The following is a 230,686-nucleotide window of genomic DNA, read 5'->3' as shown; positions in this document are numbered from 1 at the left end:
AGCGGCGAAGTGCGTGGCGTCGACTTCGAATTCAACGCCTACGGCGGGCTCGACGGCGGCCTGTACTACCCGTGGGACAAGGACGATCAGATCGCCAGCAAAATCCTTGAAATCGAACGCTTCGACCGCTATCGCGCGCCGTTGATCGCCGAACTGGGCGGCATCCAGAGCGACGGCCAGGGCAGCATCCTCACCACCGAACAATGCCTGCTCAACCGTAATCGCAACCAGCATCTTGGCAAGGACGAAGTGACTCGCCGCCTGACCGATTACCTCGGCGCCGAGCAGGTGATCTGGCTGCCACGGGGCTGCAAGTTCGACGAAACCGATGGCCATGTCGACGATCTCGCGTGCTTCGTGCGGCCCGGTGAAGTGGTGCTGCAATGGACCGACAATCGCGACGACCCGCAGTGGGAAATCTATCAGGAGGCCTACGACATCCTGCGCAGCACCCGCGACAGTCGTGGCCGCGAGTTGATCGTGCACAAGCTGCCGCAACCGGATGTGCTGGAATGGACTGCCGAAGAAGCCGAAGGCCTGGACCAGCAGGACAGCACTCATACCCGTCAGGCCGGGACGAAGATCTGCGCGTCGTACATCAACTACTACGCCGGCAACAGTTCCATCGTGGTGCCGCTGTTCGGTGATCGCAACGACAAGGTGGCGCTGGCGACCCTGGCCGAGCTGTTCCCTAAACACAGCATCGTCGGCATCGAAAACTCCCGGGAAATCCTCCTCGGTGGCGGCAACGTCGCGTGCATCACCATGCCGCAGTACGCCGGCAAAGGAGTGTGAAAATGGGCCTGCACAAACTGACTCAAGCAATACTGCTGGTGCTTGCACCCCTGTGTGTGCAGGCCGCCGACACCGCCAGACCGGTGGTCAACCTGTACATCTGGGGCGAGTACCTGGCCCCGGGTACCCTGAAAAACTTCGAGGAAAAAACCGGCATCCATGTGGTGGCCGATCATTTCGATTCCCTGGAAACCGTCGAGACCAAGCTGCTCACCGGCCGCAGTGGTTACGACCTGGTGTTGACGGCGGGGCAGCATCTGTCCCGGGCCATCGAGAGTGGCGCCGTGCAGACGGTCGACAAGCAGCAACTGCCGCACTTTGCCGGGGTCGGCGAAGAGTTCCGCCAGCACATGGCGGTGTTCGATCCGGGTAACCGCTACGCCGGGATCTACGCCTGGGGCACCACGGGTGTGGGCTATCAGGAACAGGCCGTGAAACAGCGCCTGCCCGACGCGCCGACCGACAGTTGGGCGATGCTGTTCGACCCGGCCGTGGTCTCGAAATTCGCCGATTGCGGGGTCAGCCTGCTCAACGACCCCAACGAAGTGTTTGCGGCAGTCATGAAATACATGGGCCTGGACATCAACCGCCAGAGCCTCGATGACCTGAAACTGGCCGAGCAGCAACTGGCGAAGATTCGGCCGTACATTCGCTACTTCGACAACGACCTGAACATCAGCGACCTGGCCAACGGCAACACCTGCGTGGCGATGTCGTGGAACGGCAACGTGGGCATCGCGGCGGGCCAGGCCGAGGCGGCGGGCAAGTCGTATTCGCTCAAGTACCGGATTCCGAAGGAGGGCACGTTGATCTGGTTCGATGCCATGGTCATTCCCAGGGATGCGCCGCATCCGCAGGCCGGCCTTGCATTGATGGACTACCTGATGACCCCGGAAGTGATCGCGCCGATCACCGACACTATCCATTACGCCAATGCGATCACGGCGGCGGACGGCTTGGTCGACCCGGCAATTCGCAACGATCCGGGGACGTATCCGCCGGCTGCGGTCAGGGCTTCGCTGTATAGCAAGAATGACAATGGCAAGACGTTCAACCGGGCGTTGATCAGGGCGTTCAGTCGGTTGAAGTCGGGGTTGTGACTGGTTTTGGATGATGAGGTGTCGCTACTGACGTCATCGCGAGCAAGCTCGCTCCCACAGGTTTTGTGTCTGCCAAAAATTTTATGTACACAGAAGTCCATGTGGGAGCGAGCTTGCTCCGGGCGGCGTTCCGACGATGAACGATAACGCGATCTACCGACCGGGCACCCGCCACAAATACCAGGAGGCCACCGTCCGGTAGGGGCTCCACGCCAACCCGATCTCGATCATCTGCTTGCGCGTCGGCTGCGCCTCCAGCCCTTTGAGCCGTCGATAACCCTCGCGCACGCCAAAGTCATCGGCCGGCAGGATATCCGGCCGCTCAAGGCTGTAGATCAGCAGCATCTCCACGGTCCAGCGGCCCACGCCGCGCAGGGTGATCAAGCGTTCGATCAGCGCTTCATCGTCCATGGCCAGCGCCGTGGCGTAATCCGGCACCACGCCGTCCAGCGACGCCTGGGCGATGCCCTGAATGGTCGCGATCTTGCTCGCGGAAAAGCCGCAGCTGCGCAGTCGGTCAAAATCCGTGGCAACGATTTGTTCAGGCCGGGGAAACGAACCCGAACCGAACAGCGCCAGCAGCCGGCCGACAATCGCATCGCCGGCCTTGGCATGCAGTTGCTGATAGGCAATCGCCCGCACCAGCGACTCATACGGGTCACGGGCCGCATGCGGCTGGTGCAGGCACGGGCCGATGGCGTCGATGTGGCGGCGCCAGTCGTCATCGATGGCCGCCAGGAACGCACTGGCCGCCCGATAGCCGTCGGCCATGGGCTCAGGCTTTCCCGGACGGTTTCAACAGGGCGTTCACTTCGCCATAGGTCAAAGCCTTCAGGTCGTGGCTATCGAACTTGCCGGTCTGCATAAAACTCTTGGCGATGCCGGCCATGGCGCCGTAGAGGAACTCGGCGATACCCGAACCCGCGGTCAGACGGCGTACGCCAAGTGCTTCAAGCGCTTCGGGCGACGGCAGGCCCGGGAACCCCAGCACATTCAGCGGCAGCGAAGTGCCCTGGCACAGCGCCTTGATCTCGTACTCCGCGGTAACGCCCGCGGCAAACAGGCCATTGGCACCGGTCGCCTGATACAGCGCGGCGCGCCTGAGGGTTTCGGCGACGCGATCTTCGGCAGGCACCAGGCCCCGCAGGTAGACATCGGTGCGCGCATTGATAAACAGGTTCACGTTGCGTCGGTCGGCCACCTGGCGCGCGATCTCAATCTTGCGTACCAGCAACTCMGGCGGCGAGGAGCCGTCTTCGATATTGATCCCGACAGCGCCGGCGGCGATTACTGCATCAACCACCTCTGCCACCCGTTCCAGGTCATCGGAATAACCGGCCTCGATGTCGACGGTCAGCGGCACCGAAATGACCCGCGCAATCGACTCGACCGTCGAGACCAGGCGCTCAAGGGGCAGGGTGTTGCCATCCGGGTAACCATGCGCCCAGGCCACCGCCGCGCTGCTGGTGGCCACGGCCTTGTTGCCCAGTTGCTCTACCAGCCGCGCCCCGGCGGCATCGGCGACGTTGGTGAGGATCAGCAAACCTTCGTGATGCAGTTGGTGCAGTTGATTGTCGAGCTTGTCCATCGGGTTTCCTTCCGTATGAAAAATCTGTGGGGGGATCAGAACGCCAGCTGCTCCGTGAGCTGCACCGCAGCGTTCTCCAGCCTGAGCAGAAACGCCTTGCGCGGCTGGCCTCCAGCGTAGCCGGTCAACGAGCCGTCGGCGCCGATCACGCGGTGGCACGGCACGACAATCGATAAGCGGTTATGCCCATTGGCCAGGCCCACTGCGCGGCTGGCACCGGGTTTGCCCAGGCTCGCCGCGATGGCGCCGTAGGTGGTGGTCCGGCCGTAAGGGATTTTCGCCAGTTCAGCCCAGACCTGGCGGGAGAACTCGCTACCGGGCATGTGCAAGGCCACGCTGAACTCAGTGAGCGTACCGGCGAAATACGCGGACAATTGCTCTTCGATCTGCTGCAAATGCGCGTTGTGCCCCGGCGCCACGGCATAACCGAAGCGGTTTTGCAGCGCTTCGACCGTCGGGTTCAGCGATGCCTGATCGAGAAACTCCAGCAGCACCAGCCCACGCCGTTCGGCCATGGCGATCATCGGCCCCAGCGGCGTGGTCAGGCGCGTGAACAGCAGCGGTTCGCTGTTGGCCGCGCGGCCCGGGGTGATGTGAAACGATTTTTGAAAGGCATCGCGAAATCCGCTCAGGGACTCGTAGCCGGAATCGAAGGCGACGTCGTCGATGGAGTCGCCCTGTCTGATCCCGTTCAGCGCCATGCCCAGGCGTCGGGCGCGCAGCCAGGCGTGGAAGGTCATGCCGAAATGCTGCTTGAACCAGCGACGCAGTTTCAGCGGCTCGATGCCTTCGGCCAGTAGCTGGGCGTCGGTCCAGCGCTGTTCCGGGTCGGCGTCTACCGACTTGAACAGTGTCTGCACCCAGTCCGGCGCGCTGGCGGCGGTGTCCAGTGGTTTGCAGCGCAGACAGGCGCGATAGCCCGCCGCCAGGCATTGTTCAGCGTTGGCAAAGAACTCGACATTTTCCGGCGTCGGGCTGCGGGCGGTGCAACCGGGGCGGCAGAAGATGCCTGTGGTCTTGACCGCCGTGAAGAACACCCCCTCGTAGGAGGTGTCTCGCTCGAGCATGGCGCGAACCATCTCGGTACGGGGCGGAAGCAGCGTTTTTTGTAGGTTCATGGGCGCAGCATAGATCGCGTCATGGGCGACCTCCACCGGAGAATCGACAGTGAATTTCGCTCCTTTGAACACTGCGAGTCAATGTGGGAAAAGTATCTACTTCAGGTTCGACGCGCCATCAACAATACCGAAGCCGCCGCCGACAGCAACCCGGCGCAGCAACGGTTGAACATCCGCTTGCCCGACGGCCTGGCGAACCAGCGGCGCATGTGCAGGCCCATGTAGGCGTAAGCGCCGATGGCAATCCACTCCAGCACCAGAAACAGCGCGCCCAACACCACGAACTGCGGCCCGATGGCGTGGGTCGAGTCGACGAACTGCGGCAGGAACGCGGTGAAGATCAGGATGGCCTTGGGGTTGCCGGCCGCGACCAGGAACTCCTGCCGGGCCAGCGCCAGCGTGCCCACGGGGGCTAAGGTCACCACGTTTTCCACACCCGGATCGGCGCGCCACAATTGCCAGGCGAGGTAGAACAGGTAGGCCGCGCCGAGGATCTTGATGGCGTAGAACAGCAGCTCGGAGGTTTGCAGTACCACCGCCAGCCCCGCCGAGGCGAGGGCAATCATCCCGGCGAACGCCAGCAACCGGCCGATGCCGGCCACGCATGCGGTGCGGTAGCCATAGCGGGTCGAATTGCTGACCGACAGCAGGTTGTTGGGGCCGGGTGCCATGTTGAGGGCGAAGCAGGCCGGCAGAAACAGGGTGAGGGTGGCGAGGTCCATGGTGGGCTCCTGAAGCAAGAGCGCTATTTTTATCACGGCTCAGCGGTGGTCAGACCCGTACAGTCATGGGCGTAAACCACCGTACACAGGGCTATCTGGCGAATTTTTTCGCCCCGGCGACGCACAGGATCACGGCAACGGTGACACCCAGCATGCCGACACTGACGTGTTCATGCAGCAGGGTGGCGGCCAGGGTCAGCCCGAAGAACGGCTGAAGCAACTGCAATTGCCCAACGGCGGCGATGCCCCCTTGGGCCAGTCCGCGATACCAGAACACGAAACCGATCAGCATGCTGAACAGCGAGACGTACGCCAGGCTGAACCAGGCCGGCGTGCTGATGCCGGTGAACGAAGCCGGCATGCGCATCCAGCTGAGTATCGCCACCACCGGCAGCGACAACACCAGCGCCCAGCTGATCACCTGCCAGCCACCGAGGGTGCGCGACAGCTTCGCGCCTTCGGCATAACCCAGGCCACAGGCGAGAATGGCCAGCAGCATCAGGATGTCGCCTTGGGGGGAGGCGGTCAGGCCCTGTGACAGGGCAAAGCCGACCACCAGCAGGCTGCCCAGCACCGAGAAAATCCAGAACGCCACCCGTGGCCGCTCGCCGCCGCGCAGTACACCGAACACCGCTGTCGCCAGGGGCAACAGGCCGACGAAGACGATGGAGTGTGCGGACGTCACGTATTGCAGCGCCAGCGCGGTCAACAGGGGAAAGCCGATGACCACGCCCAGGGCAACGATGATCAGCGGTATCAGTTGCTGGCGCGCCGGGCGTTTTTCCTTGAATAGCCACAGCAGGCACAGTGCCAGGATCGCCGCGATGGTCGCGCGCGCGACCGTCAGGAACACCGGATCGAACTCCAGCACCGCCACCCGTGTCGCCGGCAGCGAGCCGCTGAAAATCACCACGCCGATCAGGCCATTGATCCAGCCGCTGGTGCTGTTTTCCAGCGTCTGGTGTTGCAGGTTCGATGTCCGTTCCATTTGGCACACGCTCATTGTCTGATTGCACGAAACTCATCGTATGAGCGACTATCGATACAATCAAAAAATTGTCATGGATACATCTCGACATGCCTCGTTCCCGCTACAAAACCCTGGTGGATGCCTTTGCCGCCGACATCCGTTCCGGGCGTTTGCCGCCCGGCACGCGCCTGCCGACTCACCGGCAACTGGCCACAGAGCACGGTTTGGCACTGGTTACCGCCAGCCGTGTGTATGCCGAGCTGGAGGGCATGGGCCTGGTCAGCGGCGAAACCGGACGCGGGACCTTTGTCAGGGAAACCTCGCTGCCGCCGGGGCAGGGCATCTCGCAGCACGTGGTGGCGGCGGGGATGATCGACCTGAATTTCAACTACCCGTCCTTGCCCGGTCAGGCCGACCTGTTGCGCACTGCCTTGCGTCAACTGGCGTTGTCCGGGGACCTGGAATCTCTCCTGCGCTATCAGCCCCACGCGGGACGCCAGCACGAGCGGGCCTCGGTCGCGCGCCATCTGGTTCAGCGCGGGCTGAACGTGGCGGCCGAACAGGTGTTGATCGTCAGCGGCGCCCAACATGGCCTGGCGGTGGCGATGATGACGCTGCTCAAGCCCGGCGACGTGATCGCCGCCGATGCGCTGACCTATCCCGGTTTCAAGACGCTGGCCGAAACGCTGCATCTGGAGGTCTTGCCGATTCCGGTCACGGATAGCGGGCCTGATCTGCCCGCCCTGGAAAAACTCTGCCGCAGCCGATTGGTGCGGGCCGTTTACTCGATGCCGACCTTGCATAACCCGCTGGGCTGGGTGATGGACCTCGGTCAGCGCGAGCAGTTGGTGGCGATTGCGCGCCAGCATGACCTGACGATCATCGAGGACGCCGCCTACGCGTTCCTGGCCGAAAACGTACCGCCACCGCTGGCAGAGATGGCGCCTGAGCGGACGGTGTACGTGTCGGGACTGTCGAAGAATGTCGCCACCGGGCTGCGTGTCGGGTTCATTGCCGCACCCGCGCAATGGGTCGCCGCCTTCGAGCGCACCGTCATGGCGACCACCTGGAACACCCCCGGCGTGATGACCGCCATCGCCACGGCCTGGCTCGACGATGGCACCGTCAGCCAGCTTGAGGCGCAAAAACGCGCGGACGCCCAAGCCCGGCAAGCCCTGGCCCGCGAAGTGCTGGCGGGGCTCAGGACCATCAGTCATCCGAACTCCTACTTCATCTGGTTGCCGTTGGCCGAAGACGCCCGAGCCGACCAGATCGCCATGGCGCTGATGCGCGAACAGGTGTCGGTGTCGCCGGCCGAGCCCTTTGCGATATCAACCCATGTGCCGCATGCGATACGCCTGGCGTTGGGCTCCGTGGACATGGACTCGCTGCGCGTTGCATTGACCAAAGTGAAGAGCGTCGTGGGTTATTACTCATAGCGATACAGGGCAGTTTTCTTCAATACGCGAGTCGCTTGGCTCTTTACCTTGAGGGCCTTGTTCAACTCGATGGAAGAAGGTGTGCAATGAGTCTGATGATGTCCATGGCGGCGTTTGCGCTGGTCGCTTCCATCACGCCGGGGCCGGTCAATATTGTGGCGCTGAGCTCCGGCGCGCGATTTGGCTTCAGGGCCAGCCAGCGCCACGTGGCCGGGGCCACGCTGGGGTTTGTCTTGCTGTTGGTGCTGATGGGGTTGGGCCTGCATGAGGTGTTGCAACAGTGGCCCGCGCTGACGCAGGTGGTGCAATGGGCGGGCGTGGCGTTTCTGTTGTACATGGCCTTCAAGCTGGCGGCCGACAATGGGCAGGTGCAAGCCAGCGAATCGGCCCAGGCGCCGTCGATGCTGTATGGCGCCATCATGCAATGGCTCAACCCGAAGGCCTGGCTGGCCTGCGTGGCCGGCATGGGCGCGTTTGTCGCCGATGGCGAGGCACGCCTGGTCTGGCAATTCGCCGCGATTTATCTGGTGATCTGCTATGCGTCGGTCGGTTGCTGGGCGTATGCCGGGACGTTTTTGCGCGGCTTCCTGAACAACCCGGCGGGCATGCGCCTGTTCAATCGCGCCATGGCGTTGTTGCTGGTGGTGAGTGCGGTGTACCTGTTGTTGCCGTAACGGCAATCACCACGGATTCAACCCCGATACTGCCCCGGCGTCGCCGCCAAATGCTGTTTGAATGCCCGTTGAAAATGCGCCTGATCGGCGAACCCCGCTTCCAGTGCCACGTCGGCGATCAGCTTGCCGCTGCGCAATTGGTCCTGGGCGAACTGGATGCGCCGGTTCACCAGGAACGCGTGGGGCGTCATGCCGTAATGCTGTTTGAAGGCGCGGATCAGGTAGGACGGTGACAATTGCGCCGCCTCGCAGATGTCTTCGAGCTTGAGGGTTTGTGTGCAGTGGTCGCGGATGTAATCGGCAGCGCGCTCCAGCTTGAAGTTGGGTTCGCGCAGCGGCTGATCGGCCGGGTTGAGTCGTAGCTGAACCTCGGTAAAAAACTCCACGGCCACGCTGTGTTTGCGCAGCACGTCTTGCTGTGGATCGACCAGCACCTCATACAAACCCGCGAGACCGGCAAGCAGGGTGGCATCCCGCGTATGGGTCACCGAGAAACGGCGAAACGCCGCGTCATCGCTGAACCCGAGTTGATGCTGCAAATCGGTCAGCCACGGCGTATCGACGTACAGCATCAGGTACGACCAGGGCTGGTCTTCGATCGGGTTGCAGGCATGGACGTCGCCGGGGTTCATCAGCACGACCGTGCCGACGCTGACCTCGAACGCCGACTGCTCATGGATATAGGTGCTGCGCCCGGCGGTGATCGCCCCGATGGAGAAGTGCTCGTGGGCGTGCCGGGTGTAGCAGACTTCGCGCCCGTCGGCGATGGAGCGGGCTTCGATGAAGGGCAGGGCATCATCGCGCCAAAAGCGCGGGGCCTGGTCGGCGTTTTTGGCAACGGCGTGCTTCATGCTCGCTCACTCCTCGGCAGGTCAGCGCCCGAGTGTATTAGCTCTCGCCGTCAAAGGCGCGTTGCAACGTCGCAATATCGAGTTTTTTCATCTGCATCATCGCCTGCATGGCCCGTTGGGATTTTTTCGTGTCGGGGTCTTTGATCATGTCCATCATCGCCACGGGCACGATCTGCCACGACAGCCCGAACTTGTCCTTGAGCCAGCCGCATTGCTGGGCCTCGGGCACGCCACCGGCCGACAGGTTGCCCCAGTAATGGTCGACTTCTTCCTGGGTCTCGCAATTGACTTGAAACGACACCGCCTCACTGAACTTGAACAGCGGCCCGCCGTTGAGGCCGGTGAAACTCTGCCCGTCGAGCTCGAAGCTGACGGTCATGACCGAACCTTCCGGCCGGCCATGGAACTCGAAACCGGCGTGGCCGTAATGGGTGATGGCCGTGATTTTCGAATGGTCGAAGATCGAACAATAGAATTTCGCCGCCGCTTCGGCCTGATCATCGAACCACAGGCAGGGTGTGAGTTTTTGTACGCGTTGCATGGTGCCGACTCCTCTGCAGGTTGCGCATGTCCCGGACTTTCAGCGTAGTCAGCCTCTGGTCGTTCGGCCGTACCGTAGATCGAGAAAATTGCCACAGGGTTGCAAAATTGTAGTCTAAATGACTTTGTGTGGAGTCAAATAGACTATTTGCGCGATGAGTCTTTATGACTCGTATGTGCGCAAGTGCCTGGATCTAAAGGGGTAAAGAGCTGGCACGGGACTTGAACAGTTAAACGTACAACTGAACGCCTTCAGGAGTACGCACAATGTTCAACTTCTTCAGCAACCCCCAGAACGTTCTTCAATGGTCGAGCCGCGTGCTCGGCGCGGGCTTGGCAATGCTGCTGGCCGGCATTTACGGTGCCTATCTCTACGGCGGTCATCTGGCGATCACCGTGCTGGTGACCATGCATGCCATGACCATTCTCGGCCCGACCCTGTTGAAAATCGGCTATGTCATGCGCCTGCTTTCCCAGTATCGCCTGAGCCAATTCCCGGCCCGAGTGGTGGCTTGATGCGCCGGCTTGCCATTGCACCGGTCTTCAGCCTGGGCTTTCGACCCTTCTTTCTGGCCGGGGCCGGGTTCGCGGCCCTTGCCATCGCGATCTGGGCCTTGTGGCTGTACGGCCGTTTACCCGGTGCGCAACCCTTGGGGGGCATGCTGGCCTGGCATCGCCATGAAATGCCTTTCGGATTTACCTCGGCCATCATTGCCGGGTTCCTCCTGACCGCGGTGCCCAATTGGACCGGCAGGCCGGGGCTCAAGGGCTGGCCGCTGATCGGCCTGGTGCTGGTGTGGCTACTGGCTCGGCTGGCCTGGTATCTGCCGATGCCGGCGCCCTTGTTACTGGCCTTGCAAGTTCCGTTTCTGCCGCTGCTGGCGTGGGTGTTGGGGCGCGATCTGCTGGCTGCGGGCAAGCGCGAGAATTATCCGATTCTGTTGATGGTGGCGCTGCTGGCCGGGTGTCAGGCGTTGACGTTGCTGGGGTTTGTCGTTGATGACGCCAATCTGCAACGCCGTGGCGTGCTGGCCGCCTTGTGGCTGGTGGGCGCGCTGATGAGCGTGATCGGCGGGCGGGTGATTCCGTTCTTCATCCAGCGCGGCTTGAACCGTCCCGCAATGCCTGTGGCCCATCCGTTGCCGGGCAAGGTGTTGCTGATCAGCGCCATGCTGGCGGCGGTGTCGTTTGCCGCTGGATTCAATGACGTCCCACGGGTGTGGCTGGCGCTGTTGTTTGCGTTGATCAGCGGTTTGCATCTGCTGCGATTGTGGCGCTGGCATGATCGCGGCCTGTGGCGCGTGCCGCTGCTGTGGTCGCTGTACCTGGCTTACGCCTGGCTCGCGGTGGCGACGCTGGCCATGGCGCTGTGGCACCTGGGCTGGATGCCACAACAAAGCCTGGCCACCCATTCGCTGGCCGTGGGCGGTATCGGCGGGTTGGTTCTGGCGATGATTGCGCGGGTCAGCCTGGGGCATACCGGGCGCTTGTTGCAGCCGTCAAAGGCGATCGTTGCGGGGTTTATCCTGTTGTTGCTGGCGGGGGCGTGTCGGGTATGGCTGGTGCCTTTTTCCGGTTACGGGTTGGCGTTGTCGGCGCTGCTGTGGTGTAGCGCTTTTGCGGTTTTTGTCTGGCGCTACACCGGCATTTTATTGGGGCCGAGGCTCTAGCGAAGACCTTCAGGGCCGCCCTTCGAGGCGGCTTTTTCATGACCGGTGGTCGATGCGCCACGGCCTGCCGGCAAATTTGCGCTTAGCTGAAGGGATAGCCCGAGGCGCACGCAGGTTTACAAGGCCGCAGCGACGCCCCTTCAGATCACCCTGAGTCTGAGGAACTGCGCCATGCTGACCCTGAACATCAATGGCCAGGATCAGGAGCTGGATGTCCCCGCCGACATGCCGCTGCTCTGGGTCTTGCGCGATGTTGCCCACCTCACCGGCACCAAGTTCGGCTGTGGCATCGCCCAATGCGGGGCCTGCACCGTGCACGTCGATGGCGCACCACTGCGCTCGTGCATCACACCGGCCACCGCCGTGGCCCATGGGCAAAAGATTCTCACCATCGAAGGCCTGTCTGCGGACGGTTCGCACCCGGTGCAACAGGCCTGGGCGGAACTTGACGTGGTCCAGTGTGGTTATTGCCAGTCCGGGCAGATCATGTCGGCGGCGGCGTTGCTGGCGAAGATTCCGCAACCCACCGACAGCGACATCGATCAGGCGCTGTCCGGCAACATCTGCCGTTGCGGCACTTACCCGCGGATTCGCGCGGCGGTCAAGCGCGCCGCCGAGCTGGGGTGAGGTGGCCATGAACAGCATCAACGCGTTATCGCGTCGTGGTTTTCTCAAGGGCACTGCCGTGCTGGGCGGTGGACTGGTGGTGGCGTTTGCCATGCCCGGTGCCCACCGTTTCGCCATGGGCGCAGAGAACCAGGGCAACGTGTTTGCACCCAACGCCTTCCTGCGCATTGGCAACGACAACAGCGTCACCGTATTGCTCGGCCATTCGGAAATGGGCCAGGGCATCTGGACCGGCCTGACCATGCTGATCGCCGAAGAACTCGACGCCGACTGGACGAAAATCCGCGTCGAGCATTCCCCGGCCTCGGCCGCCGACTACGGCCTGCCAGGCTTTGGCGGGATGCAAATCACCGGCGGCTCGACGTCCACCTGGATGGAGTTCGACCGCTATCGCCAGGCCGGCGCGGCGGCGCGCTTGATGTTGATCGACGCGGCGGCCAAGCGTTTCAGCGTCGCGCCATCCGAGATTCATACCGAATCGGGGGTGGTCATTGCCGGTGAACACCGTGCCACCTATGGCGAATTGGCCGATGACGCCGGGCAGTTGCCACGGCCAGATCCGGCTTCGATCAAGCTCAAGGACGCGAAAGACTGGCGGCTGATCGGCAAACCCACCAAGCGCCTGGACACTCCGGAAAAAATCACCGGCCGGGCGAAATTCGGCATGGACGTGCAGTTCGACGGGCTGATGACTGCGATGGTCGCGCGTTCACCCACCTTCGGCGGCAGCGTCAAATCCTTTGAAGGCGCCGAAGCGCTGGCGATTCCGGGCGTGCACAAAGTGGTGCAAGTGCCGACGGGTATTGCGGTGATTGCCGATCATTTCTGGGCGGCGAAGCTGGGGCGCGATGCGCTGAAAATCGAGTGGAATCCGGGGCCGAACGCCGGGCTCAATAGCCGGGCGCTGCTGGAGAGCTTCCGCAAACTCGCTGCCACCCCCGGCCTGAACGCCGGTCAGGCGGGCGATACCCAGGCTGCGCTGGCGAAAGCGATCAAGACCATCGATGCTGAATACAGCGTGCCTTATCTGGCCCACGCGCCGATGGAGCCGCTGAACTGCACGGTGAGCATCACCCAGGACAAATGCGAAATCTGGACCGGCACCCAGTTCCAGACCCTGGACCAAATGGTCGCCGGGAAAATCACCGGGCTCAAACCCGAACAGGTGGAGATCCATACCGAGTTTCTCGGTGGCGGCTTCGGGCGCCGGGCCAATCCGACCTCGGACTTCGTCAGCGAAGCGGTGTATGTCGCCAAGGCCGCCGGTGCGCCGGTAAAAACCGTGTGGACGCGGGAGGATGATATCCGCGGTGGCTACTACCGCTCGGCGTTCCTGCACCACGCACGTATCGGGCTGGGCGCCGACGGCCTGCCGCTGGCCTGGAAACATGTGATGGTCGGGCAGTCGATCATGGCCGGGACCTCGCTTGAAGCGAGCATGGTCAAGGACGGGATCGATAAGACCTCCGTCGAAGGCATGGCCGACAGCCCCTATATCGAAGGACTGGCCAATCACCAGATTGAACTGCACTCCCCGAAAACCGGGATCAGCGTGTTGTGGCTGCGTTCGGTGGGGCACACCCACACCGCGTTTGTCATGGAGTCGCTGATCGATGAGCTGGCTACGGCGACCGGCAAGGATCCGGTGGAATATCGACGCACCTTGCTCAAGGATCATCCGCGCCACCTTGGTGTGCTGAACCTCGCGGTGGAGAAGGCCAACTGGAAGGCGCCGCTGCCGGATGGCCATGCGCTGGGTGTGGCGGTGCACGAGTCGTTCGGCAGTTACGTGGCTCAGGTGGCCGAGGTGTCCCAGGACAACCTCGCTATCCGCGTGCACCGGGTGGTGTGTGCGGTGGACTGCGGCATTGCGGTCAACCCCCAGAGCATCGCCGCGCAAATGGAGTCGTGTATCACCTTCGGCCTCGGCTTCGCCTTGCACAGCAAACTGACGCTCAAGGACGGGCAAGTGGTGCAGTCCAACTATCACGACTATCAGGTGCTGCGGCTCAACGAAATGCCGGTGGTCGAAGTGCATATCGTGCCCAGCAGCGACAAACCCGGTGGTATCGGCGAAGCCGGCGTGCCACCCACGGCACCGGCAGTGGCCAACGCGGTGTTTGCCCTGACCGGGCAGCGCCTGCGAGAGCTGCCGTTGCAGCTGTCGGGGGTGTGAGATGAAAAGACATCACTGGTTGCTTGGGACGGTGATCCTGATCTGTCTCGTAGCCTACGCATCGCACGTGTTCGCCGAAGACCGCGAGGCCTTGCAGGCGTTCGACACCGTGCAGAAAGTCTTCCAGAGCCCTCGTTGCCAGAACTGCCACATTCCCGGTGATTCGCCGCTGCAATTCGATGCCGGGGTGCCCCACGCGATGAATGTCGTGCGTGGCATGGACGGCAACGGTTCAGCCGGATTGCCCTGTGCAACGTGCCATGCCCAAAGCAATCCGCCGGCCAGTTACGGTCCGCACGCGCCACCCGGAGCGCCACACTGGAGCCTGCCGCCGGCAGCGCAGCGGATGGCCTGGATCGGCCTGCCGGCCGACCGGCTATGCGCGATGATCAAGGACCGCTCCAGCAACGGCGACCGGGATTTCGCCGCGCTGATCAAACACGTCAGCGACGACAAGCTGGTGCTGTGGGGCTGGAATCCGGGCGGCAACCGCGCGCCGGTGCCGGTACCGCACGATATCTTCGTCACCCGGTTCAAGCGCTGGGCCGATGCAGGAGGGCCGTGCCCGGTGGCGGGTAGCTGACCAGCGGCACGCTAACAGGGAGTCAATGCGGGTATGGGCGACTCTAACGTGCATACCTGCCAAAGGAGTGAACGATGTTGATCTCAGGCAAAACAGGCAAATCGGGCCAATCCGCAAACCCGTTGCTCACGCCACAGCAAGAACGTGAACGGCTGCGCGATCTGGCTCGCCAGGCCGAGCAAGAGTTGGCGGGTGTGCAAATGGCGAGCATGGACGAGTTGACGCTGCTGTCCAATCGCCATGGTTTCACCGCGTTGGCCCGACTCGGGCTGAACGCATGCCGGGAGGTGGGGACGCCGGCGACGCTGCTGTACTTCACCCTCGATGAATTCAAGCGCATGAGCTATCTGTATGGCCGGGCAAAAGGTGACGATGCACTGAAGACATTCGCCGATGTCCTGCGTATCGGCTTTCGTGAAAACGATGTGGTCGGCCGACTCGAAGGCGACCGGTTCGTGGCGCTGCTGACCGGTTCCAGCGTCGTGGAGATTGAGGCGATCAAGGCCCGGCTCAATGAGATTCTCGATGAGCGCAACGCTACGGCGCATCACAGTTATGACATTCGGTTCAGTGTTACCCAGGTCGAATATGACCCCACTGTTCATGACTCAATCGAGGAATTGCTGGGTGAGGCCGAGCGTGTGATGAGCCGGTAGGGCGGTGTTGTGTTGGCGGGCCTCATCGCGAGCAGGCTCGCTCCCACAGGGTTTTGTAATGAACCGGCAATTAGCGAACAACGCCGGCCAATGTGGGAGCGAGCTTGCTCGCGATGGCGTCCTGACAGACAACACCTATTTAGCAAACAGTTGCCCAATATCCTTGAACGCCTTGAACTCCAGTGCATTACCGCAAGGATCAAACAGAAACATCGTTGCCTGTTCACCCACCAGCCCCTGAAAACGGATCCCCGGCTCGATCACGAAGCGTGTCTCCAGTGACTTCAGCCGCTCGGCCAGAGCCTCCCATTCCGCCATCCCGAGCACCACGCCAAAATGCGGCACCGGCACATCGTGACCATCGACGGCATTGGTGTGTGCGGCTTCTTGTGAAGGATTTTTCGGTGCCAGGTGAATCACCAGTTGATGACCAAAAAAGTTGAAGTCTACCCAGTGGTCGCTGGAGCGGCCTTCCTCCAGGCCAAATACCTCACCGTAAAAGTGCCGGGCGGCAGACAAGTCGTAGACCGGAATGGCCAGGTGAAAAGGGGACAGTTGCATCGGGCGAACCTCGGTGGTGGGTGGGCGTGTGTTGAGTTTAGCCCTGTGATTTTTGATTGAAAGACGATAATTTTTGCGTCGAGCTCAAATTATTTCGATCAATCGAGGCCGCTATGCTGCGAGAACTGAAAACTTTTGTCGCCGTGGCGCGTCATGGCACTTTCGCCGCGGCCGGCATGCAAATCGGCCTGACGCAGTCGGCGGTCAGCGCGCAGATTCGTAACCTGGAACAGGCCCTGGGCATCCGTCTGTTCGATCGCACCGGCCGCCAGGCACTGCTCAATGCGGCGGGGCAGCGAGCGTTGCCGATGGCCAGGGAAATGCTCGAAACCTTCAGCCGCATGGCGGTCAGCGACGATGTCAGTGAGTACCGTGGCGAACTGAAAATCGGCGCGGTGGCGACTGCCCAGACCGGGCTGCTGCCCCAGGCTTTGTTGAAATTGCGCCAACAGGCGCCCTTGCTGGAACCCAAGCTGGTGCCCGGTGTGTCACTGAACCTGCTGAGCCAGGTGGACACCGGAGAAGTGGACCTGGCGATCCTGATCAAGCCGCCGTTTGAGTTGCCCAAGGAGTTGTCCGCGCAGGTGATTCGCCGGGAGCCGTTCGTGCTGATCGTACCCGCGGACCTGGACGGCGATGATCCGTTGCAACTGCTGGCCGAGCACCCTCATGTGCGCTACGACCGCAATTCGTTTGGCGGGCGACTGGTGACGCGGTTTCTGCGCGAACGGCAGATCGAGGTGCACGTGGCGCTGGAGCTGGATGAACTGGAGGCGATTGTCAAAATGGTCGAGTGCGGCTTGGGGGTTTCGCTATTGCCCGAAGCCGGGTTGTGGCTTGAGCATGGGGCGAAAGTCAGGGTGATCCGCTTAGGCGAGCTGACCTTCTATCGAGAGATTGTCTTGTTGCAGCGTTACAGCCAGCGTAATCAGCCGATTCAGCGGTTGTTTGCGAACTGCTTGCTCTGAAGATCAAAAGATCGCAGCCTTCGGCAGCTCCTACAGAGATCAATGTAGGAGCTGCCGAAGGCTGCGATCTTTTGATTGTGGTGTCCATAAAAAACCCGCCTGAACAGGCGGGTTCTTTATCTGGCTGACCGAAGATTACTCTTCGAGGCTGCCCATGGCCGTGGTGTTGAAGCCACCGTCCACGTACATGATTTCACCGCTGATGCCGGACGCCAGGTCCGAGCACAGGAAGGCGCCGGCGTTGCCGACTTCTTCGATGGTGACGTTGCGGCGCAGCGGAGTTTGCGCTTCGTTGGCGGCCAGCATCTTGCGGAAGTTCTTGATGCCGGAAGCGGCGAGGGTGCGGATCGGGCCAGCCGATACGCAGTTGACGCGAGTACCGTCCGGGCCCAGGGAGCCGGCCAGGTAACGTACGCCAGCTTCCAGGGAAGCCTTGGCCATGCCCATTACGTTGTAGTTCGGCATGGTGCGCTCGGCGCCCAGGTACGACAGGGTCAGCAGGCTGCCGTTGCGGCCTTTCATCATTTCGCGGCCGGCCTTGGCCAGGGCCACGAAGCTGTAGGCGCTGATGTCGTGTGAGATGCGGAAACCTTCACGGGTGGTGGCTTCGGTGAAGTCGCCGTCCAGTTGGTCGCCCGGTGCGAAGCCTACGGAGTGCACGATGCAGTCCAGGCCGTCCCACTTCTTGCTCAGCTCTTCGAAGACCTTGGCGATTTCTTCATCGCTGGCCACGTCGCACGGAAAGCACAGCTCAGGGCTCGAGCCCCAGCCTTGTGCGAACTCTTCGACACGACCCTTGAGTTTGTCGTTCTGATAAGTGAAGGCAAGCTCAGCGCCCTCGCGATGCATGGCGGCAGCGATGCCGGATGCGATGGACAGCTTGCTGGCGACACCGACGATCAGTACGCGCTTACCGGCGAGAAAACCCATGTGTTGCTCCTCTTTTCAGGTTATTGCGCAGTGGCCGGAGCCAGAAAAGCGGCTTCCAGCAACTGCTGTGTATACGGATGTTGGGGGGCGGCAAAAATGCTTTGCGCGTCTCCCTGTTCGACCACTTGGCCATGCTTGACCACCATCAACTGGTGGCTCAGCGCTTTCACCACAGCCAGGTCATGGCTGATAAACAGATACGTCAGGTTGTACTTGGTTTGCAGTGAACGCAAAAGCTCCACCACCTGGCGTTGTACGGTGCGGTCGAGGGCCGAAGTCGGCTCGTCCAGCAAAATCAACGCCGGTTTTAACACCAATGCCCGGGCAATGGCGATTCTTTGCCGTTGCCCGCCGGAAAATTCGTGGGGGTAGCGGTGCCGGGTTTCCGGATCCAGACCTACCTCCTTGAGTGCTGCAATGATCGCTTGTTCCTGTTCCGCCGCGGTGCCCATCTTGTGGATCCGCAGGCCTTCGCCAACGATGTCATTCACGCACATCCGTGGGCTCAGGCTGCCGAACGGGTCCTGAAACACCACTTGCATCTCCCGCCGCAGCGGCCGGACCTGTTGCTGCGTCAGGCAGTCTAGCTGCTTGCCCTCAAAGCGAATGGCGCCTTTGCTGGCGATCAACCGCAAAATCGCCAGACCGAGCGTCGATTTGCCGGAACCGCTTTCGCCCACGATCCCCAGGGTCTGGCCCTGGGGCAGGCTGAAGTTGATGCCATCCACCGCCTTGACGTAATCCACCGTGCGCTTGAGCAAGCCTTTCTTGATCGGAAACCAGACTTTCAGGTCCTCGACCGCCAGCAAGGGCGGGCCGATCACGTTGCTTGCAGGCTTGCCGCCGGGCTCCGCTGCCAGCAGTTCCCGAGTGTACGGATGCTGCGGCGCGCGGAACAGTTCTTCGCACGATGCCTGTTCGACGATGCAACCTTGCCGCATGACACATACGCGATGCGCAATTCTTCGCACAAGGTTCAAATCGTGGCTGATCAGCAGCAGCGCCATGCCCAATCGGGCCTGCAGTTCCTTGAGCAATTCGAGGATTTTCAGCTGAACGGTCACGTCCAGCGCGGTGGTCGGCTCGTCGGCAATCAGCAGTTCCGGCTCGTTGGCCAGGGCCATGGCGATCATCACCCGCTGGCGCTGGCCGCCGGACAATTCGTGGGGCAGGGCCTTGAGGCGCTTGTGCGGCTCGGGGATGCCGACCATCTCCAGCAGCTCCAGCGTGCGTTTGGTCGCGACCTTGCCGGTCAGGCCCTTGTGGATGCCCAGCACCTCGTTGATCTGCTTTTCGATTGAGTGCAGGGGATTGAGCGAGGTCATCGGCTCCTGGAAGATCATCGCAATGCGGTTGCCGCGAATGTGGCGAATGGTTTTTTCTTTCAGGTCCAGCAGGTTCTGCCCGGAATACAAGATGGTGCCGGACGGATGCCGCGCGAGCGGGTAGGGCAGCAGGCGCAGGATCGAATGCGCTGTTACCGATTTACCGGAACCGCTCTCGCCGACCAAAGCCAGGGTTTCACCGCGCTTGATGTCGAAGCTGACACCTTCGACCGCCAGCTGGCAGCGATTGCCGACGACAAAGTCGACGGACAGGTCGCGCACTTCGATCAGATTGTTCTGATTCATTTTACTTCCTCGGGTCGAAGGCATCGCGAGCGGACTCGCCGATGAACACCAGCAAACTCAACATCAAGGCCAGCACGGCAAAGGCGCTGATGCCCAGCCACGGTGCTTGCAGGTTGGATTTGCCCTGGGCCACAAGTTCACCCAGGGATGGGCTGCCCGCCGGCAGGCCGAATCCGAGGAAGTCCAGGGCGGTCAATGTGCCGATGGCGCCGGTGAGGATGAACGGCATGAAGGTCATGGTCGAGACCATCGCGTTGGGCAGGATGTGGCGGAACATGATCGCACCGTTCTGCATGCCCAGGGCGCGGGCGGCGCGTACGTATTCCAGGTTACGCCCGCGCAGGAATTCGGCGCGTACCACGTCCACCAGGCTCATCCACGAGAACAGCAGCATGATCCCCAGCAACCACCAGAAGTTGGGCTGCACGAAACTGGCAAGGATGATCAGCAGGTACAGCACCGGCAGTCCGGACCAGATCTCCAGGAAGCGCTGCCCGGCCAGATCCACCCAACCGCCGTAGAAACCCTGCAAGGCCCCGGCGATCACGCCGATGATCGAGCTGAGCACGGTCAGGGTCAGGGCGAACAGTACCGAAATGCGGAAACCGTAGATCACCCGGGCCAACACGTCGCGGCCCTGATCGTCGGTGCCCAGCACGTTGTCCGTCGAGGGCGGTGCCGGGGCCGGGACTTTCAGGTCGTAGTTGATGCTCTGGTAGCTGTAGGGAATCGGCGCCCACAGCACCCAGGCGTCCTTGGCCTTGAGCAGTTCGCGGATGTACGGGCTCTTGTAATTGGCTTCCAGTGGAAACTCGCCGCCGAAGGTGGTTTCCGGGTAGCGCTTGAGCGCCGGGAAGTACCAGTTGTTGTCGTAATGCACCGCCAGCGGCTTGTCATTGGCAATCAGTTCGGCGCCCAGGCTTGCGCCAAACAGGATCAGGAACAGCCACAGCGACCACCAGCCACGCTTGTTGGCCTTGAACAGTTCGAAGCGTCGGCGATTGAGAGGGGACAGGTTCATCTCAATGCTCCCGGCTTTCGAAGTCGATGCGCGGATCGACAAAGGTGTAGGTGAGGTCGCCGATCAGTTTCACCACCAGCCCGAGCAGGGTGAAGATGAACAGCGTGCCGAACACCACCGGGTAATCACGGTTGATCGCCGCTTCGAAACTCATCAGGCCGAGGCCGTCGAGGGAGAAGATCACCTCCACCAGCAACGAACCGGTGAAGAAGATGCCGATGAGGGCCGAGGGGAAACCGGCGATCACCAGCAGCATGGCGTTGCGGAACACGTGGCCGTACAGCACGCGGTGGTTGGTCAGGCCCTTGGCCCTGGCGGTGATCACGTACTGCTTGTTGATTTCGTCGAGGAAGCTGTTTTTGGTCAGCAGGGTCATGGTCGCGAAGTTGCCGATCACCAGTGCGGTCACCGGCAGTGCCAGGTGCCAGAAGTAGTCGAGGATCTTGCCGCCCATGCTCAGTTCATCGAAGTTGTTCGAGGTCAGCCCGCGCAACGGGAACCAGTCCAGGTAGCTGCCGCCGGCGAACACCACGATCAACAGGATGGCGAACAGGAACGCCGGGATCGCGTAGCCGACGATGATCGCCGAACTGGTCCAGACGTCGAAGTGGCTGCCGTGCCGCTTGGCCTTGGCGATCCCCAGCGGGATCGACACCAGGTACATGATCAGCGTGCTCCACAGCCCGAGGGAGATCGAGACTGGCATCTTTTCCTTGATCAGGTCGATGACCTTGGCGTCGCGGAAGAAGCTGTCGCCGAAATCCAGGGACGCATAGTTCTTGACCATGATCCACAAGCGTTCCGGTGCCGATTTGTCGAAGCCGTACATGTGCTCGATTTCCTTGATCAGCGCCGGGTCCAGGCCCTGGGCGCCGCGATAGGCGGAACCAGCCACCGAGACTTCGGCGCCGCCGCCGGCGATACGGCTGGTAGCGCCTTCGAAGCCTTCGAGCTTGGCGATCATCTGCTCAACCGGCCCGCCCGGAGCGGCCTGGATGATCACGAAGTTGATCAGCAAGATGCCAAACAAGGTCGGAATGATCAGCAGCAGTCGCCGAAAAATATACGCCAGCATCTGATTACTCCGTGCCTGCAGGATCGGTCTGCAGTGTAGTTTCGACTTCTATCGCCGGCTTGATGTCGGGCTTGACCCACCAGGTGGCCGTGCCGATGTCGTATTTAGGCGAGACCTTTGGATGGCCGATGTGGTTCCAGTAGGCCACGCGCCAGGTCTTGATGTGCCAGTTGGGTATTACGTAATAGCCCCATTGCAGAACGCGGTCCAGTGCGCGGGCGTGGGCCACCAGGCTGTTGCGCGAATCGGCGTTGATCAGTTGCTCGACCAGTTGATCGACCACCGGATCTTTCAGCCCCATGGAATTGCGGCTGCCGGGTTTGTCGGCGGCGGCCGACATCCAGAATTCCCGTTGTTCGTTACCCGGCGAGTTGGACTGCGGGAAGCTGCCGACAATCATGTCGAAGTCCCGGGAACGCACGCGGTTGATGTATTGCGAGACGTCGACCCGGCGGATCACCAGATCAATGCCCAGGTCACTCAGGTTGCGCTTGAATGGCAGCAGCACCCGTTCGAATTCGGTCTGGGCCAACAGGAATTCGATGACCACCGGTTTGCCGATGGCATCCACCATTTTGTCATCGACGATGCGCCAGCCGGCCTCCTGCAGCAGTTGATAGGCTTGCCGTTGCTGGGCGCGGATCATGCCGCTGCCGTCGGTGGTCGGGTTTTGGAACGCTTCGCTGAACACTTGCGGCGGCAGCTTGCTGCGGAACGGTTCTAGGATCGCCACCTGATCGGCATCAGGCAGGCCGGTGGCGGCCATTTCCGAGTTCTCGAAATAGCTGCGGGTGCGCGCGTAGGCGCCGTTGAACAGCTGCTTGTTGGTCCATTCGAAGTCCAGCAACAGCGACAAGGCCTGGCGCACGCGCACATCCTGGAACACCGGGCGGCGCAAATTGAACACGAAACCTTGCATGCCGGTCGGATTGCCGTTGGGAATCTGTTCCTTGACCAGTCGACCTTCGGTGACTGCCGGAGTGTTGTAGGCATTGGCCCAGTTTTTCGCGGTCATTTCCAGCCAGTAGTCGAACTGCCCGGCCTTGAGCGCTTCCAGGGCCACGGTGTTGTCGCGGTAATAGTCGGTGGTCATCACGTCGAAGTTATAGAAACCGCGATTGACTGGCAGGTCCTTGCCCCAGTAATCCTTGACGCGCTCATAGCGCACCGAGCGCCCGGCCTTCACTTCGCTGACTTTGTACGGGCCGCTGCCCAGCGGAATTTCCAGGTTGCCCTTGTTGAAGTCGCGGTCGGCCCACCAATGCTTGGGCAGCACCGGCAACTGGCCAAGGATCAGCGGCAACTCGCGGTTGTTGGTGTGCTTGAACTTGAACAGCACGGTCAGCGGGTCTTCGGCGACCACTTCCGCCACGTCGTTGTAGTAGCCGCGGTACATCGGCGCGCCGTCCTTGGTCAGCATCTGGAAGCTGAACACCACGTCTTCGGCACGTATCGGGTGGCCGTCGTGGAAACGTGCTTCGGGGCGCAGGTAGAAGCGCACCCAGCCGTTGTCCGGGGCTTTCTCGATCAGGCGGGCGATCAGGCCGTACTCGGTGAACGGCTCATCGAGGCCCTGTTTGGCCAGGGTGTCGTAGATCATGCCGATATCGTCTGCCGGCACGCCTTTGCTGATGAACGGGTTAAGGCTGTCGAAGCCGCCGAAACCGGCCTGACGGAAAATCCCGCCCTTGGGCGCGTCGGGATTGACGTAATCGAAATGTTTGAAGTCGGCGGGGTATTTCGGCGGCTCGTTGTACAGGGTCACGGCATGTTGCGGGGCGGCGCAGGCCAGCCCGGCGAACAACAGGCCGCTGGCCTGCAAGAGCAGGGTGCGGATGGGGTTCATTGATCTTTCTCCGAAGATTTCAGCCACCACGCGTTAAGGCCCAGGGTGTAGGGCGGCGTGGTGACGAAGGCGAGCCGGTTGCGGTACGCCAGACGGTGATAATTGAGGTACCAGTTGGGAACGATGTAGTGCTGCCACAGCAGCACGCGGTCGAGGGCCTTGCCGGCGGCGACTTGTTCATCGCGAGTCTGGGCCGCCAGTAACTGCTCGAGCAAATGGTCGACCACCGGGTTGGCAATGCCGGCGTAGTTCTTGCTGCCCTTGACCCCGGCCTGGCTGGAGTGAAAGTACTGCCATTGTTCCAGGCCCGGGCTGAGCGTCTGGTTGAGGGTCATCAGTATCATGTCGAAATCGAACTGGTCGAGGCGCTGCTTGTATTGCGCGCGATCGACCGTGCGCAGCCGCGCATCGACGCCAATGCTGGCGAGGTTTTCGACGTAAGGCTGGAGGATGCGTTCCAGGTTCGGGTTGACCAGCAGCAGTTCCAGTCGCAACGGCTGCCCTGCGGTGTTTTGCAGGCGCTGGCCATTGAGCTTCCAGCCGGCTTCGGCGAGCAGGCCGAGGGCTTTGCGCAAGGTCTCCCGGGGGATGCCACGCCCGTCGGTCTGCGGCAGGCTGAACGGTTCGGTAAAGAGCCTGGCCGGCAGCTGTTCACGATAGGGCTTGAGCAACAGCCATTCATGCCCGACCGGCAAACCGCTGGCCGAGAACTCGCTGTTGGGGTAGTAGCTCATGGCACGTTGGTAGGCGTCGCTGAACAGCGTGCGGTTGGTCCATTCAAAGTTGAACATCAGCCCCAGCGCTTCACGGACCTTGGCGTCGGTGAAAGCCGGACGGCGGCTGTTCATGAACAGGCCCTGGGTCTGGGTCGGGATCTGGTGGGGGATCTGCGCCTTGATCACGTCACCGCGGCGTATGGCGGGGAAGTTGTAGCCGGTGTCCCAGTTTTTCGCCTGATGCTCGATATAGATGTCGAATTCACCGGCCTTGAATGCCTCGAACGCCACGTCGCTGTCACGGTAGAACTCGACTTCCATTCTGTCGAAATTGTACTTGCCGCGATTGACCGGCAGGTCCTTGCCCCAGTAGTCCTTGATCCGTTCGAAGACGATCTGCCGCCCTGGCGTGACCGAGGTGATGCGATACGGCCCGCTGCCCAGCGGCGGCTCGAAAGTGGTGGCCTTGAAGTCACGACCTTTCCAGTAGTGCTGCGGCAATACCGGCATTTCGCCCAGGCGCAGGATCAGCAGCGGATTGCCGGCACGCTTGAACACGAAGCGGATCCGCCGGGGGGTGAGGATGTCGACCCGCGACACTTCCTGAAGACTGGTGCGGTACAGCGGATGGCCTTCCTTGAGCAGCACGCGATAGGAGAACGCGACGTCGTAGGCGGTGATTGGCGTGCCGTCATGGAAACGTGCTTCGGGACGCAGGTTGAACACCACCCAGCTGCGGTTCTCGCTGTACTCCACCGTCTGGGCAATCAGGCCATAGCTGGACGCTGGTTCGTCACCCGAAGGCGCGTACTGCCCGGTGCCGACCATCAGCGGCTCGTTGAGCTCGTTGATGCCGTATTGCAGGAAGTTCGGTGTGGTGACCGGGCTGGTGCCCTTGAAGGTGTACGGGTTGAGCGTATCGAAGGTGCCAAACGCCATCGCCCGCAACGTACCGCCCTTGGGCGCTTGCGGGTTGACCCAGTCGAAGTGGGTAAATCGGGCCGGGTACTTGAGCGTGCCGAACTGCGCATAACCATGGCTTTCGCTGATCGTCGCGCTTGCGGTGGAGCTCAAGGCCAGGCTGATCAGGAGCAGGGGCAGGGGACGCTTCAAATAGAGGATCCGATCCAGGCGGCTTGGGCTTTGTGGATCGTACAGTAACAGCTTGTATGGACAGGAAAAAGACGGGGGGTTAATGCGCAATATCGGCCGGGCCACAAACCCTGCGCGGACATAAAAAAGCCCCTGAAATCAGGGGCTGTTTTTTAGTGCGGATTGGCTACCGTCAACATCTGACCAGGCTTCAGCGCCTGACCGACACGCGGGTTCCAGCGCTTGAGGTGCTGCATCTCTACATTGAAGCGCTTGGCCACGATGTACAGCGAGTCGCCTTGCTGGACCTTGTACGTGGTCTGCTGCTTCTTGGTATTCGCCGCAATCACGGTGTTGACGCGCCCGGAACTGCGTTTGCTGTTGTCCTGCATGACGAGGGTCTGGCCGGGCTTGAGGTTCTTGCCGGTCAGTTTGTTCCAGCGTTGCAGGTCCTGCACGTCAACGTTGTTGGCCTTGGCGATGGAGCCGAGGCTGTCACCCCGTTTGACCCGGTAGGAACGCTTGACGCTGGCGACCTGAGTATCGTCGGCACCTTCGAAGACCGGCTTGAGCGATTTCTTGCTGATCAACTCTTCAGGGCGCATGGTCTGCAGGCTGCTGGTCAGCAGTTGCGCCTTGGAGGTCGGAACCAGTAGATGCTGCGGGCCGTCGATGGTGGTGCGCTGCTTGAAGGCCGGGTTGAGCTGGAACAGTTCGTCTTCGTCGATGTTGGCGACTTCGGCAACCTTGGACAGGTCCATGCGCTGGTTGATTTCGACGACCTTGAAGTAAGGTTCGTTGGCGATCGGGTTGAGGTTCACGCCATAGGCTTCCGGCGCCATCACCACCTGCGACAGTGCCAGCAACTTCGGCACGTAGGCCTGGGTTTCGGAGGGCAGCGGCAGGTTCCAGTAGTCGGTCGGCAGGCCGAGGCGTTCGTTGCGCTCGATGGCCCGGCTGACGGTGCCTTCGCCGGCGTTGTAGGCCGCCAGGGCCAGCATCCAGTCGCCGTTGAACATGTCGTGCAGGCGGGTCAGGTAATCCAGCGCGGCGGTGGTCGACGCGGTGATGTCGCGACGGCCATCATAGAAACGGGTTTGACGCAGGTTGAAGTAACGCCCGGTGGACGGGATGAATTGCCAAAGACCCACCGCGTCGGCCCGGGAATAGGCCATCGGGTTGTAGGCACTTTCAATCACTGGCAGCAGGGCCAGTTCCAGCGGCATGTTGCGCTCTTCAAGGCGTTCGACGATGTAGTGAATGTAGAGGCTGCCACGTTCGCCGGCGTTTTCGAGGAAGGAAGGATTGCTGGCGAACCAAAGACGCTGTTGCTCGATGCGCGGGTTGACGCCCAGTCCGTCCTGCAACTGGAAGCCCTGACGCATGCGCTCCCAGACGTCCTGAGGAATTTGCGGGCTGGGTTTTTCGCTGAGCCAGATCGGCTTCTGCTTGGCGCGCGCAGCGATGTTCTGCGTGTGCGCCGCATCGGTCTGCGGCGCATGGCTGGAACAGCCCGCCAGGGTGGCGGACACAGCCACCGCGATGGCTTGAGCCAAGCGGGTCAATGCGTCTGAACTGATGGCTTTGCGAATAGGTGACGACATTGGCTGGAAGAAAGTTCCGGGCAAAAATGTCGGGCGATTCTAGAAAGCGCACCCTGCGCGGTCAACCTTTCAGAATTGTTGCAACCTTTTGAGGTCCCTTTAGAACGTATCTTTCCACGCTCGAAGCGCAGCAAAAACCATATCGGGCGCCGAGTTATCGGTGCCGGTCCGTTCGTCCGCTTTTTCTTTAACGGATGTTTCACCGGAGCGCAAAAACGGGTTTGTGAGCTTTTCCAGTGCCAGTGTCGACGGCAGCGTCATGATCCCGGATTGCCGTTGGCGGGTGACCTTGGCCAGGCGCTCGGCGGTGTCCGGATTGTTCGGTTCGACGGCCGCCGCAAACTTCAGGTTGCTGAGGGTGTATTCGTGGGTGCAGTAGACCAGCGTGTCTTCCGGCAACGCCGCGAGGCGTGTCAGCGAGCTGTACATTTGCTGTGGCGTGCCTTCAAACAATCGCCCGCAGCCGGCGGCGAACAAGGTGTCGCCGCAGAACAGCAAGCCGTGATGGTAATAGGCGATATGCCCCAGGGTGTGGCCAGGGACCGCGAAGATATCGAAGTCCAAGCCGAGCACACTGACCTTGTCGTTGTCTTTGAGCGCAACGTCCCGCGCCGGGATCTTTTCGCTGGCCGGGCCATAGACCTTCGCGTTTGTCGCTTTCTTCAGCAATTCGACGCCGCCGACGTGGTCATGATGGTGGTGAGTGATCAAAATATCACTCAGTACCCAGCCCGGATTGGCCGCGAGCCAGGCTTGTACCGGGGCGGCATCACCCGGATCCACCACCGCGCAGCGTTTGCTGCCGTGGTCCTGTAACAACCAGATGTAGTTGTCGGTGAAGGCGGGCAGGGCAGTGATCTGTATCATCGTCGGATTCGCCAAGCGGAAAACATTGGCGCATCTTAGAGCTTCCTGGCGCGTTGGAGAATGCAATGACTGATAAAGCGTTCGCACAGGCCGATCCTGACTGGCTGGCGTTGATCAGCGCGGCCCGCGAGTGGCTGGCCGGTCCCCTCGGGCAATTTCTGCTGGACGAAGAGCGGCGCATGCTCGAAGACGAGCTCGGGCGGTTCTTTGGTGGCTATCTGGTGCATTACGGTCCCTCGGCCCAGACCCCGCCGTCAGCGCCGCAGGTGCAGCGCAATGTGCGCCTGGGCGCGCCGTTGCCGGGGGTCGAGATCGTTTGTGAAGAGCAGGCCTGGCCGCTGAGCGAGCATGCTGCCGACGTGGTGGTGCTGCAGCATGGCCTGGATTTCTGCCTGTCTCCCCACGGTTTGCTTCGCGAGGCGGCCAGCAGCGTAAGGCCCGGCGGGCATTTGCTGATCATTGGCATCAACCCCTGGAGCAGTTGGGGGCTGCGGCATGTATTTGCCCAGGATGCGCTGCGCAAGGCGCGCTGCATTTCGCCGTCACGGGTCGCGGACTGGCTGAACCTGCTGGGCTTCGCGCTGGAGAAACGCCGCTTCGGGTGCTATCGTCCGCCGCTCGCGTCACCGGCGTGGCAGGCCCGCCTGGCCGGTTGGGAGCGCAAGGCCGGTGACTGGCAACTCTCGGGCGGCGGCTTCTATCTGTTGGTGGCGCGCAAGATCGTGGTGGGCTTGCGGCCAGTACGTCAGGAGCGGCGCGAGCCGATGGGCAAGTTGATCCCGTTGCCGATGGCCAAGGTCAACCGGCGCAACATCGAACCGTAATACACACTTTTTATTTGCGGCCGGGCCTGTCCCGGCTTCGGCCGTCGTCGATCAGCGATCGGCGGGCCAGCGCATTTTCTGGATAGATTGGCATGAGCGATAGCGTAGAACTGTTCACCGACGGCGCCTGCAAAGGCAACCCTGGCCCTGGCGGCTGGGGCGCACTGCTGGTGTGTAAGGGCGTCGAAAAGGAACTGTGGGGCGGCGAAGCCAATACCACCAACAACCGCATGGAACTGATGGGTGCAATCCGTGGCCTGGAAGAGCTCAAGCGTCCTTGCGAGGTGCTGCTGGTGACCGACTCCCAGTACGTGATGAAAGGCATCAACGAGTGGATGGACAACTGGAAGAAGCGCGGCTGGAAAACCGCGGCGAAGGAGCCGGTGAAAAACGCTGATCTGTGGAAGTTGCTCGACGAGCAGGTCAACCGCCACAAGGTCACCTGGAAATGGGTGCGCGGACACATTGGCCATCACGGCAACGAACGGGCCGACCAGTTGGCCAACCGTGGCGTCGATGAAGTGCGCGGGTACAAGCAGGACTGATCGCGATGTCTGCCTACGGGGACCGTGTTAATATCGCGGCTTTTGCCCGAACACCGATTGAGAGCTGAGCACTGATGGCCACCAGATCCGTTGTACTCGACACCGAAACCACCGGCATGCCGGTGACCGACGGCCACCGGATTATTGAAATCGGTTGTGTCGAGTTGATCGGCCGTCGCCTGACGGGCCGGCACTTTCACGTGTACCTGCAACCCGATCGCGAAAGTGACGAGGGCGCCATCGGCGTCCACGGTATCACCAACGAATTCCTCGTGGGCAAGCCGCGTTTTGCCGAGGTGGCTGAAGAGTTCTTCGAGTTCATCAAGGGCGCGCAGCTGATCATCCATAACGCGGCGTTCGACGTTGGCTTCATCAACAACGAATTTGCCCTGATGGGCCAGCAGGACCGCGCGGACATCACGCAACACTGCACGATCCTCGACACCCTGATGATGGCCCGGGAACGTCACCCGGGGCAGCGCAACAGCCTCGACGCCTTGTGCAAGCGCTACGGTGTTGACAACTCCGGCCGTGAACTACACGGCGCCTTGCTCGACTCCGAGATTCTTGCCGACGTCTACCTGACCATGACCGGGGGGCAGACCAGCCTGTCCCTGGCCGGTAACGCCTCCGATGGCAATGGCTCCGGTGAAGGGGCGGACAATTCGGCCACCGAGATCCGCCGTTTGCCGGCCGACCGCCAGCCAACGCGCATCATCCGCGCCAGCGAAGATGACCTGGCCCGCCACGCGGCGCGCCTGGAAATCATCAGCAAATCCGCTGGTGCTCCGGCGTTGTGGGTGCAACTGGCCGAGGCTGAAGCTCAGGCTTGACCCTTTCGGAAAAAGGGACACCTTGTGATCCATTTCAGGGCATCCCGCTCGCTACATCCGCTGCAACACTCTACCCTGAGGTGATTGGCAGGCTCTGGTCTGCCGCCTCAGGACACTGAGCCTCATGTATAAAGATTTGAAATTCCCGGTCCTGATTGTCCATCGCGACATCAAGGCCGACAGCGTTGCCGGCGACCGCGTGCGGGGGATTGCCCGGGAGCTGGAGCAGGAAGGGTTCAGCGTCGTTTCGGCGGTGGACTACACCGAAGGGCGACTGGTGGCGTCGACTTACCATGGCCTGTCTTGCATGTTGATTGCGTCTGAGGACGCCAGCACCCATTCCCATTTGTTGCAAAACATGGCCGAACTGATTGGTCTGGCGCGGGTGCGTGCACCGGATCTACCGATCTTTGCCCTGGGCGAAAAAGTGACCCTGGAAAACGCGCCTGCAGACGCCATGGCCGAGCTCAATCAGTTGCGCGGCATTCTTTACCTGTTTGAAGACACGGTGCCCTTTCTCGCCCGACAGGTGGCCCGCGCCGCGCGCAAATACCTTGATGGCCTGTTGCCGCCGTTTTTCAAGGCCTTGGTGCAACACACGGCGGATTCCAACTATTCCTGGCACACCCCCGGTCACGGCGGTGGCGTGGCGTATCACAAAAGTCCGGTCGGGCAGGCGTTTCACCAGTTTTTCGGGGAAAACACTTTGCGCTCGGACCTTTCGGTGTCGGTGCCGGAGCTCGGCTCCTTGCTCGATCACACCGGCCCCCTGGCTGAAGCCGAGGCCCGTGCAGCACGCAATTTCGGCGCCGATCACACCTTTTTCGTGATCAATGGTACGTCCACGGCCAACAAGATTGTCTGGCATTCGGTGGTCGCTCGCGATGATCTGGTGCTGGTGGATCGCAATTGCCATAAGTCGGTGCTGCACTCGATCATCATGACCGGCGCCATACCGCTGTACTTGTGTCCGGAGCGTAATGAGCTGGGAATCATCGGCCCGATTCCCCTGAGCGAGTTCAGCCGCGAATCGATCCAGGCCAAGATCGACGCCAGTCCGCTGACCAAGGGGCGATCACCGAAGGTCAAACTCGCGGTGGTGACCAATTCGACGTATGACGGCCTCTGCTACAACGCCGAGCTGATCAGGCAGCAACTGGGCAATAGCGTTGAGGTGTTGCACTTCGACGAGGCCTGGTACGCCTATGCGGCGTTTCATGAGTTTTTTGCCGGGCGCTACGGTATGGGCACGTCCCGTGATGAAGGCAGCCCGCTGGTGTTTACCACTCATTCCACCCACAAATTGCTGGCGGCTTTCAGTCAGGCGTCGATGATTCATGTGCGCGATGGCGGGGCACGGCAACTGGATCGGGATCGCTTCAACGAAGCATTCATGATGCACATATCGACCTCGCCGCAGTACGGCATCATCGCCTCGCTGGATGTGGCTTCGGCGATGATGGAAGGTCCGGCCGGGCGCTCGCTGCTGCAGGAAATGTTCGACGAAGCCTTGAGTTTTCGCCGGGCGCTGGCCAATTTGCGCCAGCACATTGCCGCGGATGACTGGTGGTTTTCGATCTGGCAACCGCCGTCGGCGGAAGGCATCGAGCGGGTCGTCACCGAGGACTGGTTGTTGCAACCCGATGCCGACTGGCACGGCTTTGGCGGCGTGACCGACGATTATGTGTTGCTCGACCCGATCAAGGTCACGCTGGTGATGCCGGGATTGACAGCCGGTGGCGCCCTCAGCGAGCGAGGTATTCCGGCGGCGGTGGTCAGCAAGTTCCTTTGGGAACGCGGCCTGGTCGTCGAAAAGACCGGGCTGTATTCGTTCCTGGTGTTGTTTTCCATGGGCATCACCAAGGGCAAATGGAGCACGCTGCTCACCGAATTGCTGGAATTCAAGCGCAGTTATGACGCCAACGTCAGTCTGGCCAGTTGTCTGCCCTGCGTGGCGCAAGAAAATGTCGCGCGCTATCAGGGCATGGGCCTGCGTGATTTATGCGACCAGTTACATGCCTGTTACCGCAGCAATGCCACGGCCAGGCACCTTAAGCGCATGTATACCGTACTGCCGGAAGTCGCGATGAAGCCGGCGGACGCCTATGATCAATTGGTGCGGGGTGAAGTCGAAGCCGTGTCGATCGATGCGCTGGACGGGCGGATCGCCGCGGTGATGCTGGTGCCGTATCCGCCCGGCATTCCGCTGATCATGCCGGGCGAGCGTTTTACCGAGTCGACCCGTTCGATCATCGATTACCTGGCGTTTGCCCGCACTTTCGATAGCAGTTTCCCGGGGTTCGTTGCTGATGTGCACGGATTGCAACATGAAGATCAGGGCAGTGGACGGTGCTACACCGTCGATTGCATCAAGGAATGAGGACCTTTCCCAGTATGCAGCCGGTTATAAATCCGATTTATCCAGGGTTGTCGGTACGGGTTGCCGACGAGGGTTTTGCCGCCTATATCTGGGGCAGTGATTTCAGTTTCGAAGTCGCAGCCTACGGTGCGGCCGAAATAGGTACGCCGGTGGCTCAGTGGCCGGTCACCCCGATCACGCCATATCGCAAGTGTTACGGCATCGACCCCGAGGAATTCATCAGCTTTCGCGATGCTGCCGACAGCGCGATTTTCATGGCCTATCTGGATGACCAACCCGTGGGGCATCTGGTGGTCAGCACCAACTGGAACGGCTTTGCCCATATCGACGAACTGGCGGTGCATGCACCGGCTCGACGGCATGGCGTGGCCAAGGCCCTGCTGGATGTGGCGCAATTCTGGAGCCGCAAGAAAAAACTCCCCGGCATCATGCTCGAAACCCAGAACAACAATCTCGGGGCTTGCAGGCTCTATGAGCGCTGCGGTTACGTGATTGGCGGGATCGACCACCTGCGCTATCGCGGCATCGATCCGAACACCGCCGAAGTGGCGCTGTTCTGGTATCGACTGTTCAAAAATCCGCTGGAAAACCCGCTCAGCTCGTCAGCATCGCCGCGGCTTGTTCCGTGACGATGGCCAGCAAGGCCTGAACCGCCGGAGACGGTTCGACGTTTTTCAGGAACAGGGCGTAGAGACTGATCGGCACGGCTGGCGCCAGCGGGCAGGTGTCCAGTCCCGAGGCCTTGGCGCCGAGGGCGGTGAAGGGGTCGACGATGGCCAGGCCTTCACCGGCCTCGACCATGCTGCGCATCATCTGATGCGTCTGGACCCGGGTCTGAATCACCGGAGCAGGGCGCAAGCCGTGCAGTTTGTTTTCCAGTGCCGGACTCAGCGGGTCGTGCCCCTCCAGGCCGATCATCGATTGACCGGCCAGATCCTGCAGTGAAATGTATTTCTGTTTCGGTTGCAGCCAGCCATGGGGCGCGAGCAATTGAAGTTTGCCCTGGGCAATCACCTGGCAATCGAGGTCGGCGTGATCGGGGTCGTGCAGGCTCAGCCCCAGATCGCTTTCACGCAGCAGCAGGCTTCTGACGATGTCGCGCGTGGGCTGGCTCAGCAGTGTGCAAGGCGCGTCGGGCAGGCGTCGGCGCAGGGCGGCGATGCTGTGTGGCAACAATTGGTTGGCCAGAGGCGGGGTGCAGATGATGCGCAGCGGCGGCGCCAGGTATTGCCTGAGGCTGTTGGCCAGGCGCTGCACGGGTTCGAGCGCGTCGTAGACCCGGGCAATTTCCACCTGCAACTCCCGCGCTTCGCGGGTGGCCTGTAATCGTCCGCGCACGCTGGCGAACAACATGAAACCCAACTGATCCTCGGCGTCGCGCAGCAATCGCTCGACTTCGGCCACCGGCAACTGCAGCCACTCGGCGGCGGTGCCCAGGTGACCGGTCTGCAAGAGCGCCTGGATCACTTCGATATGGCGTAAGCGCATGCGTGAAGTCCATGTTCAGCAGGTGGAGGAGTCAGTGGCTGAATCCTACCCCAAGTCCGCGCATATGACTTCTGCTCATAACGACGGGTTATGAAACGCTGGCGGTTTGCGGTTCGCGGGTAATGGTCACGCCGGTTTGCACCAGCATGAATTCATTGTTGTCGACCTTGTTGACGCGGTCGCCAATGGCCAGCTTGTAGGTGGTGACAGGCCCGGAACCGTCTGCCGCCGGGGTGGAGTCCTGGAACTCGTGCACCGAGTAAATACGGCCTTCCGCGTCTCTTGCATGGAACTGACCGACGAGTACTGCTGCCATCTGCTTAGAACCTCTGGAGATAAATCGCTCAATTTGCGGCTCTGTAGACCGTGCTTGGGCGAGGTAAGTTTTCCTACAGGAAAAAAATAGTCAGGGACGGCATTTTCAGTCGCCCGCTGCTTGAATCGTCATCTATAACTACAAGCTCTTCATATCGGACAGTCGAGAATCTCCCATGAGCAACGTCTATACGATCGCCGTCTTGGTCGGCAGCTTGAGAAAGGAATCGATCAACCGCAAGGTCGCACGGGCTTTGGTAGAACTGGCGCCGGCCAATCTCAAGCTGAACATCGTCGAAATTGGCGATCTGCCGCTCTATAACGAAGACATCGATGGCGCTTCACCGCCGGCAGCCTACAGCACTTTCCGACAACAGGTGAGTTCATCCGACGCGGTGCTGTTCGTGACCCCGGAATACAACCGATCGGTGCCGGCGCCGTTGAAAAATGCGATTGACGTCGGTTCTCGCCCTTATGGCAAGAGTTCGTGGAATGGCAAGCCCGGTGCCGTTATCAGTGCTTCGCCGGGGGCCGTCGGCGGGTTTGGTGCCAACCACAACCTGCGTCAATCCATGGTGTTTCTCAATGTGCCGATGATGCAGCAGCCGGAGGCCTATCTGGGGAACGCCGGTTCGGCATTCGACGAGGCGGGCAAGCTGTCAGAGTCGGTCAAGCCGTTCCTGCAAAAATTCATCAATGCCTATGGGCAATGGGTCGAGCAGCACAAGAAAGTTTGATGCTCATTGGCCAGCGCTTTGTCCTGCCAGGCGCTGGATAACCGGCGATGCGGTTTTCTCTTTAGCTCGTGTTGACCCCATCGCGAGCAGGCTCAGACATGGCAAAATTCAGGCATTACCCGGCACATTCGGCCAAAGATCCGCCACCAGAAACAATCGCTCGGCCTCTTCCCAGTCGCCGCTGGCATTTTCCGTCAGGCGCACCAGCAATTGTGCCGGCGCCAGCGGGTCCAGGTCATTGAGCCACGCCTGCATCTGTCCGGGGTTCCAGGTGTGCTCCGCCGAGTAATGCGCCGGCGCCAGCCAGGCGTGGCGGGGCAGGGGTTGCCAGCGACCGGGCGGGCTCTGGGCCAACAACGCCGGCCAATCCTTTTGATGCAGCCAGCGACCCCGCAAATGCTGCGGATGGGCACCCAATGGCGGGGCGGCCTGCCCAGGCCACGGGTACAGCAAATAACCTCCCAGCCACAAATGCGCGCTGAACGCCCGGATATCCAGCGCCGCCAGCACTTCACGGCTCTCGGGGCGCGCGGAAATCGGCAATTGATGCTGGCTCAGGTGCGCCAGTTTGCGGTCGAGCCGGTCGTGGCAGCCCGGGCCCAGCCACTGGGCGGTGTCGCGCCCGTCGCCGGATTGCGGGCCGAGGTAGAGCTTGATCGCCAGTTCCAGGTGATGCACACCGTCGCGGTCGCGCAGCAGCATGTCCAGTTCACCCAGGGTGTGCCCCTCGCGGCGAATCGGCATGTTGGCGGCAATCAGTTCAATGCCGGGTGCATGTTGCACGGCGAATTGCCAGAGGCGTTCGTAGTACAGGCCCAGACGCCGGGTCCGGGCCTGAGCCAGCCAGTGCAGCAGGCCATAACTGTCCCGATCCAGCTGCCGCAGCCAATGCTCCAGCCGATCCGGTGCCTGCACCCAGTCGCTGCCGGCCAGCGGGTGACGCTGCGGCCACGGGGTATCGTCCAGCATGGGTGGCGCGAGGATGACCCACGCCAGGTCACGCACTTCGGGATGGCGTAACTGATGGGGCAGGTGGAGCAAATCCGGAAATAGCATCATCTTGCGAGCATAGCCCGAAACCCGGGCACACCCTTGAAGCTGAAAGGATTTTGTCTACGGGCGGCTTTCGCCCATAATCGTGGTTTTCGCCGCCACGCAGATCCCCGCAGGAGCCCCATGGAGCAATTTCGCAATATCGGCATCATCGGTCGTCTGGGCAGTTCCCAGGTGCTGGATACCGTCCGCCGACTGAAACGGTTTCTGCTCGATCGTCACCTGCACGTGATCCTCGAAGACACCATCGCCGAAGTGCTGCCAGGGCACGGCCTGCAAACCTCGTCACGCAAGATGCTCGGCGAAGTCTGCGACATGGTCATTGTGGTCGGTGGTGACGGCAGCCTGCTCGGTGCTGCCCGGGCATTGGCCAAGCACAATATTCCGGTGCTCGGCATCAACCGCGGCAGCCTGGGCTTCCTCACCGACATCCGTCCCGATGAGCTGGAAACCAAGGTCGCCGAAGTACTGGATGGCCACTATCTGGTGGAAAACCGCTTCCTGTTGCAGGCCGAAGTCCGTCGCCACGGCGAGGCCATCGGCCAGGGCGATGCACTGAATGACGTGGTGCTGCACCCTGGCAAATCCACGCGAATGATCGAGTTCGAGTTGTACATCGACGGCCAGTTCGTCTGCAGCCAGAAGGCTGACGGCCTGATCGTCGCAACACCGACCGGTTCCACGGCTTATGCGCTGTCCGCCGGTGGGCCGATCATGCATCCCAAGCTCGACGCTATTGTGATTGTGCCGATGTACCCCCATACCTTGTCGGGTAGACCGATTGTGGTCGATGGCAACAGTGAGCTGAAAATCGTCGTGTCCAAGGATATGCAGATTTACCCGCAAGTCTCGTGTGACGGGCAGAACCACTTTACCTGCGCGCCCGGCGACACTATTACCGTCAGCAAGAAAGCCCAGAAACTGCGGCTGATTCACCCGCTTGACCACAACTACTATGAAGTCTGTCGGACCAAGCTCGGCTGGGGCAGCAAGTTGGGGGGTGGAGGCGACTGATGCTCGATCCCGCGCGTAGCTACGACCTGATCGGTGACGTGCACGGTTGCGCTCTGACCCTGGAGCACTTGCTCGACCGACTTGGTTATCACAAGCAGGGTGGCGTTTGGCGGCACGCGTCGCGCATGGCGGTATTCGTCGGCGATATCATCGACCGCGGCCCGCGGATTCGTGAGGCACTGCACATCGTCCACGACATGGTCGAGGCCGGTCAGGCGCTGTGCATCATGGGCAACCACGAGTTCAATGCGCTGGGCTGGAGCACGCCGGCGTTGCCCGGCAGCGGCAAGCAGTTCGTGCGCGAACACACCCCGCGCCATGCCCGCCTGCTGCATGAAACCCTGACCCAGTTCGAACACCATCCGGGTGACTGGCACGACTTCCAGCAATGGTTCTACAAGTTGCCATTGTTCGTTGATGCCGGGCGTTTTCGCGTGGTCCACGCCTGTTGGGACGCCGGTCTGATCGAGCCATTGCGGGCGTTGTTCCCCAACGGTTGCGTCGACGAGCATTTTCTTCAGGCGTCGGCGGAGTCGGGTTCGTTTGCCTGCACCGTATTCGACCGGCTGCTGCGCGGCACGGACATGCGCTTGCCCCATGGCCTGACCATGACCAGCGGCGACGGCCTGGTGCGTTCGTTCTTCCGCACCAAGTTCTGGGAAGACGATCCGAAAACCTACGGCGACATCGTGTTCCAGCCCGATGCACTGCCGGAACCCGTGGCCCGGACGCCGCTGACATCTACCGAAAAGAACAGTTTGCTGCGCTATGGCATCGATGAGCCGTTGTTGTTCGTCGGCCATTACTGGCGCAGCGGCAAGCCGGCACCGATCCGGCCGAACCTGGCCTGTCTGGATTACAGCGCGGTGCTCTACGGCAAACTGGTTGCCTACCGACTGGATCAGGAAACCCGCCTGGATCCGCATAAATTCGTCTGGGTCGATGTCGAGCGGCCGGAGGTGCTGCAATGAGTGCTGTAGCGGTATTGCGTCTGCCATTGGCGGTGGACTTGAGCGGGTTCGTCACCCTGCTCAAGCGCATGCAAGTGCCCCATCGGGTCAGTGAAGAGGCAGGCGAACAGGTGCTGTGGGTGCCCGACAACATCAGTGAAGACGTGCGCGCGCTGTACGAACGTTTTCCGGCGGGCGATCCTGACCAACAGCTGGACATTCCGCTGGCACAGACCGTCACGCGTCCGGGGTTCGTCGAGCAGTTGAAGTACGCCAGGGCCACTGCGCTAGTGCTGCTGCTGAGCCTGATTGTCGGCGCGGTGACCATGCTCGGCGACAACCTTGAAACGATGCGCTGGCTGACCTTCCTCGAATTCCGCGTGGTCGGCGAGTACCTCCACTTCACGCCACTGGCCGACAGTCTGGCGGCGGGGCAGTGGTGGCGCCTGTTCACGCCGATGCTGATTCACTTCGGCATCCTGCATCTGGCGATGAACGGCATGTGGTACTGGGAACTGGGGCGGCGCATCGAGTCGCGCCAGGGCAGTATCAACCTGATCGGCCTGACCTTGCTGTTCAGCCTGGTGTCCAACTACGCCCAGTATTACTTCAGCGGCCCGACCCTGTTCGGCGGTTTGTCCGGCGTACTGTACGGTCTTCTCGGGCATTGCTGGATCTTCCAGTTGCTGGCGCCGAACCCGGCTTATCGCCTGCCGCGAGGCGTGCTGGTGATGATGCTGGTGTGGTTGCTGCTGTGCCTGTCCGGGCTGGTCTCGATGATCGGCTTCGGCGAAATTGCCAACGCGGCCCACGTCAGCGGGTTACTCATCGGATGCTTCACCGGTTTGTTGGGCGGTTTGTATAACCGCCGTAAACTGGCCGCCTAATTCAGAACCTGCAATGAAGAGACGGAGACTCAATGTCCTCTTTTAACGAAATGATCAAGAACATCACCGCCGATATCTACGAGAGCCTGAAACTGGCCGTGGAAATCGGCAAATGGTCCGACGGTGGCAAACTCACCGCCGAACAACGCGAGCTGTCGCTGCAGGCGATGATCGCCTGGGAAATCCAGAACCTGCCCGAGGACCAGCGTACCGGCTACATGGGGCCGCAGGAATGCGCCTCGAAGTCGATCGAAGTGCCGAACATTCTGTTCAAGTCGGATGCCATCCATTGATCGAGATTGGCCGCGGTGCAATCAGCAAAATGTCGGCACGCCTGGACGGGCCGAACGTGCAATACGCTTTCCGTCTGGGCGAAACCGAGGTCCCGGTCAATCCGTTGATCGGCACCACGGTACGCCTGGAATACCTGGGTGCGATCCACTGCATCCATTGCGGACGCAAGACCAAAACCAGTTTCAGCCAGGGTTACTGCTACCCGTGCATGACCAAACTGGCCCAGTGCGACGTGTGCATCATGAGCCCGGAACGCTGCCACTTCGACGCCGGCACCTGCCGCGAGCCGGAATGGGGCGAAAAATTCTGCATGACCGATCACGTGGTGTACCTGGCCAACTCGTCGGGGGTGAAAGTCGGGATTACCCGTGCCACCCAGTTGCCGACCCGCTGGCTCGACCAGGGTGCGAGCCAGGCCTTGCCGATCATGCGCGTATCGACCCGACAACAGTCCGGTTTCGTCGAGGATCTGTTCCGTAGCCAGGTGGCCGACAAGACCAATTGGCGTGCTTTACTCAAGGGCGATGCGGCGGCGGTGAACCTGGCCGAGGTTCGCGATCACCTGTTCGACAGCTGCGCTGAAGGCTTGCTGGGCTTGCAGGAACGATTTGGCTTGCAGGCGATCCAGCCGGTTACCGATGTCGAGCCGCTGGAAATCCGCTACCCGGTCGAGCAATACCCGGCGAAGATTGTCAGCTTCAACCTGGACAAGAACCCGATTGCCGAAGGCACGCTGATGGGGGTCAAGGGCCAATACCTGATCTTCGACACCGGCGTGATCAATATTCGTAAATACACGGCTTACCAGCTCGCCGTGCATCAGTAAGGACTCCAGCATGCGCACCGAACAACCGAAGATGATTTACCTGAAGGACTATCAGGCGCCCGAGTACCTGATCGACGAAACGCACCTGACCTTCGAGTTGTACGAGGACCACAGCCTGGTCCATGCGCAACTGGTGATGCGCCGCAACCCCGAGCGTGGCCCGGGCCTGCCGCCGCTGGTGCTCGACGGCCAGCAGCTGGAACTGCTGTCGGTCACTTTGGCCGATCAGGAGCTTTCTGCAGCGCAGTACCAGCTGACCGAGAATCACCTGACCCTGCACCCGACCAGCACCACCTTCACGGTCGACACCAGCGTCAGGATTCACCCGGAAACCAACACCGCGCTGGAAGGCCTGTACAAGTCCGGCACGATGTTCTGCACCCAATGCGAGGCCGAAGGCTTTCGCAAGATCACCTATTACCTCGACCGCCCGGACGTGATGAGCACCTTCACCACCACGGTCGTCGCCGAGCAGCACAGTTATCCGGTGCTGCTGTCCAACGGCAACCCGATTGCTTCCGGTCCCGGCGAAGAGGGCCGGCACTGGGCGACCTGGGAAGACCCGTTCAAGAAACCTGCGTACCTGTTTGCGCTGGTGGCCGGTGACCTGTGGTGCGTCGAAGACAGCTTCACCACCATGAGCGAGCGCAACGTGGCGCTGCGCATTTATGTCGAGCCGGAAAACATCGACAAGTGCCAGCACGCCATGAACAGCCTGAAGAAATCCATGCGCTGGGACGAGGAGGTCTACGGTCGCGAGTACGATCTGGACATCTTCATGATCGTCGCCGTGAACGACTTCAACATGGGCGCCATGGAGAACAAGGGCCTCAACATCTTCAACTCCAGCGCCGTGCTGGCCAAGGCTGAAACCGCCACCGACGCCGCGCACCAGCGGGTCGAGGCGATCGTCGCCCACGAATACTTCCACAACTGGTCGGGCAACCGCGTGACCTGCCGCGACTGGTTCCAGCTGTCGCTCAAGGAAGGCTTCACCGTGTTCCGCGATGCCGGTTTCTCCTCGGACATGAACTCGGCCACGGTCAAGCGCATCCAGGACGTGGCCTACCTGCGCACCCACCAGTTCGCCGAAGACGCCGGTCCCATGGCTCACGCCGTGCGCCCGGACAGCTTCATCGAGATATCCAACTTCTACACCCTGACCGTGTACGAAAAGGGCTCGGAAGTGGTCGGCATGATCCACACCTTGCTCGGTGCCGAAGGTTTCCGCAAAGGCAGCGACCTGTACTTCGAACGCCACGACGGCCAGGCCGTGACCTGCGATGACTTCATCAAGGCCATGGAAGATGCCAATGGTGTCGACCTGACCCAGTTCAAACGCTGGTACAGCCAGGCCGGTACTCCGCGCCTGGCGGTGAGCGAGTCCTTTGATGCGGCGGCAAAAACCTACAGCCTGACCTTCCGCCAGAGCTGCCCGGAAACCCCGGACAAGGTTGAAAAACTGCCGTTCGTGATCCCGGTCGAACTGGGTCTGCTGGATTCCAAAGGGGCAGCGATTGCCCTGCGTCTGTCCGGTGAGACTGCCGCGCAAGGCACCTCGCGGGTCATCTCCGTGACCGAAGCCGAGCAGACCTTCACCTTCGTCGACATCGCCGAACAACCGCTGCCATCGTTGCTGCGCGGCTTCTCGGCGCCGGTGAAGCTGAGCTTCCCGTACAACCGTGACCAGTTGATGTTCCTGATGCAGCACGACAGCGACGGCTTCAATCGTTGGGATGCCGGCCAGCAACTGTCGGTGCAGGTGCTGCAAGAGTTGATTGCCCAGCAGCAGAAGGGCGAAGCGCTGGTACTCGATCAGCGTCTGGTGTCCGCGCTGCGCACGGTGCTCTCGGATGAGTCGCTGGATCAAGCGATGGTCGCCGAAATGCTCTCGCTGCCAAGCGAGGCGTACCTTGCCGAGATCAGCGAAGTGGCGGATGTCGACGCCATTCACATCGCCCGCGAGTTTGCCCGCAAGCAACTGGCTGATGCGTTGTTCGAAGGTTTGTGGCTGCGTTATCAGGGCAATCGCGAACTGTCCAAGCAGACGCCGTACGTGGCCGAAGCCGAGCACTTCGCTCGCCGCGCGTTGCAGAACATCGCGTTGTCCTATCTGATGCTCAGCGGCAAGCCGGAAGTTGTGGCTGCGACTCTGGAGCAGTTCGATTCGTGCGACAACATGACCGAGCGCCTGACCGCACTTGCCGTGTTGGTCAATTCACCGTTCGAAGCCGAGAAGGCCAAGGCGCTGGCCAGCTTCGCCGAGCACTTCAAGGACAACCCGCTGGTCATGGACCAGTGGTTCAGCGTCCAGGCCGGCAGCGTGATGCCGGGTGGTTTGGCGCGGGTCAAGGCGTTGATGCAGCACCCGGCGTTCAACATCAAGAACCCGAACAAGGTGCGGGCGTTGGTCGGTGCGTTTGCCGGGCAGAACCTGATCAACTTCCACGCGGCCGATGGTTCCGGGTATCGCTTCCTGGCCGATCTGGTGATTGAGTTGAATGGCTTCAATCCGCAGATCGCTTCTCGCCAGTTGGCGCCTTTGACTCGCTGGCGCAAGTACGACAGTGCTCGTCAGGCTTTGATGAAAGGGGAGCTGGAGCGGATTCGGGCTTCGGGGCAGTTGTCCAGTGATGTGTTTGAAGTGGTCAGCAAGAGTTTGGCCTGAGTTTGTTGTTGACCTTGGCGGCCTTCGGGCCGACCAGGGGCATGGGTTGATTGAGTACATATCCGTTTCTTCGGTAATGGCGGCTTATGGTTTCGCCCTTACGGCGAGTCACTTTTTTTACAAGCGCCTAAAAAAAGTAACCAAAAAAACGCTCGCCCCGAACGTACGGCCCCTCGCCTAGGCTCGGCGTTCCTTCGCTCCGGTATTCATCCGGGGGCATTGCCCTCCGGTCGGCTTCGCTTCGACCTACATGCAATGAGTTCGACTGCGTCGAACGGCGCTACGCGCCAATCCCCGGATGAACACCTCCACTCAGCCTTCCGAGGGGGCGGGTGGATCAAGATCAAGAGCTGAAGGCGAGCTAACGCTCGGCCTGATGAGTGGTGAAGAGCGACGCGGTGGTTTGCGCTGCTCTGCCTTTGCTCTTCTGTGGGAGCGAGCTTGCTCGCGATGGCGGCCTGACAGCCGACCGAGTCCCATCTGGTTGAACCCGTTTTTTCAGAAACCTCTATCTGCTTTGGCTTTGGCTTTGGCTTTGGCTTTGGCTTTGGCTTTTGATCTGGCTTTTGATCTTTTGCCCCTTCGGCAGGCCGAGCGTAGGTGTTCATCAGGGGGTTAGGCGCGCAGCGCCGTTCGACGAAGTCGAACACATCGAGAGGAGGTCGTCGCGAAGCAGACCGGAGGCGATGCCCCATGATGGACACCGTAGCGAGGGAACACCGAGCCTTGGCGAGGTGCCGTACGTCGGGGCATAGCCTTTTGCTTACTTTTCGGCGTTTGGAAAAGTGAGTCGCTGTAAGAGCGAAACCGTCAGCAGCCGTTACCGCAGCAATGGATATGTACACCGAACACCGAACACCGAACACAACCACCCACCACCGAAACCGCAATCACCCCACCTGATACCCAACCATTCAGAACAACCCCCCATCCCCCCCGGTTAACAAAACATAACGTGGCGTCGATTGTCAGACATTAAAAAACACCGATAGGATAAGCCAGCTTCCGAAGGGGCTCTGGATTGCGGGTTTCAGGACTATGCTCTGAAACTGCCGGTCCAGGCACGAACCCTTGCGGCGCCCAGAAAGGTTGAACGACCTAACAATAATAATGGGGGAAGGTCTATGAGTGAGCCTGTCATGGGTGTGGGTATCTGCCGCCCGCCGGCATTACGCAAATTCGCGTTGCTGGCTACAGCGCTCTCGCTGTTGGGCTCTGCCATGCTGTCGGCACCTGCGCTGGCCGCGACGGCGCCAGCATCCGACGTTGTTTATTCCATTGAATCTGCCAAGGCTGCTAAAAGCCTGATGCTCGATGTCGTCCACGCCGGCAAGCGCTTGGTGGCGGTCGGGGATCGTGGGCACATCCTGTATTCCGATGACCAGGGTGCCACCTGGACCCAGGCCAAGGTCCCGACCCGGGCCCTGCTGACGTCGGTGTTCTTCGTCGACGACAAGCATGGCTGGGCCGTCGGTCATGACGCGCAGATCCTCGCCAGCGAGGACGGCGGCGCGACCTGGACCAGGCAATTCGAAGACCTGAAACGCGAATCGCCGCTGCTCGATGTCTGGTTCAAGGACGTCGACAGCGGCTTTGCTGTGGGCGCTTACGGCGCGCTGATGGAGACCACCGACGGTGGCAAGCATTGGGAAGATGCCAGCGACCGCCTGGACAACGAAGACCAGTACCACCTGAACGCGATTGCCGCGGTCAAGGACGCCGGGCTGTTCATCGTTGGCGAGCAGGGCAGCATGTTCCGCTCCGCGGACTGGGGCCAGACCTGGGAAAAACTCGAAGGTCCGTACGAAGGCTCGCTGTTCGGCGTGATCGGCACGGCGCAGCCTAATACGCTGCTGGCCTACGGACTGCGTGGCAACCTCTACCGTTCCACGGACTTCGGCACCACCTGGGAGCAAGTCGAGCTCCAGGCTGAACGTGGTGACCTGGAGTTCGGGCTGTCCGGCGGCACACTGCTCGACGATGGTTCCATTGTGATCGTCGGCAACGGCGGCTCGGTAATTCGCAGCAGCGACAATGGCGAAACCTTCAAGGTGGTCAACCGTCCGGACCGTATTTCCGTCTCGGCAGTGACTGCGGCAGGCAATGGCAATCTGGTTCTGGCAGGTCAGGGCGGCGTTCGCGTCACTTCGCCAAACGGCACTGAGCTTGGCAAATAAAAGCGGGCAAATGAGTCGAGCAAATAATAACAAGGCGGACGTATGACATCTTTAAGTACTCATCACCAGGACAAGGCGACGTTCCTCGAGCGCCTGATCTTCAACAACCGCCCGGCAGTGATTACGATCTGCCTGCTGGTCAGTATTTTCCTGTTCTGGCAGGCGACGCTGATTCGTCCGTCCACCAGTTTCGAAAAAATGATCCCGCTGGAGCATCCCTTCATCCAGAAGATGATGGAGCACCGCAACGATCTGGCGAACCTCGGCAACACGGTACGGATCTCGGTGGAAGCCACCAATGGCGACATCTTCTCCAAGGAGTACATGGAGACCCTGCGTCAGATCAACGACGAGGTGTTCTACATCTCCGGTGTCGACCGTTCCGGCCTCAAGTCACTGTGGAGCCCGAGCGTTCGCTGGACCGAAGTGACGGAAGAGGGCTTCGCCGGCGGTGAAGTGATTCCGCAGAGCTACAACGGCTCCCAGGCCAGCCTCGACTTGCTGCGCAACAACGTGCTCAAGTCTGGTCAGGTCGGGCGGCTGGTGTCCAACGACTTCAAGTCGAGCATCGTCGACATTCCGTTGCTGGAGTCCTACCCGGACCCTCAAGACCAGGGCAAGCTGCTGGCGCTGGACTATCGCCAGTTCTCCCACGAGCTTGAAGACAAGATCCGCACCAAGTTCGAAGTACAGAACCCGAATGTGAAGATCCACATCGTCGGTTTCGCCAAGAAAGTCGGTGACCTGATCGATGGCCTGGTGATGGTGGTGATGTTCTTCGGTGTCGCCTTCGTCATCACCCTGATCCTCTTGCTGTGGTTCACCAACTGCCTGCGCAGTACCGTCGCCGTATTGAGTACAACGCTGGTGGCGGTGGTCTGGCAGTTGGGGTTGATGCACTTCTTCGGCTTCGGGCTCGATCCTTATTCGATGCTGGTGCCGTTCCTGATCTTCGCCATCGGTATTTCCCACGGCGTGCAAAAGATCAACGGGATCGCCCTGCAATCCAGTGAAGCGGACAACGCCCTGACGGCGGCGCGACGCACTTTCCGTCAATTGTTCCTGCCGGGGATGATTGCGATCCTCGCCGATGCCGTGGGTTTCATCACGCTGCTGATCATCGATATCGGCGTGATCCGTGAGCTGGCCATCGGCGCGTCCATCGGTGTGGCGGTAATCGTGTTCACCAACCTGATCCTGCTGCCGGTGGCGATTTCCTATGTCGGCATCAGCAAGCGTGCTGTCGAGCGCAGCAAGAAAGACGCGGTGCGCGAACACCCGTTCTGGCGTCTGCTGGCGAATTTCGCCAGCCCGAAAGTCGCACCGATTTCCGTTCTGCTGGCGCTGATCGCCTTTGGCGGCGGCCTCTGGTACAGCCAGAACCTGAAAATCGGCGACCTCGACCAGGGTGCCCCGGAGCTGCGTCCGGACTCGCGTTACAACAAGGACAACAACTTCATCATCAACAACTACTCGACCAGTTCCGACGTGTTGGTGGTGATGGTCAAGACCAAGTCCGAAGGGTGCTCGCGCTATGAAGCCATGGGGCCGATCGACGAGTTGATGTGGAAGATGCAGAACACCGAGGGCGTGCAGTCGGCAATTTCCCTGGTGACCGTGTCCAAGCAAATGATCAAGGGCATGAACGAGGGCAACCTGAAATGGGAAACCCTGTCGCGTAACCCTGATGTGCTGAACAACTCCATCGCCCGCGCTGACGGTCTGTACAACAACAGCTGCTCCCTGGCGCCGGTGCTGGTGTTCCTCAACGATCACAAAGCCGAGACCCTGGATCGCGCGGTACATGCGGTGCAGGCGTTCGCCAAGGAGAACAACAAGGAAGGCCTGGAGTTCATCCTCGCTGCCGGTAACGCCGGGATCGAGGCGGCCACCAATGAGGTGATCAAGAAGTCCGAGCTGACCATCCTGGTCCTGGTGTACATCTGTGTCGCGGTCATGTGCATGATCACCTTCCGCTCGTGGGCGGCGACCTTGTGCATCGTGCTGCCGCTGGTGCTGACCTCGGTACTCGGCAACGCCCTGATGGCCTTCATGGGCATCGGCGTGAAGGTCGCGACCCTGCCGGTCGTGGCGCTTGGGGTGGGTATCGGTGTGGACTACGGCATCTACATCTACAGCCGCCTGGAAAGCTTCCTGCGTGCCGGCCTGCCGCTGCAAGAGGCGTACTACCAGACGCTGAAGTCCACCGGCAAGGCCGTGCTGTTCACCGGTCTGTGCCTGGCCATTGGCGTGTGCACCTGGATCTTCTCGGCCATCAAGTTCCAGGCCGACATGGGTCTGATGCTGACCTTCATGCTGTTGTGGAACATGTTCGGTGCGCTGTGGCTGTTGCCTGCGCTGGCGCGGTTCCTGATCAAGCCGGAGAAACTGGCGGGGCAGAAGGGCAACTCGTTGTTCGCCCACTGATTGCGCGGTCGTGCTGACACCGAAAGCCGCTGCCTCGAAAAGGCGCGGCTTTCGGCGTTTCAGACGTTATTGATCAGGCACCAGATCCAGAAATAGCCTTTGGTCCCGTGGCGGGGTAATGGGGCTGTAGATGTCGCGGATGATCAATTTGTTGTCAGGCCCGGCCTGGGCGATCAGATCCTTGAGGGTCACGAAGCGATGTTCGGGACGCTTGAGGTGGGCAATCGTGTAAGTCGAAGGCGCGCTGTTCGCCTGGGCGTAGTGGAAATGGGCGTACCACAGCACCTTCACCGAATTCTTTTCCCGAATGGCGAACTCCGTCAGGTAGTCCTTGGCTGCCGTGCGTTTGAGCGCCTGCACAAGGCCGATGTCCACCGCCTGGCGGTCACGAAGGTACTCGATGCTTTCCTGCCGGGGGCGCTGCGCCTTGTATCCCTCGATGCAATGCTGCTGGCCTTTGAGCCGGGTGGCGGCGGCCGTGTTACGCAGTGATTCAAGTACCGCACTGATGCCCGGGTTGGCAGGGTGGGCCTGTTCCAGTTCGCTGGCCAGCGTTTCGATCCGTTTGGCTTGGTGTTCCAGCATATCGCTCCAGTCGCGGGGGTTGAGTTCATCCCGCCGTTGCGGATCACTGAGCTTTCTTTTCTGAAATTCGATCGAACGTTCAATGGCCGGGATTTCGTCGATCAGCCGCTGCCCCTCCGTGCGCAGCGCGGCAAACGAACGCGGTTGCGGTGTCGGGGTCGGCCGCACAGGTGTGGTGTCGACAATCTCGACCCATCCCTCATTGGGGTGCTCCATGAACCGACCACTGACCTGAAGGGTGACCGGGTTTCGAGTGACGATGGTCGGAAACGGCATGCCGGTGGTCGCCGGTTCCAGCTCTCCGACCAGGGCGCCGTTATCCCGCGACTTGAACACGCGCTTGGTTTTCGACGGTGCTTTCACGGCTTTGTAGGCGACGGGCAATGGCGGCAGAAATTCGTCCTCGCGCAACAGATCGGCCAGTTCCGTCTCGACACTGTCCCGTGCGATTTCCAGCCGCTCCATCAGCAGCGCCATGTAGCGTGGGCGGATCAACGGGGACTCAAGCTCCAGCAGTGAGGCGTTGATTTGCAGGCGCCTTTTGTAGTGCTTGATCAGGTTGATCAGGACGTCCTTGCGCTCCTGAGAGGTAAAACCATCCGTGGTCAGCAGATCCAGGTGGGAGTCTTCGAGCGCTGACATGGCGCCCAGACGATCTACATGAATCTTGAGGAAGTACTGTTCCTGCGGCGTTTTCGCCTCGACGGTGGTGTCAATGCTCAGGGTGTTGAGTACGTCGAGCGATTCAAGGATGGCATTGACCCGGTTGGCGAATCTGCGGTTTGGATGCCCCTTGAGGAACTTCAAGCGTTGCGCCGGCCCGGTCTTGAAGTTCTGCCCCAGCTCGGTCAGCGCTTCATCCAGTGCGATGATTGCCTGTGCATGTCGCTCGGAGGCGGCGAAGTTGGTCTCCAGAACGTCATACATGTACCGGGCGTCTTCGATGTCCCTGATGTTCTGCTGCAATTCGACCAGCGGCTCACCCTGTTCGGAAATGAAGCTGGCCAGGTAAAGGGACGCCAGTCGGTAGATCCTCAGTTCATGGGCTGTCAGGATCGCGAGGTACTCGTCGGTGGCTTTCTCCTCGTAGTCGAAACGGCTATCAACGTCCTTGAGTTGGCGATAGGCCTGGATCAAGTCGCGACGGGCCTGGATCAACTGATCGACGATGACCTGATCGCTTTCCTGCAACACCTGCATGTTCAACCGGGCCCGGGATCGCGCCGCGACCTTGAGCCGGTGGTCATCGATGAGGCCCCGGTCTTCGGGCGATGCACGAAGACGCGCACGAGCGGTTCCCAATTCGTTGTGGGCTCTTTCGTACAGCGTTTTTGCCGCATCCAGTTGCCGGTCAAGATCCCGCGCTTGTACGGCCAGCGGCGATACGGCCCCACCGATTCGGTTGACCTCATCGGTGGCTTGCTCGCGTTTCTTTTCTATTTCCGCCAGTTTGGCTTTGAGTCGGTTTTTAGGTCCACCGCCCTGTAGCTTCAAGCCTGGATCCAGCGACCATCTTCCTTGCCCGTCAGTCTTGAGCCTGAACCCGGGATGGAGCGGCTTTTGGGGATGAATGATGTAAACGTCGCCGACTCCCACAACGACATTGACCTTGAACAGCAGTCCTCCCAGCGAGGCATGCCATTGGTTGTCGATACGGTACAAGCCCTTGAGCGGCCCGATTTCAGCGGGGGCGGGAACAGGAACAGGCCAAGCGACATTCAGGTCGAGTAATGCATTCAACAGACGCCGGCTGGATGAGTCCCTGGCGGTGGAGTGGATGAAATCGACCTGTGTTTTGTCGGCGGCCGGGGGTTCGGCCGGCAAGCCGACCATGCCTTGCTCGATGACAGTCGTGAGTGGGGCGGCATCAAGGAAAGGTCGGCGCAGGTCGGCGAGTTTGAGGGGCGGTTCTACGGGGCGGAGCCTGGGCGCCGACGGTTCGGAAGGGTGGACCCGGGATGACGCATGCAACAGGATCAAACCAATGTTGAGCAGCAGATCGACCCAGGCCAATTCCCTGGCTGTCGGGTCATTGCTGTGCAGTGCAGTCACATCGTTTTTCAGGCTGGCGGTCAGTTGCAGCATCCAGCCGGCCACCATCGCCGGTCCACGAAGCAGAGGCAAAAGCACGGCGTTGAACAGTAACCAACCGCCCTCGCGCAGGATGGCCCAGCGGCTTTCGGCGTTGGAAACGGACTCTCTGTCAGACAAGTCGATGAGGGCCCGGGCGTTGCTGCCGTAGAGATACTGCGTCAGGTTTCCGGCGGCCAGTGCCTGTGCCAGCGAACCCGGTACTGCTTCGGTGTTAGAGTCTTGCCCCAATTGTGCCGGCTCGGGTTTTTCCCAGCGGACCGTGTCGTCTCCTGGGCCAAAGCGCAGAATGTGGGGGCTGTTAAACCCGTTATTGCTGTAGATCGGCCGGGCCTTGTCCGGCAACCAGTTCAGCACGCTGTCTTGCAGCGCGCCGGGTTGTGCAATGGCATTGAACAGCGCTTCACGGCTCGCGAACTGCTGCAATGAGTCCTGGTACACCGGTCGATACAGGATATGCGGCCCGATGGCGATGTCCCGCGGTTCAATGATGAACATGTTGTCGACCACATCGGCGGCGGCGCCGGTCTTGCGGATGAAGGACAGTGCGCGAACGACGATGTCCTGGCCGCCGACGACGCGCTCGGGTGCCTGGGTGTGCAAGACGGCCTTTATAAATCGGTATCCCTGGAAACTCAGTCCGTGCTCGCCGCGGATCGTGTGTTCCAGCGCCTGAAGTGGCAGCTGTACCTTGAGCGCCAGGCCAAACCGGATTTCGCGACGCTGCGATTCTCTGTTGTCATCGAGCAGCAGGGTTTTGAGGGTGTGCGGGTAACGTTCACCGATGTTCACCCGGCTGATCAGCCCTTCGGTGCTGCTGAACAGACCTTTTTCACCCAGGATATAGTCGGCGGTCAGCCACGACGGGACGGCTTTGCCGGTCTTGTCCGTGATGGTCATGCTGCCCGAGGGCGTGGCGCTGAGGTTCTGGATGGCCAGTTCGGTCAGCGTCATGGGGACGCGGGTGATGAAGCCGCTGCCCAGATCACCGGCCGCCACCCGGAAATTGAGCAGCAGATCGCCAGGTTCGCAATCGGAATCGGGATGGTCCAGGCGTATCTGATCACGCAAGGCGTTGTTGGTGAAATCATGCAGGTTTTCGATGCCGTCGAGGAAGGACTTGCCGCCTGTCAGTCGTTGCCATTGCGCCTGCTCGACCAGCAATTGACGATATTCGGCACGCTCGCTGTCGCTGGCGTCCTTGAGCCATTGGGGCAGGGTCGCGCGTATTTTTTCGACAGGTTGCTGGCCAGGCGCCGGAGCATGGCTGAAGTAAGGGGCCGGGTCGGTACTGGCCGCGAAGCGTTCTTCCAGTGCGCGAACACCCTGGTCGGCGGGAAGCCGGATGGCGTCCAGGTTCTCCAACTGGCGCTCCAGCAGCAACGCTGCCTGTGTATCGAAGATATTGCCATCGGGCTCAGAGCGCTTGATGACGACTTTGTCGGCGATGAACTGGCGCTGCGCCTCACGGCCCCAGGCCTGATTGAACGCTTCCATGCTCGGGTATGACTCCAGACGACCTGAAACACGGTACAAAAAGATCCGGCTTCCTTGCACCACGAGCAGGTCCGGCGCGGTGAAGGACGTGCTTTCGCCATTGCGGACCAAGCAGGTTTCCAGGCAATAGGCATGCACAAAGCCGTCAGGGTGGGGGATGGCCTGGCGCTCACGACGGTCGGGGTGTCGAGCCAGTTCGTAGAGTGCGGCCCGGTCATCTTTTTGAGCGGCGGGAAGAAGGCTTGCCGCACTGTTCAGACCGCTTGCCAGCAGGTCACCGAGCCATTGCCAGTGGCTGACCTTGGTGTCGTGCGCCTGGTTCCAGTAGGCCGTCAGGGCATCCTGAAACTGTGTGCCCAGGGTCAACGCCAATGACTGGATTTTTTCCTGGATAACGCCCATGTCGGGACGTTTTGGCCCTTGCGCTTCGTAGGTCAGACGCGAAGGAGCGTGGTTGGTGAGGAAGTGTACGCGTCCGTCAATTTCTGCCGTGAGATTCAGCGATGTGTTGTTGCCCAGATAGTCCAGGGCTACGTCGATCAATAGCTTGAGGTCCCATCCCCCCGTCCGGTTGGGTATGGCCAGCCGGGTGACATCCAGATCCAGGGCCAGAGGCGGGTAGTGCTCCAGGATACTGGCGTGAAGCATTTGTCCGGCGACCTGGCGCAATGTCGGTCGGCTGGCGAATCGACGGGCGACCGCTCGAGCGGGAGCGTCGCTGGTAGCGGGGCGTGTGGGTTGTCCCTGAGTCTCGGCTGGCGGGACGGCGGATTGATTCTGCATATCGGATACCGTTCTGTAGCGAAAGAAGTGTGGTTTCGCTGCCAGAATGGCGAGTTCGTCAGTGGCCCATGCGGTATCCCGCTACCACCTGAGCACTCGAAAAATGTGCCCGGTCGCGGCTTGGCGACTGACCGAGGTGCCGCTCAGGACAGTTCGGAACCCAGCACCACATTCAACGCACTGCGCGCATCATCGAGTTGCACCAGCGTCGCATGCCGCGCGCCGAGGGCGTCGCGGTTTTCGATGGCGGTCAGGATCGCCTTGTGCCGGGGCAGCGCCAGTTCATGCAGGTTCGGCCGCTGGTTGGAATGCTTCAAGGCTTCGGCGATGGCCACCGAGAGCATGTTGCACAAGTTGGCCAGCAAGTCGTTGTGCGTGGCATCGGCGATGCGACTGTGGAAGTCCAGGTCCGGCTGCAACAGCGCCTCCGGCGTCGGCGCGGCTTCCATGCGCTGGTAGGCTTCACCGATGGAGGCAATGTCCGCTTCCGTGGCGAATTGCGCGGCGAGGGCGGCGGCTGCCGGTTCGATGATGCTGCGTACACTGGTCAGCAGGTCAAAGAACTGATTCTGCGGACTGCTTTGCATCAACCAGTGCAGCACGTCCGGATCGAGCATGTGCCAGTCCTTGCGCGGCTTGACCACGGTGCCGACGCGCGGGCGGGAATACACCAGGCCCTTGGCGACCAGTACCCGGGTGGCTTCACGCAGCACCGGCCGGCTGACCGCATATTCTTCGCACAACAGCGCTTCGGCGGGCAGTTTGTCGTCCGGCAGGAAACGTCCCGAGACGATCTGCATGCCCAGTTCCTGGACGATGCGCGAGTGCATGCTTTTGCGGTCGGAGGGTTTGCGGTAATCCATGGGGAGCGGCGCGGTCCTGTGCGAATAGGTGTCGCGCATGATAGCAGGCGCGGACGGTAGGCGATCCAGCCCTTGAAAAGATCGCAGCCTTCGGCAGCTCCTACAGAGATCCGGTTCACCACAATGAATGTGTCTGACCTGAATCCCGTAGGAGCTGCCGGAGGCTGCGATCTTTTTTTTTAGTGGGAATGACGCGGCACTTCAGCCCCGCGGCAGCCGACCAGGAAGTCGAAGTCGCAACCCTGGTCCGCTTGCAGCACATGGTCGATATACAGCTGACGATACCCACCGACGATCAGGTTCTGTGGCGGTTGCAGATCGGCCATGCGCGCTGCCAGTTCGGCGTCCGGAATATCCAGGTGCAAACGGCCGCTGGCGCAATCGAGTTCGATCCAGTCTCCTTCTTTCACTGCGGCCAGCGGTCCGCCGGCAGCGGCTTCCGGGGCGACGTGCAGCACAACGGTGCCATATGCGGTGCCACTCATGCGCGCATCGGAAATACGCACCATGTCGGTCACACCCTGGGCCAGCAGCTTGGCCGGCAGGCCCATGTTGCCCACTTCGGCCATGCCCGGATAACCCTTCGGCCCGCAGTTCTTCATCACCAGGATCGAGTCGGTATCCACGTCCAGTTCCGGGTCGTTGATCCGCGCCTTGTACATGTCGAAGTTCTCGAACACCACCGCACGCCCACGATGCTGCATCAATTCGGGCGTGGCGGCGGACGGCTTGAGCACGGCGCCCAGCGGTGCCAGGTTGCCGCGCAAAACACAGATGCCGCCATCGGCGCGGATCGGGTTGTCGAGGGTGCGGATCACTTCGTCCTCGCCATAGATCGGCGCGTCTTTGGTGTTCTCGCCGATGGACTTGCCGTTGACGGTCAAGGCATTCGGGTTCGGGATCAGGTTGGCTTCACCGAGGCGACGCAGTACGGCTGGCAAACCACCGGCGTAATAGAACTCTTCCATCAGGAAGCGCCCGGACGGTTGCAGGTCGACGATGGTCGGCATGCCACGACCGATACGGGTCCAGTCATCCAGGTCCAGCTCCACGCCAATGCGCCCGGCGATGGCCTTCAGGTGGATCACTGCGTTGGTCGAACCGCCGATGGCGGCATTGACGCGAATGGCGTTTTCGAAGGCTTCCTTGGTCAGGATCTTCGACAGCTTCAAGTCTTCGCGCACCATCTCCACGGCACGCATGCCGGACATGTGTGCCAACACATAACGGCGCGCATCCACGGCCGGGATCGCCGCGTTGTGGGGCAGGGAAGTGCCCAGTGCTTCGGCCATGCAGGCCATTGTCGAGGCGGTGCCCATGGTGTTGCAGGTGCCGGCCGAGCGGGACATGCCGCCCTCGGCCGCGAGGAAGTCGTCGATGCTGATGGTGCCGGCCTTGACCTGTTCGCTGAGCTGCCAGACCACGGTGCCGGAGCCGATGTCCTTGCCCTTGTGCTTGCCGTTGAGCATCGGCCCGCCGGTGACGACGATGGCCGGCACGTCGCAACTGGCGGCGCCCATCAGCAAGGCCGGGGTGGTTTTGTCGCAACCGGTCAGCAGCACCACGCCATCAATCGGGTTACCGCGAATGGCTTCTTCGACATCCATGCTCGCCAGGTTGCGGGTGAGCATGGCGGTTGGGCGCAGGTTCGATTCGCCGTTGGAGAACACCGGGAACTCCACCGGAAAGCCACCGGCTTCGATCACCCCGCGTTTGACGTGCTCGGCAATCTGGCGGAAATGCGCGTTGCACGGGGTCAGTTCCGACCAGGTGTTGCAGATGCCGATGATCGGCTTGCCATGGAACTGGTGGTCGGCGATGCCCTGATTCTTCATCCAGCTGCGGTACATGAAGCCGTTCTTGTCGGCGGTGCCAAACCATTGGGCGGAGCGCAGAGTGGGTTTCTTATCAGACATGATCGGTTCTCTTATTGTATGACTATATCGTTCGGACTGAGGCGTAACATAAGCGCAAATTGTGTGCTTTGGAAGTGTTGTTGAGTAAATAGTATTACTATATAGTCCGCTCAAACGGAGGGATGGCCCTGGCGATTTTTTCGCGAGAGGCGTCCCCCGAGGTTCTATAACAACAACAATCGGAGACCGATCTCATGAGCCAGGAACTGCGGCTTATCCGTCGCATCACGCTGAAACTGATTCCCTTCCTGATCCTGCTGTACCTGATCGCCTATGTGGACCGCTCCGCGGTGGGCTTCGCCAAATTGCACATGGGCGCAGACATCGGCCTGGGCGATGCCGCCTACGGTCTTGGCGCCGGGCTGTTCTTCATCGGCTACTTCCTGCTGGAAATCCCCAGCAACCTGATGCTCGACCGCTTCGGCGCACGGCGCTGGTTCGCGCGGATCATGGTCACTTGGGGCGCCATCACCATCGGCATGGCCTTCGTCCAGGGGCCGAACAGCTTCTACGTGATGCGCTTTCTGCTCGGCGCCGCCGAAGCCGGGTTCTTCCCGGGCGTTCTGTACTACATCACCCAATGGTTCCCGGTGCGCCATCGCGGCAAGATCCTCGGGTTGTTCATCCTGTCGCAACCTATTGCGATGATGATCACCGGCCCGGTGTCCGGTGGCTTGCTGGGCATGGACGGCGTGTTGGGTCTGCACGGCTGGCAGTGGCTGTTCATCGTCATCGGCTGCCCGGCGATCCTGCTGACCTGGCCGGTGCTGCGCTACCTGCCGGACGGCCCGCAGCAAGTGAAGTGGATGGACCAGGCGGAAAAGGAATGGCTGAGCGGCGAGCTGAAAAAGGATCTGGATGCCTACGGCCAGACCCGTCATGGCAATCCGCTGCACGCCCTCAAGGACAAACGCGTCCTGCTGTTGGCACTGTTCTACCTGCCGGTGACCCTGAGCATCTACGGCCTGGGTTTGTGGCTGCCGACGCTGATCAAGCAGTTCGGCGGCAGCGACCTGGTGACCGGTTTCGTTTCCGCGGTGCCGTACATCTTCGGGATCATCGGCCTGCTGATCATTCCGCGCAGTTCCGACCGCTTGAATGACCGCTACGGCCACCTCGCCGTGCTTTACGTGCTGGGTGCGATTGGCCTGTTCCTCAGCGCCTGGCTGTCGGTGCCGGTGCTGCAACTGGCGGCTCTGTGCCTGGTGGCGTTCGCACTGTTCTCCTGCACGGCGGTGTTCTGGACCTTGCCGGGCCGCTTCTTCGCCGGCGCCAGTGCGGCGGCGGGGATCGCCTTGATCAACTCGGTGGGCAACCTCGGCGGCTACCTTGGTCCGTTCGTGATCGGCGCGTTGAAGGAGTACACCGGCAATCTTGCGTCCGGCTTGTATTTCCTTTCCGGGGTGATGGTGTTCGGCCTGATTCTGACTGGTGTCGTCTATCGCCTGCTGGAACGCAAACACGTCCTTCCAGCCGATGAGTTTGCGGCCAGTGCACGTGGGGCGTCCCGTACCTGATACGAAACAGGAAATCACCACGGACCCTGTGGGAGCGGGCTTGCCCGCGATAGCAATCTGTCAGGCACATCAATGTTGAATGTGCCGCCGTCATCGCGGGCAAGCCCGCTCCCACAGGGAGTTGTGTTTGCCCAGGTTCTGGGTTAACAGGAGAAAATTCATGCGTTTGGTTCAATTCGAATTGAGTAACGGCGAACGCCGTGTCGGTGTTGTCGAGGCAGGCCTGGTCCGTGAAGTGCAGGACGCGCGCACCGTTCGCGATCTGGCATTGGCGGCGATCGAGGCGGGCGCAAGCCTTGAGCAACAGGTACAAAGCCTGGGACTGGGCATCAGCCATGACTATGCCGAACTGCTGACGCAGCGACGCATCCTGCCGCCCCTGGACCATGCGGACCCGGCGCACATGCTGGTCAGCGGCACGGGCCTGACCCATCTGGGCAGTGCGTCGGCTCGGGACAAGATGCACCAGCAAAGTGGCGACGAAACCGCGATGACCGACACCATGCGCATCTTCAAATGGGGCGTGGAGGGCGGTAAGCCGGCGGCGGATGAAGCCGGTGTGCAACCGGAATGGTTCTACAAAGGCGATGGCAGCATCGTCGTCAGGCCGGGCCAGCCGTTCCCACTGCCGCCGTTTGCCGAAGATGCCGGCGAAGAGCCGGAGATCGCTGGCCTGTACGTGATCGGTCACGACGGCAAGCCGTATCGCCTGGGTTTTGCCGTGGGCAACGAGTTCTCCGACCACGTCATGGAACGCAAGAACTACCTGTATCTGGCCCACTCGAAACTGCGTAGCTGCAGCTATGGCCCGGAACTGCGGGTTGGCGAGTTGCCGCAACATCTGGCGGGCACCAGCCGCATCCTGCGCGACGGCGAAGTGCTGTGGCAGAACGAGTTTCTCAGTGGCGAGGCGAACATGTGCCACAGCCTCGCCAACCTCGAATTCCATCATTTCAAGTACAGCCAGTTCCTCCGTCCGGGGGACGTGCATATTCACTTCTTCGGCACGGCGACCCTGTCCTTTGCCGACGGCATTCGCACGCAACCGGGTGACGTGTTCGAGATCACCCAGGCCGAATTCGGCGCGCCATTGATCAACGGCATCTCACCGGTCGCAGCGGCTTTCGCGCCCGGCACTGTCGGCACACTTTGAGGAGTCACCCATGATCCGGATTCTTGGTCACAACTACATCGGCGGCCAACGCAGCGCCGCCGGCAGCGTCAAGTTGCAGAGTGTCGATGCGACGACGGGCGATGCCTTGTCCCACGATTTTCATCAGGCGACCCCACAGGAAGTCGATGCGGCGGCCAACGCGGCGGCGGCCGCGTACCCGGCCTATCGCAGCTTGAGTGCGGAGCGGCGGGCGCAGTTTCTCGAGGCCATTGCCGATGAACTGGATGCCCTCGGTGATGATTTTGTCGCGGTGGTCTGCCGCGAAACGGCGTTACCTGCAGGCCGGATTCAAGGCGAGCGCGGACGTACCAGCGGGCAGATGCGCCTGTTTGCCAAAGTCTTGCGTCGCGGTGATTTCTACGGTGCACGGATCGACCGGGCATTACCTGAGCGCCAACCGTTGCCGCGCCCGGATCTGCGTCAATACCGTATCGGCCTCGGGCCGGTGGCCGTGTTCGGTGCCAGCAACTTTCCGCTGGCGTTCTCCACCGCCGGCGGCGATACCGCCTCGGCACTGGCCGCCGGGTGCCCGGTGGTGTTCAAGGCCCACAGTGGGCACATGGCCACGGCCGAGCAGGTGGCCGATGCGATCATTCGCGCCGCCGAGAAAACCGGCATGCCGGCCGGCGTGTTCAACATGATCTATGGCGGGGGCGTCGGCGAGGCACTGGTCAAGCATCCGGCGATTCAGGCGGTGGGTTTCACCGGTTCGCTCAAGGGCGGTCGAGCCCTGTGCGACATGGCGGCGGCCCGTGCGCAACCGATTCCGGTGTTCGCCGAGATGTCGAGCATCAACCCGGTGATCGTCTTGCCCCAGGCGTTGCAGGCACGGGCCGACTCTATCGCCCGGGACCTCACGGCGTCGGTGGTTCAGGGCTGCGGCCAGTTCTGCACCAATCCGGGCCTGGTGATTGGCATTCGCTCGGCGTCATTGAGTGCCTTTGTGCAGCAAGTGGCCGGGTTGATGGGCGACCAGCCGGCGCAAACCATGCTCAATGCCGGAACCCTGAGCAGCTACGGCCAGGGCTTGCAAAAGCTCCTCGCGCATCCGGGGATCGAGCACCTGGCCGGTAATCCGCAGCAGGGCAATCAGGCGCAACCGCAGCTGTTCAAGGCCGATGTCAGCTTGCTGCTCGATGGCGATGAAGTGTTACAGGAGGAAGTGTTCGGTCCGACCACGGTAGTGGTTGAAGTGGCCGATCCTGCGCAACTGATGGCCGCCTTGAATGGCCTGCACGGCCAGTTGACCGCCACCGTCATAGGCGAGCCGGAAGACTTCGAACAGTTCGCCGGGCTGACGGCGTTGCTGGAACAGAAGGTCGGACGCATCCTGCTCAATGGCTATCCAACCGGTGTGGAGGTCTGCGATTCGATGGTCCACGGCGGGCCTTACCCGGCAACGTCCGATGCGCGCGGCACGTCGGTGGGTACACTGGCCATCGATCGTTTCCTGCGCCCGGTGTGCTTCCAGAACTACCCGGACAGCTTGCTGCCGGATGCGCTGAAGAACGGCAATCCGCAACGCATCCAGCGACTGGTGGATGGGCAGCCATCGCGCGAAGCCCTCTAACGGCTGACCACAACCCCTGTGGGAGCGGGCTTGCCCGCGATAGCGGCAGTCCAATCAATGCAGATGTTGACTGGGAGTGCGCCATCGCGAGCAAGCTCGCTCCCACAGGGAATGCGGTGCATGAGCTATCATTGCGTTTTTCTCATTTAAAGACTGATTGCCATGACTGCCCCAACCGACACCTTGCTCAATGCCCTCGAACACTGCGGAATGGTGGAAATCGATGGGCTGCATGCCTTCGAATTCGCCCTCGACGAGTTCGATAACCTGCACATTGAATGCATGGATGGCCGTGCGGCCAAACACTGGGAGTTCACCCCGGCGCAGATCCAGTCGGCGACCTACGACACCTCGCTGCAAAGCTGGTTGATCATCGGTGGTTCGGGCGAACACCGTTTGGTGTGCCTGGGCGATGTCGTCAGCGGCGACAACGAAGATGATGACCAGGACGATGCGTAACCTCTGGCCACTGTTGATGGCCGGCAGTATCGGTGCGATGGGGATTCAGGCTGCATCCGCCGACGACTATCAACTGCTGGTGGGCTCCTACACCGCCGGTCACAGCCAGGGCATCTACCGCCTGGCTTTCGACAGCAGCACCGGGCAGATCGATGCCAGCCCCCTGCAAGTGATCAAGAGCGAAAACCCGTCGTGGCTGACCCTGTCGAAGGATCAGCGACACCTGTTCGTGGTCAATGAAAACGGCCCGGGCCAGACCGATCCGGTCGGGCGTGTCAGCAGTTTTGCGATTGATCCCAAGACCCACGCGCTGAGCCTTATCAGCCAAGTGCAAAGCCTGGGCAACGAGCCGACCCATTCCAGCCTCAGCACCGATGGCAGCCATTTGTTTGTCAGCAATTACTCGGTGGCCGAAGACCCGGGCGGCACCCTTGCGGTGATGCCTGTGGCGGCCGATGGCACGCTCAAACCGGTGGTGCAGATGAGCAGCCACCCGGCGAGCCGGGTCAACCCCGAGCGGCAGACCTCGGCCCACGTGCATTCGACCATCCCGTCACCGGATGGCCAATACGTGTTCGCCAATGACCTGGGCGCCGACAAGGTGTTTGTCTACCGCTTCGACCCCAAGGCCAACCCCGAACTGCCATTGACTCCGGCCACCCCGGGATTCGTACAGCTGCCGCCCGGTAGCGGACCACGTCATCTGCTGTTCGGCGCTGACGGCAAACACGCCTGGCTGACCATGGAAATGAGTGCCCAGGTGGCAGTGTTCGATTACCACGACGGCCAACTCGAACAGACGCAGATGGTCGATCTGGCTGCCGGACAGCCAGTTTCAGACAAGGCTGCGGCGGCATTGCATGCCTCGTCTGACGGCAAGTTCCTCTACGTCAGCAACCGTGGCACGGCCAATCAACTGTTGGTGTTTGCTATCGATCCGGCGACCGGCCACCTCAGTGAACTGCAACGCCGGGCAGTGGAGGGCGATCATCCGCGGGAATTCAGCCTCGATCCGAGCGGCAAATTCCTGTTGATCGCCAACCAGAAGAGCAACCAGATTGTCGTCGTCGAACGCGACGCCAAGACCGGTCTGCTGGGCAAGACCGTGCAAAAACTACCGATGGACGCCCCGAGCGACCTCAGGTTTCTGCTGCGTCAATAAGCCGCAGGCCCCGGTTGATGGGGCCTGCCTGCTTTTATCAATGACGCTGATATCTGGTACTGCTACAAAGCATTTCAAGGCACGAACCTTCGAGGGTTAAGTTTGCTTCACGGCCCCACCGGGCAAGCAAGCCAACTGAATCCGAGGAATACCGCCATGAACTTCAACATCTTCTCTGTCATCGCCGCTTCCGCCATTTCTGCCACTGTTGCGCTGCCAGCCAGTGCCAACGTTGAAATCAGCGACAAAAAAGCCCACACCCAGAGCTACACCCAGAAGTACCTGCAACAGAGCGCCAACTTCTACGCCGCGCTGGATCACAAAACCCAAGCCTGAGCGTTCACCCCTGCCTTTATGCAGGAGCGAAGTCACTGATGATCGAAGACACTTGTGTTGAAAACGATCAGAGTAATGTCGCTCCTGCATAACGCATTTGCGACAGTGTCAGTTTGCCATCAAAGTCGCGCTTGATACCATATTGCCATGCTTTAAATTGACGCTGATTTTTTGACCCCTCCTCACGGCAAGAATCGGCAGCATGGTGACGCGCCTGGCATTGGTTCTTCTATTTCTCTATTCCGCCCCCATTCTTTCGGCCGCCGACCCTGTTCCGGGCGAGCCGGAGGCTGCGCGCGAGCGCTTGATAAGTTTTATTGAAGACTGAAATAGTCTGGCTTAATGATCAACGAGGCTGATGGTCACTATGGATAACCCTGAGTGGTTACCCAGGCTTTTTTGATCGATTCTGTGGGCATTGAAACATGCCTGCGGAGAACATCATGGCCAGCGCAATTCTCACTTCTGCCAAACACGGCGCCTACGTGGCGATCGGTCTTTACCTTGCCATGGTGCTGGTGGTCAGCCTTTCAGCCCAGTCGCAATCCACCTTCGAAGCGCCGATCCAGGTTGCTTATCCCGGCATCCAGTTTGAACACCGTGCGCAAAACGCGAGCGTTGATCAGGCTGAACTCGCAGGAGTCGTCGGCGCATGAAAGGGCACAGACTCTGGGTCATCGCCTTCCTGGCGTTCATGACCAACGGATCCTCCCTGTTGGGGATCGGGCAGGGCTCGGCGGGCTCGGTAGCACGGGCCATCGAAGCCAATCACAACATTGCCCGCAACATCGAAAACGCCAACGCCCAAGGCATGCTGGCCGGCAATCCACCGATCAGGAATGAGGGCGTGGTTTTCGGGCCGTTCCAGGTGGATTGCTCGGCGATCGGGATGTGTGAGGTGTTGGCCTGAAGCCTGCTGGCAACAGGTTCTTTTGTGGCGGTGTTCTTATTTGCGCATCACACCGGTAAACAAGTCCGAATCCAGAAACCGCTGTAACCAGTCCTGCAAGCGCCGATACGGCGTCTGCGCGAACCAGTCGCGGTCGACGTGGGCGAACTGGCGCACGAAGGGCATCAACGCCACATCGGCCAGGCTTGGATGATCGGCCAGCAAGTAGTCGCGTCCTTCCAGCAATGCCTCCAGCCTTTGCAAGAACACCTCGCCTTCGGCGCGATAAACCGCCATCGGCTGCTCGGGATAACGCTCGGCGTACTTGTAGCGATTCAAGTGCACTTTGAACACCTGATCGTTCTGTTCGATCAGCGGGGCGATTTGCGCCGCTGCGGCAGGATCATCCTTGAGCAACCAGTCCTGCGGATCGTTCTGCGCCAGCGCCCAGCGCATGATGTCCAGGCTTTCGTCGATCACCCGGCCATCGGCGCTCAGCACCGGTACCGTGCCTTTGCCCGACAGCGCGAGCATTTCGGCGGGCTTGGCCTTCAGGCTGACTTCGACAATGTCCACGGCCACGCCCGAGTAGCGCAGGGCCATGCGTGCGCGCATGGCGTACGGGCAGCGGCGGAAGGAATACAGCCTGTTCATTTCACCTCCAGGGTGCTCAGGCCGTTGCCCTGGCGTTGCACCTGAATCTGCACCGGAATCCGTTCATGCATTTCCTGTACGTGGGAAATCACTGCGACCTTGCGGCCCTGGGCCTGCAGGCCGTCGAGGGCGTCCATGGCCAGTTGCAGGGATTCCGGATCGAGGCTGCCGAAGCCTTCGTCGATGAACAGCGACTCGATTTTCAACGTGCTCGACGCCATCGACGCCAAACCGAGGGCCAGTGCCAGCGATACCAGGAAGGTCTCGCCACCGGACAGCGAATGCACCGAGCGCAGTTCGTCGCCCATTTCGGTGTCCATCACCAGCAAGCCGAGCATGCTGCCGCCGCGCTTGAGGCGATAGCGGCGCACCAGTTGGCGCAATTGCACGTTGGCGTGGTGCACCAGCAGGTCAAGGTTGTAGGCCTGGGCGATCTTGCGGAAGGTGTCGCCGGTGGCGGAGCCGATCAACGCATTCAGGCGTGCCCAGCGTTGGTACTCGTTGTACGCGTCGGCAATCTGCTGCGCCAGGGCCTGATTGGCGTTCTGCCGGCGCTGGTCCTCGGCCTGTTCGGCGCGCAGTTCGGCGCAGTGTTGCTCGCTGGTGGCGGCGAGGTTTTGCAGGTCGACCAGCGCGACGGCCAATTGCCCGGCGTCGAGGTTGCCGTTGTGTTGCGCTTGATGGTCGAGCAAACGCTTGTCACGCTCCTGCACCAGGACGCTGGCTTGTTCGATGGCTTTTTCACTTTGCTGCAAGCGCTGGCGCAGTTCGCTGACCTGGGTGTCGTCGACGCGCAACAGGTCTTCGAGGCCGCCGTCATCCAGCTCGGGATGGCGGGCGCGCCAGTCGCCGATCTTGCCGGCGAGCTCACGTTCTTCGCCTTGCAGTGCGTGCAAGCGCTCTTGCTGGGCCTTGAGTTCGGCGGCGATTTGCACTGACTGCGTGAGGACACTTTGTAGCGTCTGCGCGGTACTGGTTTCGGCGCTGCGCGCCTGTTCCACGGCCTGTTCCAGTTGCTGCTGCCAATGCTCGGCGCTGGCGTGTTCGCCGAGTAATTGTCCGAGTGTCTGCTGGCTCGCCTGTTGCTGCTCGGCCAGCCCATTGAACTGCTGTTCGGCGGCCTGCAATTGCTGCACGCGGCTTTGCTGGCGATCCTGTTCCTTCTCCAGGTTTTGCTGGCGCTGTTGCTGCTCGGCCAGTTCTTCCTTTTGTTGCTCGAGTTGCGCCAGGCGTTCGGCGATCTGCCGGTCGAGCTGCATGAAGGTCGCGGCCGGCTCGACGCGCAGCGCTTGCAGGGTCTCGGTCGGCAACAGGTTGGCGAATGCGCTGAGTTCTTCATCCAGGCGCTGGCGGTCGTTGCCCAGTTCGCGCTGTTGATTGCTCAGGTGCTGGGCCGCTTGCTGGTGCGCGGTTTCGGCATGGCGCAGTTGCTGGGTCAGGCGTACGGCATCCTGTTGCAGGGTGAGCAGCGCGCTCTGCCGTTGCTCGTCCTGGCTGATGCTCTGGTTGAGCTGACTGTTTTGCTGGATGAGCCAGGCATCGCGTTTGGCGGCATCCTGATTCAGCAGTTGGGCAGCCAGCGGATGAGCCTCCAGGCTCGGTGCGAGGGCTTGCTGCTGGGTCGCCAGTTGCTCCTGCTGTTGCAGCAGCTCCTTTTGCTGGGCGATCAACCCGCCGACTTCGGCTCGCAGGTCGGTGAGTTTTTCCTTCAGCAGGTCGACGGCCTTCTGCGCGTTGGCCTGTTCGCTTTCATCAAAGCGGCCGAGGCTTTGCAGCAGGGCTTCCGGCTGATGATACGGATGTTCGTTGCTGCCGCAGACCGGGCATGGCTGATCGTCCTGCAACTGCGCGCGCAGCTCTTCGACGCTGGCACTGCGCGCCAGACGCTGACGCTCCAGCAGTTCGCGCGTGACGTTGAAGGCCTGTTCGGCAACGCTCAAATCAGCCTTGGCCTTGACCCCGTCCTGGGTCAGGCGCTCACGTTCCTGCTGCGCGGTGAGCTGGCGTTGTTGCAACTCGGCGCCACGCTTGTCCAGGTCCTGCTGGCTGGCCCACAGGCGCGCAACGTCTTCAACGGCGCGCAGTTGCTTGCGGTTGTCCTGCAACAGGCTGCCCAGGATGCCGATCTGCTCGGCGACGGCATCCGGTTCGGCGCCGGCCTCCTTGAACAGCACCTCCAGTTGCTGCTTCTGCGCGCTGAGCGCTTGGTCAGTGCGCGTGGCGTTTTGTTCCAGGCTGGCCAGTTCGGCCTGACCCTGATTCAACCGGTTGCCGATCAGCATCAACTGTTGCAGGCGATCACGGTAGGCATTCCAGGCATCGCTCAACGGTGCCAGATGCGTACTTTGCTCCAGCCCGGTGGCGATGCGCTGCAAGTCCGTGGCGCCACGGGCTTGCTGATCGAGCAAGGTCTGAATCGTGCTCTGGCCCTGGGTGCAGGCCTGTTGCGCCTGTTGCCTGGCTTCGGCGCTGAGGGCGGCGTCCTTGGCCAGGCGGGCGAGGGTGCTTTGCGCTTCGAAGGCCTGACGCAGTAACGGCGCGCTGTCGGTTTGCCGCTGTTGGGTTTCGCTCAAGGCGATCCGGGCGCTGTTGAGCTGTTGCTCAAGCTGCGTCTGACGCTCGCCGAGTTCGCCGTGCTGCTGCGCATGCAAGGCAATTTGCGCCGCCAAGGGTGTCAGCAGCGCATCGACCTCGGTTTTACGGGCGAACTGGTGCCGTTGCGGGGCCAGCTGTTCGAGGCGGGTGAACCTCAAACGCTCGCTGGCCAAGGCTTCCCAGTCAGTCTGGGCCGATAGCAGCTGTTCGCTGGCGGCCAGATGCTCATCCTGCAAGCGACGCAGGTCCTTGAGCCAGGTGTCCTGCAGTTCAAGCTGTTTGAGTTGCGCCTGCCGGGTCTTGAGTTGCTGCTGCGCTTCGTTGAAGCGCTCATCCAGTTCCGCACGGGCTTCGGGTGACAGCGGCGTCACCCCGCTGGCCTGGTCCTGCAGCAGCTTGTGAGCCTCGCGAGCCTCCTTGGTCTTGTCGAAGGCCCGACGACCGAGGCGGGTGTAGAGCGCCGTGTCGGTGAGTTTTTCCAGCAGTTCGCTGCGGTCGTTGTCATCGGCCTTGAGGAATGCACTGAACTCGCTTTGCGCCAGCATCACCGCGCGGGTGAACTGTTCGAAGTTCAGCCCCAGCGCGGCTTCGAGCTGAGTCTTGTATTCGCCTTTCTGGCTGGCGAGCAATTGATCCTGATCGATGTCGCGCAAGCTCTGGCGGCTGGCCTGCAGCTTGCCAGCGGCCTTGTCCCGGGCGCGATTGGCTTCCCAGCGGGCGCGGTAACGGCGACCATCGACACCGACGAAATCCACTTCCGCATAGCCTTCACCCGTGCCGCGACGCAGCAGGGTACGCGGGTCGCCTGTAGCGATTTCGCCGTCGGCATCCGGCACCTTGGCGTCACGGCCGGTGTTGTTCAGGCGCGGTACGGCGCCAAACAACGCCAGGCACAGGGCATCGAGCAGGGTGCTTTTACCGGCGCCGGTGGGGCCGGTGATGGCGAACAGTCCGGCACTGGCCAGGGGTTCGGCGGTGAAGTCGATTTCAAACGGCCCGGCCAGGGAGGCGAGGTTTTTCAGGCGGATCGCGAGGATTTTCATGGCTGTTCGCTCTCCATCTGCACGTCCTGCAACAGCTCGGCAAAGTCCTTGAGGGTCTGCTCGTCGACCTCGCTGCCGTAGTTGTCCTGCCAGGCGCGGCTGAACAGTTCCTGAGGCGTGAGTTGGTCCAGTTCGATCAGCGTGCTGCCTTCGTCGGCACCGTCACGGCCGCCGTTGCCGGCGTATTCGGCGGCGATGCGCACCAGACGCACGGCCTTGCCTTGCAGGGCGGTTTCCACTTGATTGCGCAGGTCGGGCTGTGGTTCGTCGAGGCGCACCCGCACCTCCAGCCATGGCTGGCGCTGAATCTCGGCCAACAGGTCGATGTTCGGCAGGTCCGCCAGTTGCAGCAGGATCTCGCTCAATGGCGCCGGGCCGATGCGTTGCAGGTTGACCGCGCGGGGGATCAGTTTCGGCTCGACGCTGAGCAGGGTCTCGCCGTCGAGCTTGATGTCGAGAATCTGGTGCTGATAGCTGATTTCGGAGAACGACAGCGGAATCGGCGAGCCGCTGTAGCGGATGCGCTCTTCGCCATTGACCTTCTGCGGTTTGTGCAGGTGACCGAGGGCAACGTAACTGATGCTCGGCCCGAACAGACTGGCGGGCAGGGCTTCGGCATTGCCGATGATCAGGCTGCGCTCGGAGTCTTCCGACACCGAGCCGCCGGCCATGTGCGCGTGGCTGATGGCGATCAGTGCCTGACCCGGCTGGCGCTTGGCATTGGCCGCTTCGATCAGCCACTCGTGCACCTGGCCGATCCCGCGCAGGTAGTTGTCACCCAAATGCGCGCCGGTGACTTCCGCCGGGCGCAGGAATGGCAACGCCAGGCACCAGCCGGCGATTTCACCACTGGCATCCGGCAAGGGCAGTAGCAGGCGCTCGGCGTCCAGTTGACCGTCGTCGAGCCACAGCACACGACCCAGCGCATGAGTGCGTAAGCGCCGCATCAACGGTGCGGGCAGTTCGATCCGCGAGCCGGAATCGTGGTTGCCGGCGATCATCACGATGGTCAGCAACGGCTGCTGTTCGTGGGCGCTGACGATGAAGTCGTAGAGGCGTTCCTGGGCTTTGACCGGCGGATTGACCGTGTCGAAGATATCGCCGGCGATCAACAGCACATCCGGTTGATCCAGTTTCAGCTGGCGCAACAGCCACTCGAGAAAACAGCCGTGTTCGAAATCGCGATCCTGGCCGTGCAGGTTCTGCCCGAGGTGCCAGTCGGAGGTGTGAAACAGACGCATGAGCAATTCCATACAGAAGCAGCACCAGTGTCAGACACTGGCGCTGCTTTTAGATTATTTGGGATAAAGCGGCGGCAATCCACTGTCACCGACCGGGTCCTGGACCCGTTCGGCCATCGGGATCGCCTTGATCACCCGCCATAACTCGTCACCTTGCCAATGCTGGCCGGTTTCGCTGTACAGCGCGCCGTTCAGGCCGTCGAGGGCGTCGGACAGCGGGACGAAGCGGGCGGCCATGTCGGCCAGGGTTTCCGGCTGTTGGCGGGCCCAGGCGTCGAGGGCCTGGCGGGTGGCGTGGGAGTCGTTGGCCTGGCAGGCGCGCTTGAGGTCGTCGAGCACGGTGCGCGGGCTCGGGCCGGTTTGGGCGGTACGCGTCACTGCCGGTTGCCAGCGGCCACGCCACCAGAGGCCGAAGCCGAGCAGGTTGGTGCAGGCCAGAATCAAGGTGCTGAGCTTCCAGCGCCAGAGTGCTTCGCTGTCGGCGCTGGCCTCGACCGGTGAGGCGCCGGCCGGGGTGTCGACCACCAGGCTCGGATTGGCTGCCACGTGCAGCGTGCGGGCAGGCAGGCTGCTGTGTTCCAGATGGTCTTCGAAGGTGTTCCACCAGACCACGTCGACGGTGGGTAGTTCGATGGCGCCGGTCCGTGTCGGCACCAATGCTTCTCGGTCTTCACGACTGCCGACCAGGCCGCGTTCGCTGTTCTGGTTACCGAGCACCGGTTGATCCGGGTAACGGCGCAGGCCGCCGACATCGGTGCCGGGCAGTGGCGGCAGTTGGGTGCTGGACAAGCCTTCGGCTGTCACTGTCAGGCTGCGGGTCAGCGAATCGCCGACCAGGGTGTGATCCGGCTCCGGGCTCCAGCTTTCGCTCAGGGTCAGGCTGCGCGCAGGCAGCCAGGGGGCATCGGCCGGATAGGTGATGGGTTTGGCCTTGACCGTCAACAGCAGTTCGGCCGAGGTGACGCGCATCAGCTTGCCGGCTTTCGGCCCCTGGGTGGTGTCCTGTAGCGGTTGTGCGTCGACCAGCGCGGCGTTGAAGACCTGCGCCGGAATGACCAATTCGCCACTGTGTTGCGGGTAGATCGCGTAGCGCATTTCGATCACGCCATGGCGCAGGCCATCGATGTCTTTTTCGTAGGTGCGTGAGTCGCCCAATTGTTCGATGCGTGCGTCAGGTATCTGCAAGGGTGGCAGGCTGCTGTCGTCGTACAGCGACACCGAATGGTAGATACGCAGGGTCAGGACCGCCTGAGCCTGAACGTACACGCTGGTTTGATCGAGGCTGGCATCAATGAACACCGGGGCCCGTTTGTTCGGGTTGTCCGGTGTTTCGCTCTCGACCACTTGCAGGGTGATCGGCTGGCTCTGCAGTTCGCCCAGTTGCAGTGGCGGAATCACTACGCTGCCGTTTTGCCGGGGCAGGAGGGTGACGATCCACCGTGTGGTGGCCTGGTTTTCGCCGCTGAGGGTGTTCAACTGGTTGACCTGGCGTGTGCCGCGCACTTCAAACAGCGGCTCCAGCGGTGCCAGGTCGGGTTTGCCGAACTGAGTGACATCGGTGGATTCCAGGGTCAGCTCGACCGTCTCGCCTGAGCTCAGGCGACTGCGGTCCACACTGGCGACCAGTTCTGCTGCCTGTGCCTGAGCGGTACAGAACAACAGGCCATGCAGCAGCGCGAGCAATAAAACGGTGAAGCGGGTCATCGAGTTTCTTCCTGATCCTGATGTTGTTGCTGTTCGTACCAGAATTTGCGCCTGAGCAGTTCACCGGGGTCATCCGGGATCTGCCGCAGCCACTGCTCCAGTGCCTGGCGCTGTTCACCTTCGATGCTGTCGGTGGCCGGGCGCAAGGGCGGTGTAGTGTGTTGTTCGTCACCCAGTTCGCTGCCCGGTACTTCGTTGGTCCCCGGTTTCGGCGGTGTGCTGGGCGGTTGTTGTTCACCCGGGCTGGTCGGTTGCCCATCGGTTTTCGGTTCGCCGCTGCTCGAGGGTTGGGCAGCCGCACCGGGCGGTGGCTCCTGCGATTCGGCTTCGGGCCGGGCGTTGCTGGCTTCGTCTGGTTCAGGAGCGGGTGGAGTGTTTTTTTCCTTGAGCAGACGTTCGACCAGCGCCTTGTTGGTCAGTGCCGGACGCAAATCCGGTTGACGTTCCAGTGCCTGCTCGTAAGCGTCCAGGGCTGCCTCCAGCTCACCGCTTTTGGCCAGGGCATTGCCCCGATTGTAGTGGGCGTGGGCATTGTCGCCTTCAGCAAACCGCTCGGCGGCGCCTGCGTAGTCGCCGGCCTCATAGAGCGCCACGCCTTGCCACTGATGGTCTTCGAAGCGCCGGGCGGCCTCGGCCGGTCGCTTATGTTTGAGTAATTGCACGCCTTGTTGATCAGGACGCAGCCACAGGTCTGCGAGGTCGAAGGCGTAGCTCGGTTGAGGCAGCGCCAATAGCAGCGGCAGGCACAGCAGCCAACCGCGACGTCCCGCGCAGGCCGCGAGCAGCAACAGTGGCAGCAGCAGCCAGTAACCCTGGTCGGCCCAGGTGTCCAGGCGCAAGGTCTGACCGTCATTGCGCAAGTTGCGTGGACCGTCGAGCAGGCCAAGAGCGTGCAGGTCGCTATCGTCCAGGCGGGCCTGGCGATAGCGGCCATCCAGGTCGCTGGCAAAACTTTTCAAGCCAGGCTCGTCGAGGCGCGGCACGAGAATGGCGCCTTGTTCATCCTTGAGGAAGCTGCCGTCCTCCTGGGTGATCGGCGAGCCTTCGGCGGTGCCGATGCCGAGCATCAGCAATTGAGTCGATTTGCCCGCCATTGCGCGGCGAATCTCCTGGCGTTCCTCTTCCGTCAGGGACGAACCAATCAGCAGGATCCGCCCGTCACCGAGGGCGCCCTGTTCCAGCAGAGCCAAGGCCTTGATTACAGCCAAATCGGCGCGATGGCCGGCCTCTGGCATCAATGACGGCTTGAGGGCATCGAGCAGGTTGCGGCTGGTGGACAGGTCATCGGAGAGCGGAACTAGCGTATGCGCGCTGCCGGCGTAGACAACGATCGCAGTCTGGGCATCGCTGCGAATCTGCAGCAGGTCGAACAGCTTGCGCCGGGCCTGTTCGAGTCGGTTGGGCGTGACGTCGGTGGCGAGCATTTCCGGGGTCAGTTCAAGAATCACCACCAACGGGTCGGCGGGTCTCTGGCTGGTTTGCTCGACGCGCTCCCAACCCGGGCCCAACAGCGCGAGCACGGTCAACAGCCACGCCACGCCGAGCGCGACCCAGGGCAGTTTGCTGTCGCGACCACTGCCACCGCTGAGCAGTGCCGCATGAAAGGCCGGCGGCAGGATCATCTGCCAGCGCCCGGCGCGCTTCTTGCGGTGCCAGAGTTGCCAGAGCAACCAGCCAAGCACCGGCAGCAACAGTAGCCACCAGGGCCGGAACCAGTAGGGCCACAGCGCACTCATCGGCGCCTCCGCAGGCGCAGGCGTTTAAGACGCTGGCGCCAGTCGGGCAGCAATTGCGTTTGCAAATACAGATCCTTGGTAAACAGGCGTTGCAACGGGTTGTCCGGCCAGAGTACGGGGACCACCAGCAGTATGCTCAAGCACAGCGCCAGGGCCAGCGGCCAGTGATACAACGCTTGAGTCGGGCGGGCCTGGGTGGGTTGCTGGGCCACGGGCTCCAGTTGGTCAAGCGTGTCCTTGATCGATTGCAGTTCCTTGCCATCGTGGGCGCGGAAATACTGGCCGCCGGTGGCTTCGGCGATGACTTTCAGGGACGGCTCGTCGAGGTCCAGGCTCGGATTGACACCGAGGAACCCCACGGAGCCACTTTGTTCCGGATCGGCACCGATGCCGATCGGATAGATTTTCACACCTTCTTTGGCCGCCAGCCGGGCAGCGGTGAGCGGGTCGATTTCACCGCCATTGTTGGCGCCGTCGGTGACCAGTATCAGTACGCGGCTTGTTGCCGGACGCAAACGCAGGCGTTTGAGGGCCAGACCGATAGCATCGCCGATGGCGGTGTTTTTGCCGGCAATGCCGATGCGTGCCTCATCGAGCCAGACGCGCACGGTGTGGCGGTCGAAGGTCAGCGGCGCTTGCAGGTAGGCCTGGCTACCGAACAGGATCAGGCCGACCCGGTCACCTTCGCGGCTTTCGAGGAAGTCGCCGAGCAGGTGCTGGACCAACGACAGTCGACTCACATCTTCGTCCTGCCACTGCATGTCAGGGAAATCCATGGAGCCGGAAACGTCCACCGCGACCAGCAGATCGCGGCCGCTGGCGGCAATCGGCAAGGGTTCGCCGAGCCACTGCGGGCGCGCCGCCGCGACCAGCAGCAACAGCCATAGCAGTATGAACGGTGCCTGCTGGCGCCATGCTGGCAGGTTGGCCCGGGCGCGACGCCCGGCGAGGCCTTCCAGGTCGCTGAGGAAGCTGACCTTGAGCGCCGGTTCGCCACTGTCGGCCACCGGCAATACGATGCGCATCAGCCACGGCAGCGGCAGAAGGGCAAAAATCCACGGCCAGGCGAACTCAAACATGTTTGCGAATCCACGTATCAACGGCTTGGGTCAGGCCGGCGATGGCCTTGTCGTCGAGCTTGCATTCGGGTTTGTAGGCGCCTTCCACAAGCACCATCCAGCGAGTCAGCCCGGCCGCCGGGCAGCGGTTGTCGAGGAACGCCAGCCATTTGCGGCCGTTGAGGGTATGGCTCTGGCTGTAGGGGTAATGGTTGCGGCACAGGCGCTTGAGCAAGCCGTTGAGTTGCTGCAGCCAGGCACCGGCTGGCGCACCGTCGTAGGGTTTGGGCATCAAGGCCAGCTCCGCCAGGGCGGCAAGGCGCACCGGGTCAAGCGGCTGTTCAGCACGTACCACGGGGCGCTTGTCCGGGATAAAGCGACGCAGCTGCCACAGGCCCAAACCAATCAGTGGCAGCAATAAAAGCAGCAACCACCAACCCGGTGCCGGAGGCCAGAATTCCACCGGTGGCGGGGATATCAATGGTTGCAGTTGATCAAGGCTGCTCATCGACCTTTCCCCGGTTTCTGTGGGTTCAGGTACTCGCGTAGTTGTTCGACCATCTCGCTCTGAGTGCTCAAAGGCATCATCAGCACCCGCAGTTTCTGCGCGAGCAGCTCCCAGCGAGCAATGCGTGCTTCGGCCTGGGCCCGGTAAGTCTGGCGCAGGTCGAAATTCAGCGTGTCGAGTTCCAGTTGCGCACCGCGTTCGGCGAAACGTAAAAGTCCGGCGGCGGGCAGGGCATGATCCAGTGGATCGGACACCGGCAGCAGCAACAGGTCGCAATGGCGGGATAACAGGCTCAGCTGTTGCTCGGCGCTTTCCGATAGCGCGCGTTCATCGCAAATCACAATGACAAGGCTGCCCGGACGTGACACCTCCCGCGCTCGGCGCAAGGCAATGCCAAAGGCGTCGCGGTCCGGCTCGCCTTCGGTGGTCAGCGACTGATTGACCCGCACCAGCCGGTTGAGCAACTGCAGCAGGCTTTTCTTGCTGCGCCGGGGCTTGATTTCGTAGTGCACATTGTCGCCATACACCAGGCCGCCGACCCGGTCGTTGTGCCCCAGGGCCGCCCAACCGATCAGGCTCGCGGCCTGGGCGGCGAGCACCGACTTGAACATCAGGCCCGAGCCGAAAAACAGCCGGCGGCTTTGTTCGACCATGATGAAAATCGGCCGCTCGCGTTCTTCGTGGAACAGCTTGGTGTGGGGTTCCTGGGTGCGCGCAGTCACGCGCCAGTCAATGGTGCGCACATCGTCGCCGGCCTGATAGACCCGCACCTGATCGAAGTCGACGCCACGGCCGCGCAATTTGGAATGGTGCAGGCCGATCAGCGGGCTGCGTTGGCTCGGTGTGGAAAACAGCTGCACTTCGCGCACGCGATGACGCATTTCGATCAGGTCGGCGAGGCTGACACGGATGCCCGGCTCGGGCGGCAGGCTGGCGTTCATCGGGGTCAAGCGACGGCTACGGCGTCGAGAATCCGCTGGACCACCCGGTCCTGATCGATGCCAGCGGCTTCGGCTTCAAAGGACAGAATGATGCGATGGCGCAGCACGTCGAACAGCACGGCCTGGATATCTTCCGGGCTGACGAAATCACGCCCGGCCAGCCAGGCGTGGGCGCGGGCGCAGCGGTCCAGGGCAATCGAACCGCGCGGGCTGGCGCCGTAGGCGATCCACTCGGCCATCTCCGGATCGAACTTGGCCGGAGTGCGGGTGGCCATGACCAGCTGCACCAGGTATTCCTCCACGGCGTCGGCCATGTACAAGCCGAGGATTTCCTTGCGTGCGGCGAAGATCGTCTGCTGGGTAACCCGACGCTCAGGCTTGGCTTCACCGTTCAGGGCTTCGCCGCGGGCCTGTTGCAGGATCTTGCGTTCAACCGTCGCGTCCGGGAAACCGATCTTCACGTGCATCAGGAAGCGGTCAAGCTGGGCTTCCGGCAACGGATAGGTGCCTTCCTGCTCGATGGGATTCTGCGTGGCCATCACCAGAAACAGTGGCGACAGCTCATAGGTGCTGCGCCCGACACTGACTTGCCGCTCGCCCATGGCTTCGAGCAGCGCCGACTGGACCTTGGCCGGGGCGCGGTTGATTTCGTCCGCCAATACCAGGTTATGGAAGATCGGGCCTTGCTGGAACACGAAACTGCCGGTTTCCGGGCGGTAGATTTCCGTACCGGTAATGTCGGCCGGTAACAGGTCAGGGGTGAACTGGATGCGGTGGAACTGAGCTTCGATGCCTTCGGCAAGTTCTTTGATGGCCTTGGTCTTGGCCAGGCCAGGAGCACCCTCGACCAGCATGTGGCCGTCGGCGAGCAGGGCGATGAGCAAGCGCTCGATGAGTTTTTCCTGGCCGAGAATCTGCGTTGAAAGAAAGGTTCGCAGCGCGAGCAGCGCTTCACGATGTTCCATCGATGACTGTTCCTGCAAAAGGGTGGCCGAGGACGTTCGAAGTACGCCAGGGCTGGGGGCGTTACTTTAATCCATCGCGGGGGGCGCCGACTAACGGCATTTTGCGCAAAGTGCGGGAAATGATGGGTGAAATTGTTGGCCGTTCGTGCCATTTCAGTATTGTGGTGGGTTTACTGACGCCATCGCGAGCAAGCTCGCTCCCACAGGGGACCACGCCGTCACTGAGGCATGCGATCAAATGTGGGAGCGAGCTTGCTCGCGATGAGGCCGGAACAGGCGCTGGTGTTCAGAGTTGGCTGATATAGGTGCCAGTCCCCTTGAGAATGTTCTGCAAGGTCTCTTCCACTTCGGCCAGATCCACCATTTCAGCATCAAAGGTGATCTCCAGCACATCATCCCCATTCAGCGCATCAGCATCCGCCGCAGCAATTTCGATCTTCAGCAGGGTAGGGCTGAGGGTGATTTTCACCCCGTCCAGGGTCGACGGCTCGCCGTCGAGGGTGATTTCCAGCTCGTCCTCGTCCGGGTAGCGGCTCATCAGGAACATGTCGCCCTGGTCGCTGTGGCAGCAGAGCATGGCCATGTTGTCTTCTTCGTTGTCGCAAGGGTTGACGATCAAGAGGGCGGTTGTCATTTGCATGGGGGAATTCCTGGCGCTTAGCGCGGTGTTGGCAGGCAATGGGAGATTTTGTCAGTGTCGGGCGTTTTTTGCTGGAGTGTATTGAACCTAGCAGTTCTGCTAGTTGTTGTTCTCGGTAAAGCGACTGACAGTTATAGGGTCCCTGATCCCGACTTTTCGGAGTACCCATGTCTAATCAGCAGCCAATCCCTCTCATCCGTTATCTATACGATGCTCTGGATCGACTGGTCGGCCATAACCGGTTGAATAGTGTTGGACGTCAGTGTTTCTACTGCGAAAACCGTTTGGTCACCGAGACTCAAGGCGAGGAGTATATTTCAATCGTTCAGCAGGAGGGTCAATTGCTTGCGCAACAACAGCATAGGGGGGGCAGAGTCAGTAGCACGTTGCTGGCCACAGATCTTTCGCGCTCGGTGTTGAGTGTGCTCGACGCGGACCTTCATCGGGCCATCGCTTACACGGCTTACGGTCATCACCCCTTCGAAGAGGGTATGACTAATGTGTTGGGTTTTAACGGTCAGCGACCTGATCCAATGACCGGGCATTATTTATTGGGAAATGGTTATCGGGCGTTTAGCCCGGTGCTGATGCGATTCATCGGACCAGATTATTTAAGTCCGTTTGAAAAAGGCGGGTTGAATACGTATGCGTATTGCGCAGGAGATCCGGTTAATCGGATCGATCCTACGGGGCATTCTTTCTCAGTGCTCGCGACTGTAGCCTCTAAAATTAAAGCCCGGTATCTATCATTTATATACGGTGATTATGTTAAGCCGGTAAAAAATCTTACAAGGATTTCCGAGGAATTGGCTGTTTTTGTAGATGAATACAAAGGCGGTTCCAGGCTGAATATCTTTGGGCATGGGACATCGTCAGGAGGGGTTCTGAGGGAAAAAGGTACCTTCTTAGGCCCCAAAAGCCTTTCTGAATATATAAAGAATTCAGGTCTCCAATTTGAATCGTTTGATAGTGCTCGCTTGTTAACCTGCCATTCAGGGAGTGAGTTTATACATTCGCTGAATCCGTCGAGTGCACCATTCGGTCAACTGTTTTCTGATTTTTCAGGTCTCCCCGTAAAAGCATATAAAGGGAGATTTTTAGGGGGAGGGGTGACATCTCGGATTGAGAAATTAAAAGTCGGTGAAACGTCTACTCGTACAGCCTATTTCAGCATTACAAAGAGACCTGAATCACTGCGATCTAAATTTCTCGGTGCTTCCTACGACCCCGTCAGTTTTCAACCTTCAAAACTCATTCGTGATGTCCGAGCTGAATGATTGGAGCGATGGAGGAAACCAGTACGCGTCAGGTTGTCTGGCAAAAGTGATGCAAAGGGACGCCAAAAGCTCGCTAGCCCGAGAACTGTATCGATCTTGCCGGTCATTTCTGGTACGCATGTCCCGTAAAACCGGACGGAAAACCGTCATTTTCCTGTGCGAATGCTAGTGTTGTTCGATGCGCATGCCTTGAGCTGCGTACCGATGACCGAATATGTCGCAGCACCGCAAGCACGGGCCTTGCCGCACTGGTTAAGCTGCGCAACGGATGAGCACCCGTAAAGACATTGCGCTGCACGCAGTCCAGTCGTTTTTGCAGATGCCCATTCACGGAAGGTGAATGTGACCTGAGTGTCTCGTCCAGCTTCACCCACCTGTCACCCTGTTTCCTCTGCCCGAGAATCAGGAACGGGTGACGGGTAGCCCCGAACAGGGGTTTTGCACGCGACGCTTCCATCAATAACAAGCCCAAGCGGAGTACCACAGATGGCGTTCTTCACCGCAGCCAGCAAAGCCGACTTCCAGCACCAACTGCAAGCGGCACTGGCGCAGCACATCAGTGAACAGGCACTGCCACAAGTGGCGCTGTTCGCTGAACAATTCTTCGGCATCATTTCCCTTGACGAGCTGACCCAGCGTCGGTTGTCCGACCTTGCTGGCTGCACCCTTTCTGCGTGGCGCATGCTTGAGCGCTTCGATCACGCGCAGCCGCAAGTGCGCGTCTACAACCCCGATTACGAACGCCATGGCTGGCAGTCGACCCACACCGCGGTCGAAGTGCTGCACCACGACCTGCCATTCCTGGTGGACTCGGTGCGTACCGAGCTGAACCGCCGCGGCTACAGCATCCATACCCTGCAAACCACCGTGCTGAGCGTGCGTCGTGGCAGCAAGGGCGAGTTGCTGGAAATTCTGCCAAAAGGCACCCAGGGCGACGACATTCAGCAAGAATCGCTGATGTACCTGGAAATCGACCGCTGCGCCAACACCGCCGAGCTCAATGTGCTGAGCAAAGAGCTGGAGCAGGTGCTCGGTGAAGTCCGCGTGGCCGTCGGCGATTTCGAGCCGATGAAGGCCAAGGTCCAGGACATCCTGACCAAGCTGGACAACAGCCAGTTCGCCGTCGATGGCGACGAGAAGAACGAAATCAAGAGCTTCCTGGAATGGCTGGTGGGCAACCACTTCACCTTCCTCGGCTACGAAGAGTTCGTGGTCAGCGATGAAGCCGATGGCGGCCACATCGTCTACGACAAGGACTCTTTCCTTGGCCTGACCAAGCTGCTGCGTGCCGGCCTGACCCACGATGACCTGCGCATCGAAGACTACGCCGTGAACTACCTGCGCGAACCGACCCTGCTGTCGTTCGCCAAGGCCGCGCACCCAAGCCGTGTACACCGTCCGGCTTACCCGGACTACGTGTCGATCCGCGAAATCGACGCCAACGGCAAGGTCATCAAGGAATGCCGTTTCATGGGCCTGTACACCTCGTCGGTGTATGGCGAGAGCGTGCGGGTGATCCCGTACATCCGCCGCAAGGTCGAGGAAATCGAACACCGTTCCGGCTTCCAGGCCAAGGCTCACCTGGGCAAGGAACTGGCACAGGTGCTCGAAGTGCTGCCGCGCGACGATCTGTTCCAGACCCCGGTGGACGAGTTGTTCAGCACCGTGATGTCGATCGTGCAGATCCAGGAACGCAACAAGATTCGCGTGTTCCTGCGCAAAGACCCGTACGGCCGTTTCTGCTACTGCCTGGCCTACGTGCCGCGTGATATCTACTCCACCGAAGTGCGCCAGAAGATCCAGCAAGTGCTGATGGATCGCCTGAAAGCCTCGGACTGCGAGTTCTGGACCTTCTTCTCCGAGTCCGTGCTGGCCCGCGTGCAGCTGATCCTGCGCGTCGATCCGAAAAACCGCCTCGACATCGACCCGCTGCTGCTGGAAAAAGAAGTGGTGCAGGCCTGCCGCAGCTGGCAGGACGACTACGCCGCCCTGACCATTGAAAGCTTCGGTGAAGCCCACGGCACCAACGTGCTGGCCGACTTCCCGAAAGGCTTCCCGGCCGGTTACCGCGAGCGCTTCGCAGCGCATTCGGCTGTGGTCGACATGCAGCACCTGCTGAGCCTCAACGAAAAAAATCCGCTGGTGATGAGCTTCTATCAGCCGCTGGGCCAGGTGTCCGGCCAGCGCATGCTGCATTGCAAGCTGTACCACGCCGATACCCCGCTGGCACTGTCCGACGTGCTGCCGATCCTGGAGAACCTCGGCCTGCGTGTGCTGGGTGAGTTCCCGTATCGTCTGCGTCACAACAGTGGCCGCGAGTTCTGGATTCACGATTTCGCCTTCACTGCCGCCGAAGGCCTGGAACTCGACATCCAGCAGCTCAACGACACGCTGCAGGACGCGTTTGTCCACATCGTGCGTGGCGATGCCGAGAACGATGCGTTCAACCGTCTGGTACTGACCGCCGGCCTGCCATGGCGCGACGTGGCGCTGCTGCGTGCCTACGCCCGCTACATGAAGCAGATTCGTCTGGGCTTCGACCTGGGCTACATCGCCAGCACCCTGAACAACCACACCGACATCGCTCGCGAGTTGACCCGGTTGTTCAAGACCCGTTTCTACCTGGCCCGCAAGCTGACCGGCGACGATCTGGAAGACAAGCAGCAACGCCTGGATCACGCGATTCACAGCGCCCTGGACGACGTCCAGGTACTGAACGAAGACCGCATCCTGCGTCGCTACCTGGACCTGATCAAGGCCACCCTGCGCACCAACTTCTACCAGACCGATGCCAACGGCAATAACAAGTCGTACTTCAGCTTCAAGTTCAACCCGCACTTGATTCCTGAACTGCCGAAGCCAGTACCGAAGTTCGAAATCTTCGTTTACTCGCCGCGCGTCGAAGGCGTGCACCTGCGCTTCGGCAACGTGGCTCGTGGCGGCCTGCGCTGGTCTGACCGTGAAGAAGACTTCCGTACCGAAGTCCTGGGCCTGGTAAAAGCCCAGCAAGTGAAGAACTCGGTGATCGTGCCGGTGGGTGCGAAGGGCGGCTTCCTGCCGCGTCGCCTGCCACTGGGCGGCAGCCGTGACGAGATCGCGGCCGAGGGCATCGCCTGCTACCGCATCTTCATTTCGGGCCTGCTGGACATCACCGACAACCTGAAGGACGGCGCCCTGGTGCCACCGGCCAACGTCGTGCGTCATGACGACGATGACCCGTACCTGGTAGTGGCCGCGGACAAAGGTACTGCGACCTTCTCCGACATCGCCAACGGCATCGCCATCGACTACGGCTTCTGGCTCGGTGACGCGTTTGCGTCCGGTGGTTCGGCCGGTTACGACCACAAGAAGATGGGCATCACCGCCAAGGGCGCGTGGGTCGGCGTACAGCGTCACTTCCGCGAGCGCGGCATCAATGTCCAGGAAGACAACATCACTGTTGTGGGCGTCGGCGATATGGCCGGTGACGTGTTCGGCAACGGCTTGCTGATGTCCGACAAGCTGCAGCTGGTCGCGGCCTTCAACCACCTGCACATCTTCATCGATCCGAACCCTGAGCCGGCGTCGAGCTTCGCCGAGCGTCAGCGCCTGTTCGACCTGCCGCGTTCGGCCTGGTCGGACTACGACACCAGCATCATGTCCGAAGGCGGCGGCATCTTCTCGCGTAGCGCCAAGAGCATCGCGATTTCCCCGCAGATGCAAGAGCGCTTCGACATCCAGGCCGACAAGCTGACCCCGACCGAACTGCTGAACGCCTTGCTCAAGGCACCGGTGGATCTGCTGTGGAACGGCGGTATCGGTACTTACGTCAAAGCCAGCAGCGAAAGCCACGCCGATGTCGGCGACAAGGCCAACGATGCACTGCGCGTGAACGGCAACGAACTGCGCTGCAAAGTCGTGGGCGAGGGCGGTAACCTCGGCATGACCCAACTGGGTCGCGTCGAGTTCGGCCTCAATGGCGGCGGTTCCAACACCGACTTCATCGACAACGCCGGTGGCGTGGACTGCTCCGACCACGAAGTGAACATCAAGATCCTGCTGAACGAAGTGGTTCAGGCCGGCGACATGACCGACAAGCAACGTAACCAGTTGCTGGCGAGCATGACCGACGAAGTCGGTGGTCTGGTGCTGGGCAACAACTACAAGCAGACCCAGGCCCTGTCCCTGGCGGCCCGTCGCGCCTTGCCGCGGATTGCCGAATACAAGCGCCTGATGAACGACCTGGAAGGCCGTGGCAAGCTGGATCGCGCCATCGAGTTCCTGCCGGCCGAAGACGCGATCAACGAGCGTATCGCGGCAGGCCATGGCCTGACCCGTGCCGAGCTGTCGGTGCTGATCTCGTACAGCAAGATCGACCTCAAGGAGCAGTTGCTGGGCTCCCTGGTGCCGGACGACGACTACCTGACCCGCGACATGGAAACCGCTTTCCCGCCAACCCTGGTGAGCAAGTTCTCCGCGGCGATGCGTCGTCACCGTCTGAAGCGCGAAATCGTCAGCACCCAGATCGCCAACGACCTGGTCAACCACATGGGCATCACCTTCGTTCAGCGACTCAAAGAGTCGACCGGCATGAGCCCGGCGAACGTGGCCGGCGCCTACGTGATCGTGCGCGATATTTTCCACCTCCCGCACTGGTTCCGTCAGATCGAGAACCTGGACTACCAGGTCTCCGCCGACGTGCAATTGGAGCTGATGGATGAGCTGATGCGTCTGGGGCGTCGCGCCACGCGCTGGTTCCTGCGTGCCCGTCGCAACGAGCAGAACGCTGCACGTGACGTCGCGCACTTCGGTCCGCACCTGAAGGAGTTGGGTCTGAAGCTCGACGAGCTGCTCAGTGGCGAGATCCGTGAAACCTGGCAGAGCCGTTATCAGGCTTACGTCGAAGCCGGTGTTCCGGAGCTTCTGGCGCGTATGGTGGCTGGCACCTCGCACCTGTATACCCTGCTGCCGATCATCGAGGCTTCCGACGTGACTGGCCAGGACCCGGCAGAGGTGGCCAAGGCCTACTTCGCCGTGGGCAGCGCGCTGGACATCACCTGGTACATCCAACAGATCAGCGCTCTGCCGGTTGAAAACAACTGGCAGGCCCTGGCCCGTGAAGCGTTCCGTGATGACGTCGACTGGCAGCAACGCGCGATCACCATCTCGGTCCTGCAACAGGGCGATGGCACCCAGGATGTGGAAACACGCCTGGCGCTGTGGATGGCGCAGCACGAGAGCATGATCGAACGCTGGCGCATCATGCTGGTGGAAATCCGTGCCGCCAGTGGCACTGACTACGCCATGTACGCGGTGGCCAACCGCGAACTGCTGGACCTGGCATTGAGCGGTCAAGCGGTAGTGCCTGCCGCTGCGGCCGTCGAGCTGGAACCGGCTGCCTGATCAGGCGTTGAATGAAAAAGCCCCGCATTGAAAGATGCGGGGCTTTTTTATTTAAGGGCGGACGATAAGTTGACCCAAGGCTGACCAAATCAAGTGTAAGGCGATGAACTTTGTGGAGACACGGCATGCCTTTCGAGAATTTCCAGCTTGAAGGTGGCGATGTCTCCAGTATTGTCGGTAAAGCAAGTGCTGTAGGCCGGATCGCGCCAGATTTCTTTTCTGATGATTCCGGCGTTACGTGCTTTCAAGTGGATGGTCGCTTGATCGGCGCTCAAGTCATCCAATGTGATGATCTGCTGATTGCTGTCCAGCAAATTGAAGGACGTTGTATTGCCACCAGCGGCGGGGAAGGCGCCTAGCACGCGTTGTTCGTCCTTGCTGAAGTATTTCTGGAAGTAGGCTTCGCTGAGGATCTGCATGTTGTAGTAATCGTCATAGCACTGGAAGTGCACGACTATGGTTGTTGACAGTTTTTTCTTGCTCTCTACACGGTACATTTTTCTGGATTCAGGTAAATAGCGCTCATATGTTGTAACTATGTTTCCTGGTATTCGAGATCTCATTCTGCTAGCTACAAACAGGTTGGGATTTAATCGCTTGTCAAAAAATGTCATGTCGATTCCATCGCATGTTATGCGGGCGATGAAGGATCTTTCCTGGTCTTTAGTCATGAAGACGTCCTTTGTCTACAGATGGTTAATGTTGGCGCTCTTGCGCCAAACGGAAGATATCGCTATTCAAAAAATATGACTTTGATTAATTGTGAGCAAACCCTTCCTCCTCCCAGTCAGGGTTTGCCCGCATTGATTACCGCAGTCTCAATACAGTTTTTGCTCTGTCGTTTTGTCGTTCATCGAGACGTTACTTGTCGGCGTGGTCAGCAAATTATTGAGCGACTGGTCAAATTTCTGTAGCGCCCTGACTTGCACATCCTGTTGTTCATTTATATCGGCAACTATCTCTTCACTGCGCTTGTAGTCGGCCCATACCGGACTAAGTGCCTTGGCGTCATGGCCTTGTGCAGTACCGATGTAGTTAAAGTCCTTATCGTAAAAAACCGCGCTGACATCCACCTGGATGTCCGAACTGCGCGACGTCATCAGTTGACTGCGGGTGTCGACCACAGCCATCACATCCGGTTTCGCTGCCCTGAGACTCTGCATGTCCGGGTAAACGATAACCGAGCCGAATTGGCGCTGCAGGGAGGCCTTGACCCAATCCACCGCCAGGTCTGGCCTGGAGGTGGCTACGTAGGCGTCATGAATCGGCTGCACCAGCAGGCTCTGGCCGAAACCGGTGCCGGCATTGGCCTGGTAATCCTGAAGATAGGCGCGGTTGGTCTGAGTATTCTGGCTGTAGACAATACCCAGCGAGACATGACTGCCGTTGGTAATACGGGTGGCAGCGCTGCGGCCCACCGGTTCGGTGAAGATGCCGTTCAGCGAAGAGACCGCCGTCGGTGCGGTGGGGATCGAGCAGCCGGTTAAAACAACAGCCATGGTCAACGTACTGGCGAGCGCAAGTTTCATGGTGTTTCTCCAGTGAGACAACTTCAGTCGAAAGTTAAAGTTGCCGGCGTTGTGCCGACGGTGACTCAAGACTAAACCCTGAATGATTTATTTAAATAGCCAATACCCGCACTTGTCCGGTGGCCAATAGTTTTGTTTGGTTTAAAGGTTTTCGGTTAATTGCGTGAGGAAATAAAAAGGCCCGAATCCGCGATTCGAGCCTTTTTATTTATAGCTGTACGTTCAGCCATCAGTGTTCCAATGGGATCAACACTTTCTCGTCCGGGGCCAACACCATGAATACCAGCAACTTGGCAGGCTGGGTTGCACTGGCGTTTTTCGACACCAGGTGTTCCGACCCCGCCGGCTCATACCAGAACTCACCGGCCTTGTAGGTTTTCGCTGGCTCGCCTTTGACTTGAGAAACGATTTCTCCCGAAATCACATAGGCCATGGTGGTGCCATCGTGTTTGTGGGCGATGGACGACTGACCGGGTTGGTAATCGACTTCGATCATCAGCGCTTTTTTACCGGGGACGTTCTTCAGCATTTCGTCCTGCAGGACAGTGACCTTTTCCGAAGGATCATGGGCAAAAGCCGATGCGCAAAACATCAGGGCCAGGGCGGCAAGGGGGGCAGCACAGAAGCGCAACACGTTCATGGTTCTTTACCTGCGGTGGGTTAGTTGTCGAAAACAACAGTAGTCCGCAAGCAGTAGAGGTTAAACAGCCAATATTCGGGAAGGCAAGGGGACCAGTTGCAAGGTCTGCAGGGCTAACAGGGAAGGAGCCTGTGGCGAGGGAGCAAGACCCCTGGCCACAGGTATCGCTTAAACGATCGGAAAGCTGTTGAAGTCCACGGCATTGGCCAATTGGCTATCGATCAGGCTGATAAAACCCTGGACTTCGGGGCAGTTGAAATGCGATCGCATGGCCGCTTCCGATTGCCAGTGGGCGCTGACGGTCCAGCGATTGGTGTCCTCGGGGCAGCGGTCGACCATATAGGATTCGCAGCCCGGTAGTTCACGCAGGGTTTCGACAATCTTTTGCAGTTGCTTACCCAGTTCATCCGAGCGGCCGGCGGCGGCCTGTACCTGTACGGTATTGATCACTTCATGGGACATTGCTCACACTCCTGAATCAAGCCGGACGAATCCTGCTCATTGAGGGATAACGCCTATGCAGGATAGGCCTGACCCTCCGGACCGCCAATAGCCAATCGCCGGATAAAGCCGCAGGCCAATTCGTCAGGCTACCTGCTGCAGGATGTCGCGCAAACGGTCCAGGGCGATGTCGATGTCGAGGGTTTCGATGGCGCCAAAACCGAAAAAAAGCCCGGCCTTGGGCGCTTGCTGATAGAAAAAGCTGTCGATGGCATAGAGCCCGACTTCGACTTTTTTCGCCAATTCGATCACTAATGGAATATCCAGCGGCACTTTGCACATCACCACCATGTGGAATCCGGCAGTGGACGGTACCGCCTCCAGCCAGGGCGAGAGGTCGCCAGCCATGCGCGTCAGGATCCGTTCGCGACGGCCGGCATAGATCGTATGGCAGCGTCGGATGTGCTTGAGCAGACAGCCTTCGGCGATGAACTTGGCCAGCGCCCATTGCGGCAGGGTCGAGGTGTGCAGGTCGGTGAGCTGTTTGGCGCGCACCACGGCCTCGAGGATCGCCGGCGGCAGGATCGCATAGCCGAGCCGCAGTTCCGGCAACAGGGTTTTGGAGAACGTTCCGACGTAAGCGACGATCCCCCGCTCATCCATGCTTTGCAGGGAATCGGCAGGACGGCCCTCGTAGCGGAATTCGCTGTCGTAGTCGTCCTCGATGATGATCGCGCCCAGCTCATGGGCCTTGGCCAGCAGTGCTGACCGGCGCGCCTGACTCATCGGCATGCCCAGCGGGAACTGGTGCGAAGGGGTGACATAGATCAGACGAGTGCCGCGAGGAATCTTGTCCACCACAATGCCTTCGGCGTCCACCGGCACGCCAATCACCGTGGCGCCATGGGTGCCGAACAGCAGCCGCGCCGGCGGATAGCCGGGATCCTCCATGGCGACCAGGCTGCCCGGACTGATCAGCACTCGGGCAATCAGGTCCAGCGCCTGCTGCGCACCGTTGCACACCACCACATCCTCATCCTGACAATTGACTCCGCGAGAGAATGCGATGTGCTGCGCAATGGCGTTGCGCAAGGCGGGCAAGCCCTCGGGCAGGCTGTAGAGGCCCTTGGAACCGGCAATCTGGCGCAGCGCATGGGAGGTGCAGCGCCGCCAGTCATCCTGGGGAAACTGGCCCTTGCTGGTGGCGCCACCAATGAAGTCGTAGCGCAGCGAACCTTCCAGGGTCGGGTGACGCAGAAACACCGGCAGGTTGCGCCAGGACTCAATCACCTCGAAGCCGCCAAGCTCGGTGTGGTTCTGTTTACGCTGCACCTTCGACGAGCGCGCGTTGACGTAAGTGCCTTTGCCGACCACCCCGGTGAGGAAGTTTTCGTAGGTCAGTTGGGCGTAGGTGTCGGAAATGGTCTTGCGCGAAATACCCAGTTGTTCGGCCAGCAAGCGGCTGGGCGGCAGTTGCGTGCCGGCAGTCAGGCGACCGGACTCGATGGCGCTGCGCAGTTGGTTGTACAGCTGGCCGGCCAGGTCCTTGCGGCCGTTGATGACAACATGTAGTTCCATACCGGCGAGGCTCCGGGGCTGTTGGGCGCGTGTGTGTCGCGCAAGATTACCCCTATCCGCTTGTGGTACAGAAGTTGCGCAGTGGAAAAACCGTCCATTGGTCTGGCGGCGGCGGTCCACGGGGAAATCGCGCAATTGGATCTGTCTTGCCTTCGCGCGAGCGATTACCGTGAAAATCACTTCACAGCTGCACGAGATCTCTCCATGACCCCCCGCCTGGATTACTACAGCGCGTCCCCCAAAGCGATGAAAGCCATGATCGCCATGGAGGCCCTGACCAGCAGCCTGAGCATCGAGCAGGGCCTGCTGCACCTGATCAAGATTCGTGCATCGCAGCTCAATGGCTGTGCCTTTTGCACCGACATGCACTCGGTGGATGCAAGGCGCCTGGGCGAAAGCGATCGGCGTCTGTATTCCATTGTGGTCTGGCGTGACAGCAACTTTTTCAATCCTCGGGAAAGAGCCGCGCTGGCCTGGACCGAGGCGGTCACCTTGCTCTCCGAAAGCCATGTGCCGGACGATGTCTACGCCCAAACCCGGGAGCAGTTCAGTGAAAGCGAAATAGTCGACTTGACCATCGCCGTCACCACCATCAACAGCTGGAATCGCCTGGCCGTGAGCTTTCGGCAAACACCCAGCGCCTGAGTCTTTGTCACAGCAGGTTCATGAACGATCCGCAGGATGCATCTGTCAGTGTCAGATCGACAGGGAGTCCTCGATGTCATTCATGGAAATCTGCGCCCAACAGGGTGCTGCCGAGTATCGTGTAGCCATCGATAAAAACGCGTCCTGGCGCCAGTTGGCGGCGGCAATCGACCCCGAACTGGCGCTGTGTTTCACCGTCAGCGCCCGTTGCGGTTGTTTCATGCAGGCCGCCCGCAGTCTCAACGTCAAGGCCACCCGCCTGCGCAGGCAACTGGTGCTGCTGGAAACGCAGCTCCGGTGTTCGCTGTTCAACCTTTCCGACAATGGTTTCAGCCTCAGCCGCGATGGCTTGCGTTTGCACGCACAATTGATCGCCCTGGCCCATGAGCGCGATTTGCCGGTGATCGAGCAGCCGTTGATTCGCCTGGCCGTGGCCGATTCGATCCTGCATGACATTCTTGGGCGTGACCTGGTTGCACTGCTGCGGCGCAACGCCAGCGTGCGCCTGGACATCATTACGCTCGACAGCGAATTGGCATTGCAGGCAGTCAGCGCCGACGTGGTGGTGTGGCTGGGTGAAACCGAGTCCCCTTTACCGGGACCAAGCTTTGCCACCACCGAAGCCCGGCGTCTGGTGCAACTGGAATACCTGCCGCACATTGCCAAGCGCTACTCGCGGGTCGCTTCCAGGCCGGAATGCCTGGATGAACTGGCCGATTTTCTATTGGTGCAATGGCGACAGGACTGTCAGGTTGAAAGCTTCCGGCCTTGGAATGCACTCGTGGATCAACGCCTGGCCGGGGCGGTGCAACTGCAATCCTACGGGCTGATGCTGGAGATGATCCGATGCAGCGCCTGCATCGGCCTGCTGCCGCACTACATGAGCCACTTCGACCGCGGGCTGATTGCCTTGCCGGGCTTGTTTGACCAGCCGATGCGGCGTCAGGTGTGGATGGCGGTCAACGCCCATTCCGGGGACGACGCGCAGGTGCGGATGATCGTCGAATTGATCGAAAACACCTTTAACGAGCGCCGTGAGTGGTTCGAGTGAAGATGTTCCGACAAGCCCCCTCGCCACAAAGGTTTCGTTCGGGATAGAGTGAACGGCCATGTCTGCTTCAAGGATGATTCACCCATGCCAGCCACCGAACCCGTTATCACCCTCGAACGCTTCAACGAATCCCATATCGAAGGCATCACGGCGCTGTACAACGATCCGGCAATCGCCCGTCAAACCCTGCAAATGCCGTTTCAGTCCACCGAGCTCTGGCGCAGTCGCCTGGCGCTGGATAACGAACGCCTGGTGAAAGTGGTGGCCCTGCATCAAGGGACGGTCGTCGGCAACATTGGCCTGGAGCAGTTCTCACGCATTCGTCGCAGCCATGCCGGCAGTTTCGGCATGGGCGTTGCGGTGGCGTGGCAGGGCAAGGGCGTGGGCTCGAAGTTGCTTGCGACGGCGCTGGATATCGCCGACAACTGGATGAATCTGCAGCGCATCGAGCTTTCGGTGTATGCCGACAACGAAGCGGCCATTGCCCTGTACCGCAAGTTCGGCTTCGAAACCGAGGGCCTGTTCCGCGACTACGCCGTACGCGACGGCGTGCTGGTGGACACCTTGAGCATGGCGCGCCTGCGCCGCACGCCCAAGGCCGGTTGAGTCACTCGCCCAGGGCGAACGCCACCGCAGCTTGCGCATGCAGCTCGGTGGTGTCGAGCAAGGGCAGGGCGCTGTGTTCGGGTTTGATCAGCAAACCAATCTCTGTGCAGCCAAGGATGATCGCCTGGGCGCCGCGCTGCTCCAGCGAAGCGATGACCTGCTGATACACCCGGCGCGAGGCTTCGCTGATGACACCGACGCACAACTCGTCGTAGATGATCCGGTGCACGGCCTGGCGCTCCTCGGTCTCCGGTACCAGCACGGTCAAGCCCCGGGCGGCGAGGCGTTCCTTGAGGAAGTCCTGTTCCATGGTGAACGCGGTGCCCAGCAAGCCCACTATCAATGCATCGGCCTCGACCGCGGCCTGAGCGGCCGGATCGGCGATGTGCAGGAAGGGAATGTCGATGGCCGCCTGAATCTGCCCGGCGACCTTGTGCATGGTGTTGGTGCACAACACCACGCAATCGGCGCCGCCCGCCTGCAAGCGCTGCGCGGCATCCACCAGGATCAGCGCCGCATCGTCCCAGCGCCCGGCGTGCTGGGCCTGTTCGACAGGGCCGAAGTCGACGCTGTACATCAACAGTTTTGCCGAACGCAACGGCCCGAGGCGCTCGCGTACCTGCTGGTTGATCAGGCGGTAATACTCGGCGCTGGACTCCCAGCTCATGCCGCCGATCAGGCCGATGGTGCGCATATCGTGCTCCGTTTGTCAGGTGAAGTGCGCACCTACAGTGCCCGCGATTACGCGACGGTGCAAACTGTCGTCAGGTTTTAGTCGTACGCAGCGTGCGGGCATCTGCCATGCTCCAGGTCCGCAACACCGGTCTATTCAGGGAACACCGCTATGGACGATGTACAGCAACTGGGCGAAATGCTTCGCCACTACGCCGAAAGCGAAGCGCACAAAAAGCAAGTGTTCGAGTCGCAATCGGCCGAGTGGGCGAAGCGCATTGGTGCGCTGTTCAATCAGATCCAGCAGTGGCTGGAACCGGTCAAGGCACCTAACCTGCTCGAAGTGAACCGCGAAGTGTATGTCGCGTCGGGGCCGAGTGTTCCAGTGGAGACCTCTCCATTCAAGACCGAAAAGCTAAGCATCCTGATCGCTGGCAAACCGGTGGAATTCGTGCCGGAGGTGATGGGTGTCGGCGGGCAGATTTCCGTGGCGGTGATGGGCTTTACAGCAGCACGTTATGGCAGCGTGTCACTGGTGTGCCTGCCGCCATCCACTGGCTGGCAGTGGCGCAAGACCAATGGCTTGAAAGACCCGGACACTTTTGAGTTCGATGCAAACTTCCTGGCGCAACAACTGCAAAGCCTGATTCCCCGGGAGCGCAGCTGAGACAAATAACCCTGTAGGAGTGGTCGGTGGTGCCTCAGATTTCGAGGTTGCCCCACCCCGGTTTCGGCACTTCAGGCGCCACCGCATTCACTGTCTTGCCCGTCGCCAACTCAACCCGCCGCGCCACTTCCGGGTCATCCGCAAACGGGATCAGGCTCGCATCGTCCAGGCTCTCGGTGGTCTGGTGGCGCAGACAATACTCGATGGCGAACCACAAAAATGCCACACCCGGAATGTTCAATATGACTTCAATCATCAGGCTAACCGCGCCTCGCGTTCGGCCATCGCCACGTCCGTTACCTGCACCGTGCGCCACACGTTGTAGGCCATCAGCAGCATGCCGCTGAGGAAGAACACCCCGCCGGCAAAGCGCACGACGAATCCCGGATGGCTGGCCTGCAAGGCTTCGACGAAGGAGTAGGTCAGCGTGCCGTCATCGTTGATCGCGCGCCACATCAGGCCCTGGGTGATGCCGTTGACCCACATCGAGGCGATGTACAGCACGGTGCCGATGGTCGCCAGCCAAAAGTGCAGGTTGATCAGCGGCGTGCTGTGCATCTGATCGCGACCGAATACCTTCGGCACCATGTGATAGGTCGCACCGAAGGTAATCATCGCCACCCAGCCCAGCGCGCCGGCGTGTACGTGGCCGATGGTCCAGTCGGTGTAGTGGGAGAGGGCGTTGACGGTCTTGATCGCCATCATCGGCCCTTCGAAGGTCGACATGCCGTAGAAGGCCAGGGACAGCACCAGGAAACGCAGGATCGGGTCGGTGCGCAACTTATGCCAGGCACCGGACAGGGTCATCATACCGTTGATCATCCCGCCCCAACTCGGCGCCAGCAGGATCAGCGACATGGCCATGCCCAGCGACTGCGCCCAGTCCGGCAGCGCGGTGTAGTGCAAGTGGTGCGGGCCGGCCCAGATGTACAGGGTGATCAGCGCCCAGAAGTGCACGATCGACAGGCGATAGGAATACACCGGCCGGCCCACCTGTTTCGGCACGAAGTAATACATCATCCCGAGGAAACCGGTGGTCAGGAAAAAGCCCACGGCGTTGTGCCCGTACCACCATTGCACCATCGCATCGGTGGCCCCGGAATACACCGGATAGGACTTGAACCAGCCGACTGGAATCGACAGGTGATTGACCACGTGCAGCATGGCGATGACCACGATGAATGCACCGAAGAACCAGTTGCCGACGTAGATGTGTCTGGTCTTGCGTTGCACTACGGTAGTGAAGAACACCACGGCGTATGCAACCCAGACCACGGTCATCCACACCGCGCCGGTGAACTCGATTTCGGCGTATTCCTTGGTGGTGGTGTAGCCCAGCGGCAGGGTGATCAGCATCACCACAATCACCGACTGCCAGCCCCAGAACGTGAAGGCGGCGAGTGTGTCCGAGAACAGCCGCACCTGGCAGGTACGCTGCACCGCGTAATAGCTGGCGGCGAATTGCGCGCTGCCGGCGAAACCGAAAATCACCAGACTGGTGTGCAGCGGGCGCAAGCGGCCGAAGGTGGTCCACGGCAGGTCCAGGTTCATCTGCGGCCACACCAGTTGCGAGGCGATCCACACGCCCATCGCCATCCCCACGACGCCCCAGATCACGGTCGCCACGATGAATTGGCGGACGACCTTGTAGTTATAGGCCTGTCCGATAGTTGTTGTGCTCATGATCGATGCTTCCACGGTTGCAATGACGTGCACTGTAAAAACCGTGGCGAAAACAAAACAGGCTCAGGAATATTTCATTTGTGCGGATCAGATAAGTTGCACTGCTGCGGCGATCTTGCGCGCTCTGATACGGTTTTTAACGATTCAGGTGAATCTGTAACACGCTGCACCGCTGGCGCATAGTCGCTCTTATGAACGAGCCACAGAGCCCGATGCCCCGCAATCCTGATGAGGTAGCTATGTATCAATACGATGATTACGATCGGGCACTGGTGCTCGAACGGGTTGCGCAGTTTCGCGATCAGGTCGAGCGCTTCATGGCCGGTGAGCTGAACGAAGAAGAGTTCCTGCCGTTGCGCCTGCAGAACGGCCTGTACATGCAAAAGCACGCCTACATGCTGCGGGTGGCGATTCCCTACGGCACGCTGAGTGCCCGGCAGATGCGTACGTTGGCGAGCATCGCCCGGGATTACGATCGCGGCTATGGCCATTTCACCACCCGGCAGAACATGCAGTTCAACTGGATCGAACTGGCTCAGGTGCCGGACATCCTCGAACGCCTGGCCGAGGTGGAAATGCATGCGATCCAGACCTCCGGCAACTGCGTGCGCAACATCACCACCGAAGCCTTTGCCGGGGTTGCGGCCGACGAAATGATTGACCCGCGACCGTTGGCGGAAATTCTGCGGCAGTGGTCGACCATCAACCCGGAATTCCTGTTCCTGCCGCGCAAGTTCAAGATCGCCATCTGTTCGGCCGAGCAGGACCGCGCGGCGATCATGATGCATGACATCGGCCTTTATCTTTACCCAGGTTCCGACGGACACATGCTCCTGCGAGTCATGGTCGGCGGCGGCCTGGGGCGCACGCCGATCCTCGGCTTGCAGATCCGCGAAGGCTTGCCGTGGCAGCACCTGCTGTCTTACGTAGAGGCGGTGCTGCGGGTGTATAACCGCCATGGCCGGCGGGACAACAAGTACAAGGCGCGAATCAAGATTCTGGTCAAAGCCTTGGGCATCGAGGCCTTCGCCCGGGAAGTGGAGCAAGAGTGGCAGTACCTCAAGGACGGCCCGGCGCAACTGACCCTTGACGAGTTCGAGCGTGTGGCCAGTGCGTTCGTCGCACCGCCATATCGTGATCTGTCCGACACCCATCTCGATTTCGGCACGCACCTGGCCGAAAACCCGGCGTTCGCTCGTTGGGTGCAGCGTAATGTGCAGCCGCACAAAATATCGGGCTATGCCAGCGTGGTGTTGTCGACCAAGCCCGGCAGCGCTGCGCCACCGGGCGATGTCACTACCGGACAGATGGAGGCGGTGGCCGAGTGGTCCGAACGCTTCGGCTTCGGTGAAATCCGCATTGCCCATGAGCAGAATATCGTCCTTCCTGACGTGTCCAAGGCCGATCTGTTCACCCTGTGGCACCTGGCCTGCGGACACAATCTGGGCAGTGCCAACGCCGGATTGCTCACCGACATCATCGCCTGCCCCGGTGGCGACTTCTGCGCGCTGGCCAACGCCAAGTCGATCCCCATCGCCAAGGCTATTGCCGCACGCTTCGAAGACCTCGACTACCTGCACGACCTGGGCGACATCAGCCTCAATATCTCCGGCTGCATGAATGCCTGCGGTCACCATCACATCGGCAACATCGGCATTCTGGGGGTCGATAAGAACGGCGCCGAGTGGTACCAGATCACCCTCGGCGGCGCCCAGGGCAAGCACAGCGCGTTGGGCAAGGTCATTGGCCCGTCCTTCAGCGCCGCCGAAGTGCCCGAGGTGATCGAGCGCATCATCGACACCTTCGTGCGTTATCGCGAGAGCGAAGAACTGTTCGTCGACGCCTTCCAACGGATCGGGCTGGAGCCGTTCAAGGAGGCGGTATATGCGAAAGTGCTGGAGGTGTCGGCATGAACAATCTGTTGCGGCTGGAAGAGGGCATGGCGCGGATTGTCGCGGATGATCCGTGGACGCTCGTGCGCGACCCGCAAGCACCGCTGCCCGTGGGTGCCGCGATTCTGCCGCTGAGCCGTTGGCTGGAAAACCCGTCGCAAAGCGGCGTGTGGCTGGGGCCGGACGATGAAGTGGAAAGCCTTCAGCCATGGTTTGCCCAACTGCCCTTGATCGCCCTGGATTTTCCGAGCTTTCGCGATGGCCGCGGGTACAGCCAGGCGTATCTGCTGCGCACGCGATTGGGCTGGGCCGGCGAGTTGCGCGCCATCGGCGATGTCTTGCGCGATCAACTCAGCCACATGCGCCAATGCGGTTTCGACAGCTTTGCCGTGCGTGAAGACAAATCCGCAGAAGATGCATTGAAGGGATTGGCGGGGATGAGCGTGTTGTACGGGCGTTCGGTGATTGAGCCGCGGCCGTTGTTCAGGCGCCGCTGAATTCGGTCCCTGCAGGAGCGAGCTTGCTCGCGATGGACGTCAACGAAAACGCGATTTTTTTGGATAAACGCGTCGCCTGTAACGCCATCGCGAGCAAGCTCGTTCCTACAAGAATTTCCCGTCACTTCAACGCCGGATCCCCCATGTTCATTTTCTTCCAGCCCTGCAACAGCACTTGCGCCTTGGGTTCCTGGCCGTTGTCCAGGTAGTACTGGATCAGCGACAGCCGTGCATTGCGGTTGGCCGGTTGCTCTTTCAACAACCGTTCAAGTTCTGCGCACGCCTCGTCAATTTTTCCGCTGTCATGCAGGGCCACCGCCAGCACATAGCCGAACTGTCCGCTCTGTGGCTCCAGTTGCGCGGCCTTGCGCAGGTACGGCATGGCTTGAGCGGCCTGGCCCGCACGAATCAGCGCGAGGCCCTGGGTGTGTTGCAGCAGGCCCGAGTCGGGGTGGTCCTTGAGGCTTTGCGCCAGCAGGGCATGGCCCTCCTGACTGCGACCGTTGGCCTCCAGCCATTGCACCAGGGTGACCAGCGCCGGGTAGAAGTCCGGATCGCGCTGCAGGGCGGTACGCAGCAAACCTTCGACATCTGCGCTGCGGCCGCTGGCCTGATACAGCATCGCGAGGTTGAGGTTCGCTTCGGCGCGTTCGAACAGGTTTTTCTGGACCGTCTCGTATTCGGAGATGGCGGCATTCCAGCTGTCCTGAGCCGTGCCCAGGCCGTTACGCGCCACACTGAGCAAATCCCGCGCGGCGGCGATGCGCACGGCTCTCACCGGGTCATTCAATAACGGTGTCAGCAGTGGCGCGCGTTCCGGTGGCGGCAGGAATGCGCTGATCGCGCGGATGGCACTCTCACGGACTTGCGGCGCCGGGTTGCCCAGGTCCTTGGTGGCCAGTTTCAACGCCTGTTCGCTCGGGTACGCCGGCAGCTCGGCCAGCAGCGTCGTCCGTTGAATCGCCGGCAGATTGCTGCGTTGCAATTGCTCGAACAGCGCCTGCGCCGCGCCCGGTTGACCGTTGCGGATCAGCCACAGGCTTTCGTCGTAACGGGGGGCTTGTACTGCGCTGGCGTTGGCGGTGTTCCACAGCTTGAACTGCTCGGTGATCTTGTCGCCGGCCTTGCCCTGGTGGCAGGTCAGGCAGGCGTCCGGCGTCCCCAGTTTTTTCGCTCGCTCAGGGTTGGGAATGCTGAAACTGTGGTCATGCCGCAAGTCATTGCCCATGTAGAACTTGCCGGGCATGTGGCAATCCACGCACTGCGAACCCGGTTGGCCCATGGTGTGGCGAGTGTGTTCGATGGAATCGTAGTTTTTCGCTTGCAGGCCCTTGCCATCGACGCCTTCCACGGTAGTTTTGCCGGCGGTGTTATGGCATTGCAGGCACACACCGTTGCCTGGCGCTTTCAATTGAGTGCTGTGGGGGTTGTGGCAGTTGCTGCAACGCACGCCCTTGTCGAACATTTTGCTCTGGGCAAAGGAGCCGTGTTCGAACACCTCGTCCTTGATCTTGCCGTCCAGCGCGTACAACTCTCGGGTCAGGGCGCTCGGCAGGTAGTCGTCCATCAGCCGTTTGCCGACCGTATAACCGTCGTCCAGCGGCGCGCGGCGCGAGTGGCAGCGGGCGCAGGTCTCGATTTCGACAGTGGCGTTCTTGTCCTTGAGGTCGACGGCAAAGCCGGCATGGATCAGGTCGGATTTCTTCGCGGTCCATTCCAGGTGACTGGACGCCGGGCCATGGCAGGCCTGGCAGCCGACACCGAGGCTGTTCCAGTGGCTGTCGAAGGTGTTTTTCGCCGCATCGAAATTGCGCTTGTAACCGGTGGTGTGGCACTCGACGCACATGAAGTTGGCGTTCTGGCTCGGTTTGCTCCAGTGCAGCGGGTTCTTGAAGTTCACACCCTGGCCCGGATACAGGTGAAACCAGCGGTGCTTCTCGGTATCCCAGGCTACGCCGAGGGCCTGCAAGCGGCCTTTGCCGACCTCGATCAGGTATTGCTGCAAGGGGGCGATGCCAAAAGCATAGGCCACCTTGAAGTCGGCATTCTTGCCGTCGGCGCCGGGGGTGTTGACCCAGAATTCGTCGCCTTTGCGCGAGAACACCGTGGTCTCTTTTTCGGCCTTGAAGGTGACGTTGTTGAAGTCGCCGAGCAGGGTGGCGGCGTTGGCTTCCTGCATCGCCAACTGGTGATGGGAGCCTTGCCAGTCCTTGACCTGCTCGCCGTGGCAGCCCTGGCATTGTTGCTCGTCGACCATTTTCGCCGGTGCGACAGCGACCGGTTGCGGTTTGGCCGGTTCGACCACAGGGGCGCTGGCAGGGGCTGGCTTGAGCGGTGTCGGTGTACTGCTCAGCAAAAACCAGCCAATACCCGCCACGGTCAACAGCAGGATGCCGATGGTGACGGGGAAGAGGTAACGGTTGATCAGGGTCGGTTGCGAATCAGGGTTTGGGGTTGCAGCTTTATTTTTATGTTTCGGCATTACGACTTCCATGGTCCAGGTGCGATTGCCGTCAGGGCGCGTTCAGGCTGGGTGCAGCTTTGCCGGATGGCCGGCGTGTGTCAAATAACGGATGCTGTGAAGCGGATGCCCCCATCGCGAGCAAGCTCGCTCCCACAGGGTTTATGTCGTGCCCAAATGTAGTGATCGACACCGAACCTGTGGGAGCGAGCTTGCTCGCGATGGCGATCTATCAGGCACCAAATTACTCCCCTACAAACCACCGGTAATACGGATTCCCCGCATCTCCGCGCATCACCTCGCGCATATCCCTGGCCCAGGCCTCACGTTCGCCGTCATACGCATACAGGCTCGCGCGATAGAACTGCATCAGGCGTTGTTGCTGGGTGTTCATGCGCTCGATGAACCCTGCGTCGGCGTTCAGCAGTGCTGGCGGCTGATACAGGTCAAGCAGGGCTGGCAGTACTCGACTGATCTCTTTTGACCGAACCCAGGGCGCGTACTCGATGCGCGGTTGATCGTCCGTCACCGGCTGCGCGTCGGCGGCGAAGCGCTCAAGCCCCGCACGGTCAGTCACCCAGGTGGCGAGCAACGCTGCGGCCGAACCGATGCCCACATCCTGCAAGGTGCTGCGCACGCTGTCGTGCTGGAAGCGCGTGTTGATCTTCGCCGCATCCAGCTCAATCGGCTCCATCGAACCCACCAGCAGCATCTCGTGGAACTCGCTGGTCCACAGGGTCGCGTAAGGGAACACATCGAGGAAGCTGCGCACCAGTGAGCGCGAGTCGTCGATGTTCTGCGTCGGCAGCGGCAGCCATTGGGCGACCAGGCCTTGTTTATGCAAACGGCTGGCGGCCAGTTGGTAGAAGTCCCGGGAATACAGGTTGACCACGCCGGCAGCGGAGGGCGGCGGCGGTTCTAGGGTGATCAGGTCGTAGCGCTGCGGATTGCGCAGCAGTTCCTGGCGACCGTCACGCAAGCGCACATCGACCCCCGGATCGGCCGCGGCATTGAAATTGCCCTTGAACAACGGCGCCGCCTTGACCACCGACGGCAGCAGCTCGGCGACCACGCGATGTTCCAGGCCGGGGTAGCGGGTCAGGGCACCGGCGGTGATGCCGGTGCCGAAGCCGATCACCAGCGCCGAGCGCGGCTCACCGTTGTGGATCAACAGGGGCAGCAGCGCCTGGATCCGCATGTAGCGCAGGGACGGCATGGCGTCCCCGGTATTGGACACGCCCTGAATGTACAAACGCTGGAACGCTCTGTCGCCCTTGCCCTGAGAAACCACGGCGACGGTGCCGCCACGGCCTTCTTCATAGAACGTCAACGTGCCATTGCGCGCCCCCGGCAGCAGGCTGGCGAGCTTGTTGACCGGCGTAAACACGACGAGTGCCAGGGACACCAGGCCGATGGCGACCACCGCCTGGCGCCGGCCTTTCTTGACTCCATGCCCCTTGCGCACGGCGAAGCAGGCGATACCGGCAGCGATAATCGCCAACAGACCCAGGGTCCGCACCAGTCCCAGCATCGGGATCAGGACAAAACCACAGAGCATTACGCCGATAATGCCGCCAAGGGTATTGAATGCGACGACTTCGCCGACATGGCGCCCGACCTGTTCTCGGCCAACGCTCAATCGCAGGGCCAACGGAAATGCCGCGCCCAACAGCAAGGTCGGTACAAACACGATGCTCAAGGCGGCCACGGCAAACCGCGTGCTCATGCCCGCCAGTTCACTACCGCCCAATGCCAACACCCAGCTTTCCGCCAGGGTTTGCGCAAGCACCAGCCAGCGTCCGAGCAAGGCCACTTCCAGCAGGGCAACGGCCCCGGCCCCGGCGATCAACAAACCGAACACACCCCAGGGATCGCGCAGGCGATCGACCCGACGGGCCAGCAGCATGCTGCCCAGAAACAGCCCGGTGAGGTACGTCGCCAACACCACGGCGAAGGCATAGGTGCGGGTGCTCATGAACTGCACGATCGATTGCGACCACACCACTTCGTAGCCCAGGGCCACACCGCCGGCAATGGAGTACAGCCACAGGGCCAGGCGATCGGGGGCTTTTTCAGTGTGATGTTTCACCGGGGCATCGACGGGTGCCACGCGCTGGCGCTGGAACCACAAGGCCCCGGCGGCGGCCAGCAGGTTCAGCATGGCGGCGGCCAGCGCGCTGCCGCGCACGCCGAGGGTGGCAATCAGCAAGAACGCGGCGAGCAGGGTGCCGGCGATGGCCCCGGCGGTGTTCGCTGCATACAGCTGACCACCGGCCTTGCCCAGGTGTTGTGGGTCGCTGGCCAATGAACGAACCAGCACCGGCAGGGTGCCGCCCATCAACAGCGCGGGAATACCCACCAGCGCGAACGGCAGTACCCAGGCCAGCAAACCGACGTGTTCTTCCAGCCAGGCAAACGGGCTGGCCGCCAGGCTCATGGCGAAGGTCGCACCGACCCCGAGCACGGCCACCAGCACTTCCAGCCCGGCGTACAGCAGCACCGGTTGTTGCATCCGATCCGCCCAGCGCCCGAACAGCAAGCCGCCCAAGGCCAGCCCGGCGAAAAACGCGCTGATTCCGGTGGTGATGGCGTAGACCTCCACGCCTACCACCAACGACAGTTGCTTGATCCACAGCACCTGATACACCAGCGCCGCGGCACCGGAGACGAACAGCAACAGGGCGGGGATCAATAACGCCGGGGAGGCGACTTGAGGGGCAGGTATGGCCGACGACTTGCTGGCGACACGTGAGGTCATTGCGGATTGCCTTGTTCCAATTCGAAATAGCCTGTGACCGCACCGGCCCTTCGCGAGCAGGCTCGCTCCCACATTTGGAATGCAGCCCCTGTGAGAGCGAGCCAGCTCGCGAATGAAGTCGATGCGGTCTCAGATCGAAAATAAGTCCGCTCGCCAATGAAGGCGAGCGGCGGTCCAGCGGTCTTACTGTGCAGCTTGTTGCGCTTTCATTTTTTCAGCGATTTTGGCGTCTACCGCAGCACGGATCTGGTCAACGCTGAAGCTGGCCGGTTTCTGGCTTGGCGGGTATTCGATAAAGGTCTGGAGGAACACCGCCGCTTTGCCGGTGGCGACTGCCGCCAGATAAACGTTTTTGGTTACCCAATCGTAATACTGGTCGGACACCACGTCGGCGCGTTCATACGGGTCCATCCTCAGGTTGAGGATTTTTGGCACCCGCAGGCACACAAACGGCTCACTCCACACCTTGAAACCACCGGGTTCGCGTTGTTCACAGAACACCGCTTTCCAGTTGTCGAAGCGCATCGATACCAGCATGCCGTCGTCGTTGAAGTAGTAGAACTCCTTGCGCTCGCCTTTAGGCTGTTGGCCGGTCAGGTAAGGCATTTGGTTGTAGCCGTCCAGGTGAACCTTGAAATTGCTGCCGCCAGACGTTGGAGCCCAGCCCTTGAGCAGTTTGTCCTTCACCTCGGCATCACCTGCGGCCGCGAGCAAGGTCGGGAACCAGTCCAGGCCCGAGAACATCTCGTTGGACACTTCACCCGGCTTGATCTTGCCTGGCCAGCGGATCATCGCCGGAACCCGGTAGGCACCTTCCCAGTTGGAGTTTTTCTCGTTACGGAACGGCGTGGTCGCCGCGTCCGGCCAGGAGAACTGGTTCGGGCCGTTGTCGGTGGTGTAGACGACGATGGTGTTGTCAGTGATTTTCAGGTCGTCGAGGGTTTTCAGCAGTTTGCCGACGTCACCGTCGTGCTCGAGCATGCCGTCGGCATAATCGTTGCCGGGCATGCCGCTCTGGCCCTTCATCGATTCGCGCACGTGGGTGAACAAGTGCATGCGCGTGGTGTTCATCCAGACGAAGAACGGTTTGTCCGCCTTGGCCTGTTTCTCGATGAACGCTTGCGCGGCGGCGGTGGTTTCGTCGTCGATGGTTTCCATGCGCTTGGTGGTCAGCGCACCGGTGTCTTCGATCTTGCCGTCGGCGAAGCTGTGAATCACGCCACGAGGGGCATAGGACTTGAGAAACGCGGGGTCATCCTTGGGCCAGTACGGACGTTCGGGTTCTTCTTCAGCGTTGAGGTGGTACAGGTTGCCGAAGAACTCGTCGAAACCGTGGTTGGTCGGCAAGTATTCGTCCTTGTCGCCCAAGTGGTTCTTGCCGAATTGGCCGGTGGCGTAGCCCTGGGACTTGAGGGCCTGGGCGATGGTGATGTCGCGTTTTTGCAGACCGACCGGCGCTCCCGGCGCGCCGACTTTCGACAGCCCGGTACGCAGTGGCGTCTGCCCGGTGATGAACGACGAGCGCCCGGCGGTGCAGCTGTTCTCCGCATAGTAGTCGGTGAACATCATGCCTTCTTTGGCGATGCGGTCGATGTTCGGAGTCTTGTAGCCGACCACACCCATGGAATAGGCACTGATGTTGGTCTGGCCGATATCGTCGCCGAAGATCACGAGAATGTTGGGTTTTTCGGCAGCCCCGGCAGTTGCCGAAATGGCCATGACCGACGCTGCCACAAAGGCGAGTTTCGGTATCCACTTACGTATGCGAGTCATCTGACTGGCTCCTTATGCTCACTTGCGTCGCGTACTGCGACAAACGTTTATTGCAGTCCTGCATTACGTCTTTTTATTGCGCTTGCTCAGGTGTGGCGGCGTCGAACGGATAGATCCGGCGCCATTCGGACGCCATGTCGACGACCGTCCAGCCACGTTTGTTTGCTTCGTCCAGGGCCTTGTCCAGACGACCGATCTGCGATTGCCGGTCGTAAGCCCATTCGCGTTTGGCGTCGGTGTGATGCACCAGGCCCATAAAGCGTTTGCCGGGGCCGGCGGCGGTCCACTGGAGCATTTGCAGGTCACCGTCGGAGTTGCCGAAGGCGAGGATTGGCCGGCGTCCGATCACGGCATCGATGCTTTCCGGCTTGCCCGGGCCGTCGTCGTTGTGGGCCAGTTTTGGCGTGCGCAGGATCGACGCTTGGCCGTCCTTGAACTGATACGCGGTGATGAAGGTGGTGCCGATCACTTGTTCTGGCGGGATGCCATAGACCTTCTCGGCGAAAGCGCGCATGAACCCCGTGTCGCCACCGGAAACGATGTAGGTCTTGAAATCCTGGCCGCGCAGGTAGTCGAGCATCTCCAGCATCGGCTGGAAAATCATCTCGGTGTACGGCTTGCCGGTTTTCGGATGGCGGGCCTGGCTCAGCCAGGTTTTGGCGTAGTCATCGAAGGCTTCGGTGGTCATGCCGCTGTGGGTCGCCGCGAAAATCTTCAGCAGGCCCTCCATGCCGGTAGCGGCCAGGGCCTTGTGATCGTTTTCCAGTACAGCCTGGAACGGCTGGGTGGTTTTCCATTCAGGGTGCTGCGGCGCGGTACGTTTGACTTCGTCCAGGGCAAACAGCAACTCGAAGTACATCGGTTGCTCGCTCCACAAGGTGCCGTCGTTATCGAACACGGCAATGCGCTCCTCGGGTTTGACGAAGTCCTTGCTGTTTTGATCGGTGACCGCCTGCACGAACTCGATGATCTGCTTCTTCGACGGGCCGTCGTTCCAGGAGGGCAACGGCTCGGCCGCCTGCACCAGCAGCGGCAGGCTCAAGGCAAAGGTCAGCAGGAAACTGAATGCGCGATGATGGCGCAGCGATATCAAGTTCGTCATTGGAAGTCCTTCTCGTGAACGGGGTTGAGCGGGTGCAGTGCAGACGCGACTGATTCCCTGTTGCGCTCGGCCTGACTATGCAGCGTAGACAAGGATTCCGTGATTTGGCGCAGCGCCTGATCTTTGTCCGGTTCACGGCCGTAACAGGTCCGCAGGAACGTTTGCAGGCGCGGGCCGAGGTTGTTCAGTTTCAGGCCGCGGCGACTGCGCCGGGTCCACAGATACAGGGCGCTCAATTGCGCCGGTTTGCCCTCGATTTGCGCCGGAATCTGCCGCCACGCGTAGTCGGCGGATTCGAGCCAGGCGGCGTGTCGGGCGCGGCGTCGGGCTTGCCAGTTGAGGTACGCGCGATGTACGAGCGGGCGGGTGAACCAGCCGAGTGCCGCCAGCGCCAGTACCAGTGCCAATAGTCCGAACCAATGCCCGGAAAGGTGCAGGCGATTCTGCTGGCCGAGTTTTTTCAGGTCCTCGGTGATTGAAAACACCGGCTTGTAGGCGCTGTTGGCCGCCGCGTCGAAGGTCACGGCAGGCACCGTGGCCGTGCGGGTTTTCTGGCTGCTGGCATCCCACCATTTCAGTTCGACGGATGGCAGGGTGTAGTGGCCTTCCTGGTCGATTCGGTAGGTCACGCTGTCGATGCGCTGGCCACCGGTAAAGCCGCCACGGCCGTCTGACAGATTGCCGACCTGCGCAGTTTTCGGGTAGCGGCTCAGGCCCTTGATGTCGTCCAGCGTCGGTGTCGGTAGTGACATGGCCAGGGCACCGTCGGCCTGCAAGGTCAGTTCCCGGGTGATGCTGTCGCCGACCTTCAGCGGTGTGGCCGAATTGACGGTCTTCTGGGTAAACCGCAGTCCTTGAGCCACCAGCACCGCCTCACCGGGCTGGAACCCTGGTGGTTGCGCGGCGTTGAAATGCAAAGGCTGGCTCCGGGCGCTGAGTTCGTGGCTGGCCTGACCCGGTGTGGCTTGTACCGTCAGTGCCGGAATGTCGAAGCCCTGGGCCAGGTTCGGGGTGATCAGGTAGCTGTAGCGCATGCCGCTGAAGGATTGGCCGTCGAAGGTCTGGTTGATGTGCTGGGCATGGCCGTCCGGTGGCATCACCAATGCGCCGGGCAGCTTCAGGTCGGGCAGGGTGGGGGCGCTGGTGAACCAGGAGTCGGTGAAGACATCGAGTTGCAACTCGACCAGGCTGCCGACCATGACTGGGTCGGCGGGTTGCAGGCTGGCGCTGACTCTCAGTTCCGGTTCATTGCCCCAAGCTGCGAGGCTAGTCAGGCATAGGAGCAGGGTGCCAATTGCTGCGGTGGCTGATCTGACGCCATCGCGGGCAAGCCCGCTCCCACAGTTGATTGAAGTGATTCCCACATTTTGTGCGCGACATAAAGCCCCTGTGGGAGCGGGCTTGCCCGCGATGGCGGCGACTCGGTCTTGAAGGTAGCTCATGGCTTGGCCCCCGCCTGATCCTGCAAGCTGAACTTCTGCTTGAGGAATTTCGCCGGCGATGTGGTCAGGTTCTGCAACCATTGCTCATCCGAGGCCGCCTGCCGGGTCTCCACCTTTTTGCTTTGGCCTTTACCCGGCGCCTTGTCCATTTTGATTTCGTCGGGTTTGACCTCCGGCGTGTTTTTCTCGGCGCTTTCGGTGTCTTTCTGCAAGGCAATGGCCAGGGCCAGGTTGGCCGTGGCTTCGGGGAACTGCGGCTGCAACTTCAGGGCCTGGGTATAGGCCGCGATGGCCTGATCGAACTTGAACCGGCGCACGTAGATGTTGCCCAGGTAGAAATACGCCTGCGGTGTATTGAGCCGCGCGAAGCTGGCCAGTGCCAGGTCGAAATCGGCTGCGTTGTAGGCGGCAACGCCTTTCCAGTACGGATCGACAAACAGCGCCGCCGCCTGAGGGAAGTGCTGATGCTCGAAGGCCCAGCGACCTTGCTGGTCGCGGGTGAAAAAGGCATCGGTCAGCGCGTTGGCCTGTGCCGGCGCCGGTTGCAGGCCCAGGCCCAGTCCTACCGCCAGCAGAAAACCGGCCATCCAGTTCAAACTCCAGCCCTTGCGGACGCTGTAGAAGGCGATCAACAACAGCGGCCAGCACAGCCAGTAACCGGCGTCCTTCCAGCGCAATTCACGCTGCTCGTCACTGGCTGATTGAAAGTGTTGCTCGGCGTGCAGTTCGATCCAGTCCAGATCGTCATCGTTAAGCGTCAGGCTGCCCAGCGGGGCATCCATCGTTGCTGCAAGCTGCTTGAGGGCGTTCTGATCGAAACTGCCGAGTTGCGGGCGACCGTTGCTGTCGATGAGAGGCTGGCCGGCGGCATCGTGGATGATCCCGCCGTCGGTGCTGCCAGCCGCCAATATCAGCACTTGCAGCGCACTGTCCGCCAGTTGCTTGTCCAGCCCGGCCAGTGCCGAGGTGTCGGCGCCATCGGTGATCAGCAGCAGGGTGCCAGGGGTTTTCTCGGCGGCGAGCAGGCGCTTGGCCTGATCGATGACCGCGCTGACATTTTTTCCCGGTTTGTTGATCAGGTCGGTGCTCAGGGCCTGAATGAACGTATCGAGCAGCGCCGGGTCGTCGGTGGCGGGCAACACCAGATGCGCGCTGCCGGCATAGGCAATCAAGGCGTTGCGCGAACCGGTACGGCGTTGGATCAGGTCGTGGAGTTTGTGCTTGACCGCTTCCAGGCGACTGGGGGGAACATCGCTGGCGTCCATCGACGGAGAAAGGTCGACGGCAATGATCAGCGGCGCGCGGTTTTCCAGAAAATCCGGCCGATCCTGTTCCCAGGTCGGCCCGGCGGCGGCGATAGCACCCAGTACCAGCAGCGCACACACCAGATGCACCGGACGCAGGCGCTGGTGGTCTTGCGGGGTGATCAGCAGATGCGGCAACAGGTGCGCGGCGATGTTGCTGCGCAGGCGCCGTTGCAGGTCCCGATTGCGCCGCCACAGCAGCGGCAGCAGTGCGCCGAAGATCGCGAGCAACAGCCACAGTGGGCGCAGGAAATGGAAGTCGCTGAGGTTGATGTCCATCTCAGGCCTCCTGCCGTTGGCGCGCGAGCATCAGGCGAGGAAGCAGCAGGGCGCCCAGGTGATAAATCGCCAGCAGGACCATGGCAGCACCCAGCGGCCACCAGAACAGATCGCGTTTGGGCTGGTGGCTGAGGGTTTTCACCTGATGCGCAGTGAGTTTGTCGAGGGTGCTGTAGACCTGATCCAGGGCGTTGCGGTCTTCGGCGCGGAAGAAGCGTCCACCCGTGGCTTGGGCAATCTCCTGCAAGCCTTGCAGGTTGACCTTGGCTTCGCCCTCGGCATTCGGGTCGCCGATGCCGATGGTGTGAATCACCACGCCTTTGGCCGCGGCCATGGCGGCCGCGTGATCCGGGGTGATGGCGCTGCTGGTGTCATTGCCGTCGGTGAGCAGGATCAGGACTTTTTCCTGCTCGCGGGCCTGGTCCAGCAGTTTCAGGCTCAGGCCGATGGCGTCGCCGATGGCCGTGTTGGGGCCGGCCATGCCGATGCCGGTGTCGTCCAGCAGCAGTGACAGGCTGGCGTGGTCGAGGGTCAACGGCGCCTGCGGATAAGCGCCGGTGCCAAACACGATCAGTCCGATTCGATCGTCTTTACGTTTGTCGATGAACCCGTGCACCACTTCCTTGACCGCGGCCAGGCGATTTATTTTCTGGCCATTGGCGTCGGTGAAATCGGTGGTTTCCATCGACTGGGAAATGTCGATGGCCAGCATCAGGTCGCGCACCGGTTGCTGGCGTTCGATGGGCTTTTCCACGAACACCGGCCGGCTCGCCGCCATCAGCAGCAGCGTCCAGACCAGCAGGTTCAGAAGCAATTGCCAGCGGTTGCTGCGGGTGCCGGCTTGGCTCGGTGCCTGGCCGACAGCACGGCTCATCGCCCCGAAAAACGGTACTCGCACGGCACTTCGCGCCTCACGGTAATCGGGCAGGTAGCGATAGGCGAGCCACGGCAGCGGCAGCAGGATCAACAGCCAGGGGTAATCAAGCTGCCACATGATGACGCTCCACCCAGGTTTTGCAGGTGCTGAACAGCTGCTGGCGCTGCTCGGTGGGCATGGCCCGTAATGTCGCGTCGGGGGCGTAGGCCAGCAGCGACAGTTGTTGGCTGAGGTCGGCGGGTAGGGGCTGTTTACTGTGCCGCTGTAAAAACGCCTGCCAGTCCTCTTTCCCCAACGCCGCAGGAGATCCCTGTGGGAGCGAGCTTGCTCGCGATGAGGCCGTTACATTCAAAGGTGGTGTCGACTGACCTGACGCCATCGCGAGCAAGCTCGCTCCCACAGGTTTTGTGTTCCAACCAGAGGGCATTGAAAGGGCCACGCGCTTGAGCAGCCCCGGAAGCTCGCGCAACGCACTCAGGTCATTGCTGCGTTGCTGTAATTCTTCCAGCCGCAGTAATGCCTCGCGCCGATAACGATCGCGCCGCCATTGCCAGTAGCGCCGCGCGCCGGTCAGGACCAGCGTTACGATCAACAGTGCCAGCAACGCCCACCAACCCCAGGTTTGCGGTGCATAACTGATCGGTGCCGGCAGTGCCATTTCCTTGAGTTGATCGATGCTCGGGATAGCGGGATTCATCGGCGTCCCCCGGCGAGCTTGCCCAGTTCGGCGCGCAGTTGTTCCTGGGCCTCTGTGGCGGTGCTGAACATCATCAATGGCACCTGGCTGCGGCGTAGCAAGGTAGCGACATCCTTGAGCCGGCCGCTGAGAAAATCACCGAGTGGCTGATGCACCTGGCGTCGTTCCACCGCCAGTTCCACCTGCAATTGCCCTTGGGTGATCAGCAAGCGACCGTTTTTCGGCAGGTTGAGCGCCAACGGGTCATAAACCTGCATGGCAATCACATCGTTATGGGCCGCCAGTTGCCGCATCAATTGCAAGGTGCGTTCGCCGGCCCCGGCGAAGTCGCTGACGATGCAGATCAGGTGATCGTGACCGGCCACGGCCAGGCAGTGCTGCAGGACCTTGTCGAGCTGGTCTTCGCCTTCGGCGTCCGGGTTGGCGGCATTAAGTGCCTGGTTCTGTTGGGCGATGCGGCTGCACAGCGCTTCGATCCGTTTGCGGCTGCGCAGCGGGGCGATGCTGTCGATGCGTTGATCGTTGAACACCAGTCCACCGACGCGGTCGCCGGCGTTGAACACCATCCACGCCGCCAGGGCACCAAGCTCGGCGGCGACGGCGGATTTGAAGCTGCGTTGCGAGCCAAAGAACATCGACATGCGCTGGTCAACGAGGATCAGTGCCGGGCGGTCGCGCTCTTCGGTGAATGTCCGCACCACCGGTTTGCCGGTGCGCAGTGAGGCGCGCCAGTCGAGGTGACGCAAATCGTCTCCCGGTTGATAGCGGCGCAGTTCATCGAAATTCAAGCCACGGCCACGCAAACGCGAGGCGTGGTTGCCGGCCAGGATGCTGCCTTGGGGCTGACGCGCCAGAAAACTCAGGTCACAGGCCTTGAACTCCAGGGCCATCAATTGCGCCAGAGAGACATACACCAGGCCATCGATGTTCACGCGGGAATCGCCACTTTATCAAGCAGACGGTCGAGCACCTGATCGGCGCTCACGCCATCGGCCACCGCGTCGTAGCTCAGTTGCAGACGATGGCGCAGCACCGGGTGCACCACGGCGCGGACGTTGTCCGGAGAAACGAAATCCTGGCCCTGCAACCAGGCGTCAGCCCGGGCACAACGGTCCAGGCCGATGCCGCCACGGGGGCTGGCGCCGAGGCTGATCCAGCGTCCGAGGTCGGCGTCGTAATCGGCCGGGTGGCGAGTGGCGTTGATCAGGTCGATCAGGTAGCGGTCGATGGCCGGGGATACATGCACGGCACTGACTTCGCGGCGCGCGGCGAACACCACGTCCTGAGACAAAGAGAAGCCCTGCACGGCAGCCGTCTTGGCGCCAAGCGCCTGTTCTTCTTCGCGCAGCAGGCGCAGCACCTGGCTTTCGTTTTCCGCGCTCGGGTAATCGAGCAGTACTTTCATCAGAAAGCGGTCCATCTGCGCTTCCGGCAGCGGATAGGTGCCTTCCTGTTCGATCGGGTTCTGGGTCGCGACCACGATGAACAGTTCGGGCAATGCGTGACTATTGCCGGCCACGGTGATCTGGCGTTCTTCCATGGCTTCGAGCAACGCCGCCTGGACCTTGGCCGGCGCACGGTTGATTTCGTCGGCGAGGATCAGGTTGCCGAACAGCGGGCCGGGCTGGAAGCGGATTTCGTTCTTGCCTTCGACCTGATGCAACACTTCGGCACCGGTGATGTCCGACGGCAGCAAGTCCGGGGTGAACTGGATGCGACTCATCTTCGCATCCAGGTGTTTGGCCAGTGACTTGACCGTGCGGGTCTTGGCCAGGCCGGGCAAGCTTTCCAGGAGCAGATGCCCGTTAGCCAGCAAGCCGACCAGCATTTGCCGAATCACCTGATCCTGACCGAGCACCGCTTCGGCGATGCTGGCTTGCAGGGCGTTGAGGTCGTTGAGTGCGCTCATGAGGTCTCCTAGAAAAACGCCAGGGTCATGTTGACGCTGAAACCATTGCCTTCAGGGCGGTTCTTGGTATCGAACTCCGGCACCCAGCGGGCATTGAAGTTGGCCTGGGCGTCGGCGAACTTGCCGGTCCAGCCCACTGTCGGGCCGGCACCCACGGAACGCCCGCGGAAGCCGCTGTCGGCGCCGGATCCCGAGTCATCGGTGACTTGCTGGATGTAACCGGCTGCGATACCGGCGTTCCATCCGTTGCCAAAGCCGTGGGTCCAAAGCACATCGAGGGTGTAGATGTTGCCGTTGCGATAATCGGTGGCGTCGTTCTCGGTGTAGAACTCCAGGCCGCTCGACAGCGTGAATTCGCCGCCCTTGCCGTCCAGATGAGTGAACGCGACGGTAGGCATGAAGGTGTAATTGTTCTGTCCGGGGTTGGCCAGGCGATCGTCGTTGTAGGCACCGGTCGGCACGTAGATCGGCAGCGAAAACGAGATGTGGTTGAGCTCGTCGAAGTGATAGCCGGCGGCAATCGGCGTCACCAGCATGTCGGCGAACTGGGTGCCGGTGTCCGAGGAGCCCAGGGTTCTGCCGCGAGGGCCGGTGATGCTCGCGGTGATGTCGGTGTACTGCACCGGCACGCCAATGGCCGAGGCGTAGTTCCAGCGACCCTTGCCGGTGTCCCAGACATGGGTGAAGTTGGCCATGGTGTAGGACACTTTCATGTCCAGCCCGGTACTCAGGGCACCGACGATCGGCACCTGGGCGTTGCCCTTGAGATCGCCGTCGTACCAGATGCTGGTCAGGGACATGACCCAACCCGGCTCCGGTGGCACGATCCCGGCGTTGGAAAACACTTGTTGACCGGTAATGGGGCGACCGACGCCACCCTCAGCCGCCAGTACCAACGGGCTGCCGCTGACCATGCACAGCGCCAACAGGGGGCGCACTACGAAAGGCCTGATCATGACTGACTCCACTTATTGTTTTTGATTGACGGGGTTCAACAGCGGCATTTTCCACTGGCCGTTGGTGACTTCCGGTTTTGGCAGGTATAGACGCAGCACACCGTAGAACGGGCCATTCGGTGCCGGCAGCCAGTTGCTTTGCAAATCCTTGGCCGGTGCCTTGTGCTGCACGTAAAGGGTCAGGCCGCCATCCGCATCGAGCTTGAGGTCAGGCAGCATGCGCGAGTTGATCAGGTAGCGATTGAGCGGGTTGGCCACCAGCAGCTTGTTCTTGCCGTCATACATGGTCAGGGACCAGAACGCATCGGCCGGGGGCAGGGCGCCCTTGTCGAAATGCAGGGTGTAGTCATTTTTCGAGGCGTCAACCGGTTTGCCGTCCTTGTCGACGAAATAACCGATGTAGTTCGCCTCTTCGGCGGAGTTGCCGAAAATCCCCATGTTGGCGCCGGCATAGCGGTACAGGTAATTGCCCTTGAGGTGATCGCGGGTGCCGAAGAAATCACCACTGGTGACCTCGTGGGTATCGACTTTGGTTTTCTTGAACTCGGCAAACCCGGCCTTGGCATCGCTGATGCCGTCTTCCAGCGCTTTACGCTGTTCGGCGCTGAGTGTGTTCACGTTGAAAGGCTTGCCGGCCTCGACACCGATTTTAGCGAAGCGCGCTAAAAGGTCTTTTTCCACGTCCTGGGCCGGGGCAAACGACAGCATGAAATTAAGGTAACGGAACAGGTCCGGGGTTTCGCTCATGGTCGGCGTGGGTTTTGGCCAGTCGATCTTTGGTGCGGCAGCCGGCGCTTTGTGTTTGTCGTAATGACTCAGGGTCTCAACCTTGTAACCCTTCTGGATCTGCTTGACCTTGGCCAGGTCCTTTTCATCAAACAACTGCGTGCGGTACAGCGCATAGGCGATGTTGCTTTCACTACGCAGCAAGCGGTCAATGTTCAGCGGTTGCTGGCCCTGCCAGTTGGGCCCGGCGATCATGAAATGCCCACCGTTGTTGCCGGTGCTGCGGGTGCCCAGGTACGCAAAGTTTTGCGTATAGGCGTCGATCAGTTGCACCGAGTAATAACGATGCTCTTCGATGGGCGGCAGGGTCAGTACCAGTGGCTCGGCGCGCAGATCCATCCAGACAAAGGAGTAGGGCGTGTCGGCGTTCGGCGTGACAAACGCAGTGTCCTTGGCGGTGAAGGCCTTGGCGGTGTTGCCGATCTGGTTGAACGGCGCCTTGAAGTTCGGGCTCTTCTTGTCCACGGCCTGGGTGTAGAGGGTCTTGTACATCTCCACTACCGGGAAGCCGTACAAATAGGCTTCCCTGGCGATGGCCCGGGCTTCGTCGGGGGTGGCCGTAAAATCAGACCTGGCGTCCTGTGCGCCGACACCGCAGCTGGCAAACATGGTCATCAGGCTGAAACCGGCTGCGCGAAGGGCAACGTTCATGGATAGGTCCTTATGGCCTGAGCTGCTCGTGCGGCAGTCGTTTGGTGAACACATTGAGGGAGTCGCTGGCGCTCAATCCGGACGGAGTGGAGCGCAGGAAAGAAAGGCGTGTCAGCCGAATACCTTGCGGCGGGCGACAGGTTGGACGGGGTGTTGGGGTGTGCCAGGGTATAAAAGCAAGGCGTATGCAGATTCGCCAAAAGACAGGCGCGCATCTCCATATTTTTCGACATGATTCCCCCGATTCCCTGGTGGCTCATTGGGTACTCGGCCTTATTTTTGGCCGTTACTCCGTAATCCCTTTCTGAACGAGCCGTAGGACGCGTCAGATAGAGTTAAGCATCTAAATATGAGTTAGCCAGTCGAATGAGTTAATTCTTTCGTTTTGTGTGCAGTTTCTCGTTAATTTCGTGTACTAAAAAGTTAATGCATAACAGAGGGTTGGGGCCAAAAGCTCAAAGCGCCGTCACGTTGAGCGTGGCAGCAACGATCTTGAATCGCTCACGGTCGATGCTGGTTTATTGCACCCATATAAATATGTACCGCACCTGATCCCCACCCTATCGAGAACCTGTGCCCTACAGACAAGGAGAAACTGTATGGCACAACGAACATTGCATGATGGATCAATTGGGGACGTTGTCATCAGGTCGGGGCCGCCGGCCGCGGGTGGTGGCGGTGGGAGCGGTGGTGGTTTTGGCGGCAACCGTGTAGGCGCCTCTGGCAACTTTGGTGGCCCCAGCGCCAGGACCAAGGCGCTCAGGAGGCAGGCCAAGCTGGAGCTTGCCGCCAGGCAGGCAAAAGAGCAGGCAGAAGCCGTTGCCCGAGCCCAAGCGGCTCAAGAGCAGGCACGCCTGCAAACGCGGCAGCAACAACTTGAGGGTATGGCCCAGCGTCAAAGCGCCTTCAAGGTCGAGGCAGATCGCAGTTTTGCTGCCAGGGTTGAACAGCTTGCCTCATCGCTTGACGGTGAAGTCCTGGCTGCAAGACGGCCACCAGCTATCAATCCGAGCGAGCGCTGGCAGCTCTATCTCATTACCAGGGAAAAAATCGAAATCGACGGGCTGATTGCCCGCAAAACTGCAGAGTTCAGTGCTCAGGATTCGTTAGCCCGCTCATTCGATGGATACGATCCACTCGTCCGTTCGACTAGCGATTACATGGCGCGGCTGGATCAGTTCGGCGATGCACTCAACAGTGGTCACCAGGCTTGGGAAACCGCTTACAAAGCGGCCCATGAAGCGCAGTTGTTATCGGCGCAGATCAAGGCACTGACGGAGCGGTCTGCGACGCTGTCTCGGCGTCACGCGGAGCAGACCATTGTCTGGCGGGAAAGAGAGGCCATCTGGGAGCGTCATCGACAGGTTGCCGAGCAGCGTGATGCGCGGGTGCGGTTCAAGCAGCAGGCAGACGCCGATGTACGCATAGAGCGGTTGAAGCAGGCCAACACCTGCCGTTTTGCGGTCAATCCGTCGATGGCTGCCGTGTCGGCGCTTGCCATTCCCGGCGGGGCATCGGTTGCCGGGGCGGCCGATGCATTGGCAGTCGCGGTAACCCGGTCGGTTGAGTTGTTGGGTGAAGTTGCAGCGACGCTCACTGCTCGTCAGGTCGTGATGTTTACCGGAGGGATGCTTTATACATCCGAGTTGGGCAACGCAGAGTTAACGCCGGAACAACGTGCTCGCCTGTTTCACGCGGTTGCCGTCCCGGCGCACACACTGGAGCTTCACGACAGTCGAGAGTTGCAAGCCATTGCTGATGCGGGCGGCTCGGCGGAGGTTGAGTACCGCTTAAAGCCAGTAGTCGATGCCCAAGGCGCTGCGATCATTGTCGCCAGCACCGGTGCCGAGATCGACTCCTGGGTACCGGTGGTCAATGCGGCGCTGGACCCGTTGACCGGCGTGTACACCGCTGAAGTGCCCGGTTCCCCGACCCGTTATGTGGAATTCGCACCAGACACGGCGCCTCAAGCGCAGGTACCGAACCCGCAGCCCCTGGCTGTCACCCAACCACAGATTCTGGGCATACCGGCGGGTGTCGATTGGCGCATTCAGGACTGCATCGTTTGCGTGCCGGGGCTGGAGCCGATCTATCTGTCCTTCAATACCCCACCCATGGGCGCCGGTGTTGTCACGGGAACAGGTCAGCCGGTTACCAACGACTGGTGGAAAGCCGCTACACAGCCTGTAGGCGCAGCTATTCCGACGCTGATCGGCGATCAGTTTCGAGGTCGGGAGTTCACGTCGTTCGAGGCCTTCGACGAAGCGTTTTGGCGAACGCTCGGAGAGCATCACGAGATTGTTTCGCAATTTGACGAGGTTAACCAAAAACGCCTCGAACAAGGTTACGCCCCCTATGCGCCGAAAAGCACATGGGCCGGTGAAAACCGTGAGTTCGAATTGCGTTATCAGGAGCGGCCGGGGTTCTGGTCTGATCCTTTCGATCTCGATCAAATCAGCATCAAGACTCCGAGCAGCGCCGAGGGATGGATTGGCGTCGCACCGGCAGTTGTGCCTTGGCCGATTCCGCCAGCCACCACGTGGAAGCCTTTGGTGCCGCCAGGCAGTGAACTGCTTGGTTCGACCACATCGCCGATAACGCCTGTAGTTCCTGGTATTTATCCCGGCAGCCCGACCGTCCCTGTCCTACCTGAAAACGGGACGTTTCCGGCTGTTGATGAAGGGGAGATGGGTGCGAGTATTCCCGGGTTTCCAGGGGATATGGAACTGCCTTCGCCGGATGTTCTGTTTCTTGATCGGCGGGACGATCCGGGTGTCGCAACCGGGGTAGGTCAGGCGGTATCAGGTATATGGTTGGGTGAAACGACTCGAGGGGAGGGCGCGCCTGTTCCATTGCAAATTGCGGATCAGTTAAGGGGGAAGGAGTTTGCCAACTTCCATCGATTCAGGGAGGCGTTTTGGAGGGCTGTCGCAGCCGACAGTACGTTACGCGCGCAATTCAACTCAAGTAACTTGAGGTTTATGCGCAAAGGTCGTGCGCCTTTTCCTAGGGCAAGTGACAAGTATGGTGGTCGAGTCAAGTTTGAGCTCCATCACCAGTTAGAAATTGGGAAAGGGGGAGCGGTGTACGACATGGAAAATATTGTCGTAATGACACCTGAGCGGCATGTATTCGTGCATAAAGGACAAAATCAGCTATGAAAAATACTACGCGACTCGAAGATTACACTGAGTCTGAATTTCTCGACTTCCTTAGAGAGCTCTTTGAGGGGGGGGAGGAATTGGAGGCGAGTGAGTTCGATAATTACATGATTGCGCGCGTCAAGCACTTTGAGGTTGTCACCGAACACCCAGGCCGCTCTGACGTCATCTTCTACCCAAAAGAAGGTCAGGAAGACAGCCCTGAGGGAATCCTCAGGGAAGTTAAGGCGTGGCGAGCAGCGAATAACAAACCAGGCTTCAAATCGGAATGATTAACGGGCCACCTGCCCATCTTCCAATGAGCAGGTGCCGAGACCCTCGGCCATTCACAAGAAAATACAAGGAAGTACCAAGGATGGAACTCAAGGCAACCCTTCAGGACTACACGGCAACAGAATTCCAAACCCTGGTTGAACGGATTTGGGCCGTTGATTTACCCAGGCAGGATCATGATCGGCTGATCAATCACTTTGACCGGGTTGTTGACCACCCCAGTGGCACGGACTTGCTGTTTTACCCGGACGACCAGTTTGGTGAGAACAGCCCGGACTGGGTGGTGCATCACATCAAGGGATGGCACCAACAACAAGGCATTGTGGGGTTCAAGCCGGAGACTGCACCGGTCTCTCGCCCGTTCGTATCAATGAGCAATCTCGCCCGTAATCTTACCGGCGTGCAAGAAGTCGCAGCAGACGTGGCCGAATCAGAACGTGTCGTTACAGTTGCGTTCGGTGTTTTGGAACAGGGCATTCAGCAGGCGCATATTCAACAGGGTGTTCCTGTGACTGTCTCTGCGCAGGAAACGAGTATCCGATCCCTGGAAAACGCTCATCATGAAACACAGATTGCCATCAGGAAATTTGAAAGCTTAGAAATGCGCGCAAGGTTCGCCAGGGACAACGCCCAGTCAAGCCTGGCATTTGCGGGAAAAGAATTGGCGCAGTGGCAAAGCATCGTTCAGCAAATCAGCGCTACCTACGACCGTTACATTGTGCAGAGGTCGGGAATCACTCAGCGCCATCGTGCACTGCATGATCAGGCCGAAGCGTTGTTGATAGCCGCAAAGCAACAGTTGCTTCGCGCACGAGCGCTGGCGGACGTTGGCGTAATGCAAACAGCAAGAGTCATCACCGCCCCATTGATGCTTGCCGATAAACGCCCGGACTTACTACTGTCGGGGGATACCTCGGAGTTACTGCGGCCTGAACGGGTGGATCTACGAACAGCCATTCGATCTGCTGTTGCCGAGTTAACTTGGCGCAAGACTGCAGGAGAGTCGACGGACGAAAGCTGCAATGCAGGCGTGCTGCAATTTGAGTTTTCCAGTCGCGCGGATACACAGGTTTTTGGTCTGAGCGTGCTTTTGTCCGAACTTTTCCCCACTGAAGGCGTGGACTGGTCGACGTTGGCTGCCCGCCAAGGCGAAATTGACCTTCCTTACAGAATGGGCGCCACCGTCGTACCCGCTAAACCGGGAACGATGTTTCGAGGGCTGCGCGAGATCAAGGCACTGGTGCAAATCCAGGTTTCAGCAACCGGCTCAAAAACATCGGCTACGCCAGTTGGGGTCAGGGCCGCACGGTACGACCGGCAAACAGACACCTTTGTTTTTACGGGTGATGGTAACGCCCGCATCACGGTCCAATGGCCCGTCCGTCCCAACCCTGAAACAAATATGCCTGCGTCTCCAGCTTCATTGCCTCGACTTGGGGTTGTTCACGTATCGACGGTTCCTGCAATTGAACGCGAGGTATATACCGCTGCGGACAGGCTGTTTGATGATTACATCGTTGTCTTCCCCTCAGAATTTGGGCTTGAACCGCTCTACGTCATGTTCGGGAGTGAGCGTGAGTACCCGGTATAAGGGATGAGTAGCGGTGGGGCGGTCATGTCCTTAAATTAACTGGACTTAAGGACATGACCGTTCGATTTGGCGGTTTCAGTTTTTCTTCGCCTGCTCCCAAACCCGCTCTTCCTGCTCGCGCAGTTCAGGTGTGAATTCGGCACCAAAGTCTTCGGCTTCAAACACCTGACGAATCTCGATCTCGGCCTCGGTGCCCGGCATCGGGTTGGGGCAGCGCTTGACCCACTCGATGGCTTCTTCCCTGGACTTCACTTTCCACAACCAGAAACCGGCAATCAGCTCCTTGGTTTCGATGAAGGGGCCGTCGATTACCGAGCGTTGGTCTCCCGAAAACTTCACGCGGGCGCCTTTGCTGCTCGGTTGCAGGCCTTCGCCAGCAAGCATGATGCCGGCCTTGACCAGCTCTTCGTTGTAGTTGCCCATGGCGGTCAACAGTTCCTGGCTGGGCATCACACCGGCTTCGGAATCCTGGCTGGCCTTGATGATGATCATAAATCGCATGGTGATGTCTCCGTTGTAATTGAGTGAGTCGCTTAATGGTCGAATGGCTGCGTTGCAAATCGACAGCCCCTCGAAAAAATTGTCGTAGCAGACACTTTGGCAGGTTTCATTTCGACCGCCATTTCGCTACACCGTATTTCTGGCGAGCCTGTCCAACGATCAAAGGAATGTTTCCTGTATGCCAATTCTGGAACTCACCACACTCATCCCGGGTCGCACGCCCGAACAGGTCCTCGATTTCTGCCTGGAAGGCGTCAATTTTCCAAGGATTTTTCCCGAACGCATTACCCCGCTGGGCGATATCGATCTGAACAACTTGCGGATTGAAGCCGGGCGGCAATTCCGCTTTCGCCATTGGATGTTCAATGTGATTCCGTCGGACTGGACGGTGGTGATCCGTGAAGTCGGTGAAATGCATTTCATCGACGAGATGCTAAAGGGGCCGATGCGTGCCTTTCGTCATGAACATCGGGTCGAGGCGGGAGAGGGCGGTACGCTATATACCGACCGGGTGACGTATTCGGCGATCGGGGGGGTGCCATTGGAGTGGTTGCAGGTCAATGGCTACATGCGGCGGATTTTCGAGGCGCGACATCGCAATATGCTGCAGTTACTCAAGTGACACCGCTCCCACAGATTTGTGGGTTGTATCCAGTTTTGTGTGCTGATACATGACAATTTATGTTTGACCGTAGGTCGTCGGACAATTTCGTGGTTAACTTCGGCCTCGTCAAAACACTCCACACCAACGTCAGAAGGACTCCGTTCATGGCTCAAGTCACTCTTAAAGGCAACCCGGTTCAAGTCAACGGCCAACTGCCACAAGCCGGTTCCAAGGCGCCAGCCTTTTCCCTGGTTGCCGGCAATCTGTCCGACGTCACCCTGAAAGACTTTGCCGGCAAGCGCAAAGTGCTGAACATCTTCCCAAGCATCGACACCCCGACCTGCGCCACCTCCGTGCGCCAGTTCAACGCCAAGGCCGGCAGCGTCGACAACACCGTGGTGCTGTGCATCTCTGCTGACCTGCCGTTCGCCCAGGCCCGTTTCTGTGGCGCCGAAGGCCTGGAAAACGTACAGAACCTGTCGACCCTGCGCGGCGCCGAGTTCATCCAGAACTACGGCGTGGCCATCGCCGAGGGCCCGCTCAAAGGCCTGACCGCCCGTGCCGTTGTGGTTCTGGACGAAAACGACAACGTGCTGCACAGCGAACTGGTTGGCGAAATCGCTGACGAGCCGAACTACGAAGCTGCACTTGCTGTTCTGAAATAAGTCGGGCTTTACAATGTTTAACGGCCTGGCTCTGTCCAGGCCGTTTTCATTTGTGCTTCAGTGTCTTACACAAAACTCCTGTTACGTAAGCCAAAGGTAAATTGCCGGTAAAGGCGCTTTGCTTAAAACCCGCCAGTGCTTATCGTTCAGCATCATGTAAAAAAAGCCCACGCGCCCAATGGTTGATCACTCAATGCAATCCTCCGCTTCCCGTAGTCCTCGTCGCTGGCTGTTCGGCCTGCTTGTCCTGTTGGTCATCGCCGCCCTGTGCTGGAAATTCTGGCCCGGCAGCGCTGCACCCAAAGAGGCTGCGGGGCAGAAAGCTGTCGCTGGGCATACCGGCAGGTCAGGCGGGATGCGTCCTGGATTCGGTGGCGCGTCCGGGCCGGTACCGGTGCGTGTGGCGCCGGCAGTCAAGGGGGATTTTCCTCTGTATTTCAAGGCGCTGGGCACGGTCACGGCGCTGAACACCATCAATGTCCGCAGCCGCGTCGGCGGTGAGCTGGTCAAGATCTATTTCGAAGAAGGGCAGATGGTCAAGGCCGGCGACCTGCTGGCCGAAATCGACCCGCGCCCGTACCAGAATGCCTTGCTGCAGGCCGAAGGCACCTTGCTGCAGAATCAGGCGCAGCTGAAAAACGCCCAGGTCGACGTCGAGCGCTATCGCGGCCTGTACCGCGAAGACAGTATCGCCAAACAGACCCTGGACACCGCCGAAGCGCTGGTCGGCCAATTCCAGGGCACGGTCAAGACCAATCAGGCAGCGGTCAACGACGCCAAACTCAACCTCGAATTCACCAGGATCCGCGCACCGATCACCGGTCGCGTTGGCCTGCGTCAACTGGACGTCGGCAACCTGGTAGCGGCCAACGACACCACCGCATTGGCGATCATCACCCAGACCCAACCGATCAGCGTGGCTTTCACCCTGCCGGAAAACAACCTCGATACAGTACTCGCCCGTTATCGTAGCGGCGCCAAATTGCCGGCTGAAGCCTGGGATCGCGGTGATACCAAATTGCAGGCCACTGGCGTGCTGCAGAGCCTGGACAACCAGATCGACGTCACCACCGGCACCCTGAAATTCAAGGCCCGTTACGAGAACCTTGATCAGTCGCTGTTCCCCAACCAGTTCGTCAATGTGCGCCTGTTGGCCGACACCCTCAAAGACGTAGTACTGGCGCCTTCCGCCGCGATCCAGTTCGGCACTAACGGCACGTTCGCCTATGCCCTGGACGGTGACAAGAAGGTCAAGATCCGTCAGTTGAAAGTCGGCGCCAGTGACGGCGTGAACACCGTGGTCACCGAAGGCCTGTCGGCGGGCGACCGGGTCGTGTTGGAGGGCACTGACCGCCTGAAGGACGGCAGCGACGTGGAGGTGGTCAACGACAGCCAGGACGTGCCGACCACGCCAACCGAACACCTGCAAGGCAAGTCGGCGACCAACGCGGCTGAGCCCGCGACCACTGACAAGGCGAAAAAGGGCGGCGCATGAATCTCTCGCGGCTGTTCATCCTTCGCCCGGTAGCCACCACGCTGAGCATGTTGGCCATTATCCTGGCCGGCGTGATCGCCTATCGGTTGCTACCGGTTTCGGCGCTGCCCCAGGTCGATTACCCGACCATTCGCGTCATGACCCTGTACCCCGGCGCCAGCCCGGATGTCATGACCAGCGCGGTGACTGCACCGCTTGAGCGGCAGTTCGGGCAAATGCCCGGCCTGACGCAAATGGCTTCCACCAGTTCCGGTGGCGCGTCGGTGCTGACCCTGCGTTTCAGTCTCGACATCAATATGGACGTGGCCGAGCAACAAGTGCAGGCAGCGATCAACGCCGCGACCAACTTGCTGCCCAAGGACTTGCCGGCGCCGCCGGTGTACAACAAGGTCAACCCGGCCGACACACCGGTGCTGACCCTGGCGATCACTTCCAAGACCATGTTGCTGCCCAAACTCAACGATCTGGTCGACACCCGCATGGCGCAGAAAATCGCCCAGATCAGCGGTGTCGGCATGGTCAGCATTGCCGGCGGTCAACGCCAGGCCGTGCGGATCAAGGTCAACCCGGAAGCGCTGGCCGCCAATGGCCTGAACCTGTCGGATGTGCGCACCCTGATCGGCGCGTCCAACGTCAACCAGCCCAAGGGCAACTTCGACGGCCCGACTCGGGTCTCGATGCTCGATGCCAACGATCAACTGACGTCGCCCAAGGACTACGCCAACCTGATTCTGGCTTACGCCAACGGCGCGCCGTTGCGACTCAAGGACGTGGCGGAAATCGTCGACGGCGCCGAAAACGAGCGACTCGCTGCGTGGGCCAACGAAAACCAGGCCGTGCTGCTGAATATCCAGCGTCAGCCCGGCGCCAACGTGATCGAGGTGGTGGACCGGATCAAGGCCCTGCTGCCGAGCATCACCGACAACCTGCCGGCCGGCCTCGACGTGATGGTCCTGACCGACCGCACCCAGACCATCCGCGCCTCGGTCAAGGACGTGCAGCACGAATTGCTGATCGCCATCGCCCTGGTGGTCATGGTCACTTTCCTGTTTCTACGTCGCGCCAGCGCCACGATCATTCCGTCGGTGGCCGTGCCGCTGTCGCTGATCGGTACGTTTGGCGTGATGTACCTGGCCGGGTTCTCGGTCAATAACCTGACCCTGATGGCCCTGACCATCGCCACCGGTTTCGTGGTGGATGATGCGATCGTCATGCTGGAGAACATTGCGCGTTTTATCGAGGAGGGCGACAGCCCGCTGAACGCGGCGCTCAAAGGTGCCAAGCAGATCGGTTTCACCCTGATCTCCCTGACGTTGTCGCTGATCGCCGTGCTGATCCCGCTGCTGTTCATGGCGGACGTGGTCGGGCGGCTATTCCGCGAGTTCGCCATCACCCTGGCGGTGGCGATCCTGATTTCCCTGGTGGTTTCCCTGACCCTGACGCCGATGATGTGCGCGCGGTTGCTCAAGCGTGAACCCAAGGAAGCAGAGCAGGGCCGTTTCTACCGTGCCAGCGGTGCGTTCATCGATTGGATGATCGCCGCCTACGGACGCAAGTTGCAGTGGGTGCTCAAGCATCAGCCACTGACCCTGATGGTGGCCATTGGCACTTTGGCGCTGACGGTATTCCTGTACATGGTGGTGCCCAAGGGCTTCTTCCCGGTGCAGGACACCGGCGTCATTCAGGGTATTTCCGAAGCACCGCAATCGATTTCCTTTGCGGCCATGAGCGAGCGCCAGCAGGAACTGGCCAAGGTGATTCTGGCCGACCCGGCCGTCGAGAGCCTGTCCTCCTACATTGGCGTGGATGGCGACAACTCGACCCTCAATAGCGGTCGCTTGCTGATCAACCTCAAGTCGCACCACGACCGCGACCTGAGCGCCACGCAAGTGATTGCCCGCCTGCAACCGGAACTCGACAAACTGGTCGGCATTCGCCTGTTCATGCAGCCGGTGCAGGACCTGACCATCGAAGACCGGGTCAGCCGCACGCAGTATCAGTTCAGCATGTCGTCGCCCGACTCGGAGTTGCTGAGCCTGTGGAGCGGGCGCCTGGTGGAGGCCTTGGCCGACCGGCCGGAATTGACCGACGTTGCCAGTGATTTGCAGGACAAGGGTTTGCAGGTCTACCTGGTGATCGACCGCGATGCGGCGTCGCGGGTCGGGGTGTCGGTGTCGAACATCACCGATGCGCTGTATGACGCCTTTGGTCAGCGGCAGATTTCCACCATCTACACCCAGGCCAGTCAGTACCGCGTGGTGCTGCAATCGCAGTCCGGCGAGAAGATCGGCCCAGATGCGTTGAACCAGATTCACGTCAAGACTACCGATGGCGGTCAGGTGCGCCTGTCGAGCCTGGCGCATATCGAGGAGCGTCAGGCGCAACTGGCGATCACCCACATCGGCCAGTTCCCGGCGGTGATGATGTCCTTCAACCTGGCGCCTGGCGTGGCGCTGGGGCATGCGGTAGAGATCATCGAGCAGGTGCAGAAGGACATCGGCATGCCGATTGGCGTGCAGACCCAGTTCCAGGGCGCGGCGGAGGCTTTTCAGGCGTCGTTGTCGAGCACCTTGCTGCTGATTCTGGCGGCGGTGGTGACCATGTACATCGTGCTGGGCGTGCTCTACGAGAGCTACATCCACCCGATCACCATCCTCTCGACCTTGCCTTCGGCGGCGGTGGGCGCCTTGCTGGCGTTGATCCTGAGCGGCAATGACCTGGGCATGATCGCGATCATCGGCATCATTCTGCTGATCGGCATCGTGAAGAAGAACGCGATCATGATGATCGACTTCGCCCTCGACGCCGAGCGCAATCAGGGCATGGATCCGCAGACGGCGATCTATCAGGCGGCTTTGCTGCGTTTCCGGCCGATCCTGATGACTACCCTGGCGGCTTTGTTCGGTGCCGTGCCGTTGATGCTGGCCACCGGTTCCGGCGCGGAACTGCGCCAGCCGCTGGGTCTGGTGATGGTCGGCGGCCTGTTGCTGAGCCAGATTCTGACCCTGTTCACCACACCGGTGATTTACCTGTACTTCGACCGTCTCGGTCGGCGCTGGGGCCGCAAGCCTGAGTCCGTGGATGCGGTAGAGCTGCCATGAACCTTTCCGGACCTTTCATCAAGCGCCCGGTCGCGACCATGTTGCTGAGCCTGGCGATTATGCTGCTGGGTGGGGTGAGCTTCGGTTTACTGCCCGTGTCGCCGCTGCCGCAAATGGACTTTCCGGTGATCGTGGTCCAGGCCAGCCTGCCCGGGGCCAGCCCCGAGGTGATGGCGTCGACGGTGGCCACGCCGCTGGAACGCTCCTTCGGCACCATTGCCGGGGTCAACACCATGAGCAGCCGGTCCAGCCAGGGATCGACCCGGGTGATCCTGCAATTCGACCTCGACCGCGACATCAATGGCGCGGCGCGGGAAGTGCAGGCGGCCATCAATGCCTCGCGCAACCTGCTGCCCAGCGGGATGCGCAGCATGCCGACCTACAAGAAGGTCAACCCGTCCCAGGCGCCGATCATGGTGCTGTCGCTGACGTCCGATGTGCTGGAAAAAGGCCAGCTCTATGACCTGGCCTCGACGATTCTGTCCCAAAGCCTGTCCCAGGTGCAGGGCGTCGGCGAGGTGCAGATTGGCGGCAGTTCGCTGCCGGCGGTGCGTATAGAGCTCGAACCGCAGTCGCTGAACCAGTACGGCGTGGCCCTGGACGATGTGCGTAACACCATCGCCAATGCCAACGTGCGCCGGCCCAAGGGCTCGGTGGAAGACGATCAACGGCTGTGGCAGGTCCAGGCCAACGACCAGCTGGAAAAAGCCAAGGACTACGAGTCGCTGATCATCCACTACAACGGCGGCGCGGCCCTGCGCCTGAAGGATGTGGCGAAGGTCAGCGATGGCGTCGAGGACCGCTACAACAGCGGTTTCTTCAACGATGACGCGGCGGTGCTGCTGGTGATCAACCGCCAGGCCGGCGCCAACATCATCGAGACGGTCAACGAGATCAAGGCCCAGTTGCCGGCATTGCAGGCGGTGCTGCCGGCCAGCGTCAAGCTGAACCTGGCCATGGACCGCTCGCCGGTGATCAAGGCGACGCTGCACGAAGCGGAAATGACCCTGCTGATCGCTGTGGCGCTGGTGATTCTGGTGGTGTTCCTGTTCCTCGGTAACTTCCGCGCCTCGCTGATTCCGACCCTGGCGGTGCCGGTGTCGCTGGTCGGCACCTTTGCCGTGATGTACCTCTACGGCTTTTCGCTGAACAACCTGTCGCTGATGGCGCTGATCCTGGCCACCGGGCTGGTGGTGGACGATGCCATCGTGGTGCTGGAGAACATTTCCCGGCACATCGACGAAGGCGTGCGGCCGATGAAGGCCGCGTACCTCGGCGCCCAGGAAGTCGGTTTTACCTTGCTGTCGATGAACGTTTCGCTGGTGGCGGTGTTCCTGTCGATCCTGTTCATGGGCGGGATCATTGAAAGCCTGTTCCGCGAATTTTCCATCACCCTGGCGGCGGCCATCGTGGTCTCGTTGCTGGTATCGCTGACCCTGACGCCGATGCTCTGCGCCCGCTGGCTCAAACCACACACGCCGGGGCAGGAGAACCGTCTGCAACGCTGGAGCCGGCGGACCAACGACTGGATGGTCGGCAAATACGCCACCAGCCTCGACTGGGTGCTGCGCCACAAGCGTCTGACCTTGCTCAGTCTGTTCGTGACGATTGGTGTGAACATTGCGTTGTATGTAGTTGTTCCTAAAACGTTTTTGCCGCAACAGGATACCGGCCAGCTGATCGGTTTCGTGCGTGGCGACGACGGCCTGTCGTTCAGTGTGATGCAGCCGAAGATGGAGATTTTCCGCCGGGCGGTGTTGAAGGACGAGGCGGTAGAAAGCGTCGCAGGGTTCATTGGCGGTAACAATGGCACCAACAACGCCTTCATGCTGGTGCGCCTGAAGCCGATCAAGGAACGCAACATTTCCGCGCAGAAAGTCATCGAACGCCTGCGCAAGGAGATGCCCAAGGTTCCCGGTGCGCAACTGATGCTCATGGCGGACCAGGACCTGCAATTCGGTGGCGGACGCGAGCAGACCTCGTCGCAGTATTCCTACATCCTGCAAAGCGGGGATCTGGGGGCATTGCGCGAGTGGTATCCGAAAGTCGTCACCGCACTCAGGGCCTTGCCGGAGCTGACGGCGATAGACGCGCGGGAAGGCCGGGGCGCCCGACAAGTGACCCTGATCGTCGACCGCGACCAGGCCAAGCGCCTGGGTGTCGACATGGACATGGTCACGGCGGTGCTGAACAACGCCTACAGCCAGCGGCAGATTTCGACCATCTACGACAGCCTCAACCAGTATCAGGTGGTGATGGAGGTCAATCCGAAGTATGCCCAGGACCCGATCACCCTCAAGCAGGTCCAGGTGATCACCGCTGACGGCGCGCGGATCCCGCTGTCGACCATCGCCCATTACGAAAACAGCCTGGAAAACGACCGGGTCAGCCACGAAGGTCAGTTTGCTTCGGAGAGTATTGCCTTCGACATGGCCGAAGGCGTGACCGTGGAGCAGGGCGGTGCCGCCATCGAGCGGGCGATTGCCAAGGTCGGCCTGCCGGAAGACGTGATCGCAAAAATGGCCGGCACAGCCGACGCTTTCGCGGCGACTCAAAAAAGTCAGCCGTGGATGATTCTGGGGGCGCTGGTGGCAGTGTATCTGGTCTTGGGTGTGTTGTATGAAAGCTACATACACCCGTTGACGATTCTCTCGACCCTGCCGTCGGCCGGGGTCGGCGCGTTGCTGTCGATCTATGCGCTGGGCGGCGAGTTCAGCCTGATTTCGTTGCTGGGGCTGTTTTTGCTGATCGGCGTGGTGAAGAAAAACGCGATTCTGATGATCGACCTGGCGTTGCAGCTGGAGCGAAACCAGGGCATGGCACCGCTGGAATCGATTCGCAGCGCCTGCCTGCAACGTCTGCGACCTATCCTGATGACCACCCTGGCGGCGATCCTCGGTGCCTTGCCGTTGCTGCTGAGCCGCGCCGAAGGGGCGGAAATGCGTCAGCCGCTGGGCCTGACCATCATCGGCGGGCTGATCTTCAGTCAGGTGCTGACGCTTTACACCACCCCGGTGGTTTACCTCTATCTCGACCAACTGCGCCATCGCTTCAATAAATGGCGTGGGGTGCGTACCGATGCTGCTCTGGAAACTCCGCTATGACTGAACGTTCGCTTTTCAACCTGGCTGCACCGCTGATCACGGCTCGAGGCTCGCGTCTGTTGAGCCTGTCACTGTGTGTGGCGATGCTCAGTGCCTGCGCCGTCGGCCCGGATTACCAGCGCCCGCAAACCGCCGAGCCGGCGCAATACAAGGCAGCAGAGGGCTGGCGTCAGGCCAATCCCAGCGATGCCCTGGCGCGTGGTGCGTGGTGGGAGTTGTATGGCGATCGGCAGCTCAACGACCTGATCGAAAAACTCAACAGCGCCAACCAGACCGTCGCCCAGTCCGAAGCGCAGTACCGCCAGGCCCAGGCCTTGGTGCGCAGCGCACGCGGGGCGTTTTTCCCGACGGTCGACCTGAACGTCAGCAAGAACCGTTCAAGCCAGGGCACCGGCAGCAGCAACTCCAGCCTGAGCAGTTCTTCCAGCGGTATTCGCGACACATACTCGGCCCAGGCGGGCGTCAGTTGGGAAGCAGATGTGTGGGGCAAGCTGCGCCGGGGCCTCGAAGCCGACACCGCGAATGCCCAGGCCAGCTTTGCCGATCTGGCGGCCATGCGCCTGAGTCAACAGTCGGAGCTGGTGCAGAATTACCTGCAATTGCGCGTGATCGATGGCCAGAAACGCTTGCTCCAGGACACGGTCGAGGCTTATCAGCGCTCGCTGAAGATGACCGAGAACCAGTACCGCGCAGGCGTATCGGGCAAGGACGCCGTGGCCCAGGCCCAGACACAGCTCAAAGGCACCGAAGCCGATATGGTTGACCTGATCTGGCAACGCGCCCAGTTCGAAAACGCCATTGCCGTACTGATCGGCCTGCCACCGTCGGAATTCAGCCTGGCGGAAAGCCAGGATATTCCGCAGTTGCCGCAGGTACCGCCGGCCCTGCCTTCGCAGTTGCTGGAGCGACGCCCGGACATCGCTTCCGCCGAGCGCTCGGTGATGGCTGCCAACGCCAACATCGGCGTGGCCAAGGCCGCCTATTACCCCGACCTGACATTGAACATGAACGGCGGTTACAGCAGCAGCACCTATTCCAACTGGATCAGCCTGCCGAACCGCTTCTGGTCGGTCGGACCGCAATTGGCCATGACCCTGTTCGACGGCGGCCAGCGCTCGGCAGAAGTCGACCGCAGTGAAGCGGCCTATGACGAAACGGTGGCCAAGTATCGCCAGACCGTGCTGGACGGTTTCCGCGAGGTGGAAAACTTCCTGGTGCAGCTCAAGGTGCTTGAAGACGAAGCCGTCGTGCGCCAACAGGCACTGGACGCCGCCCGTGAATCGTTGCGCCTGACCCAGAACCAGTACAAGGCCGGTTTGATTGCGTACATCGATGTGGTAGTGACCCAGGCGGCGGCGCTGAGCAATGAGCGCAGTAACCTGGACCTGTTGCAAAGCCGCTTGATAGCCAGCGTGCAGTTGATTGCTGCGTTGGGGGGTGGCTGGGATGGGCAGCTTGAGGTGAGCGAAAACCGATAGCGCAATCTAACGCACGCAAAAAAACCTGTGGGAGCGAGCTTGCTCGCGATGGCTGCGTCACATTCAGCATGGATGTTGCCTGACCCACCGCTATCGCGAGCAAGCTCGCTCCCACAGGGATTGTGGCGCCAGCAGCTTGAAGCGAGTTAATGTAAAACCTTAAAACAAGCGTTTCATCGGACTGATGGCCCTTTGCTCATTTTGTGGGTGCGTTCTCATTTGGAATCAGTACAATCGCCGCATTTGCCCCCCCCCAGCGAGAGTCAATACCATTAACGGGGGCATGCGCGAGAAGTCCCCATGCTCATCGGTAGCTATTCCCCCACCCTGGTTATCATTTCCCTCTGCGTAGCGATTCTCGCCTCATATACCGCACTCGACCTGACCGGACGCATTGCCACCGCCAAAGGCCGTGCCGTGCATTTGTGGACCGCGGGCGGGGCCATTGCCATGGGCGTCGGCATCTGGTCGATGCACTTTATCGGCATGCTCGCGTTCAAGTTGCCGATCGATCTGGGCTACGACGGCACGATCACCCTGTTGTCGCTGTTGATTGGCGTGCTCTCCAGCGGTTTTGCGCTGTGGCTGGTCAGCCAACCGCAATTGCCGGCCTGGCAACTGGCCTTTGGCGCGTTGGTCATGGGCGCCGGCATCAGCGCGATGCACTACACCGGCATGGCCGCCATGCGCATGCAACCAGGCATCGACTACGACCCGACGCTGTTCGGCGCTTCGCTGATGATCGCTGTCGGTGCTTCGGGCGCAGCTTTGTGGATCGCATTCCGCCTGCGCCAGCACACGCCTTATGTCCGTCTGATCCGTGGTGGTGCCGCGGTGATCATGGGCATCGCCATCGTCGGCATGCACTACACCGGGATGGCCGCCGCACGCTTTGCCGACGGCAGTTTTTGCGGAGCCGCGGTCAATGGCCTGAGCGGCAAGGGCCTGGACAACCTGGTGCTGGTCACCACGCTGGCGGTGCTGAGCATCGCCTTGCTGACCTCGATCCTCGATGCACGCCTGGAGGCGCGCACCGCGAGCCTGGCCGAGTCGCTGACCGAGGCCAACCGTGAACTGACCCAACTGGCCCTGCACGACACCCTCACCGGGTTGCCGAACCGCATGTTGCTCGCCGATCGTATCGATCAGGCCATGTCGCGGGTCCGGGAAGAGGGCGGTTGCTTTGCCCTGATGTTCATCGATCTGGACGGCTTCAAACCGGTCAACGATGCCTTCGGCCACCACATGGGTGATCTGCTGTTGCGCGAAGTGGCCGTGCGCCTGCGCGAAGACTTGCGTAGCCACGACACCCTGGCGCGGATCGGCGGTGATGAGTTTGTGTTGCTGGTGCAATTGAGCGAGCAGATCGACGCCTTGAACCTCGCGGCCCGCCAGGTCGGGTTGATCGCACGTGCGTTCCGGGTTGCCGAACATGATTTGCACATTTCCGCCAGCGTCGGCATCGCGCTCTACCCGGGTAATGGGCAGTCCGCCCACGAATTGCTGATGAACGCCGACGCGGCGATGTATCACGCCAAGGGCGCGGGTAAAAACGGCTACAGCTTTTTCGATGCCTCGATGAACAGCAACGCGCGCAAACAGCTGCAATTGCTGCAGGACCTGCGCAATGCCGTGGAACAGCAGGAATTCAGCCTGTATTACCAGCCCAAGTTCGATGCCGCCAATGGTCGCCCGGTGGGCGCCGAGGCCTTGTTGCGCTGGGAGCATCCGACGCAAGGGATGCTGTTGCCGGATAAATTCATCGAACTGGCGGAAAAAACCGGGTTGATCATTCCGATCGGCGAATGGGTGCTCAACGAAGCCTGCCGGCAGATGCGCGAATGGTACGTGTCGGGCTACACCGATTGGCGCATTGCGGTGAACCTGTCGGCCATTCAGTTTTGCCATGCCGGGCTGGTCCAGAGCGTCGCCAAGGCGCTGGCGACGCACCATCTGCCGGCCAACAGCCTGACCCTGGAGATCACTGAAACCACTGCGATGAGCGATGCCGATGCGAGCATGACGGTGCTTCAGGAACTCTCGGAAATGGGCGTCGACCTGTCCATCGACGATTTTGGTACTGGCTATTCGAGCTTGATGTACCTCAAGCGCCTGCCGGCCAACGAACTGAAGATCGACCGCGGTTTTGTCCGCGACCTGGAGCACGACAGCGATGACGCCGCCATCGTTTCGGCCATCGTCGCCCTCGGCCAGGCGCTGGGGCTGCGCATCGTTGCCGAAGGGGTGGAGACGGGTGTGCAGCAGGACTTCCTGACTCGACTCGGCTGCGATTCGTTGCAGGGTTACCTGCTGGGGCATCCGCTGCCGGCCGCAGGTTTCATGGTGGAAATCCATCGCGGGGAGCAATTGGTCGAGCAGTTGAAAGCCAGTGCCGAGCGCGAAATGTCGATGACATGACAGCTGACATGAAGCCATGCAAAAAACGTCAATGGCGGTTATTCTTGCCCCCGACCGCTTAAGCTTTGATTGGGGGAAAGCTCGCATGGACAAAGTCATCGTCATCACCGGCGGTAGCCGCGGCATTGGTGCCGCCACCGCTCTGTTGGCCGCCGCGCAGGGCTATCGGATCTGCATCAACTACCAGGCTGACGAAAAGGCTGCACTGGGCGTGCTGGAGCAAGTCCGCGCCCTCGGTGCGCAAGCCATTGCAGTACGGGCCGACGTCAGCATCGAAGACGAAGTCATCGCACTGTTCCACCGGGTAGACAGTGAACTGGGCCGGGTCACCGCGCTTGTAAACAACGCCGGCACCGTCGGGCAAAAGTCCCGGGTCGACGAAATGTCCGAGTTCCGCATTCTAAAAATCATGAAAACCAACGTCCTGGCGCCGATCCTCTGTGCCAAGCACGCGATCCTGCGCATGTCGCCCAAACACGGCGGGCAGGGCGGCAGCATCGTTAACGTATCGTCGGTGGCCTCGCGTTTGGGCTCGCCCAACGAGTACGTCGACTACGCCGCCTCCAAAGGCGCGCTCGACACCTTCACCATCGGCCTGTCCAAGGAAGTGGCGGGTGAGGGGATTCGGGTCAATGCGGTGCGCCCCGGCTTCATCTATACCGATTTCCATGCCTTGAGCGGTGACCCGGACCGGGTCAGTAAACTGGAATCGGCAATCCCGATGGCACGGGGCGGGCGCCCGGACGAAGTGGCGGAGGCGATTGTCTGGTTGCTGTCGGACAAGGCTTCGTATGCGACGGGGACGTTTGTTGATCTGGGTGGTGGGCGTTAATTGCTGAGACAGGCGTTGTCTGCGCTGGCCTCATCGCGAGCAAGCTCGCTCCCACAGTATAGATCTCCATTGCTCACAAATCTTGTGTGTACTGAGGAACCTGTGGGAGCGAGCTTGCTCGCGATAGCAATTTATAAAACGACATGGCGCTGTCAGAACGACCGCACAATCCGCCCCAACGTCTCCATCGCCTTCTCCGCAGCCTCGTCCCACGGGCTCCCGTAATTCAACCGAATACAGTTCCTGAACCGCTGCGCCGGCGAAAAGATCGGCCCCGGTGCAATGCTGATGCCTTGGGCCAATGCCATCTGAAACAACTTCAACGAATCCATCTGCTCCGGCAATTCCAGCCACAAGAAGTACCCGCCCGCCGGTTGGCTGACCCGCGTCTGTGCCGGGAAATAGCGGGCGATGGCGGCGAGCATGGCGCTTTGCTGATCTTCCAGCGCGTGACGCAATTTACGCAGATGCCGGTCGTAGCCCCCGTGTTGCAGATAATCGGCGATAGCCGCCTGGGCCGGCATTGAGGCACACAGCGAGGTCATGAGTTTCAGCCGTTCGATTTTCTGCGCAAAACGCCCGGCGGCGACCCAGCCGATGCGATAGCCGGGGGCCAGGCTCTTGGCGAATGAGCCGCAATGCATCACCAGGCCTTCGGTATCAAAGGCCTTGGCCGGTTTCGGTGCTTGCTGGCCGTAATACAGTTCGGCGTAGACATCGTCTTCGATCAGCGGCACCTGGTGGCGGCGCAACAATTCCACAAGCTGCTGTTTCTTGGCCTCGGGCAGGGTCGCGCCCATGGGGTTCTGGAAGCTGGTCATGCACCAGCAGGCCTTGATTGGATGGCGCTCCAGGGTTTGCTCGAGCACGCCGAGGTCGATGCCGTCGCGCGGGTGCACGGGGATTTCCACGGCTTTGAGCTTCAGGCGTTCGAGCACTTGCAGGCAGGCGTAGAACGCCGGGGCTTCGATGGCCACCAGGTCGCCAGGCTCCGTCACCGCTTGCAGGCACAGGTTGAGGGCTTCCAGCGCGCCGTTGGTGATCAGCAGTTCTTCCATGGGCAGCATCAGCCCGCCGACCATGTAGCGCAGAGCGATTTGCCGGCGCAGTTGCGGGTTGCCCGGCGACATGTCGGTGACCACCATGCGCGGGTCCATCTCGCGGCTGGCGCTGGCCAGGGAACGGGACAAGCGTTGCAGCGGGAACAGCGCCGGGCTGGGGAACGCCGAGCCGAAGGGCACGGTATTCGGGTCCTTGATCGAGTCGAGCACCGAAAACACCAGTTCGCTGACATCGACCTCGGTGGACTCGTTGACCTGGCTGCTGATCACAGGTTCTGAAAACGGCCTTGGTGCATGGGCGTTGACGAAGTAGCCGGAGCGCGGACGGGCGCGGATCAGCCCGCGACGTTCCAGCAGGTAGTAGGCCTGGAACACCGTCGACGGACTGACGCCGTAGGTCTGGCTGGCGTAGCGCACCGACGGTACACGCTGGCCGGGGCCGAGAACGCCGGAGCGGATCAGTTCTGCGATGTCATCGGCGAATTTTTCGTAGCGTTTCATCAAAAGCCCGGTTGGGTGTCATTTGGAGAAAGGGGACGGTCGTACCGCCAAGATCGCAGCCTTCAGCAGCTCCTACAATGGATCGGCTTGCGTGCGTAGGAGCTGCCGAAGGCTGCGATCTTTAAAGCTCTGCATCTTAAAGGCTCAGCGATTCATCGGCGCCACAAACCGGCTCTTCGCCACGCTGTAGACGCCAGGCTCGTCGCTGTCGACCACCTTGAAGCCAAGGCTCTGCGAACTGCTGGCCGGACGCTCCGTGAGCATCACCACCGACACCGGCACATCGACAATCTCGCCCGGCGCCAGGCTCAACCCGGTCTTGCCCCGCAACTCGAAACCATCGGCATCGACCAGGCGCAATTGATAGTCCTGACGCTGCTGGGTTTTGTTGATCACCTTCAGACTGTAGATGTTTTCGATTTGCCCCTGGCTGTTCTCGCGGAACAGGCCGCGGTCCTTGCTGACGTCGAGGGACACCATCGGCCGTTCCACCAGCGCCATCACCAGGGCTGCGATCATCACCAGTAGCACGGCGGTGTAGCCGATCAGGCGCGGACGCAACAGGTGTGTCTTGCCACCCTGCAACTGATGCTCGGAGGTATAGCTGATTAATCCTGGGGCGTAGCCCATTTTGTCCATGATCGAGTCGCAGGCGTCGATGCATGCGGCGCAACCGATGCATTCCATCTGCAAGCCATCGCGGATGTCGATGCCGGTCGGGCAGACCTGCACGCAGAGCTGGCAATCGATGCAATCGCCCAGGCCGACTTCGGCGGGTTTGACCTCGCGTTTGCGCGGGCCACGGTTTTCGCCTCGGGCCACGTCGTAGGAAATGGTCAGGGTGTCTTTATCGAACATCACGCTCTGGAACCGCGCGTAGGGGCACATGTGCATGCACACCGCTTCACGCAGCCAGCCGGCATTGATGTAGGTGGCGCCGGTAAAAAACAGCACCCAGAACAGGCTGACGCCGCTCATTTGCAAGGTCAGCAGCTCTTCGGCCAATGGCCGGATCGGTGTGAAGTAGCCAACGAAGGTCAGGCCGGTCAGCAGGCTGATGACCAGCCACAAGGTGTGCTTGGCCGAGCGACGCATCAGCTTGTTCAGGCCCCACGGCGCGGCTTGCAACTTGATCCGCTGGTTGCGTTCGCCTTCGGTGATCTTCTCGCACCACATGAAGATCCAGGTCCACGAACTTTGCGGGCAGGTGTAGCCGCACCAGACCCGTCCCGCGAACACGGTTATCGCAAACAGGCCGAACGCGGCAATGATCAACAGCGCCGACAGCAGGATGAAATCCTGCGGCCAGAAAGTGGCGCCGAAGATATGGAATTTGCTTTCGGAAAGATCCCAGAGCACCGCCTGGCGGCCGCCCCAGTTCAACCACGCAGTGCCGAAAAACAGCAGAAACAGAAAACCCGCGCCGCTGATGCGCAGGTTGCGGAACAGCCCGGTGAAGCTGCGGGTGTGGATGTGGTTGTCGCTGGATTTGGCCTTCATCTTTGGACGCGAAGGCTCGAATGTTTCTACGGTTCGGACGGGGATTCTCTCGCTCATGGTCTTTCGCTCATCAGCCTCCATCAGGCATGAGCACTATGAGCGGCGATCTGTTTGCATAACAGACTCAGGTATTGCATTAAAAAGCGGATCAGATGGTGGTGAGCGCGTGGCCTGCGACAACTTGAAGCACCCGCTAGACAAAGGCGTAAACGCCTTGCCAAAACAGCGACGGAGGTAGTTGATCAATGTCAGTCAAATCACCGAATCACTGTCGGTGGCTTTCAAGTGCCGGCGTCGCGGCCGGGCTGGGCAGGGAGGCGACGGCGGTGTTCAGTTCGTTGTTGGCGTTGGGGCAGCCGGGTATGGTTTGTTCAAGCCTCCAGTGGCACATGGCGTGAGTCGTGCTTAAGTAGGTGGACCAGTTGGTTGACCGCTGCGCTTAGGACTTGATTGCGCAAGTTGCAGATGAAACTTTCCCGGCGGCTGTCGCTCGGAACCTAAGTGAGTGCATTCCGGGGCGGACAGTCCAGCGGGATGGCGACCAGACACAAGCGCGTCCATGGGGCGTAAGGAGAGAGGCTCGATGACGGCTGAAAAACCGACTGAGTTGAGCTACAACCCGCACATGCCGCTGTCGCAGGCGTTGTTGCTGCCGCGTATCGTCATAGAAAACATCATGCCGACCCTTGAAGGCGGGCAGTTCGCGGTCAAGACCGTGGTGGGACAGGATGTGGTGGTGACAGCCAAGGTCTTCGCCGACGGGCATGACAAGCTGGCAGTTCGCGTGCGTTGGCGGGCTGAGGACGAGGAGGTCTGGCAAAGCGCTTTCATGAACGATCTGGGCAACAACGGTTGGCAAGGGCAGTTCCGTGTCGACAACCAGGGCCGTTATCTGTTCTGTATCGAAGCCTGGATCGATCAGTTCGCCAGTTTTTGCTACGAACTGGAAAAGAAACATGCGGCGGCGGTACCGGTCAGCCTCGAATTGCAGGAAGGGCGGATGCATGTACAACAAGCCGCCGAACGTAGCGAAGGGCCACTTAGCGAGCAACTGGCGGCCTTGCACCATGAACTGTCAGGACTGCTCGAAGCCGAGCAGGTCGCGCTGTTTTTGCACCAGCGTAGTGCCGACCTCATGGCCCTTGTCGATCATCGTGCTTATCTGAGTCTGAGCCCGGAGTACCCGGTGGATGTGGAACGCGAACTGGCGCAGTTCGCCAGTTGGTATGAATTGTTCCCGCGTTCGATCACCGACAGTCCGGCGCGCCACGGCACCTTCAATGACGTGCATTCACGGTTGGCGATGATCCAGGACATGGGTTTCGACGTGCTGTATTTCCCGCCGATCCACCCGATCGGGCGCAGCTACCGAAAAGGCCCAAACAACTCGCTGACGGCGGGTCCCGATGACCCGGGCAGCCCCTATGCGATCGGCAGCGAAGAGGGTGGGCACGGGGCGATTCACGCGCAGTTGGGTACCCGCGATGACTTCCGGCGACTGGTGGCGGCCGCTTCGGCCCATGGACTGGAAATCGCCCTCGACTTCGCCATCCAGTGTTCCCAGGACCACCCTTGGCTCAAGCAACACCCCGGCTGGTTCAACTGGCGGCCGGACGGCACGATCAAGTACGCCGAGAACCCGCCGAAGAAATACCAGGACATCGTCAACGTCGACTTCTATGCCCCCGAGGCGATTCCGAGCCTGTGGGTGGAACTGCGCGACATCGTGGTGGGCTGGGTCGAGGAGGGCGTGAAGATCTTTCGCGTCGATAACCCGCACACCAAACCGTTACCGTTCTGGCAATGGCTGATCGCCGATGTACGGGCGTTGTACCCCGAGGTGATCTTCCTCGCCGAAGCCTTTACCACCCCGGCCATGATGGCGCGCCTGGGCAAGGTCGGTTATTCCCAGAGCTACACCTATTTCACCTGGCGCAACACCAAGGCCGAACTGGCGACCTACTTCAGCGAACTCAACGAATCGCCCTGGCGCGAATGCTACCGGCCAAATTTTTTCGTCAATACGCCGGACATCAACCCGGCGTTCCTGCATGACTCAGGGCGTCCCGGGTTTCTCATCCGCGCCGTGCTGGCGACCATGGGCTCGGGCCTGTGGGGCATGTATTCGGGGTTCGAACTGTGCGAGTCGGCGCCGGTGCCGGGCAAGGAGGAGTACCTCGACTCCGAGAAGTACGAGATCCGCCCCAGGGACTTCAATGCGCCGGGCAACATCATTGCCGAGATTGCCCAGCTCAACCGCATTCGCCGGCAGAATCCGGCGCTGCATACGCATCTGGGGCTGAAGGTCTACAACGCGTGGAACGACAACATCCTGTACTTCGGCAAACGCAGCTTTGACGGCAGCAACTTTATTCTGGTGGCGGTCAGCCTCGATCCGCACAACGTACAGGAAGCGAACTTCGAGTTGCCGTTGTGGGAAATGGGCTTGCCCGACGACGCCAGCACTCACGGTGAAGACTTGATGAATGGCCATCGCTGGACCTGGCACGGCAAGCAGCAATTCATGCGGATCGATCCGGCGTATCAGCCGTTCGGGATTTGGAGAATTACCGCCTCTTGAGAACACCACAACCTCTGGGGCAAGCCTCCTCACCACAGGGGATTCTCAGCCTGTGGCCAAGTCGAATTCACCAGGAGTTTCCCATGGCGAAGAAACCCAAGGCAGCCACGTTCATCAAGGACCCGCTCTGGTACAAGGATGCGGTGATCTATCAAGTTCACGTCAAATCGTATTTCGACTCCAACAACGACGGGATCGGCGATTTTCCCGGCCTGATCGCCAAGCTCGACTACATCGCGGATCTGGGTGTCAACACCATCTGGTTGTTGCCGTTCTATCCCTCGCCACGGCGCGATGACGGTTACGACATAGCCGAGTACCGCGGCGTGCACAGCGACTACGGCACCATGGCCGATGCCAGGCGCTTCATTGCCGAGGCGCACAAACGCGGCCTGCGGGTGATCACCGAGCTGGTCATCAACCACACCTCCGACCAGCACCCGTGGTTCCAGCGCGCGCGTAAGGCCAAGCCCGGATCGGCGGCGCGGGACTTCTACGTGTGGTCCGATGACGATCAAAAATACGATGGCACCCGCATCATTTTTCTCGATACAGAGAAGTCCAACTGGACCTGGGACCCGGTCGCCGGCCAATACTTCTGGCACCGTTTCTACTCCCACCAGCCGGACCTGAACTTCGATAACCCGCAAGTGATGAAAGCGGTGCTGTCGGTGATGCGTTACTGGCTCGACATGGGCATCGACGGCTTGCGCCTGGACGCGATTCCTTACCTGATCGAACGCGACGGCACCAACAACGAGAACCTGCCGGAAACCCACGACGTCCTGAAAAAAATCCGCGCCGAAATCGACGCCAACTACCCCGACCGCATGCTGTTGGCCGAGGCCAATCAATGGCCGGAGGACACCCAGTTGTACTTCGGCGACACCGATAAAAAAGGCCTGAATGGCGATGAATGCCACATGGCCTTTCACTTCCCGTTGATGCCGCGCATGTACATGGCGCTGGCCCAGGAAGATCGCTTCCCGATTACCGACATTCTGCGCCAGACCCCGGATATTCCCGCCAACTGCCAATGGGCAATCTTCCTGCGCAACCACGATGAGCTGACCCTGGAGATGGTCACCGACAGGGAACGCGACTACCTGTGGAACTACTATGCAGCCGACCGCCGGGCGCGGATCAATCTGGGGATTCGCCGCCGTCTGGCGCCATTGGTGGAGCGCGACCGCCGTCGAGTCGAGCTGCTCAACAGCCTGCTGCTGTCCATGCCTGGGACGCCGACCCTGTATTACGGCGACGAAATTGGCATGGGCGACAACATCTATCTCGGCGACCGCGACGGCGTGCGCACGCCGATGCAATGGTCCATCGACCGCAATGGCGGTTTCTCCCGCGCCGACCCGGCGAGCCTGGTGCTGCCGCCGATCATGGACCCGCAATATGGCTACCTGTCGGTCAACGTCGAAACCCAGGCTGGCGACCCGCATTCGCTGTTGAACTGGACCCGGCGCATGCTTGCCGTGCGCAAGCAATCCAAGGCCTTCGGGCGCGGTACGTTGAAGATGCTGTCGCCGAGCAACCGGCGGATTCTGGCCTACACCCGTGAATACACCGGGGCGGACGGCAAGCACGAAGTCATTCTGTGCGTGGCCAACGTGTCGCGCAGCGCCCAGGCCGCCGAGCTGGATTTGTCGGCCTACGTCGGCATGGTGCCGGTGGAAATGCTCGGGGGTAACGCATTCCCGCCTATCGGTCAGCTGAATTTCCTCCTGACGCTGGCGCCTTACGGTTTTTACTGGTTCGGCCTCGCCGCGGAAAACCAGATGCCGAGCTGGCACGTGGAGCCCGCACAGAGCCTGCCGGACTTCACTACGCTGGTGCTGAAAAAACGCATGGAAGAACTGCTCGAAGCGCCGTCACGCACCACGCTGGAGCAAAGCATCCTGCCGAGCTGGTTGCAGAATCGCCGCTGGTTCGCCGGCAAGGACGCCGCCATTGAACAGGTCGATCTGGCGTATGGCGTGCGGTTCGGCGATCCGCAGCATCCGGTGCTGTTCAGTGAGATCAATGTCACCAGTGGCGGCCAGCGCAGCCGCTACCAGTTGCCGTTCGGCTTTATTTCCGAGGATCAGGTCGGTACTCCGTTGCCCCAGCAACTGGCGTTGTCACGGGTACGGCGTGGGCGCCAGGTTGGCCTGATCACCGATGCCTTCAGCCTGGACTCCTTTGTGCATGCCGTATTACAGGGCATTCAGGCCAGCACCGTGTTGTCATCCAGCGATGGTGACATCCGCTTCGAGCCCACCGCCGAGTTGGAAAAGCTCGGCCTCAATGCCGAGTCGCCGGTGCGCTACCTGTCCGCCGAACAGTCCAACAGCTCGGTGGTGATCGGTAACAGCCTGGTGCTGAAGCTGATCCGCAAGGTTGCCTCAGGCGTGCATCCGGAACTGGAAATGAGCGCGTATCTGACCAACGCCGGGTTCGGCAATATTTCGCCATTGCTGGGTGCGGTGGTGCGCCGGGATGCGGCAGGTGAAGACAACCTGCTGATGATCGCCCAAGGCTATCTGAGCAATCAGGGCGACGCCTGGGAGTGGACGCAGAACAACCTCGAACGGGCGCTGCGCGATGAACTGGCCGACGCCATGTCCGAGCAGGAGCAACACTACAACGCGCTCGGCGAACTGAAAGATTTCGCCGCTATGCTGGGCCGGCGCCTGGGGGAAATGCATCAGGTACTGGCAGCGCCGGGTACCAATCCGGACTTTACGCCGCAGGTCACTACGCAGAAGGAGGCGCTGGCCTCGGCCAGGGATATTGCGACGCAAATCGAGCACGCACTGAACTTGCTCGAGCAGCATAAACATCAATTGGATACGGCGGACCAGACCCTGGTCAGCCGTTTGCTCGACAACAGGAAAACGATCCTCGGCCATGTGCAAGCACTGGGTAAGAAGACCGCAGGCGGCTTGCGCATTCGTGTGCACGGCGACCTGCATTTGGGGCAGGTGTTGGTGATCAAGGGCGATGCCTACCTGATCGACTTTGAAGGTGAACCGGCGCGATCGTTGCATGAACGACGGGGCAAACACAGCCCGTACAAGGATGTCAGCGGCGTGCTACGTTCCTTCGATTACGCGGCGGCGATGGCGATCAATGTGCAGAGCGTCGACAACACCGCTGCAGCCGCTGCCGCGCGGTTACGGGTGACCGATCGCTACTTGAGCGAGGCACGACAAGCATTTGTCGACGCTTATCGGCTGGCGGCAGCTAGTCTTGCCCATGCATGGCAAGATCCCGAAGGCGAGGATGTCGCACTGGCGTTGTTCGGTCTGGAGAAGGCGGCGTATGAAGTGGCCTATGAGGCGGAAAATCGCCCCACCTGGTTGCCCGTACCGTTGCACGGTTTATATGGATTATTGAGTGGGCTTAAACCCTTTTCCGATCTTGGTGGAGAGTAGTCATGAGTGTCTCGAACAAGGAACAGGGTCATCACAAAGAAGCGCTGCTGCCCAGCGCGCGGGATATCGATGCATTGGTGCGCGCCGAGCATATCGATCCTTTCGCCATTCTCGGCCCTCACGCTGATGGCGTCGGCGGGCAATTCATCCGCGCTTACCTGCCGGGTGCCCTCGGTGTGCAGGTGTTGGCCAGGGAGTCCGGCGAAGAGCTCGGTCATCTTCAGGCCACAGAGACGCCGGGGTTGTTTGTCGGGCATTTCGACCGTGCGCAAGCGTATCTGCTGTGCACCCGTTGGGCCGGCGGCGAGCAAACCGCTGAAGACCCTTACAGCTTCGGCCCGTTGCTGGGCGAAATGGACTTGTACCTGTTTGCCGAAGGCAATCACCGCGACCTCAGTGCGTGCCTGGGCGCGCAACTCAAGACCGTGGACGGCGTCGACGGCGTGCGTTTCGCCGTGTGGGCGCCGAATGCCCGGCGGGTGTCGGTGGTCGGTGATTTCAACGTCTGGGACGGGCGCCGGCATCCGATGCGCCTGCGTCATCCCACCGGCGTCTGGGAGTTGTTCATCCCGCGCCTGCAAGCAGGGGACGCCTACAAATACGAGATTCTCGGCGCCCACGGCATTCTGCCGTTGAAGGCTGATCCCATGGCGCTGGCCACCAGCCTGCCACCGGACACGGCCTCGAAAGTCGCCTCACCCTTGAAAATCGACTGGCAGGATCAGGACTGGATGCTGGCCCGGGGCGACCGCCACCGGGTGACGGCGCCGTTGTCGATCTACGAATTGCACGCCGGCTCGTGGCAATGTGAGCTGGATGACTTGGGCGAAGTGGCCCGTCAGTACACCTGGCCCGAACTGACCGAGCGGCTGATTCCCTATGTAAAAGACCTGGGCTTCACCCACATCGAACTGATGCCGATCATGGAGCACCCGTTCGGCGGCTCGTGGGGCTATCAGTTGTTGTCGCAATTCGCGCCGAGTGCGCGGTATGGCACGCCGGACGAGTTCGCCGCGTTCGTCAACGCCTGCCACCAGGCCGGGCTCGGGGTGATCCTCGATTGGGTGCCGGCGCATTTCCCCACCGATACCCACGGCCTGGCCCAGTTCGACGGCACGGCGCTGTACGAGTACGGCAACCCGCAGGAAGGTTTCCACCAGGACTGGGACACGCTGATCTACAACCTCGGTCGCACCGAAGTGCACGGCTACATGCTGGCGTCGGCGCTGCACTGGCTCAAGCATTTCCATGTCGACGGCCTGCGGGTCGATGCGGTGGCCTCGATGCTGTACCGCGACTACTCGCGCAAGGCCGGCGAATGGGTGCCGAACCGCCATGGCGGGCGTGAGAACCTGGAAGCCATCGACTTCCTGCGCCACCTCAATGACGTGGTGGCCCTCGAAGCGCCCGGTGCACTGGTGATCGCCGAAGAATCCACCGCATGGCCGGGCGTCAGCCAGGGCACGCAACAGGGCGGCCTTGGCTTTGCCTACAAATGGAACATGGGCTGGATGCACGATTCGCTGCATTACATCCAGCAGGACCCGGTATACCGTGCCCATCACCATAACGAGCTGAGTTTCGGCCTGGTGTATGCGTGGTCCGAGCGCTTCATCCTGCCGATCTCCCACGACGAAGTGGTGCACGGCAAACACTCACTGATCGACAAAATGCCCGGCGACCGCTGGCAGAAGTTCGCCAACCTGCGGGCCTACCTGAGTTTCATGTGGGCGCATCCGGGTAAGAAGTTGCTGTTCATGGGCTGCGAATTCGGCCAGTGGCGCGAGTGGAACCACGATCAGCAACTCGATTGGTACCTGTTGCAATACTCCGAACACAAGGGCGTACAGAAACTGGTGGGCGACCTCAATCGCTTGTACCGCGAAGAGCCGGCGCTGCATGAGCAGGACGACGTACCGCAGGGTTTCCAATGGTTGATCGGCGATGACGCGATCAACAGCGTTTATGCGTGGCTGCGCTGGAGCAAGGAGGGCAGGCCGGTGCTGGTGGTGGCCAACTTCACCCCGGTGCCACGCGAGGCTTATCGCGTCGGGGTGCCGTTTGCCGGGCAGTGGAGCGAGGTACTCAACAGCGATTCGTCGATCTATGCCGGTTCCAACTACGGTAATAGCGGCGGGGCGATGGCCGAGGAAACGCCGAGCCATGGGCAGGCGTTGTCGCTGGTGCTGAATTTGCCGCCGTTGGCGGTGTTGATGTTAAGGCCGCAGGGCTGATCCAGAGCCGCGTTGCTGCCTTTCGCGAGCAGGCTCGCTCCCACATTGGATTGATGTCGTACTCAAATCCCGTGTGGGAGCGAGCCTGCTCGCGAAGGGGGACGGTGCAGTCGACGCCCACACCTGGCGCCTGGCAATGAATGGCCGTGATTCAGAGATGCACTTCCACCGCCAGCGGCAAATGGTCAGACAGGTGCGTCCACGGCTTGTGCCCGAGTATTTTCGGCTCATGGCTGCTGGCATTGCGCAGGTAGACGCGGTCCAGGCGCAACAAGGGAAACCGCGCGGGGTAGGTTTTCGCCGGGCGGCCATGGTGGCGTTCGAAGGCTTCGTGCAGATAATCGCGACGGGCCAGGGCGGCGTTGCCCTGCATCTGCCAGTCGTTGAAGTCACCGGCAATGATCACCGGCGCCTGCTCGGGCAGGGACTCAAGGAGCTGACAAAGCAACTGCAACTGCAGCTGACGGTGGCTTTCCAGCAGGCTGAGGTGCACGCAAATGGCATGGACTTCGCTATGCCCCGGCACGTCCAGTACGCAGTGCAGCAAGCCGCGACGTTCCGGGCCGGTAATGGAAACATCCAGGTTTCGGTACTCGCGGATCGGGTACTTCGACAGCAGGGCATTGCCATGATGACCGTCGGGATAGACGGCATTGCGCCCATAGGCGAAGTCGCTCCACATGCTGTCGGCGAGAAACTCATATTGCGAAGTTTGTGGCCAATCGTTGTAGCGGGAAGAGTGGCGGTCGTGCTCGCCGACGACTTCTTGCAAAAACACCAGGTCTGCCGACGTGCAGCGCATCGCTTCACGCAACTCGGGGAGGACGAAACGCCGGTTGAGTGCGGTAAACCCCTTATGGGTGTTGACCGTCAGCACGCGAAGCCGATGAATCGCCGGGGGTGTGTTCAACGGCGTTGATTGGGCTACCTGCCGTTTTGGATGACTGGCCACATGCACTCCTCTGATTCAGGGCTGCCTATGTATGCGACTGATGCGACGGCAGGCAGTTCAGTCTGATGGGTTGCGCTTTCAAACCAACACAATTTCATAAGGCAAACGGATGCGCTCGAGCAGCGTCCGGGGCAGCAACGGCGCAAGGCCGATGGCCGGTTCGCCGTCGAGTTGGCTGGCGTAGGCGTGGATGGCGTGGCTCTTGCGGGCGACGGTCCAGGTATCGAGGCGCACCTTGCGTGCACGATGCCAGGGAATCAGCTCCCGGTCCCGTGCCGGCAAGTGCCAGGCCCAGAGCGGTACGTCGTTGTAGGTTGCCCCTGCGTTGGCCGCTGCCCTGGCGCTGGCGCGGCCAACGGTGTCGTGGTCGACATTGCCGTCCTCGCGCCAGGTGCTGAACACCACATCACCGGGGCGCAGGTAGCGCGTGATGAATTGGGCGATCTGTTCTTCGTGCTCCACCAGGGCATTATCGGTAAACCCGCCGCGAATCCACTTCAGGCTGTGCATCGGCACCCCGAGTCGGCGAATGGCCTCAACGCTTTCCTGAGGGCGAAATACGCTGAGGCGTTTTTCCGACCACTGCCGAGAGCCCGGATGGCTGGCGCTGCCGTCGGTGATCGAGATCAATTGCAGTGGATGGCCCAGGTTGCTGAGCAATTGCAGCAGGCCGCCGCAGGTCACGACTTCATCGCCGGGGTGCGGTGCAATGAGCACCGCGCGTGCGCCGGTGGGCACCAGGGATTGGGTGCTGATGACCGGAATGCTGTCCAGTTGCGGGGCACTGTTCCAGATCTGTGATGGCAGGCTGGCTTCGCTGACGGAAACGGATTTCATGGGGGTTACGTCCTTGTTCTGCTTCGCCTTCAGTCGTGCGCGAGTCAAGCCCGGCCGACCCGTGAGGGCTGGTGGATAGCGTGGTGCGACAAGCCCGACCCTGGATGGCCGCGAATCGAGTATTGCTCATGTAACGCTATTCGTCGCGTCGCGACGTTATCCAGAATGATTTTTCCGCTCTGCGGTGGTGGAGCCATGTATGCCTGAAGTTTCTTTTACTCTTCTTCCTCATGCTGCAACTCGAACAGCAGCAACGAGCGGCCGGTGACCGAGTACTCGTGGCCAAACTCGAAGCGCTCCTGGCCGTGGATCGACGGCTGGTTGGTGTCGATCATGCACGTCCAGAAACCACCGTCAGGCACTTCCGGTAGCCGGAAATTGACGATGTCGTGATGGGCGTTGAACACCAGCATCAACGTCGCGTCGGCGCCTTTGCGGCGAATGCCGGTTTCCTGGGCGCGGCCATCGAGCAGCATGCCCAGGCAGCGATTGTGCGCATCGTGCCAATGCTTGGTGGTCATTTCCGAACCGTCCGGCGCCAGCCAGGTCACGTCCTTGACCCCGATGTCCTCGTTGTAATTACCCACCAGAAAACGCCCGCGGCGCAGGATCGGGTAGGTCAGGCGCAACTTGATCAGGCGTTTGACGAACTTGAGCAGGGCCTTGCCGTCTTCGCTGAGGTCCCAGTTGACCCAGCCGATCTCGCTGTCCTGGCAGTACGCATTGTTGTTGCCGTCCTGGGTGCGGGCGAACTCGTCGCCGGCCACCAGCATCGGCGTGCCCTGGGCCAGCAGCAGGGTGGCGAAGAAATTGCGCATCTGCCTGTGGCGCAGCGCGTTGATGCCGGGGTCGTCGGTGGGGCCTTCGACACCGTGGTTCCACGACAGGTTGTTGTTGCTGCCGTCCTGATTGTCTTCGTCGTTGGCTTCGTTGTGTTTGTCGTTGTACGACACCAGGTCATTGAGGGTGAAGCCGTCGTGGGCGGTGACGAAATTGACCGATGAGTAGGGCCGCCGGCCACGTTGATTGAACATTTCGCCCGAAGCGGTCAGGCGGCTGGCAAAGTCCGCCAGTTGCCCGTGGTCGCCTTTCCAGAAGGCGCGCACAGTGTCGCGGAATTTGTCGTTCCACTCGACCCAGCCCGGCGGAAAATTGCCAACCTGATAACCGCCGGGGCCGCAGTCCCAGGCTTCGGCAATCAGTTTGACCTGGCGCAGCACCGGGTCCTGGCGGCAAGCGACGAGGAAACTGTGGCGTTCGTCAAAGCCGTCATGGTATCGCCCGAGGATGGTCGCCAGGTCGAAGCGGAAACCGTCCACGTGCATTTCCGAGGCCCAGTAGCGCAGGGAGTCGGTGACCATTTGCAGCACACAGGGGTGGCTCAGGTCCAGGGTGTTGCCGGTGCCGGAATCGTTAATATAGAAGCGCTTGTCCTCTGGCTTCAGGCGGTAGTAGGACGCGTTGTCGATACCGCGCATGGACAGGGTCGGGCCTTGTTCATTGCCCTCGGCGGTGTGGTTGTAGACCACGTCGAGGATGACCTCCAGATTGGCTTCGTGCAGGTGCGCGACCATTTCCTTGAATTCGGCAATCTTGCCGCTGGCCAGGTAACGCGGGTCGGGGGCGAAAAACGCAATGCTGTTGTAGCCCCAGTAATTGGTCATGCCCTTGTGCAGCAGATGCTGGTCGTTGACGAACGCGTGGATCGGCAGCAGCTCCACGGTCGAAACGCCGAGCTTGCGGATGTGCTCCACCACATCATCGACCATCAACCCGGCAAAGGTGCCGCGCACGTTCTCGGGGACGGCGGGGTGACGCATGCTGAAGCCGCGCACATGGGCTTCATAGATGATTGTCTTGTCCCACGGCACGCTGACACGATGATCGTGGCCCCAGGTGTGCGCCGGGTCGATGACCTTGCATTTGGGCACGAAGGGCGCGCTGTCGCGTTCATCGAAGCTGAGGTCGGCGTCGGGGTGGCCGATGGTGTAGCCGAACAATGCTTCGGACCATTTCAACTTGCCGACCAGCTGTTTGGCGTAGGGGTCGATCAGCAGTTTGTTGGGGTTGAAACGATGGCCGTTGGCCGGGTCGTACGGACCGTACACGCGATAGCCATAGATCAACCCCGGATGGGCATCGGGCAAGTAGCCGTGATAAATCTCGTCGGTGTATTCGGGCAGTTCAATGCGTTCGAGCTCCACCTCGCCGGTGTCGTCGAACAGGCACAGTTCAACCTTGGTGGCGTGGGCGGAAAACAGGGCGAAGTTGACACCCAGTCCATCCCAGGTGGCACCCAGCGGGAAGGGCAGCCCTTCGCGGATTCGCGAGGCTTCAGCGCGGGGGGCTGGCGCGGCGGCTTTCTTCGGACTGGTCATAAGTGCTCCTGCAGTTTTTCAGGGCGAACATGCCCAGGGTGGCAAGCGCACTTACCACCCGATCTATCAGGTCAAACGCCGTGCGCCTCAAACCGCCGGTGGTTTTCGCGCAGCCCGGGGCTTTTTCTCGACGGTCTTTTCGCCCGGCGGGATCACTTTCGAAGCCGCCGCCGGTTTGGCTTTGGTCTTCGGCGCGGCGGCCTTGCCGTTGAGTGACTTGTCTGTGGTGAGTTTGCCGTCGCCGGTTTTCTTCGGCGCGGCTTTGCTGGCGGCGACCTTCGGTGGTTTGCTCGGGGCCAGGGCTTCGGCTTCTGCCAGTTTGCGCGCCATCTCCCAGTGGCGGGCTTCCTGACCTTCGGGTTTCCCTTCGGATTCCCAGATTTGATAGGCGAATTCGCGGATGCGTTTATCGTCGGTACTCATCGCAATGCTCCTCAACTGAACTCAAGTGTGGGTAGTGTGAATAATGAGATTGACCGGGAAATCCCCCAGCGCGGCGCTGACCAGCAGCTCCCTGTGTTGTGTGACTGCGACGCCGGAAAAAAGTCCCTGCAGATTTTCGTCAGGGTCGGTGAACGGCAATTTGACCCGGGTATCGCCCCACAGCGGCGCGTGGACCTGTGGTTCGGCACCGTTTTCCAGCAGCTCGGCACAACGTATCGGCACAATCACGATGGCGCGTTTTCCCTCCCGTTCACGGACAAAACCCAGCACTCGATGGGCCTCGCTGCCCACCACTTCCAGGGCCTGGTAAGTGCCACGCCGAAACAGCTCGGCATGTTCGGCACGCAGGCTCAGGGTACGCGCAATCAAGACTTGCTTGATGCGCCCGTCACGCCAGTTCTGCAACAAGTCCGGCAGGTCCACCGTTTGCTGCAATGCCTGCTGGCGGCTGGTGTAATCCACGGGGCGACGGTTGTCCGGGTCGACCAGGCTGAAGTCCCAGAAATCGTTGCCCTGATAAAGGTCCGGCACGCCGGGCACGGTCATGCGCAGCAAGGTTTGCGCCAAACTGTTGAGCGCACCGGGGACGGCAATCGAACGGGCAGCCTTGGCGAGGGCCGTACGCAACAGCTCACCTTCGGGGCTGAGCAACAGGCGCTGGATGAAGTCCTCGCTCGCTTGCTCGTAAGTGTCATTGGGCGCGCTCCAGCTGCTTTGCAGTTTGGCTTCGCGCAGGGCCTTGCGTTGCCACTGCCACAGGCGTTTTGCGTAGCCCTCGAGCGCCGGCGGATGATCGATACCCAGCTCCAGCGGCCAACTGCCGAGGATCGCCTGGTACAGAATCAACTCATCGCCCGCCGACGGCACTTGATCGTCACTGCGCAATGGCCGGGCGAGGGCGCGCCACAGGCCGATCTGGTCGGCGTACCAGCCGCTGCGCTCGCTCAATACCGCCAGTCGCGCGCGTGAGTCTTCGCCACGCTTGTGGTCGTGGGTGGCACTGGCCAGCAGATTGTCCGGGAAGGTGTCGAGACGCTCGATGCAGGCCTGATGAAAATCGGCAACCGGCGCACTGAACTGCTCGGTATTGAACCCCACGTCGTTGCGCGAGAGCAGGACTGCCGAACGATAGAACGCAGTGTCCTCGACCGCTTTCGCCGCTGCCGGCGAGGTCAGTTGCTGGAAACGTACGCAGGCGTGCTTGAGGCGTTTGCGCTGGCGACCGGCCGGGCGCTGCCGCCAGGGTTCACCGCCGAGCCAGCCGGCCAGGCAGTCGAGCACCGGCCAGTCCACCTCACCCAGGGTTTGCCGGGCACCGTCCATGGCCTGCTGGAAAAACACCTCGTCCTGGGCCGACCGGCCGAGGGCGCTGATGTAGGTGCGGTAAACCGGGAAATGCACGATCAGCTCCTGCAAGGCCCGGCGAATGGCGCCGAGGGTCAGGTCGCGGGTCATGAGATTGTCCCGGGCCACTTGCAGCAAGGCCTGGGCGACGCTTTCGAAATCTCCGGCGAGGGAGCCATTGAGGATTTGCTGACGGGCCAGTTGTGCTTCCTGGGAGAAGTCGGCGGACCGCTCGCTATGACGCTTCCAGCGCTCAGCCAGCGCCTGCGCGCCCCTAGGGTCGGTTTGCAGCAGTGACAACTGGTTCATGAATTCGTAGCCGGTGGTGCCATCCACCGACCAGTCGCGATGCAGGGTTTCGCCTTCGCCGAGGATCTTTTCGACATAGATGGGCAGGTGGCGGCCCGCGGACAGGCTGTCGACCCGACGGCGCAGTTTTCGGCAGTAGCCCCGCGGGTCGGCGAGGCCGTCGATGTGGTCGATGCGCAACCCGTCGATCAGCCCTTCAGCCACCAGTTGGAAGATCTTCGCGTGGGTGGCTTCGAACACGGCGGGACGCTCGACGCGCAGTCCGCCGAGTTCATTGATATCAAAGAAGCGCCGCCAGTTGATGTCATCGGCGGCGGTGCGCCAACTGGCGAGGCGATAGCTCTGGCGTTCCAGCAGGTTGTGCAGGCGCTGGAAGCCTTCGCCGGTCACTGAGTCGTAGTGTTTCAGGTGCTGGTCAATGGCTTGGGCAATGGCCGGATCGCTGACCAGGTCGCGTAGTTCTGCTTTCAGCGGTAGCGCCAGGCTGTGGGCGTCGGTCTGATAGCTCAGGGTGCTGAAGCGATCGGCCAGGGATTTGAGTTGTTCAGTCTGTTGCGAATCGAGCGGCGCATCGGTCTTGAGCAGTTCGCCGTAATCGCTTGGGCAAATGGGAAAGTGGTGTTCGTAGTGCTCGACATGGAAGGTGCCGTGCCAGGCATCGAACCGCAGGGGCAGGGTGCCGTCCTGCAACGCGACGCCGTAATCGCTGCCCAGAAACGGCAGGAGCAACTGGCCTTCCATCAACGGGTCGGGTGAGTGCCACTGGATATCAAAAAACTCGCCGTAGGGACTGAGGCGCCCCCACTCCAGCAAATCCAGCCACCAGGGATTAGCACTGCCGCCAACCGCCATGTGGTTGGAGACGATGTCGAGGATCAAGCCCATGTTCTGCGCGTGTAATGCGCTGACCAGGCTGCGCAGCGCCGTCTCACCGCCCAGCTCCGGATTGACCCTTGTCGGGTCCACCACGTCATAGCCATGCATCGACCCGGCGCGGGCACGTAACAGCGGGGAGGCGTAGACATGGCTGATGCCGAGCCGCGCGAAATACGGCACCAGTGGCACCGCATCTTCCAGCGTGAAGCCTTTATGAAATTGCAGGCGCAAGGTGGCGCGCAGTGGTCGGCTCGGCACTTGAGTCATCGATCACGCTCGGCCGCCTGAAGCCGCGCGCAGGCGAGCAGTTCCAGACGCCGCGCGGCATCCTCTCCATCGAGCAGGGCCTCGCTGTATCCGGGCAAGCGCCGCGACCAGTTCGGGTGAGTATCGATGGTGCCTGGCAGATTGGCCTGTTGTTCCACGCCAAGGGCATCTTCCAGTGGCAGCAACACCAACGGCGACCGGGTATGGCCGAGGAAGCGCACGCTGGCATCGAGCACCTGGTCGGTTTCGTGGGATTCTTCGCGGAAGTTCTGCGGGTCCTGGCTCAACGCCCGGCGCAGGCCCTCACGCTCGCGTTCGCGGTGCTGGCGCCATTCGATTTCAGCGCTGGCATCGACCATGCCGAGCCGGGCGTTCCAGTCGATGTCCCGGCCATGCCACCAGCCGTTGAGGGTGGGCAGGTCATGGGTGCTGGTGGTCGCCAGGGCGTTGTCCGGCCAGTCGAGAATCGGCTTGAAGTGAGTGTTGTCCTGCTCGAACAGCAATACCCGCATGCCCAGTATCGAGCGGGCGATGAGTTTTTCCCGCAGGCCGTCCGGCACGGTGCCGAGGTCTTCGCCGAGGACGATGGCCTGATGACGATGAGATTCCAGGGTCAATAAACGCAGCAGGTCGTCCACCGGGTAATACAGGTAGGCGCCGTCGGCCGGCGGCGAGCCGTTGGGGATCACCCACAAACGCTGCAGCCCCATGACGTGATCGATGCGCAAGCCACCGGAATGGGCGAAATTGGCCCGCAGCATTTCGATGAAGGCACGGAAACCATTGCGCACCAGGCCTTCAGGGGAGAACGCGGAAATTCCCCAGCCCTGGCCTCTGCGGTTGAGAATGTCCGGTGGCGCACCGACGGTCAGGGCAGCGAGCAGTTCGTCCTGACGGCTCCAGGCCTGGCTGCCGCCGCCATCGGCGCCGACCGCCAGATCGGCGATCAGGCCGATACTCATGCCGCTGGCGCGGGCGGCGGTTTGCGCGCGCTCCAGGCAGCGAGTGATCAGCCACTGACAGAAGGCGAAGAAGCCGATGCGCCCGGCGTTCTCTTCGGCGAATGCCGCCAGTTCGGCGCTACGCGGGTTGCGCCAGGGTTCGGGCCACTGCCGCCAGTCGAGGTGTTCACCGCGGGCCGCGCGAGCCTCCTGGATCGCTTCGAAGCGGCAGTGGTTTTCCAGCGCTTCGCCAGCGGCGTGACGAAAGCTGCTGAAGTCTTCGTGCAACGGGTGTTCACCCAGGACGAAGCCTTCATACAGTGCCTGCAACAACCGATGCTTGGCTTCGGCGGCGGCCGGCCAGTCAATCAGCGGACGCTCTTCCAGCGCTTTGAGTTCAATGGCCAGTCCGGTTGCATCAATGGCGGTCCGCAATGCACGTTCGCCGAGAATGGTGCCGGGGGCGCAGTAAAGGCTGTTGAGAAACAAACGGCTGGACGGCGAATACGGGCTGTAGCGTTGGGTGTCACTGGAGAACATCGCATGCAACGGGCTGATCGCCAGCGCCTCGGCGCCACGCTCACCGGCGACCCGGGCGAGGTCCTCCAGTGCCTGGGTGTCACCAAACCCGCCATCACCGGGGCGGCGCAATCCATACAGCTGCACGCTCAGGCCCCAGGCACGCGGAATCGGGTTATCCACGGCATCGGCCACGCTGTAACAACGGGACGGGGCCACCGCCAGAGTGAAGGTTTGTCCGTCGATGCTGACCTGTTGATAGCCGACCGGCACCAGCCCCGGCAGCACTGCGTTGGCGTCCAGTTTCAGGTTGAGCCGTGAACCGTCTTCAAGGTGGATTTCGCAAGGGGTTCCAGGCTCGAAATAACGCGCCAGGTCCAGGCCCACCCCCACATCGGCGGTGATTAATGGCGGCAAGTGAAGGGTCTGTTGCGCCGCTTGCAACTCCAGCAGGCTGGCGTCGATTTCCTGGGCACTGCCGGCCGGATGGCCAAGGCCGGTCAGCACATTGCGCAACACGGAAGGTGAGACTTTTTGCGGGCGGCCGTTGGCGTCGATCCAGTCGACGGCGAGGCCGGCACGGCTGGCCAGGATTTCCAGTTGCGCATCACTCATGGACGCTCTCCAAACGAGGTAGCAAAGGGGGCTGCGGCGGCGAGGCTGACGAGCGCGCAATACGGGGCAAGGGTGTTTGGGGCCGGTAGGTCGGGGTTCTGTGGCGGGTATTCGAACAAGCGCATGGCATCGTTCTGTGAGGTGTGGACTACAGGCCAGGCGCTGAGGTTCAGGTCAATGCGCAACTGGCTGCCATCGCTCAAGCGCCAGGATGCACTGACCGCGCCTTCGCCCAGCACATCGGTGCCCAATGCCTGGGCGCCCGGCAGGTGCGGGATGATGTGCCGGTGACGGATCTGCAACAGTCGGCGATACAGGTCGTGCATCTCGCAATGGCCGGTCGATGGCAGGACCGGGCGGGACGCTGCAAACGTCTGCGGATCATTCGGGTCCGGAATGTGTTCGCGTTGACGCGGGTCGGCAAAGGCGCTGAACGCCGCGAACTCGTTGCGTCGGCCGTCGCGAACCTGCTTGGCCAATTCACCGTGATGGCTGGTGAAGAACAGGAAGGGTTGCTCGACGGCAAACTCGTCGCCCATGAACAGCAGCGGAATCATCGGCGACAACAGCAGCAACACCGTGGCGGCCCGCAGCGCTTGCGGGTGGGCGAGTTGATGCAGGCGCTCGCCGAAGGCCCGGTTGCCGATCTGGTCATGGTTCTGCAAAAACAGGATGAATGCACTGGGCGGCAGATGCCCGCTGGGTTCACCCCGCGCCACACCATGGCGATTGAGATGGCCCTGGAACACGAAACCCTGGCTCAGGCAGCGCGCCAGTTGTTCGGTGGGGTTTTGCGCGTAGTCGGCGTAATAGGCGTCGGTTTCGCCGGTCAGCAATACGTGCAGAGCGTTGTGGCCGTCGTCATTCCATTGCGCGTCGTAACCCTGTTCGAGCAGGCTGGCCTGGTTGTGTTCGTTCTCGACCATCAGCCAGACATACCGCGCCGGTCCCGTCTGCTCGCGCACCCGTTGCGCCAGTTCCTGGAGGAAATCCGGGTCTTCGATGGCGTGCACCGCGTCCAGGCGCAAGCCGTCGAAACGGTATTCCAGCAGCCACATCAGTGCGTTTTCGATGAAGAAGTCCCGTACTTCGCGCCGGCGGAAGTCGATGGCCGCGCCCCACGGCGTGTGTTGGTCTTCGCGAAAAAAGCCCTGAGCATAACGATGCAGGTAATTGCCGTCCGGGCCGAAGTGGTTGTAGACCACGTCGAGAATCACCGCCAGGCCGTGGCCATGGGCGGTGTCGATCAAGTGCTTGAGCTGCTCGGGAGAACCGTATGAAGCCTGGGGCGCATAGGGCAGGACGCCGTCATAACCCCAATTACGCTCGCCGGGAAACTGTGCGACGGGCATCAGTTCGATCGCGGTGACACCCAGTTCGACCAAGCGTGCCAGATGCTGCTCGACGGCACTGAAGCCGCCGAGCGTACCGACATGCAGTTCGTAGATCACCGCCTCGTTCCACGGTCGCCCCAGCCAGGCGCTGTGTTGCCACGCATAGGCCAGCGGATCGACCACCACACTGGGCTGGTCAATATCGCCGGCCTGAGCGCGGGAGGCGGGGTCGGGCACCTCCAGCTCGCCGTCGATGCTGTAGCGGTAACGCGTGCCTGCCGCGCATCGGGTGTTGCTCACGAACCAGCCGTCGGCCTGGGGCAGCAACGGCAAGGACTGTCCATTTTCCAGTTCGACACTGACGTAGAACGCATCTGGCGCCCACAACGCGAATCTCGTGTGCTCTGCGTCCAGCATGAATGCGCCGTGAGGCCAGGTCTCAAGGGTCCGTAACGGCATCTTGAAAGCCTCTTACTGTTTGTTCGATTTCCCCAACGCTTTCGCCACAAGTTGCTCATAGAGCTCTGCGTAGGGCTCGACCGCCTTGCACCAGTTGAACGGCGCGGCCATGGCCCGGCAGCGCATGGCGTGCAGCAGGTCGGGAAAGGCGAACACCTTGAACGCACGACTCAGGGCTTCCTGATAGCTCTGCACCGTGGATTCATCGAACAGGAAACCGGTCACGCCGTTTTCGATGGTGTCGGCCAGGCCACCGGTGTTGCGTGCCACCGGCAACGAGCCGAAGCGCTGGGCGTACATCTGGCTCAGGCCGCATGGCTCGTAACGTGAAGGCATCAGCAGGAAGTCGCTGCCGGCGAACATGCGCCGGGCATCGGTTTCGTTAAAGCCAATGCGCACGCCGATCTGCCCGGGGAAACGCAGGGCCAGTTCGCGCATCGACTGTTCTTCTTCCGGCTCGCCACGGCCGATGATCGCGATCTGACCACCGGATTTGACGATGTACTCGGAGACTGCCTCGGTGAGGTCCAGGCCTTTCTGATAAACCAGCCGCGAGACCACCGCAAACAGTGGGCCTTCGGAATCTTCCAGGCCGAACAGCTCGCGGACATGGGCGGTGTTCACAGCCTTGCCATCCCAGTCGCCGATGTTGAACGGGCAGAACAGGTGCGGATCGGTCGCCGCATCCCAGCTTTCATCAATACCGTTGGGAATCCCGCTGAGCAGGCCTTGCTGGGTCTTGGCGGCGAGGAAACCGTCGAGACCGCAGCCGAAATCCGGGGTGGTGATTTCCTGGGCGTAGGTCGCGCTGACCGTGGTGATGTGGCTCGAATAGGCCATGCCGGCCTTGAGGAACGACATCTTGCCGTAGAACTCCATGCCTTCCTGTTGCAGCGCGTGATGGGGAATGCCCAGTTCGGGGCACGAACCCAGGCTGGTCACGCCCTGGTACGCCAGGTTGTGGATGGTGAACAGCGTGGGGGTGCGCTGTCCACGCCAATGCATATAAGCAGGGGCCAGACCGGCCGGCCAGTCATGGGCGTGCACCAGGTCCGGGCACCAGTGGATTTGCGCGAGGTTGGCGGCAATATCGGCAGCGGCCAGGCCGAGGCGGGCGAAACGGATATGGTTGTCCGGCCAGTCGCGACCGTTGTTGGCGCCGTAGGGCGAACCTTCGCGCTCATAGAGTTCGGGGCAGATCAACACGTAAATGACCAGACCGTCGGGCATGTCCATGCGCCCGATCTTGCACGGTGGCAACGCAGCATGACCACCAAGCTCACCGATGATATGAATGGGGTTCTCGCTGTGCAGCACCTGCGGGTACCCCGGGATCAACACCCGCACATCGTGCAGATGGGCCATGGCCCGTGGCAGCGCAGCGGAAACGTCGCCCAGGCCACCGGTTTTCACCAGGTCGGCAATTTCCGAGGTGACGAACAAGACTTTTTTACGGTTCGGATTCTGCTTGGCTGCCGGGGTCAGGGTCCTGGTGCCTGGAACACTGACGGGTTGGGTGTTTGCGGCAGTTACGGCGCTCGATTCGCCGACCTGATGAGCACGCTCTCCCTGTATTTCCAAAGCCGTACTGATCATATGAATCTCCCGTGTTGTTGATCTAATTCTTAGGTCTGGCAAACGGTGTTTCATGGCCACTTCCCGTGGCCGGCGCAAACGCGCTGCGCATCAGTGAGCAAGCGCTGCCCAATGCGTCAAAGCAAGAGGGGTGAATGAGCCATTGCAAAGATTGCACCAGTCGCAACGCACCTTCTTGTCAGAGGACCGATCGGGATTGGAAAAAGTTTCGACTATTTTTCCACTTTGTGACCGACCGGTTTCGTCTTGAGAAAATGAGTCTAGGCCAGAACTTAGAGCGGTAAAGGCCAGATGGCAAAATTGTTCGACAATCGGTTTGTAGCGGTACGGACGTGCCTGATCGAGGTGCAAACGCCCCGACGAAGTGCATGTTTTTTTTCGTTTCAGCCTCAAAAAGTCACCGGGCAGTCACATAAACGTGCGAGGCGTTTTGGTGGTGGTGCACTGTTGTGGTGCGCGCTCGGGGAGTCCCGCATTTGGCCGAACCGCTGCCTTACTGCCCACCTTGGTGCCTTGTTATAGTTCGGACCTTATTTTTGCCCGCAAAAGGATCACTGGCATGTCTCAGTACAGCGCGTTCAACGTCGAACTGGTCGATAAAATCGCCCACGTGCAGATCAACCGCCCGGAGAAGATCAACTCGATGAACGCTGCGTTCTGGAGCGAGATCGTCGAGATCTTCCAGTGGATCGACGATACCGATGAAGTGCGCGTGGTGGTCCTCAGCGGGGCCGGCAAGCATTTCTCCTCGGGCATCGACCTGATGATGTTGGCCGGCGTGGCCAATGAGCTGGGCAAGGATGTCGGCCGCAATGCGCGCCTGTTGCGGCGCAAGATCCTCACCCTGCAAGCGTCGTTCAATGCCGTCGATAACTGCCGCAAACCGGTGCTTGCAGCGATTCAGGGGTACTGCCTGGGTGGCGCCATCGACCTGATTGCCGCGTGCGACATGCGTTATGCCGCCGAGGACGCACAGTTCTCGATCAAGGAAATCGACATCGGCATGGCCGCCGACGTCGGCACATTGCAACGCTTGCCGCGGATCATCGGTGACGGCATGCTGCGCGAACTGGCTTACACTGGACGCACGTTTGGCGCCGACGAAGCGCGGAGCATGGGCCTGGTCAATCGCGTCTACAGCGACAACGCCAGCCTGCTCGACGGCGTCATGGGCATTGCCTACACAATCGCCAGCAAGTCGCCGATTGCCGTCACCGGCACCAAGGAGATGATCAGCTACATGCGTGACCATCGCATCGATGACGGCCTCGAATACATCGCTACCTGGAACGCCGCCATGCTGCAATCCACCGATCTGCGCGTGGCCATGGCCGCCCATATGAGCAAACAGAAACCCGAATTTCTGGATTGATTAACCATGATTCCTCGCTGGACCACCGCAGTACTGGACACCGATCAACCCGGCGGCTGGGCCGTCGCGCGCAGTCCCGAAGGCTTTCTGTTCGATGACAATGGCGCACTGTTCGCGCGCGAATGGCTCAAGCGTCAGGACCTGTCGATTATTGCCGAACATGGCATCGGTCATCTCGATGGCGAGCCGGTCTATCTGCTGGAGCTGCGCAGCCAAAGCGAAGTGCCGGGCTGCAACTGGAAAGGCCTGCGGGCGTTCATGCTTGAAGGCGACCACACGCTCTACAAGGTGCTCGGTTACGCCGCACAGATCGGCACCTGGGCCCGCGAGCACCGCTTTTGCGGTAACTGCGGTCAGGCCATGACTCAGGTGCCGCGCGAGCGGGCGATGTATTGCCAGCCGTGCGATCTGCGCAGCTACCCACGGATTTCGCCGAGCATGATCGTACTGGTGACCCGAGGCGATGAAGTGCTGTTGGCTCGTTCACCGCGTTTTGTCAGCGGTGTCTACAGCACATTGGCGGGGTTCGCCGAACCTGGCGAATCGGCCGAGGACTGCCTGATTCGCGAGGTTCGCGAAGAGGTGAGCATCGAGGTCAGGAACATCCAGTACATGGGCAGCCAGTGCTGGCCGTTCCCGCACTCGATGATGCTCGGCTTTCATGCCGAATACGCCGGCGGCGAGATCGTCTGTCAGGAAGACGAGATCGAGGACGCCCAGTGGTTCAACGTGCACGAGCTGCCGCCGTTGCCGGCGTCACGCTCGATTGCCCGTTACCTGATCGACGTCTACGTGGCGCGGCGTTTAGGCCACGCTGAACCAGTGCTGCCAGGCTAGGCGCACGGTCAGGCCCAGCACCACGGTGATGAACACCGGGCGAATGAATTTCGCGCCGCCGCTGATGGCGGTGCGGGCGCCGAAGAAGGCGCCGACCATCAACGACGAGCCCATGCACAGGCCGATGATCCAGTCCACCTGACCGGAAAAGATGAAGATCGACAGCGCCGCCACGTTGCTGACGAAGTTCATACTGCGCGCCACGCCGCTGGCCTTCACCAGGTCGACGGGGTAGAGCAGCAGGCTGCTCACGGTCCAGAACGCGCCCGTGCCGGGACCGGCCACGCCGTCGTAGAAGCCGAGGCTGAAGCCTTGGGTCGACTGCCACGTTTTCTTGATCGGTGCGTCGCTGTCCAGCGGCGCTTTCGGCGTGCCGCCAAACAACAGGTAAACGCCACAGGCGAAGACGATCACCGGCAGCATTTTGTTCAGCCATTCCGCCGGCAGGTAATGCGCGACCACGGCACCGGTCAGCGCGCCGACCAGGGTGCCGACGATGGCGTGCACCCATTGCGCGGGGTGGAACAGCTTGCGTCGGTAGAAGGTGAAACTGGCAACCGCCGAGCCGAAGGTCGAACTGAGCTTGTTGGTGCCCAGCACCAGATGCGGCGGCAGGCCGGCGGTCAACAAGGCCGGGGTGGTCAACAGACCACCGCCACCGGCGATGGCGTCGATGAAACCGGCAACAAAAGCGACAAGGGCCAGGATGGCCAGGGTGGAGAGGTCAACGCTGAGTTCGAAAGGCATGGGATCGGCTTATTCGGCGGGTGCAGAAAGGGCTGCGGGGAAGGGGCGACATGTTACCTGTAACCTTTGCGTGATGCTTTGTGAACAACACAAAAACCTGTGGGAGCGAGCAAGCTCGCTCCCACAGGGTTTAGCGTGAAGCTGAATTACAAGCCAAGATCCGACAGCCCCGGATGATCGTCAGGACGACGCCCCAGCGGCCAGTGGAACTTGCGCTCGCTTTCCTTGATCGGCATGTCGTTGATGCAGGCGAAGCGGCGGGCCATCAGGCCGTCCTCGTTGAACTCCCAGTTTTCGTTGCCGTAGGAACGGAACCAGTTGCCCGAGTCGTCATGCCATTCATAGGCATAACGCACGGCAATGCGGTTGCCGGTAAATGCCCAGAGCTCCTTGATCAGCCGGTAGTTCAGTTCCTTGGCCCATTTGCGGGTCAGGAAGCCTTTGGCTTCTTCGCGGTTGTTGGCGAACTCGGCGCGATTGCGCCATTTAGTGTCCAGGGTGTAGGCCAGGGACACGCGCTCGGGGTCGCGGGAGTTCCAGCCGTCTTCAGCCAGGCGAACTTTCTCGATGGCCGATTCACGGGTGAACGGGGGCAATGGCGGACGAACTTCGGCATTAGACATTTCAAGTCTCCGTATCAAGTTAAAGTTGAAGCATAGTGTTGCGCTTGATTGAGTTACTACAGGCCCAATAACTTTCGCGCCATGCATTGCGCATTATCGGCGGCACTGTGATCACCCGTTACAAGCGCCACGGTAATGGCACCGTCAATCAGGATCAGCAGCTGTCTGGCCAGCAGCTGCGGATCCTCGGCACCCTGTTCGGTACACAGCTCGCACAGGTAGTCGAGCAGTTTCTGTTTATGCTCTTTGGCGACCAGACGCACTGGGTCTTGCGGGTCGCCGGTTTCGCCACTGGTGTTGATGAAGGCGCAGCCGCGGAAGCCTTCGCAGGCGAACCACGACTTGAGTACGGTAAACAGGTTGAGCAGTCGTTCCGCCGGGGTTTGTGCCTGGTCGACTGCGCCTCTGTACCAGTGCATCCAGCGCTGGTCGCGGCGTTGCAGGGCGGCCACCACCAGTTCGTCCTTGTTGGCGAAGTAGCGGTAAATGCTTTTTCTGGAGACGCCGGCGGTTTTCACCAGAAGATCCATGCCAGTGGCGGCTATGCCACTTTTGTAGATCAACTTTTCGGTGACATCCAGAATGATGTCGCGTGTGTCATTGCTAGTGATTTCGTTCATGTGTTGAACAGTAGAATGATCGTTCTCCTTTGTCAATCGGTTTTTGTGGTGTTTGACAAGTGGTCTTCGCGAGCAGGCTCGCTCCCACATTGAAATGCATTCTCCTGTGGGAGCGAGCCTGCTCGCGAAGGGGACATTACAGACAGTAACAAGACCCGAACCCATCGATGGTGTAAGCTCTCGGGTTCTTCGGATTCGACCCATTGCGAGCCCTATGCCGTTGCTTTTCAAACGCTCCCTGCTGCCCAAACTGCGCAGTTTTCCGCTGACGGCCGATGCCATCGGCATCCTCAGCGGTGCTGCCGAATTCCGTCGTTGTCTGCTGGAGAAAATCGCCAGCGCAACCCGGCGCATTTACATCGTTGCGCTGTACCTGCAACAGGATGAAGCCGGCCAGGAAATTCTCGATGCCTTGCACGCGGCCAAGCTGGCGCGTCCGGAACTGGACGTGGTGGTCGTCGTCGACTGGCTGCGCGCCCAGCGCGGCCTGATCGGTGCCGGCAAGCAGCCGGGCAACTCCGCCTGGTATCAGGAAATGACCCGCACCCACGCAAGTGAAGTGCCGATCTACGGCGTCCCGGTACAAACCCGCGAACTGTTCGGCGTGTTGCACCTTAAAGGCTTCGTGATCGATGACTGGGTGATCTACAGCGGCGCGAGCCTGAACAACGTGTATCTGCACAAGTTCGACAAGTACCGCTACGACCGCTATCACCTGCTGCACAATCGTGAACTGGCCGATTCGATGCAGCACCTGGTGCAGCACGGCCTGGTGGCTTCCAAAGCGGTGCACCGCCTCGACCTGCCGAACCTGCCGACCACTCGCAGCCTGCGCAATGACATCGGTGACCTGCGCAGCCGCCTCAAGCACGCGACATACGACACCACGCGGGGCACCACCGACAGGAGCGGTTTGTCCGTCAGCCCGTTGCTCGGCGTCGGCAAGAACAACCCGCTGAACCGGGTGATCTGCGAACTGATCGCCAGCGCCCAGCAGCAACTGACCATTTGCACACCGTACTTCAACCTGCCGCTGGCGATCATCCGCGAGATCAACCGCGCGCTGGCCCGTGGGGTGAAGATCGACATTGTGGTCGGCGACAAGACGGCCAACGACTTCTACATTCCGCCGAGCGAACCGTTCCGGGTCATTTCGGCGCTGCCGTACCTGTACGAAATCAGCTTGCGCCGGTTTGCCAAGCGTCATCAGCGCAATATCGACAGTGGGCAGTTGAACCTGCACCTGTGGCGTGATGGTGATAACACCTATCACCTCAAGGGCATGTGGATCGACCGGCGCTATACCTTGCTGACCGGCAACAATCTCAACCCGCGGGCGTTTCGACTCGATCTGGAAAACGCCTTGTTGATCGATGATCCCTATGGCGAACTGCTGGAGCCGCGTCGCCATGAGCTGGCAGAGATCTTCCAGCATACCCGGCGAATCGAGCACTTCCAGAACCTGGAAACCCTGGCCGAATACCCGGCGGGCGTGGCCAAGTTCCTCAAGCGCGTGAGTCGCGTGCGGATCGAGCGGTTGCTTTACCGCATCCTGTAAATCCGGTTGGACCTCAGAAAAGCAATCGCGAGCAAGCTCGCTCCCACAGGGGATCTGCGTTGAGCGGGTGGTTTCGGCTAATATGCCCCCCACTCGAACAAGAACAGGGCTTGCCGCGATCCATGTCGGAAAAAGACACCATCTCCATCCAACTGGTGCGTGAAGCACTGTTGCAAAGCTGCGCGCCGGGAATCGCCACGGACGAGGTATTGATCAAGGTTGGCATCGCCCCACAGCTGTTGGGCAGCGCCGACGCCCGCGTTCCGGCCACGGCTTATGCGCGCCTGTGGCGGCTGCTGGCGCGGCGCGGGGATGATGAGTTTTTTGGCATGGACCCACGCAAACTGAAATCCGGCAGTTTTGCGTTTCTGTGTCGCAGCGCCATGCTCCAGCCCAACGTGGCGGCGGGACTGGCCAGCGGCCTGGCGTTTCTGTCGTTGATCCTCGAACACCTGCCGGCACAGTTGGTGCGTCAGCAAAGCCTGGCGGAAATCGTCCTGCTGGAGGACGACAAAGAACCGCGCAGGGCCTTCACTTATTTCACCTACTGGATGATCGTGCACGGCGTTGCCTGCTGGCTGGCAGGGCGGCGGATTCCGATTCTGGCCATCGAGCTGCGCTGCTCGAAACCGGATTTCTGCGATGACTATCAGGTGATGTTTTCCGAGAACCTGCGTTTCGACCGTCCACGCACACGGATGATTTTCTCCGCCGATTGCCTGGATTTGCCGATCAAGCGCAACCCTGAAGAACTCGAGCGATTCCTGGCCCGTGCGCCGGCAAACATTCTGGTGAAGTACCGCGATCCGCAGAGCCTGGCCAGCCGCATCAAACACGACCTGCGCCACCTGCCGGCCGAACACTGGCCGGAAACCGAAGCCCTGGCGCAACGCCTGTGCATGTCGGCTTCAACCTTGCGCCGCCGATTGGCCGAAGAAGGGCAAACCTATCAAGGCCTCAAGGACGGCGTGCGCAAGGAGTTGGCGATTGTCTGGCTGGCGGAACCCACGATCAGCTTCAGCGAAATCGCCACGCGGCTCGGGTTCGCTGACGTCAGTTCGTTCTACAAGGCGTTTCGCAAGTGGTCGGGATCAAATCCGGGGCATTACCGCAGCCTGATTCTCAATGACACCGAGTAAGTTCAGCGGCGCAACGGTCATTTCTTCGCAGGAGTTTTACGGCTGCCAGTGGTCGATCCCGGCAGATTGAGCGTGCCACTGTCCACGAAGCGCATCGTGTTGAACACGCCGCCCGAGAGCTTGCCGTGCAGGATATAAGGCATGTTGTTGAGCGTTTTCATCTGGCTGATGCCATAGGTCTGGCGGATCACCGAAAACGCCGAAACGCTGACCGGCACGCTCACGACGGTGTCGGAAAAACGCCCGATCGAGCCGCTCTCATCGGTGACACCGGAGGCGAATGGCTGGCCGTTGATGTCCAGGTCCAGCGCGACGCCGCTGTAGGTGAGGGTGGTGTCATTGGGGTTTTGCACGCGGATTTTCACGGCGAAACGCATTTCCATGCCCTCGCCTTGCAGGGGCTCGATGCCCACGACGTTGACTTTCAACGGATCTCGATTGGGCAGCGAGGAACAGGCGCTCAGGCAGAGCAGGAGGGAAATCAGGACCGCGTGGACGCTGCGCATGGATGTGCTCTCATCTGAAATGGGCTGAACCGCCAGCGGCTCAGCCCTCAAGCCCGTCTAGCGGTTTGACGGTGCGACCACCGCAGCCTTTGCGGGTTCATCCCTGGCGATCACATCGGGGTTCTGCATCACCTGAAGCACGGAGGCTTCCGGGTCGAATTCGTCTTCCTCCAGCTCGATGAACTCCTCAGGCAGGAAGATATTAAGAACGATAGCGCACAGCGCGCCGACGGTGATGGGCGATTCGAAAATGTTGTGCAGTGCCTTGGGCAGTTCACGCAAGACTTCCGGCACGGCGGCCACCCCCAGGCCCATGCCGACGGAAATCGCCACGATCAGCATGTTGCGTCGATGCAGGCCGGCCTCGGCGAGAATCTTGATCCCGGCCACGGCGACGGTGCCGAACATCACCAGCTCCGCGCCACCGAGTACCGGTTTCGGCATCAACTGCAACACGGCTCCGATCATCGGGAACAAACCGAGTACCACCAGCAAGCCGGCAATGAAAAACGCCACGTAGCGACTGGCTACGCCCGTGAGCTGGATCACCCCGTTGTTCTGGGCGAAGGTCACCATCGGCATGCTGTTGAACACCGCCGCCATGGCCGAGTTGAGACCATCGGCGAGCAGACCGGACTTGATCCGGCGGATGTACACCGGGCCTTTGACCGGTTGCCGCGAGATCATCGAGTTGGCCGTGAGGTCGCCGGCGGCCTCCAGCGGTGAAACGAGGAAAATCACCGCCACCGGAATGAACGCCACCCAATCGAAGGAGAATCCGTACTTGAACGGTACCGGTACGCTCACCAGCGGGACTTMGGGCAGGCTGTGGAAATCCACCTGGCCCAAGAGCCATGCCACCCCGTAGCCCAGGGTCAGGCCGATGACAATCGCTCCCAGACGCAGAAACGGCACGTCCACCCGGTTCAACACCACGATGGTTCCCAGCACCAGCGCGGCCAGGGCCAGGTGACTGGCAGCACCCAGGTCCGGAGCGCCGAAGCCGCCGGCGATGTCAGTCATGGCGACCTTGATCAGCGACAAGCCCATCAGCGTGATGATCGTCCCGGTCACCACCGGGGTGATCAGCATGCGCAGCTTGCCGATGAACTGGCTCAACACCACTTCAATGAACGCGGCAAAAAAACACACGCCGAAGATGGTCGAGAGGATCTCATCGGTGCCGCCGCCCCGGGCCTTGACCATGAAGCCGGCACTGAGAATCACACTGATGAACGAGAAACTGGTGCCTTGCAGGCACAACAGGCCGGAGCCCACCGGGCCAAAGCGCCGCGCTTGCACGAAGGTGCCCAGGCCGGAGACGAACAGCGCCATGCTGATCAGGTAAGGAATTTCGCTTTGCAGGCCCAGGGCGCTGCCCATGATCAACGTCGGGGTGATGATGCCGACGAAACTCGCCAGCACATGTTGCAGGGCGGCGAAGACAGTGGCGGTCAGGTGCGGGCGGTCATCGAGGCCGTAAATCAGGTCGCTGTGGCGTGGAGCAGGGGCTTTTTCGGAGGCGGTCATGGTGGTTTGCGTGCCAGAAGGCGGGCCGGGTCAGAAAATGGAGGCGCAGGATGCCAGAACCGCCCGGCCACGGCAAAAGAACCTCCAAATCAGTGGTTTACAGTCGTGGAGCGAACACCTCGCCAACGCTGCGGCGTTTGGCGTGCAGTTGGCTGGCCTGGATCAACTGCTCGAGGTCTTCGGGCGTGACGTCATAGAACGCCTCCATGTCAGCCAGCGCCAGCTTGAGGTCTTCGGCGGTGATGGCCTGTCGGTCGACCGGCGGGTGATCGGCAGGAATCCTGGCCACCGGCTCGCTGGCACTCTTGGGGTAACGAACGCGGGTCAAGTTGTTGTAGGCCAGGGCGCAGAGCAGCATCGTCGCCGCGCTGAGCATCACCGGTTCAATGGCTCTCCAGTCCATGGCAATGGTTGCCGGATCGGCCAGCACCAGGGTCAGGGCCAATGCACCGGCCGGTGGATGCAGGCACCGCAGCCAGCACATCAGGATCAACGCCATGCCCGCCGCCAGGCAAGCGCTACCGAGGGTTCGGCCCAACACATGGGCCACCAGCAAGGCAATCACCCCGGCGCACAAGTAGCCGCCCAGAATCGACCAGGGTTGGGCAAGCGCGCCTGAAGACACGGCAAACAGCAGCACCGCCGACGCCCCCAGCGGGCCGATCAGGTGCTGGGCCACCTCAATGCCGAACACCTGGCTACAGAGCCACACGCTCATCAGTGTCCCCAAGGCCATGCCGATGGCGGCGCGGCTCCATTCGGTGGGGCGGGTATTGATGGCGGCGGGCAACCAGCGAGCAAGCATTCTGAGAACAACTCCGGCAGAAAAATCGAGGCAAAAAAAGGGCTTAGCTGGGAAACCCAGAAAGCCCTTGAAGGTGTTCCAACTGTTGGGGGAGGAACGCGCACAGTGTGCCGTTCAATTAAGGCGCTGACAAATTCATATTAATGATCTTTCAGTGCATTAATTTTGCTGTAATTTGCCCCGTCGGCCGCTTGTGTAGCACAGCAAACCACCCAGGGCAGCGAGTGCGCTCAAGGCATAAAACATCGTCGGCGCCGGGGTGTGCATCAACATGAAGCCGCAAATCACCGGGCTCAACGCACCGCCAAGCGCAGCAAGGTTTTGCGCACCGTAGTAGCTGCCGCGCAGTTCTTCCGGAGCCAGGGTGTCGACGAAGAGAAACTCGGCCGGGTAAATGATGATTTCACCGAGGGTGAAGATAAACATCGCCACGCACCAGCTCACCAGGCTGTCCGCCAAGCTGAAGCCGATCAGCCCGAGGATGAACAGGCCGGTGCCGGCCACGATCCACTGACGCAGTTGCTCACGCTTGAGAAAACGCCCGATCTGGTACTGCAGCAAGATCACACTGATGGCGTTGCTGGCGAGCAGGGCGGCCATGATTTCCATGGTGTGCTGGGGATTACTGGTCACCAGCAGGTACTGCGACAGGTAAAAGGTAAATCGCCCGTGCACCACGGTGCTGAGCAGGCAACCTCCGGTGAACAGGATCAGGGTGCGGTCGTTTTTCAGGGTGATCAGGGTTTTGAGAAAACTCTGCGCCTGGCCGGTGACAAGCGAGCGCGCCGGGTCCTTCGCGATCCCGGTCATCAGGAAAATACTGAAAAAGGCGATGGCCGCAGCGATCAGGAACGGTGCACTGGCAAAAGCGCCGGCAATCAGCACACCGAGCATCGGCCCGACAGCGTAGCCAATGTTGGTCAGCGTATAGCTCAAGGAAAACGCCTTGGCGCGCTGGCCCACCGGGAGGTTGTCGCTGAGGATCGCTTTCGAACCGATGAGGAACAGCGATGAAGCGGTTTCGGTGACGATCAGGGTGATCGTGGTCAGGTAGAGGTTTTCAGCAAAGGTCAGCAACACCAGGCCGACAGCGCTGGACGCCATCGAGAGAATCAGCAATCGGCGTTTTTCGAAGCGATCGATGATGTAGCCGCCGTAGAGGGAGAGCAGGGTGGCGATGAACACGGCAATGCCGAGCAGCAAGCCAACGTCCTGTTGGTTGAGGCCAAGCTTGTCGCTGACGAACAGCGTGAGCAGCGGACTGGTGATGGCGCGGCTGACGACGATGGTCAGCGAGCAGATCAGCAGGCGGCGGATGAGGGGGGAGTAGCTGGTCACGGCGTGAATGTCCTTATTCGATCGGGCCGGCATCAGCCCGATCGTGAGCGCTACTCTAGCAGTCGGACACTCGGTCTTTGCTACGGGATTTACTGGAGGTGCAGCAGCACGAAATCATTCTTGTCGAACCGCCCGCTCAGTACGGCAGGCAATGCACCAACAGCCGTGCCTTGCAATGTGTTGTATACGTTCAGGTCCATCATCAGCCACGCCGGGCCCTTGAGGGTTTCAAGCTCCGGTGGGGAGTCGGTGAAAACCGGGTGCAGGTCCTGGGGGATGTTGACCATGAATTTGATGGCCTTGGCGTCTTTGCCCATCCCGTGCATCACCAGCGGTGCCGGGTCTTTTTGCACCAGTTCAAAAGCCTCGCGGCTGAAAGTCTGGGTGTCGTAGAGCTGGCGCTGAATGGGCTCGAACTGCAGGATGTAGAACGACCAAAGTGCCAGGACCGCGCAAATGGCCAGTGTCTGTGCCCGCCAGCGAGGCTTCTTGAGTGCTGCCAGGGCGATCACTTGCAGCACACCGAGAATGATGAACAAGGAAGTGAGGTGAGCCACTTCCTCGGGGAATTTTTGCCGTACCACCAGCAATGCCACGATCAGCAGGCTCGGGATCAGCAGCCATAGCCCCTGCATCAACCCCCGCAGCCAGGCAAACAATCGACCCTGCGTGGCGTAAAACGGATACGCCGCCACGATTGCCGCCATGGGCAGCATCGGCAGCAGGTAACGGGCCTTCTTCGCCTGCGGGACGGAAAGGCCGATCATCACGATCAAACCGGCCGCTACGCAGTACTGCAACAGGCGCAAGGCCGGCCCGGCTTGCCGCGGATCTGACAGCGCAATGGCCCCGAGCGCCAGCACTGCCAAAGGCCAGGCCAGCGCGTAGTTACCCATCGAACTGGTGAAGTAATACAACACACCGTTGCTGCCTTCGCTGCCTTCGCTGCCGTCCATGCGTCCCATGAACTGCATGCGAATCACGTCCTGCAAGAACGCCGGGCCGCCGCTGACGTCCGCCAGCCACAACAATAGACTGATGCACACCGCCAGTAGCACCGCTGCCAGCAATCCGAAGACGATCAGCCGTCGCCATTGGCGATCGACCAGAAAATAGCTGCAGAGCATCCCCGTAGGGATGACCAGGCCGATGGGCCCACGAATCCAGAAGCCCAGCATCAGCAAGGCAAAGATCAGAACCCAGCGGCGCGGCGCCGCAAAATGATCGGCTGTGTAACCCAGGTAGAACACACTGAACGCGACAGCCGCCAGCATCAGGTCGAGGGAAACGGCACGGGTTTCGGTGATGAAGGTGTTGGTCAACAGCATCAAGGCGATGCTCAGCAGCGCCCAACGGGTGGAATAGGGCGCCAGCAAGCGGTACATCAAGGTGACGATGACCGCTGCGGCGATGGCGCTCGGCAGCCACGCGGTCAGGCTGGTGACCTGGCCGAACGGCAGTGAAAGCAGCCAGATGAATACCGTGGAAAGTCCCGAATAGTCTGCGTAGGGCTGGCCATAGGTCGTCGGAAAAAACGACGGCCCATTGCGCAGCATTTCCTGGGCGAACAGCACGAAGCGCGAATCGAAACCGATGGCCGCCTGCTGATACATCCCGGCGCAGAACAACAACAGCGCCAACAGACCCAGCGCGAGGGACTGTTGGCGGATGTGAGGGATCATGAGGTTCAGGCGACCACGGATTCGGTCGACCATTGCTGGTAAGGAATCGGCAGTTTGCGCGACTCGCCCCGGCCGATCGGGAAGTAGGTGAAACCGATGCGTGCCAGACGGTCTGCGTCGTACAGGTTGCGGCCGTCAAAGATCACCGGTGCGTTGAGCCGCTGCTGGATCAGCTCAAAGTCCGGCGCCTTGAACTGTTGCCATTCGGTGCAGATGATCAGTGCATCGGCACCGGACAAGACTGACTCAGGCGTACCCATGAGCATCAGTTTCGATTCATCGGGATACAGCTTCTGGGTTTCCTGCATGGCTTCCGGATCGAACGCACGGACATTCGCCCCGGCGGCCCACAACGATTCCAGCAACACCCGGCTCGGTGCATCGCGCATGTCGTCGGTGTTTGGCTTGAACGCCAGGCCCCACAAGGCAAAGGTCCTGCCGCGCAAGTCGCCCTTGTAGTACGCGTTGATGCGTTCGAACAGTTTGTGTTTCTGCCGCTCGTTGATGGCTTCCACCGCTTGCAGCAGGTCGCTGGAGCAATGGGCCTCCTCGGCGCTGTGGATCAGGGCGCGCATGTCCTTGGGGAAGCATGAGCCGCCGTAGCCGCAACCGGGGTAGATGAAGTGGTAGCCAATGCGGGAGTCGGCGCCGATGCCCAGGCGTACCGATTCGATATCGGCACCCAGGTGTTCGGCCAGCTCGGCGATCTGGTTGATGAAGCTGATCTTGGTCGCCAGCATGCAGTTGGCGGCGTACTTGGTCAGCTCGGCACTGCGCAGGTCCATGAACATGATGCGTTCATGGTTGCGGTTGAAGGGCGAGTACAGGTCACGCATCACTTCGCGTACTTCGTCACGCTCACAACCGACGACGATACGGTCCGGGCGTCGGCAGTCGGCCACGGCCGAACCTTCTTTCAAGAATTCCGGGTTGGAGACGATATCGAACTGCAACACGCGCCCGACATTGAGCAGGCACTTGTCGATGTGTGCACGCAAGGCGTCGCCGGTGCCGACCGGGACGGTGGATTTTTCCACCAGAATCGCCGGCTGTTCGCGATGCCGTGCTACCGCTTCGCCCACCGACATCACGTAGCGCAAGTCCGCCGAGCCGTCGTCCCGGGACGGAGTACCGACGGCGATGAACAGCACCTGTCCGTGCTGGACCGCGAATTTTTCGTCGCTGGTGAACTGCAACCGCTTGGCGTCAAGGCCTTCGCGTACCAGGCTGGCCAGCCCGGGTTCGAAAATACTCACGTGGCCCTGTTTGAGCAGTTCGACTTTTTTTTCGTCAACGTCCATGCAGACCACGTCGTGGCCGACTTCCGCCAGTACCGCTGCCTGCACCAAGCCAACATAACCGCTACCAAACACACTGATTTTCATGGGGCACTCCTTAATTCGGGCGCACGAGCAGGTCGAGAGTTGATGGTAATGACGCCGAGGATGACCAATGCCACGCCAAGGCTTTTTGTAAGGCTGAATGTTTCGTTGAACAGCGGCAGGCTGGCGGCCAGCAGATACACCAGCGCGTAACTGATGCTCAGCAATGAGTAGGCCCGGCCCAGGGGCAGGTCCCGCAGGGCGGCGAGCCAGCAGAGCATCGACAAGGCGTAGGCGAAGATGGCCACGAGCACCACGGCAACGGCGGTCAGGTCGATGTGAGCGCTGAGCCATTGTTCGGGTTGTGGCAGGTGACTCATGCTCCAGCGCATGCCCAATTGGGCGGCGCTGACCAGCAACACGCTGCCCAGTGCGAAGGTAATACCGCGACTCAGGTTCATGCCTGTTGCCCCAGCAATGCCACGCCGCCGATCACCAGCGCCACACCCAACCAATGGCGGCGGTCGATGGTTTCGTGGAACACGAAACGTGCAACCAGGGTGATCAGCACGAAGTTCAGGCTCAGCATTGGGTAGGCAATCCCGACTTCCAGGCGTTGCAGCACCAGCAGCCACACCAGCAGGCCCAGCCCAAGAGAGGCCAGGGCCAGCCAAAGCCAGGGCGAGCGCAGTTTTTCCATCCACCCGGAAGGTTTGCCGCGCCAGCTTTCCACCGCATACTTCTGCGCGATCTGGCCCAGGCAGGTCAGCAGGCAGGCGGCCAGTAGCAATAGCAAGCTCATAGCGTCGCCTGAGGGATAATCAAAATCACCAGGTTGCCTTGTTCATACCGCTTGCCCTCTTTGGGCAATTGATCAAGTTCGCGCAGCTCTTCCTCGCCCTTGACCCGCATGACCACACCGACCGAGCCTTGCTGGCGGGCGTCGTGCATCCACTGTTGCACCTGGTCGGGGTCGACGCGCTGCTTAAGCGAATCAGGATAGGCAAGGCCATATTTCAATTCGCCTATCGTGTTGAAAAAAGCCACTTCCGGCCGCTTCACCCGCCAGGACAACGCCGACGCGGCACCCAGGTCGTTGCTCAACAACTTGGCGCTCTGGCCGAGCTCCTGGGCGTGATCGAGGATGAATTGGTCAGGCGTTTTATTGGCGACTACGGAGTTGGGCAGTCCGGCAGGCAATAAACCGATGAGCAACAGGCTGCCAAAAGCCGGGGCTGCCCAGCACTGCAACGGGCGGAAGGCCTGCAGCAGGTTGGCCATGATCCAGCCGATCAAGCCGATGAACACCAACACCAGGTTGTGCAGTTCATGATCGTAAATCGGCTTTTTCAGTTGCAGATAAACCAGGGCCAGCAGGGTGACCACACCCACCACCAGGTTCAGCAGGCCGTTAATGCCCAGGGCGCGGCCTTGCTCCAGCTTCAATCGGTCAGCCAATGCATGGCCGAGCAACAGGGCCAGGGGCAGCAGGCACGGCAGGATGTAGGCGGGCAATTTGCCCTTGCTCAGGCTGAAGAAAAACAATGGCATCCACAACCACAGCAGCAGGAACCCGATATTGGACTGGCGTCGGGTCTGCCAGGCTTGCTTCAGCGCGGGCGGCAGCAATGCAACCCACGGCATGCTGAAAGCCACCAGCAACGGCAGGTAATACCACCATGGCGCATTATGCTGAGCATCGTCCCCGGCGAAGCGACGGATGTGCTCGTGCCAGAAGAAGAACCGCCAGTAATCGGGTTCCTGGGCATGCACTGCCAGGACCCACGGCAGGCTGACGGCGATGGCCACGACGACCGCCACCGGGCCGTAGACCAGCAGTTCACGCCAGCGCTTTTGCCAGAGCATCCAGGGCAGGGCGATCAGCACCGGCAACAGCCAGGCCAGAAAGCCCTTGGTCATGAAACCCATGCCACAGGCGAGGCCCAGCACCGCCCACGCGATCAGGCGTTGACCGCGGGTGACGCTGTCCAGTGCAAACCACAACGCGACCAGGCTCAGATTCACCCAGAAGGTGAATTGCGGATCGAGGTTGGCATACCCCGCCGATGCGGCAATGACCGAAAAGCTCATGTACAGCAGCGCGCAGGCAAAACTCTTGCGCGGTTCGTTCCACATCCGGCGGGCGACCAGGTAGCACAGCAGCACGCTCAAACCGGTGCTCAGTGCCGAGGCGAAGCGCACCCCGAAGAGGTTTTGGCCGAACAGCGCCTGACCGATGGCGATCATCCAGTAGCCGGCCGCGGGTTTTTCGAAATAGCGCACGTCCATGAAGTGCGGCGACACCCAGTTGCCGCTCAGGAGCATGCCCTGGCTGATCTGGGCGTAGCGGGTTTCGTCAGGAATCCATAAGCCATGACTGCCTAGTGGTAGCAGGTACGCCAGCGCCACCATGGCCAGCAATAACGGCAGAGCCCAGCGTTTGCTCATGCGCCTTGCACTCCCAGCCAGCCTTCGCGACCTTCGAGTGCACCGCGTACCACGCGGCCGATTGGCAAACTGCCAGGGGTCTCGGGCAGCAAGTCGCCCAAGGGTTGAAAACGGATGTCCCGCTGACGTGCATCGCTCAGCAGTTGACGGAAATCGTTGGCCATCAGAATCCCTTCTACTTCGGCATGGATCGTGTAGACATTGAGTTTTTCCGGGGTGAACCGGTCCAGGATGAACGTGTTGAAATCCTTGGCGGCGACAGTCGGCCCGACCACTTCGTCGAAGGTCGGCAGGTCCACCGGGATTTGCGGTGCGCCCAGGCGACCATCGGCCAATTGCGGCTGGAACAGACTCAGGCCGCGGCAATCGCTGTTATAGCGAAAGCCGAAACCCTGCTTGGCTTCGATCACACGCTCGTCGGCACGCCAGCCGGCGGACGCCGAGCAGGTGATCTTTTCCCCGAGAATGTCGCCGAGGGTGTCCACGCCACGGCGTATCTGTTCGACCAGTTGTGCGTCGCTCCAGCGCCCGGCGTTGGCTTGCCAGCCGTGGTGATCCCAGGCGTGCAGGCCAACTTCATGCCCGGCATCCCGGGCCTGGCGCATCAGGTGCCCCAGGTCGCGGCCGATCGGTTTTCCAGGCCATGCGGTACCGGCCAGCAGAATGTCCCAGCCATATAGGCCGGCTGCGTTGGAACGGAGCATTTTCCAGAGAAACTGTGGACGGATGAGGCGCCACAAGTGGCGCCCCATGTTGTCTGGCCCGACACTGAAGAAGAACGTCGCCTTGACCTGTGCTTCATCAAGGATTTCCAGCAACCGGGGCACCCCTTCACGGGTGCCTCGGTAGGTGTCGACATCGATCCGCAGTCCCGCCTGCATCAGCGCTTGTCCGCGATTTCGAGCATGGCTTCACGCAGGAAGAAGTCCAGGGTGTTGCCGATGGTTTCGCTCATCTCCACGGTTGGCGTCCAGTCCAGCAGGCGCTTGGCGTTGGCGATGCTTGGCTTGCGGTGCGACACGTCCTGGTAACCGGTGCCGTAGAACGCCTTGCTTTCGATGTCGCGGAAACCGGCGAACGGAGGGAAGTTGGCGCGCAGCGGGTGAGCTTCGAACTGACGCAGCAGCTCTTCGCCCAACTGACGAATGCTGGCTTCGTTCTCCGGGTTGCCGATGTTGATGATCTGGCCGTTGCAGACATCGTTGTCGTTGTCGATGATCCGTGCCAGTGCTTCCACACCGTCGGCGATGTCGGTGAAGCAGCGTTTTTGCTCGCCACCGTCGAACAGGCGAATCGGCGTACCTTCCACCAGGTTCAGGATCAACTGGGTAATCGCGCGGGAGCTGCCGATACGGGCCGAATCCAGACGGTCCAGGCGTGGACCCATCCAGTTGAACGGACGGAACAGGGTGAAGTTAAGACCCTTTTGGCCATAAGCCCAGATCACGCGGTCCAGCAGTTGCTTGGAGACCGAGTAGATCCAGCGCTGTTTGTTGATCGGACCGACCACCAGGTTGGAGTTGTCTTCGTCGAAGTTAGGGTCCTGGCACATGCCATAGACCTCCGACGTCGACGGGAAGATCACGCGCTTGTTGTACTTGACGCAGTAGCGAACCAGTTTCAGGTTCTCTTCGAAGTCCAGTTCGAATACACGCAGCGGGTTACGGGTGTATTCGATTGGCGTGGCGATGGCCACCAGCGGCAGCACCACGTCGCACTTCTTGATGTGGTACTCGATCCACTCGGAGTGGATGCTGATGTCGCCTTCGACGAAGTGGAAGTTCGGGTGGCTGCGCAGGCGCTCGATGGCGTCCGAACCGATATCCAGGCCGTAGACTTCGTAGCGGTCGTCGCGCAGCAGGCGCTCGGACAAGTGGTTGCCGATGAAACCGTTGACGCCGAGGATCAGCACGCGGGTGCGACGCGGGGCACGACCGGATTCGGCACCGCGCAGCACGGAACCGTCCACCAGGCCCAGCTCGTTGGCCAGTTGCGGACCGCTCAGGTACAGACCGTTGTCGTTGCGCTGGCCGGCGTTGATGATCAGCGAGTCTTCACCGCAGGCGATGCGCAGCGGGTCGACGCTGATGACGCGGCCCGGCGCCAGGCCTTCGTTGCCCTTGGCGACTACGGCGCTCCAGACAATCAGCTTGTGCTCGCCCACCGCGCAGAAGGCGCCCGGGTACGGCTGGGTCACGGCACGGACCAGATTGAACAGTTCCTCGGCCGGTTTGGCCCAGACCAGTTTGCCGTCGGCCGGGGTGCGACGGCCGAAAACCGTGGCTTTGGATTCGTCTTGCGGTGATTCGCTGACTTTGCCCTGCAGCAGCGCCGGCAAGGTGTCGCGCAGCAGGTCGGAGGCTGCCGCGCGCAGTTTGCCGTGCAGGCTCAGCGCCGTGTCGCTGCGCTCGATCGCGACCTTTTGCTGGGCAACGATGGCGCCCGCATCGGCGCGCTTGACCATGCGGTGCAGGGTCACGCCGGTTTCGGTTTCGCCGTTGACCAGCACCCAGTTGGCCGGTGCGCGACCACGGTAGCGCGGCAGCAGGGAACCGTGCAGGTTGAACGCGCCTTTGCGCGCCGTCGCCAGCAGCGGTTCGCTCAGCAGGTTGCGGTAGTAGAAGGAGAAAATGTAGTCGGGATCGAGCTTGGCGATACGCTCTATCCACAACGGATGGTTGGCATCTTCCGGTGCATGCACGGCAATGCCGTGGCGGGCGCACAGCTGTGCGACGGAACCGTAGAACGCGTTCTCTTTCGGATCGTCGGCGTGGGTGAACACCGCAGCGATCTCAAAACCGGAGGAGAGCAGGGATTCGATGCCGGCGCAGCCAATATCGTGATAGGCGAAGACAACAGCTTTTGCACTCATGAAGGAACCTGATCTGAAGAAGTGGAAGTGAGGCCGTCGACGGTAACAACGGAAGCGGGGGAGTCGGGCTGGCTACGCAGCACCTTTTCAATGAAGAAGCGCGGACGTGCGCGCACGTCGCTGTACATGCGGCCCAGGTATTCACCCAACAGGCCCATGCCGATGAATTGACCACCGGTGAAGACGAACAGCACGGCGAACAGTACGAAGGTACCGCCACCGGCCCAGCCGGCGCCGAACACCAGGCGCAACAGGATCAGCGCGATGGCGAACAGCACGCCCAGGGCCGCCATGCCGACGCCGACGATGCTCAGCAGTCGCAGCGGCGTGGTGGTCATGCAGGTGACCAGGTCGAACATCAGGTTGATCAGGCGCATGGGGCTGTATTTGGAATCACCGTGTTCACGCTCGGCGTGGGTCACGAGGATTTCCGTGGTGTGGCGGGCAAAGCTGTTGGCCAGGATCGGAATGAAGGTGCTGCGCTCACGGCAGGCGAGCATGGCGTCGACAATGGTGCGACGGTAAGCGCGCAGCATGCAGCCGTAGTCGCTCATGGCCACGCCGGTAGAGCGTTGCACGGCGAGGTTGATCAGCTTCGATGGCCAGCGGCGCAAGGCCGAGTCCTGGCGGTTGTTGCGCACCGTCGCGACGACGTCATAGCCAAGTTCGGCCTGCGCTACCAGCCGCGGGATTTCTTCGGGCGGGTTTTGCAGGTCGGCGTCGAGGGTGATGACGACATCGCCCCTGCACTGTTCGAAGCCGGCCATGATCGCCGCGTGCTGGCCGTAGTTGCGGTTGAGGATCACCGCCACCACCGGGCTGCCTTCGCGGGAGGCGGCGTCTTCCAGGATCTGCGCGGAGTCATCACGGCTGCCGTCGTCGACCAGCACGATTTCATAGGCCTGGTGCAACTGCTGGCAAGCCGCTTCGGTGCGCCGGAGCAACTCAGGCAGGCTTTCCTGTTCGTTGTAGACCGGAATGACGATCGAAACGAAGTTGATTGGGTAAGGTCTCAAAGGCATCTGTCCATACAGTTTTCGATGGCACCGACGACGCGCTCGACATCATCGGTGGTCATGTCGGGGAACAACGGGATCGAACACAGCCGCGCCGAATTCCATTCGGTGTTGGGCAGGTACAGGTTGGGGTAACGCTGGCGATAGTAAGTGTGCAGGTGCGTTGCAATGAAGTGAATACCTGTGCCGACATTCTGTTCCTGGAGCGCTTTCATGAACGCTTCGCGATCGAGCCCGCACCGCTCGGCATCGATGCGCAGGATGAACAGGTGCCAGGCGTGCTTTTGCGAGTAAGTGGGGACGGCCAGCGGTTGCACCGGCAAACCTTCCAGGCGCTGCAAGTAGGTCTGGGCCAATTGAGTGCGCCTGGCGTTGATTTCGTCCAGGCGTTCCAGTTGCACCAGCGCAATGGCCGCGTTGATATCGGCCAGGTTGTACTTGAAGCCGGGTTCGACCACCTGGGCCTGGGGCTTGCGGCCGTGGGTCAGGCGGTCGTAGGCATCAACCCCCAACCCGTGAAACTTGAGCATGCGTACCCGCGAGGCCAGGGCTTCATCGTCGCTGACGAACATGGCGCCTTCGGCGCAGGTCATGTTCTTGATCGCGTGGAACGAAAAGATTGCCGTACCTTTGGCGCCGACGTGACGACCTTTGTAGAAAGTGCCTGCCGCGTGGGCGGCGTCCTCGATCACGGCAATGCCGTGTTTGTCGGCCAGGGCGTAGAGCGGATCGAGATCGAATGCCGCACCGGCGTAATGCACCGGGATGATGGCTTTGGTACGCGGCGTGATCGCTGCTTCGATAGTGGCCACGTCGGTCATCAGCGTGTCGCGGTCGACGTCGACGAACACTGGCGTGGCACCCAGCAGGGTGATCATGTTGGCGGTGGAAACCCAGGTCTGCGACGGCGTAATGACTTCATCGCCGGGACCGATGCCCAATGCCAGCAGGGTGATATGCATCCCGCCGGTGGCCGAGGAAAGTGCCACGGCATGTCGGCAACCGACGTAGTTGGCGAAGTGTTCTTCCAGTGCCTGGTTCTTCGGCCCGGTAGTGATCCACCCGGAACGCAATACTTGCTCGACGGCAGCGATTTCTTCGTCGCCGATACTGGGACGGGAGAAAGGGAGAAACGCCTGACTCATGGGCACCTCAGGGGCTGAAAACGTAAATAGCCTTTGAGGCTAAAAGGGATCCAAAAATCAGCTTAGACGCTAAATCAGAATCTGCGTCAAATCAACTAGTTACCGGATGGAGGCGAAAAATCGTGTCGGTTGACTTTTTTCGCCGTGGCCGGCAGGTTGGGCATCCATTTGGGTTGTGCCGAGTTTACGGAAGGTTATGCCCGATTTTGTGAAAGGAACATGAAAAAACGGTTGGGGAATCGTTTTATCTGAAGGCTATTAAGCCGCTGTTCAGACTTCTTCCGTTTATCGCGTTTTTTAGGAAAAGTCCTACAGCAGTAATGTCTTTTACATCATCGTTATTTCACTTCTTAGTTGTTTCATTGAACTGTTTACATTCAAGGCTGTTTCGTTTGATTGACTTACCTGTTACTGACACACGCTCATCCCTCACCAATCCGCTGACCCTGTATCTGGCGCGGCTGGCGCCGTCCAGCCAACTGACCATGCGCTATGTGCTGCAGGATGCCGCCGACCGCCTGGGCTTCGAAGATCACGATATCGAGGAGATACCCTGGCATAACTTGCAGCCCGAAGACGTGATCGCGCTGGTGGCCACTTTGCGTTCGGATGGTTATGCGCCGAACACCTCCTCGCTGTATGTCAACGCGGTGCGCGGGGTGATGAACGAGGCGTGGCGCATGAGCCTGATCTCTCAGGAACATCTGTTGAAGATGCGTACGGTGAAGGGCATGGCCGGTACACGGCTGTCCCAGGGGCGCAATCTCAGGCGGACGCTGATTCAGGAGCTGATGGCGGTCTGCGCCGCCGATCCGCGACCACAAGGCCTGCGGGATGCAGCGATTATCGGGATTTTGTACGGTTCGGGAATGCGCAAATCCGAATCGGTGAACCTGGAGCTGAACCAGGTCGATTTCACCGAACGCAGCCTGCGGGTGACGGCCAAGGGCAACAAGCAGTTGATCAAGTACGCCCCGGCCTGGGCCTTCGCCAAGCTTGAAGCCTGGCTTGAGCTGCGCCGTTCGTTGCTCAAGGAAGGTGAGTCGGACGACCCGTTTCTATTCAACCGCATCCGCCGTGGCAGCCATATCACCCGTGAGCGCATCACCAAGCACGCGATTTACTACATTGCCCGGCAGCGGGGCGCGCAGGTAGGGGTGAAAATCATGCCCCACGACTTCCGGCGTTCATTCATAACCCGGGTGATCGAAGAGCATGACTTGTCGATTGCGCAGAAGCTGGCGCACCACAGCAACATCCAGACCACGGCCAACTACGATGTGCGCGATGACAACGAGCGGCGTCGGGCAGTGGATCGATTCGATCTGTGAACGATCACATCTCGCTCAGCACATGGGCGTGGCCAATAGTCGAGACCTGAACCGAGCTGCCGGCGGGTGGCGCATACATGCCTGAACTGCGCACCAGCAGTGATCGGCCCGGTTGCTCGTTGCGGGTCAATGGCTGGAGTTCCACTGTCAGTGTGCAAGTGTTGCCGCTGAAGTCCCGATCAGTGACCACGGCCCGGCAACCGCTGGCTTCCGGGTCACTGGGGAGAATACTGGCCAGTTGCAGTTGTTCGGGGCGCAGCATGATCTGCGCCGAGCTGTTGTTGCGGTGGTTGTTGACCGGGATCCGCCCCAGGTCGCAATGGGCCCAACCGGCCTCGATGCGCGCGGGCATCACCACGGCATCCCCCAGAAACAGGGCGGTCTGTTCATCCTCGGGGTAGCGGTAGAGGTCAAGCGGATGCCCTGACTGGACCAATCGGCCATGGCGCATCACCGCCAACTGGTCGGCGAACGACAGGGCTTCACTCTGGTCATGGGTGACCAGAATGGTGGTGACGCCCGCGTCTTCCAGCAGCCGCGCAACCATCTTGCGCATTGCGGCGCGCAATCCGGTATCGAGCGCCGAGAACGGCTCGTCCAGCAGCATCAACCGTGGCTGTTGCGCCAACGCCCGGGCCAGGGCCACGCGCTGTTGCTGGCCACCGGACAATTCGTGAGGCCAGCGCTCGGCCATCTTCGCGTCCAGCGCCACACTGTCCATCAGTTCGGCGACGCGCTGTTGTTTTTCAGTGCCCTTGATGGACAAGCCGAAGCCGATGTTCGCCGCCACGGTCATGTGCGGGAACAGTGCGCCGTCCTGCGGCACATAGCCGATCAGGCGTTGATGGGCCGGCACTTCGTGGGTGCCGTCGACCAGGGTCTGACCATTGAGCGACAGGCGCCCGGCGTCGGGGAACTCGAAGCCGGCAATCATCCGCAGCAACGTGGTCTTGCCCGAGCCGGAAGGGCCGACAATGACCGTGCGACTGCCGCTCGGCACCGACAGGCTGACGTTGTCCAGGGCGCAATGGGCGCCATAGGACTTGTAGAGGGCATTCAATTCAAGAGTGTTCATCGGCCAGCCGTTTTTTTCGATTGGTGATAAAGAAGTCCGGTCAACGGAAGCGACAGCACAACCATCAATAAGGCGTAGGGTGCAGCAGCGGCATAATCGATTTCGCTGGTCATGGCCCAGAATCCGGTCGCCAGGGTGCGCGTGCCATTCGGCGCCAGCAGCAGGGTGGCGGTCAATTCGTTGGTGATCGCCAGGAACACCAGCGCCGCACCGGCGGCAGCCCCCGGCGCGGCCAGGCGCAAGGTGATCAGCCACAGTGCCCGGGCCGGTGAGCGGCCCAGGCTACGGGCAATGTTTTCCAGTTCCACCGGGGCCTGGGCAATGCCTGCGCGCAGACTCACCAGGGCGCGGGGCAAGAACATCAGCAGGTACGCCAGCAGCACGGTGAAGGTGGTCTGGTAAATCGGCCGGGCAAAATGGATGGTGATGGTCACCAGCGCCAGCGCCACGATAATTCCGGGCAAGGAACTGGTGATGTAGTTGCAGCTTTCCAGTACCCGTTGCAGTCGGCCGGGGTAGCGGATCGACAGCCAGGCAATCGGTATCGCTGCGCAGGTGGTCAGCGCCGCGCCCGCGATACCGAGCAACAGGGTTTGCTCCAGCGCGGGCAACAATTCGGCCATGTCCCAGACTTCCACACCGCCAGCGATGAGCCATTTACCCAAGGTGATCAAGGGCACGCCCAAGGCCAGCGCGCAGGTCACGATTTGCAGCGTCAGTGAAAGCAGGGTGGATGCCGGTTTCAGACGCACGACCCGTTGCTCCCGGGCGCTTCCCGAACCGACGCGAGCGTAACGCGCGGAACCCCGGGCGGCGGATTCGGCCGTCAACATCGCCAGGCAACACAAAGCCAGCACACTGGCCAGCATGTGCGCCGCTGCGCCGTTGAAGGTCGATTTGAACTGATCGAAGATCGCGGTGGTGAAGGTGTCGAAGCGGATCATCGCGTACAGGCCATATTCGGCCAGCAGGTGCAGGCCGACCAGCAGGGCGCCGCCGCAGATCGCCAGGCGCAATTGCGGCAACACCACGCGGAAAAACACTTTCCAGGGTTTGAGCCCCATGGATTCGGCGACGTCTTCGATGGCCGGGTCGAGTCGGCGCAAGGTGGCCGCCACCGGCAAATACAGGAACGGGAAGTAGGCGATGACCGAGACCAGGACACCGGCATACAAGCCGTGAATAGGCGGCACAAGGCTGACCCAGGCGTAGCTGTGAACGAACGCAGGCACCGCCAGCGGTGCGGTGGCCAGCAACGACCACCAGCGCCGTCCGGGCAAGTTCGTGCGTTCAGTCAGCCAGGCCAATGTCACCCCCAGCGCCACGCACAAGGGAATCGTCAACAGCACCAGTAACACGGTGTTTACCAGCAGTTCACCGACCCGAGGGCGGAACACCAGGGCCACAACGGTTGACCAGCCTGTCTGCAGGGACACGCCAATAACGTAAGCGATCGGTAGCAGTGCCAGTAATGAAACCAGCACCGACAAACCGATCACCCATACACCGCCACGTCCCGCAAAGACTCCGCGGGATCGTCGACGCAATTGTGCGGGTGTCGCCTCAGCGACCCCCGCAGGCAGGGTTTCAGGCATCAATTTAGAGCAGTCCGGCCTGTGTCATCAGCTCTACGGCTTTTTTACTGTCGAGTTTCGAAGCATCGACAGTCGGCGCATCGAGTTGCTGCAGAGGCACCAGTTTAGGGTTGGATTCAGCGTTCTTGCCCACGGCGTACTCGAACGACTTGCCGTTTTTCAAGACGGCCTGGCCATCCTTGCCGGTAATGTATTTGAGAAACGCCTGGGCTTGTTCTTTGTGTTTGCTGGAAGCGAGGACGCCGCCGCCGGAGATGCTAACAAAAGCGCCCGGATCTTTGTGCTTGAAATAGTGCAGGGCGGTGTTTTTGCTGTTTTCGCCGGTCTTGGACTGATCGACCAGGCTGTAATAGTGGTAGATCACGCCGCTGTCGATCTGCCCGGCATTCACCGCTTTGAGTACGGAGCTGTTGCCACGGTAGTTGGTGTAGTTGGTTTTCATCGCTTTCAGCCATTCCAGCGTGGCGGCTTCACCCTTTTGTTCCAGGATGGCAGCGACGATGGCCTGGAAGTCAGCACCGCCTGGCGACGCAGCCCAGCGTCCTTTCCAGCTCGGATCGGCCAGGTCCATGATCGATTTCGGCAGATTGGCTTCCGACAGTTTGCCTGGGTTGTACACAAATACCGTGGAGCGCGCGGCAATCCCGACCCATTTGCCGTGGGCCGGGCGATAGGCGGAATCAACCTGCTCCAGCGTGGTTTTATCGACAGGCGCAAACAGCCCCGCGTTGTCGACCAGCACCATGGCCGGGGAGTTTTCGGTCAGGAATACGTCCGCCGGAGAAGCCGCGCCTTCCTGCACGATCTGGTTGCCCATCTCGGTGTCATCGCCGTTGCGCAAGGTGACGGGAATACCGGTTTCCTGGGTAAAGCCCTCGACCCAGGCCTTGGTCAGGCCTTCGTGTTGCGCGTTGTACACCACGATGCCGACGGAGTCGGCCGCATAAACCTGGCCAGCGCTCAGCAAGGCGGTGGCCAGCAGGGCCTTTTTCAAGAACGAAGGGATGTTGGGAATCATTCTGCGGGCTGCTCCTGGTGCATTTTTTTGAAAGTCATACGCATTGAAACGCTTGTAAATCAATGCGAATCATTTGCATGTTTTGAATTGCAGGGAATGTAGAGATCCAAATGAGAAAATAACGTAAAAAAAACCGTAAATACATGTAATTTTCATTCAGATTAGCAGCGCTGTGCCCACTGTGGTTCCACTCGTCGATCAAACGATGTCGTCGAGCAGACTATGACGCTGCTCCGGCTGCCTTTTGTCGGATCACCTGCAACTGACAGAAACGACAAAACCCAAGAGGCCGGTTTGGCCACTCGGGTTTTTTACGTCTTGGCTATCAGGGCTGGATTTGCGGGAAGATCAGGACGTGCAGGTTGCCGCGCTGATAGCGTTTTCCGTCGATGGGCAACGCTTCGACTTCCTGAATCTCATCGACGCTGTTGACCCGCATCACCACCCCGACTGAACCCTTTTTCCGCGCTTCGGTCATCCAGTGTCCGACCTCCTGCAGGGTCACTTTGCGCGAGGCGGCAGCGGGATCCTGGAGGCCGTATTTCATTTCACCGACGACATTGTAGAGCGCCACCTCCGGTCGCCTGGTCAGCCACGACAAGGCCGAGGCCGCACCCAGGTCGTTGCTCAGCAGCGAGGTGGTCTGGTTCAGGCTGTCCAGGTGTTCGGAGATAAACCGGTCGGGCATCTTGCTGTCGACGATCTGGTTCGGCATGGCGGCGGGAAGCAGCGCCACCAGCAGCCAGATGCCGAGGGCCGGCATCGCCCATAACGTCAATGGCCGCAAGATTTGCAGGGCGTTGGTGATGATCCAGCCCAGCAGCACGATGAACGCCAGGGACAGGCTGAACATCTCGGTATTCTCGAAAATCTCTTTGCTCAATTGCAGGTACAGCAAAGCAATCAAGGCCGTCGTGGCAATGACGACGTTGAGCCAGCCGTTGAAGCGAATCGTCCGTCCTCGTGCTTGTTCCAGCAGGCTAGTCAGCGCATGGCCCATCAGCAGTGCCAGCGGCAACAGGCACGGCATGATGTAGGTCGGCAGCTTGCCACTGCTCATGCTGAAAATCGCCAATGGCAACAACAACCAGAGCAGCAGAAAACCGCTGACGGGCTGACGCTTGTTGTTCCAGGCCTGGATGAACGTTGTCGGCAACAACGCGGCCCAGGGCAGGGCGGAGACGACCAGCATCGGCAGGTAGAACCACCATGGACGGGCGTGTTGCGCATTGTCGGCGGCGAAGCGGCGTACGTGCTCGTTCCAGAAGAAGAAATTCCAGAAATCCGGCTCCTGATGATGAATGGCCAGTGCCCAGGGCAGGCAGACTGCCGTGGCGACCACAACCGCCAGTGGCCCGTAGCGCAACAGCTCGCCAATGCGACGCTGCCAGACCATGTAGGGCAGGGCGATCACCGCCGGCAGCAGCCAGGCCAGAAAGCCCTTGGTCATGAAGCCCATGCCGCAGGCGACACCCAGGACCGCCCAGGCACTCAGACGGGTACGCGGGGTGCGACTGTCGATGGCAAACCACAGGGAAACCAGGCTCAGGTTGACCCAGAGGGTGAACTGCGGATCGAGGTTGGCGTACCCGGCCTGTCCGGCAATCAGCCCGAAGCTCATGTACAACAGTGCGCAGGCAAAACTTTTGCGCGGATCGCCCCAGAACCGGCGGGCAATCAGGTAGGTCAGCCACACGCTCAGTCCGGTACTCAGCGCTGACGCGATGCGCACCCCGAACAGATTGTCGCCAAAGACCGCCTGGCCGATCGCAATCATCCAGTACCCGGCAATCGGTTTTTCGAAATAGCGAAGGCCCATGAAATGCGGCGAGACCCAGTTCCCGCCCTGCAGCATTTCCTGACTGATCTGGGCATAACGGGTTTCATCGGGAATCCACAGGCCGTGGCTCATCAGCGGTAACGCGTAGAACGCGATGAACCCCAGGACCAAGGCGAATAGCATCCTGCGCTCGCTGGCAGGTGTCGTTGGGGCGTGCAGGCGGGAAGAATGGCCAGCAAAATCTGGCAATGGCTGATTTGACGTCATGTCTCGACCTTGGCGCTGAGATGGCAGGTTGAAGAGTGATGTGCAACTTGCAAGAGAGAAAACCGGAATGATATTGAACGGCGAGAAGTTCAATCACACTTCTCGCTGTTCTGTTCAGGTTTCATTCAGTCCGGCTTGAAATACCTTAGAGTCCAAGTTCTCGATCCGTAGTGATTTCAGTTCTTTTCTTGTAACAGAGTGTTCCAGTCTTCGGCATTCACAATGCCGAGCACTTGCAGTTGGCCATTACCATCGATGTGGACAAACAGCGCGCTGGTGTACTCGGCGTCCTTCGCCGAATGCTTGAAGCCGGTCTGCTCTTTAAAGTCCGCGATGCAACCGCTGTGGGTCATCAGCACCAGGTTGCGGTGGGCCACCTTGTGCGCCACGACATCGTTACGCAGGGTCGTGCCGCAGGTCGCCAGCCACTCCTGGGTCCGTGGGTCGCTGTTGAACATGTAATGCGCGGTCTGCACGGTGCGCGTCACCGGGCTGGTCAGGATGTCGGTTTGCGTCAAACCCAGGCGTGCCAGGCCTTGCCCGACACCGGCGGCCGCTTCACTGCCGACACGGGTAATGCCGTCAGCCGGGCCCAGGCAAGGATTGCTGGAGCGGTCGCACCGCTCGGCATGACGAACCAGCACCGCGATCTCGCCGGCACTCCATTGTTGCAGCAACTGGGCCCGGGCTTGTGCACCTTCATGGGCCAGGTTGGACGGGGATTTCGGCCACAGGATAAAGCCGGCGGCCAGCACGGCGACGGTCAGTGCACCAATGGCCACGACCGATTTAGACAGGCGTGAAGACGGTTTACGCGAGACGGAGTTGACCAAGTTTGTCCACCCATTGGAGCGCCAGGGAAGTGCTGTTAAACAAAACCTGAAACAGCGCGAAAAATGACCGCCGAGACTAAGTTCAGCGAATTGACTGCAGCCCACGTTAAATCTGTGCAGGTGTCGGAGCGGTGAAAGGAATGTGAAAAAATTGCAGCGGGGGGTCGGGAATGTAGTCTTTTAAGTACTGGGAATCATTATCTTTTGATCTTGCGTGGAGTACCGGCGGCAAACGGATGGAATTGTGCGAAGGAATTAACGGCGAACTTGCCGCCGTTAATCCGCAGGGGGGAAACCCGTTCAGGGCGAAGGGCAGCCAGCCTGTGGTCTGGCGGCAGCCTGGCTGATCAGCGCGGCCAGGCGTTTGACGTTGTTTTGCTGGGCAAGTACCAGATCATCGATGTTCGCGCCTGAAGGGGTTTGCAAGGTACTGCGGCAAATGACCCGTACAGGCTCGCTTTCGCTGGCACCGCGCAGGCGCCATTTCACGTCCATCAAGGCGTATTGACCGGGGACCGAGTCAAAGCGCTGCACATCGACCCGCACCGAATACGTGCCTTGTACAGGATGGTTGCTCAGTTGATCGGCCAGCGCACTGCGCAACTCATCCACAAAGGTCGCGCCCCACCAATGTGTTTCCAGGATCGCCAGGCCACTGTTGCCCTGGCGAATGACGATCTGCGCACGATCGACCTGGGGTGGCACACTGATTGTCTCGATCTGAATCACCCCGACCGTGGTCCTGGAGTGATCGCCCACCTGGGCCGGGGTCAGGGTGTGGAATTGAATCGGGTCACTGCGGCAAGCGGCGAGCAGCAACAACGTGGCGACCAGGGTGAACTTCAGCGGAAAAACCATGGGTGATGCTCCTGTGTTCAATTGCGCGGTGGCCCTTGCAGATCCATGGGTGCGGCATTGTTCGGACGGCCGCGAAGCAGCGATTCCGGATGCCGTCCCAGGTAATCCGAAAGATCACGCAAGGATCTCGACGTGCGTCCCAGTTCATCCAGGGTCTGCCCCAGTTTTTCCCGTTGCGGCGAGTCATCGGCCAAGGTCGAACTGGCGGATTGCAGGGTCGAATTGGCGGTTTCCAGCGTCTTGCTGACGTCCGCCAAAGTGGTTTGCACGCCAGGCAGGATCTTGCCGTTGAATTGCATCATGCCTTTGCGCAGTTCGACGAGATTGCCATCGAGATTGCCGGCGATTCGCTCGATCGGCAGTTTGTTGATCTTGTCGACCATGGATTCGAGTTTTTCCTGCAATTGCTCGAGGCTGCCGGGAATGGTTGGAATCATAACCGGGCGTGCGTTTGCATCGAAGGCGACTTTGTCGGCCTTGGGGTAGAAGTCCAGGGAGATGTACAACTGACCGGTCAGGAAATTACCAGTGCGGGCCTGGGCACGCAGGCCGTTTTCGATAAAGGTGCCGATCAGACGCACACTCCCGGCTTCGTCATTGGGATCATGCTGGAGCGCCTTGAGCATTTTGAGGTGGGCCTGGCCCAGGCGTTGCGGGTAAATCACGATGCCGACGTTGATCGGAAAGGAACGTTTTTTCTCGTCGTAATCCAGATTGACCGCCACCACCTTGCCGATTTCCACGCCGAGGAATTCTACCGGAGCGTCAACCTTGAGCCCGCGCAATGCCTGGTCGAAGCGCATGGCCAGGTACTGCGGCTTGCCGTTTGGTGGGGCGAGGGCGGTTTGCTGGTCTTCGAACAGTTCATAGGCGTACTCGGCAGCAGCAGGTTTATCGTCAGGGCTGTAGTCGGGCGCTCGGAAGGCAATGCCGCCCACCAACAAGGAAGACAACGATTCGGTCTTGACCGCAAAACCGTTGGCGCCGACGTTCACGTCAATGCCGCTGGCGTTCCAGAAACGGGTGTTTTCGGTGACGTACTTGTCATTGGGTGCATGGATGAACAACTCGATGTTCACGCCTTTGCCATCCGGGTCCAGTGCATAGGCCACCACCTGACCCACCGGGATCTTGCGGTAGTAGACCGGAGAACCGATATCCAGCGACCCCAGGTCCTGGGTGAACAGGGTGAATCGCTTGCCCGGCTCGCCATAGGTGATGGGTGGCGGATTCTCCAGCCCCATGAAGTTTTTTGCCCGGCCGTTGGCCTGGCCGATATCCGCACCGATGTAATCGCCCGACAGCAGCGTGTCGATGCCGGACACACCGCCAGCGCCAATGCGCGGCCGCACGACCCAGAACTGCGAATCTTCGCGGGTAAAGCTTTCGGCCTGCTTTTCCAGTTTGATGGTGGCGTTGACGCTCTTCTGGTCACCGCTCAGCTCCACATCGGAGACATGACCGATCACGACATTACGGTATTTGACCTCGGTTTTATTCGCGGTCAGGCCGTCCCCGGTCTTGAACGTGACAACGATGGTCGGGCCTTCCTGCAAAATGCTGTGAACCACCAGCGAAATACCCACCAGCACCGCGACGATCGGCACGATCCAGACCAGCGAAACGCTGAAACGGCGGGTCTTGATCGGCGCCGGCCCGGGGGCTTGCGGCCCGTCAGTGGCTTGTGACTTCATCCGTGACCTCCTCATTGTGTGGGTTTTCCCGTTCTTTATCCCAGATCATGCGTGGATCGAAACTCATGGCCGACAGCATCGTAAACACCACAACCAGACCAAAAAACAGAATGCCCGGGCGCGGTTCGATGTCGGCCAGGGCCTGGAATTTCACCAGCGAGGCCACCAGGGCGACCACGATCACATCGAGCATCGACCAGTAACCGATGACCTCGACGAAGCGGTACAGCGTCGACCGTTCCTTGCGCGCCCACTCGCTGTCGCGTTGCACGGTGACCAGCAGCAGCGTGATGGCGACGAACTTGATGCCCGGCACCGCGATACTGGCAATGAAAATGATCAGGGCGATGTCCCAGGCCCCGGCCTCCCAGAACTCCAGCACACCGCTCATGATCGTGCTGTCGGCGCCATGGCCGACCATTTTGGTGTTCATCACCGGCAGCAAATTGGCGGGGATGTAAAACACCAGGGCGGCGATCATGTAGGCCCAGGTCCGGGTCAAGGCATTGGTCTTGCGTCGATGCAAAGGCGCGTCGCAGCGCTCGCATTCGTGAGGTTCGCCAGTCATGTCGCAGGCCAGCCCGCAGGTGTGACACAGGCACAGGTTGAGCTCGTCGGCGTACGGAGGCGTGCTCATAAAATGTCCCATAAATCGCGGATATCGCGCCCGGCGATGCGGATCATCATCAGGCTCAACACAGCCAGGGCAAACAGACCTATGCCGGGCAGCACGTCGAGCAGCCCGGCGAGCTTGATCACCGCGACTATGGCGCCCAGCAGGCAGACTTCGAGCATGCTCCAGGGCCTCAGGGTTTCCAGCCAGCGCATGCAGAATTTGAACCCGGGCGAACGTCGATGGGCGAGGGCGAAGCCCAGCACCCAGATCAACAGCAACAGCTGGAAAATCGGCGCGATGATCATGGCGATTGCCGCCACCATGGCGATGAAGGTGATAGGCCCCAGGCTCAGGGCCAGCACCGAGTCCCAGAGCGTTGCGCTGTTCTTCACGCCTTTGAGACTGATGCTCATCACCGGATAGAAATTGGCGAATATCCAGAGCATCAACGCGGTGAAGGTCAACGCAAGACGCTGTTCCACCGTGAGGCCGTTATAGCGCTGAAGCACGCCGCCGCAGCGCGTACACAGGGTTTTCTGATGTTTGGCGAGCGTGACTTTTTGGTAAACGCTGTCGCAGTGCTCGCAGATGATCAGCTGATCAGTAGATGCCATGGGTCAAGCTCAACAGAAGGCGGGAAGTTCAGAGCACCCCCTCAATATAGAAGTGCCTCGCAATTGAGCAAATCGAAAGTCGAAACAAGGGGATGGGTAGAAGAGGGAATACGCAAAACACTGTGGGAGCGAGCAAGCTCGCTCCCACAGTGGGTAGTGCATGCCGGGCAGGATTGTGTCAGCCCAGCATTTCCCGCATCCGATACCAGAACATGCCAAGGGCCAGCAACGGCGAGCGCAGGGCGCGTCCGCCGGGGAAGGTCATGTGCGGCACGGCGCTGAACACGTCGAAGCCTTTGCTGTGGCCGGCATGGATCGCTTCGCCCAACAACTTCGCGCACCAGTGGGTCACGTTCAGGCCATGACCGGAGTAGCCCTGGGCGTAGAACACGTTCGGGTGCTGGCTCAAACGCCCGACCTGGGGGAAGCGGTTGGCCGAGATGCCGATCTTGCCGCCCCACTGAAAGTCGATGCGCGCATTGGCCAGTTGCGGGAATACCTTGAGCATCTGCGGGCGCATGTAGGCGCTGATGTCCGCAGGATCGCGCCCGGAGTAATGGCACGCGCCGCCGAACAACAAACGCCGGTCAGCCGAGAGCCGGTAGTAATCCAGGCCGACCTTCTGGTCGCACAGCGCGAGGTTGTGCGGGATCAGTTTTGCAGCGGCGTCTTCTGACAAGGGTTCGGTGGCGATGATGTAGCTGCCCGCCGGGAGCACTTTGCCACTGAGTTTTGGTTCCAGCTCTTCCAGATGGGCGTTGCACGCCAGCACCAACGTGCCTGCACGTACGGTGCCACCTGCACAGCGGACCTGCACCGTGCTGCCATGGATCAACTCCAGCACCGGGCTCTGCTCGAAGATCTGCACGCCAAGGGACTCGGCGACTTTCGCTTCGCCCAATGCCAGGTTCAGCGGATGCAGGTGGCCCGAGCCCATGTCTACCAGACCGCCCGCGTAAACGCCGGAGTCCACCACTTGCTCACGGATCTGGCCGGGCTCAATCAAGCGGGTTTCATGGGCGTAACCGGACTCAAGCAATTGGGCGTGCTCGGCCTTCAGCCCGGCAAAGTGTGCCGGGGTGTTGGCCAATTCGCAGAAGCCCCAGCGCAGGTCGCAATCGATGCCGTGTTCGCGGACGCGATTGGCCACCACCTGCACTGATTCGGTCCCGGCGTACTCCAGGTATTGCACGCCATCGGCGCCGATGTGCCTGGCGAAACCGCTGACGTCATGACCGATGCCGCGAATCAACTGGCCACCGTTGCGCCCGCTGGCGCCCCAGCCAATCCGCCGGGCCTCCAGCAGGATCACCGAGAGCCCGTGCTGGGCCAGTTCGATGGCGGTGTTGATGCCGGTGAAACCCGCGCCGACCACGCAGACATCGGCCTCAAGGTCCGAGGTCAGCGCGGGACGCTGCCGCATGCCCCTGGCGGACGCTGCGTAATAGGAGAGGGTGTGTTCCTTGGTGTACTGATTCATTTGTTGGACTTCACTTTGCTCCACGAGCGGGTCATCAAACGCATGATCGACTGCGGCGGCGTGGTGGAGATGTAGAGTTTGTCGAGGACTTCCTGGGACGGATAAACCTCGGGGTTGCTGACCAGCTCAGGGTCCATGTACTGCTTGGCGGCCGGGTTCGGGTTGGCATAGCCGACCGACGCGCTGACCTTGGCAATCACTTGCGGGTCCAGCAGGTTGTTGATGAAGGCGTGGGCTTGTTTCGGATTGCTGGCGTCGGCAGGGATGGCCAGCAGGTCAAACCACAGGTTGGCGCCTTCCTTGGGAATGGCGTAGGCGATGTTCACGCCGTTCTTGGCTTCCTTGGCGCGGTTGGCGGCCTGGAACACGTCACCCGAATAACCGAACGCCACGCAGATGTCGCCGTTGGCCAGGTCCGAGACGTACTTGGAGGAGTGGAAGTAGGTGATGTAGGGGCGGATCTGCAGCAGCTTGGCTTCGGCCTTTTTGAAGTCCTCAGGGTTTTCGCTGCGCGGGTCCATGCCCATGAAGTTGAGGATCGCCGGGAACACTTCGTCCGCCGAGTCCATCATCGACACGCCGCAGGCGCTCAGCTTCTTGATGTTTTCCGGTTCGAACAGCACGGCCCAGGAATCGATGTGATCGATGCCCAGCACCTGTTTGACCTTGTCGACGTTGTAACCGATGCCGTTGGTGCCCCACAGGTACGGCACCGAGTGCGCGTTGCCCGGATCGTTTTTCTCCAGCAGCGTCAGCAGTTTCGGGTCAAGGTTCTTGAAATTCGGCAATTGCTCACGATCAAGCTTGAGGAACGCGCCGGCCTTTACCTGGCGGGCGAGGAAGTGGTTCGACGGCACCACCACGTCATAGCCGGTGCGGCCGGCAAGCAGCTTGCCTTCCAGGGTTTCATTGGAATCGAATACGTCGTAGATCACCTTGATCCCGGTCTTGGCCTGGAAGTCGGCGAGGGTGGTTTCGCCGATGTAGTCGGTCCAGTTGTAGACGCTGACCTGGGGCTGGGCCTGGGTAACGGCACTGAACAGAACCGCCAGCGCGGCCGGGACCACGGATTTCAAAAGACGCATATCGATACCTCTTGGAATTATTGGATTTTTCAGGTGTTCACCACTACCTGTGGGAGCGAGCTTGCTCCGGGCGGCGATCCGACGATGGCGGTTTAACAGTCAACATTGATGTCGAATGTCATGGCCTCATCGCGGGCAAGCCCGCTCCCACAGGGAATGTGTGATGCCTGGGGGAGCGGGGGCCTTATACGCTGAGCATCAGAAACTCACGCTCCCACGAACTGATCACCCGTTTGAAGTTCTCGTGCTCGGCGCGTTTGACCGCGACATAGCCCCGCACGAACTTACTGCCCAGGTAGCGGCCGACGGTGTCGCACTCTTCCATCTGGGTCAGGGCATCTTCGATGGTGATCGGCAGGCGCAGGTTGCGACGCTCATAGGCGCGGCCCTGTACCGCGGCGCTCGGTTCGATGCGCTCGACCATGCCCAGGTAACCGCACAGCAGGCTGGCGGCGATGGCCAGGTACGGGTTGGCGTCCGCGCCGGGCAGACGGTTTTCTACGCGCATGGCGTCCGGGCTGGAAGTCGGTACGCGCAGGCCGACGGTGCGGTTTTCTTCGCCCCATTCGACGTTCACCGGTGCCGAGGTGTCCGGCAGGAAGCGGCGGAACGAGTTGACGTTCGGTGCGAACATCGGCAGCACTTTCGGGATGTACTTCTGCAGGCCGCCAATGTGATGCAGGAACAGCTCGCTCATGTTGCCATCGGCATCGGCAAAGATCGGCTGGCCGGTGGCAATGTCCACCACGCTCTGGTGAATGTGCATGGCGCTGCCAGGCTCATCGCCGACCGGCTTGGCCATGAAGGTTGCCGCCACGTTGTGCTTGAGCGCCGCTTCACGCATGGTGCGCTTGAACACGGTGATCTGATCGGCCAGGTCCAGTGCGTTGCCATGACGGAAGTTGATTTCCATCTGCGCCGGGCCGTCTTCGTGGATCAGCGTGTCGAGGTCCAGGCCTTGCAGTTCGCACCAGTCGTAGACGTCTTCGAACAGCGGGTCGAATTCGTTGGCCGCGTCGATGGAGAACGACTGACGGCCGCTTTCGGCACGACCCGAACGGCCCATCGGCGCCTTGAGCGGCAAGTCCGGGTCTTCGCAGCGCTGGGTCAGGTAGAACTCCATTTCCGGCGCGACAATCGGCCGCCAGCCTTTGTCGGTGTACAACTGCAGGACTTTCTTCAGCACGTTGCGCGGTGACAGTTCGATCGGGTTGCCGAACTTGTCGAAGGTGTCGTGGATCACGATGGCGGTCGGCTCGATGGCCCATGGCACCACGTACACCGCGTCGGCGTCTGGCTTGCAGACCATGTCGATGTCGGCCGGGTCGAGCAGGTCGTAGTAGATGTCGTCGTCGACAAAGTCCCCGGTTACCGTTTGCAGAAGGACACTTTCCGGCAGGCGCATGCCTCGCTCATGCAGGAACTTGTTGGTCGGTGCAATTTTGCCGCGTGCAATGCCGGTCAGGTCGCTGACGACGCACTCGACTTCGGTAATCTTGTGATCTTTCAGCCAAGTGAACAGCTGATCGAAAGGGACATTCATAAAGACCTCGTTATTGGTTTTATTAACGCCAGGAGAGACCGGTTTCATCCGCCGGACACTTCCCCTGTAGCGCGTTGACGACTATCTTGTGCGAGCCTTGCAGTTCCATCTATCCACTTTAAGCAGCACAAAGCGCACCAAAAGAGTGCGCAGGGTCGCCCCATGACAGGTTCCAATTCCCTCCAGGTCCAAGCGTTCAACACCGCCGATGTCGCCGAGCAAATCCGCGCTACGCCGGGCTGGGTGCAGCAATACCAGCAGATGTCGCCGGGGCATTTCGCCGGTAGGGTGCGTTATCTGGATCTGCAGGGCGTGGAGATTTACGAAGAGTCGATGAACACCCGGGTCGAGCAGAATTTCAGCGCGCCCCAGGGCTCGTTGTCGTTCTGTTTCGATCGCGGCGACAATGCGCTGTACGTGTTGAATGGCGAAAGCCGCAACATCTGGATCACTCCGGAGAACTACCAGGAAATCGCCGTGGTGTTCGGGCCGGAGTTTGTACAGCGCCACAGCCTGGACATCGCCCGGCTCGAAGGGCTGTTCATGGCGCCGCTCAACTCCCAGCAGAACGCGCTGTTCTGCCGTTGGCTCAGCGGGACCTTGACGCGGCTGTCGCAGACCTTCGATCCACCGAGCCGCGAAGCGCTGACCCAACAGCTGCTGGAAGATTGCCTGTTCATCCTCGACAACGCGTGTGTTGGTCTCGACCAGGGCGCATTGCAGCGTCGGGCCGGGGAGCGGGCGATCATGAAGCGGGTAGGGGAATGGGCGGCGGACACGCCGGAAGAACACCTCAACCTGCTGGAGCTGTCCCAGGTTGCCGGGGTTTCACTGCGCCAGTTGCAGCATGCGTTCAAGACCTACACCGGCATGGCGCCGACCCAATGGCTGCGCTTGCGCCGCCTCAACAGCGCCCGCCGCGAGTTGCTCAGCCGCACGCCCACGCAAACCACCGTGGCCGAGGTGGCGATGCATTGGTCGTTCTGGCATTTGGGGCGGTTTTCCAGCAGCTACCGCGCGTTGTTCAACGAGCTGCCGAGCGACACCCTCAAGCGAGCGAGTACCATTCAGTCAAACGGTCGCAGCCGACGTTAGAACGTCGGCGGCGTAATCACCCAGATCACCACCGCATCGACATCGCCGGGGTTGCCGTAGCGGTGCGGTTCTTGGCTGGAAAAGCTGAAGCTGTCGCCTTCATTGAGCTGGAAATGGCGTTCACCGACCCACAACTCGAAACTCCCCGAGAGCAAGTAGCCGGCTTCTTCACCGTCGTGGCTGTAGCTTTGCTGGCTGTAGGTGCCGGGCGGGAAACGCGAGTGGAGCATTTCCAGTTGGCGGTTGGCCTGCGGCGTCAGCAACTGGTCGACGATGCCGTCTTCGTAATGCACGTTCAGGCGGCTGTTCTTGCGCACCACCACGCCATCGTCTTCGGGCGCGGTGACCGCTTCACTGGCGAAGAACCACTGGATGGTGACGCCGAGACTACGGGCAATGTTGAACAGCGCCGGAATCGACGGGTAGGCGAGGTTGCGTTCCAGCTGGCTGATGTAGCCAGCGGTGAGTTCGCTCTGTTGCGCCAGTTCCGCCAGGGTCATGCCCCGGCGTTTGCGCAGGCCGCGAATGCGTGTGCCGAGAAAATGCGGTTCGGCGCTGCCTGAGGCGGGCTGGGTCTTGCTGTTGGTGCTCATGGAAAATTCCGAACCGGGGGCAGCTCCTACAGAGAGCGATCATTTGAATGTAAAGCCCCGGAGTATAAACAGCCTTAAAGCTCCCACGCGACTTTCAGGCCTTCATAAATCGCTTCTTCGGCGGTGCGTGGCGCCAGGCAGTCGCCGATGCGGCGAAACTCCACCAGCCCTTGCAGTTCAGCACCCAGGGTATCCACCGGTTGATGGCCCTGGCACAGCACCAGCGCATCGATGTTCTCCATCAACATCGGTTCGCCACTGGCGGTGTGTTGCAGGTACACCGTGTTGTCATCGCAGCCATACAGCCGCGCGTACGGCGTGATCGGTACACCCAGCTTATGCAGCTCGCCGGCCAGCTGGTCGCGCACGTACAGCGGCAGGTTTTCCCCGCAATGGGTGCCATTGACCGCCAGTTGCACCTGATGCCCGGCACGGACCAGACGCTCGGCGATGCCGGGGCCGATCCAGTCGCAGCGCCAGTCGACCACCACCACCGAACGGCCGACCTGTACTTCATCGCGCAGCACTTGCCAGGCGTCCACCACCTGTAATTCACCGCCACGCTCGAAGGCTGGCCAGTAGGGCTCGGCACCGGTAGCGACGATCACCATGTCCGGTTTTTCCTGCTCCACCAGCGCGCGGTCGACCCGGGTATTGCGCACCACGCGCACGCCGGCCAGTTGCATTTCCCGCTGCAGGTTGGTGTTGGCACCGCCAAACTCGCTGCGCCGTGGCAGCAACTGCGCGAGCAACACCTGACCGCCCAGTTGCGAACTGGCTTCGTACAGAGTCACCTCATGCCCGCGCTGGGCAGCGACGGCGGCGGCTTTCATCCCGGCCGGGCCACCGCCGGCGATCATGATGCGTTTGCGATTGTTCGCCGCCCGGCGCTCACCGAAGATCAATTCGCGACCGGTTTCCGGGTGCTGGATGCAGGAAATCGGCAAGCCCTTGTGGAAGTGGCCGATGCACGCCTGATTGCAGGCAATGCACGCCCGCACGTCTTCGACGCGGCCGGTGTCGGTCTTGTTGGGCATTTGCGGATCGCAAATCAGCGCCCGGGTCATGCCGCACACATCGGCCTGGCCGCGAGCCAGAATCAGCTCGGCTTCCTGGGGTTGGTTGATGCGCCCGGTGACGAACAGCGGAATGTCCAGACTCGCCTTGAACGTCCCGGCTTCCCTGGCCAGGTACGCCGCTTCGATCGCCATCGGCGGCACGATATGCACCGCGCCACCCAGGGAGGCCGAGGTGCCGGCGACGATGTGTACGTAATCAAGCTGCGCTTGCAGTGACTGCACGGCGGCCAGGGATTCGTCTTCGGTCAGGCCTTCCGGGTCGCGCTCGTCGGCGGAGATGCGCAGGCCGACGATGAACTGCTCATCGGTCGCCGCGCGCACGGCTTTGATGACTTCGCGCAGAAAACGCAAACGCTGTTCCAGCTCACCGTTGTAGCCATCGGTACGCCGGTTGACCCGCGGATTGATGAATTGCGCGGGCAGGTAACCATGGCTGGCCACGACCTCGACGCCATCGATGCCTGCCTGATGCAGGCGGCGGGCGGCAGCGGCGTAACCGGCGACGATATCGTCGATCATGGCCTGGTCCAGCGCGCGGGGCATCACCCGGAAACGTTCGTTGGGCACCGACGATGCGGAATAAGCCACCGCCAGCAGGCCATCGCTGGACTCCATGATCTCCCGTCCCGGATGGAACACCTGGGACAACACCACGGTGCCGTGGGCATGGCAGGTTTGCGCCAGTTTGCGGTAGCCCTCGATGCACGCATCGTCGGTGGCCATCAGCACGTGGGAGGTGTAGCGCGCACTGTCATGCACGCCGGCCACTTGCAGCACGATCAGCCCGGCACCGCCTTCGGCACGCGCCCGGTGATAGGCGATCAATTGTTCATTGACCAGGTTGTCAGTGGGCATCGAGGTGTCGTGCCCGCTGGACATGATGCGGTTCTTCAGGCGCTTGCCACGGATCTCCAGGGGTTCGAACAGGTGCGCGAAGGCGGGTGTCGAGATCGGCATGGTGCGGGTACTCCAGGCAGGCTGAAGCCGAAACGCCGGGCTTCGGCATTGTTATTATTTTGCTATAGAAATTTACCTGTAGTAAAAAATCAATATATTTATTTACTGTCGGAGGGATTCAACAAGGCGCCCACTCGTCGTTGGCGGATACATCCAAGCGGCAGGTTATCGTGGGATAAGCCCCTGGTCAGGAGCCTTTGACGTGGTCGCGCTAGGGTTTCACAGGGCTGGAGCTGGCAGTCACGAGACAAGGCTGGATGACTTGCTTCAACCCGTCATTGTTTTCCGGCAATGAAAATATTGCAGTCAATGGCTTGGCGCCCGCGTTTGCCGGGGCTAACGAAAGCTTCAGTAGTTGGCCGCGTGACGCGTCGCTCGCCCAGTAGGCCAACTCATCGCGTGGAATGCGCGTATCGATCGCGAAGATGGTACCGACCTGGAAAGCCCCGCCGTAAGTCCAGATACCAGATACCCGGTGATCGACGGTGGTGCGCTTTCCAGTAGTGATGTGCAATGGCCCGTTTGCAGTGGCATCCGGACCTTCAAATGGATCGCTGTCAAAACCCAGTGCGGCGGGTGCGATCTGCAGCGTAAGACCGGCGCCTTGAGTTTGCGGGTGACAACTGACCAGCAGGGTGGCATTGACGTGATAATCGCCGTAAGCGCTGTCGCCATAGGTGCGGGCGGTCAGCATGGGGTTATCGGCATAAGGTTGCTCCAGCAACCATACGGGGTGCGCAGAGCGGATCAGCTGAATTCCGTCGGCTGACTTTTCACCTGCCTGCGCATAAGCATCGAATGGTGGAAAACAAACGGCAGTCAGCAACGTAACGCAAAGGGCCAGGATAAAGTGAAGTGGGCGAAACATAAGGGGGATCTTCCGCAAGCTGGATTTTCCAGAGTAGTGGGAAATCAAACTCCCGTCCTATCGATTCAAATGAGTAAATTTTTCAACCGTGTTGGGGCGCAAAGCCAACCTTTTCGGGGTAGAAAACTCAAGTGCAAGTGCATGTCAGCGGCTGGACGCCTGTGCACATCCAGCCTTACAGGCTGCCTGCCGATCAGTCTGGAGAACCACAACAATGAACAGAATCGCCACCCATCTGGCCCTCGGGCGCAGCGCCACCGAGCAGCGTTTGCGTGAGGAACTGGCGGCCTGTTACCGCTTGATTGCGCACTTTCGCATGACCGATCTGATCTTCACCCACATCTCGGTGCGCATTCCGGGACCGGAGCATCACTTTCTGATCAACCCTTACGGGCTGATGTTCGACGAAATCACCGCGTCCAATCTGGTGAAAATCGACCTCGATGGCCATGCTGTGGAGCCGTCGCCGTACCTGGTGAACCCGGCCGGCTTTGTGATCCACAGCGCCATCCATGGCGCCCGCGAAGATGCGCAATGCGTGCTGCATACCCACACCAAATCCGGGTGCGCGGTGGCGGCGTTGAAGTGCGGGTTGTTGCCGGTGAACCAGATTTCCATGGAGTTCTATGGCCATGTTGCCTACCACGACTACGAGGGTGTGGCGCTGGACCTGAGCGAGCAACTACGGCTGGTGGTGGACCTGGGCGACAAGCCGGTATTGATGCTGCGCAACCATGGTTTGCTGACCGTTGGCGAGACGGTGAGCCAGGCATTCCTGCGCATGTACTACCTGGAAAAGGCCTGTGAGATTCAGTTGGCCGCCCAAGCCGCCGGTGAAGTCGTTCTGCCGTCGCACGAGGTCTGCGAGCACACCGAACGGCAGTTCAATGCTCCGGGGCGACCGTTGGAGGATGGGGAGTTGAGTGATCCGGATGCGATGCAACTGGCCTGGGCGGCGTTGTTGACGATGCTGGACCGCATTGCGCCGGGTTACCGCGACTGATCCGGATTTTGTGTTGTATGGACTGACGTCATCGCGAGCAAGCTCGCTCCCACAGTGGTTTGGGTTGTTCGCAGATCTTGCGTACGCCCGTTAACCCTGTGGGAGCGAGCTTGCTCGCGATGGGGGCGCCTCGGTTCTCAGACTTACACCCGACTGGAGACTTGGCCCGCTCTTGCTGTACAGTCGTTCAGCTCGCGCACACAACGCGGGCCTAATCGATTGAACCAAGGAGCGTGTCGCCCATGAATCAGGAAGCCCGTTTTTCTCGCATGGAACCGGAGTTGCGCAAAGCCAACCTGATCGAGGCGACGCTGGTGTGCCTCAAGCGTCACGGCTTCCAGGGCGCGTCGATCCGCAAGATATCCGCCGAGGCCGGGGTCTCGGTGGGGCTGATCAGCCATCACTATTCCGGCAAGGACGAGCTGGTGGCCGAGGCCTACATGGCGATCACCGGGCGAGTCATGACCTTGCTGCGCGATGCCATGGAGCAAGCCGCACCGAATGCCCGGGAGCGTTTGTCGGCGTTTTTCCGCGGTTCGTTTTCCGCCGAGCTGCTCGATCCGCAACTGATTGATGCGTGGCTGGCGTTCTGGGGCGCGGTGAAAACCGCCGAGGCCATCAACCAGGCCCACGATCATTCCTATGGCGAGTATCGCGGCATCCTGCGCAAGGTGCTGGCAGAACTGGCCCGGGAGGAAGGCTGGGAAAATTTCGACGCCGACCTTGCCGCCATCAGCCTCAGCGCCTTGCTCGACGGCTTGTGGCTGGAGTCCGGGCTGAACCCCGGCACCTTCACCCCGGAGCAGGGCATCCAGATTTGCGAGGCCTGGGTCGATGGTTTGCAGGCCGGCGGACGCCAGCGCTTTTGCGTGCAGACGAGCGACTGTTGATCAGTCGTTCAGCAATCGATACTCTCTGGCGCCGATGCAGGAAAACACTCTAATAAGAAACTGGCCTTCGGGCCTATGCCGGACACAAAGCGATGACTCCTCGGGTATTGATCGTCGATGACGATCCGCTGATTCGCGATCTGCTGCACGCCTACCTGTCCCAGGAAGGCTACGACGTCCACTGCGCCGCCACGGCGGAACTGGCGGAAACCTTCCTGGCCAGCCAGAGCGTCGACCTGGTGATGCTCGACATCCGCCTGCCGGGCAAGGATGGCCTGACCCTGACCCGCGAACTGCGGGTGCGGTCGGAGGTCGGGATCATCCTGATCACCGGGCGCAACGACGAAATCGACCGCATCGTCGGCCTCGAATGCGGCGCCGATGACTACGTGATCAAACCCCTCAATCCAAGGGAGTTGGTGTCCCGGGCGAAAAACCTGATTCGCCGGGTACGTCATGCGCAAACGCCAGCGCCTGCCGTCGCGGTGGCCAAACCGGTCAAGCAGTTCGCCGACTGGTCACTGGACACCGACCGCCGTCGCCTGATCGATGCGTCCGGCAGCGAAACCCTGCTGACCCACGGCGAATACCAGTTGCTCAGCGTGTTCCTGCGCAACAGCGGCCACACCCTCAGCCGCGACCAGTTGATGGACCAGATTCGCAACCGCGAATGGGTGCCCAACGACCGCTCCATCGACGTGCTGGTCGGGCGCCTGCGCCGCAAGTTGCATGACGATCCGGCCGAGCCCCAATTGATCATCACCATTCACGGCGCCGGTTACCTGTTCACCGCCAGCGTGGCGGCCTGAACCTGATGGCGCGATGGCTTTGCCTGCTGGCGATGCTGCTGGCCGGCCATGCCGTCGCGGCGGACAAGGTTCGCTATTGCGATTACCCGGTGTACCCGCCGGTCTCGTGGAGTGATGGCAAGCAGGTGCGCGGCCTGGCACCGAGTGTGGTGAAAAGCCTGTTTGGCCAGTTGGGTTACGAGGTCGAGATGGTGGTGCTGGGCAACTGGAAACGCTGCCTGCTGGACGCCGCCGAAGGCCGGGTCGATGTGGTGCTGGCCTACAGCACCGCGCAACGGGAACAGAGCATGCTGTTCTCGACGGTGCCGGTGCTGCGCGAAGAAGTGGCGCTGTTCATCAACCGCCAGCACCCGGTGAAATTCGAACAACTGGACGACCTGGCCCATTACCGTGGCGGCCTGTTGTTCGGCGAGAGCTATGGCGTGGAGTTCGATCGCATGGTTGCGCGCAACAACAATATCGAATGGGTTTCCGACAGCCACCAGAACTTCGGCAAGCTGATTCGCGGGCGCATCGATTTCATCACCCAGGAGCGGCGCACCGGCCAGCTGTACGTGGAAAACCTGCCCGGCGGCCAGGACATCGTCGCCTTGCCCAAGGCGTTGAGCGTGGATTTTCTGCGGGTTGCCGTATCGCGGCGCTCGCCCTTGGCCGCTCGCATGCCCGAGATCAATGCGCAGTTGCAGCGCATGGTCGATGCCGGTGACATCGAGCGCTGGCTCAATGAGAGTGAAGTGATCTACCGCGACATGATCAACCTGCCGGCGGATGCGCAATGATTCGCGCCCGTCCCGGTGGACTGTTGCGGCGCCTGTTGCTGTTCATTCTGTTGTTCAGCCTGTGCTTCACCGTGCTGGCCAGCAGCGTGCAACTGTACATCGAGTATCGACGGGAAATGCGCGACATCGATTCGCGCATGGAACTGATCCGCGCCGGCTACCTGGCCAGCCTGGAGCGCAGCCTCTGGGATTTGAACCAGGAACAGCTGAACGTGCAGTTGCGCGGGCTGGTGGACTTCTCCGACGTCGCCCGGGTGCATTTGACCAGTGCCGATTTCGATCTGGTACAGGGCAATCCCGAGCCGGTCGGGCCGCTGCGCATCGAGCGCTTTGCCCTGGACTATCAGCCGCCGTCCGGCCCGTTGCGCAACCTTGGCGAGCTGGAAGTCAGTACCGATCTGGGGGCGGTGTACCAGCGTCTCTACGCCACCGGGTTGACCAGCCTGTTGTGGATGGCGGTGTTCCTCTGCGGTCTGGCCATTGCGTTGTCGGGGCTGTTTTATCGACTGGTGACCCGGCACCTGAAGGTCATGGCCGAGTTCGCCCGGCGCATCGCCGCCGGTGAATGGCACGAGCCCCTGCACCTGGACAAGCGCCGCGGCAGCGACGAAATCGACACCGTGGCCCACGCACTGGACGACATGCGCCGGGCGATTCTGCGGGACATCGAGCGCCGGGAAACTGATCGCCTGGCCTTGCAGGACAACCGTGACGAGTTGCTGAAAATGGTCGAGCGCCGTACCGCTAGCCTGATGCGCGCCAAAGACGAGGCGGAAGCGGCCAACCTCGCCAAGTCGCGGTTCCTGGCGACCATGAGCCATGAACTGCGCACGCCGCTCAATGGCATCCTCGGCATGGCCGAATTGCTGCGCGGCGCGCGTCTGGATGCCCAGGACGGCAAACGCCTGGACGCCTTGCACAAGGCCGGCGAAGGCTTGCTGACGATCCTCAACGAGGTGCTGTATTTCGCCAAGCTGGAGGAGGGCGTCAGCCATCCCGAACCAGTGGATTTCTCGTTGCGCCAGTTGCTCGACGAGGTACTGACACTGTTGGAACCGCGAGCGCTGAATAACGACACGATCCTCAGTTGCCGCATCGATCAACGGATTGCCGAGCATCACCACGGCGCCGAGCAGTTCCTGCGCCAGGTGCTGAGCAACCTGCTGGCCAACGCGATCAAGTTCACCGAAGGCGGCGAAGTCAGCGTCGAGGTGGCGCTGCTCACCGAAACGGGCGAGCAGACCGGGCAGCGCCTGCGGGTCAGTGTCACGGACGACGGCATCGGCATTGCCCCTTTGATGCAGGCGAAGATTTTCGAGCGTTTCACCCAGGCCAGCGAAGAAGTCGCGCAACGTTTTGGTGGCACGGGGTTGGGGTTGGCGATCTGCAAACATCTGGTGGAGCAGATGGGCGGCTGCATCGGCGTGGACAGTGAAGAGGGGCGCGGCAGTTGCTTCTGGTTCGAGCTGTCCCTGCAGCCGGCCAGCGCTGTGGTTGAAGTCGTGCCGGTTCGCGCGGCGGGCCCTGCACTAAACATTCTGGTGGTCGAGGACGTGGCGCTCAATCGTGAAGTGGCCAAGGGTTTGCTGCAGCGGGACGGCCACCGGGTGTGGCTGGCCGAAGAAGCGGATCAGGCGCTGCAACACTGCGCGGCGCAGGTGTTCGACTTGATGCTGCTGGACGTGCATCTGCCGGGCATCAGCGGTGTCGAGCTGTGCCGGCAAATCCGCAACAGCGACGGGCCGAACCGCCATACGCGCATTTTCGCCCTGACCGCCAGCGTGCAGCCGGCACTGGTGCGCGGTTATCTGGAGGCCGGCATGGACGGTGTCCTGGCCAAGCCCTTGAAGCTGGAAAACCTGCGCCAGGTGCTGGAAGGGCATGCGCCTGTCGCCGAGTCGCTACTGAGCGATGAAACAATGGACTGGCCGCTGTTGCAGACCCATCGCAGCCTGCTCGGTGCGCAAAAGGTCCAGGGTCTGCTGGCGGTATTGCGTGACTCGATCCTTCAACACCGCGATGCGCTGAATGAAGCCATGGCCGCCGACGACTGCACAGAGGTCGCGCAACTGGCGCACCGCTTGGCTGGCAGTTGCGACTCGCTGGGTTTTCGGGCCTTGGCCAGCACCTTGAGGGCGCTGGAGACCCTGGCGCTGGCAAACGATGAATCGGCGATCCAGCGCATGAGCCCCGCGCTGGACGAGCAATTGCAGCACGCACTGACGACCCTGAAAGGCCTGTTGCAGAGCTGACGTACAAGTTTGTTACGACTTTGTACAACTTCGATCTTTACGGTCAACGCGAACTTACATGGCTTTCCAATAATCGACGCAACCGCCGCAGCGCGGTCTTCGAAGCTTATTGGAGATAATAATAATGAATTGCCGTAAAGCTGATCCCTCCCTGCGCCGTGACGTCCTGTCGCGCGCTGTTCACCTCAACGACTGCTGAGGTGCCGACATGAACGAAAATACTGATCGTAAAGGCATACAGCTGACCCGCGCCCTGAAGAGCCGGCACATTTTCATGCTGTCCCTGGGCGGCGTCATCGGCACCGGGTTGTTCATGGGCTCCGGCGTGACCATCAACCAGGGCGGCCCGATCGGGGCGATTCTGGCTTACCTGGTCGCGGGTTTCCTGATGTACCTGGTGATGGTCTGCCTGGGTGAACTGTCGGTGCAGATGCCGGTGTCCGGTTCGTTCCAGACCCACGCCACAAAATACATCGGCCCGGCCACCGGGTTCATGATCGGCTGGGTGTACTGGATGAGCTGGGCCACCACCGTGGGCCTGGAGTTCACCGCCGCCGGCATGCTGATGACCCGCTGGTTCCCGGCGGTGCCGATCTGGTACTGGTCGGCGCTGTTCGTGGTGGTGCTGTTCGCTATCAATGCCATGGCGACCCGCGCCTTTGGTGAAGCCGAATACTGGTTCTCGGGGATCAAGGTCGCGGCGATTCTCGGTTTCATCGTGGTCGGCGTGCTGGTGATCTTCGGCGTGATGCCCCTGAGCAGCGGCGCCCCGGCACCGATGGCGACCAACCTGATCGGCGATTCGTTGTTCCCCAACGGCCTGTCGGCGGTGTTCGCGGTGATGATGACCGTGGTCTACGCGTTCCAGGGTTGCGAGATCATGGGCGTGGCCGCCGGCGAAACCGATCAACCGGAAAAGAGCATTCCCCGCGCCGTACGCAACGTGGTGTTCCGCGTGCTGATCTTCTACGTGCTGGCGATCATCGTGTTGTCGGCCATCGTGCCGTGGCAGCAGGCCGGCCTGATGGAAAGCCCGTTCGTGCAGGTGTTCGACATGGTCGGCATTCCCTACGCCGCCGACCTGATGAACTTCGTGATCCTCACGGCGATCCTGTCGGTGGGCAACTCCGGCCTGTATGCCTCGACGCGCATCCTGTGGGCGATGTCGAAAACCGGCATGGCGCCGAAAAGCCTGTCGCCATTGAGCAAGCGTGGCGTGCCGCTGCGCGCCTTGAGCATCACTTTGTGCTTCGCGCTGGTGTCGCTGATGACCAGCTTCGTCGCTGCCGACACCTTGTTCATGGTGTTGATGGCGGTGAGCGGCATGTCCGGCACCGTGACCTGGATTGTCATCGCGCTGGCGCAGTACAAGTTCCGCAAGGCGTACCTGCGTGACGGCGGCAAACTCAGCGACCTGAAGTACCGCGCACCGTGGTTCCCGGTATTGCCGCTGATGTGCATCACGCTGTGCTGCTCGCTGTTCGTGTTCCTGGCCCTGGATGAAACCCAGCGCCCGTCGCTGTATTGGGGCTTTGGATTCATTGCGCTGTGCTATGGCGCGTACTTCCTGATTCATCGCAAGCGTCAGGGCGTGTTGGCACCGAGCTTGCCGGCTGCATAACACCTCCAGATAACCACTTCCCCCCTGTGGGAGCGAGCTTGCTCGCGATGGCGGCATCAGGTTCAACATTACTGTTGACTGGTCCACCGCTATCGCGAGCAAGCTCGCTCCCACAGGGGTTTGCGGCGTTCAGTAAATTTGCGACCTGCCTCCTGTCGCCAGTTGTTCGAAGTTGTAACAGCGCCAGCGACCCATTCGCCGCAATCGATAAATAATTCAATAAAACCAATGACATAGAGATTTAATGGGCTTGTTACAGCCCATTCCCCCGCCGATTGCCGCCTTACTGAACACTCGTTTAGTATGGCCTCAAGTCGCATCACCTCAGACCAATCACAATAATTCGAGGATTCCCATGACCACTCAATCGTCGCTGCTCAGCCAGGTCGAAGCAGGCGTTGCCTGGATCACCCTCAATCGCACTGCGCAGCGCAATGCGCTGGACATTCCGACGCTGAAAAACCTGCACACCTTGCTCGACGGTTTCAACGCCGATCCAGCGGTGCGCGTGGTGGTGCTCACCGGCAGCGGCCGCAGTTTCTGTGCCGGCGCCGACCTCGATGAATGGGCCGATGCCGAAGCCCGGGGTGCACTGGAAACCTACGGCTGGACCGAAACCGCCCATGCCTTGATGACCCGTCTGCACAGCCTGGAAAAACCGACCATCGCCGCCATCAACGGCACCGCCGTCGGCGCCGGGATGGACCTGACCCTGTGCTGCGACCTGCGCATCGCCGGGCAATCGGCGCGCTTCAAGGCCGGCTACACCAGCATGGCGTATTCGCCGGATGCTGGCGCCAGTTGGCACTTGCCGCGTTTGATCGGCAGCGAACAGGCCAAGCGCCTGCTGTTCCTGGACGAGTTGTGGGGCGCCGACCGTGCCCTCGACGCCGGTCTGGTCGGCGATGTCTGTGCCGACGATCAACTGCTGACGGTCACCAGCGAACTGGCCGCACGCCTGGCCGCCGGCCCGACCTTTGCCTTCGCCCAGACCAAAAAACTCATGCGCGAAGGCGCCGAACGCAGCCTGGCGGAGCAACTGCAAGCCGAGCTCGCCGCCGGCCTGCTCTGCGGCCGCAGCGAAGACGGCACCGAAGCCCTGCGCGCCGCCATGGAAAAACGCCCGGCACGCTTCATCGGTCGTTGATTCCTCTCCATCTCCCAGAACACGAACAACAGGTAGCAGCATGAATTTCCAACTGACCCAAGAACAAGAAATGTTGGTGGACTCGGTACGCAGCTTCGTCGAGAAGGAACTGCTGCCCTATGAAGAGCAGGTCGATCGCGCCGACGAGGTCTCCCCGGAACTGGCGGCGCAGATTCGCGGCAAGGCGATTGCCGCCGGCTTCTACGCCTTCAACATGCCCGAAGAAGTGGGCGGTGGCGGCCTGGACTACCTGTCCCAGGCGCTGATCGAACGTGAGCTGTCCAAGGTGTCCTGGGCGCTGCACGTGTTCGTCGCGCGGCCGTCGAAAATCCTCATGGCTTGCACCGGCGACCAGATCAACGACTACCTGTTGCCGAGCATCCAGGGTGAAAAGATCGACTGCTTTGCCCTGACCGAGCCGGGTGCCGGCTCCGACGCCAATGCGATCAAGACCCGCGCCGTGCGTCAAGGCGACGACTTCATTCTCAACGGCAGCAAGCATTTCATCAGCCACGCCGGCCATGCCGATTTCGCCATCGTCTTCGCCGTGACCGACACCTACGAACACAACGGCAAAAAGCGCAACGCCGTGACCTCGTTCCTGGTCGACCGCAACACCCCGGGCATGACCATCCGCCGTGGACCGAAGTGCGTGAGCAACCGTGGTTATCACACCTTCGAAATGTTCTTCGACGACTGCCGCGTGCCGGCCAGCAAAGTGCTGGGCGAAGTCGGCAAGGGTTGGGACGTGGCCAACGCCTGGCTGACCGCCGGGCGCGTGATGGTCGCGGCCAACTGCGTCGGTCAGGCCCAGCGCGCACTGGACGTGTCGCTGCAATGGGCGGCGGACCGCAAGCAATTCGGCCAGCCGATCGGCACTTACCAGGGCGTGTCGTTCAAATTGGCCGACATGGCCACGCAAATCCGCGCCGCCGAACTGCTGACCCTGCACACCGCCTGGAAAATGGACCAAGGCACCATGACCGATGGCGAGGCCGGCATGGCCAAGCTGTTCGCCAGTGAAGTGCTCGGCCGTACCGCCGATGAAGCGGTGCAGATCTTCGGTGGCATGGGCCTGATGGACGAAGGTCCGGTAGAGCGCATCTGGCGCAACGCGCGGATCGAACGGATCTGGGAAGGCACTTCGGAAATCCAGCGCCACATCATTTCCCGCGAGCTGCTGCGGCCGCTGCTGCGCTGATCGGCCCGGAGAATTCCCATGTCCCAAACCATTCGTGACAACCTCAAACGCATGCTCGCGCCGCAACACGTGGCGTTCGTCGGCGGTCGCAGCATGGCTCGCGCCCTCAAGCGCTGTGCCGAGGGTGGCTACCAAGGGCAAATGTGGCTGGTCAACCCGCAACACGACAGCCTCGAAGGCGTGCCGTGTGTGCGCAGCGTTGCCGAACTGCCTTGCGGCCCGGACGCGGTGTTCATCGCCACCAACCGCGAACTGACCCTGACCTGCGTCGCCGAACTGGCCGCCATCGGCGCGGGCGGCGCGATCTGCTACGCCTCCGGCTTCGCCGAGACCGGCGCCGAAGGCCAGGCCCTGCAACAGCAACTGCTCAAGGCTGCGGGCGACATGGCCTTGCTCGGCCCCAACTGCTACGGCCTGCTCGACTACCTGCACAGCTCCGCACTGTGGCCGGTGGCCCATGGCGGCAAGGCGGTGGAGAAGGGCGTGGCGGTGCTGACCCAGAGCGGCAACTTCGCCTACAACCTGTCCATGAGCGACCGCTCGCTGCCGGTGGCCTACATGGCCTCGGTGGGCAATCAGGCGCAACTGGGCGTGGCTGAACTGATGGACGTGTTACTCGACGAGCCTCGGGTCACCGCCATCGGCCTGCACCTGGAAGGCCTGAAAAACGTGCCGGGTTTTGCCCGCGCCGCGCACAAGGCGCTGGAGAAGGGCATCCCGATCATCGCCCTGAAAACCGGCGTGTCGCAGATCGGCGCCGAGCTGGCCTTGAGTCACACCAGTTCGCTGTCCGGCTCCGACGCGCTGTACGACGCACTGTTCGACCGTCTCGGGGTGATTCGCGTCAGCGGCCCGGTGAGTTTTGTCGAAACCCTCAAGGCCGCCGCCTGCGGCAACCTGCCGGCGGGCAACAGCCTGATCGCGCTGGCCTGTTCCGGTGGCGACGCCGGGCTGATTGCCGACTACGCCGAACGCAACGACCTGGGTCTGCCGAAACTCGATCAAGGGCAGGTCGGCGAACTCGCGCAAGTGCTGCCGACCTACGCCAACCTGGTCAACCCGCTGGATTTCACCACGGCGATCTGGGGCGACGGCGAAGCCTTGAACCGCATGCTCGACAGCGCGCTGCGCACCGAAGCCGACGCGGCGATGCTGGTGCTCGACTACCCGTCGGAGTTCACCGGCGAGCGCAAGGAATGCGACCTGCTGCTGGAGTTGTACTGCGCGGCGCTGCAACGTCACGGCAAAACCGGTTTCGTCACCTCGGCCTTCCCCGAGTTGCTGCCGGCCCATGCCCGTGAGCGTCTGCACGCCCAAGGCGTTGCGGCGTTGCAAGGTGTTGAAGACGGGTTGGCCGCGTGGGGGCGCATCGCCGGTTATCAGCGCAACCGCCAGGCCTTGTTGGCGCTGGGCGAATCGGCGTTGGTGCCGTTGTGCCCGCAAGCGCTGGAAGGTGAGGGGCGTTTGCTCAATGAATGGGATTCCAAACAGGCGTTAAAAGCCTTTGGCCTGCCGACGCCCAACGGCGTATTGAGCACGCCGGACAAGGCCCTGAAGGACGCCGAAACCCTGGGCTATCCACTGGTACTCAAAGCGGTCAGCGCTCAACTGCCACACAAGACCGAGGCCGGTGCCGTGGCGCTGAACCTCAAGGACGGCGCGGCATTGAGTGCTGCACTGGAGAAGATGCGCGCCAGCATTGCCGCCTACGCCCCGGGCGTGGTGTTCGATCAACTGTTGCTCGAACCCATGGCCAAGCCGCCACTGGCTGAGCTGATCGTCGGCATCAAGCGCGAAAACGATTTCGGCCTCGCGCTGGTGATCGGTGCCGGCGGCATTCTGGTGGAGTTGCTCAAGGACAGTCGCAGCCTGCTACTGCCGACCACCGACGGCGCGATCCGCAATGCCTTGCTTAGCCTGCGCAGTGCGCCGTTGCTGCAAGGTTTCCGTGGTCGCGAGTCTGCTGACCTGGACGCCTTGGTGACGGCGATCCGCGCCGTGGCCGACTACGCCTGCGAAAACGCCGCGCACTTGCGGGAACTCGATGTGAACCCATTGTTGGTCGGTGCCCATGGCACGACCGCGGTCGATGCGTTGATTCGCCTCGGCCAGGAGTGAGGACATGAACATGCAAAGCAAAACCTTGACCGGTGGCCAGGCCCTGGTGCGCCTGTTGGCCAACTACGGCGTCGATACCGTGTTCGGCATCCCCGGCGTACATACCCTGGAGCTGTATCGCGGCTTGCCCGGCAGCGGCATTCGCCACGTGCTGACACGCCATGAGCAGGGCGCCAGTTTCATGGCCGACGGCTATGCCCGGGTCAGCGGCAAACCCGGCGTGTGCTTCGTCATCACCGGCCCCGGCGTGACCAACGCCGCCACCGGCATTGGCCAGGCCTACGCCGACTCGATTCCGATGCTGGTGATTTCCAGCGTCAACCACAGCGCCAGCCTCGGCAAGGGCTGGGGCAGCCTGCACGAGTGTCAGGATCAACGGGCGATGACCGCGCCGATTACTGCGTTCTCGGCAGTGGCACTGACCGCCGAAGACCTGCCGGAGCTGATCGCCCGTGCCTACGCGGTGTTCGACAGCGAGCGCCCGCGCCCGGTGCACATCTCGGTGCCGCTGGACGTGTTGTCGGCGCCGATTGCCCGTGACTGGAGCAATGAGGTGGTACGTCGCCCGGGTCGCGGCCCGGCATCTGCCACCGCCATCGATCAAGCCGTGGCCAGACTGAAGACTGCCAAGCGGCCGATGATCATCGCCGGTGGTGGCGCGCTGAATGCCGTGCAGGAACTGAGCGAACTCAGCACGCGTCTCGCTGCACCATTGTTCACCAGCGTCGCCGGCAAGGGCCTGTTGCCACCGGATGCGCCGCTCAATGCCGGCTCATCGTTGTGTGTGGAACCGGGCTGGAACCTGATCGCCGAGGCCGACGTGGTGCTGGCGGTCGGCACCGAAATGGCCGACACCGATTTCTGGCGCGAGCGTTTGCCGCTCAATGGCAAACTGCTGCGGGTCGACATCGACCCACGCAAATTCAACGATTTCTACCCCTGCGCCGTGGCATTGCATGGTGACGCACAACAAACCCTCAGCGGTTTGCTTGAGCGCTTGCCGACCGACGTGCGCGACGCTGGCGCCGCCACTGCCTCGGTCGCCGCACTGCGCGAAGCGGTCAAGGCCAGCCATGGCCCGTTGCAGTCGATCCATCAATCGATTCTCGACCGCATCGTTGCGGAGCTGCCGGACAACGCGTTCGTCAGCACCGACATGACCCAACTGGCCTACACCGGCAACTACGCCTTCGACAGCCTGGCCATTCGCAGCTGGCTGCACCCCACGGGCTACGGCACCTTGGGTTATGGCCTGCCGGCCGGCATCGGCGCCAAGTTCGGTGCGCCTCAGCGGCCGGGCCTGGTGCTGGTGGGCGACGGTGGTTTCCTCTACACCGCCCAGGAACTGGCCACGGCTGTTGAAGAACTGGACAGCCCGCTGGTGGTGCTGCTGTGGAACAACGATGCACTGGGGCAAATCCGCGACGACATGATCGGCCTGGATATCGAACCCATCGGCGTATTGCCACGCAACCCGGATTTCGCCGCCCTCGCTCGTGCGTTTGGCTGCACCGTGACTCAGCCGCAAAGCCTGGCCGAGTTGCAGACCGACTTGCGCCAAGGCTTCAAGCGCAACGGCGTGACCCTGATCGAACTCAAGCATGCCTGTGCGCATTGATTTGCACTTTAAGGGGATGAAGCCATGCGCTTTTCCGATCTGACTCAACGTATCGCCGGCGACGGCGCCGCCGCGTGGGACATTCACTACCGCGCTCTGGCACTGCGCGAGCAAGGCGCAGACATCCTGCTGTTGTCCGTGGGCGACCCGGATTTCGACACGCCACAGCCCATCGTGCAGGGCGCCATCGACAGCCTGCTGAGCGGCAACACTCACTACGCCGAGGTGCGCGGCAAGCGTGCCCTGCGTGAAGCCATCGCCAAGCGTCATCAACAGCGCAGCGGCCAGTCCGTTTCGGCGGATCAGGTCACCGTGCTGGCCGGGGCGCAATGTGCGCTGTTCAGCGTGGCCCAATGCGTGCTCAATCCGGGTGACGAAGTGATCGTTGCCGAACCGATGTACGTCACCTACGAAGCGGTGTTCGGTGCTTGCGGTGCCGTGGTGGTGCCGGTGCCGGTGCGCTCGGAAAACGGCTTCCGCGTGCTGCCCGAAGACGTCGCCGCGCGCATCACTCCGCGCACCCGGGCACTGGCACTGAACAGCCCGCACAACCCGTCCGGCGCGAGTCTGCCGCGCAGCACCTGGGCCGCTTTGGCTGAATTGTGCATCGCCCACGACCTGTGGCTGATTTCCGATGAGGTCTACAGCGAACTGCTATTCGAAGGCGAGCACGTCAGCCCGGCGAGCCTGCCGGGCATGGCCGAACGCACCGCGACCCTCAACAGCCTGTCGAAATCCCACGCCATGACCGGTTGGCGCGTCGGCTGGGTGGTGGCGCCGCCATCCCTGGCCGCGCACTTGGAAAACCTCGCGTTGTGCATGCTCTACGGCTCGCCGGACTTCATTCAGGACGCCGCCGTGGTGGCCCTGGAAAGCAACCTGCCGGAACTCGAAGCCATGCGCGAAGCCTATCGCCAACGTCGCGATCTGGTGTGCGACAGCCTGGCCGATTGCCCCGGCGTGCGGGCGTTGAAACCCGATGGCGGGATGTTCGTGATGCTCGATATCCGCCAGACCGGGCTCAGCGCCCAGGCGTTTGCCGACCGTCTGCTGGATCGCCACGGCGTGTCGGTCTTGGCTGGCGAGGCCTTTGGTCCGAGTGCGGCGGGGCATATTCGCCTCGGTCTGGTGGTCGGCACCGAACCCCTGCGTGATGCCTGCCAGCGCATTGCCCGTTGTGCTCAAGAACTGATGGAGGCAAAGGTTCATGCTTAATCACAAGACACTGTTTATTGATGGTCGCTGGCGAAACCCGTCGGGGCAGGGCATCGCCGAGGTGATCAACCCGGCCACGGAAGAAGTGGCTGGCAGCGTGCCGCTGGGTGATGAGCGCGATGTCGAAAACGCCGTGGCGGCTGCACGCCGGGCGTTCGATACATGGTCGCGTACGCCGTCCAGCGTGCGTGCCGGTTACATCCGCGCACTGGCCGATCAACTGCGCAACCGTGCCGATGAGATGGCCGCGGTCATCACCACGGAGCTGGGCATGCCGGTGCAATGGTGCCGCTCGGTGCAGGTCGATGGGCCGATCACTGGCCTTGAGCAATACGTCGAACTGGCCGGGCTGATGGACGAAGTGCGCGAAGTCGGCAATTCGCTGGTGATCCGCGAGGCCGTGGGTGTCTGCGCGTTCATCAATCCGTGGAACTACCCGCTGCACCAGTTGATCGGCAAACTCGCACCGGCCCTGGCCGCCGGTTGCACGGTGGTGGTCAAGCCGAGTCAGGAAACGCCGCTGCATGCCTTCCTGCTGGCGCAAATGATCGAGGACATCGGCCTGCCGGCCGGGGTGTTCAACCTGGTCAGCGGCCCGGGCTCGAAAGTTGGCGAAGCGCTGGCCAAGCACCCGGACGTGGACATGGTGTCGTTCACCGGCTCCACCGGCGCCGGCGTTCGCGTCGCGCAGGCGGCGGCGCCTTCGGTGAAACGGGTGTGCCTTGAACTGGGTGGCAAGTCGCCGTTGCTGATCGCCGAGGATGCGGGTCTGGCAGCGGCCGTGCGCTACGGCGTGCAGGACGTGATGATCAACTCCGGCCAGACCTGCACCGCGCTGACCCGCATGCTGCTGCCGGCCAGCCGCTACGCCGAGGCCGTGGAACTGGCGCTGGCCGAAACCCTGAGCCTGCGCATGGGCGATCCCTTCGACCCGCAAAGCTTCCTCGGCCCGATGTGTTCGGCCGGGCAAAAACGCACCGTGCTCGACTACATCAAGGTCGGCCAACAGGAAGGCGCACGGCTGCTGTGCGGCGGTGACACGCCATCGGCTTTCGAGCGCGGCTTCTATGTCAGCCCGACACTGTTCGTCGATGTCGACAACCGCATGCGCATTGCCCAGGAAGAAATCTTCGGCCCGGTGCTGTGCCTGATTCCCTACACCGATGAGGCGCAAGCGATCCAGATCGCCAACGACTCGCCATTCGGCCTGTCCAGCGGCGTCTGGGCCGGCAGTGCCGAACGGGCCTTGCAACTGGGGCGTCAGATGCGTGCCGGCCAGTGTTTCCTCAACGGCGCGGCGTTCAATTATCAGGCGCCATTCGGTGGCTACAAACAGTCGGGTAACGGTCGTGAATGGGGTGAGGAGGGGTTGAACGAATTCGTCGAAGTGAAGGCGATCCAGGTGTGACGGTTGGCGATTCAAACTGTTCATCACCCACGATGTTGCTACTTCACACCTTCAATCGATACGCTGGAAAAAGTCTAAGGAATCACCATGAAAGTACTGATCGTCCACGCTCACCCGGAGCCGCAATCCTTCACCGCCGCCCTGCGGGACCAGGCCGTCGCCACCCTCGAAGCCCAGGGCCACGAAGTACAGGTCAGCGACCTGTACAAAATGAACTGGAATCCGGTGGCCAGCGACGCGGACTTCTCGAATCGGGAAAACCCCGAGTACCTGGTCTATGCCCTGGAACAACGCCTCGGTGTGAAAAGCCAGTCGCTGGCTGCGGACATCCAGGCTGAACTGGACAAACTGCTGTGGGCCGACCTGCTGATCCTCAACTTCCCGATCTTCTGGTTCTCCACCCCGGCGATGCTCAAGGGCTGGATCGACCGGGTGCTGGTGTCGGGCATCTGCTATGGCGGCAAGCGCTTCTACGATCAGGGCGGATTGGCAGGCAAAAAGGCGCTGGTGACCGTGACCCTGGGCGGACGTGAACACATGTTTGGCGAAGGCGCGATCCACGGCCCGCTGGAAGACATGCTGCGGCCGATTTTGCGCGGCACTTTGGCTTATGTTGGTTTTGATGTGCTGGAGCCGTTTGTGGCCTGGCATGTGCCGTACATCAGTGAAGAGGCGCGCCAGCAGTTTCTGGTTGATTACAGCCAGCGTCTGCAGCACTTGAGCGACGACCAACCACTGGTATTTCCGAAGCTGGCGCAGTTTGATGAGAAGCTCTATCCGCTGAGCACCAATGCCTGATTAGCACCGCATACCCTGTGGGAGCGAGCTTGCTCGCGATGACTGACTACCAGCCAATATAGATGTCGACTGACAGTCCGCTATCGCGAGCAAGCTCGCTCCCACAGGGGGTGTGTATTGGCTGCCTGAATCAAGGTGTGTTTAAGGGTTGTTTAACGGCTGTCAGCGTTACTTCCCGCAAGCTACGACGGCTTGCGTCTTTGCCTACAGCTACGCCAGAATCCGCCGGCTTGTGCGCCTTGGAGCCGGGTTCTATCGTTTGCCGGTCGCTGCAAAACAGCAGCGATCGGGTTTGGTAGCCCGGTGTTACAAGGTGCAATGCGTCGCTATCAGCAGCGTTTTTCTGCTCTGCTACATGGTGGCCATGCACAGGGCGTCTTCGGGCGCGCCGGTCCTTGTACCCGGTCTACCAACCTGCGTATGGCCACCACCCAACGTTTGGTAGCGTGAGAGTGATGGCTCCTTTTTACGGTACAAGGAGTTTCACTATGTTCAAAGTCACACCCAACCCGCCGGACACCGATCCGACATCCCCGTACGAAACCCTCGACTCCCAAAAACTCCACGAAGCCGCCGAGCGCGCCCTCGATCATTACCTCAACCCCGGCCCCGGCATCATGGCCACGCCGCGTAAACCCAGTTCCATGTTCATCGTCAATCCCGAACTCAATGTCGAAACCTTACTGGTGCATGCCTGTGAATCGCTGGCGTCGGCCAATGTCATGGCCACCGATCTGGTGGATCATCTGCAAGGAACCAGCCGTAATGCGCTGCTGGGGATTGCGCAGGTGATCATGCTTGGCGAACTGGCGGTGAACCGGGCGCTGGATCAACTCGATCCGCCTGAATAGCCGCAAATCTCCAGATCGCAGAATGACCTGTGGGAGCGAGCTCGCTCGCGATGGCGGTAGGTCAGTCAACTTGGATGTTGAGACTGATGCCCTCATCGCGAGCAAGCTCGCTTCCACAGTTTGATCTTCAGTGCGTTCGAATCCCCGCGCCATTGTTCTGAATACGCAAACACTGAAGTCGCCGAGATTGGAATTGTTGGCGTAGTGGCTGGCTTGTAGCCTCCATTACGCCGAACACCACGATCTGCCAACGATCGGGTGGAGCCCGGGCCAGGGCTCATCAAGACGTCATACCTTGCTTTCGGCCACATGCCCCTTCGGGGGATTGGCGCCTAATAAAAATAAGGAAGGCAGGTATGAGTATTCGTGCATGGGTTTGCGCAGCAACCCTGTTCGCGCCCGTTCTGGGTGCCAACGTTTTGTTTCCCTCTATGGCTCTGGCAGCAGACGATCCCATGGGTTCGCTGGTGCGCAGTGTGTTCGGCGACAGCCTTGAGCGCGAACACGGGATCAAGGTCTACGGCTGGGCTCAGGCCGGTGTGATCTATAACAACAACGGCACGGATGACGTCAGCAAGCAAAGCTTCTTCAATACCGACGAAGGTGTGAACCTCAACCAGTTCGCCCTGGCCGTGGAGAAGAAACCCAAGAGCAATGTGATCGGTCGAGTCGGGCCGTTTCCCGGGCCGATGCCGCAAGAAGCTGACTGGGGTTTCAACGTCACGGCGCTGTACGGCAAGGATGCACGCTTCTTCAAGACCTACGGCTGGGATGAAGACTTGAGCGTGAACCGCAACAACAAGGCCGAAGATCCGGCGTTCACCATTGCCCAGGCGTATGCCGACTTCTACTTTCCGGTGCTCGGCGGTTCGGACCTGATGATCGGGATTTTCCACACACCGCTGGAAAACGAAATCGGCTTCGCCTTGCCATCTCCGGCACCGACTGACTTCTACTCGCACACCTATTCATTCATGCACGGCCCGGCCAAACATGCCGGTGCGCTGTACTCGTTCAAACTGCCTTCGGAACCGGGCGAAAGCATGCTCGGCTTTGAACTGGGCGTGGTCCAGGGCTGGAACAACCTGCAAGATCCCAATCACTCGCCGGATGTGATCGCCAACGTACGCTGGCGCTCGGCGGACTTCGGCACCTGGGTCGACTGGGAAAACATCTACGGCAACGGCGCCGGCGACAGTTTCGCCGAGTGCAGTTGTGGCTCGCCGCTGCCGGCGGGCTCCAAGGATGACGACTACAAGCGCCTGGCGTCTTACCTGACCCTTTCGCAAGTCATCGATCCGAACAACCGCGTGGCGCTGGAGCTGAACTACGGCAAGCAGGAGCAGGGTGCTTTCGCCGGGTTCGCCAACAAAAACGACGCCACCTGGTATGGCACGGACGTGAACTGGTACCACAAGCTCAGCGAAAACCTGATGTGGAACAGTCGCGCCGAGTGGTTCTACACCGACGCCCCGGTCCACGTGATGATGGCCAATATCGACCCGCACACCGGCATTCCCGATCCGACCTGGGGCAGTTTCTACGGCGTGACCACCAACCTGGCCTGGACGCCGACACCCAACGTGCGCCTGCGCCCGGAACTGCGCTACGACATCCATTCAGGCCCCGGCCGCGATGCCTATGCCGACGGCGAAAAGGATTCGCAAGTGGTCGCGTCATTCGACGTCAGTTTCTTCTTCTAAACGGATTTCTCTGGTTTACCCCTGACCCTGCGTGATGGCCCGGCCACGCGTGGCGACCCTGTTCGTCCAGGCTTTTGGAGTACTTACATGACAGACAACAACGATAAAAACCTGTTTGGCCGCGACTTCTCCCGCCGTGATTTCCTGCGCAGTACCGGCGTTGCTGCCGGTGGCGTGGCACTGGCGAGCCTGCCGTTCAACTTTGCCATCGGCAGCGAGCGGGTGATCAAGCTCGGTTATGTCAGCCCGCAGACCGGACCGTTGGCGCCCTTTGCGGCGGCCGACAACTACATCATCGAGTCGCTCAGGCAAGTGTTGAAGAACTCGATCACCGTGGCCGGCAAGGCCTATCGCCTGGAGGTCATCGTCAAGGACAGCCAGTCCAACCCCAACCGCGCGGCGGAAGTGGCGAGCGAGCTGATTCTCTCGGACCAGGTCGATCTGATGCTGGTGTCGTCGACCCCGGAAACCACCAACCCGGTGTCCGACCAATGTGAAATCAACGAAATCCCCTGCATCTCCACGGTGGCGCCGTGGCAGTCGTGGTTCTTTACCCGTGGCGGCAAGCCGGAGCAGGGCTTTGAGTGGACTTATCACTTTTTCTGGGGCCTGGAAGATGTGATCGGTACTTACAGCGCCATGTGGGGGGCGATGCCGTCCAACAAAGTCGTTGGCGGCCTGTTCCCCAATGACGGCGACGGTAATGCGTGGGGCGACCAGAAGCTCGGTTTCCCGCCAGTACTGGCGCAAAAGGGCTTTCAACTGGTCGACCCTGGCCGCTTTCAGAGCCTGACCGACGATTTTTCCGCGCAGATTGCCGCGTTCAAAAAGGCCGACGTCGAGATCGTCACCGGCGTGGTTATCCCGCCGGACCTGAGCACGTTCTGGACCCAGGCCCGGCAGCAAGGCTTCAATCCGAAAGCCGTGTCGGTGGGCAAGGCATTGTTGTTCCCGACGGCAGTCGAGGCATTGGGCAAGGCCGGCAACAACCTGTCGACCGAAATCTGGTGGAGCCCGACGCATCCGTTCAGCTCGTCATTGACCGGCGCCAGCGCCGGGCAACTGGCCCAGGGTTTTACCCAGGCGACCGGCAAGCAGTGGACGCAACCGTTGGGGTTCGTGCATGCCCTGTTCGAACTGGCCGTGGACATCCTCAAGCGCACCGAAGAAATCGGCAACGCCCAAGCTGTCCGCGATGCCTTGCTCAAGACCCACCTCAACACCGTGGTCGGGCCGATCAACTGGAACGGCGGCCCAGTGAAGAACGTCGCCAAGACGCCGCTGGTCAGTGGCCAGTGGCGCCTGGGCAATGACAACAAATACGACCTGATCGTGACCAGCAATGCCACCGCGCCGGCGATTCCGTTGGGCGGCGAGATGCAGGCCATTACGTATTGATCGCGCAACAGGACATGGGTGCACCATGCAACAACCACTTCTGCAAATGACCGATGTACACAAAAGCTATGGCTCGGTGAAGGTCACGGATGCAATCAACCTGACCCTGCAACCGGGTGAAGCGCTGGGCATCATCGGTCCCAACGGCGCGGGTAAAAGCACGCTGTTCAACCTGATCGCCGGTGGTGTCGCGGCCGACAAAGGACAGATCCATTTCGAAGGCCGCAACGTCACCCGCGAACCGGTGTTCAAGCGCTGCCAGCAAGGCATCGGCCGTTCCCACCAGATCCCGCATCCGTTCGTGAAAATGACCGTGTTCGAGAACCTGTTGGTGGGCGCGACCTTCGGTGCGCGGCTGCGTGACAAGGAAGCCAGTCAATGGTGTGCGCTAACACTGGAACTCACCGGCCTGATGCGCAAGGCCAATGTGCTGGCCGGCTCACTGACCTTGCTCGACCGCAAACGCCTGGAAATGGCCCGGGCCTTGTCGACCCAACCGCGCCTGTTGTTGCTCGACGAAATCGCCGGTGGCCTGACTGAGCCGGAATGCCTGGCACTGGTGGAAACCATTCAGGGCATCCACAAGTCTGGCGTCGCCATCATCTGGATCGAGCACATCGTGCATGCCTTGCTGGCGGTGGTCAGCCGTCTGACGGTGATCAACTTCGGCGCCAAACTGGCCGAAGGCGAGCCGCGCAGCGTCATGGCCGACCCTCGGGTCCAGGACATCTACATGGGCATCGGGAGCTGAGCCATGACAACCCCTTCAAACCTTTTGTCCATCGACAAACTCTGTGCCGGTTACGGCGACTTTCAAGCGTTGTTCGACATCAGCCTGAGCCTTGATGCCGGTGAAACCGTGGCGATCATTGGTTCCAACGGCGCGGGCAAATCAACATTCCTGCGCTCACTCGCCGGGCTGATCAAAAATCAGCCGGGCGCCATCCACTTCAAGGGCCAGGCCATCGGTGACCTGGCGGCCAATCAGGTGTTGGAGCGGGGCATCGCCCTGGTGCCGGAAGGCCGCAAGCTGTTTCCCTCGCTGACGGTCGAAGAAAACCTGCTGATCGGTGCCTACAGCAAACGGCCGGGACCGTGGACGCTGAAGCGGATCTATCAGCTGTTTCCAGTGCTGGAAAAACTGCGCAAGCGTCCCGGCACGGCGCTGTCGGGTGGCCAGCAGCAGATGGTTGCGATTGGTCGGGGCTTGATGGCCAACCCACACTTGCTGCTGTGCGACGAGATTAGCCTGGGCCTGGCACCGACGACGATCAAGGACATCTACGCTGCGTTGCCCTCGATCAAGGCCGACGGCACCACGGTGATTCTCGTCGAGCAAGACATCAATCAGGCACTGAGTGTGTGTGACCGCTTCTATTGCTTCCAGGAAGGGCGCGTGTCCCTGACCGGTCGACCTGGGGATGCGGACAAAGCACAAATCAAAGCCGCGTATTTCGGGATCTAGTGATGGAATGGCTCAATACTTTGCTTCAAGGCATGTTGCTCGGTGGCCTGTACGCGATGTTCGCGGTGGGGCTGTCGCTGATGTTCGGCATCATGCGCCTGGTCAATATCGCCCATGGCGACTTCATCGTGCTGGCGTCGTACCTGGCGCTGTTGGTGGTCAATCATCTGGGGTTCAGCCCGCTGGCGAGTCTGCTGATCGTGGTGCCGCTGATGTTCTGTTTCGGCTATCTGCTGCAACGGCTGTTGCTCAACCGCACGCTGGGCTCAGACATCCTGCCGCCGTTGCTGGTGACGTTCGGCCTGTCGATCATCGTGCAAAACGTATTGCTGGAGTTTTTCAGCGCCGATAGCCAGAAGCTGTCCCAGGGCGATCTTGAGGTTGCCAGTGTCGGCTTCGGCAGCTTGAGCGTAGGGGTGATGCCGCTGATCGTGTTCGGCAGTGCGTTGCTGATCATCGGCGGCCTGCAACTGCTGTTCTACAAAACCTCGTTGGGCCGGGCGTTTCGCGCCACGTCCGATGACCAGCACACCGCGCGGCTGATGGGCGTCAATAACGCGCACATCTTCGGCCTGGCCATGGCGCTGGCGATGGCCGTGGTGTCGATTGCCGGGGTGTTTCTGGCGATTCGCACCAGCTTCGACCCCACCGTGGGGCCGGCGCGGCTGTTGTACGGTTTCGAAGCGGTGATCATCGGTGGTTTGGGCAGTCTTTGGGGCACGCTGGCCGGCGGGGTGATTCTCGGCGTTGCGCAAACCCTGGGGGCAAAGATCGATCCCGGCTGGCAAATCCTCGCCGGTCATCTTGTGTTTCTGCTGATCCTGGTCGTGCGCCCGCGTGGCCTGTTTCCCCGGAGTGTCGACTGATGAATGCCTTGAACAACCCAGCACTTAGGTTTCGCGTACAACGCACGACCACCAGCAGCACCATCGGCCTGTCCCTGCTCGGGCTCTGTGTACTGGTGTTGCTCAGCGCACCACTGTGGGCCGATCGCGCCAGTCTGCGCCTGGTGGTGGAGTTCGCCTACTACCTGGCTTTGGCGCAAATGTGGAATTTGCTGTCGGGGTACGCCGGCATGGTTTCGGTGGGGCAGCAGGCCTTCGTTGGCCTGGGTGGGTATCTGCTGTTCATGCTTGCGAGCCAGTTCGGCGTACCGCCATTGCTCGCGGTTCTGCTGTCCGGGGTGCTGGTCGCGTTGCTGGCGATTCCCACGGCGCTGATCGTCTTTCGCCTGCGCGGCGCTTACTTCGCCATTGGCACGTGGGTGGTGGCGGAGGTCTTCCGGCTGGGCCTGGCGCAGATGAGCAGCCTCGGTGGTGGTTCCGGGCAAAGCCTGCCGGCGGCAATTGTGCGGCAGATCGGCAATGACCGGGACGGGCGCGAAACGCTGATTTATTTCACCGCGCTGGCCATCGCCATTGCCGCCGTGGCAGTCGTGTTTTTTCTGCTGCGCTCGCGTCAGGGTCTGGCACTGGCATCGATTCGTGATTCTGAACCCGCATCCGGCAGCCTCGGGGTGGATACGTTCCGTACCAAACTGATGGTCTATGTACTGGCCGCCGGTTGCACAGGTGTGGTCGGGGCGTTGATCTTCCTGCAAAAGCTGCGCATTTCCCCGGACGCCGCGTTCAGCCTGCAGGACTGGACGGCGGTGGTGATCTTTATCGTGATCATCGGCGGCATTGGCACCCTGGAAGGCCCGTTGATTGGCACGCTGATTTACTTCGTGTTGCGCGGTTGCCTGGCGCAGTACGGTGCGGTGTACATGATCATCCTCGGCGTGGTCGCGGTGGTGATGATGCTCAAGGCCCCGCAAGGGGTGTGGGGGTTGATCAGCGAACGCCTGGGCTGGCAGGTTTTCCCCATGCAGCGACGGTTGTCCGTTCAGCCCCGGCCATGACGTGCAGAACGGATCTGGAGTGCGAGGTGCCGAAAGGCTAACCTCGCTGTTCCTATAAGAACAAAAGCATCCAGAGAACCTGCCTATGGATCGTTTACTCAGTGTCGAAGCCTTTGTGCGGGTGGCCGAAACCGGCAACTTTGCCAAGGCGGCCCAGCAACTGGGCGTGACCCGCTCGGTGATCACCCACCGCATCCAGCAACTGGAACAGTTCATCAACGCGCCGCTGTTTCATCGCAGCACCCGTCATGTACGGCTCTCCGAAGTGGGCGAGACCTACTACAAGGAATGCGCCGACATGGTCGCGGGTTTCAATTCGCTGACCGAACACATGCGTGAACTGCGGGCCAAACCCACCGGCAAGCTGCGCGTGCAGATGCTGCCGGGTTTTGCCATCGGTCACTTCGGCCGCATGCTGGCCGAGTTCACGCGCTTGTACCCGGACATCGAAGTCGACGTGATCGTCAACGACCGGGTGGTGGACCCCATCGAAGAAGGTTTCGATGTGGCGTTCCAGATGTTCCCGCCGATGGCCGAAACCCTGATCGAGCGCAAGCTGTTCAGCGTGCGCCGATTGTTCTGCATGTCGCCTGATTACGCCGACGAATTCGGCGTGCCCAGCCATCCCCAGGAACTGTTGCAACACAAGATCGCCTTGTACGAAGGCTATCCGTCGCGCAACCGCTGGATCTTCACCCGCGACGACGAGCAAGTGGAACTGAGCCTGCCGGGCCAGGTGCGTTCGAACTCTGTGCATTTGCTGCGCGATTACGCGCAGACCGGTGTGTGCATTGTCTGCCTGCCGACGTTGGTGGCCAGCGATGACTTGCTCAGCGGCCGGCTGATTCCGGTGCTGCCGGAATATGCGTTGTCCTCTTTCAACTTCTCGGCGGTGTATCCCGCCACCCAGCGCCGGGCCTTGAAGGTGCGTACGTTGATCGACTTTCTGGTGGACAACTTTGGCGATGAGCCATGCTGGGACAAGCCCTTGCTGGAGCGTGGCTGGGTCCGCTGAAAATATAGGTCGCTGGACTGATCACGAAACCTGTGGGAGCGAGCTTGCTCGCGATGACGGCGGCACATCCAACATCGATGTATCGGATAGGCCGCTATCGCGAGCAAGCTCGCTCCCACAAGGATTGCGGTGTTCAAAACCTTAACTGATCGGCATTAGGTCCATGGTTTCAGTGTTTGCGTTTCGCAAACACTGTTGTCGCCGGTCCTCTAATTGTTCGCAGAGCGGGTGCGACGTACTGTTGGCTCACTGTTACTACAACAACAAAACGGTGAAAACCATGAGTAGCGCTGCAATCGAAACGGTATTCGGCTCGCTGGACAACTACACCAAAGGGTCGGTTGAAATCATCAGCGGCCAGGCCAGCCACTACGCCTTTTCCAACATTTTCGAAGTGGCCGATCTTTCCGGCCCTTATGAAAAGGTCGTGGTCGGTTTCAACCTCGGCTACGTCGTCGAAACCCTGCGCGCCGAAGGCCAGTCGCCCTGGTACACCGCAGCGCACGATGAATTCGCCATCGTCATGGACGGTGAAGTGCGGGTGGACTTCCTCAAGCTCGATGCGCCGTTGAAAGCCGGCGAGGGCACTCATCTGGCCGGTGAAATGCCGGCGGGCAAACCGATGGGCTACGTGTTGCTCAAGCGCGGCCATCAGTGCCTGTTACCGGTCGGCACTGCCTACCGCTTCGAAGCCAGCCGCCCGGGTGTGATCCTGCAGCAGACCATCAAAGGCCCGTTGTCGGTCGAGAAATGGGCAGACATCTGCTTCAAGTGATCTGCCGCGCCCGACCGCCCAATCCACAAAAACAAGAGGAATCCCGCCATGGCCATGCTTGAAACCGCTGCCGAAACCGCCCACCTTGCCGACGATGAAGTCCAGGTCAGCGCGCCCCATGCCGTCACAGGCTACTGCTCATTCAAACTCGGCGCCTTCGAACTGTCGCGTGACGAGTATTTCGCTCGCATCACCTGGCCGGCCAAAGGCCAGACCCGCTCGCACCTGATTCCGGTCGACGCCTTCCTGCGCGCCATGATGCGCGACGTGGCCTGGGGTTTTTTCTACGGCTGGGTCAACTTTGACCACGTCATCGGCACCCGCAACTACTACGGCAAGGTCGACCTGTACGCCGGGACCTTCAACGGCACGCTCAAAGCGGCCGGGGTCAATTACACCGAAAACTTCGAAACGCCGCTGATCATGGCCACCTTCAAGGCCATCCTGCGGGACTGGACCAACGCCACCTTCGACCCTTTCGCCGCCCCGGAAGAAACCGGTAGCGCGTTCGGCCGCAAGAACGGCAACAACATCGAAGCCATCGAGCGCTCCCGCATCGCCACCAAACGCATGCCGGGCCTGAAAGATGACTCGCCGCTGCGTGACGACTTGCCGGTCAACCGCCAGTTCATCGATGTGCCGCAGGATGAACCGCAAGTCCACGCCGCCGAAGGCTTCGAAGGTGAGCTGCATGCGTTCAACCTGTTCAAGTACCTGTCGCGTTCCGACGTGACCTGGAACCCGTCGGTGACCTCGGTGTGCAAGGCCAGCCTGTTCTGCCCGACCACCGAGGAGTTCATCCTGCCGGTGTTCCACGGCAATGACCGCATCGAATGGTTCTTGCAGATGTCCGACGAAATCATTTGGGACGTCGGCGACAAGGACGACGGCAATCCCCGTGCGCGCATCACCATGCGTGCCGGCGACATCTGCGCCATGCCCGCGGACATCCGTCACCAGGGCTACTCGACCAAACGCTCGATGCTGATGGTCTGGGAAAACGCCACGCCGAACCTGCCGCAACGCTACGAAAGCGGTGAGCTCAAGCCATATCCGATCGAGTTCTAGGACTTCGTGTCCGGCCCGGTCTCGCGCCGGGCAAAACGCTCAAGAATCACTTCGTCAAACACTGCGCCTGCCGCGTGGTGCGAGGAAACCATTATGCAAAATCAGCTTTATATCGATGGCCGTTTCGTGGACGCAGTCGCCGGCGGCACCATTGACGTGGTATCGCCCCATGACGGTTCGTTGATCACCCGCATCGCTGCCGCCGAAGCCGCTGACATCGACCTGGCCGTTGCCGCCGCCAAACGTGCGTTCCCGGCCTGGTCTGCTTTGGGCGCCGCCGAGCGCGGACGCCTGTTGCTTAAACTGGCCGACAAGATCGAAGAGTGCGGCGAAGAACTGGCGCAGCTCGAATCCCTCAATACCGGGCACCCGATCCGCGATTCCCGTGGCCTCGACGTGCCGCGCACGGCGGCGTGCTTCCGTTATTTCGGCGGCATGGCCGACAAGATCGAAGGTTCGGTAATACCGGTCGAAGCGGGGTTCCTCAACTATGTGCAACGCAAGCCGATTGGCGTGGTGGGGCAGATCGTGCCGTGGAACTTCCCGCTGATGTTCACCAGCTGGAAAATGGGCCCGGCGCTGGCGGCGGGTAACACCATCGTGATCAAGCCTTCGGAAATCACCCCGTTGTCGACCTTGCGCATTGTCGAGCTGATGACCGAAGTCGGCTTCCCCAAAGGCGTGGTCAACGTGGTGCCGGGCTACGGCCATACCGCCGGGCAAGCGCTGGCCGAACACCTCGATGTGGGCAAGATTGCCTTTACCGGTTCGACCGCCACCGGGCGCCGGATTGTCGAAGCCTCCCAAAGCAACCTCAAGCGCATTCAGCTGGAACTGGGCGGCAAGGGCGCCAATATCGTGTTTGAGGACGCCAACCTGGACGCGGCGGTGAACGGTGCGGCCTGGGCGATCTTTCACAACCAGGGCCAGGCCTGCATCGCCGGCTCGCGGCTGATTCTGCACAAAGACATTGCCGACCGCTTCCTGGAGCGTTTCATCGCCCTGGCCAAGTCCATCCGCCTGGGCGATCCCCTGGACCCGGAAACCGAAATGGGCCCGCTGACGTCGGCGCTGCACCGCGACCGGGTGATGGCCTACATCGATATTGCCATCGAGCAGGGCGGCAAGGTCCTCGCCGGCGGCAAGGCACCGGACGATAAAGCGTTGGCCAATGGGTTTTATGTCGAGCCAACGGTGGTCGAGGCCAAGCCCGGTGACCGCGTTTTCCAGGAGGAAGTCTTCGGCCCGTTCGTGACCGTGGTGCGCTTTGGCACCGACGAAGAAGCCCTGGCCATCGCCAACGACTCTGAGTACGGACTTGGCAGCGGCCTGTGGACGCAGAACCTCAGCCGCGCACACAAAATGGCTGACGCGATTCACGCCGGCATGTGCTGGATCAACTGCTACAAACGGGTCAACCCGGGCAGCCCGTTTGGCGGAGTCGGTCAATCCGGTTATGGCCGGGAAATGGGCTTCGAGGCGATCCATGATTACACCGAAGCCCGTTCGGTCTGGGTCAATGTCGACGCCAATATCCCGCCGTACTACAAGCGCTGAGGCCAGTCATGAATCCTTTTGTTTACCAAAGTCTGCCGACCCGTGTGGTGTTCGGCTGGGGCAAGCTCTCGGCGCTGGCGGAAGAAATTCAGCGGCTGGGCGCCCGGCGTGCGCTGATCCTCACTACGCCGAAACAGCATGGGCTCGGCGAACAGGTCGCCGCATTGCTCGGTGATCGTGCGGCCGGGGTCTATCCCAAAGCCGTGATGCACGTTCCGCTGGAAGTGGCGCAAGCGGCGCGCGATGAAGCGGCGCGGCTGGATGCCGATTGCTGCGTGGCCATTGGCGGTGGTTCGACCATCGGCCTGGGCAAGGCGATCGCCATGGATTCCGGCCTGCCGATCGTGGCGGTGCCGACTACCTACGCCGGTTCCGAGATGACGCCAATCTACGGGCTCACCGAAAATCGCCTGAAGAAAACCGGGCGTGATATCCGGGTATTGCCCAAGACCGTGATCTACGACCCGCAATTGACCCTGACCCTGCCATCGCAGATATCCGCCTGCTCGGGCATGAACGCCATGGCCCATGCCGTCGAAGCGCTTTACGCCCAGGACGCCAACCCGATCATCGGTTTCATGGCTGAAGAGTCGATTCGCTCACTGGCGCAGGCCTTGCCGGGCGTGGTCAACCGTCCCGATGACCCCGAGGCGCGCAGCCAGGCGTTGTACGGCGCGTGGCTGGCGGGCATTTGCCTGGGCTCGGTCGGCATGGCCTTGCACCACAAGCTCTGCCACACCCTGGGTGGCACGTTCAATCTGCCCCATGCCCAGGCGCACGCCATCGTCTTGCCCCACGCTGCGCATTACAACCGCGAAGCCGCGGCGGGGCCATTGCAACGGGCTGCACGTGCATTGGGTGGGAGCGAGGCGAGTGAGGTCGGTGCCTTGTTGTACGCACTGAACCAGAAACTGGGTATTCCACTGGCCCTGGCAGATATCGGCTTTCCGGCAAACGGCCCGGCCGAAGCCGCGCAAATCGCCTGCGCCAGCCCTTACTACAACCCGCGGCCGTTTGAACAAGGCCCGATTGAGGCGTTGTTGAACCGTGCTCTGACAGGTCTGGCCCCAGCCTGATCTGCCAGCCACTCTTATCCTCGTCGGAACAACAACAATGACCGATCAAGACAAAGCCATGGAGTCACTGATCTCCCAACAGGCAGTGAACAGCTTCAACGACGCGCCCAACGCGCGTTACAAACAGATCATGCAAAGCCTGGTGCGCCACCTGCATGCGTTTGTCAGTGAGGTCGAATTGACCGAACAGGAGTGGTTCGAAGGCATTGGCTTTCTGACCGACACCGGGCACAAATGCGATGGCCTGGTGCGTCAGGAATTCATTCTGCTGTCGGACACCCTTGGCGTTTCGATGCTGGTCGATGCGATCAACCATCGGCACAGCGTAACGGCCACCGAAACGACCGTGTTCGGGCCGTTCTACATCGATGGCATGCCGGATCGCGAGTTCGGCGAAAACATGGCCTTCACGCCGGGCGAAACGGCGCTGGTGCGCGGGCGCGTGGTCGACATCCACGGCAACGCGTTGGCCGGTGCGGTGCTGGACGTCTGGCAAACGGCTGAAAACGGCATGTATTCCGGCCAGGACACCGAACAACCTTTCGGCAACTTGCGCGGGCGCTATCGCACCGACGCCGATGGCTGCTTCGCGATTCGCACCATTGTGCCGGTGGCTTATCCGATACCGACCGATGGCCCGGTGGGGCGCATGCTCGACGCTGCCAACCGGCACGCGTGGCGGCCAGCGCACCTGCATTTCATGATTGATGTACCGGGTTATCGCAAACTGGTGACGCACCTGTTCAATCACGATGATCCGTACCTGGCGTCCGACGCCGTGTTTGGGGTCAAACAGTCGTTGCAGGTGATTTATGAAGATCTGAGCACCCACGACGATGTGTCCGCCAGGCTAGGTATGGAAGTGCCGTTCAAGCGTGCCTGTTATGAATTTGTCATGGAATCAGCGTGAATCATGGGCCAGTTCTTTGCGGTATTTGCCACTGATCATTCGGACTGCCAGGCGCTGCGCCAGCGTCTGCGGCCCAGTCACCAGGCGCATTTACGTGCCACCGGGGACCATCGGGTGGTCGTGCGCCTCGGCGGTCCCATCCTCGACGATGCAGGAGCGTCGATGACTGGCACGTTGCTGGTCATTGAGGCGGGCAGTCTGCCGGAGGTGGAAGCGTTCATGCAGGACGACCCCTACGTGCAGGCAGGCCTGTTCGCCAGCATGCAGATTCGCCCCTGGCACTGGAGCCTTGGCAACCCGGAACTGCGCGGTTTTCCATGACCACCATTACCTTGTGCCAACTCGATGACATTGCCGACGGCGGGGCGTTGGGACTGCCGCAGCACCGGCAATTGCATCCTGCCGGGCTGGTGGCGGTGCGTCAGGGCGAACAGGTGTGGGTGTACGTCAACCGCTGCCCGCATTTCTCGGTGCCGCTGGACTTCAATCCGCAGCAGTTCTGCACTTATCGCGGCAAGGTCCTGATGTGCGCCCATCACAGCGCGATGTTTCGTTACGACGACGGGCACTGCATCGACGGCCCGTGTAAAGGCGCGCAACTGGAGGCCGTGCCGGTGCGTTGGATCGACGACCGACTGGTGATGGAGATCGAGCCCACCGCCGGTCAGTAACCGGGTGGCTGACGGGGGCTGATCTAAACTCCTGTTGGGGGTGAACCACGTTCATCCGGAGGTCATCATGAAAAAATTGTCACCCATCAGTCTGTGCCTTGCCTTGTCGGTTTTGAGTGCCCCGGGATGGGCGCAATCGGTGGTGCCGATGAAAGGGCAAAGTTCGCAACAAACCCAGGCCGACATCAACGAATGCAACAGCATCGCCGCCAGCCAAAGCGCCTCGACGTCTTCCACGCCTTCCGGCGGGAGGGTCAAGGGTGCCGCTGTGGGGGCTGCCGCTGGCGCGACGGCTGCCCAGGTGCGCGGCAATCAGCACGACGAGGCTTATGACCGCGTCGATAGTGATGTGCAACAGGAATACCGCCAGAACCGCGCCAAGGAGAAGCTTGCTCGCGATGGCGGCGGCACATTCGACATCCCGGTGCCTGATCCACCGCTATCGCGAGCAAGCTCGCTCCCACAGGGGACTTCAGTGTTTTCTGAATCCGGTTAATTACGCGCTTTCTGCTGCTTGAGCCACTTTCATGGGCTGGTGCCGGGGCACTGTTTCAAGGAAACAGACCCATGGGGAAACTGCCTGTAGCTCTAATCTGACAACCGTTCATCGGTGAACTACGCTGCGATACGTACCCTCGATTTGAAATTCGTGACGTAAGGATCCGACACATGCGGAGCAGGCTGCTCGCTGTAATGTTTACTGTTTTCGGGATGTTTTGGTCGGTGCAATTGTGGGCCGAAGACGCACCGAAGGTGGTTGATGCTCCCGTTGAATTGAAAGTGGCCAACCGCAGCATCATGGTGTTTCGCGCGACCCTCCTCGGTGAAGCCCCGGCCTCGCGGGTCAAACGGGCGAAAGTGGTGATCGGTGAGGCGCTGGATGACGCCGACGACCTCAATGTCACCCTCGACCCGATCATGAAAAGCTACATGGTGCTGCTGGGTAGCCGGCGCGCCTTTATCGTTTCGCCCAAAGACTTCGACGAGACCGAATACGACTCGGTACAGCAGGCCGCCGAAGCCGCGGCTGACAAGCTGCGCCAGGTCGTGGCCGAAACCCGGGAAGCCCGCAGCCTGCAATTGATCCTGCGCTCCGTAGTCGCTGCGCTGCTCGCCACCGGCGTTTACATCGCTCTGCTGTTCGGCATGATGCTTGTGCGGCGCAAAGTGCTGAAGAAACTCCCCGAACTGATGCATCGGCACACCCAGGCCCTGAAAGTCGGACGGGTCCCGCTGGTCGACGCCAATTTCCTGTATCCGTTGGCCAGCCGCCTGCTGGAGCTGGTGCGCTGGGTCGTCGTGTTGCTGCTTACGTACGAATGGCTGGGCTTTGTCCTGTCACGCTTTCCCTATACCCGCCCCTGGGGCGAAAGCCTTAACAACTATCTGCTGGAGCTCGGCGGTTATCTGCTGCAAGGGATTGTCGGTGCCATACCCGGGCTGGGCGTGGCGCTGGCGATCTTCTTTATCGCCCGCGGCGCAACCGCGTTCATGCGGCGGATACTGCGGCGCATGGCTGTACCGGGAACCCTGAGCTGGTTGAACCATGAAACCCTGCAACCGACCCAACGCCTGACGTCCCTGGCGATCTGGCTGTTTGCCCTGGCCATGGCCTATCCGTACCTGCCGGGTGCGGGCACCGATGCATTCAAAGGCTTGTCGGTGTTGATCGGTCTGATGATTTCCCTGGGCGCCACCAGCGTAGTGGGCCAGGCGGCGGCGGGGTTGATCCTGACCTACACCCGAACCCTGCGCCCCGGCGAATTTGTGCGCATTGGCGACTATGAAGGCACGGTGACCGAACTGGGCATGTTTACCACCAGCATTCGCACCGGTCTGGGCGAGGTGCTGACCCTGCCCAACTCGATGATCACCGGTACGGTCACCAAGAACTACTCGCGGGTGGTACAAGGCCCCGGCTACGTGGTCGACACCATCGTGACCATTGGCTACGACACGCCATGGCGGCAGGTGGAGGCGATGTTGCTGGAGGCCGCAAAACGCACGCCGGGGATTCTCGAAGTGCCGCCGGCCCAGGTGTTCCAGACGGCATTGTCTGACTTCTACCCGGAATACCGGCTGGTGGCCCAAGCCATTCCCAGTCAGCCTCGTCCGCGCGCCGTGCTGCTGAGCATGCTGCACGCCAACATCCAGGATGTGTTCAACGAATACGGCGTGCAGATCATGTCGCCGCACTACCTGGGTGATCCGCAACAGGAGAAATGGGTGCCCAGGGACAAGTGGTACCCGGCCCCCGCGCAGGAATCGAAGGAATCCTGACCCCGGTGATTGGTTTTACCGTGTGTTATGCGATTTCCAATGTGTTGCTGGCGGTGTGTGAGCCGATCATTGTGTTTGTGGTGGCGGGGTAGTTGTGCGCATGCAATTCGCAATGACCATCTATCGTGCTTGATCATCCCGGGTTATTAGATGTGATTTAATCTGGTTCCCGTTGAAGCAATCAGAATAACGTTAACAGGTGTCTGCTGCATCTCGCGGCATTGGAGCAAATGTCATGGCTACTACCGTCAAAACCCGATCAGTGACGGCACACGTCCCAGTAGACCTGGCCGAACGGGTTGATGAGCTCGCAGAGCGTCTGGATCGTTCTCGAAACTGGATCGTCAAGCAGGCACTTTCGGCGTGGTTGGATCAGGAAGAAGAGCGTAGTCGCTTGACCCGTGAGGCCTTGGCCGATGTGGATGCTGGCCGTGTTGTCGACCATCAAGCAGTCCAGGCATGGGCAGAAAGCCTCAGCACTGAATCTCCGTTACCGGTGCCGCGCTGATGGAGTTGAAGTGGACCAGCAAGGCGCTTTCTGATGTAGCCCGTTTGTACGAGTTTCTAGCCACCGTCAATCAGTCCGCCGCAGTCCACACGGTTCAACAACTTACGGCTGCTCCGAGCACTTTGCTGAGCAACCCGCGCCTTGGTGAGCGCCTGGAGGAATTCGACCCACGGGATGTGCGTCGAATTCTGATCGGTCACTATGAACTCCGATACGAAATTCAGCATTCAACGATCTATCTGCTGCGTCTGTGGCATACACGCGAGCATCGATAGCGCCTGCTCGTAATGAAGGTGGAGGGCAGGTCAGCGTCGTTAACTACGCCGAATCAGTTCCAGAAGGTCTCGCGGTCAAACACGATTTGCATCGGGAAGTACCGATGGGTGTTTTCGATTCCCTGACCAGCACGCCATCGACGTGCCAACGCAGGATGTCGGGTTGCAAGAAGCAATCGCGGGGGCAGGCAGGGCGGGGGACGAGCGTTGCGAAGAGGGCGTTGAGCGACCGACTAGGCCGCTCGGTTGCAGCAGTGTTAAAAAAGCATATAGGCGGATGCGGTCGTCTGATTCAGGTTGATCTCTCCGACCTCCAGA

189 protein-coding genes (2 of these 189 only partly in view) are annotated in these 230,686 nt (G+C 60.9%); 94 read left to right on the top strand and 95 right to left on the bottom strand.

Going from position 1 to position 230,686, the window contains the following annotated elements; all coding sequences use genetic code 11:
- Both aguA and AC1D1M_RS03430 read left to right on the top strand, forming a co-directional pair.
- Window positions 1–795, top strand: partial view of an agmatine deiminase gene (gene aguA, locus AC1D1M_RS03435; RefSeq protein ID WP_477774531.1) — the 3' portion only. It extends 315 nt beyond the left edge of the window; the window shows 795 of its 1,110 coding nt (coding positions 316–1,110); its start codon lies beyond the left edge, outside the window; it ends in the stop codon at window positions 793–795.
- Window positions 796–797: 2 nt separating this feature from the next.
- Complete coding sequence (locus AC1D1M_RS03430; RefSeq protein WP_477774530.1) at window positions 798–1,895, top strand: extracellular solute-binding protein; 1,098 nt, start codon at window positions 798–800, stop codon at window positions 1,893–1,895.
- Window positions 1,896–2,048: 153 nt separating this feature from the next.
- Here the strand turns inward: AC1D1M_RS03430 and AC1D1M_RS03425 are convergent, their stop codons facing one another.
- The 5 genes from AC1D1M_RS03425 to AC1D1M_RS03405 form a co-directional block, all read right to left on the bottom strand.
- Window positions 2,049–2,666 carry a DNA-3-methyladenine glycosylase family protein gene (locus tag AC1D1M_RS03425; protein ID WP_477774529.1) on the bottom strand — a complete coding sequence of 206 codons (618 nt, stop codon included), beginning with the start codon at window positions 2,664–2,666 and terminating at the stop codon, window positions 2,049–2,051.
- 4 nt (window positions 2,667–2,670) lie between these two features.
- On the bottom strand, window positions 2,671–3,483 hold the full coding sequence (locus AC1D1M_RS03420; protein ID WP_477774528.1) for an isocitrate lyase/PEP mutase family protein: 813 nt from the start codon (window positions 3,481–3,483) through the stop codon (window positions 2,671–2,673).
- A gap of 35 nt (window positions 3,484–3,518) precedes the next feature.
- On the bottom strand, window positions 3,519–4,601 hold the full coding sequence (locus AC1D1M_RS03415; protein ID WP_477774527.1) for a bifunctional transcriptional activator/DNA repair enzyme AdaA: 1,083 nt from the start codon (window positions 4,599–4,601) through the stop codon (window positions 3,519–3,521).
- Between the two features lie 101 nt (window positions 4,602–4,702).
- A complete protein-coding gene (locus AC1D1M_RS03410) occupies window positions 4,703–5,323 on the bottom strand; it encodes a LysE family translocator (protein ID WP_477774526.1) in 621 nt (206 codons plus the stop codon).
- A gap of 91 nt (window positions 5,324–5,414) precedes the next feature.
- Window positions 5,415–6,311, bottom strand: a complete 897-nt coding sequence (locus tag AC1D1M_RS03405) for a DMT family transporter (protein ID WP_477774525.1) — start codon at window positions 6,309–6,311, stop codon at window positions 5,415–5,417.
- 89 nt (window positions 6,312–6,400) lie between these two features.
- On the opposite strand from AC1D1M_RS03405, the gene AC1D1M_RS03400 reads away from it, so the two are divergent.
- Entirely contained in the window at window positions 6,401–7,732 is a 1,332-nt protein-coding gene (locus AC1D1M_RS03400) for an aminotransferase-like domain-containing protein (protein ID WP_477774524.1), read from the top strand.
- An 86-nt stretch (window positions 7,733–7,818) separates the two neighbouring features.
- Window positions 7,819–8,406: a LysE family translocator gene (locus AC1D1M_RS03395; RefSeq protein ID WP_477774523.1), complete on the top strand. Its 588-nt coding sequence runs from the start codon at window positions 7,819–7,821 to the stop codon at window positions 8,404–8,406.
- A 17-nt stretch (window positions 8,407–8,423) separates the two neighbouring features.
- On the opposite strand, the gene AC1D1M_RS03390 is transcribed toward AC1D1M_RS03395, so the two are convergent.
- Complete coding sequence (locus AC1D1M_RS03390; RefSeq protein ID WP_477774522.1) at window positions 8,424–9,257, bottom strand: AraC family ligand binding domain-containing protein; 834 nt, start codon at window positions 9,255–9,257, stop codon at window positions 8,424–8,426.
- A 37-nt stretch (window positions 9,258–9,294) separates the two neighbouring features.
- Window positions 9,295–9,798, bottom strand: a complete 504-nt coding sequence (locus AC1D1M_RS03385; RefSeq protein WP_477774521.1) for a VOC family protein — start codon at window positions 9,796–9,798, stop codon at window positions 9,295–9,297.
- Window positions 9,799–10,064: 266 nt separating this feature from the next.
- Between AC1D1M_RS03385 and AC1D1M_RS03380 the strand changes: the two genes are divergently transcribed.
- The 6 genes from AC1D1M_RS03380 to AC1D1M_RS03355 all read left to right on the top strand — a co-directional run bounded on the left by AC1D1M_RS03380 (window position 10,065) and on the right by AC1D1M_RS03355 (window position 15,509).
- Entirely contained in the window at window positions 10,065–10,313 is a 249-nt protein-coding gene (locus AC1D1M_RS03380) for a transmembrane sensor/regulator PpyR (RefSeq protein WP_477774520.1), read from the top strand.
- Entirely contained in the window at window positions 10,313–11,467 is a 1,155-nt protein-coding gene (locus tag AC1D1M_RS03375; RefSeq protein ID WP_477774519.1) for an NnrS family protein, read from the top strand. Before AC1D1M_RS03380 ends, AC1D1M_RS03375 begins: the two co-directional genes overlap by 1 nt.
- Before the next feature lie 171 nt (window positions 11,468–11,638).
- The gene (locus AC1D1M_RS03370) at window positions 11,639–12,094 is read left to right on the top strand and encodes a (2Fe-2S)-binding protein (RefSeq protein WP_150754700.1); all 456 of its coding nucleotides are present in this window, start codon (window positions 11,639–11,641) and stop codon (window positions 12,092–12,094) included.
- 7 nt (window positions 12,095–12,101) lie between these two features.
- Window positions 12,102–14,270 carry a xanthine dehydrogenase family protein molybdopterin-binding subunit gene (locus AC1D1M_RS03365; RefSeq protein ID WP_477774518.1) on the top strand — a complete coding sequence of 723 codons (2,169 nt, stop codon included), beginning with the start codon at window positions 12,102–12,104 and terminating at the stop codon, window positions 14,268–14,270.
- 1 nt (window position 14,271) lies between these two features.
- A complete protein-coding gene (locus tag AC1D1M_RS03360) occupies window positions 14,272–14,853 on the top strand; it encodes a hypothetical protein (RefSeq protein ID WP_477774517.1) in 582 nt (193 codons plus the stop codon).
- Between the two features lie 74 nt (window positions 14,854–14,927).
- Window positions 14,928–15,509: a GGDEF domain-containing protein gene (locus AC1D1M_RS03355; protein ID WP_477774516.1), complete on the top strand. Its 582-nt coding sequence runs from the start codon at window positions 14,928–14,930 to the stop codon at window positions 15,507–15,509.
- Window positions 15,510–15,644: 135 nt separating this feature from the next.
- Here AC1D1M_RS03355 and AC1D1M_RS03350 read toward each other — a convergent pair whose 3' ends face one another.
- The gene (locus AC1D1M_RS03350) at window positions 15,645–16,070 is read right to left on the bottom strand and encodes a VOC family protein (protein ID WP_477774515.1); all 426 of its coding nucleotides are present in this window, start codon (window positions 16,068–16,070) and stop codon (window positions 15,645–15,647) included.
- Between the two features lie 113 nt (window positions 16,071–16,183).
- On the opposite strand from AC1D1M_RS03350, the gene AC1D1M_RS03345 reads away from it, so the two are divergent.
- On the top strand, window positions 16,184–17,038 hold the full coding sequence (locus tag AC1D1M_RS03345; protein ID WP_477774514.1) for a LysR family transcriptional regulator: 855 nt from the start codon (window positions 16,184–16,186) through the stop codon (window positions 17,036–17,038).
- A gap of 135 nt (window positions 17,039–17,173) precedes the next feature.
- Here the strand turns inward: AC1D1M_RS03345 and fabI are convergent, their stop codons facing one another.
- From fabI to gloB, 8 genes are all read right to left on the bottom strand, one after another.
- The gene (gene fabI, locus AC1D1M_RS03340) at window positions 17,174–17,968 is read right to left on the bottom strand and encodes an enoyl-ACP reductase FabI (protein WP_057398455.1); all 795 of its coding nucleotides are present in this window, start codon (window positions 17,966–17,968) and stop codon (window positions 17,174–17,176) included.
- Window positions 17,969–17,988: 20 nt separating this feature from the next.
- Window positions 17,989–19,599: an ABC transporter ATP-binding protein gene (locus AC1D1M_RS03335; RefSeq protein WP_477774513.1), complete on the bottom strand. Its 1,611-nt coding sequence runs from the start codon at window positions 19,597–19,599 to the stop codon at window positions 17,989–17,991.
- Between the two features lies 1 nt (window position 19,600).
- Window positions 19,601–20,620: an ABC transporter permease gene (locus AC1D1M_RS03330; RefSeq protein ID WP_477774512.1), complete on the bottom strand. Its 1,020-nt coding sequence runs from the start codon at window positions 20,618–20,620 to the stop codon at window positions 19,601–19,603.
- Between the two features lies 1 nt (window position 20,621).
- Complete coding sequence (locus tag AC1D1M_RS03325; RefSeq protein ID WP_008051869.1) at window positions 20,622–21,695, bottom strand: microcin C ABC transporter permease YejB; 1,074 nt, start codon at window positions 21,693–21,695, stop codon at window positions 20,622–20,624.
- A gap of 4 nt (window positions 21,696–21,699) precedes the next feature.
- Window positions 21,700–23,541: an extracellular solute-binding protein gene (locus AC1D1M_RS03320; RefSeq protein WP_477774511.1), complete on the bottom strand. Its 1,842-nt coding sequence runs from the start codon at window positions 23,539–23,541 to the stop codon at window positions 21,700–21,702.
- Complete coding sequence (locus AC1D1M_RS03315; protein ID WP_477774651.1) at window positions 23,538–25,358, bottom strand: extracellular solute-binding protein; 1,821 nt, start codon at window positions 25,356–25,358, stop codon at window positions 23,538–23,540. The genes AC1D1M_RS03320 and AC1D1M_RS03315 overlap by 4 nt, the downstream gene beginning before the upstream one ends.
- A 164-nt stretch (window positions 25,359–25,522) precedes the next feature.
- Window positions 25,523–26,953 carry a LysM peptidoglycan-binding domain-containing protein gene (locus AC1D1M_RS03310; RefSeq protein ID WP_477774510.1) on the bottom strand — a complete coding sequence of 477 codons (1,431 nt, stop codon included), beginning with the start codon at window positions 26,951–26,953 and terminating at the stop codon, window positions 25,523–25,525.
- A gap of 99 nt (window positions 26,954–27,052) precedes the next feature.
- On the bottom strand, window positions 27,053–27,820 hold the full coding sequence (gene gloB, locus AC1D1M_RS03305) for a hydroxyacylglutathione hydrolase (protein ID WP_477774509.1): 768 nt from the start codon (window positions 27,818–27,820) through the stop codon (window positions 27,053–27,055).
- A 65-nt stretch (window positions 27,821–27,885) separates the two neighbouring features.
- On the opposite strand from gloB, the gene AC1D1M_RS03300 reads away from it, so the two are divergent.
- From AC1D1M_RS03300 to AC1D1M_RS03280, 5 genes are all read left to right on the top strand, one after another.
- Window positions 27,886–28,644, top strand: coding sequence for a class I SAM-dependent methyltransferase (locus AC1D1M_RS03300; protein ID WP_102672001.1), 759 nt, complete (start codon window positions 27,886–27,888; stop codon window positions 28,642–28,644).
- A 92-nt stretch (window positions 28,645–28,736) separates the two neighbouring features.
- The gene (rnhA, locus tag AC1D1M_RS03295) at window positions 28,737–29,189 is read left to right on the top strand and encodes a ribonuclease HI (protein ID WP_007996378.1); all 453 of its coding nucleotides are present in this window, start codon (window positions 28,737–28,739) and stop codon (window positions 29,187–29,189) included.
- Window positions 29,190–29,263: 74 nt separating this feature from the next.
- Window positions 29,264–30,022 carry a DNA polymerase III subunit epsilon gene (dnaQ, locus tag AC1D1M_RS03290; RefSeq protein WP_477774508.1) on the top strand — a complete coding sequence of 253 codons (759 nt, stop codon included), beginning with the start codon at window positions 29,264–29,266 and terminating at the stop codon, window positions 30,020–30,022.
- A gap of 124 nt (window positions 30,023–30,146) precedes the next feature.
- On the top strand, window positions 30,147–32,402 hold the full coding sequence (locus AC1D1M_RS03285; RefSeq protein ID WP_477774507.1) for an Orn/Lys/Arg family decarboxylase: 2,256 nt from the start codon (window positions 30,147–30,149) through the stop codon (window positions 32,400–32,402).
- Window positions 32,403–32,416: 14 nt separating this feature from the next.
- Complete coding sequence (locus AC1D1M_RS03280) at window positions 32,417–33,031, top strand: GNAT family N-acetyltransferase (RefSeq protein WP_477774506.1); 615 nt, start codon at window positions 32,417–32,419, stop codon at window positions 33,029–33,031.
- Here the strand turns inward: AC1D1M_RS03280 and AC1D1M_RS03275 are convergent.
- Together AC1D1M_RS03275 and AC1D1M_RS03270 are read right to left on the bottom strand one after the other, a co-directional pair.
- Window positions 32,997–33,890: a LysR substrate-binding domain-containing protein gene (locus tag AC1D1M_RS03275; RefSeq protein WP_477774505.1), complete on the bottom strand. Its 894-nt coding sequence runs from the start codon at window positions 33,888–33,890 to the stop codon at window positions 32,997–32,999. The genes AC1D1M_RS03280 and AC1D1M_RS03275 overlap by 35 nt on opposite strands.
- Window positions 33,891–33,978: 88 nt before the next feature.
- Window positions 33,979–34,206 carry a hypothetical protein gene (locus tag AC1D1M_RS03270; protein ID WP_477774504.1) on the bottom strand — a complete coding sequence of 76 codons (228 nt, stop codon included), beginning with the start codon at window positions 34,204–34,206 and terminating at the stop codon, window positions 33,979–33,981.
- A 175-nt stretch (window positions 34,207–34,381) separates the two neighbouring features.
- Between AC1D1M_RS03270 and AC1D1M_RS03265 the strand changes: the two genes are divergently transcribed.
- Entirely contained in the window at window positions 34,382–34,942 is a 561-nt protein-coding gene (locus AC1D1M_RS03265; protein ID WP_477774503.1) for an NADPH-dependent FMN reductase, read from the top strand.
- 108 nt (window positions 34,943–35,050) lie between these two features.
- Here AC1D1M_RS03265 and AC1D1M_RS03260 read toward each other — a convergent pair whose 3' ends face one another.
- Entirely contained in the window at window positions 35,051–36,001 is a 951-nt protein-coding gene (locus AC1D1M_RS03260; RefSeq protein WP_477774502.1) for a DUF1853 family protein, read from the bottom strand.
- A gap of 117 nt (window positions 36,002–36,118) precedes the next feature.
- Here AC1D1M_RS03260 and AC1D1M_RS03255 point away from each other — a divergent pair, with 117 nt between their 5' ends.
- The 8 genes from AC1D1M_RS03255 to AC1D1M_RS03220 all read left to right on the top strand — a co-directional run bounded on the left by AC1D1M_RS03255 (window position 36,119) and on the right by AC1D1M_RS03220 (window position 47,238).
- Entirely contained in the window at window positions 36,119–37,009 is an 891-nt protein-coding gene (locus AC1D1M_RS03255) for an NAD(+) kinase (protein ID WP_008016128.1), read from the top strand.
- The gene (locus tag AC1D1M_RS03250; protein ID WP_477774650.1) at window positions 37,006–37,980 is read left to right on the top strand and encodes a metallophosphoesterase; all 975 of its coding nucleotides are present in this window, start codon (window positions 37,006–37,008) and stop codon (window positions 37,978–37,980) included. Before AC1D1M_RS03255 ends, AC1D1M_RS03250 begins: the two co-directional genes overlap by 4 nt.
- Window positions 37,977–38,846 carry a rhomboid family intramembrane serine protease gene (locus AC1D1M_RS03245; RefSeq protein WP_477774501.1) on the top strand — a complete coding sequence of 290 codons (870 nt, stop codon included), beginning with the start codon at window positions 37,977–37,979 and terminating at the stop codon, window positions 38,844–38,846. Before AC1D1M_RS03250 ends, AC1D1M_RS03245 begins: the two co-directional genes overlap by 4 nt.
- A 32-nt stretch (window positions 38,847–38,878) precedes the next feature.
- Window positions 38,879–39,139: a YeaC family protein gene (locus tag AC1D1M_RS03240; RefSeq protein ID WP_008016131.1), complete on the top strand. Its 261-nt coding sequence runs from the start codon at window positions 38,879–38,881 to the stop codon at window positions 39,137–39,139.
- Window positions 39,136–39,966 carry a DUF2797 domain-containing protein gene (locus AC1D1M_RS03235; protein ID WP_477774500.1) on the top strand — a complete coding sequence of 277 codons (831 nt, stop codon included), beginning with the start codon at window positions 39,136–39,138 and terminating at the stop codon, window positions 39,964–39,966. The genes AC1D1M_RS03240 and AC1D1M_RS03235 overlap by 4 nt, the downstream gene beginning before the upstream one ends.
- Window positions 39,967–39,976: 10 nt before the next feature.
- Window positions 39,977–42,634, top strand: coding sequence for an aminopeptidase N (pepN, locus tag AC1D1M_RS03230; protein ID WP_477774499.1), 2,658 nt, complete (start codon window positions 39,977–39,979; stop codon window positions 42,632–42,634).
- A gap of 1,124 nt (window positions 42,635–43,758) precedes the next feature.
- Window positions 43,759–44,811, top strand: coding sequence for a WD40/YVTN/BNR-like repeat-containing protein (locus tag AC1D1M_RS03225; protein WP_477774498.1), 1,053 nt, complete (start codon window positions 43,759–43,761; stop codon window positions 44,809–44,811).
- Between the two features lie 42 nt (window positions 44,812–44,853).
- Window positions 44,854–47,238 carry an efflux RND transporter permease subunit gene (locus AC1D1M_RS03220; RefSeq protein WP_477774497.1) on the top strand — a complete coding sequence of 795 codons (2,385 nt, stop codon included), beginning with the start codon at window positions 44,854–44,856 and terminating at the stop codon, window positions 47,236–47,238.
- Window positions 47,239–47,304: 66 nt separating this feature from the next.
- On the opposite strand, the gene AC1D1M_RS03215 is transcribed toward AC1D1M_RS03220, so the two are convergent.
- From AC1D1M_RS03215 to AC1D1M_RS03205, 3 genes are all read right to left on the bottom strand, one after another.
- Window positions 47,305–52,059, bottom strand: coding sequence for a dermonecrotic toxin domain-containing protein (locus AC1D1M_RS03215; protein WP_477774496.1), 4,755 nt, complete (start codon window positions 52,057–52,059; stop codon window positions 47,305–47,307).
- Between the two features lie 278 nt (window positions 52,060–52,337).
- Window positions 52,338–53,057, bottom strand: a complete 720-nt coding sequence (locus AC1D1M_RS03210; RefSeq protein ID WP_191628001.1) for a FadR/GntR family transcriptional regulator — start codon at window positions 53,055–53,057, stop codon at window positions 52,338–52,340.
- Window positions 53,058–53,236: 179 nt separating this feature from the next.
- Window positions 53,237–54,973 (bottom strand): IlvD/Edd family dehydratase, encoded by a 1,737-nt coding sequence (locus AC1D1M_RS03205; RefSeq protein WP_477774495.1) that lies wholly within the window; start codon window positions 54,971–54,973, stop codon window positions 53,237–53,239.
- A 194-nt stretch (window positions 54,974–55,167) separates the two neighbouring features.
- On the opposite strand from AC1D1M_RS03205, the gene AC1D1M_RS03200 reads away from it, so the two are divergent.
- From AC1D1M_RS03200 to AC1D1M_RS03160, 9 genes are all read left to right on the top strand, one after another.
- On the top strand, window positions 55,168–56,490 hold the full coding sequence (locus tag AC1D1M_RS03200; protein WP_477774494.1) for an MFS transporter: 1,323 nt from the start codon (window positions 55,168–55,170) through the stop codon (window positions 56,488–56,490).
- Between the two features lie 160 nt (window positions 56,491–56,650).
- Window positions 56,651–57,643 (top strand): AraD1 family protein, encoded by a 993-nt coding sequence (gene araD1 / locus AC1D1M_RS03195; RefSeq protein WP_477774493.1) that lies wholly within the window; start codon window positions 56,651–56,653, stop codon window positions 57,641–57,643.
- A 10-nt stretch (window positions 57,644–57,653) separates the two neighbouring features.
- Window positions 57,654–59,234: an aldehyde dehydrogenase (NADP(+)) gene (locus tag AC1D1M_RS03190; RefSeq protein WP_477774492.1), complete on the top strand. Its 1,581-nt coding sequence runs from the start codon at window positions 57,654–57,656 to the stop codon at window positions 59,232–59,234.
- A gap of 162 nt (window positions 59,235–59,396) precedes the next feature.
- Window positions 59,397–59,693 (top strand): DUF5629 family protein, encoded by a 297-nt coding sequence (locus tag AC1D1M_RS03185; RefSeq protein ID WP_477774491.1) that lies wholly within the window; start codon window positions 59,397–59,399, stop codon window positions 59,691–59,693.
- Complete coding sequence (locus AC1D1M_RS03180) at window positions 59,686–60,855, top strand: lactonase family protein (protein WP_477774490.1); 1,170 nt, start codon at window positions 59,686–59,688, stop codon at window positions 60,853–60,855. The genes AC1D1M_RS03185 and AC1D1M_RS03180 overlap by 8 nt, the downstream gene beginning before the upstream one ends.
- 156 nt (window positions 60,856–61,011) lie before the next feature.
- Window positions 61,012–61,191: a hypothetical protein gene (locus AC1D1M_RS03175; protein WP_007979950.1), complete on the top strand. Its 180-nt coding sequence runs from the start codon at window positions 61,012–61,014 to the stop codon at window positions 61,189–61,191.
- Between the two features lie 202 nt (window positions 61,192–61,393).
- A complete protein-coding gene (locus AC1D1M_RS03170; protein WP_477774489.1) occupies window positions 61,394–61,519 on the top strand; it encodes a hypothetical protein in 126 nt (41 codons plus the stop codon).
- A 115-nt stretch (window positions 61,520–61,634) separates the two neighbouring features.
- Entirely contained in the window at window positions 61,635–61,847 is a 213-nt protein-coding gene (locus AC1D1M_RS03165; RefSeq protein ID WP_477774488.1) for a hypothetical protein, read from the top strand.
- A complete protein-coding gene (locus AC1D1M_RS03160) occupies window positions 61,844–62,101 on the top strand; it encodes a hypothetical protein (protein WP_116579260.1) in 258 nt (85 codons plus the stop codon). Before AC1D1M_RS03165 ends, AC1D1M_RS03160 begins: the two co-directional genes overlap by 4 nt.
- A 36-nt stretch (window positions 62,102–62,137) precedes the next feature.
- Here the strand turns inward: AC1D1M_RS03160 and AC1D1M_RS03155 are convergent, their stop codons facing one another.
- The 10 genes from AC1D1M_RS03155 to AC1D1M_RS03110 form a co-directional block, all read right to left on the bottom strand.
- A complete protein-coding gene (locus tag AC1D1M_RS03155; protein WP_477774487.1) occupies window positions 62,138–62,734 on the bottom strand; it encodes a glutathione S-transferase in 597 nt (198 codons plus the stop codon).
- A complete protein-coding gene (locus AC1D1M_RS03150) occupies window positions 62,731–66,372 on the bottom strand; it encodes an AAA family ATPase (RefSeq protein WP_477774486.1) in 3,642 nt (1,213 codons plus the stop codon). Before AC1D1M_RS03150 ends, AC1D1M_RS03155 begins: the two co-directional genes overlap by 4 nt.
- On the bottom strand, window positions 66,369–67,613 hold the full coding sequence (locus AC1D1M_RS03145; protein WP_477774485.1) for an exonuclease SbcCD subunit D C-terminal domain-containing protein: 1,245 nt from the start codon (window positions 67,611–67,613) through the stop codon (window positions 66,369–66,371). Before AC1D1M_RS03145 ends, AC1D1M_RS03150 begins: the two co-directional genes overlap by 4 nt.
- Before the next feature lie 54 nt (window positions 67,614–67,667).
- A complete protein-coding gene (locus tag AC1D1M_RS03140; RefSeq protein WP_477774484.1) occupies window positions 67,668–69,317 on the bottom strand; it encodes a BatD family protein in 1,650 nt (549 codons plus the stop codon).
- Window positions 69,314–71,053, bottom strand: coding sequence for a tetratricopeptide repeat protein (locus AC1D1M_RS03135; RefSeq protein ID WP_477774483.1), 1,740 nt, complete (start codon window positions 71,051–71,053; stop codon window positions 69,314–69,316). The genes AC1D1M_RS03140 and AC1D1M_RS03135 overlap by 4 nt, the downstream gene beginning before the upstream one ends.
- Window positions 71,050–72,132: a vWA domain-containing protein gene (locus AC1D1M_RS03130; protein ID WP_477774482.1), complete on the bottom strand. Its 1,083-nt coding sequence runs from the start codon at window positions 72,130–72,132 to the stop codon at window positions 71,050–71,052. Before AC1D1M_RS03130 ends, AC1D1M_RS03135 begins: the two co-directional genes overlap by 4 nt.
- Complete coding sequence (locus AC1D1M_RS03125; RefSeq protein WP_150758158.1) at window positions 72,125–72,619, bottom strand: DUF4381 domain-containing protein; 495 nt, start codon at window positions 72,617–72,619, stop codon at window positions 72,125–72,127. Before AC1D1M_RS03125 ends, AC1D1M_RS03130 begins: the two co-directional genes overlap by 8 nt.
- Entirely contained in the window at window positions 72,616–73,560 is a 945-nt protein-coding gene (locus AC1D1M_RS03120; protein WP_477774649.1) for a DUF58 domain-containing protein, read from the bottom strand. The genes AC1D1M_RS03125 and AC1D1M_RS03120 overlap by 4 nt, the downstream gene beginning before the upstream one ends.
- A gap of 5 nt (window positions 73,561–73,565) precedes the next feature.
- Entirely contained in the window at window positions 73,566–74,525 is a 960-nt protein-coding gene (locus AC1D1M_RS03115; RefSeq protein WP_477774481.1) for an AAA family ATPase, read from the bottom strand.
- Window positions 74,526–74,811: 286 nt separating this feature from the next.
- Entirely contained in the window at window positions 74,812–75,165 is a 354-nt protein-coding gene (locus AC1D1M_RS03110; RefSeq protein WP_477774480.1) for a hypothetical protein, read from the bottom strand.
- Between the two features lie 167 nt (window positions 75,166–75,332).
- Here AC1D1M_RS03110 and AC1D1M_RS03105 point away from each other — a divergent pair, with 167 nt between their 5' ends.
- Window positions 75,333–76,442 carry an RHS repeat-associated core domain-containing protein gene (locus tag AC1D1M_RS03105; RefSeq protein WP_477774479.1) on the top strand — a complete coding sequence of 370 codons (1,110 nt, stop codon included), beginning with the start codon at window positions 75,333–75,335 and terminating at the stop codon, window positions 76,440–76,442.
- A 486-nt stretch (window positions 76,443–76,928) separates the two neighbouring features.
- Window positions 76,929–81,824 carry an NAD-glutamate dehydrogenase gene (locus AC1D1M_RS03100; protein WP_477774478.1) on the top strand — a complete coding sequence of 1,632 codons (4,896 nt, stop codon included), beginning with the start codon at window positions 76,929–76,931 and terminating at the stop codon, window positions 81,822–81,824.
- An 89-nt stretch (window positions 81,825–81,913) separates the two neighbouring features.
- Here the strand turns inward: AC1D1M_RS03100 and AC1D1M_RS03095 are convergent, their stop codons facing one another.
- From AC1D1M_RS03095 to pdxR, 5 genes are all read right to left on the bottom strand, one after another.
- A complete protein-coding gene (locus AC1D1M_RS03095; protein WP_477774477.1) occupies window positions 81,914–82,495 on the bottom strand; it encodes a hypothetical protein in 582 nt (193 codons plus the stop codon).
- Window positions 82,496–82,642: 147 nt separating this feature from the next.
- Window positions 82,643–83,353, bottom strand: a complete 711-nt coding sequence (locus AC1D1M_RS03090) for an ATPase (protein ID WP_477774476.1) — start codon at window positions 83,351–83,353, stop codon at window positions 82,643–82,645.
- A 229-nt stretch (window positions 83,354–83,582) separates the two neighbouring features.
- Window positions 83,583–83,993: a cupin domain-containing protein gene (locus AC1D1M_RS03085; protein ID WP_477774475.1), complete on the bottom strand. Its 411-nt coding sequence runs from the start codon at window positions 83,991–83,993 to the stop codon at window positions 83,583–83,585.
- 168 nt (window positions 83,994–84,161) lie between these two features.
- On the bottom strand, window positions 84,162–84,455 hold the full coding sequence (locus AC1D1M_RS03080) for a putative quinol monooxygenase (RefSeq protein ID WP_046037161.1): 294 nt from the start codon (window positions 84,453–84,455) through the stop codon (window positions 84,162–84,164).
- 123 nt (window positions 84,456–84,578) lie between these two features.
- On the bottom strand, window positions 84,579–86,012 hold the full coding sequence (pdxR, locus tag AC1D1M_RS03075) for a MocR-like pyridoxine biosynthesis transcription factor PdxR (protein ID WP_477774474.1): 1,434 nt from the start codon (window positions 86,010–86,012) through the stop codon (window positions 84,579–84,581).
- A gap of 204 nt (window positions 86,013–86,216) precedes the next feature.
- Here pdxR and AC1D1M_RS03070 point away from each other — a divergent pair, with 204 nt between their 5' ends.
- From AC1D1M_RS03070 to AC1D1M_RS03060, 3 genes are all read left to right on the top strand, one after another.
- Window positions 86,217–86,657 carry a carboxymuconolactone decarboxylase family protein gene (locus AC1D1M_RS03070; protein ID WP_477774473.1) on the top strand — a complete coding sequence of 147 codons (441 nt, stop codon included), beginning with the start codon at window positions 86,217–86,219 and terminating at the stop codon, window positions 86,655–86,657.
- A gap of 73 nt (window positions 86,658–86,730) precedes the next feature.
- Window positions 86,731–87,708 carry a LysR substrate-binding domain-containing protein gene (locus tag AC1D1M_RS03065; protein WP_477774472.1) on the top strand — a complete coding sequence of 326 codons (978 nt, stop codon included), beginning with the start codon at window positions 86,731–86,733 and terminating at the stop codon, window positions 87,706–87,708.
- Between the two features lie 84 nt (window positions 87,709–87,792).
- On the top strand, window positions 87,793–88,314 hold the full coding sequence (locus AC1D1M_RS03060) for a GNAT family N-acetyltransferase (protein ID WP_477774471.1): 522 nt from the start codon (window positions 87,793–87,795) through the stop codon (window positions 88,312–88,314).
- 1 nt (window position 88,315) lies between these two features.
- Here AC1D1M_RS03060 and AC1D1M_RS03055 read toward each other — a convergent pair whose 3' ends face one another.
- Window positions 88,316–89,008 (bottom strand): aspartate/glutamate racemase family protein, encoded by a 693-nt coding sequence (locus AC1D1M_RS03055; RefSeq protein ID WP_477774470.1) that lies wholly within the window; start codon window positions 89,006–89,008, stop codon window positions 88,316–88,318.
- Between the two features lie 150 nt (window positions 89,009–89,158).
- On the opposite strand from AC1D1M_RS03055, the gene AC1D1M_RS03050 reads away from it, so the two are divergent.
- On the top strand, window positions 89,159–89,653 hold the full coding sequence (locus AC1D1M_RS03050) for a hypothetical protein (protein ID WP_477774469.1): 495 nt from the start codon (window positions 89,159–89,161) through the stop codon (window positions 89,651–89,653).
- A 34-nt stretch (window positions 89,654–89,687) separates the two neighbouring features.
- Here AC1D1M_RS03050 and AC1D1M_RS03045 read toward each other — a convergent pair whose 3' ends face one another.
- Both AC1D1M_RS03045 and ccoN read right to left on the bottom strand, forming a co-directional pair.
- Complete coding sequence (locus AC1D1M_RS03045) at window positions 89,688–89,909, bottom strand: cbb3-type cytochrome c oxidase subunit 3 (RefSeq protein ID WP_477774468.1); 222 nt, start codon at window positions 89,907–89,909, stop codon at window positions 89,688–89,690.
- Window positions 89,909–91,336: a cytochrome-c oxidase, cbb3-type subunit I gene (gene ccoN / locus AC1D1M_RS03040; RefSeq protein ID WP_223512659.1), complete on the bottom strand. Its 1,428-nt coding sequence runs from the start codon at window positions 91,334–91,336 to the stop codon at window positions 89,909–89,911. Before ccoN ends, AC1D1M_RS03045 begins: the two co-directional genes overlap by 1 nt.
- A gap of 239 nt (window positions 91,337–91,575) precedes the next feature.
- Between ccoN and AC1D1M_RS03035 the strand changes: the two genes are divergently transcribed.
- Entirely contained in the window at window positions 91,576–93,249 is a 1,674-nt protein-coding gene (locus AC1D1M_RS03035) for a nitrite/sulfite reductase (RefSeq protein ID WP_477774467.1), read from the top strand.
- A complete protein-coding gene (locus AC1D1M_RS03030) occupies window positions 93,246–93,725 on the top strand; it encodes a DUF934 domain-containing protein (RefSeq protein ID WP_477774466.1) in 480 nt (159 codons plus the stop codon). The genes AC1D1M_RS03035 and AC1D1M_RS03030 overlap by 4 nt, the downstream gene beginning before the upstream one ends.
- A gap of 121 nt (window positions 93,726–93,846) precedes the next feature.
- Here the strand turns inward: AC1D1M_RS03030 and AC1D1M_RS03025 are convergent, their stop codons facing one another.
- The 12 genes from AC1D1M_RS03025 to AC1D1M_RS02970 form a co-directional block, all read right to left on the bottom strand.
- Complete coding sequence (locus AC1D1M_RS03025; protein WP_477774465.1) at window positions 93,847–96,207, bottom strand: tetratricopeptide repeat protein; 2,361 nt, start codon at window positions 96,205–96,207, stop codon at window positions 93,847–93,849.
- Between the two features lie 223 nt (window positions 96,208–96,430).
- Entirely contained in the window at window positions 96,431–98,944 is a 2,514-nt protein-coding gene (locus tag AC1D1M_RS03020; RefSeq protein WP_477774464.1) for a spermidine synthase, read from the bottom strand.
- Between the two features lie 183 nt (window positions 98,945–99,127).
- The gene (locus AC1D1M_RS03015) at window positions 99,128–100,717 is read right to left on the bottom strand and encodes an arylsulfatase (RefSeq protein WP_477774463.1); all 1,590 of its coding nucleotides are present in this window, start codon (window positions 100,715–100,717) and stop codon (window positions 99,128–99,130) included.
- Window positions 100,718–100,790: 73 nt separating this feature from the next.
- Window positions 100,791–101,819, bottom strand: a complete 1,029-nt coding sequence (locus AC1D1M_RS03010) for an HAD family hydrolase (protein ID WP_477774462.1) — start codon at window positions 101,817–101,819, stop codon at window positions 100,791–100,793.
- Entirely contained in the window at window positions 101,816–103,261 is a 1,446-nt protein-coding gene (locus AC1D1M_RS03005; protein ID WP_477774461.1) for a BatD family protein, read from the bottom strand. Before AC1D1M_RS03005 ends, AC1D1M_RS03010 begins: the two co-directional genes overlap by 4 nt.
- Entirely contained in the window at window positions 103,258–104,844 is a 1,587-nt protein-coding gene (locus AC1D1M_RS03000) for a VWA domain-containing protein (protein ID WP_477774460.1), read from the bottom strand. Before AC1D1M_RS03000 ends, AC1D1M_RS03005 begins: the two co-directional genes overlap by 4 nt.
- Window position 104,845: 1 nt before the next feature.
- Window positions 104,846–105,838, bottom strand: coding sequence for a vWA domain-containing protein (locus tag AC1D1M_RS02995; RefSeq protein WP_477774459.1), 993 nt, complete (start codon window positions 105,836–105,838; stop codon window positions 104,846–104,848).
- The gene (locus AC1D1M_RS02990) at window positions 105,825–106,418 is read right to left on the bottom strand and encodes a DUF4381 domain-containing protein (RefSeq protein WP_477774458.1); all 594 of its coding nucleotides are present in this window, start codon (window positions 106,416–106,418) and stop codon (window positions 105,825–105,827) included. Before AC1D1M_RS02990 ends, AC1D1M_RS02995 begins: the two co-directional genes overlap by 14 nt.
- Window positions 106,415–107,350 carry a DUF58 domain-containing protein gene (locus AC1D1M_RS02985; RefSeq protein WP_477774457.1) on the bottom strand — a complete coding sequence of 312 codons (936 nt, stop codon included), beginning with the start codon at window positions 107,348–107,350 and terminating at the stop codon, window positions 106,415–106,417. Before AC1D1M_RS02985 ends, AC1D1M_RS02990 begins: the two co-directional genes overlap by 4 nt.
- On the bottom strand, window positions 107,347–108,327 hold the full coding sequence (locus tag AC1D1M_RS02980; protein WP_477774456.1) for an AAA family ATPase: 981 nt from the start codon (window positions 108,325–108,327) through the stop codon (window positions 107,347–107,349). Before AC1D1M_RS02980 ends, AC1D1M_RS02985 begins: the two co-directional genes overlap by 4 nt.
- 8 nt (window positions 108,328–108,335) lie before the next feature.
- Window positions 108,336–109,283, bottom strand: a complete 948-nt coding sequence (locus AC1D1M_RS02975) for a SphA family protein (RefSeq protein WP_477774455.1) — start codon at window positions 109,281–109,283, stop codon at window positions 108,336–108,338.
- 12 nt (window positions 109,284–109,295) lie between these two features.
- Complete coding sequence (locus AC1D1M_RS02970) at window positions 109,296–110,720, bottom strand: DUF1254 domain-containing protein (protein ID WP_477774454.1); 1,425 nt, start codon at window positions 110,718–110,720, stop codon at window positions 109,296–109,298.
- A gap of 599 nt (window positions 110,721–111,319) precedes the next feature.
- Between AC1D1M_RS02970 and AC1D1M_RS02965 the strand changes: the two genes are divergently transcribed.
- The 3 genes from AC1D1M_RS02965 to AC1D1M_RS02955 all read left to right on the top strand — a co-directional run bounded on the left by AC1D1M_RS02965 (window position 111,320) and on the right by AC1D1M_RS02955 (window position 115,745).
- On the top strand, window positions 111,320–113,881 hold the full coding sequence (locus AC1D1M_RS02965) for an S-type pyocin domain-containing protein (protein WP_477774453.1): 2,562 nt from the start codon (window positions 111,320–111,322) through the stop codon (window positions 113,879–113,881).
- Window positions 113,878–114,153 carry a bacteriocin immunity protein gene (locus AC1D1M_RS02960; protein ID WP_477774452.1) on the top strand — a complete coding sequence of 92 codons (276 nt, stop codon included), beginning with the start codon at window positions 113,878–113,880 and terminating at the stop codon, window positions 114,151–114,153. Before AC1D1M_RS02965 ends, AC1D1M_RS02960 begins: the two co-directional genes overlap by 4 nt.
- Window positions 114,154–114,236: 83 nt before the next feature.
- Window positions 114,237–115,745, top strand: coding sequence for a bacteriocin immunity protein (locus tag AC1D1M_RS02955; protein WP_477774451.1), 1,509 nt, complete (start codon window positions 114,237–114,239; stop codon window positions 115,743–115,745).
- A 75-nt stretch (window positions 115,746–115,820) separates the two neighbouring features.
- Here the strand turns inward: AC1D1M_RS02955 and AC1D1M_RS02950 are convergent, their stop codons facing one another.
- A complete protein-coding gene (locus AC1D1M_RS02950) occupies window positions 115,821–116,246 on the bottom strand; it encodes a YciI family protein (RefSeq protein WP_477774450.1) in 426 nt (141 codons plus the stop codon).
- A 178-nt stretch (window positions 116,247–116,424) separates the two neighbouring features.
- On the opposite strand from AC1D1M_RS02950, the gene AC1D1M_RS02945 reads away from it, so the two are divergent.
- From AC1D1M_RS02945 to AC1D1M_RS02910, 8 genes are all read left to right on the top strand, one after another.
- Window positions 116,425–116,868, top strand: coding sequence for an SRPBCC family protein (locus AC1D1M_RS02945; RefSeq protein WP_477774449.1), 444 nt, complete (start codon window positions 116,425–116,427; stop codon window positions 116,866–116,868).
- 146 nt (window positions 116,869–117,014) lie between these two features.
- Window positions 117,015–117,515 (top strand): thiol peroxidase, encoded by a 501-nt coding sequence (gene tpx / locus AC1D1M_RS02940; protein ID WP_477774448.1) that lies wholly within the window; start codon window positions 117,015–117,017, stop codon window positions 117,513–117,515.
- Between the two features lie 178 nt (window positions 117,516–117,693).
- The gene (locus AC1D1M_RS02935; RefSeq protein WP_477774447.1) at window positions 117,694–119,010 is read left to right on the top strand and encodes an MdtA/MuxA family multidrug efflux RND transporter periplasmic adaptor subunit; all 1,317 of its coding nucleotides are present in this window, start codon (window positions 117,694–117,696) and stop codon (window positions 119,008–119,010) included.
- Entirely contained in the window at window positions 119,007–122,111 is a 3,105-nt protein-coding gene (locus tag AC1D1M_RS02930) for an MdtB/MuxB family multidrug efflux RND transporter permease subunit (protein WP_477774446.1), read from the top strand. Before AC1D1M_RS02935 ends, AC1D1M_RS02930 begins: the two co-directional genes overlap by 4 nt.
- Window positions 122,108–125,215 (top strand): efflux RND transporter permease subunit, encoded by a 3,108-nt coding sequence (locus AC1D1M_RS02925; protein WP_477774445.1) that lies wholly within the window; start codon window positions 122,108–122,110, stop codon window positions 125,213–125,215. The genes AC1D1M_RS02930 and AC1D1M_RS02925 overlap by 4 nt, the downstream gene beginning before the upstream one ends.
- Window positions 125,212–126,693, top strand: a complete 1,482-nt coding sequence (locus AC1D1M_RS02920; protein ID WP_477774444.1) for an efflux transporter outer membrane subunit — start codon at window positions 125,212–125,214, stop codon at window positions 126,691–126,693. The genes AC1D1M_RS02925 and AC1D1M_RS02920 overlap by 4 nt, the downstream gene beginning before the upstream one ends.
- 300 nt (window positions 126,694–126,993) lie before the next feature.
- Window positions 126,994–129,111, top strand: a complete 2,118-nt coding sequence (locus AC1D1M_RS02915; RefSeq protein WP_477774443.1) for a putative bifunctional diguanylate cyclase/phosphodiesterase — start codon at window positions 126,994–126,996, stop codon at window positions 129,109–129,111.
- An 85-nt stretch (window positions 129,112–129,196) separates the two neighbouring features.
- Window positions 129,197–129,943: an SDR family oxidoreductase gene (locus tag AC1D1M_RS02910; RefSeq protein ID WP_477774442.1), complete on the top strand. Its 747-nt coding sequence runs from the start codon at window positions 129,197–129,199 to the stop codon at window positions 129,941–129,943.
- Between the two features lie 152 nt (window positions 129,944–130,095).
- On the opposite strand, the gene mapR is transcribed toward AC1D1M_RS02910, so the two are convergent.
- Both mapR and ccoG read right to left on the bottom strand, forming a co-directional pair.
- Entirely contained in the window at window positions 130,096–131,505 is a 1,410-nt protein-coding gene (gene mapR, locus AC1D1M_RS02905) for a GntR family transcriptional regulator MpaR (RefSeq protein ID WP_477774441.1), read from the bottom strand.
- Window positions 131,506–131,649: 144 nt separating this feature from the next.
- A complete protein-coding gene (gene ccoG, locus AC1D1M_RS02900; protein ID WP_477774440.1) occupies window positions 131,650–133,062 on the bottom strand; it encodes a cytochrome c oxidase accessory protein CcoG in 1,413 nt (470 codons plus the stop codon).
- A gap of 526 nt (window positions 133,063–133,588) precedes the next feature.
- On the opposite strand from ccoG, the gene AC1D1M_RS02895 reads away from it, so the two are divergent.
- The 3 genes from AC1D1M_RS02895 (at window position 133,589) to glgB (ending at window position 141,245) form a co-directional block, all read left to right on the top strand.
- Complete coding sequence (locus tag AC1D1M_RS02895; protein ID WP_477774439.1) at window positions 133,589–135,586, top strand: alpha-1,4-glucan--maltose-1-phosphate maltosyltransferase; 1,998 nt, start codon at window positions 133,589–133,591, stop codon at window positions 135,584–135,586.
- 83 nt (window positions 135,587–135,669) lie between these two features.
- Window positions 135,670–139,011 (top strand): maltose alpha-D-glucosyltransferase, encoded by a 3,342-nt coding sequence (treS, locus tag AC1D1M_RS02890; RefSeq protein WP_477774438.1) that lies wholly within the window; start codon window positions 135,670–135,672, stop codon window positions 139,009–139,011.
- 2 nt (window positions 139,012–139,013) lie between these two features.
- Window positions 139,014–141,245 (top strand): 1,4-alpha-glucan branching protein GlgB, encoded by a 2,232-nt coding sequence (gene glgB / locus AC1D1M_RS02885; RefSeq protein WP_477774437.1) that lies wholly within the window; start codon window positions 139,014–139,016, stop codon window positions 141,243–141,245.
- 151 nt (window positions 141,246–141,396) lie between these two features.
- Here the strand turns inward: glgB and AC1D1M_RS02880 are convergent, their stop codons facing one another.
- The 8 genes from AC1D1M_RS02880 to glgA all read right to left on the bottom strand — a co-directional run bounded on the left by AC1D1M_RS02880 (window position 141,397) and on the right by glgA (window position 154,116).
- On the bottom strand, window positions 141,397–142,197 hold the full coding sequence (locus tag AC1D1M_RS02880) for an endonuclease/exonuclease/phosphatase family protein (RefSeq protein ID WP_477774436.1): 801 nt from the start codon (window positions 142,195–142,197) through the stop codon (window positions 141,397–141,399).
- 78 nt (window positions 142,198–142,275) lie between these two features.
- Window positions 142,276–143,034, bottom strand: coding sequence for a PIG-L deacetylase family protein (locus AC1D1M_RS02875; RefSeq protein ID WP_477774435.1), 759 nt, complete (start codon window positions 143,032–143,034; stop codon window positions 142,276–142,278).
- Window positions 143,035–143,249: 215 nt separating this feature from the next.
- Window positions 143,250–145,412, bottom strand: coding sequence for a glycogen debranching protein GlgX (gene glgX, locus AC1D1M_RS02870; protein ID WP_477774434.1), 2,163 nt, complete (start codon window positions 145,410–145,412; stop codon window positions 143,250–143,252).
- A gap of 87 nt (window positions 145,413–145,499) precedes the next feature.
- Window positions 145,500–145,835: a DUF2934 domain-containing protein gene (locus AC1D1M_RS02865; protein WP_477774433.1), complete on the bottom strand. Its 336-nt coding sequence runs from the start codon at window positions 145,833–145,835 to the stop codon at window positions 145,500–145,502.
- A 21-nt stretch (window positions 145,836–145,856) separates the two neighbouring features.
- On the bottom strand, window positions 145,857–148,652 hold the full coding sequence (locus AC1D1M_RS02860; protein ID WP_477774432.1) for a malto-oligosyltrehalose synthase: 2,796 nt from the start codon (window positions 148,650–148,652) through the stop codon (window positions 145,857–145,859).
- Window positions 148,649–150,727, bottom strand: coding sequence for a 4-alpha-glucanotransferase (malQ, locus tag AC1D1M_RS02855; RefSeq protein WP_477774431.1), 2,079 nt, complete (start codon window positions 150,725–150,727; stop codon window positions 148,649–148,651). Before malQ ends, AC1D1M_RS02860 begins: the two co-directional genes overlap by 4 nt.
- Window positions 150,724–152,520 (bottom strand): malto-oligosyltrehalose trehalohydrolase, encoded by a 1,797-nt coding sequence (gene treZ / locus AC1D1M_RS02850; RefSeq protein WP_477774430.1) that lies wholly within the window; start codon window positions 152,518–152,520, stop codon window positions 150,724–150,726. Before treZ ends, malQ begins: the two co-directional genes overlap by 4 nt.
- A 12-nt stretch (window positions 152,521–152,532) precedes the next feature.
- Window positions 152,533–154,116 carry a glycogen synthase GlgA gene (glgA, locus tag AC1D1M_RS02845; protein WP_477774429.1) on the bottom strand — a complete coding sequence of 528 codons (1,584 nt, stop codon included), beginning with the start codon at window positions 154,114–154,116 and terminating at the stop codon, window positions 152,533–152,535.
- A 559-nt stretch (window positions 154,117–154,675) separates the two neighbouring features.
- On the opposite strand from glgA, the gene AC1D1M_RS02840 reads away from it, so the two are divergent.
- A complete protein-coding gene (locus AC1D1M_RS02840) occupies window positions 154,676–155,488 on the top strand; it encodes a crotonase/enoyl-CoA hydratase family protein (RefSeq protein WP_477774428.1) in 813 nt (270 codons plus the stop codon).
- 6 nt (window positions 155,489–155,494) lie between these two features.
- Entirely contained in the window at window positions 155,495–156,325 is an 831-nt protein-coding gene (nudC, locus tag AC1D1M_RS02835) for an NAD(+) diphosphatase (RefSeq protein WP_477774427.1), read from the top strand.
- Here the strand turns inward: nudC and AC1D1M_RS02830 are convergent.
- From AC1D1M_RS02830 to AC1D1M_RS02820, 3 genes are all read right to left on the bottom strand, one after another.
- On the bottom strand, window positions 156,293–157,072 hold the full coding sequence (locus AC1D1M_RS02830; RefSeq protein WP_477774426.1) for a TSUP family transporter: 780 nt from the start codon (window positions 157,070–157,072) through the stop codon (window positions 156,293–156,295). The two genes, nudC and AC1D1M_RS02830, sit on opposite strands and share 33 nt — an antisense overlap.
- A gap of 146 nt (window positions 157,073–157,218) precedes the next feature.
- Complete coding sequence (locus AC1D1M_RS02825; RefSeq protein WP_477774425.1) at window positions 157,219–157,695, bottom strand: nuclear transport factor 2 family protein; 477 nt, start codon at window positions 157,693–157,695, stop codon at window positions 157,219–157,221.
- A gap of 56 nt (window positions 157,696–157,751) precedes the next feature.
- On the bottom strand, window positions 157,752–158,315 hold the full coding sequence (locus AC1D1M_RS02820) for a TetR/AcrR family transcriptional regulator (RefSeq protein WP_477774424.1): 564 nt from the start codon (window positions 158,313–158,315) through the stop codon (window positions 157,752–157,754).
- Between the two features lie 214 nt (window positions 158,316–158,529).
- Here AC1D1M_RS02820 and pssA point away from each other — a divergent pair, with 214 nt between their 5' ends.
- Both pssA and AC1D1M_RS02810 read left to right on the top strand, forming a co-directional pair.
- Entirely contained in the window at window positions 158,530–159,873 is a 1,344-nt protein-coding gene (gene pssA / locus AC1D1M_RS02815) for a CDP-diacylglycerol--serine O-phosphatidyltransferase (protein ID WP_477774423.1), read from the top strand.
- Window positions 159,874–159,995: 122 nt separating this feature from the next.
- Complete coding sequence (locus AC1D1M_RS02810) at window positions 159,996–161,012, top strand: AraC family transcriptional regulator (RefSeq protein WP_477774648.1); 1,017 nt, start codon at window positions 159,996–159,998, stop codon at window positions 161,010–161,012.
- Between the two features lie 17 nt (window positions 161,013–161,029).
- Here AC1D1M_RS02810 and AC1D1M_RS02805 read toward each other — a convergent pair whose 3' ends face one another.
- The 13 genes from AC1D1M_RS02805 to arnB form a co-directional block, all read right to left on the bottom strand.
- Window positions 161,030–161,518 (bottom strand): LEA/WHy family protein, encoded by a 489-nt coding sequence (locus AC1D1M_RS02805; protein WP_477774422.1) that lies wholly within the window; start codon window positions 161,516–161,518, stop codon window positions 161,030–161,032.
- A 57-nt stretch (window positions 161,519–161,575) separates the two neighbouring features.
- On the bottom strand, window positions 161,576–163,048 hold the full coding sequence (locus tag AC1D1M_RS02800; protein WP_477774421.1) for a nucleobase:cation symporter-2 family protein: 1,473 nt from the start codon (window positions 163,046–163,048) through the stop codon (window positions 161,576–161,578).
- 97 nt (window positions 163,049–163,145) lie between these two features.
- Complete coding sequence (locus tag AC1D1M_RS02795) at window positions 163,146–163,853, bottom strand: HPP family protein (RefSeq protein ID WP_477774420.1); 708 nt, start codon at window positions 163,851–163,853, stop codon at window positions 163,146–163,148.
- A gap of 159 nt (window positions 163,854–164,012) precedes the next feature.
- Window positions 164,013–165,224 carry an MFS transporter gene (locus AC1D1M_RS02790; protein WP_477774419.1) on the bottom strand — a complete coding sequence of 404 codons (1,212 nt, stop codon included), beginning with the start codon at window positions 165,222–165,224 and terminating at the stop codon, window positions 164,013–164,015.
- A 56-nt stretch (window positions 165,225–165,280) separates the two neighbouring features.
- A complete protein-coding gene (locus tag AC1D1M_RS02785; RefSeq protein ID WP_477774418.1) occupies window positions 165,281–166,873 on the bottom strand; it encodes an ArnT family glycosyltransferase in 1,593 nt (530 codons plus the stop codon).
- A gap of 5 nt (window positions 166,874–166,878) precedes the next feature.
- Window positions 166,879–168,258 carry a UDP-glucose dehydrogenase family protein gene (locus AC1D1M_RS02780; RefSeq protein ID WP_477774417.1) on the bottom strand — a complete coding sequence of 460 codons (1,380 nt, stop codon included), beginning with the start codon at window positions 168,256–168,258 and terminating at the stop codon, window positions 166,879–166,881.
- Window positions 168,255–168,656 (bottom strand): 4-amino-4-deoxy-L-arabinose-phosphoundecaprenol flippase subunit ArnF, encoded by a 402-nt coding sequence (gene arnF, locus AC1D1M_RS02775; RefSeq protein ID WP_223545036.1) that lies wholly within the window; start codon window positions 168,654–168,656, stop codon window positions 168,255–168,257. Before arnF ends, AC1D1M_RS02780 begins: the two co-directional genes overlap by 4 nt.
- Window positions 168,653–168,997, bottom strand: a complete 345-nt coding sequence (gene arnE / locus AC1D1M_RS02770) for a 4-amino-4-deoxy-L-arabinose-phosphoundecaprenol flippase subunit ArnE (protein WP_477774416.1) — start codon at window positions 168,995–168,997, stop codon at window positions 168,653–168,655. Before arnE ends, arnF begins: the two co-directional genes overlap by 4 nt.
- A complete protein-coding gene (gene arnT, locus AC1D1M_RS02765; RefSeq protein WP_477774415.1) occupies window positions 168,994–170,643 on the bottom strand; it encodes a lipid IV(A) 4-amino-4-deoxy-L-arabinosyltransferase in 1,650 nt (549 codons plus the stop codon). The genes arnE and arnT (AC1D1M_RS02765) overlap by 4 nt, the downstream gene beginning before the upstream one ends.
- Complete coding sequence (arnD, locus tag AC1D1M_RS02760; protein WP_477774414.1) at window positions 170,640–171,524, bottom strand: 4-deoxy-4-formamido-L-arabinose-phosphoundecaprenol deformylase; 885 nt, start codon at window positions 171,522–171,524, stop codon at window positions 170,640–170,642. Before arnD ends, arnT (AC1D1M_RS02765) begins: the two co-directional genes overlap by 4 nt.
- Window positions 171,524–173,515, bottom strand: coding sequence for a bifunctional UDP-4-amino-4-deoxy-L-arabinose formyltransferase/UDP-glucuronic acid oxidase ArnA (arnA, locus tag AC1D1M_RS02755; RefSeq protein WP_477774413.1), 1,992 nt, complete (start codon window positions 173,513–173,515; stop codon window positions 171,524–171,526). The genes arnD and arnA overlap by 1 nt, the downstream gene beginning before the upstream one ends.
- The gene (gene arnC / locus AC1D1M_RS02750; RefSeq protein WP_477774412.1) at window positions 173,512–174,531 is read right to left on the bottom strand and encodes an undecaprenyl-phosphate 4-deoxy-4-formamido-L-arabinose transferase; all 1,020 of its coding nucleotides are present in this window, start codon (window positions 174,529–174,531) and stop codon (window positions 173,512–173,514) included. Before arnC ends, arnA begins: the two co-directional genes overlap by 4 nt.
- Entirely contained in the window at window positions 174,528–175,676 is a 1,149-nt protein-coding gene (gene arnB / locus AC1D1M_RS02745; RefSeq protein WP_477774411.1) for a UDP-4-amino-4-deoxy-L-arabinose aminotransferase, read from the bottom strand. Before arnB ends, arnC begins: the two co-directional genes overlap by 4 nt.
- A 392-nt stretch (window positions 175,677–176,068) precedes the next feature.
- Between arnB and AC1D1M_RS02740 the strand changes: the two genes are divergently transcribed.
- Window positions 176,069–177,007 (top strand): site-specific integrase, encoded by a 939-nt coding sequence (locus AC1D1M_RS02740; protein ID WP_477774410.1) that lies wholly within the window; start codon window positions 176,069–176,071, stop codon window positions 177,005–177,007.
- Window positions 177,008–177,011: 4 nt separating this feature from the next.
- Here the strand turns inward: AC1D1M_RS02740 and AC1D1M_RS02735 are convergent, their stop codons facing one another.
- From AC1D1M_RS02735 to AC1D1M_RS02680, 12 genes are all read right to left on the bottom strand, one after another.
- Window positions 177,012–178,082 carry an ABC transporter ATP-binding protein gene (locus tag AC1D1M_RS02735; RefSeq protein ID WP_477774409.1) on the bottom strand — a complete coding sequence of 357 codons (1,071 nt, stop codon included), beginning with the start codon at window positions 178,080–178,082 and terminating at the stop codon, window positions 177,012–177,014.
- Complete coding sequence (locus tag AC1D1M_RS02730; RefSeq protein WP_477774408.1) at window positions 178,079–179,677, bottom strand: ABC transporter permease; 1,599 nt, start codon at window positions 179,675–179,677, stop codon at window positions 178,079–178,081. Before AC1D1M_RS02730 ends, AC1D1M_RS02735 begins: the two co-directional genes overlap by 4 nt.
- A gap of 4 nt (window positions 179,678–179,681) precedes the next feature.
- Window positions 179,682–180,695, bottom strand: a complete 1,014-nt coding sequence (locus AC1D1M_RS02725) for an iron ABC transporter substrate-binding protein (RefSeq protein WP_477774407.1) — start codon at window positions 180,693–180,695, stop codon at window positions 179,682–179,684.
- 325 nt (window positions 180,696–181,020) lie between these two features.
- Complete coding sequence (arnT, locus tag AC1D1M_RS02720; protein ID WP_477774406.1) at window positions 181,021–182,742, bottom strand: lipid IV(A) 4-amino-4-deoxy-L-arabinosyltransferase; 1,722 nt, start codon at window positions 182,740–182,742, stop codon at window positions 181,021–181,023.
- A 176-nt stretch (window positions 182,743–182,918) separates the two neighbouring features.
- Window positions 182,919–183,575 (bottom strand): lipopolysaccharide core heptose(II)-phosphate phosphatase PmrG, encoded by a 657-nt coding sequence (gene pmrG, locus AC1D1M_RS02715; RefSeq protein WP_477774405.1) that lies wholly within the window; start codon window positions 183,573–183,575, stop codon window positions 182,919–182,921.
- 300 nt (window positions 183,576–183,875) lie between these two features.
- The gene (locus AC1D1M_RS02710) at window positions 183,876–184,433 is read right to left on the bottom strand and encodes a PqiC family protein (RefSeq protein ID WP_477774404.1); all 558 of its coding nucleotides are present in this window, start codon (window positions 184,431–184,433) and stop codon (window positions 183,876–183,878) included.
- A gap of 17 nt (window positions 184,434–184,450) precedes the next feature.
- Entirely contained in the window at window positions 184,451–186,127 is a 1,677-nt protein-coding gene (locus AC1D1M_RS02705; RefSeq protein WP_477774403.1) for a PqiB family protein, read from the bottom strand.
- Window positions 186,108–186,764, bottom strand: coding sequence for a paraquat-inducible protein A (locus AC1D1M_RS02700; RefSeq protein WP_477774402.1), 657 nt, complete (start codon window positions 186,762–186,764; stop codon window positions 186,108–186,110). Before AC1D1M_RS02700 ends, AC1D1M_RS02705 begins: the two co-directional genes overlap by 20 nt.
- Window positions 186,761–187,357 carry a paraquat-inducible protein A gene (locus AC1D1M_RS02695; protein WP_477774401.1) on the bottom strand — a complete coding sequence of 199 codons (597 nt, stop codon included), beginning with the start codon at window positions 187,355–187,357 and terminating at the stop codon, window positions 186,761–186,763. Before AC1D1M_RS02695 ends, AC1D1M_RS02700 begins: the two co-directional genes overlap by 4 nt.
- Before the next feature lie 178 nt (window positions 187,358–187,535).
- On the bottom strand, window positions 187,536–188,837 hold the full coding sequence (locus tag AC1D1M_RS02690) for an NAD(P)/FAD-dependent oxidoreductase (RefSeq protein ID WP_477774400.1): 1,302 nt from the start codon (window positions 188,835–188,837) through the stop codon (window positions 187,536–187,538).
- The gene (locus AC1D1M_RS02685) at window positions 188,834–189,922 is read right to left on the bottom strand and encodes a polyamine ABC transporter substrate-binding protein (RefSeq protein ID WP_477774399.1); all 1,089 of its coding nucleotides are present in this window, start codon (window positions 189,920–189,922) and stop codon (window positions 188,834–188,836) included. The genes AC1D1M_RS02690 and AC1D1M_RS02685 overlap by 4 nt, the downstream gene beginning before the upstream one ends.
- Before the next feature lie 184 nt (window positions 189,923–190,106).
- Window positions 190,107–191,465 carry a glutamine synthetase family protein gene (locus tag AC1D1M_RS02680; RefSeq protein WP_477774398.1) on the bottom strand — a complete coding sequence of 453 codons (1,359 nt, stop codon included), beginning with the start codon at window positions 191,463–191,465 and terminating at the stop codon, window positions 190,107–190,109.
- A gap of 162 nt (window positions 191,466–191,627) precedes the next feature.
- On the opposite strand from AC1D1M_RS02680, the gene AC1D1M_RS02675 reads away from it, so the two are divergent.
- Complete coding sequence (locus AC1D1M_RS02675; protein ID WP_477774397.1) at window positions 191,628–192,560, top strand: helix-turn-helix domain-containing protein; 933 nt, start codon at window positions 191,628–191,630, stop codon at window positions 192,558–192,560.
- On the opposite strand, the gene AC1D1M_RS02670 is transcribed toward AC1D1M_RS02675, so the two are convergent.
- From AC1D1M_RS02670 to AC1D1M_RS02660, 3 genes are all read right to left on the bottom strand, one after another.
- Entirely contained in the window at window positions 192,557–193,153 is a 597-nt protein-coding gene (locus tag AC1D1M_RS02670; protein ID WP_477774396.1) for a cupin domain-containing protein, read from the bottom strand. The two genes, AC1D1M_RS02675 and AC1D1M_RS02670, sit on opposite strands and share 4 nt — an antisense overlap.
- Before the next feature lie 74 nt (window positions 193,154–193,227).
- Window positions 193,228–195,189, bottom strand: coding sequence for an oxidoreductase (locus AC1D1M_RS02665; protein ID WP_477774395.1), 1,962 nt, complete (start codon window positions 195,187–195,189; stop codon window positions 193,228–193,230).
- 211 nt (window positions 195,190–195,400) lie between these two features.
- Window positions 195,401–196,057 (bottom strand): hypothetical protein, encoded by a 657-nt coding sequence (locus AC1D1M_RS02660; RefSeq protein WP_477774394.1) that lies wholly within the window; start codon window positions 196,055–196,057, stop codon window positions 195,401–195,403.
- A gap of 214 nt (window positions 196,058–196,271) precedes the next feature.
- Between AC1D1M_RS02660 and AC1D1M_RS02655 the strand changes: the two genes are divergently transcribed.
- From AC1D1M_RS02655 to AC1D1M_RS02500, 32 genes are all read left to right on the top strand, one after another.
- Complete coding sequence (locus AC1D1M_RS02655; protein WP_477774393.1) at window positions 196,272–197,060, top strand: class II aldolase/adducin family protein; 789 nt, start codon at window positions 196,272–196,274, stop codon at window positions 197,058–197,060.
- A gap of 242 nt (window positions 197,061–197,302) precedes the next feature.
- Entirely contained in the window at window positions 197,303–197,950 is a 648-nt protein-coding gene (locus AC1D1M_RS02650; RefSeq protein WP_110659255.1) for a TetR family transcriptional regulator C-terminal domain-containing protein, read from the top strand.
- Between the two features lie 92 nt (window positions 197,951–198,042).
- A complete protein-coding gene (locus tag AC1D1M_RS02645; protein WP_477774392.1) occupies window positions 198,043–198,759 on the top strand; it encodes a response regulator in 717 nt (238 codons plus the stop codon).
- Window positions 198,760–198,764: 5 nt separating this feature from the next.
- Window positions 198,765–199,538: a substrate-binding periplasmic protein gene (locus tag AC1D1M_RS02640; protein WP_477774391.1), complete on the top strand. Its 774-nt coding sequence runs from the start codon at window positions 198,765–198,767 to the stop codon at window positions 199,536–199,538.
- Window positions 199,535–201,790 (top strand): ATP-binding protein, encoded by a 2,256-nt coding sequence (locus AC1D1M_RS02635; RefSeq protein ID WP_477774390.1) that lies wholly within the window; start codon window positions 199,535–199,537, stop codon window positions 201,788–201,790. Before AC1D1M_RS02640 ends, AC1D1M_RS02635 begins: the two co-directional genes overlap by 4 nt.
- A gap of 208 nt (window positions 201,791–201,998) precedes the next feature.
- Window positions 201,999–203,411 (top strand): amino acid permease, encoded by a 1,413-nt coding sequence (locus tag AC1D1M_RS02630; RefSeq protein WP_477774389.1) that lies wholly within the window; start codon window positions 201,999–202,001, stop codon window positions 203,409–203,411.
- Window positions 203,412–203,766: 355 nt separating this feature from the next.
- Window positions 203,767–204,558 (top strand): enoyl-CoA hydratase/isomerase family protein, encoded by a 792-nt coding sequence (locus AC1D1M_RS02625; RefSeq protein WP_477774388.1) that lies wholly within the window; start codon window positions 203,767–203,769, stop codon window positions 204,556–204,558.
- 40 nt (window positions 204,559–204,598) lie between these two features.
- Complete coding sequence (locus tag AC1D1M_RS02620; RefSeq protein WP_477774387.1) at window positions 204,599–205,759, top strand: acyl-CoA dehydrogenase family protein; 1,161 nt, start codon at window positions 204,599–204,601, stop codon at window positions 205,757–205,759.
- Window positions 205,760–205,777: 18 nt separating this feature from the next.
- Window positions 205,778–207,877 carry an acetate--CoA ligase family protein gene (locus AC1D1M_RS02615; protein WP_477774386.1) on the top strand — a complete coding sequence of 700 codons (2,100 nt, stop codon included), beginning with the start codon at window positions 205,778–205,780 and terminating at the stop codon, window positions 207,875–207,877.
- A gap of 10 nt (window positions 207,878–207,887) precedes the next feature.
- On the top strand, window positions 207,888–209,495 hold the full coding sequence (locus tag AC1D1M_RS02610; protein WP_477774647.1) for a 5-guanidino-2-oxopentanoate decarboxylase: 1,608 nt from the start codon (window positions 207,888–207,890) through the stop codon (window positions 209,493–209,495).
- Between the two features lie 24 nt (window positions 209,496–209,519).
- Entirely contained in the window at window positions 209,520–210,710 is a 1,191-nt protein-coding gene (locus AC1D1M_RS02605; protein ID WP_477774385.1) for a pyridoxal phosphate-dependent aminotransferase, read from the top strand.
- A complete protein-coding gene (locus AC1D1M_RS02600) occupies window positions 210,703–212,118 on the top strand; it encodes an aldehyde dehydrogenase family protein (RefSeq protein WP_477774384.1) in 1,416 nt (471 codons plus the stop codon). Before AC1D1M_RS02605 ends, AC1D1M_RS02600 begins: the two co-directional genes overlap by 8 nt.
- Window positions 212,119–212,205: 87 nt before the next feature.
- Entirely contained in the window at window positions 212,206–212,916 is a 711-nt protein-coding gene (locus tag AC1D1M_RS02595; RefSeq protein ID WP_477774383.1) for an NAD(P)H-dependent oxidoreductase, read from the top strand.
- 488 nt (window positions 212,917–213,404) lie between these two features.
- Complete coding sequence (locus AC1D1M_RS02590; protein ID WP_477774382.1) at window positions 213,405–213,767, top strand: DUF6124 family protein; 363 nt, start codon at window positions 213,405–213,407, stop codon at window positions 213,765–213,767.
- A 356-nt stretch (window positions 213,768–214,123) separates the two neighbouring features.
- On the top strand, window positions 214,124–215,470 hold the full coding sequence (locus AC1D1M_RS02585) for an outer membrane beta-barrel protein (protein ID WP_477774381.1): 1,347 nt from the start codon (window positions 214,124–214,126) through the stop codon (window positions 215,468–215,470).
- Between the two features lie 87 nt (window positions 215,471–215,557).
- On the top strand, window positions 215,558–216,868 hold the full coding sequence (locus tag AC1D1M_RS02580; protein ID WP_477774380.1) for an ABC transporter substrate-binding protein: 1,311 nt from the start codon (window positions 215,558–215,560) through the stop codon (window positions 216,866–216,868).
- Between the two features lie 25 nt (window positions 216,869–216,893).
- A complete protein-coding gene (locus tag AC1D1M_RS02575) occupies window positions 216,894–217,619 on the top strand; it encodes an ABC transporter ATP-binding protein (RefSeq protein ID WP_477774379.1) in 726 nt (241 codons plus the stop codon).
- 3 nt (window positions 217,620–217,622) lie between these two features.
- Window positions 217,623–218,333, top strand: a complete 711-nt coding sequence (locus AC1D1M_RS02570) for an ABC transporter ATP-binding protein (RefSeq protein WP_477774378.1) — start codon at window positions 217,623–217,625, stop codon at window positions 218,331–218,333.
- 2 nt (window positions 218,334–218,335) lie between these two features.
- Window positions 218,336–219,199 carry a branched-chain amino acid ABC transporter permease gene (locus AC1D1M_RS02565; RefSeq protein WP_223533672.1) on the top strand — a complete coding sequence of 288 codons (864 nt, stop codon included), beginning with the start codon at window positions 218,336–218,338 and terminating at the stop codon, window positions 219,197–219,199.
- Entirely contained in the window at window positions 219,199–220,233 is a 1,035-nt protein-coding gene (locus AC1D1M_RS02560; RefSeq protein ID WP_477774377.1) for a branched-chain amino acid ABC transporter permease, read from the top strand. The genes AC1D1M_RS02565 and AC1D1M_RS02560 overlap by 1 nt, the downstream gene beginning before the upstream one ends.
- An 85-nt stretch (window positions 220,234–220,318) precedes the next feature.
- Window positions 220,319–221,248 carry a LysR family transcriptional regulator gene (locus tag AC1D1M_RS02555; protein ID WP_477774376.1) on the top strand — a complete coding sequence of 310 codons (930 nt, stop codon included), beginning with the start codon at window positions 220,319–220,321 and terminating at the stop codon, window positions 221,246–221,248.
- A gap of 280 nt (window positions 221,249–221,528) precedes the next feature.
- A complete protein-coding gene (locus AC1D1M_RS02550; RefSeq protein ID WP_477774375.1) occupies window positions 221,529–222,023 on the top strand; it encodes a cupin domain-containing protein in 495 nt (164 codons plus the stop codon).
- A gap of 48 nt (window positions 222,024–222,071) precedes the next feature.
- A complete protein-coding gene (locus tag AC1D1M_RS02545) occupies window positions 222,072–223,091 on the top strand; it encodes a hydroxyquinol 1,2-dioxygenase (protein ID WP_477774374.1) in 1,020 nt (339 codons plus the stop codon).
- Window positions 223,092–223,184: 93 nt separating this feature from the next.
- Entirely contained in the window at window positions 223,185–224,648 is a 1,464-nt protein-coding gene (locus AC1D1M_RS02540; RefSeq protein ID WP_477774373.1) for an aldehyde dehydrogenase family protein, read from the top strand.
- Window positions 224,649–224,656: 8 nt separating this feature from the next.
- Window positions 224,657–225,724, top strand: a complete 1,068-nt coding sequence (locus AC1D1M_RS02535; RefSeq protein ID WP_477774372.1) for a maleylacetate reductase — start codon at window positions 224,657–224,659, stop codon at window positions 225,722–225,724.
- 37 nt (window positions 225,725–225,761) lie between these two features.
- Window positions 225,762–226,634 (top strand): dioxygenase family protein, encoded by an 873-nt coding sequence (locus tag AC1D1M_RS02530; RefSeq protein WP_477774371.1) that lies wholly within the window; start codon window positions 225,762–225,764, stop codon window positions 226,632–226,634.
- Between the two features lie 54 nt (window positions 226,635–226,688).
- Entirely contained in the window at window positions 226,689–226,955 is a 267-nt protein-coding gene (locus tag AC1D1M_RS02525) for a YciI family protein (RefSeq protein ID WP_477774646.1), read from the top strand.
- Window positions 226,952–227,305: a Rieske (2Fe-2S) protein gene (locus tag AC1D1M_RS02520; protein ID WP_477774370.1), complete on the top strand. Its 354-nt coding sequence runs from the start codon at window positions 226,952–226,954 to the stop codon at window positions 227,303–227,305. The genes AC1D1M_RS02525 and AC1D1M_RS02520 overlap by 4 nt, the downstream gene beginning before the upstream one ends.
- Window positions 227,306–227,372: 67 nt before the next feature.
- Entirely contained in the window at window positions 227,373–227,801 is a 429-nt protein-coding gene (locus tag AC1D1M_RS02515; RefSeq protein WP_477774369.1) for a hypothetical protein, read from the top strand.
- Window positions 227,802–227,974: 173 nt separating this feature from the next.
- Entirely contained in the window at window positions 227,975–229,585 is a 1,611-nt protein-coding gene (locus AC1D1M_RS02510) for a mechanosensitive ion channel family protein (protein ID WP_477774368.1), read from the top strand.
- Between the two features lie 235 nt (window positions 229,586–229,820).
- Window positions 229,821–230,093, top strand: coding sequence for a CopG family ribbon-helix-helix protein (locus tag AC1D1M_RS02505; RefSeq protein ID WP_477774367.1), 273 nt, complete (start codon window positions 229,821–229,823; stop codon window positions 230,091–230,093).
- Complete coding sequence (locus AC1D1M_RS02500; RefSeq protein WP_477774366.1) at window positions 230,093–230,368, top strand: type II toxin-antitoxin system RelE/ParE family toxin; 276 nt, start codon at window positions 230,093–230,095, stop codon at window positions 230,366–230,368. Before AC1D1M_RS02505 ends, AC1D1M_RS02500 begins: the two co-directional genes overlap by 1 nt.
- A 257-nt stretch (window positions 230,369–230,625) precedes the next feature.
- Here AC1D1M_RS02500 and AC1D1M_RS02495 read toward each other — a convergent pair whose 3' ends face one another.
- Window positions 230,626–230,686: the end of an outer membrane beta-barrel protein gene (locus AC1D1M_RS02495; RefSeq protein ID WP_477774365.1), read on the bottom strand. 440 nt of this gene lie beyond the right edge of the window; the window shows 61 of its 501 coding nt (coding positions 441–501); the start codon falls outside the window, past its right edge — the gene reads right to left on this strand; it ends in the stop codon at window positions 230,626–230,628.

It is taken from the genome of Pseudomonas sp. P1_F7 (assembly GCF_056405655.1).
Note: the sequence above shows the minus strand (reverse complement) of the source record. Positions and strands in the feature narration are given on the sequence as shown.

What these genes read in the sequence shown, in the direction of transcription:
- AC1D1M_RS03190 (WP_477774492.1), top strand. Translation starts at nt 57,654, where the DNA reads ATGATCCGGATTCTTGGTCACAACTACATCGGCGGCCAACGCAGCGCC.
- AC1D1M_RS02690 (WP_477774400.1), bottom strand. Translation starts at nt 188,837, where the DNA reads ATGAATCAGTACACCAAGGAACACACCCTCTCCTATTACGCAGCGTCC.
- AC1D1M_RS02670 (WP_477774396.1), bottom strand. Translation starts at nt 193,153, where the DNA reads ATGAGCACCAACAGCAAGACCCAGCCCGCCTCAGGCAGCGCCGAACCG.
- AC1D1M_RS02585 (WP_477774381.1), top strand. Translation starts at nt 214,124, where the DNA reads ATGAGTATTCGTGCATGGGTTTGCGCAGCAACCCTGTTCGCGCCCGTT.
- AC1D1M_RS03165 (WP_477774488.1), top strand. Translation starts at nt 61,635, where the DNA reads ATGGCCAGCGCAATTCTCACTTCTGCCAAACACGGCGCCTACGTGGCG.
- AC1D1M_RS02535 (WP_477774372.1), top strand. Translation starts at nt 224,657, where the DNA reads ATGAATCCTTTTGTTTACCAAAGTCTGCCGACCCGTGTGGTGTTCGGC.
- AC1D1M_RS02945 (WP_477774449.1), top strand. Translation starts at nt 116,425, where the DNA reads ATGCCAATTCTGGAACTCACCACACTCATCCCGGGTCGCACGCCCGAA.
- AC1D1M_RS02925 (WP_477774445.1), top strand. Translation starts at nt 122,108, where the DNA reads ATGAACCTTTCCGGACCTTTCATCAAGCGCCCGGTCGCGACCATGTTG.
- AC1D1M_RS02840 (WP_477774428.1), top strand. Translation starts at nt 154,676, where the DNA reads ATGTCTCAGTACAGCGCGTTCAACGTCGAACTGGTCGATAAAATCGCC.
- AC1D1M_RS02910 (WP_477774442.1), top strand. Translation starts at nt 129,197, where the DNA reads ATGGACAAAGTCATCGTCATCACCGGCGGTAGCCGCGGCATTGGTGCC.
- AC1D1M_RS03205 (WP_477774495.1), bottom strand. Translation starts at nt 54,973, where the DNA reads ATGTCTGATAAGAAACCCACTCTGCGCTCCGCCCAATGGTTTGGCACC.
- AC1D1M_RS02895 (WP_477774439.1), top strand. Translation starts at nt 133,589, where the DNA reads ATGACGGCTGAAAAACCGACTGAGTTGAGCTACAACCCGCACATGCCG.
- AC1D1M_RS03220 (WP_477774497.1), top strand. Translation starts at nt 44,854, where the DNA reads ATGACATCTTTAAGTACTCATCACCAGGACAAGGCGACGTTCCTCGAG.
- AC1D1M_RS02695 (WP_477774401.1), bottom strand. Translation starts at nt 187,357, where the DNA reads ATGGCATCTACTGATCAGCTGATCATCTGCGAGCACTGCGACAGCGTT.
- AC1D1M_RS03430 (WP_477774530.1), top strand. Translation starts at nt 798, where the DNA reads ATGGGCCTGCACAAACTGACTCAAGCAATACTGCTGGTGCTTGCACCC.
- AC1D1M_RS03215 (WP_477774496.1), bottom strand. Translation starts at nt 52,059, where the DNA reads ATGCTTCACGCCAGTATCCTGGAGCACTACCCGCCTCTGGCCCTGGAT.
- AC1D1M_RS02665 (WP_477774395.1), bottom strand. Translation starts at nt 195,189, where the DNA reads ATGCCGATCTCGACACCCGCCTTCGCGCACCTGTTCGAACCCCTGGAG.
- AC1D1M_RS02735 (WP_477774409.1), bottom strand. Translation starts at nt 178,082, where the DNA reads ATGAACACTCTTGAATTGAATGCCCTCTACAAGTCCTATGGCGCCCAT.
- AC1D1M_RS03180 (WP_477774490.1), top strand. Translation starts at nt 59,686, where the DNA reads ATGCGTAACCTCTGGCCACTGTTGATGGCCGGCAGTATCGGTGCGATG.
- AC1D1M_RS02575 (WP_477774379.1), top strand. Translation starts at nt 216,894, where the DNA reads ATGCAACAACCACTTCTGCAAATGACCGATGTACACAAAAGCTATGGC.
- AC1D1M_RS02655 (WP_477774393.1), top strand. Translation starts at nt 196,272, where the DNA reads ATGAACAGAATCGCCACCCATCTGGCCCTCGGGCGCAGCGCCACCGAG.
- glgB (WP_477774437.1), top strand. Translation starts at nt 139,014, where the DNA reads ATGAGTGTCTCGAACAAGGAACAGGGTCATCACAAAGAAGCGCTGCTG.
- treZ (WP_477774430.1), bottom strand. Translation starts at nt 152,520, where the DNA reads ATGCCGTTACGGACCCTTGAGACCTGGCCTCACGGCGCATTCATGCTG.
- AC1D1M_RS02680 (WP_477774398.1), bottom strand. Translation starts at nt 191,465, where the DNA reads ATGAATGTCCCTTTCGATCAGCTGTTCACTTGGCTGAAAGATCACAAG.
- pdxR (WP_477774474.1), bottom strand. Translation starts at nt 86,012, where the DNA reads ATGGAACTACATGTTGTCATCAACGGCCGCAAGGACCTGGCCGGCCAG.
- tpx (WP_477774448.1), top strand. Translation starts at nt 117,015, where the DNA reads ATGGCTCAAGTCACTCTTAAAGGCAACCCGGTTCAAGTCAACGGCCAA.
- AC1D1M_RS03055 (WP_477774470.1), bottom strand. Translation starts at nt 89,008, where the DNA reads ATGCGCACCATCGGCCTGATCGGCGGCATGAGCTGGGAGTCCAGCGCC.
- AC1D1M_RS03080 (WP_046037161.1), bottom strand. Translation starts at nt 84,455, where the DNA reads ATGTCCCATGAAGTGATCAATACCGTACAGGTACAGGCCGCCGCCGGC.
- AC1D1M_RS02570 (WP_477774378.1), top strand. Translation starts at nt 217,623, where the DNA reads ATGACAACCCCTTCAAACCTTTTGTCCATCGACAAACTCTGTGCCGGT.
- AC1D1M_RS02795 (WP_477774420.1), bottom strand. Translation starts at nt 163,853, where the DNA reads ATGCTTGCTCGCTGGTTGCCCGCCGCCATCAATACCCGCCCCACCGAA.
- AC1D1M_RS03345 (WP_477774514.1), top strand. Translation starts at nt 16,184, where the DNA reads ATGCTGCGAGAACTGAAAACTTTTGTCGCCGTGGCGCGTCATGGCACT.
- AC1D1M_RS02955 (WP_477774451.1), top strand. Translation starts at nt 114,237, where the DNA reads ATGGAACTCAAGGCAACCCTTCAGGACTACACGGCAACAGAATTCCAA.
- AC1D1M_RS02660 (WP_477774394.1), bottom strand. Translation starts at nt 196,057, where the DNA reads ATGTTTCGCCCACTTCACTTTATCCTGGCCCTTTGCGTTACGTTGCTG.
- AC1D1M_RS02685 (WP_477774399.1), bottom strand. Translation starts at nt 189,922, where the DNA reads ATGCGTCTTTTGAAATCCGTGGTCCCGGCCGCGCTGGCGGTTCTGTTC.
- pssA (WP_477774423.1), top strand. Translation starts at nt 158,530, where the DNA reads ATGCCGTTGCTTTTCAAACGCTCCCTGCTGCCCAAACTGCGCAGTTTT.
- AC1D1M_RS03300 (WP_102672001.1), top strand. Translation starts at nt 27,886, where the DNA reads ATGACTGATAAAGCGTTCGCACAGGCCGATCCTGACTGGCTGGCGTTG.
- AC1D1M_RS02645 (WP_477774392.1), top strand. Translation starts at nt 198,043, where the DNA reads ATGACTCCTCGGGTATTGATCGTCGATGACGATCCGCTGATTCGCGAT.
- AC1D1M_RS02730 (WP_477774408.1), bottom strand. Translation starts at nt 179,677, where the DNA reads ATGCCTGAAACCCTGCCTGCGGGGGTCGCTGAGGCGACACCCGCACAA.
- AC1D1M_RS02640 (WP_477774391.1), top strand. Translation starts at nt 198,765, where the DNA reads ATGGCGCGATGGCTTTGCCTGCTGGCGATGCTGCTGGCCGGCCATGCC.
- AC1D1M_RS03280 (WP_477774506.1), top strand. Translation starts at nt 32,417, where the DNA reads ATGCAGCCGGTTATAAATCCGATTTATCCAGGGTTGTCGGTACGGGTT.
- AC1D1M_RS03210 (WP_191628001.1), bottom strand. Translation starts at nt 53,057, where the DNA reads ATGGATTACCGCAAACCCTCCGACCGCAAAAGCATGCACTCGCGCATC.
- AC1D1M_RS03385 (WP_477774521.1), bottom strand. Translation starts at nt 9,798, where the DNA reads ATGCAACGCGTACAAAAACTCACACCCTGCCTGTGGTTCGATGATCAG.
- AC1D1M_RS02555 (WP_477774376.1), top strand. Translation starts at nt 220,319, where the DNA reads ATGGATCGTTTACTCAGTGTCGAAGCCTTTGTGCGGGTGGCCGAAACC.
- nudC (WP_477774427.1), top strand. Translation starts at nt 155,495, where the DNA reads ATGATTCCTCGCTGGACCACCGCAGTACTGGACACCGATCAACCCGGC.
- pepN (WP_477774499.1), top strand. Translation starts at nt 39,977, where the DNA reads ATGCGCACCGAACAACCGAAGATGATTTACCTGAAGGACTATCAGGCG.
- arnT (WP_477774406.1), bottom strand. Translation starts at nt 182,742, where the DNA reads ATGACGTCAAATCAGCCATTGCCAGATTTTGCTGGCCATTCTTCCCGC.
- AC1D1M_RS02825 (WP_477774425.1), bottom strand. Translation starts at nt 157,695, where the DNA reads ATGTCTAATGCCGAAGTTCGTCCGCCATTGCCCCCGTTCACCCGTGAA.
- arnF (WP_223545036.1), bottom strand. Translation starts at nt 168,656, where the DNA reads ATGAACCTGAGTCGCGGTATTACCTTCGCACTGGGCAGCGTGTTGCTG.
- AC1D1M_RS02950 (WP_477774450.1), bottom strand. Translation starts at nt 116,246, where the DNA reads ATGCGATTTATGATCATCATCAAGGCCAGCCAGGATTCCGAAGCCGGT.
- AC1D1M_RS03390 (WP_477774522.1), bottom strand. Translation starts at nt 9,257, where the DNA reads ATGAAGCACGCCGTTGCCAAAAACGCCGACCAGGCCCCGCGCTTTTGG.
- AC1D1M_RS02565 (WP_223533672.1), top strand. Translation starts at nt 218,336, where the DNA reads ATGGAATGGCTCAATACTTTGCTTCAAGGCATGTTGCTCGGTGGCCTG.
- AC1D1M_RS02990 (WP_477774458.1), bottom strand. Translation starts at nt 106,418, where the DNA reads ATGAATCCCGCTATCCCGAGCATCGATCAACTCAAGGAAATGGCACTG.
- AC1D1M_RS03160 (WP_116579260.1), top strand. Translation starts at nt 61,844, where the DNA reads ATGAAAGGGCACAGACTCTGGGTCATCGCCTTCCTGGCGTTCATGACC.
- AC1D1M_RS02610 (WP_477774647.1), top strand. Translation starts at nt 207,888, where the DNA reads ATGCAAAGCAAAACCTTGACCGGTGGCCAGGCCCTGGTGCGCCTGTTG.
- AC1D1M_RS03030 (WP_477774466.1), top strand. Translation starts at nt 93,246, where the DNA reads ATGAACAATCTGTTGCGGCTGGAAGAGGGCATGGCGCGGATTGTCGCG.
- AC1D1M_RS02995 (WP_477774459.1), bottom strand. Translation starts at nt 105,838, where the DNA reads ATGTGGCAGCTTGATTACCCCTGGCTGTTGATCCTGCTGCCGCTGCCG.
- AC1D1M_RS03085 (WP_477774475.1), bottom strand. Translation starts at nt 83,993, where the DNA reads ATGAACGTGTTGCGCTTCTGTGCTGCCCCCCTTGCCGCCCTGGCCCTG.
- AC1D1M_RS03365 (WP_477774518.1), top strand. Translation starts at nt 12,102, where the DNA reads ATGAACAGCATCAACGCGTTATCGCGTCGTGGTTTTCTCAAGGGCACT.
- AC1D1M_RS02635 (WP_477774390.1), top strand. Translation starts at nt 199,535, where the DNA reads ATGATTCGCGCCCGTCCCGGTGGACTGTTGCGGCGCCTGTTGCTGTTC.
- AC1D1M_RS02970 (WP_477774454.1), bottom strand. Translation starts at nt 110,720, where the DNA reads ATGAACGTTGCCCTTCGCGCAGCCGGTTTCAGCCTGATGACCATGTTT.
- AC1D1M_RS03270 (WP_477774504.1), bottom strand. Translation starts at nt 34,206, where the DNA reads ATGGCAGCAGTACTCGTCGGTCAGTTCCATGCAAGAGACGCGGAAGGC.
- AC1D1M_RS02580 (WP_477774380.1), top strand. Translation starts at nt 215,558, where the DNA reads ATGACAGACAACAACGATAAAAACCTGTTTGGCCGCGACTTCTCCCGC.
- AC1D1M_RS03405 (WP_477774525.1), bottom strand. Translation starts at nt 6,311, where the DNA reads ATGGAACGGACATCGAACCTGCAACACCAGACGCTGGAAAACAGCACC.
- AC1D1M_RS02780 (WP_477774417.1), bottom strand. Translation starts at nt 168,258, where the DNA reads ATGAAAATCAGTGTGTTTGGTAGCGGTTATGTTGGCTTGGTGCAGGCA.
- gloB (WP_477774509.1), bottom strand. Translation starts at nt 27,820, where the DNA reads ATGATACAGATCACTGCCCTGCCCGCCTTCACCGACAACTACATCTGG.
- dnaQ (WP_477774508.1), top strand. Translation starts at nt 29,264, where the DNA reads ATGGCCACCAGATCCGTTGTACTCGACACCGAAACCACCGGCATGCCG.
- AC1D1M_RS03015 (WP_477774463.1), bottom strand. Translation starts at nt 100,717, where the DNA reads ATGACTCGCATACGTAAGTGGATACCGAAACTCGCCTTTGTGGCAGCG.
- AC1D1M_RS03005 (WP_477774461.1), bottom strand. Translation starts at nt 103,261, where the DNA reads ATGAGCTACCTTCAAGACCGAGTCGCCGCCATCGCGGGCAAGCCCGCT.
- ccoN (WP_223512659.1), bottom strand. Translation starts at nt 91,336, where the DNA reads ATGAGCACAACAACTATCGGACAGGCCTATAACTACAAGGTCGTCCGC.
- AC1D1M_RS03225 (WP_477774498.1), top strand. Translation starts at nt 43,759, where the DNA reads ATGAGTGAGCCTGTCATGGGTGTGGGTATCTGCCGCCCGCCGGCATTA.
- arnT (WP_477774415.1), bottom strand. Translation starts at nt 170,643, where the DNA reads ATGAGCAAACGCTGGGCTCTGCCGTTATTGCTGGCCATGGTGGCGCTG.
- AC1D1M_RS03060 (WP_477774471.1), top strand. Translation starts at nt 87,793, where the DNA reads ATGCCAGCCACCGAACCCGTTATCACCCTCGAACGCTTCAACGAATCC.
- rnhA (WP_007996378.1), top strand. Translation starts at nt 28,737, where the DNA reads ATGAGCGATAGCGTAGAACTGTTCACCGACGGCGCCTGCAAAGGCAAC.
- AC1D1M_RS02540 (WP_477774373.1), top strand. Translation starts at nt 223,185, where the DNA reads ATGCAAAATCAGCTTTATATCGATGGCCGTTTCGTGGACGCAGTCGCC.
- AC1D1M_RS02810 (WP_477774648.1), top strand. Translation starts at nt 159,996, where the DNA reads ATGTCGGAAAAAGACACCATCTCCATCCAACTGGTGCGTGAAGCACTG.
- AC1D1M_RS02790 (WP_477774419.1), bottom strand. Translation starts at nt 165,224, where the DNA reads ATGCCGGCCCGATCGAATAAGGACATTCACGCCGTGACCAGCTACTCC.
- AC1D1M_RS03050 (WP_477774469.1), top strand. Translation starts at nt 89,159, where the DNA reads ATGGACGATGTACAGCAACTGGGCGAAATGCTTCGCCACTACGCCGAA.
- AC1D1M_RS02510 (WP_477774368.1), top strand. Translation starts at nt 227,975, where the DNA reads ATGCGGAGCAGGCTGCTCGCTGTAATGTTTACTGTTTTCGGGATGTTT.
- AC1D1M_RS03265 (WP_477774503.1), top strand. Translation starts at nt 34,382, where the DNA reads ATGAGCAACGTCTATACGATCGCCGTCTTGGTCGGCAGCTTGAGAAAG.
- AC1D1M_RS03425 (WP_477774529.1), bottom strand. Translation starts at nt 2,666, where the DNA reads ATGGCCGACGGCTATCGGGCGGCCAGTGCGTTCCTGGCGGCCATCGAT.
- AC1D1M_RS03070 (WP_477774473.1), top strand. Translation starts at nt 86,217, where the DNA reads ATGACCCCCCGCCTGGATTACTACAGCGCGTCCCCCAAAGCGATGAAA.
- AC1D1M_RS02620 (WP_477774387.1), top strand. Translation starts at nt 204,599, where the DNA reads ATGAATTTCCAACTGACCCAAGAACAAGAAATGTTGGTGGACTCGGTA.
- AC1D1M_RS02865 (WP_477774433.1), bottom strand. Translation starts at nt 145,835, where the DNA reads ATGAGTACCGACGATAAACGCATCCGCGAATTCGCCTATCAAATCTGG.
- AC1D1M_RS02650 (WP_110659255.1), top strand. Translation starts at nt 197,303, where the DNA reads ATGAATCAGGAAGCCCGTTTTTCTCGCATGGAACCGGAGTTGCGCAAA.
- fabI (WP_057398455.1), bottom strand. Translation starts at nt 17,968, where the DNA reads ATGGGTTTTCTCGCCGGTAAGCGCGTACTGATCGTCGGTGTCGCCAGC.
- AC1D1M_RS03245 (WP_477774501.1), top strand. Translation starts at nt 37,977, where the DNA reads ATGAGTGCTGTAGCGGTATTGCGTCTGCCATTGGCGGTGGACTTGAGC.
- AC1D1M_RS02700 (WP_477774402.1), bottom strand. Translation starts at nt 186,764, where the DNA reads ATGAGCACGCCTCCGTACGCCGACGAGCTCAACCTGTGCCTGTGTCAC.
- AC1D1M_RS02505 (WP_477774367.1), top strand. Translation starts at nt 229,821, where the DNA reads ATGGCTACTACCGTCAAAACCCGATCAGTGACGGCACACGTCCCAGTA.
- AC1D1M_RS02630 (WP_477774389.1), top strand. Translation starts at nt 201,999, where the DNA reads ATGAACGAAAATACTGATCGTAAAGGCATACAGCTGACCCGCGCCCTG.
- glgA (WP_477774429.1), bottom strand. Translation starts at nt 154,116, where the DNA reads ATGATCAGTACGGCTTTGGAAATACAGGGAGAGCGTGCTCATCAGGTC.
- AC1D1M_RS03380 (WP_477774520.1), top strand. Translation starts at nt 10,065, where the DNA reads ATGTTCAACTTCTTCAGCAACCCCCAGAACGTTCTTCAATGGTCGAGC.
- AC1D1M_RS02965 (WP_477774453.1), top strand. Translation starts at nt 111,320, where the DNA reads ATGGCACAACGAACATTGCATGATGGATCAATTGGGGACGTTGTCATC.
- AC1D1M_RS03285 (WP_477774507.1), top strand. Translation starts at nt 30,147, where the DNA reads ATGTATAAAGATTTGAAATTCCCGGTCCTGATTGTCCATCGCGACATC.
- AC1D1M_RS03410 (WP_477774526.1), bottom strand. Translation starts at nt 5,323, where the DNA reads ATGGACCTCGCCACCCTCACCCTGTTTCTGCCGGCCTGCTTCGCCCTC.
- AC1D1M_RS02515 (WP_477774369.1), top strand. Translation starts at nt 227,373, where the DNA reads ATGAAAAAATTGTCACCCATCAGTCTGTGCCTTGCCTTGTCGGTTTTG.
- AC1D1M_RS02785 (WP_477774418.1), bottom strand. Translation starts at nt 166,873, where the DNA reads ATGATCCCTCACATCCGCCAACAGTCCCTCGCGCTGGGTCTGTTGGCG.
- AC1D1M_RS02595 (WP_477774383.1), top strand. Translation starts at nt 212,206, where the DNA reads ATGAAAGTACTGATCGTCCACGCTCACCCGGAGCCGCAATCCTTCACC.
- AC1D1M_RS02625 (WP_477774388.1), top strand. Translation starts at nt 203,767, where the DNA reads ATGACCACTCAATCGTCGCTGCTCAGCCAGGTCGAAGCAGGCGTTGCC.
- AC1D1M_RS02860 (WP_477774432.1), bottom strand. Translation starts at nt 148,652, where the DNA reads ATGACTCAAGTGCCGAGCCGACCACTGCGCGCCACCTTGCGCCTGCAA.
- AC1D1M_RS02960 (WP_477774452.1), top strand. Translation starts at nt 113,878, where the DNA reads ATGAAAAATACTACGCGACTCGAAGATTACACTGAGTCTGAATTTCTC.
- AC1D1M_RS03095 (WP_477774477.1), bottom strand. Translation starts at nt 82,495, where the DNA reads ATGACTAAAGACCAGGAAAGATCCTTCATCGCCCGCATAACATGCGAT.
- AC1D1M_RS03330 (WP_477774512.1), bottom strand. Translation starts at nt 20,620, where the DNA reads ATGAACCTGTCCCCTCTCAATCGCCGACGCTTCGAACTGTTCAAGGCC.
- AC1D1M_RS03175 (WP_007979950.1), top strand. Translation starts at nt 61,012, where the DNA reads ATGAACTTCAACATCTTCTCTGTCATCGCCGCTTCCGCCATTTCTGCC.
- arnB (WP_477774411.1), bottom strand. Translation starts at nt 175,676, where the DNA reads ATGAGTCAGGCGTTTCTCCCTTTCTCCCGTCCCAGTATCGGCGACGAA.
- AC1D1M_RS03125 (WP_150758158.1), bottom strand. Translation starts at nt 72,619, where the DNA reads ATGAGCAGCCTTGATCAACTGCAACCATTGATATCCCCGCCACCGGTG.
- AC1D1M_RS03185 (WP_477774491.1), top strand. Translation starts at nt 59,397, where the DNA reads ATGACTGCCCCAACCGACACCTTGCTCAATGCCCTCGAACACTGCGGA.
- AC1D1M_RS03170 (WP_477774489.1), top strand. Translation starts at nt 61,394, where the DNA reads ATGGTGACGCGCCTGGCATTGGTTCTTCTATTTCTCTATTCCGCCCCC.
- AC1D1M_RS03260 (WP_477774502.1), bottom strand. Translation starts at nt 36,001, where the DNA reads ATGATGCTATTTCCGGATTTGCTCCACCTGCCCCATCAGTTACGCCAT.
- AC1D1M_RS03140 (WP_477774484.1), bottom strand. Translation starts at nt 69,317, where the DNA reads ATGACCCGCTTCACCGTTTTATTGCTCGCGCTGCTGCATGGCCTGTTG.
- ccoG (WP_477774440.1), bottom strand. Translation starts at nt 133,062, where the DNA reads ATGAGCGAGAGAATCCCCGTCCGAACCGTAGAAACATTCGAGCCTTCG.
- arnE (WP_477774416.1), bottom strand. Translation starts at nt 168,997, where the DNA reads ATGAGCTTGCTATTGCTACTGGCCGCCTGCCTGCTGACCTGCCTGGGC.
- AC1D1M_RS02975 (WP_477774455.1), bottom strand. Translation starts at nt 109,283, where the DNA reads ATGATCAGGCCTTTCGTAGTGCGCCCCCTGTTGGCGCTGTGCATGGTC.
- AC1D1M_RS02830 (WP_477774426.1), bottom strand. Translation starts at nt 157,072, where the DNA reads ATGCCTTTCGAACTCAGCGTTGACCTCTCCACCCTGGCCATCCTGGCC.
- AC1D1M_RS03275 (WP_477774505.1), bottom strand. Translation starts at nt 33,890, where the DNA reads ATGCGCTTACGCCATATCGAAGTGATCCAGGCGCTCTTGCAGACCGGT.
- AC1D1M_RS02930 (WP_477774446.1), top strand. Translation starts at nt 119,007, where the DNA reads ATGAATCTCTCGCGGCTGTTCATCCTTCGCCCGGTAGCCACCACGCTG.
- AC1D1M_RS03375 (WP_477774519.1), top strand. Translation starts at nt 10,313, where the DNA reads ATGCGCCGGCTTGCCATTGCACCGGTCTTCAGCCTGGGCTTTCGACCC.
- AC1D1M_RS02605 (WP_477774385.1), top strand. Translation starts at nt 209,520, where the DNA reads ATGCGCTTTTCCGATCTGACTCAACGTATCGCCGGCGACGGCGCCGCC.
- AC1D1M_RS03065 (WP_477774472.1), top strand. Translation starts at nt 86,731, where the DNA reads ATGTCATTCATGGAAATCTGCGCCCAACAGGGTGCTGCCGAGTATCGT.
- AC1D1M_RS03325 (WP_008051869.1), bottom strand. Translation starts at nt 21,695, where the DNA reads ATGCTGGCGTATATTTTTCGGCGACTGCTGCTGATCATTCCGACCTTG.
- AC1D1M_RS02545 (WP_477774374.1), top strand. Translation starts at nt 222,072, where the DNA reads ATGGCCATGCTTGAAACCGCTGCCGAAACCGCCCACCTTGCCGACGAT.
- treS (WP_477774438.1), top strand. Translation starts at nt 135,670, where the DNA reads ATGGCGAAGAAACCCAAGGCAGCCACGTTCATCAAGGACCCGCTCTGG.
- arnD (WP_477774414.1), bottom strand. Translation starts at nt 171,524, where the DNA reads ATGCAGGCGGGACTGCGGATCGATGTCGACACCTACCGAGGCACCCGT.
- AC1D1M_RS02935 (WP_477774447.1), top strand. Translation starts at nt 117,694, where the DNA reads ATGGTTGATCACTCAATGCAATCCTCCGCTTCCCGTAGTCCTCGTCGC.
- AC1D1M_RS02500 (WP_477774366.1), top strand. Translation starts at nt 230,093, where the DNA reads ATGGAGTTGAAGTGGACCAGCAAGGCGCTTTCTGATGTAGCCCGTTTG.
- AC1D1M_RS03135 (WP_477774483.1), bottom strand. Translation starts at nt 71,053, where the DNA reads ATGAGTGCGCTGTGGCCCTACTGGTTCCGGCCCTGGTGGCTACTGTTG.
- AC1D1M_RS02530 (WP_477774371.1), top strand. Translation starts at nt 225,762, where the DNA reads ATGACCGATCAAGACAAAGCCATGGAGTCACTGATCTCCCAACAGGCA.
- AC1D1M_RS02705 (WP_477774403.1), bottom strand. Translation starts at nt 186,127, where the DNA reads ATGAAGTCACAAGCCACTGACGGGCCGCAAGCCCCCGGGCCGGCGCCG.
- AC1D1M_RS02980 (WP_477774456.1), bottom strand. Translation starts at nt 108,327, where the DNA reads ATGAGCGCACTCAACGACCTCAACGCCCTGCAAGCCAGCATCGCCGAA.
- AC1D1M_RS03200 (WP_477774494.1), top strand. Translation starts at nt 55,168, where the DNA reads ATGAGCCAGGAACTGCGGCTTATCCGTCGCATCACGCTGAAACTGATT.
- AC1D1M_RS03115 (WP_477774481.1), bottom strand. Translation starts at nt 74,525, where the DNA reads ATGGAACATCGTGAAGCGCTGCTCGCGCTGCGAACCTTTCTTTCAACG.
- AC1D1M_RS03255 (WP_008016128.1), top strand. Translation starts at nt 36,119, where the DNA reads ATGGAGCAATTTCGCAATATCGGCATCATCGGTCGTCTGGGCAGTTCC.
- malQ (WP_477774431.1), bottom strand. Translation starts at nt 150,727, where the DNA reads ATGAGTGATGCGCAACTGGAAATCCTGGCCAGCCGTGCCGGCCTCGCC.
- AC1D1M_RS02520 (WP_477774370.1), top strand. Translation starts at nt 226,952, where the DNA reads ATGACCACCATTACCTTGTGCCAACTCGATGACATTGCCGACGGCGGG.
- AC1D1M_RS03310 (WP_477774510.1), bottom strand. Translation starts at nt 26,953, where the DNA reads ATGTCGTCACCTATTCGCAAAGCCATCAGTTCAGACGCATTGACCCGC.
- AC1D1M_RS03105 (WP_477774479.1), top strand. Translation starts at nt 75,333, where the DNA reads ATGTCTAATCAGCAGCCAATCCCTCTCATCCGTTATCTATACGATGCT.
- AC1D1M_RS03360 (WP_477774517.1), top strand. Translation starts at nt 14,272, where the DNA reads ATGAAAAGACATCACTGGTTGCTTGGGACGGTGATCCTGATCTGTCTC.
- AC1D1M_RS03415 (WP_477774527.1), bottom strand. Translation starts at nt 4,601, where the DNA reads ATGAACCTACAAAAAACGCTGCTTCCGCCCCGTACCGAGATGGTTCGC.
- mapR (WP_477774441.1), bottom strand. Translation starts at nt 131,505, where the DNA reads ATGAAACGCTACGAAAAATTCGCCGATGACATCGCAGAACTGATCCGC.
- AC1D1M_RS03120 (WP_477774649.1), bottom strand. Translation starts at nt 73,560, where the DNA reads ATGAACGCCAGCCTGCCGCCCGAGCCGGGCATCCGTGTCAGCCTCGCC.
- AC1D1M_RS03350 (WP_477774515.1), bottom strand. Translation starts at nt 16,070, where the DNA reads ATGCAACTGTCCCCTTTTCACCTGGCCATTCCGGTCTACGACTTGTCT.
- arnA (WP_477774413.1), bottom strand. Translation starts at nt 173,515, where the DNA reads ATGAGTGCAAAAGCTGTTGTCTTCGCCTATCACGATATTGGCTGCGCC.
- AC1D1M_RS03020 (WP_477774464.1), bottom strand. Translation starts at nt 98,944, where the DNA reads ATGACCTCACGTGTCGCCAGCAAGTCGTCGGCCATACCTGCCCCTCAA.
- AC1D1M_RS02805 (WP_477774422.1), bottom strand. Translation starts at nt 161,518, where the DNA reads ATGCGCAGCGTCCACGCGGTCCTGATTTCCCTCCTGCTCTGCCTGAGC.
- AC1D1M_RS03400 (WP_477774524.1), top strand. Translation starts at nt 6,401, where the DNA reads ATGCCTCGTTCCCGCTACAAAACCCTGGTGGATGCCTTTGCCGCCGAC.
- AC1D1M_RS03090 (WP_477774476.1), bottom strand. Translation starts at nt 83,353, where the DNA reads ATGAAACTTGCGCTCGCCAGTACGTTGACCATGGCTGTTGTTTTAACC.
- AC1D1M_RS03395 (WP_477774523.1), top strand. Translation starts at nt 7,819, where the DNA reads ATGAGTCTGATGATGTCCATGGCGGCGTTTGCGCTGGTCGCTTCCATC.
- AC1D1M_RS03100 (WP_477774478.1), top strand. Translation starts at nt 76,929, where the DNA reads ATGGCGTTCTTCACCGCAGCCAGCAAAGCCGACTTCCAGCACCAACTG.
- AC1D1M_RS02710 (WP_477774404.1), bottom strand. Translation starts at nt 184,433, where the DNA reads ATGGTTTTTCCGCTGAAGTTCACCCTGGTCGCCACGTTGTTGCTGCTC.
- AC1D1M_RS03155 (WP_477774487.1), bottom strand. Translation starts at nt 62,734, where the DNA reads ATGAACAGGCTGTATTCCTTCCGCCGCTGCCCGTACGCCATGCGCGCA.
- araD1 (WP_477774493.1), top strand. Translation starts at nt 56,651, where the DNA reads ATGCGTTTGGTTCAATTCGAATTGAGTAACGGCGAACGCCGTGTCGGT.
- AC1D1M_RS02915 (WP_477774443.1), top strand. Translation starts at nt 126,994, where the DNA reads ATGCTCATCGGTAGCTATTCCCCCACCCTGGTTATCATTTCCCTCTGC.
- AC1D1M_RS03010 (WP_477774462.1), bottom strand. Translation starts at nt 101,819, where the DNA reads ATGACGAACTTGATATCGCTGCGCCATCATCGCGCATTCAGTTTCCTG.
- AC1D1M_RS02590 (WP_477774382.1), top strand. Translation starts at nt 213,405, where the DNA reads ATGTTCAAAGTCACACCCAACCCGCCGGACACCGATCCGACATCCCCG.
- AC1D1M_RS03240 (WP_008016131.1), top strand. Translation starts at nt 38,879, where the DNA reads ATGTCCTCTTTTAACGAAATGATCAAGAACATCACCGCCGATATCTAC.
- AC1D1M_RS02615 (WP_477774386.1), top strand. Translation starts at nt 205,778, where the DNA reads ATGTCCCAAACCATTCGTGACAACCTCAAACGCATGCTCGCGCCGCAA.
- AC1D1M_RS02725 (WP_477774407.1), bottom strand. Translation starts at nt 180,695, where the DNA reads ATGATTCCCAACATCCCTTCGTTCTTGAAAAAGGCCCTGCTGGCCACC.
- AC1D1M_RS02550 (WP_477774375.1), top strand. Translation starts at nt 221,529, where the DNA reads ATGAGTAGCGCTGCAATCGAAACGGTATTCGGCTCGCTGGACAACTAC.
- AC1D1M_RS02920 (WP_477774444.1), top strand. Translation starts at nt 125,212, where the DNA reads ATGACTGAACGTTCGCTTTTCAACCTGGCTGCACCGCTGATCACGGCT.
- AC1D1M_RS02875 (WP_477774435.1), bottom strand. Translation starts at nt 143,034, where the DNA reads ATGAAATCCGTTTCCGTCAGCGAAGCCAGCCTGCCATCACAGATCTGG.
- AC1D1M_RS03000 (WP_477774460.1), bottom strand. Translation starts at nt 104,844, where the DNA reads ATGGACATCAACCTCAGCGACTTCCATTTCCTGCGCCCACTGTGGCTG.
- AC1D1M_RS03150 (WP_477774486.1), bottom strand. Translation starts at nt 66,372, where the DNA reads ATGAAAATCCTCGCGATCCGCCTGAAAAACCTCGCCTCCCTGGCCGGG.
- AC1D1M_RS03035 (WP_477774467.1), top strand. Translation starts at nt 91,576, where the DNA reads ATGTATCAATACGATGATTACGATCGGGCACTGGTGCTCGAACGGGTT.
- AC1D1M_RS02560 (WP_477774377.1), top strand. Translation starts at nt 219,199, where the DNA reads ATGAATGCCTTGAACAACCCAGCACTTAGGTTTCGCGTACAACGCACG.
- AC1D1M_RS03130 (WP_477774482.1), bottom strand. Translation starts at nt 72,132, where the DNA reads ATGTTTGAGTTCGCCTGGCCGTGGATTTTTGCCCTTCTGCCGCTGCCG.
- AC1D1M_RS03025 (WP_477774465.1), bottom strand. Translation starts at nt 96,207, where the DNA reads ATGCCGAAACATAAAAATAAAGCTGCAACCCCAAACCCTGATTCGCAA.
- AC1D1M_RS03320 (WP_477774511.1), bottom strand. Translation starts at nt 23,541, where the DNA reads ATGAACCCCATCCGCACCCTGCTCTTGCAGGCCAGCGGCCTGTTGTTC.
- AC1D1M_RS03045 (WP_477774468.1), bottom strand. Translation starts at nt 89,909, where the DNA reads ATGATTGAAGTCATATTGAACATTCCGGGTGTGGCATTTTTGTGGTTC.
- AC1D1M_RS03110 (WP_477774480.1), bottom strand. Translation starts at nt 75,165, where the DNA reads ATGCAAATGACAACCGCCCTCTTGATCGTCAACCCTTGCGACAACGAA.
- AC1D1M_RS03145 (WP_477774485.1), bottom strand. Translation starts at nt 67,613, where the DNA reads ATGCGTCTGTTTCACACCTCCGACTGGCACCTCGGGCAGAACCTGCAC.
- AC1D1M_RS03335 (WP_477774513.1), bottom strand. Translation starts at nt 19,599, where the DNA reads ATGAATCAGAACAATCTGATCGAAGTGCGCGACCTGTCCGTCGACTTT.
- AC1D1M_RS02675 (WP_477774397.1), top strand. Translation starts at nt 191,628, where the DNA reads ATGACAGGTTCCAATTCCCTCCAGGTCCAAGCGTTCAACACCGCCGAT.
- AC1D1M_RS02820 (WP_477774424.1), bottom strand. Translation starts at nt 158,315, where the DNA reads ATGAACGAAATCACTAGCAATGACACACGCGACATCATTCTGGATGTC.
- AC1D1M_RS03355 (WP_477774516.1), top strand. Translation starts at nt 14,928, where the DNA reads ATGTTGATCTCAGGCAAAACAGGCAAATCGGGCCAATCCGCAAACCCG.
- glgX (WP_477774434.1), bottom strand. Translation starts at nt 145,412, where the DNA reads ATGACCAGTCCGAAGAAAGCCGCCGCGCCAGCCCCCCGCGCTGAAGCC.
- AC1D1M_RS03370 (WP_150754700.1), top strand. Translation starts at nt 11,639, where the DNA reads ATGCTGACCCTGAACATCAATGGCCAGGATCAGGAGCTGGATGTCCCC.
- AC1D1M_RS02600 (WP_477774384.1), top strand. Translation starts at nt 210,703, where the DNA reads ATGCTTAATCACAAGACACTGTTTATTGATGGTCGCTGGCGAAACCCG.